This is a genomic window from Pseudomonas sp. GW821-FHT09E12, assembly GCF_059416085.1.
This window is the reverse complement of record NZ_JBWKOM010000004.1, coordinates 330,383-532,112: the sequence shown is the minus strand read 5'-3', so window position 1 is coordinate 532,112 and position 201,730 is coordinate 330,383. Positions and strand designations below refer to the sequence as shown.

General features: G+C 63.3%; 170 protein-coding genes, 1 tRNA gene, 2 pseudogenes and 1 riboswitch (1 of these 174 only partly in view). Of the genes and pseudogenes, 76 read left to right on the top strand and 97 right to left on the bottom strand.

Annotation, left to right across the window (positions count from 1 at the left end; all coding sequences use genetic code 11):
• Positions 1-248 precede the first annotated feature (248 nt).
• The 3 genes from AC07PQ_RS14305 to AC07PQ_RS14295 all read left to right on the top strand — a co-directional run bounded on the left by AC07PQ_RS14305 (position 249) and on the right by AC07PQ_RS14295 (position 3,127).
• Positions 249-335 (top strand) — tRNA-Leu (locus AC07PQ_RS14305).
• 201 nt (positions 336-536) lie between these two features.
• Complete coding sequence (locus AC07PQ_RS14300; protein ID WP_493185744.1) at positions 537-1,562, top strand: extracellular solute-binding protein; 1,026 nt, start codon at positions 537-539, stop codon at positions 1,560-1,562.
• Entirely contained in the window at positions 1,562-3,127 is a 1,566-nt protein-coding gene (locus AC07PQ_RS14295; RefSeq protein WP_493185743.1) for an ABC transporter permease, read from the top strand. The genes AC07PQ_RS14300 and AC07PQ_RS14295 overlap by 1 nt, the downstream gene beginning before the upstream one ends.
• A 63-nt stretch (positions 3,128-3,190) precedes the next feature.
• On the opposite strand, the gene AC07PQ_RS14290 is transcribed toward AC07PQ_RS14295, so the two are convergent.
• From AC07PQ_RS14290 to AC07PQ_RS14235, 12 genes are all read right to left on the bottom strand, one after another.
• Positions 3,191-5,125, bottom strand: a complete 1,935-nt coding sequence (locus AC07PQ_RS14290; RefSeq protein WP_493185742.1) for a methyl-accepting chemotaxis protein — start codon at positions 5,123-5,125, stop codon at positions 3,191-3,193.
• Between the two features lie 138 nt (positions 5,126-5,263).
• Positions 5,264-6,556: an adenylosuccinate synthase gene (locus tag AC07PQ_RS14285; protein ID WP_009041907.1), complete on the bottom strand. Its 1,293-nt coding sequence runs from the start codon at positions 6,554-6,556 to the stop codon at positions 5,264-5,266.
• Positions 6,557-6,610: 54 nt separating this feature from the next.
• Positions 6,611-7,798, bottom strand: coding sequence for an ATP phosphoribosyltransferase regulatory subunit (locus AC07PQ_RS14280; RefSeq protein WP_007921364.1), 1,188 nt, complete (start codon positions 7,796-7,798; stop codon positions 6,611-6,613).
• Between the two features lie 315 nt (positions 7,799-8,113).
• Positions 8,114-8,983 (bottom strand): protease modulator HflC, encoded by an 870-nt coding sequence (gene hflC / locus AC07PQ_RS14275; protein WP_007921367.1) that lies wholly within the window; start codon positions 8,981-8,983, stop codon positions 8,114-8,116.
• Entirely contained in the window at positions 8,983-10,152 is a 1,170-nt protein-coding gene (gene hflK / locus AC07PQ_RS14270; protein ID WP_007921369.1) for an FtsH protease activity modulator HflK, read from the bottom strand. Before hflK ends, hflC begins: the two co-directional genes overlap by 1 nt.
• 96 nt (positions 10,153-10,248) lie before the next feature.
• Positions 10,249-11,550, bottom strand: coding sequence for a ribosome rescue GTPase HflX (hflX, locus tag AC07PQ_RS14265; protein WP_007921372.1), 1,302 nt, complete (start codon positions 11,548-11,550; stop codon positions 10,249-10,251).
• Positions 11,551-11,562: 12 nt separating this feature from the next.
• Positions 11,563-11,823, bottom strand: coding sequence for an RNA chaperone Hfq (gene hfq / locus AC07PQ_RS14260; protein ID WP_007921378.1), 261 nt, complete (start codon positions 11,821-11,823; stop codon positions 11,563-11,565).
• 93 nt (positions 11,824-11,916) lie between these two features.
• Entirely contained in the window at positions 11,917-12,888 is a 972-nt protein-coding gene (gene miaA / locus AC07PQ_RS14255; RefSeq protein ID WP_007921382.1) for a tRNA (adenosine(37)-N6)-dimethylallyltransferase MiaA, read from the bottom strand.
• Entirely contained in the window at positions 12,888-14,798 is a 1,911-nt protein-coding gene (gene mutL / locus AC07PQ_RS14250) for a DNA mismatch repair endonuclease MutL (RefSeq protein WP_007921383.1), read from the bottom strand. The genes miaA and mutL overlap by 1 nt, the downstream gene beginning before the upstream one ends.
• Positions 14,795-16,222, bottom strand: coding sequence for an N-acetylmuramoyl-L-alanine amidase (locus tag AC07PQ_RS14245; protein ID WP_202949036.1), 1,428 nt, complete (start codon positions 16,220-16,222; stop codon positions 14,795-14,797). The genes mutL and AC07PQ_RS14245 overlap by 4 nt, the downstream gene beginning before the upstream one ends.
• A gap of 3 nt (positions 16,223-16,225) precedes the next feature.
• Positions 16,226-16,696 carry a tRNA (adenosine(37)-N6)-threonylcarbamoyltransferase complex ATPase subunit type 1 TsaE gene (tsaE, locus tag AC07PQ_RS14240; protein WP_023970215.1) on the bottom strand — a complete coding sequence of 157 codons (471 nt, stop codon included), beginning with the start codon at positions 16,694-16,696 and terminating at the stop codon, positions 16,226-16,228.
• Positions 16,684-17,544 carry an NAD(P)H-hydrate dehydratase gene (locus tag AC07PQ_RS14235; protein WP_493185741.1) on the bottom strand — a complete coding sequence of 287 codons (861 nt, stop codon included), beginning with the start codon at positions 17,542-17,544 and terminating at the stop codon, positions 16,684-16,686. Before AC07PQ_RS14235 ends, tsaE begins: the two co-directional genes overlap by 13 nt.
• Positions 17,545-17,607: 63 nt before the next feature.
• Between AC07PQ_RS14235 and queG the strand changes: the two genes are divergently transcribed.
• Entirely contained in the window at positions 17,608-18,687 is a 1,080-nt protein-coding gene (queG, locus tag AC07PQ_RS14230) for a tRNA epoxyqueuosine(34) reductase QueG (protein ID WP_007921396.1), read from the top strand.
• Here queG and AC07PQ_RS14225 read toward each other — a convergent pair.
• Together AC07PQ_RS14225 and orn are read right to left on the bottom strand one after the other, a co-directional pair.
• A complete protein-coding gene (locus AC07PQ_RS14225) occupies positions 18,669-19,283 on the bottom strand; it encodes a trimeric intracellular cation channel family protein (RefSeq protein WP_169915460.1) in 615 nt (204 codons plus the stop codon). The genes queG and AC07PQ_RS14225 overlap by 19 nt on opposite strands.
• Before the next feature lie 171 nt (positions 19,284-19,454).
• On the bottom strand, positions 19,455-19,997 hold the full coding sequence (orn, locus tag AC07PQ_RS14220) for an oligoribonuclease (protein WP_007921399.1): 543 nt from the start codon (positions 19,995-19,997) through the stop codon (positions 19,455-19,457).
• Between the two features lie 107 nt (positions 19,998-20,104).
• Between orn and rsgA the strand changes: the two genes are divergently transcribed.
• Positions 20,105-21,136: a small ribosomal subunit biogenesis GTPase RsgA gene (gene rsgA, locus AC07PQ_RS14215; RefSeq protein WP_007921400.1), complete on the top strand. Its 1,032-nt coding sequence runs from the start codon at positions 20,105-20,107 to the stop codon at positions 21,134-21,136.
• Positions 21,137-21,222: 86 nt separating this feature from the next.
• Here the strand turns inward: rsgA and motB are convergent, their stop codons facing one another.
• Together motB and motA are read right to left on the bottom strand one after the other, a co-directional pair.
• Complete coding sequence (gene motB / locus AC07PQ_RS14210; protein ID WP_007921401.1) at positions 21,223-22,263, bottom strand: flagellar motor protein MotB; 1,041 nt, start codon at positions 22,261-22,263, stop codon at positions 21,223-21,225.
• Positions 22,264-22,266: 3 nt separating this feature from the next.
• A complete protein-coding gene (gene motA, locus AC07PQ_RS14205; RefSeq protein WP_007921402.1) occupies positions 22,267-23,118 on the bottom strand; it encodes a flagellar motor stator protein MotA in 852 nt (283 codons plus the stop codon).
• Between the two features lie 166 nt (positions 23,119-23,284).
• Here motA and AC07PQ_RS14200 point away from each other — a divergent pair, with 166 nt between their 5' ends.
• Genes AC07PQ_RS14200 through asd form a run of 3 tightly spaced genes read left to right on the top strand, consistent with a single transcriptional unit; the run spans position 23,285 to position 26,560 of the window.
• On the top strand, positions 23,285-24,823 hold the full coding sequence (locus AC07PQ_RS14200; protein WP_493185740.1) for an HDOD domain-containing protein: 1,539 nt from the start codon (positions 23,285-23,287) through the stop codon (positions 24,821-24,823).
• Between the two features lie 43 nt (positions 24,824-24,866).
• Complete coding sequence (rhdA, locus tag AC07PQ_RS14195) at positions 24,867-25,682, top strand: thiosulfate sulfurtransferase (RefSeq protein WP_009041897.1); 816 nt, start codon at positions 24,867-24,869, stop codon at positions 25,680-25,682.
• A gap of 17 nt (positions 25,683-25,699) precedes the next feature.
• Entirely contained in the window at positions 25,700-26,560 is an 861-nt protein-coding gene (asd, locus tag AC07PQ_RS14190; protein ID WP_007921406.1) for an archaetidylserine decarboxylase, read from the top strand.
• Positions 26,561-26,709: 149 nt separating this feature from the next.
• On the opposite strand, the gene AC07PQ_RS14185 is transcribed toward asd, so the two are convergent.
• Positions 26,710-27,663, bottom strand: a complete 954-nt coding sequence (locus AC07PQ_RS14185; RefSeq protein WP_493185739.1) for a LysR family transcriptional regulator — start codon at positions 27,661-27,663, stop codon at positions 26,710-26,712.
• 126 nt (positions 27,664-27,789) lie between these two features.
• Between AC07PQ_RS14185 and AC07PQ_RS14180 the strand changes: the two genes are divergently transcribed.
• Both AC07PQ_RS14180 and AC07PQ_RS14175 read left to right on the top strand, forming a co-directional pair.
• The gene (locus AC07PQ_RS14180; protein WP_101336671.1) at positions 27,790-28,965 is read left to right on the top strand and encodes a M20 aminoacylase family protein; all 1,176 of its coding nucleotides are present in this window, start codon (positions 27,790-27,792) and stop codon (positions 28,963-28,965) included.
• A 17-nt stretch (positions 28,966-28,982) separates the two neighbouring features.
• Positions 28,983-30,293, top strand: a complete 1,311-nt coding sequence (locus tag AC07PQ_RS14175) for an MFS transporter (RefSeq protein WP_007921410.1) — start codon at positions 28,983-28,985, stop codon at positions 30,291-30,293.
• A 90-nt stretch (positions 30,294-30,383) separates the two neighbouring features.
• On the opposite strand, the gene serB is transcribed toward AC07PQ_RS14175, so the two are convergent.
• Positions 30,384-31,598 carry a phosphoserine phosphatase SerB gene (serB, locus tag AC07PQ_RS14170; protein WP_007921412.1) on the bottom strand — a complete coding sequence of 405 codons (1,215 nt, stop codon included), beginning with the start codon at positions 31,596-31,598 and terminating at the stop codon, positions 30,384-30,386.
• Positions 31,599-31,732: 134 nt separating this feature from the next.
• Here serB and AC07PQ_RS14165 point away from each other — a divergent pair, with 134 nt between their 5' ends.
• Positions 31,733-33,277 carry an AhpA/YtjB family protein gene (locus AC07PQ_RS14165; RefSeq protein WP_007921413.1) on the top strand — a complete coding sequence of 515 codons (1,545 nt, stop codon included), beginning with the start codon at positions 31,733-31,735 and terminating at the stop codon, positions 33,275-33,277.
• Positions 33,278-33,488: 211 nt separating this feature from the next.
• Here AC07PQ_RS14165 and AC07PQ_RS14160 read toward each other — a convergent pair whose 3' ends face one another.
• From AC07PQ_RS14160 to AC07PQ_RS14120, 9 genes are all read right to left on the bottom strand, one after another.
• Positions 33,489-34,202, bottom strand: coding sequence for a PqiC family protein (locus AC07PQ_RS14160; RefSeq protein WP_007921414.1), 714 nt, complete (start codon positions 34,200-34,202; stop codon positions 33,489-33,491).
• A 179-nt stretch (positions 34,203-34,381) separates the two neighbouring features.
• Positions 34,382-36,640, bottom strand: a complete 2,259-nt coding sequence (gene parC, locus AC07PQ_RS14155) for a DNA topoisomerase IV subunit A (RefSeq protein ID WP_009041892.1) — start codon at positions 36,638-36,640, stop codon at positions 34,382-34,384.
• Positions 36,641-36,650: 10 nt separating this feature from the next.
• Positions 36,651-37,172 (bottom strand): retropepsin-like aspartic protease family protein, encoded by a 522-nt coding sequence (locus tag AC07PQ_RS14150; protein ID WP_493185738.1) that lies wholly within the window; start codon positions 37,170-37,172, stop codon positions 36,651-36,653.
• Positions 37,169-38,152 (bottom strand): esterase-like activity of phytase family protein, encoded by a 984-nt coding sequence (locus tag AC07PQ_RS14145; RefSeq protein WP_101336667.1) that lies wholly within the window; start codon positions 38,150-38,152, stop codon positions 37,169-37,171. Before AC07PQ_RS14145 ends, AC07PQ_RS14150 begins: the two co-directional genes overlap by 4 nt.
• A complete protein-coding gene (gene parE / locus AC07PQ_RS14140) occupies positions 38,152-40,059 on the bottom strand; it encodes a DNA topoisomerase IV subunit B (RefSeq protein WP_007921422.1) in 1,908 nt (635 codons plus the stop codon). The genes AC07PQ_RS14145 and parE overlap by 1 nt, the downstream gene beginning before the upstream one ends.
• Positions 40,060-40,101: 42 nt before the next feature.
• Positions 40,102-40,710, bottom strand: coding sequence for a YqiA/YcfP family alpha/beta fold hydrolase (locus AC07PQ_RS14135; protein ID WP_007921424.1), 609 nt, complete (start codon positions 40,708-40,710; stop codon positions 40,102-40,104).
• Between the two features lie 116 nt (positions 40,711-40,826).
• The gene (cpdA, locus tag AC07PQ_RS14130) at positions 40,827-41,642 is read right to left on the bottom strand and encodes a 3',5'-cyclic-AMP phosphodiesterase (protein WP_493185737.1); all 816 of its coding nucleotides are present in this window, start codon (positions 41,640-41,642) and stop codon (positions 40,827-40,829) included.
• 99 nt (positions 41,643-41,741) lie between these two features.
• On the bottom strand, positions 41,742-42,194 hold the full coding sequence (locus AC07PQ_RS14125; protein ID WP_007921426.1) for a DUF1249 domain-containing protein: 453 nt from the start codon (positions 42,192-42,194) through the stop codon (positions 41,742-41,744).
• Positions 42,185-42,802, bottom strand: a complete 618-nt coding sequence (locus AC07PQ_RS14120) for an NUDIX domain-containing protein (RefSeq protein ID WP_007921427.1) — start codon at positions 42,800-42,802, stop codon at positions 42,185-42,187. Before AC07PQ_RS14120 ends, AC07PQ_RS14125 begins: the two co-directional genes overlap by 10 nt.
• A 223-nt stretch (positions 42,803-43,025) precedes the next feature.
• Between AC07PQ_RS14120 and AC07PQ_RS14115 the strand changes: the two genes are divergently transcribed.
• Complete coding sequence (locus tag AC07PQ_RS14115; protein WP_150048671.1) at positions 43,026-43,772, top strand: RsiV family protein; 747 nt, start codon at positions 43,026-43,028, stop codon at positions 43,770-43,772.
• On the opposite strand, the gene cytX is transcribed toward AC07PQ_RS14115, so the two are convergent.
• On the bottom strand, positions 43,741-45,069 hold the full coding sequence (gene cytX, locus AC07PQ_RS14110; protein WP_493185736.1) for a putative hydroxymethylpyrimidine transporter CytX: 1,329 nt from the start codon (positions 45,067-45,069) through the stop codon (positions 43,741-43,743). The two genes, AC07PQ_RS14115 and cytX, sit on opposite strands and share 32 nt — an antisense overlap.
• A gap of 138 nt (positions 45,070-45,207) precedes the next feature.
• Positions 45,208-47,097: a phosphomethylpyrimidine synthase ThiC gene (gene thiC, locus AC07PQ_RS14105; protein ID WP_493185735.1), complete on the bottom strand. Its 1,890-nt coding sequence runs from the start codon at positions 47,095-47,097 to the stop codon at positions 45,208-45,210.
• A 175-nt stretch (positions 47,098-47,272) separates the two neighbouring features.
• A riboswitch (TPP riboswitch) is annotated at positions 47,273-47,377 on the bottom strand.
• A gap of 196 nt (positions 47,378-47,573) precedes the next feature.
• Between thiC and AC07PQ_RS14100 the strand changes: the two genes are divergently transcribed.
• On the top strand, positions 47,574-49,013 hold the full coding sequence (locus tag AC07PQ_RS14100; RefSeq protein ID WP_007921438.1) for a TolC family outer membrane protein: 1,440 nt from the start codon (positions 47,574-47,576) through the stop codon (positions 49,011-49,013).
• Between the two features lie 124 nt (positions 49,014-49,137).
• Here the strand turns inward: AC07PQ_RS14100 and waaA are convergent, their stop codons facing one another.
• On the bottom strand, positions 49,138-50,409 hold the full coding sequence (gene waaA, locus AC07PQ_RS14095) for a lipid IV(A) 3-deoxy-D-manno-octulosonic acid transferase (RefSeq protein ID WP_007921440.1): 1,272 nt from the start codon (positions 50,407-50,409) through the stop codon (positions 49,138-49,140).
• A gap of 23 nt (positions 50,410-50,432) precedes the next feature.
• Entirely contained in the window at positions 50,433-51,317 is an 885-nt protein-coding gene (locus AC07PQ_RS14090) for a LysR family transcriptional regulator (protein ID WP_162805206.1), read from the bottom strand.
• Positions 51,318-51,426: 109 nt separating this feature from the next.
• Between AC07PQ_RS14090 and AC07PQ_RS14085 the strand changes: the two genes are divergently transcribed.
• The 4 genes from AC07PQ_RS14085 (at position 51,427) to AC07PQ_RS14070 (ending at position 54,937) form a co-directional block, all read left to right on the top strand.
• A complete protein-coding gene (locus AC07PQ_RS14085) occupies positions 51,427-51,759 on the top strand; it encodes a DMT family transporter (protein WP_007921448.1) in 333 nt (110 codons plus the stop codon).
• 180 nt (positions 51,760-51,939) lie between these two features.
• Entirely contained in the window at positions 51,940-53,115 is a 1,176-nt protein-coding gene (locus AC07PQ_RS14080) for an NAD(P)/FAD-dependent oxidoreductase (protein WP_493185734.1), read from the top strand.
• Positions 53,112-53,924 carry an aldo/keto reductase gene (locus tag AC07PQ_RS14075; RefSeq protein WP_053259403.1) on the top strand — a complete coding sequence of 271 codons (813 nt, stop codon included), beginning with the start codon at positions 53,112-53,114 and terminating at the stop codon, positions 53,922-53,924. Before AC07PQ_RS14080 ends, AC07PQ_RS14075 begins: the two co-directional genes overlap by 4 nt.
• Positions 53,925-53,965: 41 nt before the next feature.
• Complete coding sequence (locus tag AC07PQ_RS14070) at positions 53,966-54,937, top strand: metal ABC transporter ATPase (RefSeq protein ID WP_274305346.1); 972 nt, start codon at positions 53,966-53,968, stop codon at positions 54,935-54,937.
• Positions 54,938-54,991: 54 nt separating this feature from the next.
• Here AC07PQ_RS14070 and hldE read toward each other — a convergent pair whose 3' ends face one another.
• The 5 genes from hldE to AC07PQ_RS14045 all read right to left on the bottom strand — a co-directional run bounded on the left by hldE (position 54,992) and on the right by AC07PQ_RS14045 (position 61,010).
• Complete coding sequence (hldE, locus tag AC07PQ_RS14065; protein ID WP_493185733.1) at positions 54,992-56,416, bottom strand: bifunctional D-glycero-beta-D-manno-heptose-7-phosphate kinase/D-glycero-beta-D-manno-heptose 1-phosphate adenylyltransferase HldE; 1,425 nt, start codon at positions 56,414-56,416, stop codon at positions 54,992-54,994.
• Positions 56,417-56,518: 102 nt separating this feature from the next.
• Positions 56,519-57,130, bottom strand: coding sequence for an adenylyl-sulfate kinase (cysC, locus tag AC07PQ_RS14060; RefSeq protein ID WP_493185732.1), 612 nt, complete (start codon positions 57,128-57,130; stop codon positions 56,519-56,521).
• Complete coding sequence (locus AC07PQ_RS14055) at positions 57,123-57,827, bottom strand: sulfotransferase family 2 domain-containing protein (RefSeq protein ID WP_493185731.1); 705 nt, start codon at positions 57,825-57,827, stop codon at positions 57,123-57,125. Before AC07PQ_RS14055 ends, cysC begins: the two co-directional genes overlap by 8 nt.
• Positions 57,828-58,013: 186 nt before the next feature.
• Positions 58,014-59,822 (bottom strand): lipid A export permease/ATP-binding protein MsbA, encoded by a 1,809-nt coding sequence (gene msbA / locus AC07PQ_RS14050; protein ID WP_007922170.1) that lies wholly within the window; start codon positions 59,820-59,822, stop codon positions 58,014-58,016.
• Positions 59,823-59,837: 15 nt separating this feature from the next.
• Positions 59,838-61,010, bottom strand: a complete 1,173-nt coding sequence (locus AC07PQ_RS14045; protein ID WP_493185730.1) for an O-antigen ligase family protein — start codon at positions 61,008-61,010, stop codon at positions 59,838-59,840.
• Between the two features lie 107 nt (positions 61,011-61,117).
• Here AC07PQ_RS14045 and AC07PQ_RS14040 point away from each other — a divergent pair, with 107 nt between their 5' ends.
• Entirely contained in the window at positions 61,118-61,723 is a 606-nt protein-coding gene (locus AC07PQ_RS14040) for a BUD32 family EKC/KEOPS complex subunit (RefSeq protein ID WP_007922172.1), read from the top strand.
• Here AC07PQ_RS14040 and AC07PQ_RS14035 read toward each other — a convergent pair.
• From AC07PQ_RS14035 to glnE, 15 genes are all read right to left on the bottom strand, one after another.
• Positions 61,709-62,812, bottom strand: coding sequence for a glycosyltransferase (locus tag AC07PQ_RS14035; protein WP_493185729.1), 1,104 nt, complete (start codon positions 62,810-62,812; stop codon positions 61,709-61,711). The genes AC07PQ_RS14040 and AC07PQ_RS14035 overlap by 15 nt on opposite strands.
• A gap of 48 nt (positions 62,813-62,860) precedes the next feature.
• Positions 62,861-63,622, bottom strand: a complete 762-nt coding sequence (locus tag AC07PQ_RS14030) for a glycosyltransferase family protein (protein WP_007922174.1) — start codon at positions 63,620-63,622, stop codon at positions 62,861-62,863.
• A gap of 54 nt (positions 63,623-63,676) precedes the next feature.
• A complete protein-coding gene (locus AC07PQ_RS14025; protein WP_493185728.1) occupies positions 63,677-64,633 on the bottom strand; it encodes a glycosyltransferase family protein in 957 nt (318 codons plus the stop codon).
• Positions 64,634-64,717: 84 nt separating this feature from the next.
• Positions 64,718-66,124 carry a PIG-L deacetylase family protein gene (locus AC07PQ_RS14020; protein ID WP_493185727.1) on the bottom strand — a complete coding sequence of 469 codons (1,407 nt, stop codon included), beginning with the start codon at positions 66,122-66,124 and terminating at the stop codon, positions 64,718-64,720.
• Positions 66,121-67,017 (bottom strand): antimicrobial resistance protein Mig-14, encoded by an 897-nt coding sequence (locus tag AC07PQ_RS14015; RefSeq protein ID WP_007922188.1) that lies wholly within the window; start codon positions 67,015-67,017, stop codon positions 66,121-66,123. Before AC07PQ_RS14015 ends, AC07PQ_RS14020 begins: the two co-directional genes overlap by 4 nt.
• Positions 67,017-68,147: a glycosyltransferase gene (locus AC07PQ_RS14010; RefSeq protein ID WP_493185726.1), complete on the bottom strand. Its 1,131-nt coding sequence runs from the start codon at positions 68,145-68,147 to the stop codon at positions 67,017-67,019. The genes AC07PQ_RS14015 and AC07PQ_RS14010 overlap by 1 nt, the downstream gene beginning before the upstream one ends.
• Complete coding sequence (locus AC07PQ_RS14005) at positions 68,131-69,888, bottom strand: carbamoyltransferase family protein (RefSeq protein WP_007922192.1); 1,758 nt, start codon at positions 69,886-69,888, stop codon at positions 68,131-68,133. Before AC07PQ_RS14005 ends, AC07PQ_RS14010 begins: the two co-directional genes overlap by 17 nt.
• A gap of 282 nt (positions 69,889-70,170) precedes the next feature.
• The gene (locus AC07PQ_RS14000; protein WP_493185725.1) at positions 70,171-71,625 is read right to left on the bottom strand and encodes a lipopolysaccharide kinase InaA family protein; all 1,455 of its coding nucleotides are present in this window, start codon (positions 71,623-71,625) and stop codon (positions 70,171-70,173) included.
• On the bottom strand, positions 71,625-72,377 hold the full coding sequence (locus AC07PQ_RS13995) for a lipopolysaccharide kinase InaA family protein (protein ID WP_007926794.1): 753 nt from the start codon (positions 72,375-72,377) through the stop codon (positions 71,625-71,627). Before AC07PQ_RS13995 ends, AC07PQ_RS14000 begins: the two co-directional genes overlap by 1 nt.
• Entirely contained in the window at positions 72,374-73,108 is a 735-nt protein-coding gene (locus AC07PQ_RS13990; protein WP_007926795.1) for a lipopolysaccharide kinase InaA family protein, read from the bottom strand. Before AC07PQ_RS13990 ends, AC07PQ_RS13995 begins: the two co-directional genes overlap by 4 nt.
• Complete coding sequence (gene rfaP / locus AC07PQ_RS13985; protein WP_493185724.1) at positions 73,108-73,914, bottom strand: lipopolysaccharide core heptose(I) kinase RfaP; 807 nt, start codon at positions 73,912-73,914, stop codon at positions 73,108-73,110. Before rfaP ends, AC07PQ_RS13990 begins: the two co-directional genes overlap by 1 nt.
• Positions 73,914-75,035 (bottom strand): glycosyltransferase family 4 protein, encoded by a 1,122-nt coding sequence (locus tag AC07PQ_RS13980; protein ID WP_007926797.1) that lies wholly within the window; start codon positions 75,033-75,035, stop codon positions 73,914-73,916. The genes rfaP and AC07PQ_RS13980 overlap by 1 nt, the downstream gene beginning before the upstream one ends.
• Positions 75,035-76,096, bottom strand: a complete 1,062-nt coding sequence (gene waaC, locus AC07PQ_RS13975) for a lipopolysaccharide heptosyltransferase I (protein ID WP_053259389.1) — start codon at positions 76,094-76,096, stop codon at positions 75,035-75,037. Before waaC ends, AC07PQ_RS13980 begins: the two co-directional genes overlap by 1 nt.
• Positions 76,097-77,131: a lipopolysaccharide heptosyltransferase II gene (gene waaF, locus AC07PQ_RS13970; protein ID WP_007926799.1), complete on the bottom strand. Its 1,035-nt coding sequence runs from the start codon at positions 77,129-77,131 to the stop codon at positions 76,097-76,099.
• Between the two features lie 140 nt (positions 77,132-77,271).
• Positions 77,272-80,211 carry a bifunctional [glutamate--ammonia ligase]-adenylyl-L-tyrosine phosphorylase/[glutamate--ammonia-ligase] adenylyltransferase gene (gene glnE, locus AC07PQ_RS13965; RefSeq protein WP_053259388.1) on the bottom strand — a complete coding sequence of 980 codons (2,940 nt, stop codon included), beginning with the start codon at positions 80,209-80,211 and terminating at the stop codon, positions 77,272-77,274.
• A gap of 381 nt (positions 80,212-80,592) precedes the next feature.
• Between glnE and aceE the strand changes: the two genes are divergently transcribed.
• The 4 genes from aceE to msrA all read left to right on the top strand — a co-directional run bounded on the left by aceE (position 80,593) and on the right by msrA (position 88,927).
• Entirely contained in the window at positions 80,593-83,238 is a 2,646-nt protein-coding gene (aceE, locus tag AC07PQ_RS13960; RefSeq protein ID WP_007926801.1) for a pyruvate dehydrogenase (acetyl-transferring), homodimeric type, read from the top strand.
• 11 nt (positions 83,239-83,249) lie between these two features.
• Positions 83,250-85,202, top strand: coding sequence for a dihydrolipoyllysine-residue acetyltransferase (aceF, locus tag AC07PQ_RS13955; protein WP_493185723.1), 1,953 nt, complete (start codon positions 83,250-83,252; stop codon positions 85,200-85,202).
• Positions 85,203-85,512: 310 nt separating this feature from the next.
• Entirely contained in the window at positions 85,513-88,206 is a 2,694-nt protein-coding gene (locus AC07PQ_RS13950; protein WP_007926803.1) for a putative bifunctional diguanylate cyclase/phosphodiesterase, read from the top strand.
• A gap of 73 nt (positions 88,207-88,279) precedes the next feature.
• Complete coding sequence (gene msrA, locus AC07PQ_RS13945; protein WP_007926804.1) at positions 88,280-88,927, top strand: peptide-methionine (S)-S-oxide reductase MsrA; 648 nt, start codon at positions 88,280-88,282, stop codon at positions 88,925-88,927.
• A gap of 111 nt (positions 88,928-89,038) precedes the next feature.
• On the opposite strand, the gene AC07PQ_RS13940 is transcribed toward msrA, so the two are convergent.
• Both AC07PQ_RS13940 and putP read right to left on the bottom strand, forming a co-directional pair.
• On the bottom strand, positions 89,039-89,875 hold the full coding sequence (locus tag AC07PQ_RS13940) for a 23S rRNA (adenine(2030)-N(6))-methyltransferase RlmJ (RefSeq protein ID WP_007926805.1): 837 nt from the start codon (positions 89,873-89,875) through the stop codon (positions 89,039-89,041).
• A gap of 160 nt (positions 89,876-90,035) precedes the next feature.
• Positions 90,036-91,520, bottom strand: coding sequence for a sodium/proline symporter PutP (gene putP / locus AC07PQ_RS13935; protein WP_007926806.1), 1,485 nt, complete (start codon positions 91,518-91,520; stop codon positions 90,036-90,038).
• Between the two features lie 461 nt (positions 91,521-91,981).
• Here putP and putA point away from each other — a divergent pair, with 461 nt between their 5' ends.
• Positions 91,982-95,935 (top strand): trifunctional transcriptional regulator/proline dehydrogenase/L-glutamate gamma-semialdehyde dehydrogenase, encoded by a 3,954-nt coding sequence (gene putA / locus AC07PQ_RS13930; protein ID WP_493185722.1) that lies wholly within the window; start codon positions 91,982-91,984, stop codon positions 95,933-95,935.
• Positions 95,936-96,211: 276 nt separating this feature from the next.
• A complete protein-coding gene (locus AC07PQ_RS13925; protein WP_493185721.1) occupies positions 96,212-98,014 on the top strand; it encodes an acyl-CoA dehydrogenase in 1,803 nt (600 codons plus the stop codon).
• A gap of 101 nt (positions 98,015-98,115) precedes the next feature.
• Here AC07PQ_RS13925 and AC07PQ_RS13920 read toward each other — a convergent pair whose 3' ends face one another.
• Positions 98,116-98,418, bottom strand: a complete 303-nt coding sequence (locus AC07PQ_RS13920) for a cell division protein ZapA (RefSeq protein WP_493185720.1) — start codon at positions 98,416-98,418, stop codon at positions 98,116-98,118.
• Positions 98,415-98,645: a hypothetical protein gene (locus AC07PQ_RS13915; RefSeq protein WP_007926810.1), complete on the bottom strand. Its 231-nt coding sequence runs from the start codon at positions 98,643-98,645 to the stop codon at positions 98,415-98,417. Before AC07PQ_RS13915 ends, AC07PQ_RS13920 begins: the two co-directional genes overlap by 4 nt.
• A gap of 280 nt (positions 98,646-98,925) precedes the next feature.
• Here AC07PQ_RS13915 and AC07PQ_RS13910 point away from each other — a divergent pair.
• The 5 genes and pseudogenes from AC07PQ_RS13910 to selO all read left to right on the top strand — a co-directional run.
• Positions 98,926-99,696: pseudogene (locus AC07PQ_RS13910) on the top strand (MCP four helix bundle domain-containing protein); the annotation flags it as partial.
• Complete coding sequence (locus tag AC07PQ_RS13905) at positions 99,679-100,551, top strand: methyl-accepting chemotaxis protein (RefSeq protein ID WP_370686810.1); 873 nt, start codon at positions 99,679-99,681, stop codon at positions 100,549-100,551. The pseudogene AC07PQ_RS13910 and the gene AC07PQ_RS13905, both read left to right, overlap by 18 nt.
• Positions 100,552-100,762: 211 nt before the next feature.
• Entirely contained in the window at positions 100,763-102,505 is a 1,743-nt protein-coding gene (locus AC07PQ_RS13900; RefSeq protein ID WP_007926822.1) for a potassium/proton antiporter, read from the top strand.
• A gap of 35 nt (positions 102,506-102,540) precedes the next feature.
• Positions 102,541-105,888 carry a mechanosensitive channel MscK gene (gene mscK, locus AC07PQ_RS13895; protein ID WP_493185719.1) on the top strand — a complete coding sequence of 1,116 codons (3,348 nt, stop codon included), beginning with the start codon at positions 102,541-102,543 and terminating at the stop codon, positions 105,886-105,888.
• Between the two features lie 48 nt (positions 105,889-105,936).
• The gene (gene selO, locus AC07PQ_RS13890; RefSeq protein WP_493185718.1) at positions 105,937-107,400 is read left to right on the top strand and encodes a protein adenylyltransferase SelO; all 1,464 of its coding nucleotides are present in this window, start codon (positions 105,937-105,939) and stop codon (positions 107,398-107,400) included.
• Between the two features lie 4 nt (positions 107,401-107,404).
• Here selO and AC07PQ_RS13885 read toward each other — a convergent pair whose 3' ends face one another.
• Both AC07PQ_RS13885 and AC07PQ_RS13880 read right to left on the bottom strand, forming a co-directional pair.
• The gene (locus tag AC07PQ_RS13885; protein ID WP_007926825.1) at positions 107,405-107,806 is read right to left on the bottom strand and encodes a helix-turn-helix domain-containing protein; all 402 of its coding nucleotides are present in this window, start codon (positions 107,804-107,806) and stop codon (positions 107,405-107,407) included.
• Complete coding sequence (locus AC07PQ_RS13880; protein ID WP_493185717.1) at positions 107,803-108,099, bottom strand: type II toxin-antitoxin system HigB family toxin; 297 nt, start codon at positions 108,097-108,099, stop codon at positions 107,803-107,805. Before AC07PQ_RS13880 ends, AC07PQ_RS13885 begins: the two co-directional genes overlap by 4 nt.
• A 225-nt stretch (positions 108,100-108,324) precedes the next feature.
• On the opposite strand from AC07PQ_RS13880, the gene trxC reads away from it, so the two are divergent.
• Positions 108,325-108,759: a thioredoxin TrxC gene (trxC, locus tag AC07PQ_RS13875; protein WP_007926827.1), complete on the top strand. Its 435-nt coding sequence runs from the start codon at positions 108,325-108,327 to the stop codon at positions 108,757-108,759.
• 123 nt (positions 108,760-108,882) lie between these two features.
• Here the strand turns inward: trxC and AC07PQ_RS13870 are convergent, their stop codons facing one another.
• Positions 108,883-109,653, bottom strand: coding sequence for a ParA family protein (locus AC07PQ_RS13870; RefSeq protein ID WP_007926828.1), 771 nt, complete (start codon positions 109,651-109,653; stop codon positions 108,883-108,885).
• A gap of 334 nt (positions 109,654-109,987) precedes the next feature.
• Here AC07PQ_RS13870 and AC07PQ_RS13865 point away from each other — a divergent pair, with 334 nt between their 5' ends.
• The 22 genes from AC07PQ_RS13865 (at position 109,988) to AC07PQ_RS13760 (ending at position 129,170) form a co-directional block, all read left to right on the top strand.
• Positions 109,988-110,719, top strand: a complete 732-nt coding sequence (locus AC07PQ_RS13865; RefSeq protein WP_493185716.1) for a beta-ketoacyl synthase chain length factor — start codon at positions 109,988-109,990, stop codon at positions 110,717-110,719.
• A complete protein-coding gene (locus AC07PQ_RS13860) occupies positions 110,695-111,510 on the top strand; it encodes a lysophospholipid acyltransferase family protein (RefSeq protein ID WP_493185715.1) in 816 nt (271 codons plus the stop codon). The genes AC07PQ_RS13865 and AC07PQ_RS13860 overlap by 25 nt, the downstream gene beginning before the upstream one ends.
• A complete protein-coding gene (locus tag AC07PQ_RS13855) occupies positions 111,485-111,745 on the top strand; it encodes a phosphopantetheine-binding protein (protein ID WP_007926834.1) in 261 nt (86 codons plus the stop codon). Before AC07PQ_RS13860 ends, AC07PQ_RS13855 begins: the two co-directional genes overlap by 26 nt.
• Positions 111,746-111,754: 9 nt before the next feature.
• Positions 111,755-112,009: an acyl carrier protein gene (locus tag AC07PQ_RS13850; RefSeq protein WP_007926835.1), complete on the top strand. Its 255-nt coding sequence runs from the start codon at positions 111,755-111,757 to the stop codon at positions 112,007-112,009.
• Entirely contained in the window at positions 112,006-112,551 is a 546-nt protein-coding gene (locus AC07PQ_RS13845) for a COG4648 family protein (protein ID WP_007926837.1), read from the top strand. Before AC07PQ_RS13850 ends, AC07PQ_RS13845 begins: the two co-directional genes overlap by 4 nt.
• Positions 112,548-114,227 carry an ApeI family dehydratase gene (locus AC07PQ_RS13840; RefSeq protein ID WP_493185714.1) on the top strand — a complete coding sequence of 560 codons (1,680 nt, stop codon included), beginning with the start codon at positions 112,548-112,550 and terminating at the stop codon, positions 114,225-114,227. The genes AC07PQ_RS13845 and AC07PQ_RS13840 overlap by 4 nt, the downstream gene beginning before the upstream one ends.
• Before the next feature lie 98 nt (positions 114,228-114,325).
• The gene (locus AC07PQ_RS13835; protein WP_493185713.1) at positions 114,326-115,060 is read left to right on the top strand and encodes a glycosyltransferase family 2 protein; all 735 of its coding nucleotides are present in this window, start codon (positions 114,326-114,328) and stop codon (positions 115,058-115,060) included.
• Positions 115,057-116,010, top strand: a complete 954-nt coding sequence (locus AC07PQ_RS13830; protein ID WP_493185712.1) for a lysophospholipid acyltransferase family protein — start codon at positions 115,057-115,059, stop codon at positions 116,008-116,010. The genes AC07PQ_RS13835 and AC07PQ_RS13830 overlap by 4 nt, the downstream gene beginning before the upstream one ends.
• Positions 115,991-117,535, top strand: a complete 1,545-nt coding sequence (locus tag AC07PQ_RS13825; RefSeq protein WP_493185711.1) for an HAL/PAL/TAL family ammonia-lyase — start codon at positions 115,991-115,993, stop codon at positions 117,533-117,535. Before AC07PQ_RS13830 ends, AC07PQ_RS13825 begins: the two co-directional genes overlap by 20 nt.
• Entirely contained in the window at positions 117,528-117,953 is a 426-nt protein-coding gene (locus AC07PQ_RS13820) for an acyl-CoA thioesterase (protein WP_102678356.1), read from the top strand. Before AC07PQ_RS13825 ends, AC07PQ_RS13820 begins: the two co-directional genes overlap by 8 nt.
• Complete coding sequence (locus AC07PQ_RS13815) at positions 117,950-118,642, top strand: outer membrane lipoprotein carrier protein LolA (protein WP_492571395.1); 693 nt, start codon at positions 117,950-117,952, stop codon at positions 118,640-118,642. Before AC07PQ_RS13820 ends, AC07PQ_RS13815 begins: the two co-directional genes overlap by 4 nt.
• Positions 118,626-120,965: an MMPL family transporter gene (locus AC07PQ_RS13810; RefSeq protein ID WP_493185710.1), complete on the top strand. Its 2,340-nt coding sequence runs from the start codon at positions 118,626-118,628 to the stop codon at positions 120,963-120,965. Before AC07PQ_RS13815 ends, AC07PQ_RS13810 begins: the two co-directional genes overlap by 17 nt.
• Positions 120,962-122,137 (top strand): cation:proton antiporter, encoded by a 1,176-nt coding sequence (locus AC07PQ_RS13805; protein WP_493185709.1) that lies wholly within the window; start codon positions 120,962-120,964, stop codon positions 122,135-122,137. The genes AC07PQ_RS13810 and AC07PQ_RS13805 overlap by 4 nt, the downstream gene beginning before the upstream one ends.
• Complete coding sequence (locus AC07PQ_RS13800) at positions 122,124-123,371, top strand: NAD(P)/FAD-dependent oxidoreductase (RefSeq protein ID WP_007925815.1); 1,248 nt, start codon at positions 122,124-122,126, stop codon at positions 123,369-123,371. Before AC07PQ_RS13805 ends, AC07PQ_RS13800 begins: the two co-directional genes overlap by 14 nt.
• Positions 123,368-124,114, top strand: a complete 747-nt coding sequence (locus AC07PQ_RS13795; protein ID WP_150048607.1) for a class I SAM-dependent methyltransferase — start codon at positions 123,368-123,370, stop codon at positions 124,112-124,114. Before AC07PQ_RS13800 ends, AC07PQ_RS13795 begins: the two co-directional genes overlap by 4 nt.
• Complete coding sequence (locus AC07PQ_RS13790) at positions 124,111-124,596, top strand: hypothetical protein (protein ID WP_493185708.1); 486 nt, start codon at positions 124,111-124,113, stop codon at positions 124,594-124,596. The genes AC07PQ_RS13795 and AC07PQ_RS13790 overlap by 4 nt, the downstream gene beginning before the upstream one ends.
• Positions 124,593-125,789: a beta-ketoacyl-[acyl-carrier-protein] synthase family protein gene (locus AC07PQ_RS13785; RefSeq protein ID WP_493185707.1), complete on the top strand. Its 1,197-nt coding sequence runs from the start codon at positions 124,593-124,595 to the stop codon at positions 125,787-125,789. The genes AC07PQ_RS13790 and AC07PQ_RS13785 overlap by 4 nt, the downstream gene beginning before the upstream one ends.
• Entirely contained in the window at positions 125,786-126,259 is a 474-nt protein-coding gene (locus tag AC07PQ_RS13780) for a hotdog family protein (RefSeq protein WP_087089791.1), read from the top strand. Before AC07PQ_RS13785 ends, AC07PQ_RS13780 begins: the two co-directional genes overlap by 4 nt.
• The gene (gene fabG / locus AC07PQ_RS13775; protein ID WP_007925825.1) at positions 126,256-126,984 is read left to right on the top strand and encodes a 3-oxoacyl-ACP reductase FabG; all 729 of its coding nucleotides are present in this window, start codon (positions 126,256-126,258) and stop codon (positions 126,982-126,984) included. Before AC07PQ_RS13780 ends, fabG begins: the two co-directional genes overlap by 4 nt.
• Positions 126,984-128,213: a beta-ketoacyl-ACP synthase gene (locus AC07PQ_RS13770; RefSeq protein WP_493185706.1), complete on the top strand. Its 1,230-nt coding sequence runs from the start codon at positions 126,984-126,986 to the stop codon at positions 128,211-128,213. The genes fabG and AC07PQ_RS13770 overlap by 1 nt, the downstream gene beginning before the upstream one ends.
• 22 nt (positions 128,214-128,235) lie before the next feature.
• Positions 128,236-128,682, top strand: coding sequence for a hypothetical protein (locus AC07PQ_RS13765; RefSeq protein ID WP_009041832.1), 447 nt, complete (start codon positions 128,236-128,238; stop codon positions 128,680-128,682).
• Between the two features lie 41 nt (positions 128,683-128,723).
• Positions 128,724-129,170: a hypothetical protein gene (locus AC07PQ_RS13760; RefSeq protein ID WP_007925830.1), complete on the top strand. Its 447-nt coding sequence runs from the start codon at positions 128,724-128,726 to the stop codon at positions 129,168-129,170.
• Between the two features lie 227 nt (positions 129,171-129,397).
• Here the strand turns inward: AC07PQ_RS13760 and AC07PQ_RS13755 are convergent, their stop codons facing one another.
• Both AC07PQ_RS13755 and AC07PQ_RS13750 read right to left on the bottom strand, forming a co-directional pair.
• Positions 129,398-129,781 carry a type II toxin-antitoxin system PemK/MazF family toxin gene (locus AC07PQ_RS13755; protein ID WP_493185705.1) on the bottom strand — a complete coding sequence of 128 codons (384 nt, stop codon included), beginning with the start codon at positions 129,779-129,781 and terminating at the stop codon, positions 129,398-129,400.
• Between the two features lie 114 nt (positions 129,782-129,895).
• Positions 129,896-130,789, bottom strand: coding sequence for a LysR family transcriptional regulator (locus AC07PQ_RS13750; protein ID WP_007925832.1), 894 nt, complete (start codon positions 130,787-130,789; stop codon positions 129,896-129,898).
• 178 nt (positions 130,790-130,967) lie between these two features.
• On the opposite strand from AC07PQ_RS13750, the gene AC07PQ_RS13745 reads away from it, so the two are divergent.
• Positions 130,968-132,179 carry an MFS transporter gene (locus tag AC07PQ_RS13745; RefSeq protein WP_493185801.1) on the top strand — a complete coding sequence of 404 codons (1,212 nt, stop codon included), beginning with the start codon at positions 130,968-130,970 and terminating at the stop codon, positions 132,177-132,179.
• Between the two features lie 91 nt (positions 132,180-132,270).
• Here the strand turns inward: AC07PQ_RS13745 and AC07PQ_RS13740 are convergent, their stop codons facing one another.
• From AC07PQ_RS13740 to AC07PQ_RS13685, 12 genes are all read right to left on the bottom strand, one after another.
• Positions 132,271-132,618 (bottom strand): YgiW/YdeI family stress tolerance OB fold protein, encoded by a 348-nt coding sequence (locus AC07PQ_RS13740; RefSeq protein ID WP_493185704.1) that lies wholly within the window; start codon positions 132,616-132,618, stop codon positions 132,271-132,273.
• A gap of 131 nt (positions 132,619-132,749) precedes the next feature.
• A complete protein-coding gene (gene hemE, locus AC07PQ_RS13735; protein WP_007925835.1) occupies positions 132,750-133,817 on the bottom strand; it encodes a uroporphyrinogen decarboxylase in 1,068 nt (355 codons plus the stop codon).
• A gap of 227 nt (positions 133,818-134,044) precedes the next feature.
• Positions 134,045-135,463: an FAD-dependent oxidoreductase gene (locus tag AC07PQ_RS13730; protein ID WP_007925837.1), complete on the bottom strand. Its 1,419-nt coding sequence runs from the start codon at positions 135,461-135,463 to the stop codon at positions 134,045-134,047.
• Positions 135,464-135,496: 33 nt separating this feature from the next.
• Entirely contained in the window at positions 135,497-139,942 is a 4,446-nt protein-coding gene (gene gltB / locus AC07PQ_RS13725; protein ID WP_493185703.1) for a glutamate synthase large subunit, read from the bottom strand.
• A 350-nt stretch (positions 139,943-140,292) separates the two neighbouring features.
• On the bottom strand, positions 140,293-141,879 hold the full coding sequence (locus tag AC07PQ_RS13720) for an SPOR domain-containing protein (RefSeq protein WP_053259362.1): 1,587 nt from the start codon (positions 141,877-141,879) through the stop codon (positions 140,293-140,295).
• A 7-nt stretch (positions 141,880-141,886) separates the two neighbouring features.
• A complete protein-coding gene (gene aroB / locus AC07PQ_RS13715) occupies positions 141,887-142,987 on the bottom strand; it encodes a 3-dehydroquinate synthase (protein WP_007925843.1) in 1,101 nt (366 codons plus the stop codon).
• A 148-nt stretch (positions 142,988-143,135) separates the two neighbouring features.
• Positions 143,136-143,654: a shikimate kinase AroK gene (gene aroK / locus AC07PQ_RS13710; RefSeq protein ID WP_009041824.1), complete on the bottom strand. Its 519-nt coding sequence runs from the start codon at positions 143,652-143,654 to the stop codon at positions 143,136-143,138.
• Positions 143,655-143,658: 4 nt separating this feature from the next.
• Positions 143,659-145,731: a type IV pilus secretin PilQ gene (locus AC07PQ_RS13705; protein WP_087089782.1), complete on the bottom strand. Its 2,073-nt coding sequence runs from the start codon at positions 145,729-145,731 to the stop codon at positions 143,659-143,661.
• 13 nt (positions 145,732-145,744) lie between these two features.
• On the bottom strand, positions 145,745-146,272 hold the full coding sequence (locus AC07PQ_RS13700; protein WP_087089780.1) for a pilus assembly protein PilP: 528 nt from the start codon (positions 146,270-146,272) through the stop codon (positions 145,745-145,747).
• Positions 146,269-146,886 carry a type IV pilus inner membrane component PilO gene (locus AC07PQ_RS13695; protein ID WP_007925847.1) on the bottom strand — a complete coding sequence of 206 codons (618 nt, stop codon included), beginning with the start codon at positions 146,884-146,886 and terminating at the stop codon, positions 146,269-146,271. The genes AC07PQ_RS13700 and AC07PQ_RS13695 overlap by 4 nt, the downstream gene beginning before the upstream one ends.
• On the bottom strand, positions 146,883-147,449 hold the full coding sequence (locus tag AC07PQ_RS13690; RefSeq protein WP_493185702.1) for a PilN domain-containing protein: 567 nt from the start codon (positions 147,447-147,449) through the stop codon (positions 146,883-146,885). The genes AC07PQ_RS13695 and AC07PQ_RS13690 overlap by 4 nt, the downstream gene beginning before the upstream one ends.
• On the bottom strand, positions 147,449-148,501 hold the full coding sequence (locus AC07PQ_RS13685; RefSeq protein WP_493185701.1) for a pilus assembly protein PilM: 1,053 nt from the start codon (positions 148,499-148,501) through the stop codon (positions 147,449-147,451). Before AC07PQ_RS13685 ends, AC07PQ_RS13690 begins: the two co-directional genes overlap by 1 nt.
• A 216-nt stretch (positions 148,502-148,717) precedes the next feature.
• Here AC07PQ_RS13685 and AC07PQ_RS13680 point away from each other — a divergent pair, with 216 nt between their 5' ends.
• Entirely contained in the window at positions 148,718-151,153 is a 2,436-nt protein-coding gene (locus tag AC07PQ_RS13680) for a penicillin-binding protein 1A (RefSeq protein WP_172963018.1), read from the top strand.
• A gap of 142 nt (positions 151,154-151,295) precedes the next feature.
• On the opposite strand, the gene AC07PQ_RS13675 is transcribed toward AC07PQ_RS13680, so the two are convergent.
• From AC07PQ_RS13675 to rpmE, 3 genes are all read right to left on the bottom strand, one after another.
• Positions 151,296-152,564, bottom strand: a complete 1,269-nt coding sequence (locus AC07PQ_RS13675) for a malic enzyme-like NAD(P)-binding protein (RefSeq protein ID WP_202698808.1) — start codon at positions 152,562-152,564, stop codon at positions 151,296-151,298.
• 184 nt (positions 152,565-152,748) lie between these two features.
• A complete protein-coding gene (locus AC07PQ_RS13670) occupies positions 152,749-153,531 on the bottom strand; it encodes a thermonuclease family protein (protein WP_493185700.1) in 783 nt (260 codons plus the stop codon).
• Positions 153,532-153,572: 41 nt separating this feature from the next.
• Positions 153,573-153,791, bottom strand: a complete 219-nt coding sequence (gene rpmE / locus AC07PQ_RS13665; protein WP_007925855.1) for a 50S ribosomal protein L31 — start codon at positions 153,789-153,791, stop codon at positions 153,573-153,575.
• Between the two features lie 169 nt (positions 153,792-153,960).
• On the opposite strand from rpmE, the gene AC07PQ_RS13660 reads away from it, so the two are divergent.
• The 10 genes from AC07PQ_RS13660 (at position 153,961) to AC07PQ_RS13615 (ending at position 166,778) form a co-directional block, all read left to right on the top strand.
• On the top strand, positions 153,961-156,180 hold the full coding sequence (locus AC07PQ_RS13660) for a primosomal protein N' (protein ID WP_037034702.1): 2,220 nt from the start codon (positions 153,961-153,963) through the stop codon (positions 156,178-156,180).
• Positions 156,181-156,375: 195 nt separating this feature from the next.
• A complete protein-coding gene (gene argS / locus AC07PQ_RS13655) occupies positions 156,376-158,112 on the top strand; it encodes an arginine--tRNA ligase (RefSeq protein ID WP_007925862.1) in 1,737 nt (578 codons plus the stop codon).
• Between the two features lies 1 nt (position 158,113).
• The gene (locus tag AC07PQ_RS13650) at positions 158,114-158,833 is read left to right on the top strand and encodes an SPOR domain-containing protein (protein ID WP_007925864.1); all 720 of its coding nucleotides are present in this window, start codon (positions 158,114-158,116) and stop codon (positions 158,831-158,833) included.
• 200 nt (positions 158,834-159,033) lie between these two features.
• Positions 159,034-159,564 (top strand): ATP-dependent protease subunit HslV, encoded by a 531-nt coding sequence (gene hslV, locus AC07PQ_RS13645; protein WP_007925866.1) that lies wholly within the window; start codon positions 159,034-159,036, stop codon positions 159,562-159,564.
• Between the two features lie 57 nt (positions 159,565-159,621).
• Positions 159,622-160,962 (top strand): ATP-dependent protease ATPase subunit HslU, encoded by a 1,341-nt coding sequence (gene hslU, locus AC07PQ_RS13640; RefSeq protein WP_007925868.1) that lies wholly within the window; start codon positions 159,622-159,624, stop codon positions 160,960-160,962.
• 79 nt (positions 160,963-161,041) lie between these two features.
• Positions 161,042-161,419, top strand: a complete 378-nt coding sequence (locus AC07PQ_RS13635; RefSeq protein WP_007925870.1) for a gamma-butyrobetaine hydroxylase family protein — start codon at positions 161,042-161,044, stop codon at positions 161,417-161,419.
• A gap of 258 nt (positions 161,420-161,677) precedes the next feature.
• Positions 161,678-163,357: a class II poly(R)-hydroxyalkanoic acid synthase gene (gene phaC / locus AC07PQ_RS13630; RefSeq protein WP_007925871.1), complete on the top strand. Its 1,680-nt coding sequence runs from the start codon at positions 161,678-161,680 to the stop codon at positions 163,355-163,357.
• Between the two features lie 96 nt (positions 163,358-163,453).
• Positions 163,454-164,311 (top strand): poly(3-hydroxyalkanoate) depolymerase, encoded by an 858-nt coding sequence (gene phaZ, locus AC07PQ_RS13625; RefSeq protein ID WP_007925872.1) that lies wholly within the window; start codon positions 163,454-163,456, stop codon positions 164,309-164,311.
• Between the two features lie 106 nt (positions 164,312-164,417).
• A complete protein-coding gene (gene phaC / locus AC07PQ_RS13620; protein WP_493185699.1) occupies positions 164,418-166,100 on the top strand; it encodes a class II poly(R)-hydroxyalkanoic acid synthase in 1,683 nt (560 codons plus the stop codon).
• 57 nt (positions 166,101-166,157) lie between these two features.
• Complete coding sequence (locus AC07PQ_RS13615; RefSeq protein ID WP_053259349.1) at positions 166,158-166,778, top strand: TetR/AcrR family transcriptional regulator; 621 nt, start codon at positions 166,158-166,160, stop codon at positions 166,776-166,778.
• Positions 166,779-166,853: 75 nt separating this feature from the next.
• Here the strand turns inward: AC07PQ_RS13615 and AC07PQ_RS13610 are convergent, their stop codons facing one another.
• From AC07PQ_RS13610 to AC07PQ_RS13600, 3 genes are all read right to left on the bottom strand, one after another.
• Entirely contained in the window at positions 166,854-167,657 is an 804-nt protein-coding gene (locus tag AC07PQ_RS13610; protein ID WP_493185698.1) for a phasin family protein, read from the bottom strand.
• Positions 167,658-167,667: 10 nt separating this feature from the next.
• Entirely contained in the window at positions 167,668-168,090 is a 423-nt protein-coding gene (locus AC07PQ_RS13605; protein WP_007925877.1) for a phasin family protein, read from the bottom strand.
• 207 nt (positions 168,091-168,297) lie between these two features.
• Positions 168,298-168,573, bottom strand: a complete 276-nt coding sequence (locus tag AC07PQ_RS13600) for a polyhydroxyalkanoic acid system family protein (protein WP_007925878.1) — start codon at positions 168,571-168,573, stop codon at positions 168,298-168,300.
• 155 nt (positions 168,574-168,728) lie between these two features.
• Here AC07PQ_RS13600 and ubiE point away from each other — a divergent pair, with 155 nt between their 5' ends.
• The 11 genes and pseudogenes from ubiE (at position 168,729) to AC07PQ_RS13545 (ending at position 176,866) form a co-directional block, all read left to right on the top strand.
• On the top strand, positions 168,729-169,499 hold the full coding sequence (ubiE, locus tag AC07PQ_RS13595; RefSeq protein WP_007925879.1) for a bifunctional demethylmenaquinone methyltransferase/2-methoxy-6-polyprenyl-1,4-benzoquinol methylase UbiE: 771 nt from the start codon (positions 168,729-168,731) through the stop codon (positions 169,497-169,499).
• Complete coding sequence (locus tag AC07PQ_RS13590) at positions 169,499-170,122, top strand: ubiquinone biosynthesis accessory factor UbiJ (protein WP_493185697.1); 624 nt, start codon at positions 169,499-169,501, stop codon at positions 170,120-170,122. The genes ubiE and AC07PQ_RS13590 overlap by 1 nt, the downstream gene beginning before the upstream one ends.
• The gene (gene ubiB / locus AC07PQ_RS13585; RefSeq protein WP_493185696.1) at positions 170,119-171,723 is read left to right on the top strand and encodes a ubiquinone biosynthesis regulatory protein kinase UbiB; all 1,605 of its coding nucleotides are present in this window, start codon (positions 170,119-170,121) and stop codon (positions 171,721-171,723) included. Before AC07PQ_RS13590 ends, ubiB begins: the two co-directional genes overlap by 4 nt.
• 81 nt (positions 171,724-171,804) lie before the next feature.
• The gene (gene hisI, locus AC07PQ_RS13580) at positions 171,805-172,197 is read left to right on the top strand and encodes a phosphoribosyl-AMP cyclohydrolase (RefSeq protein WP_007925882.1); all 393 of its coding nucleotides are present in this window, start codon (positions 171,805-171,807) and stop codon (positions 172,195-172,197) included.
• A gap of 2 nt (positions 172,198-172,199) precedes the next feature.
• A complete protein-coding gene (locus tag AC07PQ_RS13575) occupies positions 172,200-172,532 on the top strand; it encodes a phosphoribosyl-ATP diphosphatase (RefSeq protein ID WP_007925883.1) in 333 nt (110 codons plus the stop codon).
• 25 nt (positions 172,533-172,557) lie between these two features.
• Entirely contained in the window at positions 172,558-172,836 is a 279-nt protein-coding gene (locus tag AC07PQ_RS13570; protein WP_007925884.1) for a twin-arginine translocase TatA/TatE family subunit, read from the top strand.
• Between the two features lie 10 nt (positions 172,837-172,846).
• On the top strand, positions 172,847-173,287 hold the full coding sequence (gene tatB / locus AC07PQ_RS13565; protein ID WP_493185695.1) for a Sec-independent protein translocase protein TatB: 441 nt from the start codon (positions 172,847-172,849) through the stop codon (positions 173,285-173,287).
• Complete coding sequence (gene tatC / locus AC07PQ_RS13560; RefSeq protein ID WP_053259344.1) at positions 173,284-174,078, top strand: twin-arginine translocase subunit TatC; 795 nt, start codon at positions 173,284-173,286, stop codon at positions 174,076-174,078. Before tatB ends, tatC begins: the two co-directional genes overlap by 4 nt.
• Positions 174,075-174,782 (top strand): 16S rRNA (uracil(1498)-N(3))-methyltransferase, encoded by a 708-nt coding sequence (locus AC07PQ_RS13555; RefSeq protein ID WP_101336614.1) that lies wholly within the window; start codon positions 174,075-174,077, stop codon positions 174,780-174,782. The genes tatC and AC07PQ_RS13555 overlap by 4 nt, the downstream gene beginning before the upstream one ends.
• Before the next feature lie 167 nt (positions 174,783-174,949).
• Positions 174,950-176,011: pseudogene (locus AC07PQ_RS13550) on the top strand (methyl-accepting chemotaxis protein); the annotation flags it as partial.
• Positions 175,994-176,866, top strand: a complete 873-nt coding sequence (locus AC07PQ_RS13545; RefSeq protein WP_493185800.1) for a methyl-accepting chemotaxis protein — start codon at positions 175,994-175,996, stop codon at positions 176,864-176,866. The pseudogene AC07PQ_RS13550 and the gene AC07PQ_RS13545, both read left to right, overlap by 18 nt.
• Positions 176,867-177,034: 168 nt before the next feature.
• Here the strand turns inward: AC07PQ_RS13545 and AC07PQ_RS13540 are convergent, their stop codons facing one another.
• The 19 genes from AC07PQ_RS13540 to hutC form a co-directional block, all read right to left on the bottom strand.
• A complete protein-coding gene (locus AC07PQ_RS13540; RefSeq protein ID WP_087089752.1) occupies positions 177,035-177,769 on the bottom strand; it encodes an amino acid ABC transporter ATP-binding protein in 735 nt (244 codons plus the stop codon).
• Positions 177,762-178,721: an amino acid ABC transporter permease gene (locus AC07PQ_RS13535; RefSeq protein WP_371858164.1), complete on the bottom strand. Its 960-nt coding sequence runs from the start codon at positions 178,719-178,721 to the stop codon at positions 177,762-177,764. The genes AC07PQ_RS13540 and AC07PQ_RS13535 overlap by 8 nt, the downstream gene beginning before the upstream one ends.
• A 153-nt stretch (positions 178,722-178,874) precedes the next feature.
• Positions 178,875-179,672, bottom strand: coding sequence for a transporter substrate-binding domain-containing protein (locus AC07PQ_RS13530; protein WP_102678380.1), 798 nt, complete (start codon positions 179,670-179,672; stop codon positions 178,875-178,877).
• A 233-nt stretch (positions 179,673-179,905) separates the two neighbouring features.
• Positions 179,906-182,476, bottom strand: a complete 2,571-nt coding sequence (mdoH, locus tag AC07PQ_RS13525; RefSeq protein ID WP_037034706.1) for a glucans biosynthesis glucosyltransferase MdoH — start codon at positions 182,474-182,476, stop codon at positions 179,906-179,908.
• Positions 182,469-184,262, bottom strand: a complete 1,794-nt coding sequence (locus tag AC07PQ_RS13520) for a glucan biosynthesis protein G (RefSeq protein WP_007925899.1) — start codon at positions 184,260-184,262, stop codon at positions 182,469-182,471. Before AC07PQ_RS13520 ends, mdoH begins: the two co-directional genes overlap by 8 nt.
• 277 nt (positions 184,263-184,539) lie before the next feature.
• Positions 184,540-184,977: a D-aminoacyl-tRNA deacylase gene (gene dtd, locus AC07PQ_RS13515; RefSeq protein WP_007925900.1), complete on the bottom strand. Its 438-nt coding sequence runs from the start codon at positions 184,975-184,977 to the stop codon at positions 184,540-184,542.
• The gene (pip, locus tag AC07PQ_RS13510) at positions 184,974-185,945 is read right to left on the bottom strand and encodes a prolyl aminopeptidase (RefSeq protein WP_007925901.1); all 972 of its coding nucleotides are present in this window, start codon (positions 185,943-185,945) and stop codon (positions 184,974-184,976) included. The genes dtd and pip overlap by 4 nt, the downstream gene beginning before the upstream one ends.
• 255 nt (positions 185,946-186,200) lie before the next feature.
• Positions 186,201-187,004, bottom strand: coding sequence for an N-formylglutamate deformylase (hutG, locus tag AC07PQ_RS13505; RefSeq protein WP_493185694.1), 804 nt, complete (start codon positions 187,002-187,004; stop codon positions 186,201-186,203).
• A 10-nt stretch (positions 187,005-187,014) separates the two neighbouring features.
• Positions 187,015-188,220 (bottom strand): imidazolonepropionase, encoded by a 1,206-nt coding sequence (hutI, locus tag AC07PQ_RS13500; protein ID WP_007925904.1) that lies wholly within the window; start codon positions 188,218-188,220, stop codon positions 187,015-187,017.
• Positions 188,221-188,237: 17 nt separating this feature from the next.
• Entirely contained in the window at positions 188,238-189,647 is a 1,410-nt protein-coding gene (locus tag AC07PQ_RS13495; protein ID WP_493185693.1) for an amino acid permease, read from the bottom strand.
• 154 nt (positions 189,648-189,801) lie between these two features.
• Positions 189,802-191,334, bottom strand: coding sequence for a histidine ammonia-lyase (hutH, locus tag AC07PQ_RS13490; RefSeq protein WP_009041791.1), 1,533 nt, complete (start codon positions 191,332-191,334; stop codon positions 189,802-189,804).
• Positions 191,335-191,492: 158 nt separating this feature from the next.
• Complete coding sequence (gene hutH, locus AC07PQ_RS13485) at positions 191,493-193,016, bottom strand: histidine ammonia-lyase (protein ID WP_274305293.1); 1,524 nt, start codon at positions 193,014-193,016, stop codon at positions 191,493-191,495.
• Between the two features lie 99 nt (positions 193,017-193,115).
• Positions 193,116-193,946 (bottom strand): quaternary amine ABC transporter ATP-binding protein, encoded by an 831-nt coding sequence (locus tag AC07PQ_RS13480; RefSeq protein ID WP_007925912.1) that lies wholly within the window; start codon positions 193,944-193,946, stop codon positions 193,116-193,118.
• Entirely contained in the window at positions 193,943-194,794 is an 852-nt protein-coding gene (locus AC07PQ_RS13475; protein ID WP_007925913.1) for an ABC transporter permease, read from the bottom strand. Before AC07PQ_RS13475 ends, AC07PQ_RS13480 begins: the two co-directional genes overlap by 4 nt.
• Positions 194,795-194,865: 71 nt before the next feature.
• Positions 194,866-195,834, bottom strand: a complete 969-nt coding sequence (locus AC07PQ_RS13470) for an ABC transporter substrate-binding protein (protein WP_007925914.1) — start codon at positions 195,832-195,834, stop codon at positions 194,866-194,868.
• A gap of 74 nt (positions 195,835-195,908) precedes the next feature.
• Complete coding sequence (locus tag AC07PQ_RS13465) at positions 195,909-197,372, bottom strand: purine-cytosine permease family protein (protein ID WP_007925916.1); 1,464 nt, start codon at positions 197,370-197,372, stop codon at positions 195,909-195,911.
• Between the two features lie 117 nt (positions 197,373-197,489).
• Entirely contained in the window at positions 197,490-199,172 is a 1,683-nt protein-coding gene (hutU, locus tag AC07PQ_RS13460; RefSeq protein ID WP_007925917.1) for a urocanate hydratase, read from the bottom strand.
• Positions 199,173-199,666: 494 nt separating this feature from the next.
• Positions 199,667-200,239: a HutD/Ves family protein gene (locus tag AC07PQ_RS13455; RefSeq protein ID WP_007925918.1), complete on the bottom strand. Its 573-nt coding sequence runs from the start codon at positions 200,237-200,239 to the stop codon at positions 199,667-199,669.
• Between the two features lie 9 nt (positions 200,240-200,248).
• A complete protein-coding gene (hutC, locus tag AC07PQ_RS13450; protein ID WP_238437480.1) occupies positions 200,249-200,917 on the bottom strand; it encodes a histidine utilization transcriptional repressor HutC in 669 nt (222 codons plus the stop codon).
• A gap of 188 nt (positions 200,918-201,105) precedes the next feature.
• Between hutC and AC07PQ_RS13445 the strand changes: the two genes are divergently transcribed.
• Positions 201,106-201,730, top strand: partial view of a formimidoylglutamate deiminase gene (locus AC07PQ_RS13445; protein ID WP_493185692.1) — the beginning only. Its footprint extends 740 nt past the window's final position; 625 of the gene's 1,365 nt are visible here — the first part of the coding sequence; the start codon lies at positions 201,106-201,108; the stop codon falls past the right edge of the window.

The following is a 201,730-nucleotide window of genomic DNA, read 5'->3' as shown; positions in this document are numbered from 1 at the left end:
GTGAAATTGGTAGACACGCCAGCTTCAGGTGCTGGTGGCCGCAAGGCCGTGGAAGTTCGAGTCTTCTTCTGGGCACCAATTCAGAGCTGTAGATCGCTTGAATCTTCAGGCTCCTCCAAAAACCCGCGAAAGCGGGTTTTTGCATTCTAAGTGTTTGATTTATTGAATCTAAGTCAAAACAGGGCTTTACAGATTCAAAGGCGCTCCGTATAGTTCGCCCCATCAACAGCGGCAACGCTGCTGATACTGCCCAGATGGTGAAATTGGTAGACACGCCAGCTTCAGGTGCTGGTGGCCGCAAGGCCGTGGAAGTTCGAGTCTTCTTCTGGGCACCACATTCAAGTTTCACAGCATAGCTGTGAAGCCTCACAAAAACCCGCGAAAGCGGGTTTTTGCGTTTCTAGCCCACAACAATCATTTCCCCTGCCCAAGTGCCCCTCCTCCAGGACTATCCAGCCCGCCAAGCCGCACATGAGAAACAATATCGTTTATGATTGTTACAAGTTTTTGCGGCACCACAGTGAGGAACCCTGCGAATGATGTTTAGAAACATCCCCCTTCCAACATCCCTTCTGCGTGGCTTGACCATCACTTTGCTGGGCCTGGCCCTGGCATCCCCATTCACTCAAGCAGCCGATCCGGTTTCCCTGACGCTGTACAACGGCCAGCACAAGGAAGTCGGCGACGCCATCGCCAAGGCTTTCGAGGCCAAGACCGGCATTCACGTCAATGTGCGCAAGGGCAGCAGCAACCAGCTCGCCAGCCAGATCGTGGAAGAAGGCGAGCGCTCCCCCGCCGACGTGATCTACACCGAAGAATCGCCGCCCCTGAACAAACTCGGCGAGCAAGGCCTGCTGGCCAAGACCGACGCTGCGACCCTTGAAGTCCTGCCCAAGGACTACGTCGCCGGTAACGGCACCTGGATCGGCATTACCGCCCGAGTTCGCGTGGTAGCGTTCAACCCGAAGCTGATCGACGAAAAAGACCTGCCTGCATCAGTGATGGAGTTCTCCCAGCCACAATGGCAAGGCAAGGTAGGCTTCGTCCCCACCAGCGGTGCATTTCAGGAACAGGCCGTGGCAATCATCAAGCTGCACGGGATGGACGCCGCCGAAGAATGGCTGACCGGCCTGCGCGCTTTCGGCAAGACCTACAGCAATAATATGGTGGCCTTGAAGGCCGTGGAAAACGGCGAAGTCGCCACCGTGCTGGTGAACAACTACTACTGGTTCGCCCTGCAACGGGAGAAAGGCCAGCTTGACTCGAAGCTGCACTATTTCACCGGCGGCGATGCCGGCGGATTAATCACCGTATCCAGCGCCGCGGTACTCAAGTCCAGCAAACACCCCAAAGAAGCCCAGCAATTCCTCGCTTATATGGCCAGCGAAGAAGGCCAGCGCGTAATCACCCAGACCACCGCAGAATATCCGCTGCGCAAAGGCCTGGAGTCGGATCGAGGCCTCAAGCCGTTCAGTGAACTGCAAGCGCCGAAAGTCACCCCGGCCGACCTCGGCAACGCCGAAGAAGCCCTGGAACTGGAACGCGAAGTCGGCCTGAACTGATGAGCCCATCACTGCCCGCCCCCGCCTCGCGCACGAACCACATACCGAGGCGCAAGGGGCCATCAATCTGGCTGCTGCTACCGGTCCTGTTGCTGGTCGGGCTCAGCCTGCTGCCATTGCTCTATGTCGGGCTCAAGGCCTGGCAGGCTGGCTGGGCCGAAGCCCTGCACCTGCTGTGGCGCCCCTATGTATTCGGCCTGCTGCGCAACACCCTGCTATTGCTCATTGGCGTGACCGTTACCTGCGCTATCGTCGGCCTGTCCCTGGCCTGGCTGCTGGAACGCAGCGACTTGCCGGGGCGACGCCTCTGGGGCGTGATCTTGTGCCTGCCCTTTGCCGTACCGGCCTTTGTCAGCAGCTTCACCTGGGTCTCCCTCAGCTCCAGCTTCGAAGGCCTGGGTGGGGCCATCCTGGTCATGAGCCTGTCCAAGTACCCGCTGGTATTCCTGCCTGTGGCGGCTACCCTGCGCAATCTCGACCCCTCCCTGGAGGAATCGGCCCGCACCCTCGGGCAGAATCGCTGGGGCGTTTTCTTCCGGATCACCCTGCCCCTGCTCTGGCCCTCATTGCTGGCCGGCTCGCTACTGATCGCCCTGCACATGCTGGTGGAGTTCGGTGCACTGTCGATTATCGGCCTGCAAACCTTCACCACCGCGATCTACCAACAGTTCGAACTGGAGTTCAGCAATGCCAACGCGGCGATGCTTTCCGCCGTGCTGCTAGCGCTGTGCCTGGCCCTGCTGTGGCTGGAGTTGCGGGTTCGCGGCAAAGGCCGCCATGTACGAACCGGCCAGGGCGCGGCGCGACATGCCGAGCAGGTGCGCCTCGGCAAGTGGGCAATTGGCGGACAACTGTACTGCGCGCTGCTGACCCTGATCGGCAGCGGCATTCCGCTGGGCATGCTGGCGTACTGGCTGGCCATCGGCTCATCGGCCGCTTTCCCGGTGGCCGCCATCAGCGAAGCCCTACTCTCCTCCCTGGCGCTATCGTTGGGTGGCGCGGCGCTGTGCCTGGTGCTGGCGGTACCGGTCGGACTGCTGGTGGTGCGCCACAAGGGCCGCCTGGCACTCTGGGCCGAACGCCTGCCTTACCTGCTGCACGCCCTGCCAGGCTTGGTGATCGCCCTGACGCTGGTGTTCTTTGCCCTGCACTACGTGCCAGCGCTGTATCAGACCTCAGCCCTGTTGCTGATCGCCTACGCCCTGCTGTTCCTGCCCCTAGCGCAGGCACCGATCCGCACCGCCCTGAACAAGGCGGCGCCGCAACTCGAGGAAGCCGCCCGCACCCTGGGCGCCTCCTCATTCACGGCCTTCTGCCGCGTGACCCTGCCAATCATTTTTCCGGCTTTGGGCGCCGCCTTTGCCTTGGTATTCCTCGATGCCATGAAGGAGCTGACGGCCACCCTGCTACTCAGCCCGACCGGACTGAATACACTGGCAACGGAAGTCTGGGCGCACACGGCGAATGTGGAGTTTGCCGCCGCAGCGCCTTATGCGGCGCTGTTGATCTTGGTATCGGGACTACCGGTCTATCTGCTGACGACACGGATGTATCTGAGCCGCTGAGCCCACTCCTACAGAAAGCTTTCTGTAGGAGCCCCGCCCCGAGCATTCAAGCCTCGTGAACACTCAAGCCCGGAACTGCCCCAGGCTGGCCTTCAGTTGGGCTGCCAGGCTATCCAGTACCTTGCCGCTGGCCGTGGTCTCCACCACAGCCTGAGCTGCCCGCTCGGCCTGGGCATGGATGGTCTCGACCCGGCCGCGCACCGCTTGCGCGCCCTGAGCCTGATGGGCAGCCGCCTGGGTCGCCAGGCCAATCGCCGCGTGCACCTGCTCCACCGACGACTGCACCGTTTGTTGCAACCGCGCACTGTCGCGCAACACCAGCAACCCTTCGCTGGCCTGCCTTCCAGCCTGGCCGATCGCCGCCACCGCCTCGCGCGCGCCCTGCTGCAGCGCACCGATATGCGCCTGGATATCGCCGGTAGAGCTTTGCGTCTTGCTCGCCAGCGCCCTGACCTCATCGGCTACCACCGCAAAGCCGCGCCCGGTTTCCCCGGCCCGCGCCGCTTCAATGGCCGCATTCAAGGCCAGCAGGTTGGTCTGCTCGGCAATCCCATGAATCACCGTCAACACCACCTCGATCTGTTCGCTCTGCTGCGCCAGGCGTTCGATGACCTTGGCCCCCGTGTCGACCTGCCCCGCCAGTGCCTCGATCAGACCGCCCACCTGGGCCGAGGTCCGAGTGTTTTCGTCGGTCGCCTGACGGATCTCCACCACCTGCTGCAAGGCCGCCTGCATCGCCTGGCTTTCCGCCTGGGCTTCGTCAGCCATCTGCGACAGCGCCCGCAAACTCTCCGCCACCTCGTCACGCTGGGCCTCGGCCGCGGCGTCCGCCCCAGCATTACGCAGGCTCATCGCGCCGATTTCGACGCCAGTACGCTGCGCCACATCGCCGGCCTCACGCACGATCGGCTGCAACTTGTCGACAAAACGATTGACCGCCGAGGCCATGTCGCCGATCTCATCATTGCTGTTGAGCTGGACCCGCTTGGTCAGATCACCCTCACCGGCGGCCAGATCGTTTAGCGCGGCGATCAGCAGATGCAGCTTGCTGACCACTCGCCGCCCCAGCACCACCGCCAGCAACAGCAAGACCCCGCAGCCGACCAGCGCCAGGCCCATGCCGATGCGCCAGCGCAGGGTGGCCGCCGCGTCCTGCACGGTACCCGCGGTGTTGACCTGCATGTCCGAAGCGGTGGTCTGCGCCGACTGCAGGCGCGCACGCATGGCCGCCGAACTGTCCGCCGAAGCGCCCTTGAGGCTATCGCCGACCAGCTGATCGCTGCTGGCGATCAAGGCCTCGAAACGCTTGTCCAGCGCCGCCACATCCGCCTCGACCGACGCCGTGGAAACCCCCATCAGCACCTTGCCGATCTCCACGCCGTTAGGACTGATGGAGGCTTCCAGGTAGTAGACCGATGGATCGTTCTTGGCCGCGTCCAGCACCTTGTCCAGGGCACGCTCGCCCTTGCCCTTTTCCAGCAGCGCCTTGTTGATCGGGTTTTCCCGGTTCAGATAGCGGGTCAGGTGCTCGCCATTGGCATCGTCGTACACCACGAACAGCACATTGGGATTGCGCTGGGCGCGCCGGGCGAACTCGGAGAGGGTCGGAACGTCGCTGTCCCACATGGCGCGCGGGGCCACCGAAGCGAGCAACTGGGCCATATCGTTGGCTGAATCCTTGAGATCCTTCTCCAGCGTTGCGCGCAATTGCGCCTGCTCCTCTTCCAGGCGCGAGGAGAGCCCGGCGGTCAAGCGTTGCCGGGTGTTGCTGGAAAGGCTTTCCAGGCTCGAGGTGACCTCACGAGCCGCCTGCTCCAGTTCGCCGGACAGCTTCTGGCTATCGACGCCCAGACGAGCGGCCAGATCCGCCTCCAGCGCCGTTACCGTGCTCCGGGTCAGGGCAACGGCAACCAGCACCTGCACCAAAAGGGCGATACCAAGGGTAACGAACACAGGCCGCAACAAACGGCTTTGTAACAGTGAGAGAACGGCCGACACAGGAAATCCCTCTACTTCAACGCCATCAAATTGATGGCACTCTGGAAGAGCAAATCACAGCAAGGGTCGTGCCGCTCGGCAGGCAGAAACGACAAAGGCCCCTATGAAGGGGCCTTTGTTTTTTACATCAACAGCTTATCAAGCAAACGGGTGACGCAGAACGATGGTCTCGTTGCGGTCCGGGCCTGTCGAAATAATGTCGATCGGCGCGCCGACCAGCTCTTCGATACGCTTGATGTAGGCACGGGCAGCGGCCGGCAGCTCTTCCAGGGTCTTGGCCCCCAGGGTCGACTCGCTCCAGCCTGGCATCTGCTCGTATACCGGCTCCAGGCCGATATAGCTGTCAGCGTCGGTTGGTGCGTCGATGACTGCGCCATCCTGGTTTTTGTAGCCCACGCAGATGTTGATGGTTTCCAGGCCGTCCAGTACGTCCAGCTTGGTCAGGCACAGGCCCGAGATGCTGTTGACGTCGATGGCGCGACGCAGGATGACGGCATCGAACCAGCCGCAACGGCGGGCACGGCCGGTGGTTGCACCGAACTCATGGCCACGCTTGGCCAGGAAAGCGCCCACGTCATCGAACAGTTCGGTCGGGAACGGCCCCGAACCTACACGAGTGGTGTAAGCCTTGGTGATACCGAGGATGTAATCCAGGTACATCGGGCCAACGCCCGAACCGGTGGCGATGCCGCCGGCAGTGGTGTTGGAGCTGGTGACGTACGGATAGGTACCGTGGTCGATGTCCAGCAGCGAGCCCTGGGCGCCTTCGAACATGATGTCCTTGCCCGCGCGACGCAGCTGGTGCAGTTCAGCGGTCACGTCCAGCATCATCGGCTTGAGCAGTTCGGCGTATTCCATGCACTCGTCGAGCGTCTTCTGGAAGTCGATGGCCGGCTCTTTGTAGTAATTGACCAGTACGAAGTTGTGGTAGTCCAGCAACTCGCCCAGCTTCGCGGCGAAACGCTCGCGGTGGAACAGGTCGCCGATACGCAGGCCGCGACGAGCGACCTTGTCTTCGTAAGCCGGGCCGATGCCGCGACCGGTGGTACCGATCTTCTGCTCGCCGCGGGCCTTTTCACGCGCCTGGTCCAGCGCTACGTGGTAGGACAGGATCAGCGGGCAGGATGGGCTGATACGCAGGCGCTCACGCACCGGTACGCCTTTCTCTTCCAGCTTGACGATTTCACGCAGCAAGGCGTCCGGCGCAACCACCACGCCGTTGCCGATCAGGCACTGAACGCCTTCGCGCAGCACACCCGAAGGGATCAGGTGCAAGACGGTTTTCTCGCCGTCGATCACCAGGGTGTGGCCAGCGTTGTGGCCACCTTGGTAGCGCACTACGGCGGCAGCATGTTCGGTCAGCAGATCAACGATCTTGCCTTTGCCCTCATCACCCCACTGGGTGCCCAGGACTACGACATTCTTACCCATAACACTTGTCCTCATTCGCGCAAACTTGGTGCCGGCAACGGCCGGCGGGAAAACTCAAGAAGCCAGCGGCAATACTTGCCAAAGCCCGTTCTGCTGAATCAATTGCCGGTCGCAGTCCGCTTCACGGGCGGCGGCCAATGGTTGTCCAGGCAAGGCCTGAACCACGCGCTGACCCTCACTGCGCAACTGGCAAACCTGCTGCCAGAGGGCTGTATCCGTACTGTCCGGCATCCAGATACCGCCAGACGGTAGCTCGATCTCAGCACGCCCCAGGGTCACCAGGGTTTTCAAATCGGTAGAGAAGCCGGTTGCCGGACGGGCGCGACCGAAGTCGGCGCCGATGTCGTCGTAACGACCGCCCTGGGCAATGGACTGGCCAACGCCCGGCACGAACACCGCGAATACCACACCGGTGTGGTAGTGGTAGCCACGCAACTCGCCTAGGTCGAAGTACAGCGGCAATTCAGGGAAACGCACGGAAAGACGCTCGGCAATCGCCAACAAGTCGTCCAGGGCCGCCAGCACCGGCGCCGGCGCATTGGCCAGGCGTTCGCGGGCTGCAGCCAGTACTTCACGGCCGCCGCACAGGTCGACCAGCGCCCGCAGCATGCCGGACAGGTCGGCCGGCAGGCCTTCGGTCAAGGTAATGACTTCATCGATGGCCTTGCGTTGCAGGGCATCGAACAACTGCTGTTCCACTTCGCCGGAGAGACCGGCCGCGCGGGCCAGGCCACGGTAGATACCGACATGCCCCAGATCCATGTGCACATCCGGCACATCGGCCAGTTGCAGCATCGCCAGCATCAGGCTGATGACTTCCACGTCGCTGCTCGGGCTCGCATCGCCATACAACTCGGCACCCAGCTGGATCGGGCTGCGCGAGGACGACAAGGCACGCGGCTGCGCATGCAGCACACTACCGGCGTAACACAGGCGGCTCGGACCTTCGCGACGCAGGGTATGCGCATCGATACGAGCCACCTGCGGCGTAATGTCGGCGCGGAAACCCATCTGCCGGCCCGATTGCGGGTCGATGACCTTGAAGGTACGCAGATCGAGGTCCTGGCCCGCGCCAGTCAGCAAGGATTCCAGGTACTCGATATGAGGGGTCACGACGAACTCGTAACCCCAGCTCTGGAACAGATCCAACACCTGGCGACGCGCAACTTCAATGCGCGCCGCCTCAGGTGGCAGTACTTCTTCGATGCCATCTGGCAGCAGCCAGCGGTCTACCGTTGCCATTACGCCATTCCCCTGTGATCCAGGCGGCCAGCCTATGGGCGGGCCTTGAGTGAAGCAGAAAATGATCGGCCCATGTGCAAACCACGCGCATGGGCGACGGGGCGAAAAGCCTGAAACCGGCTTCGCCACTCACTTTCCTCGAAAAAAACTGTCGAGTCGTTCAACTCGCCGTCTTGCACCAACAACCACAATCAAACGTGCAGACGCAAAAAAGCCGGGAATTTCCCGGCTGCCGCATCATACACTCGTTTTCCCAAAGGATCACCCCGCCAGACACTTTAGCCGCCGGGCGGGGCGATTCAGGTCAACGTCGCATCAAGGCTTGGCCTTTTCCAGGTAACGGAAAAAGTCGCTGCTTGGGTCCAGGACCATGACGTCGGATTTGTTCGCGAAGCTTTCACGATAGGCACGCAGGCTACGGTAGAAACCGTAGAATTCCTGGTCCTGACCGTAGGCCTTGGAGTAGATGGCTGCAGCCTGGGCGTCACCATCACCGCGAATCTCTTCCGACTCACGATAGGCTTCGGCCAGCAGTACGCGGCGCTGGCGATCGGCGTCGGCACGAATACCTTCCGCCAGCTCGTTACCCTTGGCGCGATGCTCACGCGCTTCACGCTCACGCTCGGTGCTCATACGCTCAAAGACGCTGCGGTTCACTTCCTTCGGCAAGTCGATGGTCTTGACCCGGACATCGACCACTTCGATGCCCAGTTCTTTCTCGGCCATCTTGTTGAGCGAAGCCGTAATGTCCGCCATCAGCGCATCACGCTCACCGGAAACCACTTCGTGCAGGGTGCGCTTGCCGAACTGGTCACGCAGGCCCGACTCCAGACGACGGGAAAGACGCTCGTCGGCGATCTGCTTGAGGCCGGAAGTCGCGGTATAGAAACGCTCCGCATCCTTCACGCGCCATTTGGCATAGGCATCGACCATCACGGCTTTCTTTTCCAGCGTCAGGAAACGCTGGGTCGGTGCATCCAGGGTCATCAGGCGAGCGTCGAACTTACGCACCTGGTTCACATAGGGCACTTTCACATGCAGGCCCGGCTGAACGTCAGCCTGGACCACACGACCGAACTGCAGCAACACCGCGCGCTCGGTCTGAGCGACGATGTAGAAGCAGTTCCAGGCAGCGATCGCCACGACGACGCCAACGATAAGGGCGATCAGCGATTTATTGCTCATCAGCGACTCTCCCTGGTACGCGCTTGCTGTTGCTGCAGATCAGCTGCCGCACGCGCATTCGCTTCGTTGCTGCTGGCTGCTGCGCCGGTCACCGGAGCACTGGTGCTGCGGCCACTTTCGACCATTTTGTCCAGCGGCAGGTACAGCAGATTGCTCTGGCCGTTCTTGTTGCCAGTCACGAGAACCTTGCTGGTATTGCTGAAGACTTCCTGCATGGTGTCCAGGTACAGACGCTCACGGGTCACTTCAGGTGCCTTGCGGTATTCGGCCACCAACTTGGTGAAGCGATCGGCCTCACCCTTGGCGCGGGAAACCACTTCGCCACGGTAACCGTTGGCATCCTCGATGATGCGCTGGGCCTGACCACGGGCTTCCGGCACGACGCCGTTGGCGTAGGTTTCAGCCTGGTTGCGCGAACGCTGCTCGTCTTCACGGGCGCGGATCACGTCATCGAAGGCTTCCTGCACTTCACGCGGTGCCGCTGCGCTCTGTACGTTCACCTGGGTAACGGTGATACCGGTGCGATAGGTATCGAGGAAGCGTTGCAGACGCTCCTTGATTTCGCTGGCCATCAACTCACGACCTTCGGTCAGCACCTGGTCCATCGCGGTGGAACCCACTACGTGGCGCAGCGCACTGTCGGTGGCGTGCTGCAGGCTGATTTCCGGCTGATCGACGTTCAGCACGAAGTCCTGCAGGTTGCTGATCTTGTACTGCACGGTCAGCGGCACTTCGACGATGTTCTCGTCTTCAGTCAGCATTTGACCCTGCTTGGTATAGGCACGCTCGCGCGTGACGTTTTCCATGTACTTGCGGTCGATCGGCGGGAAGTAGATGTTCAGGCCCGGGCCGACGGTTTCGTAGTACTTGCCAAAGCGCAGCACCACGGCCTGCTCCTGCTCGTCCACGACATACACCGCGCTGTACAGCCACACGGCCGCCAGCACGACCAGACCGATACCGAGCAGGCCGAGACCGCCGCCCTTGCCGGAACTGCCACCATCGTCACCACGTTTCTTGCCACCACCGAACAACCCATTCAGGCTTTCCTGCAGCTTGCGGAAGGCCTCGTCGAGATCCGGTGGCCCCTTGCGGTCGCCATTGTTGCGGCGCTTACCACCCCAAGGATCCTGATTATTCGAGTTGCCACCCGGCTCATTCCAAGCCATAGCGCTCTCCATCTGATAAAGCAAAGACGCACCCACGGCGCGCCGACCAATGCTACAGAATGCCTGCTACAGCGGCACAACCGCTTTCTCAGGCTTTTATTGCAAAGTGTGTTGCTCGATGAACTCCAGCGGCTGCATGCCTTCGCGGCTTACCAGTCGATTCAGCTCGACTCGCGGCAAGCGGACAGCCAGCAGGCTGACACCTTCCTCGTCGTGATCTTCTTTCTGCACTGCGCCCAACTCGAAGAACTGCGCTCGCAGTCGAGCAAAACGCTGCGGCAAGCGCAAGGTGCCTACAAACAAATCCTCGCCGAGCAACTCGGCAATGGCCTGCTTGAGCAGGTCCAGCCCTTGCCCTTCACGAGCCGACAACCAGACCCGCTGCGGCTTGCCGTCGGCATCACGCTGGATCTGCGGGTCTACCCCCTCGAGCAAATCGAGTTTGTTATAGACCTCCAGTATCGGCAAGTCCTGGGCCCCGATCTCGCCAAGCACCACCATGACCTGTTCGATCTGAGCCATACGCTCCGGCTCATGAGCATCGATCACATGCAACAACAGGTCGGAGTTGCTCGACTCTTCGAGCGTAGCCCGAAACGCCTCGACCAGTTTGTGTGGCAGATGACGAATGAACCCCACGGTGTCGGCCAACACGACCGGACCAAGATCGTCCAGTTCGAGCCGGCGCAAGGTCGGATCGAGGGTGGCGAACAGTTGGTTGGCCGCAAACACATCGGACTCGGTCACGGAGTTGAACAAGGTGGACTTGCCGGCGTTGGTGTAGCCCACCAACGATACCGAAGGAATGTCGGCACGCTTGCGCCCGCGACGGGCCTGCTCACGCTGGCTGCGAACTTTCTCCAGCCGGGCCTTGATCTGCCGCAGGCGAACCCGCAGAAGACGCCGGTCGGTTTCGAGCTGGGTTTCACCCGGACCACGCAGGCCGATACCGCCCTTCTGCCGCTCAAGGTGAGTCCAGCCACGAACCAGACGGGTACTCATATATTCAAGCTGGGCCAGTTCTACCTGGAGCTTGCCTTCGTGAGTGCGGGCGCGCTGGGCGAAAATATCGAGAATCAGACCCGTGCGGTCAATCACGCGACACTCGAAAGCACGTTCGAGGTTACGTTCCTGACTGGGTGTGAGGATGTGATTGAAAATCACCAGGTCGACCTGTTCGGCTTTGACCAGGTCGCGTAATTCTTCGACCTTGCCGCTGCCAACCAGGTACTTGGCGGTTGGCCGATGACGCGGCACGTTAACAAACGCGACGGTCTCGGCGCCGGCCGATATTGCCAACTCCTGAAACTCCTGCGGATCTTCGCGCGCCTCAGGGTCCTGACCATCCAAGTGAACGAGAATTGCACGTTCACCACCACCGTGGCGCTCAAAGAACAAAGGAGACTCCTATCAGGCGTTACCTGGCTCAGCGTCACCCTGTTCGGATTCGGATGCGCTAGGCAGGCGAATTGGACGAACCGGCACCACTGTCGAGATAGCGTGCTTGTAAACCATTTGGCTGACGGTGTTCTTCAGCAGGATGACGAACTGGTCGAAAGACTCGATCGTACCTTGCAGCTTGATCCCGTTGACCAGATAGATGGAAACCCCAACTTTCTCTTTACGTAAAGTATTCAAGTAAGGGTCTTGTAGCGAATGCCCTTTTGACATGTGCCGCACTCCTTTAAGGATCAATAATAAAAAATCGGAAAACAGATGGCTAAAACCGCCCCACCCCCAAGGATAGACGGCAATTGCAAGGACTCAGCTCAATATGGAGACCGTTCCCAGGTATTTCAAGGCGCGTGGCAGATTGTCGCAATCCAGGCTGTCCAGCCAGTGTAAATCAGCCCAGCTGCGTAACCAGGTGAACTGGCGCTTCGCCAATTGGCGCGTGGCAATGATGCCGCGCTCCTGCATCTCGGCGAATGTCAGCTTGCCATCCAGATGATCCCAGACCTGTCGGTAGCCTACAGCACGTATAGACGGCAACCCGGCATGCAGGTCACTTCTAGAACGCAGAGCTACGACCTCGTCGACGAATCCCTGTTCCAACATAATTGTGAATCTTTGTGCAATACGCTCATGCAGTACCTGACGGTTTGCCGGGGCAATGGCCAAGTTCGCGACAGTATAGGGCAATTGTCCCCGTCCCGAAGCGGCTGCTTCAGTACTTTGCGCAGATTGTCGCAGTCTGTGGGCGGTCATGCTCAGGCCGCTGACCCGATAGACTTCCAGCGCCCGGGTCAGGCGCTGCGGATCATTGGGATGAATCCGCGCCGCCGATTCGGGGTCGATTATCGCCAGCTGGTCATGCAAGGCTTGCCAGCCAAGGCGTGCGGCCTCTTCTTCCAGCTCCGCACGAACCTGTGGGTCGGCCGGCGGCATGTCTGCCAGGCCTTCGAGCAAAGCCTTGTAATAGAGCATCGTGCCGCCCACCAGCAGCGGAATCTTGCCGCGCGCGGTGATATCGGCCATGGCGGCCAGCGCATCGGTGCGGAAATCCGCCGCCGAATAGCTCTCGGCCGGGTCGAGAATATCGATCAGACGGTGTGGAAACTCGGCCAGGACTTCCTTGGATGGCTTGGCGGTGCCTATGTCCATGCCACGGTAGACCAGCGCCGAATCGACGCTGATCAGTTCGCAAGGCAGAACCTTGGTGAGCTCGATGGCCAGGTCGGTCTTGCCAGCGGCAGTCGGGCCCATCAGGAAGATCGCTGGAGGAAGCTGACTCATCAACGACCGCGCAAGAAGAGTTTGTCCAGATCGTCCAGGCCCAACTGGGTCCAGGTCGGTCGGCCATGGTTGCATTGACCGCTGCGCTCGGTGTTTTCCATGTCGCGCAACAAGCCGTTCATTTCCGGCAGGGCCAGGCGGCGATTGGCACGGATCGCACCGTGGCAGGCCATGGTACCCAGCAACTCGTTGAGGTGCGCCTGGATACGGTCGCTGGTGCCGTACTCCATCAGGTCGGCCAGGACGTCATGCACCAGGCGATTGGCTTCCGCCTGCTTGAGCAAGGCTGGAATCTGCCGGATCGCCAGCGATTCCGGGCCCAGGCGCTGCAACTCGAAGCCCAGGCGCTGGAACCAGCTGACATGCTCCTCGGCACAATCCGCTTCGCGCTGGCTGACAGCGATCGACTCCGGCACCAGCAGCGGCTGGCCACTCAGGCCTTCGCTGGCCATCGCCACCTTCAGGCGCTCGTACATGATCCGCTCGTGGGCCGCGTGCATGTCCACCAGCACCAGGCCCTGGGCGTTTTCCGCGAGGATATAGATGCCTTTGAGCTGCGCCAGCGCATAGCCCAGCGGCGGGATATCGCCCTGGGCATCCGGCAAGGACGCTGCGCCGGATTCCGGCAGTGGCGCGAAGAACTCACGATAGGCGCTTTGCGCCTCGGCCGCCGGCAGCACTGGCTGCGGACGCGGCGTGTACTGATACTGATAACCCGCGCCCGAGCCAGTCCCCGGCGGATTGAACGCCGGCTGGGCCTGCGGCTGCTCCAGCGTCATGTTCGCCGCCAGGCGCATTTCGCCCTGGGGGCCGAACTCGCCGGCCTCGATCCCGCTCGGCCGCACAATGCCGGCGACCGCGGCCGGCGCCGCCAGATGGTCTTCCGGCCGGACATCGCCCAAGGCGCGATGCAGGGTGCCATACAGGAAGTCGTGGACCATGCGTCCGTCGCGAAAGCGCACTTCGTGCTTGGTCGGGTGCACGTTGACGTCGACCACCGCCGGGTCGACTTCGAAGAACAGCACAAAGGTCGGATGCCGACCGTTGAACAGCACGTCGCGGTAAGCCTGGCGCACCGCATGGGCCACCAGCTTGTCGCGCACCGCGCGGCCGTTGACGTAGAAATACTGCAGGTCCGCCTGGCTGCGGGAAAAGGTCGGCAATCCTACCCAGCCCCACAGATGCAGGCCATTACGTTCGACCTCGATCGGCAGCGCCTGCTCGAGAAAGCCCGAACCGCATACCGCCGCTACACGCCGCGCACGCGCCACATCATCGTTGGCTTCATGCAGGCTGAGAACGCTTTTACCGTTATGACGCAGGTGAAAAGCCACGTCGAAACGCGCCAGGGCCAGGCGCTTGATCACTTCCTGCAGGTGATCGAACTCGGTTTTCTCGGCCTTGAGAAACTTGCGCCGGGCCGGGGTATTGAAGAACAGGTCGCGGACTTCCACCGAGGTACCGACCGGATGGGCCGCCGGCTGCACGCGCGGAGCCATGTCGCGGCCTTCGGTTTCCACCTGCCAGGCCTGATCGGCGTCGCGGGTACGGGAAGTCAGAGTCAAGCGCGCGACCGAGCTGATGGAAGCCAGTGCCTCTCCACGAAAGCCCAGGCTCATGACCTGCTCCAGGTCCTCAAGGTTGCGAATCTTGCTGGTGGCGTGGCGCGCCAGGGCCAGCGGCAGATCGTCCGCGGAGATGCCGCTGCCGTCGTCGCGTACCCGCAGCAGCTTGACACCCGCCTGCTCGACATCCACATCGATGCGCTTGGCCCCAGAGTCCAGGCTGTTCTCCAGCAATTCCTTGATCACCGAGGCAGGACGTTCGACCACCTCACCGGCGGCAATCTGGTTCGCCAGTCGCGGGCTGAGCAGCTCGATGCGGGCGCTGCTGATGACTGCGTCATTCATTCCTTGGCCGCCAGTTCTGTACCCGGGATGGTGAGGGTCTGACCGATTTTCAGCTCATCGCTGCTCAGGTTGTTGGCGCTGCGCAGGGTGGCGGCGGAAACCTGATAACGCACGGCGATCATCGCCAGGGTTTCCCCCGGGCTCACGCGGTGGTCGCGAGGTCCCTGGGCAATCTTCCCGGAATCACGCAGCCAGGCGATGTAGGTGCCCGGCGGTGGATTCTGCTGGAAGAACTGCCGCACACCGCTGCTGATGGAGCGCGCCAATGCCTGCTGGTGGCTGACAGTGGCCAGCTTGGACGCTTCGTTGGCATTGGAGATAAAGCCGGTTTCCACCAGGATCGACGGAATGTCCGGAGACTTGAGCACCATGAACCCGGCCTGTTCGACGCGCTGCTTGTGCAGCGGGGTGACCCGGCCGATGTTGCTGAGCACTTTCTGGCCGACGTTGAGACTGGAAGTCAGCGAGGCCGTCATGGACAAGTCCAGCAGTACGCCGGCGAGCATCCGGTCCTTGTCATCGAGGCTGACGTTGCCGGCCCCGCCGATCAGGTCGGAACGGTTTTCGCTGTCCGCCAGCCAGCGGGCCGTCTCGGACGTGGCGCCACGGTCGGAGAGCGCGAACACTGAGGCCCCGAAGGCCGCACGGGACGGTGCCGCGTCGGCGTGGATCGAGACGAACAGGTCGGCGCCTTTCTTGCGGGCGATCTCGGTGCGGCCGCGCAGCGGGATGAAGTAGTCGCCGGTACGGGTCAACTCGGCGCGGAAGCCCTTGAGGCCGTTGATCTGGCGCTGCAGTTCGCGGGCGATGGCCAGCACCACGTCTTTCTCATGCTGGCCGCGCGAGCCGGAGGCACCCGGGTCTTCGCCACCGTGACCGGCATCGATGACCACGACGATATCGCGCTTGCCGGCCGGGGCCGGTGGCAGCTTGATCTCAGGCTTGGTCGGCGTTACCGGGACCGCCGGCACGGTCGCGACATTCGGCGCGGGTGGCGGAGTCGGCGCCGCGTCGGCCGGGTTGTCGAACAGGTCGACCACCAGGCGATTGCCGTACTGAGCATTGGGCGTCAGGGTAAAACTCTTGGGGGTGACGGCCTTTTTCAGGTCGATGACCACCCGCAGGTCGGTAGGCGTGCGCTGGGCCGAACGCATGGCGGTAATCGGCGTATTCGCCGTGGAGACATTCAGCGGCCCGCCGAGGGTCGCACCGTTAATATCGATCACCAGACGATCAGGGGCCGTCAGGGTGAAGACGCTGTGCTGGACCGGCCCGGACAGGTCAAATACCAGTCGAGTGTTATCCGGTGCCCGCCACAGGCGAACGCTGCGGACCTGCGTAGCGGCCAGAGCGTCGACGGCCAATGCCGTAAGCAACAGTCCTACGACAGCAACCAACGCGCGAATGCGCATACCTAACCCCATCAATTATTTGAATTCCAACGCCAAAGCGGCACACCAGGCCTCGCCACGCGAGCCTTGCGACAACAAATGCAGGGAACGCCCGCTGTTATGCGGGCTAATGGTAATGGTCAGGTCCGGCTTTGGCAAAAAGCCCGCACCACGCTGGGGCCACTCGATCAGACACAGTGCATCGCCCTCGAGATAATCGCGGATGCCGAGAAACTCCAGCTCTTCCGGATCGACCAGGCGATAAAGATCGAAGTGGAAGGCCCGCACATCGCCGACCTCGTAAGGCTCGACCAGGGTAAAGGTCGGGCTTTTCACCGCGCCGGCATGCCCCAGGCCACGGATAAGACCCCGGGACAATGTGGTTTTCCCCGCCCCCAGATCGCCTTCCAGAAAGATCACACCCACCCCTTGAGTGACCTGCGCCAGGCGCGCGCCAAAGGCGATCATGGCGTCTTCGTCTGCCAGATACAGGGTTATTTCAGACACGATGATTGCTCCTCCAGCAACTGACGAATGACCGGGATCAGATCGCTGGCCGCCAGCCCCCGGCCCAATTTACCTTGATGCTCGCCCGCGACAGCATGCAACCAGACCGCCAGGCAAGCGCTATCGAACGCCGGCATCCCCTGGGCCAACAGCGCCCCGACCAGACCGGCCAGCACATCCCCCAGCCCCGCCGTGGCCATGGCCGGATGCCCCCGGTCGCAACGGGCCAGGTGGCCATCAGGGCTGGCCACCAGACTTCCGGCGCCCTTCAGGATGGCGACAGCTGTGTATTTTTTGCTCAGTGCCCGCGCGGCGGCCGGGCGATCCGCCTGCACCTGCGCGACGGAAATCCCCAGCAGCCGTGCGGCCTCCCCCGGGTGCGGGGTGATCACGCTGCCTGGCGGCAAGGTCAAACCGCCTTTGGCCAGCAGATTGAGCGCATCGGCATCCCAGACCTGGGGCCGCGGCGCATTGGCGGCGGCAGATAAAAGGCTGCGCCCCCAGGCCGCCTGCCCCAGCCCGGGTCCCGCCACGATAATCGAGGCCTGCTCCAGCAAGCCCATCAACTGGTTGGCCGAGTCGGTGCCCAGGGCCATGACCTCCGGGACCCGCACCAGAGCGGCCGCAACGTGCTCGCTGCGGGTCGCCAGAGAAACCATCCCGGCACCACTGCGCAGGGCGCTCTCGGCGCAGAGCAGCGCCGCGCCGCCAAAACCGCGATCGCCGCCGATCAGCAACAGGTGGCCGAACTGGCCTTTATGGGCGCTTGGCGAACGGGCAGCCAGCCGCGGCAGCGTGTCGGTCGTCAACGGCTGAATGTCGGGTAAAGGGTGTTTTGTCTGCAGCATGCGTCTTCGGGCTCCGATGTCTGGCAGAATTATACGCACCTCAGCCCCGGTTTCTCTCGCCTCATGCCTGCCATTACCACCGATCTGCCCGCCCTCGCCCAATCGATCAAGGATTGGGGCCGCGAGCTGGGCTTTCAGCAAGTCGGCATCAGCGGCCTGGACCTGGCCGAGCATGAGCAGCACCTGGAGCGCTGGCTCGAGGCGGGCTACCACGGCGAAATGGACTACATGGGCGCCCACGGCAGCAAACGCTCCCATCCGGACGAACTGGTGCCCGGCACCCTGCGCGTGGTGTCCCTGCGCATGGATTACCTGCCCGGCGACACCCAGATGGCGCAGCGCCTGGCCCAGCCGGAAAAGGCCTATGTCTCGCGCTACGCCCTGGGCCGCGACTATCACAAGCTGATCCGCAAGCGCGTGCAGCAACTGGCCGAGCGCATCCAGAAGGAAATCGGCCCGTTCGGCTATCGCGCCTTCGTCGACAGCGCCCCGGTGCTGGAAAAAGCCATAGCCGAACAAGCCGGGCTCGGCTGGATCGGCAAGAACACCCTGGTACTCAACCGCAAGGCCGGCAGCTATTTCTTCCTCAGCGAACTGTTCGTCGACCTGCCCTTGCCGGTGGACGAGCCACACGCCACCGAGCATTGCGGCCGCTGCACGGCATGCCTGGACATCTGCCCGACCAAGGCCTTCGTCGGCCCTTATGTACTGGACGCCCGGCGCTGCATTTCGTACCTGACCATCGAACTGAAAAACGCCATTCCCGAGGATCTGCGCCCGCTGATCGGCAACCGGGTGTTCGGCTGCGACGATTGCCAGATCGTCTGCCCGTGGAACCGCTTCGCCCGCCCTTCCGGCGAAGGCGACTTCAAGCCACGCCACAACCTCGACAATGCCGAGCTGGCCGAGCTGTTCATGTGGGACGAGGACAAGTTTCTCAGCAGCACCGAAGGCTCGCCGCTGCGCCGCGCCGGCTATGAGCGCTGGCTACGCAACCTGGCGGTGGGGCTGGGTAACGCGCCGTCGAGCATTCCGGTGCTGGAAGCCCTGAAAGCCCGGCGGGATTACCCGTCAGAACTGGTGCGCGAACACGTGGAATGGGCGCTGAAGCAGCACGCCAGCCGTCATTGCTCGTCGTTGTAGACGAACTTGGGCATTTCCCAGTGGAAACGGATCGCCAGCAGGCGCAGTAGGAAACCGCCGAACAGGGTGATGAGGATCGACTGCTCGCCGGGCAATTGCAGATAGATGCAGAGCATGTAGCACCAGGCCGCGGCGAACGAGACGCTGGCATACAACTCACGCCGGAAGATCAGCGGAATATCGTTGCAGAAGATGTCCCGCAGGATGCCGCCGAACACCCCGGTAATCACCCCGCTGACCGATGCCACCACCATGCCGTGGCCCATTTCCAGGGCGGTCATGCAACCGATCAGGGTGAACGCCACCAGCCCCACGGCGTCGAGCACCAGGAACAGCGAACGCAAGTGGCGCATCAAGGGCGCGATGAAGATCGTCACCAGGGCCGCAACCGAGGTCAACACCAGATACTCCGGGTGCTTGACCCAGGTCAGCGGGTAATGCCCCAGCAGCACGTCACGCACCGAACCGCCACCCAGGGCCGTGACGCAGGCGATCAACACCACCCCGAACCAGTCCATGCCGCGACGACCGGCAGACAAGGCGCCAGTCATGGCTTCGGCGGTAATGGCAATCAGGTAAAGCATCAGCAGCATGATGGCGGTCCTTACAGGAAGGCGCGCAGTCTACTCAGTTGCTGCCGGCACCAAAAGGGGGCGCCGGCTGGAATTGCTGGAGCCCCTGGAGCGATCTATCGCGAGCAAGCCTTGCGCGAACCCGTAGGAGCGAGGCTTGCCCGCGATGACGTCAGAACAGACGCCACCGCACCATCAGAGCTTGATGAAATGCTTGCGGTAATGCTGCAGCTCGGCGATCGACTCGCGGATGTCGTCCAGGGCCAGGTGGGTGCTGCCTTTCTTGAAGCTGTCGCGCACGTCCGGCGCCCAGCGGGCGGCCAGTTCCTTGAGGGTGGAAACATCAAGGTTGCGGTAGTGGAAGTAGCTTTCCAGCGCCTTCATATGGCGATACAGGAAGCGGCGATCCTGGCAGATGCTGTTGCCACAAATCGGCGACTTGCCCTTGGGCACCCACTGCTCCAGGAAGGCGATGGTCTGCGCTTCCGCTTCAGCCATGCTGATGCGGCTTTCACGCACGCGCTGGGTCAGCCCCGAGCCGCCGTGCTGGCGGGTGTTCCACTCATCCATGCCGGCGAGAATTTCATCGCTCTGGTGGATGGCAATGACCGGACCTTCAGCCAAGGTATTGAGATTGCTATCGGTGACGATGGTCGCCATCTCGATGATGACGTCGGTATCAGGGTTCAGACCGGTCATTTCCAGATCGATCCAGATCAGATTCTGCGGGTTTTGCATGTGTGGGCTCCTCGGCGTAGTTGCGCAGTTTAGCCTAGAGGGACCTGCCGGCGTGCTAAACTCGCGGCCGTTTTACCTAACCGCCGCATTATCGACACGGAACACCAATGGCCAAACGCCAGCTCAATCGTCGCCAAAACTGGCGCATCGAAAAGATTCAAGGCGAACGCGCCGCCCGCGCCGCCAAACGTGAATCCTCTGCCGTGGAAGCACTGGAAGGCGGCGATCTCGGCCCCGAACAGACCGGCCTGGTGATCGCCCACTTCGGTGTGCAGGTCGAGGTCGAGGCGCGCGAGGGCGAACTGGCCGGCCAGGTGTTCCGCTGCCACTTGCGCGCCAACCTGCCGGCGCTGGTGACCGGCGATCAGGTGGTCTGGCGTCCGGGCAACCAGGGCATCGGTGTGATCGTCGCGCAACTGCCGCGCCACACCGAGCTGTGCCGTCCCGACAGCCGCGGCCAGCTCAAGCCGGTGGCCGCCAACGTCGACATGATCGTGATCGTCTTCGCCCCGCTGCCCGAGCCCCATGCCAACCTGATCGACCGCTACCTGGTCGCCGCCGAACATGCCGGCATCCGTCCGCTGCTGCTGCTCAACAAGTTCGACCTGATCGACGAGCAGAATGCCCCCGCCCTGAACGCCTTGCTGGCGGTCTATCGGCAACTGGGCTACCCGGTGCTGGAAGTCTCGGCGCACCACGGCGACGGCATGGAACAGCTGCAAGCGCAGCTGGACGGACGGATCAGCGTGTTCGTCGGCCAGTCGGGCGTGGGCAAGTCGTCGCTGGTGAACAGCCTGCTGCCGGAAGTCGAAACCCGCGTCGGGCCTTTGTCGGAACTGTCCGGCCAGGGCACCCACACCACCACCACCGCGCGCCTGTTCCACTTCCCGGGCGGTGGCGAACTGATCGACTCCCCGGGGATTCGCGAATTCGGCCTGGGCCACGTCAGCCGCGCCGATGTCGAAGCAGGCTTCATCGAGTTCAACGACCTGCTGGGCACCTGCCGTTTCCGCGACTGCAAGCATGACCGCGAACCGGGCTGCGCCCTGCTCAAGGCCCTGGAAGACGGCCGGATCCAGCAGCAGCGGATGAACAGCTATCGCTCGATCATCGCCAGCCTGCCGGACAGCAGCTATTAACAGGTAGCACCACGCTGAAAAAAAAGGCCGCGATGATCGCGGCCTTTTTTATCGAGCACTCTTTATACAGAGCCCGCCGTTACCAATCACCGCGCGGCTGGAGGCGTAGCTGCGGGTGCAGCCGCGCCTTCGGTCTTCGGTGCGGCATCGTCGAAGATATTCAGGCGCTCGCGCAGCTCATGGGCCGGCAGTGGCTCCTGCTCCGGCGGCAAGGCATTCGGGTCGACCGGCACTTCGCCCGGGGCACCCTGGCCCTGGGTTGGTGCCGAGGCCTCGGGAGCGACTTCACCTTCGATCGCGCGCTGGGCCTTTTTGGTCAGCACCACAATGTCGATACGCCGGTTGATCGGGTTGAACGGGTCCTTGCGATCGAACAGCGATGACGAGGCATACCCCACCACGCGAGCCACCTGGCCGTCCGGATAGCTGCCCGCCACCAGCGCCCGACGCGCGGCGTTGGCACGGTTGGCCGAAAGCTCCCAGTTGCCGAAATCGCCGGTGCCCGAGTAAGGCTTGGCATCGGTGTGACCGCTGATGCTGATCTTGTTCGGCACCGCCTTGATGGTGTCGGCCATGGCCAGCAGGATGTCCTCGAAGTACGGCTTCAGGCGCGCACTGCCGGAGTCGAACATCGGCCGGTTTTCCGAATCGATGATCTGGATACGCAGGCCGTCCGGAGTGATCTCGAACAGGATCTGGTCCTTGAACTTCTGCAATTGCGGGTTTTCTTCGACCTTGTTCTGCAGCTCTTGAAGCAACAGCTCCAGACGCTCTCTTTCCACCTGCTCGGCCATGCTCTCGACCTGATCAGTGTCGACCGTGACCTTGTCCGGTTGCGGCTGCGACTTGATCTCGGGGTTGAGCGTGTTTTCCGGCGCCAGCTCGGGAGAACCGCCCAGGTCGATGATGTAGGGCGTGCCGCTTTCCGAGAAGCCGATCGGGTCCTTGAAGTAACCGGCAATGGCGATCTTCTGTTCCGGGGTGGCGGTGGACAGCAGCCACAGCACCAGGAAGAACGCCATCATCGCCGTGGCGAAGTCGGCGAAGGCGATCTTCCATGCCCCGCCGTGATGCCCGCCGGCAAAGCGCTTGACGCGCTTGATGATAATCGGCTGATTGTTTTCCATGGCTTAGCGACCGCGAACCGCTTGTTCCAGCTCGGCGAAGCTCGGACGGTGCGCCGGGTACAGGACCTTGCGCCCGAACTCCACGGCCAGCGATGGCGGCATGCCGGAAGCCGAGGCCACCAGGGAGGCCTTGATGGCTTCATAGACGTTCAGCTCTTCCTTGGCGTCGTGGGCCAGGGAATGGGCCAGCGGGCCGAAGAAGCCGTAGGCCGCGAGAATACCGAAGAAGGTACCGACCAGTGCCGCACCTACGTGCAGGCCGATGGACTTCTGGTCGCCATCGCCCAGGGACGCCATGGTCACCACGATACCCAGTACCGCCGCGACGATACCGAAACCCGGCATGCCGTCGGCGATGCCGTTGACCGCATGGGACGGATGCTCGAGGTCTTCCTTGAGACTGAACAGCTCCATGTCGAACAGGCCTTCCAGCTCGTGGGGAGCCATGTTGCCGGAGGACATGATGCGCAGGTAGTCACAGATGAACGCGGTCATGCGCTCGTCTTTGAGCACGGATGGGTACTTGGCGAAAATCGGGCTAGCGGCAGCGTCTTCGATATCGCCCTCGATCGCCATCATGCCTTCGCGGCGGCTCTTGTTGAGGATCTCGTAGATCAGGCCCAGCACTTCCAGGTAGAAGGTCTGGGAAAAACGCGAACCGAACATCCCCAAGGACTTCTTGAGCACGTGCATGGTCATGTAGCCGGGGTTCGCCTGCAGGAACGCCCCCAGCGCGGCGCCGCCGATAATCAAGACCTCGAAAGGCTGAATCAGGGCGGCAATCTTGCCGTGAGAAAGCACGTATCCGCCGAGCACGCTCGCGAACACGACGATGATGCCGATAATTTTAGCCATAGGTAGGAAGGTACTTACTGAGTCGGGTTCAAGGTCATATTCGGAAGTTCTTAAAACTCTTCTTCTACTTATCGGCAAAACTGCGCCAGACTATAGGCCGTTAAGGCGAAAAGCCAGTTTGGCCCGCTCTGGGCGTGTTTACAGCAGACGATGATTGCGCCCAGCCATGTCTAATGAAACGACAGTCCCAACTACCGCCCCCCACTCCCTCGAATCCTGGATAAAGCTGCTTGACGCGGTCCGCCTGCCGGTGCCGCAGGCCAGCCATGACCGGGTCTGCAAAGCCATCAGGGACAATCGCAGCTCATTGCGCGACATTGCCGACCTGATGCAGGACAGCCCCGCGTTGGCCTTGAGCGTGATTCGCGAAGCCAATCGCCACACCCACGGCAGCATGGGCGAGCCGGCCGAGAACCTCGAGGTCGCCCTCAACCGCCTGGGCCTGGCGCGTACCGAAGAATTGCTCGCCCGCCTGCCCGCCCAGCCCGAGCAGGAGATCCCGGTTGGGCTGCGCCAGTTGCAACTGATCAGCCAGCACGCGACCCAACAGGCCAATGGCTTTTTCGCCGGGCGCCTGGCCAGGCTCTGGCAGGACATTCACTGGGGCAGCCTGCTGTTTCTCTCGCCGCTGTGGCCCTTGGCGCTGGCCTATCCAAAACTGCTCGAAGAGTGGGAGCTGCGTGTCGTCCATAAAGCCGAACCGGCCCAGGAGGTCGAGCAGGAACTGTTCGGCGTCGGCCTGCTTCAGTTGGGCCAGGCCCTGGTGGAGGTCTGGCACTTGCCGATCTGGGTACAGCAAGGCTACCGCCTGCTGATCGACGAGCAGGACCAATTGGTCAAGGCCCTGCATATCGCCCGGGACAACGCCCATCCGCTGCACCAGCGACAATGCCTGGATGCCGACCCGGCCCTGCAGCGCTGGCTGAACCAGCCGGCCAACAGTGTGTTGCTGGCCAACGCCCTGGCCCTCTCGGCGCAAGAATCCTGGACCGGCCCGCACTGCATGCGCTGGCAATACCTGACCAGCCTGTACCTGCAGATGTCGATGGACGAGCTGCAACAACAGCTGCACCAGCAAGCCGCGCAGAGTGCCCGGCATCACCACATGCCCGACCTGTGGCATCCGGCCGAGGCGCTGCTCTGGCCCTGGGAGGCCCGGCGCGTGCATCGCGGCGAGCTCCCGGTTCCCGCACCAACCGCAGAAGATCTGGCCAAGTGGCGCAAGCAATGCAGCGAATTGCTGGTGGAGCCCAGCCGCTTCAGCAATGCCATGCACCTGACCACCTTTGCCCGCGACGCCCTGGTGGCGTGCGGCATGCGCCGGGTGATGCTGCTGATGGTCGACCGCACGCGGACCCAGTTGCGCGTGCATCAGATCGCCGGACTGCCCGCCCCCGCCATGAACCTGGCATTGACGATCAACCAGAGCAGCGTATTGCAAAGGCTGCTGGATGCTCCGGCGCAAGTGCGCCTGACGCCGACCAACAACGCCCAGTTCTCCGCCCGCCTGCCCGCCAGCCTGCGCACGCTGTTTCGTGGCGAGCACCTGCTGATGCGCTCGGTGCCCAGCAATGGCCGGGTAATCATGCTGATCGTCGCCGACCAGGGCGGCCAACCCTTCTCGGAAATCTCCGTACAGGCGTTCGGCAAGACCACGCAGTGCATCGAAAAGGCCCTGCACAGCTTTACCAACCGCAGCCGCTGACGCTTGCGCTACAATCCCTCCCTTTGTGCCCTGGAGACCTCACATGCCTGACTTCTCTGGCTTGCCGCTGGTGATCGAGCCGAGCGACCTGCTCCCTCGCCTCGACGCCCGCGAACTGATTCTGGTGGACCTAACCAGCGCCGCCCGCTATGCCGCGGGCCATATCCCCGGCGCGCACTTCGTCGACCCCAAGCGTACCCAGCTCGGTCAGGCACCGGCGCCAGGGCTGATGCCGCCACAGGCAGCCCTTGAGGCCCTGTTCGGCGAACTGGGGCATAACCCGGACGCGGTCTACGTGGTCTATGACGACGAAGGCGGCGGCTGGGCCGGGCGCTTCATCTGGCTGCTGGATGTCATCGGCCACTCCCGTTACCACTACCTGGACGGCGGGCTGCTGGCCTGGCTGGCCGACGGCCTGCCGGTCTCGAATGAAGTCCCGGCGGCCGTCGGCGGCCCTGTCGCCCTGACCCTGCACGACGAACCGACCGCCACCCGCGAATACCTGCAAAGTCGTCTTGGCGCGGCCGACCTGGCGATCTGGGATGCCCGCGGCCCCCTGGAGTACTCGGGGGAGAAAGTCCTCGCCGCCAAGGGTGGGCACATTCCCGGTGCGATCAACTTCGAGTGGACGGCGGGCATGGACCCGGCGCGCAACCTGCGGATCCGCAGCGACATGCCGCAGATCCTCGAACAGCTCGGCATCAGCAAAGACAAAGAAGTGATCACCCACTGCCAGACTCACCATCGCTCTGGCTTCACCTATCTGGTGGCCAAGGCGCTCGGTTATCCGCGAGTCAAAGGCTATGCCGGTTCCTGGGGCGAATGGGGCAACCACCCTGACACGCCCGTAGAGATTTAAGGTTTTAAGGACAGTTAATGAAAAAGCGTTTGTTTATCCTCAGCCAGTACCTGCTGCCTCACCACCTGCTGTCGCGCCTGGCCGGCTGCATTGCCGAGTGCCGCGTGCGCTGGTTCAAGAATGCCTTCACCGCCTGGTTCGCCAAGCGTTATCAGGTGGACATGTCCCAAGCGCTGGTGGAAGACCTGACCGCCTATGAGCACTTCAACGCCTTCTTCACCCGCGCGTTGAAAGACGGTGCCCGCCCGCTGGACCAGACCCCGGGCGCGATCCTCAGCCCAGCCGACGGCGCGGTCAGCCAGCTTGGCCCGATCGAGCACGGTCGGGTATTCCAGGCCAAGGGCCACAGCTTCAGCGTGCTGGAACTGCTGGGTGGCGACTCGGCCCTGGCAGCCCCGTTCATGGGCGGCGATTTCGCCACCATCTACCTGTCGCCGAAGGACTACCACCGCGTGCACATGCCGCTGGCCGGCACCCTGCGGGAAATGGTCTACGTGCCGGGACGGATCTTCTCGGTCAACCAGACCACCGCGGAAAACGTGCCGGAGCTGTTCGCCCGCAACGAGCGCGTGGTATGCGTTTTCGATACCGAGCGCGGGCCGATGGCCGTGGTCCTGGTCGGCGCGATGATCGTGGCATCGATCGAAACCGTCTGGGCCGGCCTGGTGACTCCGCCCAAGCGCGAACTGAAGACCGTGCGCTACGACGAAGCCGCCCGCGCGCCGATCCACCTGGAAAAGGGCGCCGAATTGGGCCGCTTCAAGCTGGGTTCCACCGCGATCGTGCTGTTCGGGCCGGAGCAAGTGCAGTGGGCCGAAGAACTGGCGGCCGGCTCGCCGGTCCAGATGGGCCAGAGCCTGACGTCGGCAAACGCCTGAGGCGATTGACTGCGCAATGAAGAGCGAACAGCTCCAGGCGCGATGAAGCCCCCCCAGTTCAGGGGAGTGTCCGAAGAATGCCGCCGGTCTTTCGACAGGCGGCTTTTTTTTGCCCGTCGCAGGCTCCCGACGCAGTACCACTGGGGCCACTAGAACAACAAGCTCAGCATCTCGCTCAGGGCACGATCCGTCGGGTGCGACGAACGGCTTTTCTGCTTCAGGCTCTGTTGCAGGCAGTCGATAAAACACATCGCGGCATAACTGTGGGTATGCCCCTGATGACTGATGATGCCCATGGCCTGCCTATCCATCTCCTCGCGCAGCGCCAAGGCTTGCACATGGGGCTGGAAGCCATGGCACAGCAACAATGGCTCCGGGCCGAAGCTCAACATGCCAGCTTGCAGCACCATGCTCGACAGCAGGGTCATCGAATGGGCACAGATCAATCGCTCGGGACCGATGCCCAATCCATGCCGACCGAACAACGAGTGCATCACCTGCTCATAAGTGACCGGGCTGTAGTTGACCACCCATTCCTGCTCCAGCAACTCCTCCAGGGAACTGGCCCGCAACGCCGGATGGCCATGGCGGGCGAAGACCCGACAAGGGTGGGTCAACAACGGCTGGCAATGGAACTCCTGGGCGGAAATGCTGCTGAACAGTGGGCCGATGGCGAAGTCCATTTGACCATCCCGTAGCAGGGGCAAGGCTACCGCCAGCAATCCCTCGAACAATTCCAGGCGAATCTCCGGCATGCGCTGGCGAAACAACCGCACCACATCCGGCAACAGCGTTTCAGCCAGCCAGGGCGTGACCCCGACGCAGAGGCGGGCCGCGTGCTGGCCGCGCAAAGCGGCCAGTTCATCCTCGGCTCGCTCCAGTTGCCTGAGCACCTGCCGGGCATGCTTGAGCAGTACCCGTCCGGCATCGTTCAGCCGCGTACCGCCGGCATGGCGTTGTAGCAAGGGCAACTGCTGTTCGGCCTCCAGTTCGCGCAAGGTCTTGCTGACCGCGGCTTGCGACAGGGCCAGCGCCTTGGCAGCGGCGCGGATGCTGCCGTGCTCCGCCATGGAGATCAATGCCTGCAACTGATGGATCTTCATTGCTCCTCTCCCACCATCAACCAGAAGTGCTACTGACAACTTTTTTGCGCCTTCCCGGTGTTCTGGGTTGCTTCTAGTATCCCCAGGCCTAGGTCATAACCCCAACAATAAAAAGGAGACATCGCCATGGGCGCGTCCACCATCTTGCCCGGTATCCGTGAAATCACCCCATCCATGATCGCCCTGCGCCATGAGATCCATGCCCATCCCGAATTGGGATTCGAAGAGTTCGAGACCCGCGCCCAGGTGATTCGCTGCCTGCAGAATTGGGGCTACGACATTCACGAAGGGCTGGGGGAAACCGGCGTGGTCGGCACACTCCGCAATGGAGAAGGGCCCGCTATCGGCCTGCGCGCCGACATGGATGCCCTGCCGATCCAGGAAACCACCGGCCTGCCCTGGGCCAGCCGGGTCGAGGGCAAGATGCACGCCTGCGGCCACGACGGCCATACCGCCATGCTGCTGGCCGCGGCCTGGGACCTGGCCAAGCGCCGGCCTTTTCGTGGCACCCTGCACCTGTTCTTTCAGCCGGCCGAAGAAGGTCATGGCGGCTCCGGGGCCAAGCGCATGCTGGATGATGGCCTGTTCGATCTGTTCCCCTGCCAGGCGATTTTCGCCATGCACAATATGCCGGGGGTGCCCCTGGGCAAGCTGGGCTTCCTGCCTGGGCCATTCATGGCCTCCACCGATACCGCCACCATCCGCATCCAGGCCACCGGCGGCCACGGTGCGATGCCGCACAAGGCCGTGGACCCGATCGTGGTCTGTGCCTCTCTGGTGATGGCCCTGCAAAGCATTGTGTCGCGCAACGTGCCCCCACTGGAGACGGCCGTAATCACTGTGGGGGCGATCATGGCCGGCGAGGCCCCCAACGTGATTCCGGAAACCGCGCAAATGCGCCTGAGCATACGCGCCTTGTGCCCGGACATCCGCGAGCTGTTGCGTCAACGCATCGTGGCCCTGGCCGAGGCCCAGGCCGCGGGATTTGGCGCCCGTGCCGAGGTGGATTACGAGTATGGCTATCCGCTGCTGGTCAATGACGTCGCGGCGACCCGGCTGGCCGAGGCAGTGGCGCGAGACTGGCTCGGGGAGGAAGGGTTGGCGACGAACATGCAGCCGCTGACCGGCAGCGAGGACTTCGCCTTCTGGTTGGAGCAGGTACCAGGCTGCTACCTGATTATCGGCAATGGCGACGGCGAAGGCGGCTGCATGGTGCATAACCCAGGTTATGACTTCAACGACCAGGCCCTGCCGATCGGGGCAAGTTACTGGGTCAAGCTGGTGGAACGCTATCTGGCCTGACTCCGGGAGCACTTGCCATGACCACTTTACAGAAAGCGCCGGTGCTCAATGCGTCGGCTCCCAGTCGGCGCGCAATTATCGCCATCACACTGGGCAACGCCCTGGAGTTCTACGACTTCATCGTCTACAGCGCCCTGGCCACCTTGATGGGGCGCCTGTTCTTTCCATTTACCGATGAACCCTTGTTGCAATTGATGCTGTCGTTGGCGGTATTTGGCACCGGTTTTATCAGCCGGCCCATCGGCGGCATCCTGATTGGCCTGTATGCCGACCGTCGAGGCCGCAAACCGGCGTTGCGACTAAGCCTTTGGCTGATGGCCATTGGTTCGCTGCTGTTAGTGATCGCCCCCACTTACGCCCAGGCCGGCCTGCTGGGCCCGCTGCTGGTGCTGCTGGCGCGCCTGGTGCAAGGCTTTGCCGTGGGTGGCCAGGTCGGTGCGGCCACCTCCATGCTGATGGAGTACGCCAACGACCGAACACGCGGCTATTACTGTAGCTGGCAGCTGTTGAGCCAGGGCCTGGGGGTACTCTGCGGCACATTGGTGGTGGCGTTGCTGGGCGCAGTTCTGTCACCGGAAGCCATGGACAGTTGGGGCTGGCGGATGGTGTTCGCGGTCGGCGTGCTGACGATTCCGGTAGGTGAATACATTCGCCACCGGCTGGATGAAACTGCCGCCGTTAGCACCAGCTCGCCCCAAGGTGAGCCTGCGCCAGACCAGGAACCGGCGGGGCCGTTGCTGCGCCAGCACTCGCGGCAGATTATCGCCGGAGTGTTAGTGGCGGTGGGAGCAACGGCACCGACCTTTATCATTAGCCACTACCTGGCCAACCACGCCGTGACCTTGCTCGGCATGCCCCTGTCGGTGGCGATCTGGGCGGCCTCGGCGTCGGCACTGCTGACGGTGCTGCTGTCGGTCCCGGCGGGGCGATTGAGCGACCGGATCGGCCGGCGCCGATCGATCCTGCTGCCGCGGCTGGCGTTGCTGGCGCTGATCTACCCTGGCTTCCTGCTGCTGCATGCCATGCCCGGCTTGCCAATGCTGCTATTGGTAGTCAGCCTGCTGAGCGTGCCTTTGGTATATACCTCGGTACCCTCCCTTGCAGTGTTGCCGGAGCTGTTTCCACGCCGCATCCGTGCCAGCGGCATGTCCATCGTCTATTGCCTGGGAGTCATGGTGTTCGGCGGTTTTGCGCAGTTCTTCGCCTCTGGCCTGATCAAGCTCACGGGCGACCCCAGCTCGCCGGCCTGGTATGTGATGGTCTGCATTCTGTTGTCGCTGATCGGCCTGGCCATGGTGCCGGAAACCGCGGGCAAAGCCTTGGACTAGGCCTCCCGCTGCCGGCCTGGAGAGCATCGGACCGGCAGCGGACTCAGGTTCCGCGATGCGCAGCCTGGCGACGGCGCACCTCCTACTGGATCAGCTTTGGCCGTCGCGATCGCGGAAGCCCAGCAGATACAGCACGCCATCCAGGCCCAGGGTGGAGATCGCCTGCTTGGCCGACTGCTTGACCAGCGGCTTGGCGCGGAAGGCCACGCCCAGGCCGGCGATCGCCAGCATCGGCAGGTCGTTGGCGCCGTCGCCGACCGCGATGGTCTGCTCCAGGCGCAAACCTTCCTTGGCGGCCAGTTCGCGCAGCAGATCGGCCTTGCGCTGGGCGTCGACAATCGGCTCGACCGCGACACCGGTCACCTTGCCGTCGACCACTTCCAGCTCGTTGGCGAATACGTAGTCGATCCCCAGCTTGGCCTGCAGCTGCTTGGCGAAGTAAGTGAAACCACCCGAGAGGATCGCGGTCTTGTAGCCCAGGCGCTTGAGTTCGGCGAACAGGGTCTCGGCGCCTTCGGTCAGGCGCAGCGATGCGCCGATGGAGTCCAGCACCTTGATGTCCAGGCCCTGGAGCAAGGCCAGGCGCTCCTTGAAGCTGGCGCGGAAATCCAGCTCGCCAGCCATCGCCCGCTCGGTGATTTCCGCCACCCGGTCACCCACGCCGGCCGCCTTGGCCAGTTCGTCGATGACTTCCGCCTCGATCAGCGTCGAGTCCATGTCGAACACCGCCAGGCGGCGGTTGCGACGGAACAGCGAGTCTTCCTGGAAGGCGATATCGACGTTCAGCTCCTGGGCGACGCTGAGGAACTCGGCACGCAATGCCTGCGGATCGGCCGCTTCGCCCCGCACGGAGAACTCGATGCACCCCTTGCCCTTGTCGGCCGGGGTGTCCAGCGGCATGCGCCCGGAGAGGCGATCGATGTGGTCGATGTTCAAGCCGTACTTGGCGGTGATCGAACTGACGCGCTGCAACTGCTCGGCCGTGACCTTGCGGGTCAGCAAGGTGACGATATGGCGCTTCTTGCCCTGACCGCCGACCCACTGCTGGTAATCCTCTTCGGAAACCGGCGTGAAACGGACCTGCTGGTCCAGCTCATAGGCGGTGAACAGAATGTCCTTGAGCACCGACGAACTCTGCTCGTTGTCCGGAATTTCAACCAGGATGCCGAACGACAGAGTGTCGTGAATCACCGCCTGACCGATGTCGAGAATGTTCACACCACCCTGGGCCAGAACGCCGGTAATGGCCGCAGTGAGACCCGGACGGTCTTCACCAGTGATGTTTATCAGGACGATTTCGCGCAAGGCGCACCCCCGCAGGTGGAAAAAAACCGCATTCTACCCACTTTCAGTGACCATCGGGCACAGCCAGCGCTTTGCCGGTCTAGGGCCTGTCGCTATACTGCGCCTCAACTTCACGGACAAAAGAGCCGAGCTCAGTGAACCGGCCCACGCCAGTTAAAACCGATAACTTCTTCCTGCTGATCTTCCGTGCACTGCGTCACCGCCGTGTACCGATTGCATTGCGCATTGCCAGCCATAACGTGATCCTGGTCGCCCTGGCCCTGGTGATCTATGCCTGCGTGATGGGCCTGCAGTTCAAGCAGGCCATGCACGAACAAGCCGACGCCCTGGGTCAGAGCCTGACTACCCAGACCGCGACCTCGGCCACCGAGCTGTTGGTGTCCAACGACATCCTCAGCCTCAACGTGCTGCTGAATAACCTGACCAAGAACCCGCTGGTTGCCCATGCGGCGATCTACAGCGTGGACAACCGCATCCTCGCCGAAGCCGGTCAGCGCCCGAAAAGCAGCCTGCTGGGTGAAACCGAAGGCGTCTACCAGACCAAGATCACCTTCCAGGACGTGACCGCGGGTAACCTGCGCATCAGCCTGGACATGGAACAATTCCAGCAGCCGATGACCATCAGCCTGCAGAGCATGGGCATTCTCAGCGCGATCCTGCTGGCTTTGGCCCTGGCCTTGAGCCTGCGCCTGGGACGGCACATCTCCACACCGCTGATGCAACTGCGGGTCTGGCTGCGGGATATCGACGAAAACACCCCGGCCACCCAGCGCCAGGACGAGATTGGCGACCTGGCGCGCCAGCTGCACGCCAGCTTCGCGCCCGAGAAGGTCGAGCCGGAACCCGAACCGCAAGCCGAGATCGACGATACCGACTACGACGACAGCGAAGACGCGGAACCGACTTTCGAGGTGCGCAACCTGCGTGACCCGAGCTTCGATGAAAGCGCTCCCGTAGCCGGGCTCAAGCCCGCGCCGCGGCACGTGATCAATGCCGAAGAGGACCTGGCCGACGATGAAGACCCGTTCGCCGACCTTCGCGACAGCTCGTCCACCGCGACCGCTGCCAAGCCGATCGTGAAACCCACGGTACCGGCACAGCCGCAGCACAGTGCGGTCCTGGCCGTGCAACTGGGCGCCCAGGAGCAACTGCGCCGCCTGCCCCGCGCCCGCCTGACGGAATTGCTGGAACGTTATCGCGACTGCCTCGACCAGGCCGCCTCGCTGTACCAGAGCGAACTGCACACCCTGAACGACGGCAGCACGCTGATGCTGTTCCATAGCGAAGACAGCGGCGACGACTACCTGACCAATGCCATCTGCTGTGGCGAGTTGCTGCGCGCCCTGGGCCACGCCCTGCAAATCGAAGTGGCCGACAGCGGCATCACCCTGCAGCTGCAACTGGGCCTGACCCTTGGCGAAGAGCTGTTCGGCCTGAGCCAGATCGACCTGCTGCTGACCGAGACCGCCCAGGACGCCCTGGCGCTGTCCCAGCACAGCCGCAACCTGCTGCTGGTCGAGCGCAAGATCAACGATGACGCCCTGATTCGTCAGCGCGCGCGCATCCGTCCGATCGCCAGCCCGGAAGGCGCCTGCTGCGTCGAACGCCTGATGGAGCCCTACCCATCGATGCTGGAACGGCAACTGGCGCGGATGCACGAAACCCGGGCCAAGCTCTAAGCCAGCCGCCCAACAAAAAGCCCGCAGCGATGCGGGCTTTTTTGTGGCTGCGGCACAATCGTCGCGAGCAAGCCGGTCGCCCCTCTGTAGGAGCGAGCTTGCTCGCGATACTCCATCAAGGGCGCACCATTACCTCAGGCTCAACCTGCCCCCCCCCCCCAGAAACGACAAAGCCCGCTGATCAGCGGGCTTTGTCCTGGAACCGCAACACTCAGAAGCGGAACACTTCCATATCCGTGCGGATAGGCGTGGCCATTGGAATCTTCGGCTGCTTCTCCTGCTCGGCCGGCTTTGCCGCCGGCGCAGGCGCCGCCTTGCGGGGTACCTCGGCTACCGTAGGCTGGTTGGCCAGCGGCTTGAGGGCACCCGACAGCTGCTCGGCCAAGCGTTGCAGCAATACGCCCTGGGCCTGGACCTGGGACGCGGTGGTACCCGCATGCTGCTCCTGCAGATGAACGATACGGTTGTCGCGAACCTGCCCACGACGATCGATCAGGCGCCATTGCGCATCGAGAACCGCCGGTTGCGAGGCGCCCGAATCCAGGCGAGTGATCGACAGCAGCACCTGCACATCCGGAGTGAAACCGGTGCTCGCCGGCGCCAGCACTACACGCTGGCTGTCCAGCTGGCCGGCGACCTGACGCAACAGCAACTGATCGATATCGGAAGACAGGCTACCGGCCCAGCGACCGTCGGTCGAAGCCTGCAGGCTGCCGTCGTTCTGACGTTGCAGCAAGGTTTCACGTTGCAAGTAGTCGGCAACCAGTACCGGCCCCAGCAATACGGCCATGCCGGCGCTTTGTGCCGGTTGAGCTGGACTTCCGCTGTCCAGCTGATACAGCGACACCGGCTGGTGTACGCTGCAACCCGCCAGGCCAAGAACGCCAGCGAGCAAGAAAACAAGAGGAAGGCGCAGAGCAGTCATCATCCCATCCAGGTGGCGGCCACAAGGCTAGCCACAGTGTAAATACTCAAAATAACCCTGAATAACGCTCAGCCACGCCGGCGCTTGAAAGCGCATATCATCCGTGAATATGCGCCATGACTCCAGTGTTGTAGCGCCGATCTACCGGTTAAATCGCAGATCGGACGCTCTAACCCGCATCAATTGAGAGTTTCTACCAACAACGCATCCACTCGCTGGAAGCCCCGTGGCAGCTTGTTACCCCGGCGACCGCGCTCGCCCTTGTAATGTTCAAGGTCATCGGCCTTGAGCGACAGGGTACGTTTTCCGGCCTGCAGCACCAGTGTCGCGCCTTCCGGCAGTACCGCGATATCGGTCACGTACTCTTCGCGGCTGGCCACTCGCTCACCCGGAATCCCGATGATCTTGTTGCCCTTGCCTTTGCCCAACTGCGGCAGGTCGCTGATCTTGAACACCAGCAAACGCCCTTCGGTGGTCACCGAAGCCAGCCAGTTCTGTTCACGATCACTCACCGGCCGCGGCAACAGCACCTTGGCGTTGTTCGGCAGACTCAACAACGCCTTGCCGGCCTTGTTCTTGGCTTGCAGATCCTCGCCCTTGACCACGAAGCCGTAACCCGCGTCGGAGGCGATCACGTACAGCGCCTCATCGTCCGGCAGCAGTACGCATTCGAAACTGGCCCCAGGCGGTGGCGTCAGGCGTCCGGTCAGCGGCTCGCCCTGGCCACGGGCCGATGGCAGCGTATGCGCCGCCACCGAATAACTGCGCCCGGTGGAGTCGATGAACACCGCGAACTGATTGGAGCGCCCGATGGCCGAGGTCTTGAAGCCGTCGCCGGCCTTGTAGGACAGCCCCGTGGCGTCGATATCATGCCCTTTGGCGCAGCGTACCCAACCTTTTTCCGACAGAACGATGGTGACCGGCTCGGTCGGCATCAGCTCATTTTCCGACAGGGCCTTGGCCTCGGCGCGCTCGACGATCGGCGAACGACGGTCGTCGCCGTAGGTTTCGGCGTCCTGCAGCAATTCGGTGCGCACCAGCTTCTTCAGCTTGGCTTCGCTGTTGAGCAGGGCTTGCAGCTTGGCCTGCTCCTTGAGCAGCTCGTCCTGCTCGGCGCGCAGCTTCATCTCTTCCAGCCGCGCCAACTGACGCAGGCGGGTATCGAGGATGTAGTCGGCCTGCACTTCGCTCAGGGCGAAACGCTCGATCAGCTTGGCTCGCGGCTGGTCCTCGGTACGAATGATGTGGATCACTTCATCCAGGTTGAGGTAGGCGATCAGCAAGCCGTCCAACAGGTGCAGGCGGCGCTCGACCTTGTCCAGGCGGAACTGCAGGCGGCGGCGCACCGTCAGTACGCGGAACTCCAGCCACTCCACCAGCAGGGCGCGCAGGTTCTTCAGTTGCGGCTTGCCGTCCAGGCCGATGATGTTGACGTTGACCCGGTAACTGGATTCCAGCTCGGTGGTGGCGAACAGATGCTGCATCAGCTCGTCGGGATCGACCCGGTTGGAACGCGGAATGATCACGATCCGGCATGGGTGCTCGTGGTCCGACTCGTCGCGCAGGTCGGCGACCATCGGCAGCTTCTTGGCCTGCATCTGCGCGGCGATCTGTTCCAGCACCTTGGCGCCGGACACCTGGTGCGGCAGCGCGGTGACGATGATGTCGCCATCCTCGATGCGATAGACGGCACGCATGCGCACCGAACCGCGACCGGTTTCATAGATTTTCAGCAGGTCGGCGCGCGGCGTGATGATTTCCGCCTCGGTCGGATAGTCCGGGCCCTGAATGTGCTCGCAGAGCTGCTCGACCGTGGCCTTGGGCTCATCCAGCAGGCGCACGCAAGCGGTGGCGACTTCGCGCAAGTTGTGCGGCGGCACGTCAGTGGCCATGCCCACGGCGATACCAGTGGTGCCGTTGAGCAGGATATTCGGCAAACGTGCCGGCAATACCAGGGGTTCCTGCAGGGTACCGTCGAAGTTCGGCCCCCAGTCCGCGGTACCCTGGCCCAGCTCGCTGAGCAGCACTTCGGAGTAACGCGACAGGCGCGCTTCGGTGTAACGCATGGCGGCGAAGGACTTGGGATCGTCCGGCGCACCCCAGTTACCCTGACCGTCCACCAGCGTGTAGCGATAGCTGAAAGGCTGCGCCATCAGCACCATGGCTTCGTAGCAGGCCGAGTCGCCGTGGGGGTGGAACTTACCCAGCACGTCACCGACCGTACGGGCGGACTTCTTGTGCTTGGAATCGGCATCCAGCCCCAGCTCACTCATGGCGTAGACGATACGCCGCTGTACCGGTTTCAGGCCGTCGCCGATATGCGGCAAAGCACGGTCCATGATCACGTACATGGAGTAGTTGAGGTAGGCATTTTCGGTGAAGTCAGCCAGCGATCGGCGTTCTACGCCATCCAGGCTGAGATCCAGGGAGTCGCTCATGCGGGCCTCATCAGTTCGTTGTCTGGCGCAGCAGCAAAGTGCCGCCGCGCTGGGTAAATTCAAGTTTTTTCAAAGCGCTCATGCCCAGCAACACCTGCTCGCCACCCAGGCCCGGCGCGACCAGCGCACGGACATCGCGCAGGACGATATCGCCCAGTTGCAGGCGGTCGAGGCGGGTTCGATAACCCTCGCTACGACCGTTGGCGGTACTCAGGGTCACCGGTGCGCCCTTCTCCAGGCCAAGACGCTCGGCCAGCCCGGACGGGATCGACACATCGGTCGCTCCGGTATCGAGCATGAAACTCACCGGCTGGCCGTTGATCTGGCCGCTGGCGATGAAATGCCCCTGGCCGTTGCCGACTAGTTTCACTTCGATGTAACCCTCATGTTGTTGCGAAGTGACGACAGCATTGGGGTTCTCCTGACGCTGTTCCCACTCGCCAAAAAACCGTGTTGCCAAGAACAGGCCGGCGCCCCAGGCCAGCACCAACAGCACGCGCCCGGCACGTTTGCCCGGTGGCTGCTGGCTCACGGCTTGGCACTCCAACCGCCCTCGGGCGCGGCGAAGCGCCAGACGATCGGGCGTTTTTCACCGTCGGCACGGGCTCCGGTGTTGTTATCCACACCGATCCAGGCGCCGTCGGCATCCACCACCAGGGCCTCGGTCAGGCCATAGGCCTGTGGATAACGCCGGTTTTCCTGCAACGCCTCGGCGGCAAACGACCAGCAACGCTCGACCTTGGCCGTCGACGCATCACGACGACAGACCTGGAACGCATTGCGCTCGAGGGTGAACAACTTGCCCTCGAACAGCGACAGGTCGGCGAAATCCCGGGACACCGCCTTGGCCTTGGGCATCTGTGGTGGCTGCATTTCCAACCCGGCCTCGCTGAGCAGCACACAGCCGCCGTCGCAATCCCAGACACTCTGCTGGCGCTTGATCAACAGCAGCCCGCGGCGCTCGCGCTCGGCGGCCAGCCAGATCCGGTCGCCGGCCGGGTTGACCGCCAGGCCTTCGAACAGGGCATTGAAGTGCAGCAACATACCGCTGGCCCGCGCCTCGCGCACCATGATCGGCGAAATCTTCAGCCAGGCGGCCGAACCCGTCGGCGGCAGCTGCAACACTGCCGCATGGGACTCACTGACCACATACTTGTTGCCGGCGCTGTCGCAGGTAATGCCCTCGAAATCCAGGTCGCCGCCGCGCACGAACGACGCGACCCAGGTGCGCGAGTTCAAGCCCCAGGGCAAACCGCTGTCCGGCACCGGCGGCACGTCGATGCGCACGGTTTCGGCCTGCCAGACGCGGTCGCTGGTATCGAGCCGATAGATCTGATCGTCGTCGCGGTCGGAGACCGTCCACAGCGCCTTGCCGCACAACGCCAGCCCCGAAAGGTTGCCGCCACGCATGCCGTCCACCGGATGCTCGGCCAGCAGCCTCAACTCGGGCAAGGGGTCGGCCATCGCCGAGGTTGCCAATAGCAGTAACGCCAGGGCAAAGCCTCTGCGCATCAGGCCAGAACCTCGGCCAGGTTGCCCTTGGACTCCAGCCAGCTCTTGCGATCGCCGGCGCGTTTCTTCGCCAGCAGCATGTCCATCATTTCCGAGGTCGCGGCGAAGTCTTCACCGAGGGTCAACTGCACCAGGCGCCGGGTGTTCGGGTCCATGGTGGTTTCGCGCAGCTGCGGCGGGTTCATTTCACCCAGGCCTTTGAATCGGGTGACCTGCGGCTTGCCACGCTTCTTCTCGGCCACCAGGCGATCGAGAATGCCATCACGCTCGGCTTCGTCGAGGGCGTAGTAGATCTCCTTGCCCAGGTCGATGCGGTACAGCGGCGGCATCGCCACGTAGACGTGACCGGCATCCACCAGAGGACGGAAATGCTGGACGAACAGCGCGCAGAGCAGCGTCGCGATGTGCAAGCCGTCGGAGTCGGCGTCGGCGAGGATGCAGATCTTGCCGTAGCGCAGCTGGCTCATGTCCTCGGCGCCCGGGTCGACCCCGATGGCCACGGCGATGTTGTGCACTTCCTGGCTGGCCAGGACTTCGCTGCCGTCGACTTCCCAGGTGTTGAGGATCTTGCCGCGCAGCGGCAGGATCGCCTGGAACTCCTTGTCCCGCGCCTGCTTGGCCGAACCACCGGCGGAATCACCTTCCACCAGGAACAACTCGGAACGCATCGGGTCCTGGCCGGCGCAATCCGCCAGCTTGCCTGGCAGTGCCGGGCCCTGGGTGATGCGCTTGCGCTCGACCTTCTTGCTGGCCTTGAGGCGACGGCCGGCGTTGCTGATGGCCAGCTCCGCCAGTTGCATGCCCAGTTCCGGGTTGGCGTTGAGCCACAGGCTGAACGCGTCCTTGACCACGCCCGAAACGAAGGCGGCCGCCTCGCGGGACGACAGGCGTTCCTTGGTCTGGCCGGAGAACTGCGCGTCCTGCATCTTCATCGACAGAACGAAGGCGATGCGCTCCCAGACATCTTCCGGTGCCAGCTTCAGGCCACGCGGCAGCAGGTTGCGGAATTCGCAGAACTCGCGCATGGCGTCCAGCAGGCCCTGGCGCAAACCGTTGACGTGGGTACCGCCCTGGGCGGTCGGAATCAGGTTGACGTAGCTTTCCTGCACGCTGTCGCCGCCTTCCGGCAACCACAGCAGGGCCCAGTCCACCGCTTCCTTGTTACCGGCCAGGCTGCCGCAGAAAGGCTCGGCCGGCAGGCGTTCGAATTCGCTGACCGCATCCACCAGATAGGAGCGCAGGCCGTCTTCGTAATGCCACTCGACCTTCTCGCCGGTGCCTTTGTCTTCGAAGCTGACCAGCAGCCCCGGGCACAACACGGCCTTGGCCTTGAGCACATGCTTGAGGCGGCTGACGGAGAATTTCGGCGAATCGAAGTATTTCGGATCCGGGGCGAAGTACACGCTGGTCCCGGTATTGCGCTTGCCGACGCTGCCGACTACTTCCAGCTCGGTGGCCTTGAAGCCGTCGGCGAAGGTCATCTGGTATTCGTTGCCATCACGCTTGACCCGCACCCGCACCTGGTTCGACAAGGCGTTGACCACGGAAATACCCACCCCGTGCAGACCGCCGGAGAACTGGTAGTTCTTGTTGGAAAACTTGCCGCCCGCATGGAGCTTGGTGAGGATCAGCTCGACACCGGACACGCCCTCTTCGGGGTGAATGTCCACTGGCATGCCGCGGCCGTCATCGGACACTTCCAGGGAATGGTCGGCATGCAGGATGACCTGGATCGACTTCGCGTGCCCCGCCAGGGCTTCGTCGACACTGTTGTCGATGACTTCCTGGGCGAGGTGGTTCGGCCGAGTGGTGTCGGTGTACATGCCCGGGCGTTTGCGCACCGGGTCGAGGCCCGAGAGGACTTCGATGGCGTCTGCGTTATAAGAGCTAGCGCTGGGAGTGGCCATGGGGTCTCGTCGTTAGTCGTTCAATGAAATAGAAGCGAGGGTTCACAGCGAGGTGAAATCGATCGCCTGGTACTGATCCGGGCCGATGCCGGCAAAATTCAACAACGCCGGCAATTGTCCGGCAAAACCCTGGAAACTATGGTCGCCGCCGGCCTGGATGCGCAAGGCACAGGCTCGGTAATACAGCTGGGCGCTGCGATAGTCCAGCGTCTCGTCACCTGTCTGCAGCCAGACCTGGAACCGCTGCGGGTCCTGGGGCGCCGGCACTTCCAGCTCGGCCAGGGCCGTCACGTGGTCGTGGGTCAGTTCCCAGGTTTCCCCGGTATAGAGGTTGGTCTGCGTGCCCAGAAAACCGTCGAACATCCGGTGCGGACTGACCGCGGGGTTGATCAGCAGGGCTTTCAGGCCGTGACGCTCGGCAAGGTGAGTCGCATAGTAGCCGCCGAGAGAGCTGCCGACCAGCAGCGGCCGTCCGAGTTCGGCAATCGCCTGTTCCAACTGGCCAATGGCCTCGCGTGGATGATGATGCAAGGCCGGCACCCGCAGCTGTTCACCGCGGCCGATCGCCTCCATGACAGCGATCAGCTGGCTGGCTTTCTTCGACGCCGGTGCGCTGTTGAAGCCGTGGATATACAGGATCGAACCGGACATGCGCACTCCCTTTGCATCGTGCAAAAAGGCGCAGTTTACAGGGTGTATCGCCGCTTGACTTGTGTTCAGGTGTATCCCTTTGTCCTGCCGCCGCAGACTGCGGCTCCGGGCCGGAATCAGTAGCCGTCGCTGCCGTAATCGACCTCAAAATCGAAGCCGGTGACCCGCTCGACACCGGTTTCCAGGCGCCCGTCGGGCAGCAGGCGCAGCCAGCGATAACCCGGCGCGGTCTCACCGACCTGGAAATCCTCGCTGCCCGGTTCGAACTGGATGCAGGTCGAGGGCGACGCCAGCAGGCGCAAAGGCCCTTGCTGGCGGTCGATTTCCTGATGCACATGGCCCCAGAGCACCGCGCGCGCCTGTGGAAAGCGCTCCAGCACGGCGAACAGCGCATGCGGATTGCGCAGCCCGATGGGCTCCATCCAGGCGCACCCGATGGAGACTGGATGATGGTGCAGGCATACCAGGTGATGGCGTTCGGGGGCTTCGCTCAGGGCACTGGCGAGCAGCTGCAATTGATCGTCCTGCAGATAGCCCGGTACCGAACCGGGTACGGCCGAGTCGAGCAGGGTGATCCGCCAGTTGCCGATATCCACCACCGGCGCCAGCAACGAACTCTGGGTCGCCGCCTGCGCCATGATGTGCGGCTCGTCGTGGTTGCCGGGAATCCAGCGCGCCGGCGCCGGAATCTGCCGGGTCATGTCACGAAACAGCTGATAGGACTCCAGCGTACCGTCCTGGGACAAATCGCCCGTGGCCAGCATCAGGTCGATCCGCGGTTGCTGTTCCAGCACCAGATCGATCACCCGCTGCAGGCTGTCGCGGGTATTCATGCCCAACAGCGTGCCGTCCGCTTCGGCGAACAGATGGCTGTCGGACAACTGCACCAGCAACACGGGATCGTCGGTGGTCAGAGTGGATACGCTCGGCAAGGCGGCCTCCCAGGGCGTGTCACGGGAAGTGAGGAATGGGGGCAATTATGCTGGGGGAAATTCAAAAGAGGAAACCGGCGAACCGGACGCAGTTCACATCTACCGCACGGCCTCGAACTCATGACCGCAAGCCAGGCAGTGGCTCAGCCATTCACCGAGAAATACATTGAGCTGGGCCTTCTCGTCCGGCTGGTGCATGAAGGCATTCGGATACGGATAGATGCCACGAAAGCGCCGAGCGTGCTCGGCACTGATGACCTCGGCCATGCGCGCGTCGTGATAGACCTGGACCTCCAGCTGCGGCACCGGCAGCCAGGGCAGGCTGTGCTCCTGACGCACCTGCAGGGTGGTGGTGTAGGGACAGGCCAGCAGCACCTCCAGCGCCAGCACGCCCAGCATCTGGTCGCCCTGGGTCACCGCGATCCGCCGCGCCACCGGCTGGTTGCGCATGTCGGGCAACAGGCGCATCAGCCGGGCATAGTTGGCCTCGCAGGACGCTTGCAGCCCCACGAGATCGACCCGATAGCGATCGCGCACTTTGTTTACGACCATAACCCCCTCACTTCAACGCGGTTCAAAGCCAGCCATTGCAAGGCAATAATGCTCGCCGCGTTGGAAATCCGCCCATCCCTTACCGCCTGCAGTGCGTCTTCGAAAGCCCAGACCGACACACGGATATCCTCCGCCTCTTCCTCCAGCCCGTGCAGGCCACCGGCACCGCTGCTGTCGCAGCGCCCCAGATACAGATGCACGAACTCGGTACTGCCCCCCGGCGACGGGAAATACTGGATCATCGGCCACAGCGCGGAGAATGTCAGTCCAGCTTCCTCCTGCGCCTCGCGGTGAGCAACTTCTTCCGGCTGCTCGTCCTTGTCGATCAGACCGGCGACCAGCTCGATCAACCAGGGGGTCGCGGTTTTCCCCATGGCGCCGACGCGAAACTGCTCGATCAACACCACTTCATCGCGTTGCGGATCGTATGGCAGGACGCAGACAGCATCGTGACGGACAAAGATTTCACGACTGATTTCGCGCCCCATGCCACCGGCGAACAGCTCGTGGCGCAGGTGCACACGGTCGAGCTGATAAAAACCCTGGAAGCATTTCTCGCGCCGAACGATATCGACAGTGGTCGGCGTGGTGTTGGCAAAGTCCGTCATAGCAATCCTCGTTTCCTGCAATTCGATCCGAGGCTCCCCCTCGACTTCGCGCCATCCTAACGCGCCGCTGACCGATGATGCAGCCCCTTTGCCATCATCGGGATAGACGGCAAGGGGGCAAACCTAATCTAATTGCCTCTATTGAGCTTAGTGGCGAACTGATTGCCCCGCAGGCAGTCGAAGCCGGTAACTTTTGCCTACCTCTGGTTTATCAAGGACGCACATGTCGCTTCTTAAAATCGCCTCCGTGGCTTGCCTGGCCCTGACTCTGGGCGCCTGCCAAAGCCTGTTCCAACCCAGCTATCAAAAGCCCCTGCAAAGCACCAGCGACAAGTCGGAACAGATCAAGCCCGGCTGCAGCAATCAGGATTGCCCGCTGGTGAACATCGACACCGTGCACTTCGCCGACGAGCCGCAGCTGGATGCGCTGATTGAAAGGCGCCTGCTGCAGATGACCCGCACCACCGCGGACCAGGCCGTGCCAGCGACGCTGAGCGCCTATAGGGAGAAGTTCCTGCGCGAGGCCGACAGCCGCAACAGCATGTACCTGCAAGCCAAGGTACGCGAACAGCATGACGGCCTGGTGATCATCGAACTGGCCAGCTACCTGGACACCGGCGGCGCCCACGGCACGCCCGGTCGCGGCTTCATCAACTACTCCCGCGAGCTGCACAAGGAACTGACCCTGTCCGACATGCTGCGCCCGGGCCAGGAAGCCGCGTTCTGGAAAGCCGCCCAAGTGGCTCACAACAGCTGGCTGATCAGCACCAAGCTGGACCAGGAGCCGGAGTTCATCAAGAGCTGGCCGTTCCAGAAAACCCCGAACGTGGCGCTGACCTACGGCGGCGTGATCCTCAAGTACAACGTGTCGGTGATCGCGCCTTACGCGCTGGGCCACATTGAACTGAAGATCCCTTACAACCGCCTGAACGGCATTCTCAAGCCCGAGCTGTTTCCTGGCCGTGGCTGAAGGCCCATCCCAGCAGCCCCTGCAGCAGCCCTGCCAACACCAGTGACGGCAGGGTTGCGCCAACATCCGGATAGAAGTTGGCCAGCAGGTGATAGGTGCTGACCCCGCCCAGCCAGGCCAGCAACGCCGGCCAGCGCCACCCCACGGACAGTTCCTGTGCACTGCGCTTGCGCAGGATGAAGTGATCCACCAGCACCACGCCGAACAGCGGCGCGAACACCGAGCCGATCAGCAGCAGGAAGTTCTGATACTGGGCCAACGGCGCCAGGCAGGCGATCAGAGTGCAGAGCACGCCAATGGCCAAAGCCAGGTGCTCGACTTTCAGACGCAACAGAATGCCGCAGGAAACCGCGGCCGAATGGATATCGGCAAAGGCGTTTTCCGACTCGTCCAGCAGGATCAGCAACAGCGGAATCCCCAGGCCCGCGCCGGCCAAAGCCAGCAGCAGCGCATTGACTTCGCCACTCGGCGCAAAGGCCAGGGTGTAGGCCACGCCCAGGCTCATCAGCCACAGATTGCCGATAAAGAACCCCAGCGCCGTACCACCAAAGACATTGCGCGCCCGCTTGCCGAACCTTGAATAGTCGGCGATCAGCGGCAACCACGACAGCGGCATGGCGATCGCGATATCGAAGCCCACGCCGAGCGGCATGGAGCCGTCGCCGGCCTGGGCCCAGAGCGCGGCCAGATCGGCCTTGGCGAACAGGTTCCAGGTCAGCCACAGGCAGGCCGCCAACAGCAGCCAGATGCCCCACTTGCGCAGGATCTTGCGTACGAAGGTCAGCGGCCCACTGACCGCGAGCAAAGTCGCCAGCGCGCCGAAAAACAGGGTCCAGAGCAAAGGACTGGCCAGCAGGCTGCCTTCGCTGAACGCACGAGTGCCCAACAGGCTGGCGGCATCGCGCATGACGATGATCTCGAACGAGCCCCAGCCCACCAGTTGCAACAGGTTGAGCAACGCCGGCAGGCTCGCGCCGTAAGTACCGAGGCTGAGCTTGAGCGCCGCCATGGACGACAGGCCGGTATCACTGCCGATCACCCCGACCGCCGCGAGCAGCAAGACGCCGACCGCCGTACCGAGAAAGATCGCCAGCAAGGCACCGGACAGGCCCAGGCCTGGCGCCAGCAGCGCGCCGGTCTGCAACACCATCAGGCCGATGCCGAGGGAAAACCACAGGGAAAACAGATCGCGCGCGCCGAATACGCGTCGCTCGGCCGGGACCGCAAGATCGGGAGAGTAAGTGCTGCTGGATGTGTTCAAGGATGCTATCTCGAAGGGGCACAGTTGGAAAATCATCACACCCCATAGGAGCGAGGCTTACCCGCGATAGCGTTGTGTCAGTTACGACGCCATCGCGGGCAAGTCGGATCGCCGCCCGCTCGCTCCTACAGGTGATGAGTGATCGCTTCTGGCGAAGCGATCACCAACGCAGGATCAAACCTTCTTGTACAGCTGGCTGCCTTCCTGCTTGAAGCGCTCGGCCTGCTCCGCCAGTCCCTTGGCGACATCCACGTCCACCGCTTCTATGCGCTGGTTGGCCGCGTACTCACGGACCTCCTGGGTGATTTTCATCGAGCAGAACTTCGGCCCGCACATGGAGCAGAAGTGCGCGACCTTGGCCGAATCCTTGGGCAGGGTCTCGTCGTGGTAGGAGCGCGCGGTGTCCGGGTCGAGGCCGAGGTTGAACTGGTCTTCCCAACGGAATTCGAAACGCGCCTTGGACAGCGCGTTGTCACGGATCTGCGCGCCCGGGTGGCCTTTCGCGAGATCCGCAGCATGCGCGGCGATCTTGTAGGTGATGATCCCGGTCTTCACGTCATCCTTGTTCGGCAGGCCCAGGTGTTCCTTCGGCGTCACGTAGCAGAGCATGGCGCAGCCGAACCAGCCGATCATCGCCGCGCCGATACCGGAGGTGATGTGGTCGTAGCCCGGGGCGATGTCGGTGGTCAGCGGGCCGAGGGTGTAGAACGGTGCCTCGTCGCAGCACTCCAGCTGCTTGTCCATGTTCTCTTTGATCAGTTGCATCGGCACGTGGCCGGGGCCTTCGATCATGCACTGTACGTCATGCTTCCAGGCGATCTTGGTCAGCTCACCGAGGGTTTCCAACTCGCCGAACTGCGCTTCGTCGTTGGCGTCGGCGATCGAGCCAGGACGCAGGCCGTCGCCCAGCGAGAAGCTGACGTCGTAGGCCTTCATGATTTCGCAGATTTCGTCGAAATGGGTGTAGAGGAAGTTTTCCTTGTGATGCGCCAGGCACCACTTGGCCATGATCGAACCGCCGCGGGAGACGATGCCGGTCACGCGCTTGGCGGTCAGCGGCACATAGCGCAGCAGCACGCCGGCGTGGATGGTGAAGTAGTCGACACCCTGCTCCGCCTGCTCGATCAGAGTGTCGCGGAACAGCTCCCAGGTCAGGTCTTCGGCCACGCCGTTGACCTTCTCCAGCGCCTGGTAGATTGGCACGGTACCGATTGGCACCGGCGAGTTGCGGATGATCCACTCGCGGGTTTCGTGGATGTGCTTGCCGGTGGACAGGTCCATGACGGTGTCCGAACCCCAGCGGATGCCCCAGGTCAGCTTCGCCACTTCTTCTTCGATGGACGAACCCAGGGCGCTGTTGCCGATGTTGCCGTTGATCTTCACCAGGAAGTTGCGGCCGATGATCATCGGTTCCAGTTCGACGTGGTTGATGTTGGCCGGAATGATCGCGCGACCGCGGGCGATTTCCTCACGGACGAACTCGGGGGTGATTTCTTTCGGGATGCTGGCGCCGAAGCTGTGGCCGGCGTGCTGTTGATCGAGCAGATCCGCGGCGCGAGCCTCTTGCAGCTTCATGTTTTCGCGGATGGCGACGTATTCCATCTCGGCGGTGATGATGCCCTTGCGCGCGTAGTGCATCTGGCTGACGTTGGCCCCGGCCTTGGCCCGGCGCGGGTTGTTGACGTGGGCGAAGCGCAGCTTGGTCAGCTCGGGATCGGCGAGGCGTTCCTGGCCGAAGTTGGAACTCAGGCCCGGCAGGCGCTCGGTGTCGCCACGGTCGTCGATCCATGCCGAGCGTACATCGCCCAGGCCTTTGCGCACGTCGATCACCACGTTGGGGTCGGTGTACGGGCCGGAGGTGTCATAGACGGTGACTGGCGCGTTGATCTCGCCGCCGAAGTCGGTCGGGGTCACGTCGAGGCTGATTTCGCGCATCGGCACGCGAATGTCCGGGCGCGAACCCTGGACATAGATTTTTTGCGAGCGGGTAAAGGGCTGAACCGACTGCTCATCGACCTTGGCCGATTCGCTAAGGTGGGTAGCGTTTTTTAATTTTGTAGTCATCACGGGCTCTCCAGACAGCATCCAGGCAGTGGATTTTTGTCGGAGCGAACCTGTAACGAACGGACGCAACCATGGCTGGAGCCAGAGGCGAAAACCAGCTGGTGCAGTGCTTGGTGCTCGAGGGGTGTTCGATTGTCGAACAACATCCCGGACGAAGCACAAGAGGACTCGCCGGGTGACGAGAAATCTTGTTCCCTACGCAGGCGCTAACCTGATCAGGTTCAACGGGATCCGGATTATCCGATCTCAGCCTCATAGCAAGGCACCCCGACAAGAACCCGGCCAGTCTAGACAAAGCCGGTGCAGAACGCCAACCCCACGGCAAACAGCATGATGAATGGCGTAAATGCAGGATTGTTGCCCTTCGCAGGCGCATCTACACTCGATGGGTTGCGTCGAACCTTGACGCTGCACAGGCCGAGACTTAGCCTTGGCGCCAGAATTATCCTCGTAATATCAACTCTAGGGATCGCCGAATGCTGCGCAAACTCTCACTGGCCATCGCCGTGTCTTGTGCGTCCAATGGAATGGCCTGGGCAGCAGAAGCGCCCCTGACCACCAAAACCGACCTGGTCAGCGTCTACCAGGAGGCGGTGGACAACAACGCCGACCTCGCCGCCGCCCGCGCCGATTACGACGCACGCAAGGAAGTGGTGCCACAGGCGCGCGCCGGGCTGCTGCCCAACCTCTCGGCCGGTGCCGACCTGAACAACACCCGGACCAAGTTCGACGAACCGTCGATGACCGCCACCCGCAGCGGCACCGTATACCAAGCGACCCTGGCCCAACCGATTTTCCGCGCCGACCGCTGGTTCCAGTTGCAGGCGGCCAAGGACGTCAACGAACAAGCCGCGCTGGAACTCTCGGCTACCGAGCAGAACCTGATCCTGCAAAGCGCCGAGAGCTATTTCTCAGTGCTGCGCGCCCAGGACAACCTGGCCTCGACCAAGGCCGAAGAGGCAGCCTTCAAGCGTCAGCTCGACCAGTCCAACGAGCGCTTCGACGTCGGCCTGTCGGACAAGACCGACGTCCTGCAATCCCAGGCCAGCTACGACACCGCGCGGGCTAACCGGATCCTCGCCCAGCGCCAGGTGGATGACGCCTTCGAAGCCCTGATCACCCTGACCAACCGTCAGTACAACTCGATCCAGGGCATCGTCCACAGCCTGCCGGTGCTGGCGCCGGCCCCGAATGACGCCAAGGCCTGGGTCGATACCGCGGCCAAGCAGAACCTCAACCTGCTGGCCAGCAACTACGCGGTCAGCGCCGCCGAGGAAACCCTCAAGCAGCGCAAGGCCGGCCACGCCCCGACCCTCGACGCGGTGGCGCAATACAAGAAAGGCGACAACGACGCCCTCGGCTTCAGCAACCCGGCCCCGCTGGGCCAGCGTTACGGCAGTGACGTCGAACAACGCACCATCGGCCTGCAACTGAGCATTCCGATCTACAGCGGCGGCCTGACCAGCTCCCAGGTCCGCGAGTCCTACTCGCGCCTGACCCAGAGCGAGCAGCGCCGTGAAGCCCTGCGGCGCCAGGTGGTGGAAAACACCCGCAACCTGCACCGCGCGGTGAACACCGATGTCGAGCAGGTCCAGGCCCGGCGCCAGTCGATCATCTCCAACCAGAGCGCCGTGGAAGCCACGGAAATCGGCTACCAGGTCGGCACGCGCAATATCGTCGACGTGCTCGACGCCCAGCGCCAGCTGTACACCTCGGTGCGCAACTACAACAACAGCCGCTACGACTACATCCTCGACAACCTGCGCCTCAAGCAAGCCGCCGGCACCCTCAATCCGGGCGATCTGCAGGACCTGTCGCGCTACCTGAAAGCCGACTACAACCCGGACCGCGACTTCCTGCCGCCGGACCTGGCCAAGGCCGCGGCGGAACAGCTCAAGGCCCGGCCGGGGCAGTAACCTGTAGCCGCTGCCGCAGGCTGTGATCCTGTCCGCAGGACACGCAAAAAGGCCACCGCGATTCAATTGAATGGCGGTGGCCTTTTTTACGACCGTTCCGGTCGATCGCAGCCTGCGGCAGCGGCTACAGCAAGCGATCCAACCCGTCGAGCAGGCGCTGCAGAGCGCCCTGGTTGCTGCGCATCACCCGCAGCCCGGCATCGGCCATCTTCTGCGCATCCCGAGGCAACTCGAACAGGCGCTGCACCGCCACCGCCAGGCCATGGGCATCGTCCACTTCCTGCAGGGCACCCGCCTCACGCAGCATTGTCGCGATCTCCAGGAAGTTGAACAGGTGCGGCCCGCTCAGCACCGGCTTGGAAAGGGCCGCCGGCTCCAGCAGATTGTGCCCGCCATTGGGTACCAGGCTACCGCCGACAAAGGCGCTGTCCGCCAGGGCATAGAGAAACAGCAGCTCGCCCATGGTGTCGCCCAGCAGCACCGAGGTGCTGGCGCTGACCGGCTCGGCGCTCGAGCGGCGAATGGTCTCAAAGCCCTGCTGCCGGCACAGCTCGAACACCGGATTGAAACGCTCCGGATGACGCGGCACCAGGATCAGCAAGGCATCCGGGTGGCTGGCCAGCAGTTGGCGATGAGCAGCCAGCACCACAGCGTCTTCGCCTTCATGGGTACTGGCGGCGATCCACACCGGGCGTTCGCCGGCTTGCCATTGCTCGCGCAGCTCGCTGGCGCGCACCAGCAGTTGCGGGTCGATGCTCAGGTCGAACTTGATCGAGCCCGTCACCTCGACTGTTTGCGGGCGCGCGCCCAGCTGGCGAAAACGCTCGGCCTCAGCCTCGGTCTGCACCGCGAACAGGCTCATTTCAGCGAGCATCGGTGCGGTCAGCTTGGCAAAGCGCCCATAACCCCGGGCCGAGCGCTCCGACAACCGCCCATTGGCCAGCGCCACCGGAATCCCGCGCTTGGCGCACTGGTGAATGTGATTGGGCCACAGCTCAGTTTCCATGATCACCGCCAGCTTCGGCCGGACCCGATCGAGAAAACGCGCGGCGGCGCAAGGCAGATCATAAGGCAGGTAGCAGTGCTGAATGCGCGGCTCGTTGGCGAACAGCGCCTGGATACGTTCCGAGCCCGTGGGGGTCATGCAGGTGACCGTGATCGGCAGCTGTGGATAACGCGCCAGCAAGGCACGGATCATCGGCGCGGCGGCGATGCTCTCGCCTACCGACACCGCGTGCACCCAGATCCCGCCCGGCTGCATTGCCGGCAGCCCCCAGGAAAAACGTTCGCCAATCCGCCGGGCATAGGCCGGCGCCTTGCGCGCCCGCAGCCACAGACGAATCGCCACCAATGGCAGCCCCAGGTAAAACAGCGCGGTGTAGAGAGTTCTATTCATGGCGGCGGAGTTTATCGGCTTTTTCAGCCAATCGCCCGCAAGTGCACGGCAAAACGCTCCGCCAGCCAATGCGCCGCCGGCCCCAGGGGTTCATCGCGGCGCCAGACCAGTTCCACCACCAGCGCCGGCGGGGTCCATTCGCTGGCCAACTCGACCATCTGGTTCTGATAGGCCGGATACTGCACCACATGCCGCGGCAGCCAGGCCCAGCCCAGGCCGCGCATCAGCAGCTCGGCCATCGCGTAGAAGCTGTCGGCGCGCCAGACTTGCGGGCTGACCTGCTCGCCACTGGGGTAAGTGCTCAACTGCGGGGAAATCAACAACTGTCGATGCCGCCCCAGTTGCTGGCGATCCACCTGTTTTTCGCCGGCCAACGGGTGCCCGACCGCGCACACCGTGACCATCTCGACGCTGCCCAGGGCCCGTCGCTCAAGGGCCTCGGACATCTGTTCATGGTGAAACAGCAAACCGAGGTCGGCCCGACGGTCCAGCAGCTTGCGCGCCACATCACCCTGGGCACTGCTGGCCAGTTGGACCTCAAGACTGGGGAAACGCTCGGACAACGCCTCAAGGCTATCGAGCACCGGCTGGAAAGGCATCGCCTCGTCCAGGGCCAGCCGCAAGCGCGCCTCCTCACCCCGCATCAACGCCAACGCCCGCCCGTTCAAGCGCTCGCATTGGCGCAGCACTTCCCGCGCCTCCGCAAGCAAGGCACGACCCGCCTCGGTGAGTTTCGGCTGGCGACCGCTGCTGCGCTCGAACAAGAGCACGCCGAGATCGGCCTCGAGCAGCGCAATCGCGCTGCTGACCGCCGATTGCGCCTTGTGCTGGTCACGGGCCACCGCGGAAAACGAACGTTGCTCGGCGACGCTGACGAACAGCCGCATCTGCTCCAGATTCCACTGCACATTCATAAGGCAACCCATCTTCAAAACAGATAGGTAATGACTTTACCCCATCTGCACAATCTCTAGAATGCCGACCTCATCAAGCAAGCCCAAACACGAGGACTCTCCCATGAACGCTTACACCTACCTGGCCATCGCCATCTGCGCCGAAGTGATCGCCACTGTTTCGATGAAAGCGGTCAAAGGCCTGAGTACTCCACTGCCGCTGCTGCTGATCATCGTCGGTTACGGCGTGGCCTTCTGGATGCTGACCCTGGTGGTGCGTACCGTGCCGGTGGGCGTGGCTTACGCGGTCTGGGCCGGCATGGGCATTGTCATGGTCAGCGTGGCCGCGCTGTTCCTCTACGGGCAGAAGCTGGATATCCCGGCAATGCTCGGCATGGCCCTGATCGTCCTGGGCGTGGTGGTGATCCAGCTGTTTTCCAAGACCGCCGGGCACTGATCCATGACCACTGCCGCAGGCCCTTCAAGAGCGCGACCGCTTCGCGCTCGATCGCAGCCTTCGGCAGCGGCTACACAAAGCGCCTCGCCAAGCGCGCCCCTACCAGTTTGATCGCCAACAAAGCCTGCGCGGCTCGAGCCTGTATACTGCGCCCCTAGTCTTGAACACTGAGGTCGCTGCATGCCATCCGTTATTTCCACCGACGTGCTGATTGTCGGCGCCGGAGTCGCCGGCCTCTGGCTGAACGCCCGCCTGCGTCGCCAGGGCTTTTCCACCGTGCTGGTGGAGAGCGCCAGCCTCGGCGGCGGACAAAGCGTCAAGTCTCAGGGAATCATTCACGGCGGCGCCAAGTACGCCCTGCACGGCGCCCTGACCGGCGCCTCGGAAGCCATCGCCGACATGCCGCGCCGCTGGCGCGAGGCCTTGGCCGGCAACGGCGAGCTGGATCTGTCCGGTGTGCGCCTGCTGTCCGAGGCCCATTACCTGTGGTCCCCCGGCACCCTGGCCGGCAACCTCACCAGCTTTTTCGCCAGCAAGGCCGTGCGTGGCCGTGTCGATCAGGTCAAGGGCGACCAGTTGCCGCCGGCCCTGCAGGACCGTCGCTTCAAGGGCAAGGTGTATCGCCTGGCCGAATTGGTGGTGGACGTGCCGAGCCTGATCGGGCGCCTGGCCGAATTGGGCGGCGATAGCCTGCTGGCCGGGCAGAAGATCGAACCCCTGCTGGAAAACGGGCAATTGCTGGGCCTGCGGGTCGATGAGCGGGAAATCCGCGCGCAACGCATCGTGCTCAGCGCCGGCGTCGGCAATGCCGAGCTGCTGAGCAGCCTCGGCCTGAGCCAGCCGGCCATGCAACGCCGGCCGTTGCACATGGTGATCGTCAAGGGCCCGAGCCTGAAACCGCTGTACGCCCACTGCCTGGGCGGCGGGCCGAAGCCACGGATCACCGTGACCACCCACCCGGCGGCCGACGGCCAGTGGGTCTGGTATCTCGGCGGCGACATCGCCGAAGCCGAAGGCGTGGCGCGCGAGCCGGCGGCGCAGATCGTGGCCGCCCAGAAAGAACTCGGCAACCTGTTGCCATGGGTCGATCTCAGCCAGGCGCAATGGGCCACCCTGCGGGTGGACCGCGCCGAGCCCGCGCAGTCGGGCCTGACCCGTCCGGACAATGCCTTTCTCGCCGAACAGGACCGCCTGCTGGTCGGCTGGCCGACCAAGCTGGCCCTGGCCCCGGACTTCGCCGACCGGGTGTTCGCCGCCCTCGAGCGCGACGGTATCAAGCCGGGCCCCGCGACTGCGTTGCCGACGCTGCCCAAACCCGCCATCGCCCAACCGGCCTGGGAGCAACTGCTGCCATGAGCCAAGCGACCCTGCACGACCTGCATCGCCCCTTCGGCAGCACCGGGCTGCTGGTCTCCCCACTGGGCCTGGGCACCGTGAAGCTCGGGCGCGACCAAGGGGTGAAGTACCCCAACGGCTTCCAGATTCCGGATGACGCCGAAGCCCGCATGCTGCTCAAGCTGACCCGCGACCTGGGCATCAACCTGATCGACACCGCGCCGGCCTATGGCCGCAGCGAGGAGCGCCTGGGCCCGCTGCTGCGCGGGCAACGCCAGGACTGGGTGATTGTCAGCAAGGTCGGCGAAGAGTTCGAAAACGGCCTGTCGCGCCACGACTTCAGTGCCGCGCATACCCGCCTGTCGGTGGAGCGCAGCCTGCAGCGCCTGGAAACCGACTTCATCGACCTGGTGCTGGTGCATTCCGACGGCAATGACCTGCACATCCTTGAGCAGTGCGAGGTGTACCAGACGCTGGCCGAGCTCAAGCAGGAAGGCAAGATCCGTGGCTTTGGCCTCTCCGGGAAAACCGTCGAGGGCGGCCTCAAGGCCCTGGAGCAAGGGGACTGCGCCATGGTCACCTACAATCTGAACGAACAGAACGAGCGAGCCGTCATCGATTACGCCGCAGCCCACGGCAAGGGCATTCTGGTGAAAAAAGCCCTGGCCAGCGGCCATGTGTGCCTGAGCCCCGGTGTCGACCCGGTACGCGCCAGCTTCGAACTGCTGTTCGATCAACCGGGCGTCGCCAGTGCTATTGTCGGGACCATCAATCCGTTGCACCTGGCCCATAATGTCGCCACTGTCGCGCAGGTGTTGCGCAAGAACTGATGCCGCCCACGCGGCCGACCCCGACGCAAGAAGGAGCCGACATGCCGCGTACGCTCATAAGAAAGAACCCCAGCAACTTCAAGACCCTGCCGCTGTTCGTCGAAGCGACGCCCGAAGGCCTCAGCTACCAGAGCGTCGGCATGCCGCTGAACTTTGCGCAGACCCTGCAGCGCCGGCGCCCGGTTGCGGTGGCCGACGCCGAGCGCTTCGCCCTGGAGCTGGCCAACCTCGGCGTCTCGGTACGCCTGACCCTCCATTGGCAGAACCGCGACTATTGGGTGCTGGTGCGCCAGCGCCGGCAGGATCGCGGCGACGTGGTGCTCAAGCTGATTTCCGGCTACGTCCCGGCCCATGAGCTGAACCTGCCGCTGCATACCGCCATCCAGGAAATCGCCGAAGAATGCCTGCTGGAAACCCCGGAAGGCTGGCTCGGCGGGCGCTTCAACGACACCTGGCTGCCAGCGCCCTACTCGGCGGCCCTGCATTATCGCGAAGCCCTGCCCTTTCGCCTGACGCCGCTGTCGGGCGCGGCACGCCCGGTGCGTTGCGCCAACCTGCAGTTGCTGGAACGGCCGCGAGCTTATGTGCATCTGCCCACCGCATCACTGCAGCTGATTTATGACCTGCGCCTGGACGTGCCGAAAGAGGCCAAGTCCCTGAGCCTGTTCCATGTCGACGAACGCCTGGAGGGCGACCAGTTGGTGGCGCGCCTGGATCGCAAGCGCCCGGACCTGTACCTGATGCCACTCAAGGACGGTCAGCCCTGCGCCGAGCTCTATACGTTGAAGAAGGATCAGTTGCACCCGGCGAGCACCCGCGGCCTGTATCTGGCCGAAAGCTTCGCCCGGCAGCAAGGCTGGCTGGTGCGTGACGAGCGGATTCGCTGGAAGGACTGGCTGAAGCAGCAGGGATTGAGCGCGCCGGAGAAGGACTCCAAACTCCAGCGTCTTACCGGCAAGGCACGGCAGATATTGCGCAAGATGGTACCGAGCAAGACCAGCCGGCAACGTTGAGCGCTTCACCGCCCACTCCAGCTTTCGCGAAAGTGGGCGGATTGGCGGCAAGCCTTATTCGGTCTTGCGGATCTTCTCGACTATGGCCGTGGTGGAACTGTTCTCCACCAGGCCCAGCACCTTCACCACACCGCCATAAGCCTTGACGATATCGGCGCCGACCACCTGGTCGACCGAGTAATCTCCGCCTTTGACCAGCACGTCCGGCTTGACCTGGGCCAGCAGGTTTTCCGGCGTACCCTCGGGGAAACTGATGACCCAGTCCACCGCGCCCAGGCCGGCCAGTACCGCCATACGCCGGTCGACGCTGTTGATCGGACGGCCCGGCCCTTTCAGGCGGCTGACCGAGGCATCGTCGTTGATCGCCACGATCAGGCGATCGCCCTGGGCCCGCGCCTGCTCGAGGTAGGTCACATGGCCGGCGTGGAGGATGTCGAAACAGCCGTTGGTGAAGACGATCTTCTCTTTGTGCGCACGCGCATCGTCGATCGCCAGCAGCAGCTGGTCGAGGCTCAGCACACCGCGCTCGGAACCTTCTTCACGCTGGATCGCGCGACGCAGCTCCGGTGCGCTGATGGCCGCGGTACCCAGCTTGCCGACCACGATGCCGGCGGCCAGATTGGCCAGGGCCACTGCATGCGGCAGCTCTTCACCCGCCGCGATTGCCGCCGCCAGGGTGGAAATCACGGTATCGCCGGCACCGGTGACGTCGAACACTTCACGGGCCCGGGCTGGCAAGTGCAGCGCCGGGTGATCGGGACGCAGCAGGGTCATGCCGTGTTCGCCACGGGTCACCAGCAAGGCGCCCAGCTCCAGGTCGTGCATCAGCTTGGCGCCTTTGCTGACCAGGTCGTGCTCGTCGATGCAACCGCCGACTATGGTTTCGAACTCGCTGAGGTTCGGGGTGATCAGGCTGGCGCCGCGGTAAATCGAAAAGTCCTTGCCTTTCGGGTCCGCCAGCACCGGGATGCCACGGGCACGCGCGGCCTGGATCAGCGCCTGATGATTCCTCAGGGCTCCCTTGCCGTAGTCGGACAACACCAGCACCTTGATGCCGTCCAGCAACCGCTCGACTTCAGCGCCCAACGCCAGGGCGTCGGTGGCGAAAGGTTCTTCGAAATCGATACGCAGCAGTTGCTGGTGCCGGCTCATGACCCGCAGCTTGACGATGGTCGGCTGGTGGGCAATACGTTGGAACAAGGCGCGGACGCCCGCCCCCTCAAGACTGTTGGAGAGACTGTCGGCAGCCTCGTCGTCGCCGGTGACGCCAACCAGCGAGGCCGGTGCGCCGAGCGCGGCAATGTTCAAGGCAACGTTCGCGGCACCGCCCGGGCGGTCCTCGATTTGCTCGACCTTGACTACCGGTACCGGCGCCTCAGGGGAAATCCGTGAGGTACCACCATGCCAGTAACGGTCGAGCATGACATCGCCGACCACCAAGACAGGGGCTTGATCGAATCGCGGCATGGACAACTTCATGGAGCAACCCACATACAAAATGAACAGGGGCGCGATATTAACACAGGGTGAACGCTGCCTAGTTCTACCGCTGCACGAGTATTCGCGATCGACCCAAACTGTTCATTTATTGAGCAAAAGCGCCATGAGCCGGTCTGTCGTGCAGGCCAGTCCAACCGTTTCGGTATCGATCTCGCAGTCAGGATCCAGTGGCGCTTCATAGGGGCTGTCGAGCCCGGTGAAGTCCCGGATACGCCCTTCGCTCGCCGCCTGATAGAGGCCTTTGGGATCGCGTCGGGCACAGACAGCGAACGCAGTGCTCACGTACACCTCGAGAAATTCGTCCGCCGCGAACAAGGCCCGGGCAGCGGCGCGCTCCGCGCGAAACGGTGATATCGCCGAAACGATCACGATCAACCCCGCCTCCACCATCAACCTCGCCACCTCGGCCAGGCGCCGGATATTTTCCTTGCGCGCCTCGGCGTCCATGCCCAGGTCACGACACAGGCCGCCGCGCACGTTGTCGCCATCGAGGACAAAGGTATGCAGGCCCTGCCCGTTCAACCGCAACTCCAGCAGGTTGGCCAGGGTCGATTTGCCGGCGCCGGACAAACCGGTCAGCCAGATACAGCGCGGGCGTTGCTGTTTGAGCGCCGCCCGCTCGATCGCGGTCAGGGACAGGCTGCAGGGGCGGATGTCCGGTTGTGGGCAACGCGGTGGCAAGGGCTCATTCATAGCCGAGTAACTCGTAGTCGCGCTGGTAGGCCCGACGCACCAACCGCCGGGTGCGCACCGTGCAGAAGTCCCGGGCGGGCGCCTCGCTCCGTTGCCGCGATTCATTGAGATGCGGCAGAGCCCTGCTCACGCCCAGATGCTCGCTGAGCAACTGATAGTCGCGCTGCAGGTGCTCCTGATAGCCGATGAAATCCATGTCCAGGCGCCCCATGGAGTCCACCAGAAAATCGGTCTGTGGGGCGAAGTGCAGCTGCTTGTGGATATTTTCCGGGTGCAGCCAGCGACCGACAAAATCGTCGAAATCGCGATAGTGGCTGACCAGCCGCTGGGCGGCCTGGTCGCGACGACTGAGCTCGTTGCCACGCAGGAAGGCATAGGCCGAATAGGCCCGCTCCAGGGGATCGCGGACCACGGCGAACTTGAAACTGCTGGCGAATTGCAGGGGAAACTGTTGCTCGTACCAGTACAGGGGCAGATGGCCGGGCGTCCAGCCGTCGAACAATGCCGAACACAGGCTGCTCCCCGCGCACTTGGGCACATGGATGAACACACAACCGCGCTGACGGAATGGCGCCGGAAAACGGACGTTGGCGGACATGGCCTTGTTCACCACCTGCCGGTCCACCACCGACAGGCGCCCAAGCAAAAACGCCCGTTGCGACTTGGGCAATAACTTCCACAGATAACGTTGCAGCATTCCAGTACCCGCGCGACGGGGTTGGCCCCCTCGATTTAGTCGACGATTGAGGCTGGAACCATAACAAGCACGAGGCGCTGGATTATTTAGGCTTGGTCAAGACTGTAAGGGGCGGGATACAAAGACCGCCGGCGCATTGCACGCCGGGGCTGTTCCAGGGTGGGCAGTGCCCACCCGGGCGTTGGCTCAGGCAATGCCTTCGGAGGCAGGCTCGTCCAGGCCCATGGCATGCAGACGCGAGTAGTAGCCGTTCTGCGCCAGCAGGTCGACATGAGTACCGCGCTCGACGATCCGCCCCTGATCCATGACCAGAATCAGGTCGGCCTTCTCGATGGTCGACAGGCGGTGTGCGATCACCAGGGTGGTGCGCCCCTTCATCACCTTGTCCAGGGCCGCCTGGATATGCCGCTCGGATTCGGTATCCAGGGCCGAGGTGGCTTCGTCGAGAATCAGCAACGGCGCATTCTTCAACAGGGCCCGGGCAATCGCCAGACGCTGGCGCTGACCGCCGGAGAGCAGCACACCGTTCTCGCCGACCTGGGTGTCCAGGCCTTCGGGCAACTGCGAAATGAAGTCCATGGCATAGGCATCCGTCGCCGCCTTCTCGATGTCTTCCCGCGGCGCCCCGGCCAGGTCGCCATAAGCAATGTTGGCGGCCACGCTGTCGTTGAACAGGGTCACATGCTGGGTCACCTGGGCCACATGCCGGCGCAGGTTGCGCAGGCGGTAATCCTCGATCTCCACGTCATCGAGGAGAATCTGCCCCGTTTCGTGGTGATAGAAGCGCGGAATCAGGCTGGCCAGGGTCGACTTGCCGCTGCCGGAGCGGCCGACCAGCGCGATCATCTGCCCGGGAGCCGCACAGAAGCTGATGTCCTTCAGCACTTCCCGGTCGGTGCCCGGATAGGTGAAGCTCAGGTTGCGCACGTCCAGGCGCCCCTCGATGCGCTCACGCTCGATCTGTCCCCGATCGACTTCAGGCTCGACGTCCAGCTGTTCGAAGATGCTTTCCGCGCCCGCCACGCCTTTCTGGATGGTCGAACTGACTTCCGAGAGCTGGCGAATCGGCTTGGGCAGCAGGCCCGCCGCGGTGATGTAGGCCACCAGGTCGCCCGCGGTGGCATCGCCACGCAGGAACAGCACCAGGAACATCAGCACCGCCATGGCGGAGTAGATCACCAACTGCAGCATCGGCGTGTAGACCGCACCGGTCTTGGTCATGCGCAGCTGTTTATCGGTGTTGCTCTGGCTGGCGTCGACGAAACGCTGCTGCTCGTAGCTTTCGCCACCGAAGCTGCGAACCACGCGATAGCCTTGAATGGTCTCGGAGGCCACATGGGTCACATCGCCCATCGCCACCTGGATCTTCTTGCTCTGCTTGCGGAATTTCTTGCTGGTGCTGCCGACCATGATCGCAATCAACGGCAGGATCGCCAGCATCACCAGGGTCAGCTTCCAGTTCATCCACAACAGGTAGACGAACAGGAACACTACCGTCAGGCCTTCGCGAATCACCACCTTGATGGCGTCGGTGGCGGCACCGGTGACCATGGTGACGTTGAAGGTGATGCGGGAAATCAGATGCCCGGAGTTATGGGTATCGAAATAGCGGTTCGGCAGGACCAGCAGCTTGTTGAACAGCTCGACCCGCAGGTCATGCACCAGCCCCAGGGAAACCTTCGCCAGGTAATAGTTGCCGAGGAAAGAGCCGAGCCCCTGCCACGCCGCGATCAGGATGATCAGCAGCGGCACCGCCATCAATAGCTGCAAGTCGCGCAGATAGGGAACGTTGGGGAAGAGCACCGCTTCGGGATTGCTCAAGCCGTCGACGAAATATTTGAGAATGCCCGCCAGCATCGGCTGGGTGGATGCAAATATCACGAAGCCCACGATACTCAGCAGGAAAATGCCTATGTAGGGTTTTACATACCCCAACAGCCGAAAATAGATTTTCAGGCTGGAATCCTGTTCCGCTTTGAGCGGTGCATCACTCATCGTCGAGCTCACTGTTTAGGAGGAACGCGGGATTTTATCACAGCCTGTGTGACCGCCCCGTGCCCAGACCAAAACAGTGGCCAGACCGATCGGCAGCCAACTGATGAACCATTCGGCGCGAGGGGTCCCCGTCAGGCTCGCAGCATCGAACTGCATGGCCAGGAAAGAGAACAGCCAGATCCCGATGACGCCCCGGCCATAAAGCGTTTCACGGGCGCGCCAGGCTTCGCGCAAGACGGCAAACCAGGCCACGATCCAGAGCAATAGCCCGGGGATACCCAGTTCAATGGCAATGTGGGTGAACAGGTTGTGGGCATGGTCGAATGTCAAACCGTCGACCAGCACGTCATAGCTCGAGCCCAGGCCGAGGCCCGTCCATGGATGTTCGGCGATCATCTGCAGGCTGGCCATCAGGATCTGCGGACGAAAGGAAACACCACGCGCCAGGACCAAAGGTTCGAGAAACCAGAATGCCGACATTGCCAGCAACAATGCCGCCGCCGCGAACATACGGCTGAGTCGGTCACGGCACCAGATCGGCATCGCCAACACGGTCAGGAACAGAGCCAGGGCAGCACCACGGCTCTGGCACAACACGACGAACGCGCCGAGCAGCGCCAACGCTACCAGCCATACCGCTTGAAGAGAACGAGTGCGCGGCATCCAATGCAGCAACCAGATAGCAGTGAGGCCAATGACATAACCGCCCAGGATCGGATGGCCCAACTCGCCCAGCCCTTCCAGGCGTCCCCACCAGACATTTCCATGAATCCAGTAGAACTGGATAATGGACAGTAAAGCCGTCACCGCAAGCCCTATGCCGCCCCACTGCATGACAGTAATCACCCGCTCCGGGCGGGCATTGGCGAAAATCGGGAAGAACAGCAGGAACACCGCGATGTACAGCAAGCGCTTGGTCTCGCGTGACGGGTCCGCCGCTTGCGTCCATGTCAGGCTGATCAGCCCCCATATCGCCAGTCCCAGCAATGCCAGGCCAAGCCAGCGCTGGGCACGCCACCATTCGATCAGACGCTCACGTGCGGACCAGGCCAGAATCATTGCCGGCAACCACAGGAAGGCCACCAGCCCCTGCTGGTAGATCTTGTTGGTGGGCGCCAGTGCGATGGCCAGCAAAAACCATAGCAACCCGATTGTCATCCATACTTGCGCCCAACGTGTGGCCTGCATCTATTCGCTCCTAAATGGTTCACCAGCCAAACCGGCATGGTTAAAACAACAACTTTTCGGCATCATTGCCCGTCACTGTGCCCGCCACTTCGACAAGGCTTCCTACGATGCAATGCTCCCGGCTTCCCCAAGCCACTTTGAATCAGATGATTGAAGGCGCCAGGATTCTGGAGGCCGACAGTTACGGCCCGAAAGTCTACCTGTTGCAGGATGGGAATATTCTGAAACTGTTCCGGCGCAAGCGTCTTTTTTCATCCGCCCTGTTTCGGCCCTATTCGACGCGCTTCATCGACAACGCCGCACGCCTGGAACAACTCGGCGTTCCCACGCTGCAGGTTCTGGACTTCTACCGCCTGGAACAACCCGGCATGACCGCGGTGCTTTACCGACCGCTGCCAGGCGAAACCCTGCGCCAGGTCGCCAGCAAGGAAGGCTTCGACTGGCAGCAGACCTTGCCGGCCCTGGTCGAGCTGATTCGTAGCCTGCATACCTCGGGGATCTACTTTCGCTCGCTGCACCTGGGCAACATCGTCATCACCCCGGATAACCGCTTCGGCCTGATCGACGTGGCCGATATGCGCTTCTTCCGCGGGCCACTGCCGCGCCATCTGGTCAAACGCAACCTGCAACACTTCGCCCGCTATATTGCCCGGGAGAAGCTGAATGGGAGCTTTCCGATACAAGCATTGGAACAGGCCCTACTTTCGGCATGACAGCAGGCTGGTGGCGGCCTGGCTGAAGCGCTGCCAGGCCAGGTCGGGGGCCAGAGCAGCGTACTGATCCGCCGCGATGCTCTGGGCGGGCAGGCCGAGGGCCTGAAGAATCGCCTCTTGCCAGGCGTCGATATCATTCACCGGCGCATAACGCCCGGTTTCAGCCAACTGCTCACGGAACACTGGCAAATCGCTGGTCAATACCGGCACACCGGACATCACTGCTTCCTGCAGGATTAGCCCCAGGCCCTCGTCCAGCGACGGGATGGCCACCCAGTCGAATGCCTTGTAAAGCATCGCCGCATGCTTCAGATGCCCAGGCAGCGAAACCTTGTCTTGCAGGCCCAGCCGGTTGATGCGGGCCTCGAGCGCTGCGCGATTCGAACCCTCGCCGATAATCACCAGACGCATCTCCGGTCGGCTCGCCAGGGCCTTGGCGAAGGCCTCCAACAGGCAAGCAAAACCCTTATCGTCCACCAGACGCCCGACCGCGCCGAATACCGGAGCATCGCCCGCGGGCAGGCCGAGGGTGGCCCGGGCCTCGGCACGCGGTAGCAGCCTTGCGTTGAACTCGTGCGGATTGAACGCGCTGCGCAAGGCCGTCACCGGCATCTGAAAATCGTATTCGAGGGATGAAGCCAGGGTCTGCGAAACAGCCGCGAGAGTCAGCTGCGAAGCGGGGAACTGCCGAAACAGCTGTTGATCCTTGCGGTGCAAGCGCGTGGAGCCGTGGATCACCACCACCGCACGCATGTGCGGCAATGACTTGAGGACCGGCAACAAGGTACGCGCCACCCCCAGGCCATCGAGCAACAACACCTGGGCATCGCTTTCCCGCAACGCCTTGCGAAAACTGGCCCGCAGCCAGGGTTCGAGCAAGCGCCAGAAATGCTTGCCCTTCAGCCGCGCCGACGACAGGTTCCACTCCCGGCATTCCCCCACTTCGGCAACGCATCCGGTGGACGAGCCTTGCAGCAGCCAGGTCTTGACCACAGTGCCTGGCTCGGCCTGAGAGAGGATCTGCTGGTGAACCTTGTGAACGGAGGCAAATGCACTGCCGCCTGCCCACATGATGTTGAGAATGCTCATTGGGCACATAGCCCTTTCGCGGTATTCGGGAAAGTGAAACCGGTAGAACTAATTGATAAACCAGCCAATACCGACTCCAACCAACAGGACTAAAACAAGCTTGATTTGCTCGCGACGACTGCGCCGAGCCTTACGCTGCCGCTCGGCGGCAGTCTCCACATGCAGACCGAAGCCTGTATGCAGCACCGCGTCGCCTTCCAGGCTGACAGCTGTCAGGTTCAGCTCAGCATAGCGCTTGGACAGCGCTTTCTCGCCTCCATGCCCGGCGAAAGGCGCGCACAGTCGATACTCTGCCATCCGGCGCAAGCCCGGGTTCAGGGAGAAGCTCTGCCACTCGGGTTTGTCGGAGATCAGCGGATAACAAGGCACACCACCGATCAACTCGCGGGCACCCAAGTGGATGTAGGGACTATGGACTCGCAGGTCGTGGGCATAACTGCGCAACCAGACCTGCAGGATGTCCTGGCGCTGCTCGAGAATCGCTTTCGAATCCTCGACAAAACCCGGGCGGTAAAACTCCCAATCGTCTTCGCAATGGAAGATGTAGGGGGTCTTGACCTGCTCGTAGGCCAGGTCGATCGACGCCAACTGCCCGAGCTTCGGCCGGTTGACGAAGAAGGTACAGTGATCTTTCCAATGGGCAGGCACCGCCGTGCGCACCCGCTCGTCGCCCGCATCTTCGGTGATGAAGACTTCGCGGATCGGCGCACTGTTGAAGCGATCGAAACTCTCCAGCGTGAGCTTGAGCAGGTCCAGGCGACCGCAACTGGTGACCACCAACGTGATGTCACTCTCTTGACTAAACTGCACTTGATTCTCACCTACGACAAAGTGCGATCACTATTAAGGGCTCGGTGACCGCTGTCAAACACCCAGTTTCGAGCGTACGCGCTCGATAAGGCTCAAGGGTGCACGAGGCCGCAATGCGGGCTGGAGTTCCTCGACAATACGCTGCCCGATACGGGCGAAGCTGAACTGAGAGACCGCCAGATCGCGGCCGTTTCGCGCGATGCTCTGCGCCAGGGCCGGATCGGCGCGCAACATGGCGAGTTTTTCCTGCAATTGCGGGATGTTCTGATAAAAGACCACGTTGTGCAGGTCCTGCAAGCCCAGCGCGCGGTTTTCCGCCTCACCCTGGTCGAATGCCAGCAACACACAGCCACAAGCCATGGCTTCGAAATTCTTGATCATGTATTCGCCCATGCCGACGTCGGCACTGACAAAAAAGCGGATGCGGTTGAGGGTGTCGCAATACTCTTCGCCCGACTTGGTCCGCGTCACCACCAAGGGCTCGACCTGACCAAGTTCGTCGAGCAGCGCCTTGCGTCCGCTGTAGGCCACGCTGTTGGTGCTGCCGACGAATGCCAGCTCGATATCCCGCTCGCGGCCCTGATCCTGCAGCAGGGTCTGGTCGTAGCCCTTGGGCACGAATACCGCGTCGAAACCTTCCTCGCGCAAGCGCTCGCTGACCATGAACCCCGAACTGATCACCCGTGCCCACGGCAGGCGGCGGTAGTGCGCGCTGAACTTGCCGGTGTACTTGCAGGGGATGTAGTTCTGGTAGGCGTCGTGCTCGAGGATCACCAGGTTGGGAATGCTGCGGATGAAGCTCGCCTGGCGAATTTCCTGCTTGAAACGCAGGAAGAACACGATACGGTCGTAGCGCGATACATCCACCTCACGGCGGAAATAGCCACGCAGGTTGCGCTGCTCGTCACTGCTCAACCACCGCAGGTCGCATTCGCAATGGGCGGCAACGCCTTCGTACAGGCGGTCCAGAATGGCCCGCTGTTCTTTCTGCACCAGAAATAGAACCTTCATCATCTTCCTTGCAGCCGTGAGCAACCGGACAAAAGAGCGAAACTACCCTGGCCGACAGGCAAAAGGGTGTCATGCAATATCAATTTACAAACGCCAGAACAGCTCATGCCGGCGTACCGCCTTGCGGAAAAACTCGTTCTCGCCATAAGGCGAAGCGGCGCGGCCAGCCAGCACACGCTGCAGGACCCGGCGCAGACGGCGCTTGAACGGCGCTCGCGGCTGCAGGTCGTGCATCATGCCCAGGGCCATCGCCTTGTCCCGTTGCTGTTCGACCGACAGCGGCAAGCAGCAGGGCCTGAGCACCTGGGCCGGGTCGAACACCGGCGGCAGGGCAATGCCCGCCCCTGAATCGCCCATCGGCCAGCGGTCGTTGTCATGCAAATGATTGGCATAACCGAGCAAGGTGGTCGGCTGCCATTCCAGCCCCTGCAACGCTTCCAGTACCGCCTGCTGGGCGCAGATGTGGTCCGGGTGCGGATCGAGGGTCGGATGCGGCAGCACGATCACCTCGGGGCGGGCCTTGAGCAGCAGCGCCCGCAGGTCGGCCAGGAGATTGTTCCAGGTCGGCGCGCCATCGGTATCCGCCGGCAGCGGGAACGGGTTGAACTGGCGGAACAGGCGGATATCCGACAGTTCGGCCTCGCGGGACGCCACAGGCCGGTTCGGCGCCGCCTGCATGGCCGGCAGTTGCAGGCAGAAATACCCCAGCTGCACACAACGTTCCTCGGCGACCCCGGCCCAACGCGGCACCGCAATGCTGTCCCAGGCCCGCAACCGACCCTTGATCCGCGCCGCATCTGCAGCGTTCATACCCATCTGCCGGTAATGCTCGGCTTCGATCTCGCCCGCGGTCAACGTGACGATCCAGGCTTCGTCAGCCTGGCTGTACAGACCGAAAGCAGCCAGTTCGGCATCGTCGGCGTGGGGGGCGATGACCATTACCCGCTGGTGGCGATAGTCCGGCTCACGGAACACCGACAACAGCGGCTCGCCGTACACCCGGCAGAAACGCCCGCGCAATTGCAGCTCGCCGCTGGCCAGAGGTCGTGCCAGCCCACTGAGATTGAGATAACGCAGGCCGTTCACACCACGCTCGAACGTCTGCCGATCCTGCCCCGCCAAGCAGACGCAAGGATCGAAAAAGCGCCCCAGCCAGCTGCTGCTGACCTTTACCGCGAGGATCAGGGTTTCATCCCCCGCCAGGTCGATCGCCTGGTCCAGCACCAAGCGCTGCTTGTCCAGGTGGACCTTGGGCTGCTCGGTGCCGAACGGAAAGCTGTACTGATAATCGTCCCGAGGCGAATAAAACAGGTGGTCGGCAAACCAGGCCTCATGGGCCACCCAGGCCAGCACCGCGAGCAGCAGCGGCAGCCACCAGGCCACCAGCACACCGATGGCCACCAGCACCAGCAGGCCGATCAGCAGGCCCAGGCGCTTCTGCCGGCGATGGCGTTTGAGTAACTGTTGCTTGCGACTCGACGGCTGATTCATACCGTGAACACCGGAACGGGGTTGCACCAGCGATCCTTGTATTCGCGATCGGCGCGACCGAAGGAGAAACGCAGCGGCTTGTCGATGGCCCGCGCCTGCTCCCAGGCGCTTTGCGTATTGAGGAAACTCAACACGCTGCCGGGGCTGAACTCGCGGGTTTCAGGATCGACGCCACCGTTGATGTATTCGACGCTGATCCACTCCGGCGCTTCGACCCGGTACACCAGCTGAATGGCGATTGGCGCATCGTTGAGGAAAATCACCGAGCCGATCAGCAGTTCGCGCAGCAACTCGATGACTTCGGCCATGCGCTCGGCACCGGTGGCCGGGAACCCCCAGCGCCGCTGGAACAGATCGCAGTAGATGGTCGCCAGCTCCTGGCTGGAGAACTCGCTGACCGGGCGCACCACGCCGCCCGCCTCTTCCAGCAGGCGTAGTTCGCGGCGCTGGTTGTAACGGAACTTCTTCGACAGCTCTTCAGGTGTGCGGGCCATGGCCAATTGCTCGGCCTGGAGCTTGAGGGTGCTGAACCGGCCCTGGTTCAAGGCCGACAGATAACGACCGCGATGACGCAGCGGGGCTTGGGTCTCAGGCGCCGCCGGCAGGATCAGCTCGGCGTTGCCCAGGTCGAACAGGCCTTTCTTGCCACGGCGCTTGAGCACGTCCTTGGACAGCGCCAGGTCGCGCCCCCAGGTCGGAATCGCCGCCTGCAGTTCGCCGGCCTGTTCCCAGGCCAGGTAACGGACCGGGATGCCCGCCAGGTTCGCCAGGCGCTCCACCACCAGCGGATGGGTAGCAACGCTGCCGCCAAAACGCTGCCAGGCGGCAGCATAAGTCGAGGCGTCGACGACCGACCAGCCACGCTCGCGCCAGCCTTGGAATCGATTGAGCATCAGGGCCTCGCGGTCAGATCGGTAACTTGCGGCAGACGCCAGAAGGCGTCGCGTACAGCACGGTCGGAGAAGCGCTCGCGCAGGCGCTCGAACATCAGCTCGGCGCACAGCAAGCGCTGGTTCTCATCCATCCCGGCCAGGTGTTGCAGGCCCTGGGCCATATGCTCGGCATCGCCCAGCGGGAACAGGATGCCGACGCCTTCGACCACTTCCTTGGCCCCGCCACAGGCCGTCGCCAGCAAAGGCACGCCAGCGGCCATGGCCTCCAGCAGCACCATGCCGAATGGCTCGTGGTCGGAGCTCAGGGCAAAGGCATCGAAAGCACGGAAATAACGCCGGGCTTCTGTGACCTGGCCGAGGAACAGCACGCGGTCGGCAATGCCCAGCTCGCGAGAAAGGTCCTTGAGGTTCTGCTCCAGACGCCCGCTACCGAGAATCGCCAGCTGGCTTTCCCGAGGCAGCCCCGGCAATGCCGCGGCAAACCCATGCAGCAGGGTGGCCTGGTCCTTGTCCGGGTGCAGACGCCCGACATTGCCGACAATCCAGGCGGAAGGCGACAGCCCCAGCTCCTGGCGCGCTTCGGCCTTGGACAACTGGGTAGCCTGCAAGGCTTCGACGTCGATCCGGTTGTACAGCGTCTGAATCCGCGCCGCCGGCCATTGTGGCAGGCAACTGCGCATGTCATCGCGCACCGCGTCGGACACGCCGAGCAGGCTCAGGCGCTTGCGGAACAGGTTGGCGAACAGGCGGCGACTGCCGCGCTGGTAATCGCCAAACGCGTGATGCACACCGATCACCGGCAACGCGGTGCCCAGCAATGCGATGTAGATCGGCTTGAAACGGTGGGCGATGCAGAAACTGAAGTTGCGCGACGCGGCGATCTTGCGCAGGTCGCGTATCGCCCCCAGCTTCAGGCCACGAATGGCCTTGGAGCTGTATTCCATGAACAGCACTTCGTCGCTGGCACAGGCATCGGCCACCTCGGCATCGGCAACCCCGGTGAGGAACACCGTGGTCACGCGATAGCCGCTGCCCGCGAACAGGCTGGCGTATTGCCGGGCACAGTCCAGGAACGGCCCGTCATAGCCGTGGCAGAACTGCAGGACGTGGCGCTCAGCCGAGCGTGTCATAAGGATCCACGCCGTCTTTGACTACCAGGATGTCTTCCATGATCAGGTACTGCAGATCGGAGCCGAAGAACATGTTCAAGGCGTCGGTCGGCGAGCAAATCATCGGCTCGCCACGGCGGTTGAGCGAGGTGTTCAGCGACACGCCGTTGCCGGTCAGGACTTCCAGGGCCTTCATCATGTCGTAGTAGCGCGGGTTGTATTCGCGCTTGAGCACCTGGGCCCGGGAAGTGCCGTCTTCGTGGACCACTTCCGGCACGCGGGTCTTCCACTCTTCCGCCACTTCGAAGGTGAAGGTCATGAATGGCGCCGGGTGATCGACCTTGATCATCTGCGGACCGACGGTGTCGAGCATCGACGGGCAGAAAGGCCTCCAGCGCTCGCGGAACTTGATCTGCTCGTTGATGCGGTCGGCCACGCCGGTGGCGCTCGGGCAACCGATGATCGAACGACCGCCCAGGGCGCGCGGACCGAACTCCATGCGACCCTGGAACCAGGCCACCGGGTTGCCGTCGACCATGATCTTGGCGATACGCTCGGGGGTGTTGTCGATCTGGCGCCAGGCCGGCTTGTTCGGGTGGCGGGCACAGGCGGCGATCACGTCTTCGTTGCTGTAGGACGGGCCGAGATAGACGTGTTCCATCTTCTCCACCGGCACGCCGCGAGCGTGGGAAACATAGGCCGCGGCACCGACCGCGGTACCGGCATCGCCGGACGCCGGCTGCACGAACAGCTCTTTGACTTCCGGACGGGCGATGATCTTCTGGTTCAGCTTGACGTTCAGCGCACAGCCGCCGGCAAAGGCCAGCTTGCCGGTTTCCTTGAGGATGTCGCCCAGGTAGTGGTCGATCATCTGCAGCGCCAACTTCTCGAACAGCGCCTGCATGCTAGCCGCGTAGTGGATGTACGGCTCGTCGGCGATGTCGCCTTCGCGCTTCGGACCCAGCCACTCGATCAGCTTCGGCGAGAAGTAGAAACCCTTGCCCTTTTCTTTGTAGCGGCGCAGGCCGATGACGTTGGCGTAATCGGTGTTGATCACCAGTTCGCCGTTTTCAAAGCTGGCCAGGCGGGAGAAATCGTACTTGCTGGCATCGCCGTACGGCGCCATGCCCATGACCTTGAACTCGCCGTCGAGCATTTCGAAGCCGAGGAACTCGGTGATCGCGCCATACAGGCCGCCGAGGGAGTCCGGATCGAAAAATTCCTTGATCTTGTGGATCTTGCCGTTTTCGCCGTAGCCGAAGAAAGTCGTGGCGTACTCGCCCTTGCCGTCGATCCCGAGGATCGCGGTTTTCTCCTTGAAGCCGGAGCAGTGGTAGGCGCTGGAAGCGTGAGCCAGGTGGTGCTCGACCGGCTCGATCTTGATCTTCTTCGGATCGAAGCCCAGTTGCTCGAGGCACCAGACGATCTTGTTGCGATAACGCTTGTAGCGGCGGTTGCCCATCAGGATCGCATCGAGGGCGCGGTCCGGGGCGTACCAGTAACGCTTGGCGTAGTGCCAGCGGGCCTTGCCGAACAGGCTGATCGGGGCGAACGGGATCGCCACCACGTCAACGTCGGAAGGCTTGATGCCGGCCTGTTCCAGACAGAACTTCGCCGATTCGTAGGGCATGCGGTTCTTTGCATGTTTATCGCGTACGAAGCGCTCTTCTTCAGCCGCCGCCACCAGCTTGCCGTCGATGTACAGCGCTGCGGAAGGATCATGGCTAAGGGCGCCGGACAGGCCAAGAATCGTCAATGCCACAGGGGTCTAGCCTCTTAAGTCTGCATGCAGGCGACGTGCGCCTGGAATTAATGTGCTCCCCGCCACGGGCGAGAAACAGCTAAAGGGCGGGATTATAGCGTAAACCTGCCGCGGGATGATCCTTGACGTTTCAGCAGCGGGCACTGGCGCCCAATATGGCCTGCGAGGGATCTGTAGCCGCTGCCGCAGGCTGCGACAAGGCCCGAAGAACCTTTCTGCGATCTCAAGAGCGCGACCGCTTCGCGCTCTTGAGATCGCAGCCTGCGGCAGCGGCTACAGGTGTCAGCCGGTGAAAGGTTCGGCGGTTTTAGGCAGGCGTTGGTCGATGACCTGATACAGCGCGCTGCTTTCTGGCCAGTTACGCATGAAGCGCGCACGGTCGCGGGCGTAGGCCGGGGCGAAGCTGCCGAGGCTGTGGTGCTGGCACATGGAATCCAGGTCGATCAGCGCCCAGCGGTCCTCTTGCCAGAACAGGTTGTGCCCCTTGAAGTCGCCATGGCTGATGCGTTCGCGGATCAACTCGGCAAACAGCCGGTCCAGCGCCTGCAACTCCGCTTCCGGAGCCGCGCCGCTGTCGATATAGGGCGCGAAGCGTTCGATGATGTCCGGCCCCGCCAGGTATTCGGTCACCAGATAGGCCCGACTGCGCAGCCAGAGAAAACGCTTCTCCAGCAAGGCCAGCGGCTTGGGCGTGGCAATGCCGAGGAACGCCAGGCGATTGCCCTCCTGCCACGAATGCCAGGCCCGGCTGGGGCGCCAGAAGCGCTTGAGCCAATGGGCAAAACCCTTGATGTTGTAGCGCTTGACCACCAGGGTGCGGCCCGCCACTTCGACTCGGCCGACGCTGGCGGCGCCACCGGTCTTGTACAGGTGCCCCTGGTCCAGCAGCGCGTCGGCCTGCTCCAGCACCGGCAGCATCGCCGCCTCTTCCTCGCGCCGAATCGCCCGCAAGGCGAAGGGCCCGCGCAGCACGCTGAACAGAGTGCACTCGCGACCGACCTTGTTGAGGAAATCCTTCAAGCGCCAGCTGCGCACCTTGTCCACCTGCTTCTGCAAGGCTTCCAGCGGCAAGGCATGCTCGGCATTGTTCAGCAGGTAATGCACCAGCAGTTCTTCGGTGAAGGGCTCCAGGCTCTTGGGCAGCTGGGCGAAAAACACCCCGAGGTTTTCCAGGACTTTCTGCCGGGACAGCGGTTTGCCCGCCTGTTCCACGCAGATCCCGGCGCCATCGATCAGGTACAACTTGCCCTGATGACGCAGCAGGTTGTCCAGATGCAGGTCTTCCTGCCACAGGCCCTTGCCGTGCAATTCGGCGATGGCGGCCAGGGCTTCGGCGAGTACCGCCTGCTGCTGATCGGCCAACACCGGCAACGACTCCACTTGTTTCCAGGCATCGCCCAGGCTCTCGGAACCTTCCAGGAACTCGAACAGCAGCCAGCCGCCCTCGCCCTCCTTCAGACCGTCTGCCAGCAGCAACGGCGTGGTCATGCCCTGCTCTTCAAGCAAGCGCACGCCTTGCAGCTCACGCTGGAAATGCCGCGCCGCCTTGGCCCCCACCAGTAACTTGGCCAGCACCGGACGCCCGCGCCATACACCGGCGCCGACGTAGCGCTGCCCCGGTAGCACCCGCAGCAGGCTGAACAACTGCAGCGTGGCCGGCCCGGCAGCGTCGGCCAGCTCCAGGCTCAACGGCAGGCTTGGCCCGCGGCCGGCCCGTTCAAGTTCGGACAGACGCATCAACGAGTCTCCTTGTGGCTGCGGCGCGCACTCAGGCGGTTCAGCCAGGCATCGACCAGCGAGCTGTCCCGCGGCTGATCCAGATAGGTCGCAAGCAAGGCGCGCACATCGCTCTCACTCCAGACCGGGGCGCGACGCAACAGCGGCTCCAGGTCCTTGACCCGGTCACGCTGGCCGAACAACAGCGGACGGGTCTTTTCCAGGTCGATCAATTGCGCCTGGTAACCGTCGCCGGTGGCCCGCAGGAAAATATGCTTGGGATAAAAGCAGCCGTGCACCTGGCGCACCGCGTGCAACTGGCGCGCCAGCAGGCCGCAGGCCCTCAGGATCGCCGCGTGCTGGTCCGGGCTGAGCTGCGCCCATTGCTGCAGCAGCGAATCCAGGTCGTTCCAGCCATCCAGCGCCCGGGTCAGCAGGATCGCCCGGGTTTCGCCTGCCACCTTGCGCTCGCCAAAGAAGGCCGCCTGCAGCGCTGGAATGCCCAACTGCTGGTAGCGGCTGATATTGCGAAACTCGCGGGCGAAACTCGGCTCGCCGAACGGCCGGTGCAGGGTCCGTGTCAAGTAGTTGCTCTGGCGCTTGAGGTAGTAGCCGTGGCCTTCCAGGTCAAGGCGATACACGCTGCTCCAGCCCCCACCATCGGTGTTGGGCTCGTCCACCGCCTCAAGTTGCTTGGCCCACAACGCGTCGAAGCTGTCGAGGCCGTGGCGCTCCAGCAACGCACGGTCCTGAGCCGCCAGGAAATCGGTCATTCGCGTCCCTCGAAAAATCTCAGCACATGCCGGATGCGGCACTTGTCCGCAGCATTCAGCCGGGTGCGCTGGCGGTACTGCAAATAGAAGCGCAGGCGCTGGGTGGCGGACAAATGATACTTGGCCACCTTGTCCAGGCACGCCAGGTCCTTGGTGATCCGGTACTTGAGCCAGAAACCGCGCCAGAAATCGCCATTGGGGCAATCGATCAGGTACAGCCGGACCTCATCGTCGATCAGCAGGTTGCGCCACTTCAAGTCGTTATGGGTAAAGCGATGCTCATGCATGATCCGCGTGTAGCGCGCCAGCTGCTGGCTGACCCGGTCCACCCAGGCCCGATCGGCCAGCAGCGGGTCGTTGCGCTCGGCCAGGACCGACAGGTCTTCGGTGCGTGGCAGCTCGCGGGTGATCATCGCCCCCCGGTCGTAAGCCAGGCCACGGCGCTCCAGGCCCCAGGCCACCACCTCCGCCGTGGGAATGCCCCACTTGGCGAAACGCTTGAGGTTCTGCCACTCGGACTTGACCCGCGGCTTGCCCAGATAGCGCCGCAGGTTCTTGCCGGCGCCGGTGTAGCGCTTGACGTAATAGTTGATGCCGTTGCGTTCGACCCGGATGACCTCCGACAACGGGTCGCGGGTCAGGTGTTCGCCCTCGAGGGCAAAGACCGCATCCAGACTGCCGAAGTCCTGCGCCAGCTCCCGATACCCAGGTTCAAGGTTCCAACCCGCCATCAGAGCGCATCTCCGTACCGCTGCTTGCGTGCGTACAGCTTGTTGGCCTTGCCCTCCAGCCAGGCCAGCAGAGGCGCTTCGTCGCTCAGGATCTGGCGCAACGGCTGTTGGAAATAACCCTTGAGGAAGCGCAGCTTGTCGCGCCGGGTCAGGCCGATATCCAGTGCCGAGAAATACAGCGCCGCCAGGTCCTTGTCGCGCCAGCGCCGGGTGATGGCCGGGCGGGTCTGGGCGCGGTGCAGGTCGATCACCGAGAGCTTGAAGTCATCCGGCGTCACCGGCTTGTCGGTGTGCAGCAGGAAGTGACAGATGTAGCAGTCGCGATGGTTGACCCCGGCGCGGTGCATCATGCCGGTCATGCGCGCCACTTCGGCGATCAGCGCGCGCTTGAGCCTGGGCTGCGGCGGCTGCTTGACCCAGTCGATGCTGAAGTCTTCGAGGCTGATGGTCGGCGCCAGCTCCTCGGTGACGATGAACGAATGCTGGTTGGCCGGGTTGCTGCCGCGCTCGCCATAGGCCACGGCGGTCATGGTCGGCACACCTACTTCCTGCAAGCGCTGGATGGCCTGCCATTCCTGGCCCGCGCCGAGCACCGGCAGCTTGGCGGTGAGCAGGTTCTTGAAGATCTCGCCCCAACCGATACCGCGGTGAATCTTTACGAAGAACCCTTCGCCAGCCACCTCGGTACGCAAGGTACGGCGGGCTTCCAGTTCACGGTAGACCTGGCCGTCCAGACGCTCGACTTCGGCGAACGCATCGCGTCCGGCCCAAAGGGTCTTGAACGGTTCGGCAAGAATCAACTTCATCAGTGTTGCTCCGCCAGAATCACATCCGCAGCGTGCTGCGGCATGCTATAGAGGTCGGCCGTCTCGGCGAACGCCAGGCCGTTACGGCTCCAGGTCGCGCGTGCAGCGTCGTCGGTCAACATGGTGTTCAGGTATTGATTGAGCTGTCCCTGCTCCAGTGGTTCGTCCAGTACCAGGCCGCTGTCGGCCTCGGCGATGTAATGGGCATAACCGCAGACCGCGCTGACCAGCACCGGCAAGCCGGCCACCAGCGCTTCCAGCAACACGGTGCCGGTGTTTTCGTTGTACGCCGGGTGGATCAACAGATCGGCGCCCAACAGGAAACGCGGAATATCACTGCGCCCCTTGAGGAACTGCACATGCTCGCCCAGGCCCAATGCCGCGCTCTGTAATTGGAATACTTTGGGGTCGTCCTGGCCAATTACAAATAGCCGGGTGCGTTTCTTCAGCTCCGGCGGCAAGGCAGCCACGGCCTTGAGGCTGCGATCCACGCCCTTGGTCTTGAACCCGGAGCCGATCTGCACCAGCAGCAAATCATCGTCTTTCAGGGCGAACTCGCGACGGAATTCGGCGCGGATCTCGGCCGCGTTGGCCGGCGCGCGACGGTCCTGGGCGATGCCTGGCGGCAGCAGGTGGAAACGCTCCACCGGGGTGTCGTAATGCTTGATGAACAGCGGCTGCTGGACCTCGGAAATCATCAGCACTTCGGTCTTGGCGTCCCGGGCGAACACCGCCCGCTCGTATTCGGCGAAGTGCCGGTAGCGGCCCCAGCGGCGGTACAGCGAGTGGCGCAGGTTCTGCGCCTTGTCTTCGAAGCAGCCGTCGGCGGCGTAGTACACGTCCAGGCCGGGCATCTTGTTGAAGCCGATCAGGCGGTCCACCGGACGCTTGGCCAGGTCGGCCTCCATCCAGGCGCTGAGCTTCTCGTTACGACGATGGTTGAAGAACGCCTTGACCGGCGCCACCAGCACCTCGAAACCCGGCGGCACATCGCCTTCCCAGATCAGCGTATAGACGCGAATCCGGTGCCCGCGCTTCTGGCACTCCAGGGCGATGCGCATGAAGTCCCGTTGCAAGCCGCCGAACGGGAAGTATTTATAAAGGACAAAAGCCAATTGCATCAGCGCAGCTCCTCAGCCAGTAACAACCTGCTCAGCCGGCTGGCGACACGCTCAGGATTCAGACGCGTGAAGCACAGCGGCCACTCGCGTTTCAGGTCGAACCGCCGCTGATCTTCAGCCGTCGGTTGATAGGTGCATTTTTTCTGCAGGCACGGCGCGCAGGGGAAGTCGCTGGCCATATGGATCTGCGCCTTGCCATAGGCACCGGTCAGGCCCGGGTTGGTCGGGCCGAACAGGGAAATGGTCGGCACATCCAGCGCCGCGGCGAGATGGCCAAGCCCGGTATCCACCGCGACGCAGGCCCGGGCTTGCGCCAGCACCTTGGCGACGCCCGCCAGGTTCAGCTTCGGCAGCACCGTGGCGTTGCTCAGGCCCTGGGCAATACGCTCGGCCCGGGCCTTCTCCGCCGGGTTGCCCCACGGCAACTTGACCTCGACGCCCAACTGGCCCATGCGTTCGGCCAGCTCGCGCCAATAGGCTTGCGGCCAGTGCTTGGTGTCCCAGGTGGTGCCGTGCAGGAACACCACGAACGGCTTGGGCCGCGGCAACTCCACCAGTTTCTCGACGTTCAGGCCGTAATCGCCCAGGCCCTGGGGCAAGTCATACCCCAGCGCCACGGCGAACAGCTGGCGCACACGCTCCACGGCATGCTGGCCGCGGGCGACGGCCAGGCGCCGCGAATAGAAACGCGCCGCCAGGGGTTCGCGTGCCGACTGCTTGTCCAGGCCGGCCACCGGCGCCTTGACGTAGCGCGTCAGCCAGGCGCTTTTCAGCAAGCCCTGGGCGTCGATCACCAGATCGTACTTGGTGGCACGCACGCTTTGCTTGAAGCGCCGCCACTCGCCACTCTTGATGGTCTGCCAGATGTTCTTGCGCCAGCGGCGAATCGCCACCGGGATCACTTTATCCACAGCCGGGTGCCAGGTCGGGATTTCCGCGAACCCCTCTTCCACCACCCAGTCGAACTTGATCCCCGGGATCGCCCGCGCCGCATCGGTCAGCGCCGGCAGCGCATGAATCACGTCACCCAGGGAAGAGGTCTTGATCAACAGTACCCGCACTTACCGAACCTCGACCGCGGTGCCTTGCAACCGCTGCAAGGCCTGGTCCACCGAGTCGGGCAGCAGCTGGCGCAGGCAGTTGTAATGGCCAAAGCGGCAGGTGCGATCGAAGCACGGGCTGCACTCGATGCCCAGGCGCACGACTTCGACCTGGTCGGCCAGCGGCGGGGTGAAACCCGGCGATGTCGAGCCGTACACCGCCACCAGCGGGCGATTCAGCGCCGCCGCCACGTGCATCAGCCCGGAGTCGTTGGACACCACGGAATCGGCGCAGGACAGCAGGTCGATGGCCTCGGCCAGGGAGGTGCCGCCGCAGAGGTTGACCGACTCTTCGCGCAGCCCAGGAATCAGCCGGGCGCGAATGTCTTCGCCGACCACGTGATCGTTCTTCGAACCGAACAGCCAGACCTGCCAGCCCTCGCGGATCTTCAGCTCGGCAACCTTGGCGTAATGCTCGGACGGCCAGCGCTTGGCTTCGCCGAACTCGGCACCCGGACATAGCGCCAGCACCGGGCGGTCCAGGGTCAGGCCGAACTTGGCCAGCGCCGCTTCGCGGCTGGCCGGATCGATCTGCAGGTCGGGACGCGGATACGGCTTGGGCAGCTCGGCGCCCGGCTCGTAAGCCAGGGCCATGAAGCGCTCGATCATCAGCGGATAACGTTCTTTGTCCAGCGTGCGCACGTCGTTGAGCAGGCCGTAGCGGAACTCGCCACGCCAGCCGGTGCGTTGCGCGATGCCGGCAAAAAACGGCACCAGCGCCGACTTCAGCGAGTTGGGCAGCAGGATGGCCTGGTCGTACTGGCCGACCAGGGATTTGCCGATGCGCCGACGAGTCGCCAGTTCCAGCACACCGTGGCCGAGCGGGAAGCTCAAGGCCCGCCGCACTTGCGGCATGCGCTCCAGGATCGGCCGGCTCCACTCGGGGGCCAGCACGTCGATCTCGCATTGAGGATGGCGCTGTTTCAGACACTGGAAGAGTGTCTGCGCCATCACCATGTCACCGACCCAACTGGGCCCAACGATCAGAATATTCATGTGGTTTCCAAAAACGAACCGGGGAGGCTTACGCCTCCCCGCCTCGAGAATCCAGCCCTGCGGCATTCACCGCCAGCTCATTGTGGACGAGCCGCAACCTGGCTCGCCGGATACATTTGTGGCAACGCAGCGCACGCTGCCTAGCTTAGCCCCAGCTCGCGCCAAATCCGCAATACCTCCCGTCGCTCGCTGGCGAACTGGTCGCCGGCGATGACCCCGGCCTCGTTCTGCAAGGCCTGGCGGTGAGCCGCGGAGCGGTAGGCCTTATAGACCTCACGCAACAGACTGGCGTCGGTCGCGGGCATCAGCCCGACTTCCTCCAGACCTTCCAGAATGCGGATATTGTCGGTGTAGCGCAGCAATGACGGGTGCTCTTGCGACCACGCCAGGGCCGCGTATTGCACCATAAATTCGATGTCGACGATACCTCCGGCGTCCTGCTTGAGGTCGAACGGCGCCGTGGCCTCGAAGGCATTTGCCGCGGTTCCGGCAGCCGTCGCCCTGGTCCCCAGATTGTCGCGCATCTTGGCCCGCATCTCGCTGACCTCCTGCTGCAACTTGGGCAGGTCACGGGCACGACCCAGCACCGCCGCCCGCACTTTCTCGAAGGCCTGGCCGACATCCTGGCTACCCACCAGCACCCGGGCGCGCACCAGCGCCTGATGCTCCCAGGTCCAGGCCTCGTTCTCCTGATAACGGGCGAAAGCCCCCAACGAACTCACCAGCAAGCCCGACGCCCCGGACGGCCGCAGACGCATGTCCACTTCGTACAGCTGGCCGGAGTTGGTCTGGGTGGTCAGCAGGTGAATGATCCGCTGGCCCAGGCGGGTGAAGAACTGCGCGCCGTCGATCGGTTTCGGCCCATCGGTTTCCGCCTGCGGATCGCCGTCATGGATAAACACCAGGTCCAGGTCGGAACCATGCCCGAGTTCCAGGCCGCCGACTTTCCCGTAACCGACAATAATGAAGCCGGGATCGCACAAGCTGCCATCGGTGCGCTGCGGAGCGCCGTATTTGGCCACCGTCTGGCGCCAGGCCAGGGCCAGCACCTGTTCGAGGATCGCCTCGGCCAGCCAGGTCAGATAATCGCTGACCTTCATCAGCGGTAGGCTGCCGGCGATTTCCGAGGCTGCCACCCGCAGGCGGTGAGCCAGCTTGAAGTGGCGCAGCGCTTCCATCTGCTGCTCCAGGTCGTCCTCGGGGATCCGCGTCAGGCGTTCGCGCAGCTCGGCGGCCAGCTCCGGCGCCAGTGGCGGCTTGAACAGCCGGCCCTCGTTAAGCAACTCATCGAGCAGCAGCGGGAAGCGGGTGATCTGCTCGGCGATCCACGGGCTGGCAGCACACAGGGTCAACAAGCGGCGCAAGGCCCCAGGGTTCTCGGTGAGCAGTACCAGATAGGCAGAACGTCGCGCCACCGCCTCGACCAGCGGCAACACCCGCTCCAGCACCAGGTCCGGATTAGCATGTTCCACCGCCTGGGCCAGCAGGCGGGGAATAAAGGCATCGAGGCGTTCGCGCCCCAAACGCTGCATGGCTCGCAATTGCGGGCTGCCACGCAGGCCGGCCAGCGCCCTAAGTGCCTTGGGTGCGTCATTGAAACCACCCTCCTGCAACTGCCGGCAGGCGGCTTCTTCGTCTTGGGCTTCTTCCCAGAGCGGCAGCCATTCACCGCCAACCACCACTTCGCACTCGTGGCCTTCGTCTTCATCCGGGTCGGCGATCACCTGACGGAAGTGCCATTCCACCCGACCGCGCCAATACATCAGCCGCTCATGGAACGCCGCCCAGTCGGCAAAACCCAGCATGAAGGCAATACGCGCCTGGTCCTGTGGATTGTCCGGCAGCATCTGCGTCTGCCGGTCGGCGATCGCCTGGATCGCATGTTCGGTGTAACGCAGGAATTCGTAACCTTCACGCAGCTCGGCGATCACCGCGGGCGGCAGGTAACCCTGCCCCTCCAGGGTGGTCAGCACCTTTAATAGAGGACGCTGCTGCAGGCTCAGGTCGCGCCCGCCGTGGATCAGCTGGAAAGCCTGGGCGATGAACTCGACTTCACGAATCCCGCCGGAGCCCAGCTTGATATTGTCGGCCATGCCCTTGCGCCGCACTTCCTGCTGGATCAGCTGCTTCATGGTGCGTAGCGCTTCGATCGCCGAGAAGTCCAGGTAACGCCGATAGACAAAGGGCCGCAGCATGTCGAGCAACTGCGCGCCGGCGATCTGGTCACCCGCCACCACCCGCGCCTTGATCATCGCGTAGCGCTCCCAGTCGCGGCCCTGATCCTGGTAGTACTGCTCCAGTGCATTGAAGCTCAGCACCAGGGCGCCCGCCGAACCGTAGGGCCGCAGGCGCATGTCGACGCGGAACACGAAACCGTCGACGGTCATCGGGTCCAGCGCCTTGATCAGGCGCTGCCCCAGGCGGATGAAAAACTCCTGGTTATCCAGCGCACGCTTCACGCCCACGGTCTCCCCGCCTTCGGGGTAGGCGAAGATCAGGTCGATGTCGGACGACAGGTTCAGCTCGACGGCGCCCAGCTTGCCCATGCCGAGGATGACCATCTGCTGCGGCTCGCCGCTGCGCCGGCCGGTGGGAACACCGAACTGCTCGCAGTGGCGCTGGTACAACCATTGATAGGCCTGGTCGATGCAGGCGTCGGCCATGTCCGAGAGGTCGCGACAGGTCTGCACCAGATCCGCCTGGCGTGTCAGGTCGCGCCAGATGATCCGCACCTGATGACGATTGCGCTGACGCCGCAGCACCCGCCCCAGCTCGTCTTCGCTGGTGGCCTGCTGCACCGCCGCGGCGATCTGCGCGCATAGCTCGCCCGGGCCGAAGCCGCGGTCGAGCTCACCGCCGCGCACCAGCTCCAGCAACATCAAAGGGTCACGAAGGCTCTGTTCAATGAAAAAGTCGCTGGCGGCGCTCACCCGGGCGAACTCGGCCCAGCGCTCGGGGGTCCAGGCGGCGAGCCCGTGATCGTCGTCCAGGGTCGACACGGCACTACGGAACGACTGCTCCGCACGGCTGACAAAAGGCAGGAGAGTCGCTGGGAGTTCGGCAAGCGCGGGCAGGCTCATGGGCTATCCTTGATCGGCGTAGAAAGGGGCGGTCGGGGCAAATTCTGCGGGCGCGGCCCTTGAAGGACTGTCGAACAAAAGTTAGAAATAGCTGAATTTTTTATTATTTTGGCAGCCAGCATCAAATTCTTACCCATTGGTGTTGGAAATCGACCAACAGTAACGATTATTCTCACAACGCAGCAGGAGGCCACAAGCCAATCTTCTGTAGTTTTACTACTCGTCTATACATTCGAAAGGCTGAAATGGCCGACGATTTGTAGTAAAACTACACGCCGCCGTATCAACCTCCGGCAATCCAAGAATTTTATCGTCTGCCCACAAGGCCAGTCGCAAACTCAGGCAACCGATTCTGGAAGCCTTTCCGCCCTGGAGCAAGCCATGCAAGACCTCGATCCCGTCGAAACCCAGGAATGGCTGGACGCCCTGGAATCGGTTCTCGACAAAGAAGGCGAAGACCGTGCTCACTACCTGATGACCCGTATGGGCGAACTCGCGACCCGCAGCGGCTCGCAACTGCCCTACGCCATCACCACGCCGTACCGCAACACGATTCCCGTCACCCACGAAGCACGCATGCCTGGCGACCTGTTCATGGAACGCCGCATTCGCTCGCTGGTACGTTGGAACGCGTTGGCCATGGTCATGCGTACGAACCTGAAAGATTCTGACCTGGGCGGTCACATCTCCAGCTTCGCTTCCAGTGCGACGCTGTATGACATCGGCTTCAACTACTTCTTCCAGGCGCCAACCGAAGAACATGGCGGCGACCTGATCTACTTCCAGGGCCACGCCTCCCCTGGCGTCTACGCTCGCGCTTTCATGGAAGGCCGCATCAGCGAAGACCAGATGAACAACTTCCGTCAGGAAGTGGATGGCAACGGCCTGTCCTCCTACCCGCACCCATGGCTGATGCCTGATTTCTGGCAGTTCCCGACCGTCTCCATGGGTCTGGGTCCGATCCAGGCGATCTACCAGGCGCGCTTCATGAAGTACCTGGAAGCCCGCGGTTTCATCCAGCCGGGCAAGCAGAAAGTCTGGTGCTTCATGGGCGACGGCGAGTGCGACGAGCCGGAATCCCTGGGCGCGATCTCCCTGGCCGGCCGCGAGAAGCTGGACAACCTGATCTTCGTCATCAACTGCAACCTGCAGCGCCTCGACGGCCCGGTTCGCGGCAACGGCAAGATCATCCAGGAACTCGAAGGCGTGTTCCGTGGCGCCCAGTGGAATGTGAACAAGGTCATCTGGGGCCGTTTCTGGGACCCACTGCTGGCCAAGGACACCGACGGCATCCTGCAACGCCGCATGGACGAAGTCATCGACGGCGAGTACCAGAACTACAAGGCCAAAGACGGCGCCTTCGTGCGTGAGCACTTCTTCAACACGCCAGAACTCAAGGCGATGGTCGAAGACCTGTCCGACGACGAAATCTGGAAACTCAACCGTGGCGGCCACGACCCGTACAAGGTCTATGCGGCCTACCACGAGGCGGTCAACCACAAAGAGCAACCGACCGTCATCCTGGCCAAGACCATCAAGGGTTATGGCACCGGCGCCGGCGAAGCGAAGAACACCGCGCACAACACCAAGAAAGTCGATGTCGACAGCCTGAAGTTGTTCCGCGACCGCTTCGACATTCCGGTCAAGGACGAAGAGATCGAAAACCTGCCGTTCTTCAAACCGGAAGAAGGCAGTGCCGAAGCCCGTTACCTGAGCGAGCGTCGTGCCGCGCTGGGCGGTTTCGTGCCTCAGCGTCGCGCCAAGAGCTTCAACATCCCGACCCCGCCACTGGATACCCTCAAGGCCATCCTCGACGGTTCGGGCGACCGCGAAATCTCCACCACCATGGCCTTCGTGCGGATCCTCGCGCAGCTGGTCAAGGACAAGGAAATCGGCCAGCGCATCGTGCCGATCATCCCCGACGAAGCCCGCACCTTCGGTATGGAAGGCATGTTCCGTCAATTGGGCATCTACTCGTCCGTCGGCCAGCTCTACGAGCCAGTCGATAAAGACCAGGTGATGTTCTACCGCGAAGACAAGAAGGGCCAGATCCTCGAGGAAGGCATCAACGAAGCGGGCGCCATGAGCTCCTTCATTGCAGCCGGTACCTCGTACTCCAGCCACAACCAGCCGATGCTGCCGTTCTACATCTTCTATTCGATGTTCGGCTTCCAGCGTATCGGCGACCTGGCCTGGGCCGCTGGCGACAGCCGTACCCGTGGCTTCCTGATCGGCGGTACCGCCGGCCGCACCACCCTCAACGGTGAAGGCCTGCAGCACGAAGACGGTCACAGCCACATGCTGGCGGGCACCATCCCGAACTGCCGTACCTTCGATCCGACCTATGGCTACGAGCTGGCGGTGATCATCCAGGACGGCATGAAGAAGATGACCGAAGAGCAACAGGACGTCTTCTACTACATCACCGTGATGAACGAGTCCTACCAGCAGCCAGCCATGCCGGCCGGTGTCGAGGAAGGCATCATCAAGGGCATGTACCTGCTCGAGGAAGACACCCGCGAAGCGGCGCACCACGTACAGCTGATGGGCTCCGGCACTATCCTGCGCGAAGTCCGTGAAGCGGCGAAGATCCTGCGTGAAGAATTCAACGTGGGCGCGGACGTCTGGAGCGTTACCAGCTTCAACGAACTGCGTCGCGATGGCCTGGCAGTCGAGCGCAGCAACCGTCTGCACCCGGGCCAAAAGCCTAAGCTGAGCTATGTCGAAGAGTGCCTGAGCGGCCGCAAGGGCCCGGTCATCGCCTCTACCGACTACATGAAGCTGTTCGCCGAACAGATTCGTCAGTGGGTCCCGTCCAAGGAATTCAAAGTCCTGGGCACCGACGGTTTCGGCCGCAGTGACAGCCGCAAGAAGCTGCGTCACTTCTTCGAAGTCGACCGTCATTTCGTGGTGTTGGCAGCCCTGGAAGCCTTGGCTGACCGTGGTGACATCGAACCTAAGGTCGTGGCCGAGGCCATCACCAAGTTCGGTATCAACCCGGAAAAACGCAACCCACTGGACTGCTGAGGAGATTTTTTGTGAGCGAACTCATTCGCGTACCTGACATCGGCAGCGGTGAAGGTGAAGTAATCGAACTGTTTGTGAAGGTCGGCGACCGTATCGAAGCCGACCAGAGCATCCTGACGCTGGAATCGGACAAGGCGAGCATGGAAGTTCCGGCGCCCAAAGCCGGCATCATCAAAAGCCTGAAAGTGAAGCTGGGAGATCGCCTGAAAGAAGGCGACGAGCTGCTGGAACTGGAAGTCGAGGGTGCCGCTGCCGCGGCGCCAGCGGCCGCCGCTCCGGCTGCCAAGGCCGCGGAAAAACCAGCTGCAGCGCCGGCGCCTGCCGCTCCTGCTGCTGCGCCTGCCGCCGCTTCGACCCAGCAAGTCCACGTGCCGGATATCGGCTCGTCGGGCAAGGCCCAGATCATCGAGATCCAGGTCAAGGTCGGCGACACCGTCGAAGCCGACCAGTCGCTGATCACCCTCGAATCCGACAAGGCCAGCATGGAAATCCCATCGCCAGCCGCTGGCGTGGTCGAGAGCATCAGCGTCAAGCTCAACGATGAAGTCGGCACTGGCGACCTGATCCTGGCCCTGAAAGTGGCGGGCGCTGCCCCTGCCGCCGCTGCGCCTGCCCAGGCTGCCGCTCCGGCCGCTGCTGCTCCGGCACCAGCTGCTGCCGCACCTGCCGCCCCAGTGGCCGACAGCGTCCAGGACATCCACGTCCCGGATATCGGTTCGGCCGGCAAGGCCAAGATCATCGAAGTGCTGGTCAAGGCTGGCGACAGCGTTGAAGCCGACCAGTCGCTGATCACCCTCGAGTCCGACAAGGCCAGCATGGAAATCCCATCGCCTGCCGCCGGCATCGTGGAAAGCGTTGCGATCAAGCTGGACGACGAAGTCGGTACCGGCGACCTGATCCTCAAGCTGAAAGTCAAAGGCGCAGCACCTGCTGCTGCCCCGGCTCCAGCTGCCGCGGCGGCGCCAAGCGCTCCGGCACCTGCCGCTGCTGCTCCGGCTGCTGCTGCACCTGCTGCCGCCCCGGCCGCTGCACCTGCCAAGCCTGGCGCCAAAGTTCACGCAGGCCCTGCAGTGCGTCAACTGGCCCGTGAGTTCGGCGTCGAGCTGAGCGCTGTTGGCGCCAGCGGTCCGCACGGTCGCATCCTCAAGGAAGACGTGCAGGTTTACGTCAAAGCGATGATGCAAAAGGCCAAGGAAGCGCCAGTTGCTGGCGGCGCAACCGGTGGCGCGGGCATCCCACCGATTCCGGTGGTGGACTTCAGCCGCTTCGGCGAGATCGAAGAAGTGCCGATGACCCGCCTGATGCAGGCTGGCGCATCGAACCTGCATCGCAGCTGGCTGAACGTGCCCCACGTCACCCAGTTCGACTCGGCCGACATCACCGAGCTGGAAGCCTTCCGGATCGCCCAGAAAGCCGTTGCAGAGAAGGCCGGCGTCAAGCTGACCATCCTGCCGCTGCTGCTGAAATCCTGCGCGCACCTGCTCAAGGAACTGCCGGACTTCAACAGTTCGCTGGCGCCTAGCGGCAAAGCGATCATCCGCAAGAAGTACGTGAACATCGGCTTCGCGGTCGACACCCCGGATGGCCTGCTGGTACCGGTGATCAAGAACGTCGATCAGAAGAGCCTGCTGCAACTGGCTGCCGAAGCCGCTTCCCTGGCTGAAAAAGCCCGGACCAAGAAGCTCTCGGCGGACGACATGCAGGGCGCCTGCTTCACCATCTCCAGCCTCGGTCACATTGGCGGCACCGGCTTCACGCCGATCGTCAACGCACCGGAAGTGGCGATCCTCGGCGTTTCCAAGGCCACCATCCAGCCAGTCTGGGACGGCAAAGCCTTCCAGCCGAAGCTGATGCTGCCGCTGTCGCTGTCCTACGATCACCGCGTGATCAACGGCGCCGCTGCTGCACGCTTCACCAAGCGTCTGAGCGATCTGCTGGCGGATATCCGCACCATCCTGCTGTAAGACTCGGCCGGCTTCCCTGTCATGGGGAAGCCGGCCGTTGCACCCTTTTCGAGCGCCACGCTCGTACCTCAACCCCGTCGATTTGGCGGGGCTTTTTTTTGCCGAAAAATCGCTGTAACCAGCCGCCAAAGCCCGGTAAAACACCAGGAAAGATTAGCTTTCAGAAATCTTCCGTTCTGCCGATAGATTCTTATAGCACTTAGCCTTCATCTCACTTGTCAGTCAGTGCCGCATGATGCAACCTTGCCGCAGGCAACAGTAAAGAGGGCGCGAGCCCGGCGCGATCAGCATTTACCAAGCGAGTTTCCCCATGAAAAGCCAACCCGATGCCGCCAGCCGTATGGTGGCCGAGGTAGTGACGCAGTTGCCCGTGCCCTCGCGGCTCGGCATGCTGCGTTTCGAACGGCTGAATGAAGCGAGCTGGGCCCTGCTGTTTCTCGACCCGAACTGTGAACGCCAATTCGGCCTGCCCGCCGTCGAGCTCTGTGCCCTGGTCGGCTCGCCCTATGCCAGCCTGATGGAACCGGAAGCCCGTTATCAGCTGCACGATGCGATCCAGCAGCAACTGACCCACAGCCCGCATTACCTGATTCGCTACACCCTGCACACCGCCAAGGGCTCACTCAGCCTGCTGGAACTCGGCGAAGCCTACAAACAGCACAATCGACACCTGCTGCGTGGCTATTTCCTGGTGGTCGACGGCCTGCTCGAGAACGATCAGCCGCTCTCCGCGCCCGACCTGGAAACCCAGAACAGTCGCCTGCAAATCGCCCTGGAACTCAATCAGCGTGCCCAGCAGGAACAACTCCAGCACCTCGAACGGGTGCGCGCCCAGCAAGACCTGATCCTGCTCCTGGCCCGCCAGCGCTACAGCGCCAACAACTCCCTGCTGGAAGCCGCCGAGCTGATCACCCGCAGCGCCTGCGACATCTACGAAATCGACTGTGCCAGCATCTGGAACCTGGAAGGCCAGTCGCTGGTGCCCATCTGCGCCTATCACCGCGACCTGCAGGAATACATCCTGCCGGAGACGATCGACGCCAGCGACTTCCCCGACTACCTCGAAGCCCTGCACACCAGCCGGGCCATCGATGCGCACAATGCCATGCGTGACCCGCGCACCCGGGAAATGGCCGAGAGCCTGCGCCCGCGCAATATCAACGCCATGCTCGACGCCAGTATCCGCATCGACGGCCAGGTGGTCGGCGTGCTGTGCCTGGAACAAGTGGGCAACACCCGCGCCTGGCAATCCGATGAAATCGCCTTTGCCGGCGAGCTGGCCGACCAGTTCGCCCAGGTCATCAACAACCACAACCGCCGTACCGCCACTAGCGCCCTGCACCTGTTCCAACGTGCGGTCGAGCAAAGCGCCAATGCCTTTCTGCTGGTCAATTGCGACGGCGTGGTGGAGTACGTCAACCCGAGCTTCACTGCGATCACCCAGTACAGCACCGAGGAAGTCCACGGCCATCGGCTGGCGGAACTGCCGGCGCTGGAGAACCTCAGCGAACTGCTGTTCGACGCGCCCTCCAGCCTGGCCAAGAGCAACAGCTGGCAGGGCGAGTTCAAGAGCCGGCGCAAGAACCTGGAGCCGTACTGGGGCCAGCTGTCGATCTCCAAGGTCTATGGCGACAACCGCGAACTGACCCACTACATCGGCATCTACGAAGACATCACCCAGACCAAGCTGGCCCAGCAACGCATCGAGCGCCTGGCCTACACCGACAACCTGACCAACCTGGGCAACCGCCCCGCCTTCATCCGCAACCTCGACGAACGCTTCGCCCGCGACAGCGACAGCCCCATCAGCTTGCTGCTGGTGGACATCGACAATTTCAAGCGGATCAACGACAGCCTCGGCCACCAGACCGGCGACAAGCTGCTGATCAGCCTGGCCCGGCGCCTGCGCAACAGCCTGAGCCCGAGCGGCAGCTTGGCGCGCTTCGCCAGTAACGAGTTCGCCGTGCTGCTGGACGACACCGACCTGGAGGCCGGCCAACAGATCGCCAGCCAGTTGCTGATGACCCTCGACAAGCCGATGTTCGTCGACAACCAACTCATCAGCGTCACCGGCTCCGTGGGACTGGCCTGCGCACCGCTGCACGGCCGCGACCCGCAGACCCTGATGCGCAACGCCGGCCTGGCGCTGCACAAGGCCAAGGCCAACGGCAAACATCAGGTGCAGGTATTTACCGAGGCCCTGAACGCCGAAGCCAGCTACAAGCTGTTCGTGGAAAACAACCTGCGCCGCGCCCTGACCCAGAACGAGCTGGACGTGTTCTACCAGCCCAAGCTGTGCCTGCGCAGCGGACGCCTGCTGGGCCTGGAGGCGCTGCTGCGCTGGAACCATCCGGAAAAGGGCATGATCCGCCCGGACCAGTTCATCAGCGTCGCCGAAGAGACCGGCCTGATCATCCCGATCGGCAAATGGATCGCGCGCCAGGCCTGTCGCATGAGCAAGCAGCTCACCGCCGCTGGCCTGGGCAATCTGCAGGTAGCGATCAACCTGTCGCCCAAGCAGTTTTCCGACCCGGACCTGGTGGCCTCCATCGCCAGCATCCTCAAGGAAGAACAGCTGCCCGCCTCGCTGCTGGAGCTGGAACTGACCGAAGGTCTGCTGCTGGAAGCCACCGAAGACACCCACCAGCAACTCGACCAGCTGAAAAAGCTCGGCCTGACCCTGGCCATGGACGACTTCGGCACCGGCTATTCGTCGCTGAGCTACTTGAAGAAATTCCCGATCGACATCATCAAGATCGATCGCAGCTTCATCCATGAAATCCCCGCCAACCAGGACGACATGGAAATCACCTCGGCGGTGATCGCCATGGCCCACAACCTGAAGATCCAGGTGGTGGCCGAGGGCATCGAAACCGCGGAGCAGCTGTCCTTCCTGCGTCGCCACCGCTGCGATGTCGGCCAGGGCTACCTGTTCGACCGGCCGATCCCCGGCTCGGAGCTGATCGACAAGCTCAAACGTTATCCGCGCGGCCCAATCGCCTGACAGCGCTGTAACACTCGGGCAAACTGCGTGTCTGGTTAATTACTCAATCCCACCCTGACTGAGAGGACTGATCATGGTTCTGCGCTCGGAAATTCTGGTGAACAAAAACGTGCTACCTACCAAAGAACAAGCCCTGCCTGGCCGCGAAACCCCGATGACCGTGCCAGCCGAACACTTCGTCAACGGCAACCCGCTGCTGGGCCCGTTCCCGGGCAACGTGGAATTCGCCATCTTCGGCCTGGGTTGCTTCTGGGGCGCGGAACGCAAGTTCTGGCAGCGCGAGGGCGTGTTCAGCACGTCGGTGGGCTACGCCGGCGGCTTTACCCCGAACCCGACCTACGAAGAAGTCTGCTCGGGCCTGACCGGCCATAGCGAAGTGGTGCTGGTGGTCTACGAGCCGGAGAAAGTCAGCTACCAGGAACTGCTGGCGATGTTCTGGGAACTGCATAACCCGACCCAGGGCATGCGCCAGGGCAACGACATCGGCACCCAGTACCGCTCGGTGATCTATGCCACCAACCCGACCCAGCTGGAGCAGGCCAAGGCCAGCGAAAAAGTGTTCCAGGCCGAGCTGACCAAGGCCGGGCTGGGCGCCATCACCACGGAAATCGAAGAAGCCCCGACCTTCTACTACGCCGAGGCCTACCATCAGCAATACTTGGCGAAGAACCCGGAAGGCTACTGCGGGATCGGCGGCACAGGCGTGACCTGCCCGATCTGACCCGTAGCCGCTGACGAGGCACGAGGCTGCGATGCGGTCCGCAGGAGCGCCCTCGGGGGCCGCTTCGCTGCCCATCGCAGCCTCGGGCCTCGGCAGCGGCTACACCTCACATTATTCGGCGATCAGCCAATCCATCTGCCAGCCACCCTGGGTCTGGCCCAGTTTCTGCGCCAGCCACGGCAACAGCTCGCGCAACTCCTCTTCCAGCCCCCACGGCGGGTTGGCAATCGCCAGGCCCGAGCCGTTCAAGCTGTTGGGCGTATCCAGCGGATGCACCAGCAGTTCCACACGCAGCAGCTTCGGCGCGCCGGTACCGGCCAGGTCCTGGTAGAAGCGGCGCAGCGCCCGCTGATCCTTGACCGGGTACCAGATGGCCGCCACGGTCTGGCGCATCCGGCCGATGGCTTCTTTCAACGACGCGGCGCAACGCTGCATCTCGTCGAGCTGTTCGAACGGCGGGTCGATCAGCATCACCGCGCGCTTCTCGGCCACCGGCAGCAGCGCCCGCGCCACATGCCAGCCCTCGCCCAGGTGGACCGCCACCCGCCGATCGCCCTTCATGTTTTCCTTGAGCAACAACCCGTCTTCCGGATGCTTCTCGTTGAGCAGCACCCGGTCCTGGGAACGGGTCAGGCGCCGCGCCAGCTCGGGCGAACCCGGGTAATAACGCAGTTCGCCATCGGGGTTCATCTTGTGCAGCACCGCCATGTAGTCGGCGGTCAGCGCTGGCAGGTCCTGCTCGCCCCACAGGCGCGCGATGCCTTCCAGGTACTCGCCGGTGCGGTTGGCCTGATCGCCCTGGAGGTCGTACAGGCCGATGCCGGCATGACTGTCGAGGTAGGCGAACGGCTGCTCCTTGCGCGACATCAGGGCGATGAGGCGGGTCAGGGTCAGGTGTTTGAAGACGTCGGCGTGGTTGCCGGCGTGGAAGGCGTGACGATAGTTCATGGTTGCTCCTGCGCAGGGGGCGAAGTTTACCCTGTGCCACGGCCGGCGTCAGGTCGTGTCGGGAGCTTCCACGGCGCAGGCACGCCCATAAAAAAGCCCGCATCCCAGGGAATGCGGGCTTTTCGAATCACTGCAGGGTTAGCGCCTCAGCGGCTCCCGATCAGTGGTTGAGCTTGTAGTCTTTCTCGGCTGCCTCGAAACGCTGGACCATGCCGGCGCTCGGCGCGCTCATCTTGCTCACCAGCAGGATGGCCAGGCTGGCGAAGATGAAGCCCGGGATGATTTCGTACAGGCCCAGCACATTGAAGTGCTTCCACAGGATCACGGTCACGGCGCCGACGATGATGCCGGCCAGCGCGCCGTCGCGGGTCATGCCTTTCCACAGTACCGAGATCAGCACCACAGGACCGAAGGCTGCGCCGAAACCGGCCCAGGCGTAGCTGACCAGGCCCAGCACGCGGTTTTCCGGGTTGGCGGCCATGGCGATGGCGACCAGGGCAACCAGCAGCACCATGGCGCGACCGACCCATACCAGCTCCAGCTGGGAAGCATGTTTACGCAGGAAGGCCTTGTAGAAGTCTTCGGTCAGGGCACTGGAACACACCAGCAACTGACAGCTCAGGGTGCTCATCACCGCCGCCAGGATGGCCGACAGCAGCACACCGGCGATCCATGGGTTGAACAGGATCTTGGCCAACTCAATGAACACCCGCTCGTGGTTCTCGGTCACGGGACCGGCCACTTCCGGGTGCGCCGAGAAGTAGGCGATACCGAAGAAGCCCACGGCCACGGTGCCGCCCAGGCACAGGATCATCCAGGTCATGGAGATACGACGGGCGTTGGCGATCGACTTGACCGAATCCGCGGCCATGAAGCGTGCCAGGATGTGCGGCTGGCCGAAGTAGCCCAGGCCCCAGCCCATCAGCGAGATGATGCCAATGAAGGTGGTGTTTTTCAGCATGTCGAAGTTGCTTGGGTCCTGGGCTTCGATCGCCAGGAAGGTGGTGTCGACGCCACCGGTGGCCAGCAGCACGATGATCGGCGTCAGCAGCAGGGCGAAGATCATCAGGGTGGCTTGTACGGTGTCGGTCCAGCTCACTGCCAGGAAACCACCGACGAAGGTGTAGGCGATGGTCGCCGCGGCACCGGCCCACAGGGCGGTCTCGTAAGGCATGCCGAAGGTGCTTTCGAACAGACGGGCACCGGCAACGATGCCGGAAGCGCAGTAAATGGTGAAGAACACCAGGATCACGATCGCGGAGATGATCCGCAGCAGCCCGCTCTTGTCCTCGAAGCGGCTGGAGAAATAGTCCGGCAGCGTCAATGCATCGCCGTTGTGTTCGGTTTGTACTCGCAGACGACCGGCGACGAACAGCCAGTTCAGGTAGGCACCGACGATCAGGCCGATGGCGATCCAGCTCTCGGACAGGCCGGACATGTAAATGGCGCCCGGCAGGCCCATCAGCAACCAGCCGCTCATGTCGGAAGCACCGGCGGAAAGCGCGGTCACCACGCTACCCAGGCTGCGGCCACCGAGGATGTAGTCAGAAAGGTTGTTGGTAGAGCGATAGGCCATGAAGCCGATCAGCACCATAGCTGCGATGTAGATCACGAACGTGATCAAGGTTGGATTGCTTGCACTCATTGAGTTACGCCCTGGCTTTGTTTTTATGTAGCGGCGGTCAGCACCACCGCTCTCAAACGACTACGTCTGAGAGACGGTTGGCTACTCCGCGCATTTATGACTGATGTTTCCCCAGGAAAGCCACCAGCCGATGAACCGGCCTCGAGGACCGGTTGCACCTTGGGCGCGAATGCTATTCAACAATTCAAAGAAGGTGCAACCTGTTTCGCGAGAATAAGTTGCACCCAAGCGATTTTTCCGGCGAACGCCCCGTTTTTGCTCCTTTTTGGAGCAAAAACTCATCGCGACAGAATTAAAAGCACCAAGCGGAAGCGCCGCCCAGGGACCAGAAATTAATTCCTGATGAGTTGCCTATTATTCCGATAAAAAACAGGTTGCACCCGGTTGCACCTCTCTCGGCTCACGGCTAATCTTGCCGCCAGCTGATGCCACGCAACCGTGGTAAACATGAGGATAAAAATATGGCTACCACCACCCTTGGGGTCAAACTCGACGACCCGACCCGCGAACGCCTGAAGGCTGCCGCAACCTCGATCGATCGCACGCCGCACTGGCTGATCAAGCAGGCAATTTTCAATTACCTGGAAAAACTCGAGGGTGGTGCAACCCTGACCGAGCTGAGCGGTTCGACCCGCACCGACGGCGATGACGCTGGCGAAGTGCAGACCGACCACGCTCACCAGTGCTTCCTCGAATTCGCCGAAAGCATCCTGCCGCAATCGGTGCTGCGCGCCTCGATCACCGCCGCCTACCGCCGCCCGGAACCGGAAGTGGTACCGATGCTGCTGGAGCAGGCGCGCCTGCCGGCCACCATGGCCGAAGCCACCAACAAGCTGGCCGCGACCATCGCCGAAAAACTGCGCAACCAGAAGAGCGCCGGCGGCCGTGCCGGTATCGTCCAGGGCCTGCTGCAGGAATTCTCCCTGTCGTCCCAGGAAGGCGTGGCCCTGATGTGCCTGGCCGAAGCCCTGCTGCGCATCCCGGACAAAGGCACCCGTGACGCGCTGATCCGCGACAAGATCAGCACCGGCAACTGGCAGCCGCACCTGGGCAACAGCCCGTCGCTGTTCGTCAACGCCGCCACCTGGGGCCTGCTGCTGACCGGCAAGCTGGTCGCCACCCATAACGAAGCCGGCCTGACCTCGTCCCTGAGCCGCATCATCGGCAAGAGCGGCGAGCCGATGATCCGCAAGGGCGTCGACATGGCCATGCGCCTGATGGGCGAGCAGTTCGTCACCGGCGAAACCATCGCCGAGGCCCTGGCCAATGCGAGCAAGTTCGAAGCCAAGGGCTTCCGCTACTCCTACGACATGCTCGGCGAAGCGGCACTGACCGAGCACGACGCGCAGAAATACCTGGCGTCCTACGAGCAAGCCATCCATTCGATCGGCAAGGCGTCCCACGGTCGTGGCATCTATGAAGGCCCGGGCATCTCGATCAAGCTCTCGGCCCTGCACCCGCGCTACAGCCGCGCCCAGTACGAGCGCGTGATGGACGAGCTGTACCCGCGCCTGCTGTCGCTGACCCTGCTGGCCAAGCAATACGACATCGGCCTGAACATCGACGCCGAAGAGGCCGACCGCCTGGAGCTGTCGCTGGATCTGCTCGAGCGCCTGTGCTTCGAACCGCAGCTGACCGGCTGGAACGGCATCGGCTTCGTGATCCAGGCCTACCAGAAGCGCTGCCCGTATGTGATCGACTATGTGATCGACCTGGCGCGCCGCAGCCGTCACCGCCTGATGATCCGCCTGGTGAAAGGCGCCTACTGGGACAGCGAGATCAAGCGTGCCCAGGTCGAAGGCCTGGAAGGCTATCCGGTGTACACCCGCAAGGTGTACACCGACGTGTCCTATATCGCTTGCGCCCGCAAGCTGCTGTCGGTACCGGAAGTCATCTACCCGCAGTTCGCTACCCACAACGCCCACACCCTGTCGGCCATCTACCACATCGCCGGTCAGAACTATTACCCGGGCCAGTACGAGTTCCAGTGCCTGCACGGCATGGGCGAACCGCTGTACGAACAGGTGGTAGGCAAGGTCGCCGATGGCAAGCTGAACCGTCCGTGCCGCGTGTACGCCCCGGTCGGCACCCATGAAACCCTGCTGGCCTACCTGGTCCGCCGCCTGCTGGAAAACGGCGCCAACACCTCGTTCGTCAACCGCATCGCCGACCAGTCGATCTCCATCCAGGAACTGGTGGCCGACCCGGTCAGCCAGATCGAGCAGATGGCGACCCTGGAAGGCGGCTTCGGCCTGCCGCATCCGCGCATTCCATTGCCGCGTGATCTGTACGGCAGCGAGCGCGCCAACTCCGCCGGCATCGACATGGCCAACGAACACCGCCTGGCGTCCTTGTCCTGCGCCCTGCTGGCCACCGCCCACAACCACTGGAAAGCCGCGCCGATGCTCGGTTGCGCTTCCAGCAGCGAAACCCCGGCGCCGGTCTTGAACCCGTCCGATCACCGCGATGTGGTCGGCCACGTACAGGAAGCCACGGTCGAAGACGTCGACAACGCCATCCAGTGCGCGCTGAACGCCGCGCCGATCTGGCAGGCCACGCCGCCGGCCGAGCGCGCCGCGATCCTCGAACGCGCCGCCGACCTGATGGAAGGCGAGATCCAGCCGCTGATGGGCCTGCTGGCCCGCGAAGCCGGCAAGACCTTCGCCAACGCCATCGCCGAAGTGCGTGAAGCCGTGGACTTCCTGCGCTACTACGCGGTGCAGGCTCGCAACGATTTCAGCAACGACGCGCACCGCCCACTGGGCCCGGTGGTCTGCATCAGCCCGTGGAACTTCCCGCTGGCAATCTTCAGCGGCCAAGTCGCCGCCGCCCTGGCCGCTGGCAACCCGGTACTGGCCAAGCCGGCCGAACAGACGCCACTGGTCGCCGCGCAAGCGGTTCGCCTGATGCTCGAAGCCGGCATTCCGGAAGGCGTGCTGCAACTGCTGCCGGGCCGTGGCGAAACCGTCGGTGCCCGTCTGGTCGGCGACGATCGGGTCAAGGGTGTGATGTTCACTGGCTCCACCGAAGTCGCGCGCCTGCTGCAACGCAACGTCGCCGGCCGCCTGGACGCCCAGGGCCGACCAATCCCGCTGATTGCCGAAACCGGTGGCCAGAACGCGATGATCGTCGACTCCTCGGCCCTGACCGAACAAGTGGTGATCGACGTCGTCTCCTCGGCCTTCGACAGCGCCGGCCAGCGTTGCTCGGCCCTGCGCGTGCTGTGCCTGCAGGAAGACTCCGCCGACCGCGTGATCGAAATGCTCAAGGGCGCCATGGCGGAAAGTCGCCTGGGCAACCCCGAGCGCCTGTCCGTGGACATCGGCCCGGTGATCGACGCCGAAGCCAAGGCCGGCATCGAGAAACACATCCAGGCCATGCGCGACAAAGGCCGCAGCGTGTATCAGGTGGCGATCGCCGATGGTGAAGAGATCAAGCGCGGCACCTTCGTGATGCCAACTTTGATCGAGCTGGAAAGCTTCGACGAACTGCAACGGGAGATCTTCGGTCCGGTGCTGCACGTGGTGCGCTACAAGCGCAAGGACATCGACCAGCTGATCGCGCAGATCAACACTTCCGGCTACGGCCTGACCCTGGGCGTGCACACCCGCATCGACGAGACCATCGCCAAGGTGATCGACAACGTCAACGCCGGTAACGTCTACGTCAACCGCAACATCGTCGGTGCCGTAGTCGGTGTGCAGCCATTTGGCGGCGAAGGCCTGTCGGGCACTGGCCCGAAAGCCGGCGGCCCGCTGTACCTGTACCGCCTGCTGTCGACCCGTCCGACCGACGCCATCGAGCAGTCGTTCGCCCGTGGCGACGCCCTGAACGCCCCGGACGTGCGCCTGCGCGATGCCATGAGCAAGCCGCTGAACGCCCTGCAAGCCTGGGCCGACAGCAACAAGCTGGCGGACCTCAGCGCCCTGTGCGTACAGTTCGCGGCGCAGTCGCAGAGCGGTGTCACCCGCGTCCTGGCGGGCCCGACCGGGGAACGCAACAGCTACGCCATCCTGCCGCGCGAACACGTGCTGTGCCTGGCGGAAGTCGAAGGCGACCTGCTGACTCAACTGGCTGCGGTCCTGGCCGTGGGTGGTTCGGCGGTCTGGCCGGAAGGCGAACCGGGCAAAGCGCTCTACGCCCGCCTGCCGAAGGACGTGCAAGCGCGCATCCAGCGCGTGGCCGACTGGACCAAGGACGACGTGGTGTTCGACGCGGTCCTGCATCACGGTGATTCCGACCAGCTGCGCGCGGTCTGCCAGCAAGTGGCCAAGCGTGCCGGCGCCATCGTTGGGGTTCACGGCCTGTCGCAAGGCGAAACCTCGATTGCCCTGGAACGCCTGGTGATCGAGCGCGCCTTGAGCGTCAACACCGCGGCGGCCGGCGGTAACGCCAGCCTGATGACCATCGGCTGAAGCCGATAGTCCGCGGCATGAAAAAGGGCGCCCTCACCGGCGCCCTTTTTTTGCCCGATGCAATTCCCTGTAGCCGCTGCCGCAGGCTGCGATCGACCGGAACGGCCGTAGCGATTTCATTGCCGCCGAAGTCCCTGCGGGACTTATCGCAGCCTTCGGCAGCGGCTACAGAGGCTGTGCCTGTTTGGCATCTTTATCACCCGCATCAATCTTGCTGTTCAGCATTTATTCACCCGCCTAGACTCGGCTCATTCCCTATAAAGCAGGTAGGCCGCCATGTCCGAGACGTTGCTCAGTTCCCGCAATCTGGCTTTCGAGCTGTATGAGGTCCTCGATGCCGAGGGCCTGACCCAGCGCGAGCGATTCGCCGAGCACAACCGGGAAACCTTCGACGCCGCCCTCGGCACCGCGCGCAGCATCGCCGAGAAATTCTTTGCCCCGCACAACCGCAAGGGCGACGAAAACGAGCCGCGTTATGAAGACGGCAAGGCGATCCTGATTCCGGAAGTCAAACCCGCGGTCGATGCCTTTCTCGAAGCCGGCTTCCTCAATGCCGCGCGCAGCTTCGAGGCCGGTGGCATGCAGTTGCCGACGCTGTTGTCCCAGGCCTGCTTCGCGCACTTCCAGGCGGCCAACGCAGCCTCCACGTCCTACCCCTTCCTGACCATGGGCGCGGCCAACCTGATCGAAAGCTTCGGCACCGACGAGCAGAAACGGCGCTTCCTGCAGCCGATGATCGACGGGCGCTTCTTCGGCACCATGGCCCTGACCGAGCCCCATGCCGGCTCGTCGCTGGCGGATATCCGCACCCGCGCCGAACCGGCGGCGGACGGCACCTACCGGCTCAAGGGCAACAAAATCTTCATCTCCGGCGGCGATCACCCGCTGTCGGAAAACATCGTGCATATGGTGCTGGCCAAGCTGCCAGACGCGCCGGCCGGGGTGAAAGGCATCTCACTGTTCATCGTGCCCAAGTTCCTGGTCAACGACGACGGCAGCCTGGGCCAGCGCAACGACGTGTTGCTGGCCGGGCTGTTCCACAAGATGGGCTGGCGCGGCACCACCTCCACGGCGCTGAACTTCGGCGATAACGGGGAGTGTGTCGGCTATCTGGTGGGCAAGCCGCACCACGGCCTGAGCTACATGTTCCAGATGATGAACGAGGCGCGGATCGGCGTCGGCATAGGCGCGGTGATGCTTGGCTACGCCGGCTACCTGTACTCCCTGGAATACGCCCGCGAACGCCCGCAAGGTCGCCTGCCGGACAGCAAGGACCCGACTACCGCGCCGGTGTCGATCGTCCAGCACGCCGACGTCAAGCGCATGCTGCTGACCCAGAAGGCCTATGTCGAAGGCGCTTTCGACCTGGGCCTGTACGCCGCACGGCTGTTCGACGACACCACCACCCTGCCCGACGAAGATCAGCGCAAGCAGGCCCACGAACTGCTGGACCTGCTGACGCCCATCGTCAAATCCTGGCCCTCGGAGTTCTGCCTGAAGGCCAACGAACTGGCGATCCAGATCCTCGGCGGCCACGGCTACACCCGCGAATACCCGGTGGAACAGTATTACCGCGACAACCGCCTGAACCCGATCCATGAAGGCACCCACGGCATCCAGTCACTGGACCTCCTGGGGCGCAAGCTGGCGCAGAACGGCGGCGCGGGCCTGAAACAACTGATCCGCCTGATCGCCGATACCAGCGAGCGGGCCCAGGCCCACGACGCCCTGACGGCGCTGCGCCAACCGCTGGAAAAACTGGTGGCACGCCTGCAAAGCGTGACCCTGGGCCTGCTCAGCGACCTGGCCCAGGGCAAGGTCAACAGCAGCCTGGCCAACTCGGCGCTGTACCTGAAAGCCTTCGGTCATGCGGTGATCGGCTGGCGCTGGCTGGAACAGGCGATTCGCGCGCAGGAAGGCCTGGCCAAGGGCAACCCGGCGGATGTGGGTTTCTACAAGGGCAAGCTGCAGGCGGCGCGTTACTTCCTGAGCTGGGAAGTGCCGGCCTGTCATCACGAACTGGCCTTGCTGGAGGCGCGGGACGATACCTGCCTGGGCATGCAGGACGAGTGGTTCTGAAGCGCTAAAAGCATCGCGAGCAATCGAGCGCCGCCCGGCTGCTCGCGAAAACAATCAGTCCGACACAACCGCAACGGCGTTGCAGGTTGTGGGTAAACCCATCAGCTCTGGCTGATGGTCTTGGAGATCACTTCGACCGTGGCGCTGACTTGCTCTTGGTAACGGTCGAGCTCCTGCTGATGACGCTTTTGCATCTCGAGCTGCTGGGAGCACAGGTTCATCGCCGCCAGCACCAGCAAGCGGTCACCGATCAGCGTCGGGTATCTCTTCTTGGTCTCGGCCAGGGTGGCCTTCAACATCAACGCGGCGTCCAGCAGGGTCTGCTCTTCCCCGGCCGGCGCCTTGATCGAGTAGTCCTCGCCGAGAATCGAGACGACTTTTACCCCGTCGGCACCCTGCCTCATGCGCTGACAGGACCGGCACTGACGCGCTCGACCAGGGCCTGGATGCGGGCCGCGGTGGCGCCTTGTTTCTCTTCCTGTTCCATCAGGCTCAGTTGCAGGCTTTCGTTCTCATCCTTGGCCTGGGCCAGTTCTGCCTTGAGGGTTTCGTTCGTGCCCGACAGTTCCTGGTTCTGTTGCACCAGATCACTGACAAGCTGTTCCAATTGGCTTAGGGATGCTTCCAACATTTTGATTTTCCGAGCATTTTTCAAAGGGCGCGTACGATAAAGAAAAGTCACCCCGGATGCCAGATTTTCCCGGCGCAACGCCTTGATTTGCCTGGCGGGTGACCTTGCCTGCGAACTTTAAAGACTGTCATTCCCCCATCTGGTTCCTGACACTTCGTCGCTCATCAGATCTTTCTGAAACTCTTGCTCCTGCTTCAAGAATCCATTTTTCCGCGCGATAGGTCAGGGGAGCCCTATCAACCACCGCGGCATGGATTGCGCATTCTTGAGGTAGATCCCCATGTCTCTTCGCAACATGAACATTGCACCGAGGGCATTTCTCGGCTTTGCATTCATCGGCTGCCTGATGCTGTTCCTGGGCATCTTCGCCCTGAACCAGATGAGCAAGATTCGCGCGGCGACCGTCACCATTTCCACCGACAACATGCCCAGCATCCAGAGCATCGATGAGTTCACCCAGCAGATGCTGCGGCTGCAGGTGCTGTCCTATCGCCTGGTGATCAACCGCGGTCCCGAGGTCCAGGCCAAGACCCGCGAGTCGCTCGAACTCGGCAACCAGCAGATCGAAAAAATCCGCACCACCTATGAAAAGCTGGTCAGCAGCCCGGAGGAAAGCGAGGCCTACGACCACTACCTCAAGCTGCTGGCCGAATACCGCAAGCTCGAAGAGCGCATCAAAGAGCTGTCGCGCAATAACCAGCTGGGTGAGCTGCAAGAGATGCTGAACAACGAGTTGATGAAGAACTCGCAGCAGATCAACAAGGTTCTGAACCTGCTGGTACAGATCAACAGCCAGCGCTCCAAGGCCGCCAACGAGCAGGCCGCCGAGGAATACGCTTCGGCATTCAACCTGGTAGTCGCCCTGCTGATCCTGTCCACCACCCTGACCGTGGTGTTTGCCTGGTTGCTGACCCGCAGCATTACCCAACCCATCGCCAGCGCCTTGCATGCCGCGGAACACATCGCCGAAGGCGACCTCACCCAAAGCATCCGGATCAACGGGCGCGACGAACCCGGACGCCTGCTGCAGGCCATGGCGAGCATGCAGGAAAAACTGCGCCAGACCCTGTTGCATATTTCCGGCTCCGCCAGCCAGTTGGCTTCCGCCGCGGAAGAACTGAACAGCGTCACCGACGAAAGTGCCCGTGGCCTGACCCAGCAGAACAACGAAATCGAACAGGCCGCCACCGCCGTGAACGAGATGACCTGCGCCGTCGAAGAAGTCGCGCGCAACGCCGTGAGCACCGCCGAGGCTTCGAACGACGCCACCCAGTCGGCCAGCGAAGGCCGCAACCTGGTGCGCGAGACCGTCAGCGCCATAGAGCTGATGAGCAGCGAAGTGCAGAGTTCGGCCAACAGGATCAGCGAACTGGCCGAGGAATCGCGCGACATCGGCAAGGTGCTGGACGTGATCCGCGGCCTGGCCGACCAGACCAACCTGCTGGCCTTGAACGCCGCGATAGAAGCCGCCCGGGCCGGCGATGCCGGACGCGGGTTCGCCGTGGTCGCCGATGAAGTGCGTGCCCTGGCCCACCGTACCCAGCAGTCCACCAGCGAAATCGAACGCATGATCGGCAGCATCCAGAGCGGCACCGAGCATGCCGTCGAGTCGATGCGCACCAGCACCGAGCGCGCCGACTCGACCCTGAGCATCGCCCGTGGCGCCGGCGGCGCCCTGGACACCATCAACACCGCGGTCAACGAAATCAACGAGCGCAACCTGGTCATCGCCAGCGCCGCCGAGGAACAGGCCCTGGTGGCCCGCGAAGTGGACCGCAACCTGGTGAACATCCGCGACCTGTCGGTGCAATCGGCCACCGGCGCCAACCAGACCAGCGATGCCAGCCACGAGCTGTCACGCCTGGCCGTGGACCTGAACGGCATGGTGGCGCGATTCACCCTGTAATGCCCGGCCAATCGCGCTGATCGCCACCTGCGCCAGCCACTGCGGAACGCCATGAAGTCCGTCGGTGGCCGGCGCCAGGCGACGCTTTTCCGCCGCCTGTAAACAGGCGCAAAAGCTTTTTGACAGCATCGTATTTCAACAGGTTAGAATCGCTGGCACGCAGACTGCATGGTCAGTTTGTGCCCGCCTTTCTGCTTCTGGAGTACTGCCTTTGAATGCGACGACCATCAACAGCCTGTTCTTGATCGGCGCGTTGCTGGTAGGTGCGAGCATTCTGGTGAGTTCCCTTTCGTCCCGCCTCGGTATCCCGATCCTGGTGATCATCCTGGCCGTGGGCATGGCCGCCGGCGTCGACGGTGGCGGCATCATTTTCAACAACTACCCGACCGCCTACCTGGTGGGCAACCTCGCACTCGCGGTGATCCTCCTCGACGGCGGCCTGCGCACCCGGGTCTCGAGCTTCCGTGTGGCGTTGTGGCCCGCCTTGTCGCTGGCCACCGTCGGCGTGATGATCACCACCGGCCTGACCGGCATGGCGGCCGCCTGGCTGTTCGACCTGAACCTGATCCAGGGCCTGCTGATCGGCGCCATCGTCGGCTCCACCGACGCCGCGGCGGTGTTCTCGCTGCTGGGCGGCAAGGGCCTGAACGAACGGGTCACCGCCAGCCTGGAGATCGAGTCGGGCAGTAACGATCCGATGGCGGTGTTCCTCACCGTGACCCTGATCGACATGCTCGCCAGCGGCCAGACCGGCCTGCACTGGAGCCTGTTGGGGCATCTGCTGCGCGAGTTCGGCATCGGCGGCCTGATCGGCCTGAGCGGCGGCTGGCTGATGCTGCAACTGGTGAACCGCATCAACCTGGCCACCGGCCTGTACCCGATCCTGGTGATCGCCGGCGGCCTGGTAGTCTTCGCCCTGACCAACGCCCTGCACGGCAGCGGCTTCCTCGCGGTGTACCTGTGCGGCCTGGTGATCGGCAACCGCCCGGTGCGCAGCCGGCACGGCATCCTGCATATGCTCGACGGCATGGCCTGGCTGTCGCAGATCGGCATGTTCCTGGTGCTGGGCCTGCTGGTCACGCCCCACGACCTGCTGCCCATCGCCCTGCCGGCGCTGGGCCTGGCGCTGTGGATGATCCTGTTCGCCCGTCCGCTGTCGGTGATGGTCGGCCTGCTGCCGTTCAAGGCCTTCCACGGCCGCGAGAAAGCCTTTATTTCCTGGGTCGGCCTGCGCGGCGCGGTACCGATCATTCTCGCAGTGTTCCCGTTGATGGCCGGGCTGCCCGAAGCCCAGCTGTACTTCAACCTGGCCTTCTTTATCGTGCTGGTGTCCCTGCTGGTGCAAGGCACCAGCCTGCCGTGGGTCGCCAAGTTGCTGAAAGTCACGGTGCCACCGGAGCCGGCGCCGATCTCCCGCGCCGCCCTGGAGGTGCATGTCACCAGCGAATGGGAGTTGTTCGTCTACCGCCTCGGCGCGGAAAAATGGTGCATCGGCGCGGCGTTGCGCGAGCTGAAAATGCCCGAAGGTACCCGTATCGCCGCCCTGTTTCGTCACCAGCAACTGCTCCATCCGTCGGGTAGTACGGTGCTGGAAGCCGATGATTTGCTCTGCGTCATCGGCCATGAACACAACCTGCCGGCCCTTGGAAAACTCTTCAGCCAGGCACCGCAACGAGGCCTCGATCTGCGCTTCTTCGGCGACTTCGTTCTCGAAGGCGACGCCCAGCTGGGCGCGGTTTCGGCGCTGTACGGGCTGAAACTCGAAGGGCTCGATCCGGACATGCCGCTGAGCCGCTTCATCACCCAGAAAGTGGGGGGTGCTCCAGTGGTCGGCGACCAGGTGGAATGGAACAACACCATCTGGACGGTTGCCGTGATGGAGGGGAACAAGATCAGCAAAGTGGGCGTCAGATTCCCCGAAGGAAGTCGCCCGGGCCCCGGACTCTTCCTCTAAACTGCCTAACTTCTCATCCAGCTTGACCGGTCTCTATGCCAACCCTGCGTACCCTTTTCGCCATTGCCCTGCTGGGCCTGAGCCTTTCTGTCGGCACACTGCAAGCGGCCGAGCCGCCCAGTGCCGAGTCCGTCCAGCAGAGCCTGGATAAAATCGCCGAGCGCAAATTGCCGGAGGCCGATCAAAAGGCCCTGCAAGCGGTGCTGCAACAGACGCTGACCCAGCTGTCGAACAAGCAGGATTACGAGCAGCGCCTGAACGACCTCAAGCAGCAGTTGAGCAATGCACCGCGCCAGACCAGCGAAAACCAGCGCGAGCTGACCCGCCTGAAAGCCACCAAGGTGGTGCCGGTGGCCCAGCGCTACGCCAACCTGCCGGTGTCGCAGCTCGAACAACTGCTGACCGAACGCACCACCCAGCAGGGCGACATGCAGAAAGCCCTGGCCGAGGCCAACAGCCTGGCCATTACCGCGCAGACCCGCCCCGAACGCGCCCAGGCCGAGATCAGCAGCAGCCAGACCCGCACCCAGCAGATCAATACGATCCTCAAGAACGGCAAGGACTCCGGCAAGCCGATCAACGCCGACCAGCGCAATCAGCTCAATGCCGAACTGGCGGCCATCAACGCGCTGATCCCGTTGCGCCGCCAGGAGCTGGCCGGCAACAGCCAGTTGCAGGACCTGGGCAACAGCCAGCATGACCTGCTGATGGAAAAGACCGCGCGCCTGGAGCAGGAAATCCAGGACCTGCAGACCCTGATCAACCAGAAGCGCCTGGCCCAGTCCCAGGAAACCGTCACCCAGCAATCGATCGAAGCGCAAAAGGCCGGCAGCAGCAGCCTCCTGGCCACCGAAAGCGCGGCCAACCTGAAGCTTTCCGACTATCTGCTCAAAAGCACCGACCGCCTCAATGAGCTGACCCAGCAGAACCTGCAGACCAAGCAGCAACTCGACAGCGTGACCCAGAGCGATGCCGCGCTGGACGAGCAGATCAGCGTGCTCAAGGGCAGCCTGCTGCTGTCGAAGATCCTCTATAAACAGAAGCAGGCGCTGCCGCACCTGCGGCTCGACCGCGACCTGGCGGACCAGATCGCCGACATCCGCCTGTATCAGTTCGAGGTCAACCAGCAACGCGAACTGATCAGCAGCCCCAGCAGCTATGTCAACAACCTGCTGGCGACCCAGCCGTCCGAGCAAATCACCCCGCAGCTGCGCAAAACCCTGCTGGACCTGGCCATCACCCGTGCCGACCTGCTGGAACGCCTGAGCCGCGAGCTAAGCGCCCTACTCAACGAATCCATCACCCTGCAGCTCAATCAGAAGCAGCTGCTGAGCACCTCGCAAAGCCTGCGCGCGACCCTCGACGAACAGATGTTCTGGATTCCCAGCAACAAGCCGCTGGACGGCGAATGGCTGCAAGCTGTGCCGCTGCGCCTGGAAAAACAGGTCACCACCCTGCCCTGGTCGTCCAGCCTGAGCGAGCTGGCCGACGGCCTGGCGCAACGGCCGCTGCTGTTCCTGCCATTGCTGCTCCTGATCGCGGCCCTGCTGTGGCGGCGCAAGAACCTGTACCAGCGCCTGACCAAGGTTCACAAGGACATCGGTCACTTCAAGCGCGACAGCCAATGGCACACGCCGCAGGCGATCCTGGTCAACATCCTGCTGGCGATGCCGGTCGCCCTCGGCCTGGCGCTGTGCGGCCTGGCCTTGCAGATCGACGCCCGCGGACAGAACGCCAACCTCGGCGCGGCGCTGTTGCAGATGGCCCAGGCCTGGCTGGTGTTCTATACCGCCTACCGGATCCTCGCCCCCGGCGGCGTGGCGGAACTGCACTTTCGCTGGGAAAAGCCCCAGGTCGAATTCCTCCAGGGCTGGATCCGCCGCCTCGGGCTGGTGGTCATGGCCCTGGTGGCCGTGGTCGCCGTGGCCGAACATCAACCGGCGGCACTGGCCGATGACGTACTCGGCATCGCCGTGGTCCTGACCTGCTACGCCCTGATGGCCTGGCTGCTCAGCCGCCTGCTGCTGAGCAGCCCGACGCACCAGAACGCCTCGCTGTTCCGCAAGGCGGTGGCGGTGCTGTTCACCGCGCTGCCGATCGCCTTGTTCATCGCCGTGTGCTTCGGCTACTACTACACCGCGCTGAAGCTCAGCGACCGCCTGATCAATACCCTGTACCTGCTGATGTTCTGGCTGGTGATCGAAGCCACTTTTGTCCGCGGACTGGGCGTCGCCGCCCGGCGCCTGGCCTACCAGCGGGCCCTGGCCAAACGCCAGGCCGCCAAGGAAAGCGGCGACAGCGAAGCAGTCGAAGAGCCGACCCTGGACATCGAGAAGGTCAACGAACAATCCCTGCGCCTGATCCGCCTGGCCCTGCTCGGTGGTTTCATGGCCGGGCTGTACTGGGTCTGGTCGGACCTGATCAGCGTGTTCTCCTACCTGGACAACATCACCCTCTACGAATACACCAGCGGCACCGGCGCCAACATGAGCATGGTGCCCATCAGCATCGGCGACATGCTCGGCGCGCTGATCATCGTCGGCATCACCTTCGCCCTGGCGCGCAACCTGCCGGGGCTGCTGGAGGTGCTGGTGCTGTCCAGGCTGAACCTGGCCCAGGGCAGCGCCTACGCGACCACCACGCTGCTGTCCTATGTGATTGCCGGCGTCGGCTTCGTCTCGACCCTGTCGACCCTCGGCGTCAGCTGGGACAAGTTGCAGTGGCTGGTGGCTGCGCTGTCGGTGGGCCTGGGCTTCGGCATGCAGGCGATCTTCGCCAACTTCATCTCCGGCATCATCATCCTGTTCGAGCGGCCAGTGCGCATCGGCGATACCATCACCATCGGCAACCTGTCGGGCACGGTGAGCAGGATCCGCATCCGCGCCACCACCATCACCGACTTCGATCGCAAGGACATCATCGTCCCGAACCAGACCTTCATCACCGGGCAACTGATCAACTGGTCGCTGACCGACACCGTCACCCGGGTGACCCTCAAGCTCGGCGTCGACTACGGCTCGGACCTGGACCTGGTCAAGGAACTGCTGCTCAAGGCGGCCCGCGATAACCCGCGGGTATTGAAAGAGCCCGAGCCCCATGTGTACTTCCTCAACTTCGGCGAAAGCACCCTGGACCACGAATTGCGCATGCACGTGCGCGAGCTGGGGGACCGCAACCCGGTGCTCGACGAGGTCAACCGCTTCATCAACCGCGAGTTCAAGAAGCAGCACATCAACATCTCGTTCCGCCAGATGGAGGTCTACCTGAAGAACCTCCATGGCCAGGAATACAAGATGGTGCCCATCGAGCCGGAGACCAAGACCATTGTCCCGCTGCCCGACGGTAAACCACTGCAGGAACCGCCTCCCAGCAGGCTCGACTAAGGACGCTATCCCTAGCAGAATGCTCGGACATTCTGCTGGAGATGGCCGTTGAAAGCCCTCGACGAACTGACCTTCGACAATCGCTTCGCCCGCCTGGGCGATGCGTTCTCAACCCATGTGCTGCCCGAGCCGATCGACCGCCCACGCCTGGTGGTGGCCAGCCCGGCGGCCATGGCGCTGCTGGACCTGGACCCTGAGGCCGCGCAAAGCCCGGTGTTCGCCGAACTGTTTGGCGGGCACAAGCTGTGGGCTGAAGCCGAGCCCCGGGCGATGGTCTATTCCGGGCATCAGTTCGGCTCCTACAACCCTCAGTTGGGCGATGGTCGCGGCTTGCTGCTGGGCGAGGTGTACAACGCCGCCGGCGAGCACTGGGACCTGCACCTCAAGGGCGCCGGCCAGACCCCCTACTCGCGCATGGGCGATGGCCGCGCCGTACTGCGTTCGTCGATCCGCGAGTTCCTGGCTTCCGAGGCGCTGCACGCCCTGGGTATTCCGACCACCCGGGCGCTGTGCGTGATCGGCTCCGACACCCCGGTCTGGCGCGAGAAGCAGGAGCGCGCGGCGATGCTGCTGCGCATGTCGCCCAGCCATGTCCGCTTCGGCCACTTCGAATACTTCTATTACACAAAACGCCCCGAGCAGCAGAAACAGCTGGGCGAGCACGTGCTGGAGATGCACTTTCCCGAGTGCCTGGAGCAGCCCGAACCCTACCTGGCGATGTTCCGCGAAGTGGTCGAGCGCAATGCCGAACTGATCGCCAAGTGGCAGGCCTACGGTTTCTGCCACGGGGTGATGAACACCGACAACATGTCGATTCTCGGCGTGACCTTCGACTTCGGGCCGTTCGCCTTCCTCGATGACTTCGATGCGCATTTCATCTGCAACCATTCCGATGACCAGGGGCGCTACTCGTTCAGCAACCAGGTGCCGATCGGCCAGTGGAACCTCAGCGCCCTGGCCCAGGCGCTGACGCCCTTCATCAGTGTCGAGGCCCTGCGGGAAACCCTCGGCCTGTTCCTGCCGTTGTTCCAGGCCCATTACCTGGACCTGATGCGCCGCCGCCTCGGCCTGACCAGCGCCGAAGAGGAGGATCAGAAGCTGGTGGAACGGCTGCTGCAACTGATGCAGGGCAGCGGCGTGGACTACAGCCTGTTCTTCCGTCGCCTGGGGGATGAGCCGGCGGAACTGGCCGTGGCCCGGCTGCGCGACGACTTCGTCGACCGCCAGGGCTTCGATGCCTGGGCCGATCTGTACAAGGCCCGGGTCGCCCGTGATCCGATCCAGGGTCAGGAGTTGCGCCGGGAACGCATGCACGCGGTCAACCCGCTGTACATCCTGCGCAATTACCTGGCACAGAAGGCCATCGACGCCGCCGAACAAGGGGACTACTCCGAGGTGCGCCGCCTGCACGCGGTACTGAGCAAGCCGTTCGAACAACAGGCCGGCATGGACAGCTACGCCGAACGACCGCCCGAATGGGGCAAGCACCTGGAAATCAGTTGCTCGTCCTGAGAGGTCAGATAAAGGTTTCCATCGAGACCTTGAAACGTTCGGCCAGCCAGCGGATCTGCCGCAGGTTGAGCTGACGCTTGCCGCTCAGGATCTCCGAGACTACCGACTGCGCACCGACACCGGGCAGGTCGCTCTGGGTCAGGCCGTGTTCGCGCATCATGTAGCGCAACACATCTACTCCGCTGGCAACAGGCATCGGGCGATGTTCAAGATCGTAGGCTTCGATCCAGTCCCCGATGATGTCCACCAGGCTGTTGAGAGGATGGGCCTCGTCTTCCCCCGTCAGGTCCAGCAACTCGTCAAGGGCCTGAACCAGCCTGTCGTAGTCCGCCTCGGTTTTCGGCTTGCGCAGCAACGGCGCAACGAACTGCCAGTGTTCGGCCACTTGCTCGATCAACGCACTCATCCTCGATCCTCCTTCCACTTGCCCCGGTCATATTCACAGTGGTCCAACACATGGCGGATATAGAGCTTTTGCGTCGTATAACGGACCAATGCAATCAGCCGTACCTTGTTGCCGCCGATATCGAACACATGCAGCGGCCCGACCTTGTCCACCGCCGGAAACATCGCCTTCATCGCGGCAAAATCCGCAAGCCGATTGCGTTTAAGCGCGCGATACCAATCATCCAACGCCTTGGCCGAGTGTGGCCATTTTTCCTTGGCATCCCAAATTCGTTTAGCCGTGATTACACGCATGCAAAGTCCTTATCGCATACTGCTATGGCAGCCTAGAGGGTGGAGCAACTTATCGCAAGTTGCTATAAATGCTCTCGGACCAATGGCACGGAGCATCGTCTCTCTCCAGCCTAGAACCGAGCCGACAGTTGCCGCGCAAAGATGTATGAGCGCATGCAACAGCTTGATAAACCGACCCACAGACTCCAGATCGGAGCTATTGGCCACTTATCCCGGAGCCCCCTCATGTCCGATCCACTGCTGATCCCCTGCCCCCATTGCAATGGGTTGAACCGCATCCCCGCCGAGCGCCTGGGCGATCAGCCCAAATGCGGACGCTGTAAAGGCCAGGTGTTACTGAACCAGCCTTTCGAGCTGAAACAAGGCGACTACGCCAGCCAGATCAAGGGCGACCTGCCGTTGCTGGTGGATGTCTGGGCGGATTGGTGCGGGCCGTGCAAATCCTTCGCACCGGTATTCGAGCAGGCGGCGGCGCAATTGGCAGGCAAGTGCCGGCTGGCCAAGCTCGACAGCGAGGCCAACCAGCAATTGTCGGCGCAGTTGGGAATTCGCTCGATTCCGAGCCTGATTCTGTTCAAGAACGGACGGGAAGTGGCACGCCAGAGTGGCGCCTTCCCGTTACCGCAGCTGATGAGCTGGCTGCGTAGCCAGGGCATCTGACCGCTATCGAAATCGCCTTGAACTGTAGGAACGAGGCTTGCCCGCGATAACGGTCTGACAGCCGACGACGATGTTGAATGTCAGGCACTCATCGCGGGTAGGCCCCGCTCCTACGGAAGAAGGTCAGGCGCTTTCCAGCAGGTTGTGCAGGTCAACGAACTGCTGGGTCAGCTTGTGCCGGGGGTCGAGGTGGATCAGCGGCAGGCTGGCCTGGTGGGATTCGCGCATGCGCACCGAACTGGCCAGGTACACCGGCAATACCGGCAGGCCCTCGGCGATCAGTTCATCGAGCATTTGCTGGGGCAGGCTGGCGCGGGCCTGGAACTGGTTGACCACGATGCCTTCGACCTGCAAATCCTCGTTGTGGTCGTCCTTGAGCTCTTCGATTTCCGCCAGCAGGCCGTACAGCGCCTGGCGGGAAAAGCTGTCGCAGTCGAAGGGAATCAATACGCGATCGGCGGCAATCAGCGCCGAAACCGCATAGAAGTTCAAGGCCGGCGGGGTGTCCAGGTAGATCCGGTCGTAGTCCTCGGCCAACTCGTCCAGCAGTTTGCGCAGCTTGTTGATCTTGTGCTTCGCCTCAAGCTTGGGCTGCAGATCCGCCAACTCGGCGGTGGCCGTCACCACATGCAGGTTGTCGAACGGCGTTTCGTAGATATCGACCTGATTCTTCTTCGAGAACGGTCCGGAAGACAGGGTCTGCTTGAAGAAGTCGGCAATCCCCATGGGGATGTCGTCGCCGGTCAGGCCGGTGAGGTATTGAGTGGAGTTGGCCTGGGCATCCAGGTCCACCAGCAGCGTGCGATACCCCTCGCTGGCGCTCACGGCCGCCAGATTGCAGGCAATGCTCGACTTGCCGACTCCCCCTTTCTGATTGAACACCACGCGCCGCATGTCAGAACCTCCCTGCATCAAAGATCACCGAGTGTAGTAGCCAGTACCGCCGCTTCGCTACCTCGCTGACGGCGGACCGCCAAACCAGTTCCAATGGCCAGAGTCAGCCTAGACTTTCTTGTAAAGCCCCCGCGCTCCCGACCTGTACCATTCGATAATGGCCAAATGACACTTTTGTGCTGTCGAGCGGGTCATTTTCACTGAGCGAAACATAACCAATGTTTGCTACAAGCCAGTCACACCGGGATAATGCGCGCCACTCGGCTGTAGCTCCGTGGCAGGTGAGTCTGCGATCGAAACGCCTGACCACGTCAAGTAAGCCCGCAGGGGCGGGATGATTTTTCAAGTGATCAACTTCAACATCGCCCAATGGCGCGCGTGGGCCCCTGGGCTCGAAAGCGTGGACGATTGGCAGGCCTGGAGCCGACAACCGGTCGTGCTCCAGAGCAGTGATGCGGCCCCGGACGTGTCGTTTCTACCGGCCATGCAGCGCCGGCGCCTCAGCCGTCTGGCCCGCATGGCCTTCAGCGTGGGCTGGCCGCTGGCCGAAGGCCTGGAACAGCTACCGTTGGTCTTTATTTCCCGGCATGGCGAAACGCCGCGCACCTTCGACATCCTCAGCGACCTGGCGGCCGACCAGCCGTTGTCCCCGACCCAGTTCAGCCTCTCGGTGCACAACGCGGTGATCGGCCTGTGGTCGATCATGCGTGGCGAAACCAGCGAAATGACCGCCCTCGCCGCCGCCGGCGACGGCCTCGAACACGGCATGCTAGAGGCCGCGGCGCTGCTTGAGGAAGGCGCCCCGGCGGTGCTGCTGGTGGTCACCGAAGAGCAGCCGCCCGCCGCCTATGCCACCTGGATCGACGATGTGCCCTTCCCCTATGCGGTCGGCCTGTTGCTGACCCCCGGCCAACAGTGGCAACTGACGCTCGGCACCGCCACCGAGGGAGCGCCGCGCGCCGAGTGGCCCCATGCCCTGAATCTCTTGCGTACCCTGCTCGGCGAGCAGACCTCCTGCCAACATGCCTGGAAGAACCGTGTATGGAACTGGCAACGCAACCTGTAAATACAAAGCCCCGCGACGCCTACTACTGGCGCCTGGTCGCCACCGCAGCAAGCTTCGCCTTGTTCGGCCTGGGCGGCCTGTGCCTGCGCCTGGCGATTTTCCCGCTGCTCGCCTGCCTGCCCGGCGACGCCGAAGCGCATCGCCAGCGCGCGCGTCGCACCATCGGCCGGCTGTTCTGGCTGTTCATCCGTTTCATGGCCCGCAGCGGCGTGCTGACCTATGAAGTCGAAGGCGCACAAAAACTCGGCCGCCCCGGACAAATGATCATTGCCAACCACCCATCGCTGATCGACGTGGTGTTTCTCATCGGCCTGGTGCGCAACGCCAACTGCGTGGTCAAGCAGAGCCTGTGGCAGAACCCCTTTACCCGCGGCCCGATACGCGAAGCCGAATACATCAGCAACGACGGCAGCATGGACATGCTCGACGCCGCCGGCGAAGCCCTGCGCAACGGCCAGACCCTGGTGATCTTCCCCGAGGGCACCCGAACCCCGCCGGGCCAGGCGCCGGCCTTTCATCGGGGGGGCGCGGCAATCGCCTTGCGGGGTGCGAGAATCATCACCCCGGTGGTGATCAAGGTCAGCCCGACCACCCTGACCAAGGCCGAACCCTGGTATCGCATCCCGATGCGCCGCGTGCACTTCAGTTTTCGCGTCGGAGCCGATATAGACCCGTATGCCTTTGCCGCCCAAGGCCCCGCACCGCAGGCCTCGCGCAAGCTCAACGATTATTTGCATCACTACTTCATTAAGGAGCTCGCCGAAGATGAGCGATCTGCACCAGGAAATTAAAATGCTGATCATCGACGCCCTGGGCCTCGAAGACATCAGCGTGCAAGACATCGGCAACGAGCAGACGCTCTTCGGTGAAGGCCTGGGCCTGGACTCGGTCGACGCCCTGGAGCTGGGCCTGGCGATCCAGAAACGCTACGGCATCAAGATCGACGCCGACGCCAAGGACACCCGCAATCACTTCACCAACGTGGCGAGCCTTGCGGCGTTCGTCACTGCAAAACAGGCAGCTTGAGACCGGACCATGCAAACTCGTGACGACATCTTCAACACCCTGCGTGATGCCCTGGTGGAACTCTTCGAACTGGAACCGGAACGCGTAAGCCTGGAATCCAACCTGTATCAAGACCTGGAAATCGACAGCATCGACGCCGTCGACCTGATCGATCACATCAAGCGCAAGACCGGCAAGAAAATCGCCGCCGAGGAATTCAAGTCGGTGCGTACCGTCAATGACGTGGTCGAGGCGGTATACCGTCTGGTCCAGCCGGCCGCATGAGCCGGCTGATCGGCCTTGGCCTGCTGCTGGCGGGCCTGTTGTATCCCTTTGCGGTGTATTTCGGCATGGAGCATTTCGCGCCATGGCAGTTCGGCCTGTTGCTCGGCGGCCTGTGGCTGGCCCGGGCCCTGACCGGCGAACGGCGTCCCGGCAGCCTGTGGATGGCGGGCGCCGCCCTGGCCTTCTGCCTGCTACTGGCGCTGTTCGATAACCCGTTGTTACTGCGCTGGTACCCGGTGCTGATCAGCGGCTTCATGCTCACGCTGTTCGGCCTGAGCCTGAAATACGGCCCGCCGGTGGCTGAACGCCTGGCCCGCCTCAGCGAGCCTGCGCTGCCGGAAAAGGCGATTCGCTATACCCGCCAGGTGACTGTCGCCTGGAGTGTGTTTTTCCTCTGTAACGGATTGCTCGCCGCGGCCCTGACCCTATGGGCGCCGCTGAGCTGGTGGACGTTGTACAACGGCCTGATCTCCTACGGGTTGATGGGTTTGCTGTTTGCCATTGAATGGCTGTTACGACAACGCGTACGAGGCCGCGCATGAATTGGATAAAGCTTGAGCAGCTGCTGCTCAAGTCGTTGCCGGAACGGGCCGTCACGGTCGAACCGGCACTCGATCACAGCCACCTGCGGCACCAGGCCCTGAGCCTGGCCGCGGGCTTGCAGGCCAGGGGCGTACAGCGCCTGGCCCTGCACCTGGAAGATGCCGCCGAACTGGCCATCGCCCTGCTCGGCGCCTGGCGCGCCGGGGTCAGCGTGCTGCTGCCCGCCGACCTGCAACCACAGACCCGGCAACGCTGGTCGACCCAGGTCGATCTGTGGCTGACCGACCAGCCGGGCGATGCCCACTTGGCCGACTTCGACTCGCCACCATTGCCCGCCGTCGAACTCGATCTCGACGGCTGCCGCCTGAGCCTGTGCACCTCCGGCTCCAGCGGCGAACCCAAGCGCATCGACAAATCCCTGCGCCAGCTGGCCAACGAAGTCGAGGCCCTGGAGCAACTGTGGGGCGAGGGATTGGGCCAGGCCTGCATCATCGGCAGCGTCGCCACCCAGCATATCTACGGCCTGCTGTTCCGTGTGCTCTGGCCGCTCTGCGCCGGGCGCACCTTCGTGCGTCGGCCGTTGCCGTTCCCGGAAGACCTGCAGCGCGCCAGCCGCGAACACCCGGCCTTTGCCTGGGTCGCCAGCCCGGCCTTGCTCAAGCGCATGGGCGACAACCTCGACTGGCCGGCCCTGAGCCCGGTGCGCCGGGTGTTTTCCTCCGGTGGTGCGCTGCCTGCCGACGCCGCGCAAGGCCTGCAGCAGCGTCTTGGACAATGGCCAACGGAGATCCTCGGCAGCTCGGAAACCGGCGGCATCGCCTGGCGCCAGGGCGACAGCCTGTGGCAAGCCTTCGCCGGGGTCGAGCTGAGCCAGGACAGCGACGGCGCCTTGCTGATCGCTTCGCCCTACCTGCCGGCCGGGCATATCGAACACACCGCCGATGCCGCGCGCATCGCCGCCGATGGGCGTTTCGAGCTGCTCGGGCGCCTGGACCGGATCGTCAAGCTGGAAGAAAAACGCATTTCCCTGCCGATGCTGGAACAGGCCCTGGCCGGGCATGCCTGGGTCGCCGAAGCGCGCCTTGGGGTGGTCCGGGAAAACCGCGCTTCCCTCGGCGCGCTGCTGGTCCTCAGCGAACAAGGCCTGCACGCCTTGCGCAATCAGGGTCGTCGGACCCTCACGCAAGCGCTGCGCCAGCACCTGAGCCAGCATTGCGAGGCCCTGGCGCTGCCGCGCCGCTGGCGCCTGCTGCGCCAGTTGCCCCTGAACAGTCAGGGCAAGCTGCCCCAGGCCGATGTCGAAGCCCTGCTACTGGCCCCGCGCCCACGGGCGCCGGAAGTGCTGGAACAGCTCGAGGCCGACGGCGAATGGAGCCTGCAACTGGCGATCCCGCCGGACCTGGCCTACTTCAGTGGCCACTTCCCCCAGACCCCGGTGCTGCCGGGCGTGGTCCAGGTGGACTGGGCATTGGCGCTGGGCCAGCAGTTGCTCGATCTGCCGGGGCGCTTTGCCGGTATGGAAGTGCTGAAGTTCCAGCAACTGGTGCGCCCCGGCGACCAGGTGCAATTGCACCTGCGCTTCGATCATGAGCGCGGCAAACTCTACTTCGCCTATCGCAATGACACCGCCGCCTGCTCCAGCGGCCGCATCCTGCTGGAGAACGCCTGTGGATAAGTTATTGACCCCAGGCAAGCGCAGCCCCCAGCGGCTTCTTGTAGCCGCTGCCGAAGGCTGCGATCGACCGCGCAGCGGACGCCCGGGAGGCAACCCCCATGCATAACCCCTGCGCCGTGATCCCGGTCTACAACCATGAAGCCGCCGTGCCGACGGTGGTCGACGCCCTGCTCGCCAGCGGCCTGCCCTGCGTGCTGGTGGACGACGCCAGCAGCCCGGCCTGCGCCGCCGTGCTGGAACAGCTGGCCGAGCGCGAACAGGTGTTCCTGGTCAAGCTCGCGGTCAACCAGGGCAAGGGCGGCGCGGTCATGGCCGGGCTGCGCGAAGCCTCGCGCCTGGGTTTCAGCCACGCCCTGCAAGTGGACGCCGACGGTCAGCACGACCTGCGCGATGTGGATAACTTTATCGCCACCTCCCGCACCCACCCCGAAGCGCTGGTCTGCGGTTATCCACAGTACGACGCCAGCGTGCCCAAGGGCCGTTTTTACGCGCGCTACCTGACCCACGTCTGGGTCTGGATCAATACCCTGTCGTTGCAGATCCCCGACTCCATGTGCGGCTTCCGGGTCTACCCCCTGCCGCCCATCCTGGCGCTGATCGACTCGGTGAAGATCGGCCAGCGCATGGATTTCGACACCGATATCCTGGTGCGCCTGTCCTGGCGCAACCAGCCGATGCGCTGGTTGCCGACCCAGGTCCGTTACCCGGCGGATGGCCTTTCGCACTTTCGCCTGTTCCACGACAACCTGCTGATCTCCAGCATGCACGCCCGGCTGTTCTTCGGCATGTTGCTGCGCGCGCCGCTGATCCTCTGGCGACGGTGGCAAGCATGACGGTGCTACACGACAAGCAGGACAAGCAACATTGGGCAGAGCACAAAGAGCGCGGCAGCTTCTGGCTGATGAAGCTCACCGCCTTCGGCGTGCGCGTGCTCGGGCGCCGGGTGTTGAGCCCGGTGCTGTACATCATCGTGTTCTATTTCTTCCTGTTCGGCCGCGGCGCCCGCCACAGCGCCTGGTTGTACCAGCAGCGCCTCGCCGACTGGAGCGGCAAGGCCGAGCTGCGCCCCAGCCACTGGCGGGTATTCAGCCAGTTCATGGCATTCGCCGACTCCCTGCTGGACAAGCTCGACGTGTGGAACGGCAAACTGCGCCTGGAACAGATCGAGATCGTCGACCCGGCCCGGCTGCGCGACCAGTTGCGCGGCACCCGCGGACAGATGCTGGTGGGCGCGCACCTGGGCAACCTGGAAGTCTGCCGCGCCCTGGCCGAGCTAGGCGAAAAGGTCACCATGAACGTGCTGGTGCACACCAAGCACGCTGAGCGTTTCAACCGCCTGCTGGGCGAGGCCGGGGCCACCAACCTGCGGCTGGTCCAGGTCAGCGAGCTGGATCCGGCGGTCATGCTGCAACTGAGCCAGCGCCTGGATCGTGGCGAATGGCTGGCGATTGCCGGCGACCGTGTACCACTGCATGGCGGGCGCAACGTGCGGGTGGATTTCCTCGGCCATCCGGCCCCTTTCCCACAAGGGCCGTGGCTGCTGGCGGGCCTGCTGAAATGCCCGGTCAACCTGCTGCTATGCCTGAAAAACAATGGCCGCTATCGAGTATTCCTCGAACCCTTCACCGAGGCCGTGGCGTGGAAGCGCAGCGACCGCGAACAGGTCATCGCCCAGTGGACTGCCCGCTACGCCGAGCGCCTGGGCCAGTACTGCCTCGAAGCGCCCCAACAATGGTTCAACTTTTACCCTTTCTGGAAGACCGATGACGACGCATCCGCTTGAGCCGGTAACCTTCGGCGAACTCCCTTTGCGCATCGAAGACGTGCTGGCCCTGGCCAACCGTCAGGCGCCGACCCGACTGCAAGGCGACAGCGCATTCCGCCAGCGCATCGCCAAGGGCGCGCAATTCCTCGATTCGCTGCTGGACAAGGAAGGCGTGATCTACGGCGTGACCACCGGCTACGGCGACTCCTGTGTGGTCGCGGTGCCGCTGCAGCACGTCGAGGCGCTGCCCCGTCATCTGTACACCTTCCACGGTTGTGGCCTGGGCAAGCTGCTGGACGCGCAAGCCACCCGCGCGGTGCTGGCGGCGCGCTTGCAGTCGCTGTGCCATGGCGTGTCCGGAGTGCGCGTGGAACTGCTGGAGCGCCTGCAGGCGTTCCTCGAACACGACATCCTGCCGCTGATCCCCGAAGAAGGCTCGGTGGGCGCCAGCGGCGACCTGACGCCGTTGTCCTACGTGGCCGCGACCCTGTCCGGCGAGCGTGAGGTGATGTTCCGCGGCGAGCGCCGGACCTCGGCCGAGGTGCACCGCGAGCTGGGCTGGGAGTCGCTGGTGCTGCGCCCGAAAGAAGCCCTGGCGCTGATGAACGGCACCGCGGTGATGACCGGCCTGGCCTGCCTGGCCTTCGCCCGCGCCGACTACCTGCTGCGACTGGCCACGCGCATCACCGCGCTGAACGTGGTCGCCCTGCAGGGCAACCCGGAGCACTTCGACGAGCGCCTGTTCGCCGCCAAGCCACACCCGGGGCAGATGCAGGTCGCCGCCTGGCTGCGCCAGGACCTGGCCATCGACGCGCCGACCGCGCCGTTGCATCGCCTGCAGGACCGCTACTCGCTGCGTTGCGCGCCCCATGTGCTGGGCGTGCTGGCCGACAGCCTGGGCTGGTTGCGTGGCTTCATCGAGACCGAGCTGAACAGCGCCAACGACAACCCGATCATCGACGCCGAAGCCGAACGCGTGCTGCACGGCGGGCACTTCTACGGCGGGCATATCGCCTTCGCCATGGACAGCCTGAAGAACCTGGTGGCCAACGTCGCCGACCTGCTGGACCGCCAGCTCGCGCTGCTGGTGGACGAGCGCTACAACCACGGCCTGCCGAGCAACCTGTCCGGCGCCCCGGCGGACCGCGCCATGATCAACCACGGCTTCAAGGCGGTGCAGATCGGCACCAGCGCCTGGACCGCCGAAGCGCTGAAAAACACCATGCCGGCCAGCGTGTTCTCGCGCTCCACCGAATGCCATAACCAGGACAAGGTGAGCATGGGCACCATCGCCGCCCGCGATGCGATCCGCGTGCTGGAGCTGACCGAACAGGTCGCCGCCGCTACCCTGCTGGCCGCCAACCAGGGCGTCTGGCTGCGTGGCCGGGCCGAGGATGCACGGCCATTGCCGCCGGCCCTGGCCGCCATGCACCAAGAGCTGGCCAAGGACTTCCCGCCGGTGATCGAGGACCGCGCCCTGGAAGGCGAACTGCGCCTGTGCCTGCAACGCATTGCCGAGCAACACTGGAGGCTGCATGCGTAGTCGGGGCGTGCTGCACGCGGACACTGAGATCCAGGTGCCGTTTTTCGACGTCGACACCATGCATGTGGTCTGGCACGGGCATTACGTGAAGTACCTGGAAGTGGCGCGCTGCGCCCTGCTCGACAAGCTCGGCCACAACTACCAGCAGATGCGCGATTCCGGCTACGCCTGGCCGGTGATCGACCTGCAACTGCGTTATGTGCGCGGCGCGGTGTTCGGGCAGAAGCTCAAGGTCCGCGCCAGCCTGGTGGAGTGGGAAAACCGCCTGAAGATCAACTACCTGATCAGCGACCTGGAAACCGGCGAACGCCTGACCCGCGCCAGCTCGGTGCAGGTGGCGGTGGAGATCGCCAGCCGCGAGATGCAACTGGCCTCGCCCAAGGTGTTCACCGATGCCGTCGAGAGATCGCTGCCATGACGCGTCCGCTTCCTGTAGGAGCGAGCTTGCTCGCGAAAATCGTCAATCCTTACGCACGTTACCTGACACCCCGCGGCGCCCTGCGTTCTTTCGCGAGCAAGCTCGCTCCTACAGTGTTCGTGCTGTTGGGGATGCCGGGCCTGGCCAATGCCTTCGACCTGCAACAGCTCAGCGACCAGCTGGCCAAGCCCGAGGTGATCCACGGCAGCTTCGTCCAGGAGAAACACCTGCGCGCCCTGCCCCAGCCGCTGACCAGCAAGGGCAGCTTCGTCCTGGCGAAAAACCATGGCCTGCTGTGGCTGCTGAAAACACCGCTGCAACAGGACTACCGCATCACCGGCCAAGGCATCGCCCGCCGGGACGGCAGCGGCTGGCAAATGCTGCCGAACAAGAGCGCCGGGGCCGAACAGAACCGCCTGTTCCTCGCCGTGCTGCAAGGCGACAGCAGCGGCCTGCAACGGGACTTCGAGCTGGCCCTGGCCGGCGACGCCAAGGCCTGGAAACTGACCCTGACCCCACGTTCGCTGCTGCTCAAGCAGGTGTTCAACCAGATCAACATCGACGGTGGCGAACTGGTGCAGCGCATCGAGCTGCTGGAAACCCAGGGCGACAGCACCGTGCTGAAAATGCACGACAGCATCAGCAACCAGCCTTTGAGCGACGCGGAGCAACATGACTTTGCCGAGTGAACGCTGGTGGCCGCGGCTGTTCCTGCTCCTGCTGGTGGCCGTGCTGGCCCTGGCCGGCTGGCAATGGCGTCATGGCGCGCCGCTGTCGGCCAACCTCATGGAGCTGGTGCCGGGCACCGACCCCGATGCCCTGGAGCTCAAGGCCGAGCAACGCATGCAGGAGCCGCTGAACCGCGAAATGCTGGTGCTGGTGGGTCACGCCGAGCGCCAGCAGGCCATCGCCATGGCCCAGCGCCTGGGTGAGCAATGGCAGGCCAGCGGGCTGTTCGAGAAGGTCCAGTGGAACCTGCAGGCCGACCTGCCGGCGCTGCGCACGCAATTGCTGCAAGGGCGCCTGGCAATGCTTGGCACCGCCGACCGCCAGCAGTTGATCGAGCACCCCGACGCTTTTATCCAGCAACGCGTCCAAGCGCTGTTCGACCCCTTCAGCGGTTTCAGCCTGGTCCCGAGCCAGGACGACTGGCTGGGCCTGACCGGACGCATCCAGAACAGCCAGCCGCAACGTGGCGCGGTGCAACTGGACATCGGCAGCGGCACCCTGGTCGCCGATGCCGACGGCAAGAGCTGGGTGCTGCTGCGAGCACGCACCACCGGCAACGCCTTCGACATGCAGCTGCCGCTGCAGGTGGCGGCCCTGCTCCAGCACAGCCGCGAACAGGCCGCCGAGGCCGACGCCCATCTGCTGGCCGCCAGCGGCCTGCTCTACGCCGCCAACGGCCAGCAACAGGCCTCCCGCGAGATCACCTGGGTCGGCGGCGGTGCTACCGTCGGCATCCTCCTGCTGCTGTTGCTGGCCTTCCGGCGCTGGCGGGTGTTGCTGGCGTTCGTGCCGGTGCTGGTGGGCATGCTGTTCGGCGCGGTGGCCTGCGTCGCCCTCTTCGGCCATATGCACGTGATGACCCTGGTGCTGGGCTCGAGCCTGATCGGCGTCGCCGTCGACTACCCGCTGCACTACCTGTCCAAGAGCTGGAGCCTGCGCCCCTGGCACAGCTGGCCGGCGCTGCGCCTGACCCTGCCGGGGCTGAGCCTGAGCCTGGCCACCAGTTGCATCGGCTACCTGGCATTGGCCTGGACGCCGTTCCCGGCCCTGACCCAGATCGCCGTGTTCTCCGCCGCCGGGCTGCTGGGTGCTTACCTGAGCGCGGTGTGCCTGTTGCCGGCGCTGCTGCGCGGCGTCGAGCTGCAACCGGCGCAATGGCCGCTGCGGGTGGCCGAGTGGCTGCTGAACCTGCGCACCCAGTTGCTCAAGCGCGTGTCCAGCCCCTGGCTGCTGGCGCTGGTGATCGCCTTCTGCGCCGGTGGCCTGTGGCAGCTGGAGAGCAAAAACGATATCCGCCAGTGGATCGGCGCGCCGCCACAACTGCAGAGCGAAGCCCAGGCCATCGCGCGGATCACCGGCTACCAGCCCACCAGCCAGTTCTTCCTGGTGCGCGGCGCCGATCAGCCACAGCTGCTCGAACGCCTCGGCGCCCTGAGCGAGCGCCTGGAGCAACTGGTCAACCTGGAGAAACTCCAGGGCTACCTGTCGCTCAACCAGCTGGTAAGCCTGCCCAGCGAGCAACAGCGCCTGCGCCAGGCCCTGGACGCGCTGCCGCGGCACTGGCAGCCGCTGCTGGATCTCGGAGTCCCGGTCACGGCCCTGAACGCGGAACTCGCGCAATTGCGCGCGCTGCCCAACGAAGACATCGACAGCGCCCTGCAAGGCCCGCTGGCCGAGCCTTACCGCACCCTGTGGCTGGGCCCCACCGATAACGGTGTGGCGGCCATGGTCAGCCTGCAGGGGCTGAACAACCCGCAGTTGCTGCGGATACAGGCGCAGGATCTGCCGGGGGTACAACTGGTAGACCGCCTGGGCGACCTGAACCAAGTGTTCGCCGCCACCCAGGTCAGCGCCGCCGAGCTCAAGCTCGCTTCCTGCGGGCTGATCGTCTTGCTGCTGATCCTGCCGTTCGGCCTCGGTGGCGCCCTGCGCCTTGTCGCCCTGCCGCTGCTGGCAGCCCTGTGCAGCCTCGCCAGCCTGGGCTGGCTGGGGCAACCGCTGACCCTGTTCAGCCTGTTCGGCCTGTTGCTGGTGACCGCCATCAGCGTCGACTACGCCATCCTCATGCGCGAACAGGTCGGCGGGGCCGCCGTGAGCCTGCTCGGCACCTTACTTGCAGCGCTGACCACCTGGCTGTCGTTCGGCCTGCTGGCGATTTCCAGCACCCCGGCGGTCAGCAACTTCGGCTTGTCGGTGAGCCTGGGCCTGGCCTTCAGTTTTATCCTGGCGCCCTGGGCCGGTCGCCAGCGCCATCGCCAGCCCGTTACGGAGCCCGTCCTGTGATGACCGCCCTGTTCTGGCTCATGGCGCTGCTGCTGTTCGCGCTCGCCACCCGTATCGGCAGCCGTTTCGGCCTGATCCCGATCGTCAGCCAGTTGCTGCTGGCGACCTTCGGCCTGCCGCTGCTGATGCTGTTCTGGATCGAACCGCACTGGCAGCTGAGTGGCGCCCAACTGGTCTCGCCGACCTGGCTGAAGAGCCTCTACGGTTTGAGTTTCGCCCTGCTGCTGGGGCATATCCTCAGCGACGTGATCGACCTGCGCCTGGACCGCCAGAGCCTGAAGATCGCCCTGCCGAGCTTCGCCATTCCCTTCGCCTGCGGCCTGGCCACAGCGATCTGGCTGTTGCCGGCGCAACCCTGGCTAAGCTCCCTGGCGGTCGGCCTGCTGTTCGCCATTACTGCGATTCCGGTGCTGTACCTGTACCTGCGGCACATCGACTACCCGCCGCTGGCCACCCGACGCCTGGTACAGACCGCGATCCTCATCGACCTCAGTTGCTGGACCCTGTTCGGCGTCGCCCAGGGCAGCCTGCACCTGAGCAGCCTGCTGCTACCGCTGGCCGGAGCCTGCCTGCCGCTGCTCCTGCGCGGCCTCGGCCTGCGCCAGCCGCTGCTGCACAGCCTGGGTTTCTTCGGCCTGCTGGTGGTGGCCGAGCACTACAAGCTCAACGCGCTGATTTTCGGCATCGGCTACCTGCTGTGCATGGCCGCCCTCAAGGTGCCGCTGGTGCTGCCGTTAAAGGCAGCCTGGATGAGCCGTTTGCAGACCTTTATCGCCATCCCGCTGATCCTTACGTTCGGCATCGTGCAGATCAACGTGCACAGCGCCATGGACAGCCTCGGCTGGGTGCAACTGGGGGCCTTGCTGCTGTTACCGATTGCCAGCAAGCTGCTCGGCAACTGGCTCGGCCTGGGCTGGGCCGGCGCCTCCTTCAAGGGCGCCAGCCGCTGGCGGGAAAGCCTGCTGCTGAACATTCGCGGGCTGAGCGAGATCGTCTTTCTCAACCTGCTGCTGCAACAACAGCTGATCAGCCCGGCGCTGTACTTCGCGCTGATGCTCATGGGCCTGATCGCCACCCTGATGCCGGCCCTGGCCGGGCTGCACCGAACACCTTTGGTCCCTTTGAACCCGAACATCGCCGAACCGGCAAGGAGCCCCAGTGCCAACAGTTGAAATGGAACGCCGCCAGATTGTGGTGATCGGCGCTGGCCCATCGGGCGCCATCGCCGCCGCGCTGCTCAAGGGCAAAGGCCACGACGTGCTGATCGTCGAGCGCCAGCATTTCCCACGGTTTTCGATCGGTGAAAGCCTGCTGTCCCACTGCCTGGATTTCGTCGAAGAGGCCGGCATGCTCGAGGCGGTCAACGCCGCGGGCTTCCAGCGCAAGAACGGCGCCGCGTTCGCCTGGGGCGAGCGCTACAGCGCTTTTGATTTCGGTGACACCTTCAGCGAGGGCAAGCCCACCACCTTTCAGGTGCAACGCGCCGACTTCGACAAGCTGCTGGCCGATCAGGCCGCCCTGCAAGGCGTTGAAGTGCGTTATGGCGAGGCCATCGTCAGCGCCGACTTCAACCTGGCCAGGCCGCAGTTGCAGGTGCTGCGCGAAGACGGCAGCGAATACCGCGTGGAAGCGGACTTCGTCCTCGACGCCAGCGGCTACGGCCGCGTGCTGCCACGCCTGCTGGACCTGGAGGCGCCCTCGAACTTCCCGGTCCGCCAGGCGGTGTTCACCCACATTGAAGACCGTATCGACAGCCCGGCTTTCGAACGGGAAAAGATCCTCATCACCACTCACCCCAGCAAACGCGATGTGTGGTTCTGGACCATCCCGTTCAGCAACGGCCGCTGCTCGGTCGGCGTGGTGGCGGCCAAGGAGCATTTCGACGGCCGTGGCGACGACCTGGACCAGTGCCTGCGTGGTTTCATCGAGGAAACCCCGAGCCTGGCCAAGGTCCTGCACAACGCCGTCTGGGACACCCCGGCGCGGGCCATCGGCGGCTACTCGGCCAACGTCAAGACCCTGCACGGCCCGGGCTTCGCACTGCTGGGCAACGCCGCGGAATTCCTCGACCCGGTGTTCTCCTCCGGCGTGACCATCGCCATGCGTTCGGCGAGCATGGCCGCCGCCGTGCTGCATCGGCAGTTGCAGGGCGAAAGCGTGGATTGGGAAAGCGAATTCGCCACCCCCCTCAAGCGCGGCGTCGACACCTTCCGCTGCTACGTCGAAGGCTGGTACGCCGGCACCTTCCAGGACGTGATCTACCACCCGGGCAGCTCACCGGAAATTCGCCGGATGATCAGCTCGATCCTCGCCGGTTATGCCTGGGACGAACGCAACCCGTTCGTCAGCGAACCCAAGCGCCGGCTGCGCATGCTCTCGGAAATCTGCGCCATGGAGGCTCCATGAGCGACGCCCAGCCGCAGTACCTGAGCGCCAGCTACGTCGAGGAAACCCGCTTCGGCTTCTGGTTCCTGCGCAGCCATACCTGGCAGCACCATGTGCTGCGGGTGGCGATCAACGACCTGCGCCGCCTGTTCGACAACCAGCCGCCGAGCAACCCGGTGCTGCTGGATGCCGGCTGCGGCCAGGGCAAATCGTTCCAGTACCTGCGCCAGGTGTTCGCCCCGCGGCGCCTGATCGGCCTGGACGCCGACCCGCACAGCCTCAGGCTCAGCAGTGAAGAAGCGGCGCGCCAGGGCTTGCAGGTCGAGCTGATCGGCAGCGACTGCGCGACCCTGGACGTGGCCGATGCCAGCGTCGACCTGCTGTTCTGCCACCAGACCTTTCACCACCTGGTGGAACAGGAAAAGGCCCTGGCCGAGTTCTATCGCGTGCTCAAGCCGGGCGGTTACCTGCTGTTCGCCGAATCCACCGAGGCCTACATCGACACCTGGGTGATCCGCTGGCTGTTCCGCCACCCGATGCATGTGCAGAAAAGCGCCGCGCAGTACCTGGAAATGATCCGTCGACAGGGTTTTGAATTCACCCCGCGCAATGTGTCCTATCCCTATCTGTGGTGGAGCCGTGCCAAGGATTTCGGGCTGCTCGAACGCTTCGGCCTGCGCCGCCCGAAACCCTTTGGCCAACGGGAAGAAACCCTGGTCAATGTGGTCGCCCGCAAACCCCTGCACGAAGGTGCCGCCGGATGATCCGTGCCCTGCTCGTCGGCTGCCTGCTGTTGCTGAACGCCTGCGCCAGCCAGCCGCCGCTGCCCGAGAAAACCCCGAGCCTGGCCCTGCCGCTGCAACTGCACGTCGAGCGGCAACAGGCCGGACAGCGCCAGGACTGGCTGCTGGTGATCCAGGCCGAAGGGCCGGGCATCCGTTGGTCGCTGATCGACCCGCTGGGCATTCCCCTGGCGCGCCAGCAACTGATCGCCGGTCGCTGGCAGGCCGACGGCCTGTTGCCGCCGAACCCGGAGGCCCGCGAACTGTTCGCCGCATTGCTGTTCGCCCTGACGCCCGCGGGCGAACTGCGAGATAATTATCCAGCCGCCCGGCAGCACGGCGCGCAGCGTGACCTCGTCCCGCACTGGCAGGTCCGCTATCGCCAGGCTCTGGATTTCCGTCTGGAGTTGCCTCGTGGCTTGCACTACCACATCAGCCCGCTGACCGCCGAGAACGCCTCATGACGGCCTACCTGAATGCCCTCGGGGTGATCTGTGCCCTTGGGCGCGACAAGCAGCAAGTGGCCCGCAGCCTGTTTGCCGGCGACTGCTCCGGCATGCGCGCCGAAGCCGGCTGGGTGCCGGAGCGCAGCGTGCCCGTCGCCGCCGTCCAGGGGCCGCTGGCGAGCATTCCGCCGCCGCTGAGGCAGCAGGGCAGCCGCAACAACCAGCTGCTGCTGGAGGCCGCCCTGCAGATCCGTGGCGACATCGACCAGGCCATCGCCCGCTACGGCCACAGCCGCATCGGCATCGTCCTCGGCACCAGCACCTCGGGCATCGACGAAGCCAGCCGCGGCATCGCCCATTACCTGCGCGACCGGCACTTCCCGGCCGATTACGACTACCGGCAGCAGGAACTCGGCGCGCCGGCGAATTTTCTCGCCGACTGGCTCGACCTCAGTGGCCCGGCCTATGTGATTTCCACCGCCTGCACCTCCAGCGCCCGGGCGCTGATGAGCGCCCGCCGCCTGCTCGACCTGGGCCTGTGCGACGCGGTGCTGTGCGGTGGCGTCGACAGCCTGTGCAAGCTGACCCTCAACGGTTTCTCGGCCCTGGAGGCGGTGTCCGCGCAGCGCTGCAATCCGTTCTCGGTCAACCGCGACGGCATCAATATCGGCGAAGCCGCCGTGCTGTTCCTGATGAGCAAGGAAACCCTCGGCGCGCAACCGATCGCCTTGCTCGGCGGCGGCGCCAGCTCCGACGCGCACCATATTTCCGCCCCCGAACCCAGTGGCCGCGGCGCCCTGCAAGCCATGCAGAAGGCCTTGCACAACGCCGGCCTGCACGCCGCACAGATCGGCTACCTGAACCTGCATGGCACGGCCACCCAGCACAACGACGCCATGGAAAGCCTGGCGGTCGACCAGTTGTTCCCGGCCGGCGTGCCTTGCTCGTCGACCAAACCCATGAGCGGTCATACCCTGGGCGCCGCCGGGGCCCTGGAAGCGGCGTTCTGCTGGCTGAGCCTGTCCAGCGACAACGCCGCACATGCCCTGCCGCCCCATGTCTGGGACGACCAGGCCGACCCACAACTGCCGCCGCTGCATTGGGTCACCGCCACCACACGTCTGGAGCAGAACGCTCCGCGCTGCCTGATGAGCAACTCCTTTGCCTTCGGCGGCAACAACGTCAGCCTGATTATCGGAGACGCCCCATGATTGACTGGCCGCTCGCCGAACTGCTGCCCCACGCGGGCGACATGATCCTGATCGATCAGGTCCTGGGGTTCGATGAAGAGCAGATCCGCACCCGCCTCACCGTCAAGCCCGATGGCCTGTTCAACCGTGCCGACGGCAGCCTGCCGGCCTGGGTCGGCATCGAACTGATGGCCCAGAGCGTCGCCGCCTACGCCGGTTGCCATGCGCGCCAGAAAGGCCAGGCTGTCGAGCTGGGGTTCCTGCTCGGCACGCGCAAGTTCGAATGCAATGTGGAACACTTCCCCGCCGGCAGCGAACTGCAGATTCACGCCTTGCGCTCCCTGCAAGACGACAACGGCATGGGCATATTCGAATGCCACCTGAGTGCCCCCGGCATTCAGGCCGTCGCCCGCCTCAACGTGTTCTGTCCGCCACAGGCGGACAGCTACCTGAACGAATCACCCGCTTTATCAACAGGAGTCCAGCCATGACTGAATCCATATTGGTCACCGGCTCCAGCCGCGGTATCGGCCGTGCCATCGCCCTGCGCCTGGCCCAGGCCGGCTATGACCTGATCCTGCATTGCCGCAGTGGCCGCGGCGAAGCCGAGGCCGTGCAGGCCGAAGTCGAGGCCCTGGGGCGCCAGGCGCGCATCCTGCAATTCGATGTGACCGACCGCGCCAGCTGCAAGGCCGCTCTCGAAGCCGACGTGGAAGCCCATGGCGCCTACTACGGCGTGGTGCTCAACGCCGGTCTGACCCGCGACGGCGCGTTCCCGGCCCTGAGCGAAGACGACTGGGACACCGTGCTGCGTACCAACCTCGACGGTTTCTATAACGTGCTGCACCCGCTGATCATGCCGATGATCCGGCGCCGCGCAGCCGGGCGCATCGTCTGCATCGCCTCGGTGTCCGGGCAGGTCGGCAACCGTGGCCAGGTCAACTACAGCGCTTCCAAGGCCGGCCTGATCGGCGCGGCCAAGGCCCTGGCCATCGAGCTGGGCAAACGCAAGATCACCGTCAACTGCGTGGCGCCAGGCTTGATCGACACCGCCATGCTCGACGAGAACGTGCCAGTGGACGAGCTGCTGAAGATGATCCCGGCCCAGCGCATGGGCACCCCGGAGGAAGTCGCCGGCGCGGTGAACTTCCTGATGTCCGCCGAGGCCGCCTACATCACCCGCCAGGTGCTGGCGGTCAACGGAGGCCTGGTCTGATGAAACGTGTGGTCGTCACCGGCATGGCCGGCATCACTTCGCTGGGCAGCGACTGGGACACCATCGTCGCCAACTTCGGCGCCAACCGCAGCGGCATTCGCCGGATGGACGAATGGGATCGCTTCAGTGAGCTCAATACCCGCCTGGCCGGCCCCGTGGACGACTTCAAGGTACCGGCGCACTGGACCCGCAAGCAGCTGCGCAGCATGGGCCGGGTGTCGCGGCTCGCGGTGGGGGCCGCCGAGCAAGCCCTGGCCGATGCCGGTCTGCTGGGCGACGAGTCGATCAAGGATGGGCGCATGGGCGTGGCCTGTGGCTCGTCCACCGGCAGCACCGACGAGATCAAGGCGTTCGGCAACATGTTGCTGAACTCGGTGGCCGAAGGCCTCAACGCCAACTCCTACGTGCGCATGATGCCGCACACCACCGCGGCCAATATCAGCATCTTCTTCGGCCTCACCGGCCGGCTGATCCCGACGTCCAGCGCCTGCACCAGCGGCAGCCAGGGCATCGGCTACGCCTATGAGGCGATCAAGTTCGGCCGCCTGCCGCTGATGCTCGCCGGCGGCGCCGAAGAGCTGTGCCCGACCGAAGCCATGGTGTTCGACGCGCTCTACGCCACCAGCCTGAAAAACGATGCCCCGCACACCAGCCCGCGGCCCTACGACAGCGACCGCGACGGCCTGGTGATCGGCGAGGGCGGCGGCATGCTGGTGCTCGAAGAGCTGGAGCACGCCCTGGCCCGTGGCGCGCATATCCATGCCGAGATCGTCGGCTTCGGCAGCAACGCCGATGGCCAGCACACCACCCGTCCGGAGCAGGCCACCATGCGCCGGGCCATGGAGCTGGCCCTGGAAGACGCCGGCCTCGAGCCTTCGGCCATCGGTTACGTCAACGGCCACGGCACCGCTACAGAACAGGGCGACATTGCCGAAACACTGGCCACCAGCAGCCTGTTCGGCAGCCGGATGCCCATCAGTTCGCAGAAGAGTTTCCTCGGCCACACCCTGGGAGCCTGTGGCGCGCTGGAGTCCTGGTTCAGCATCGAGATGCTCAACCGCGACCTCTACGTGCACACCCTCAACCTCGACACGGTGGATCCGCGTTGCGGCGAGCTGGATTACCTGCGCGGCGAATTCCGGCAGATGAGCTGCGAATACGTGATGAACAACAACTTTGCCTTTGGCGGCGTCAACACTTCGCTGATTTTCCGCCGCGAGCCTCAATGACGTTACCCCCGGAGAAAATGGAATGTCCTCCCTGCTTCGCGCCTGCCTGATCGTGCTGGCCCTGCTGACCTGTGTCTCGTGTACCAGCAAGCGCATGTACACCCCGGACCGGGTCCTGCCCGCCACCCTCAAGGCCGACCACGAGGAAATGAAACAGGCGATCCTGAAAAACCTGGTCGCCCGCAAGTGGACCGTGCAGCGCATCAGCCCGGAGCTGATCCAGGCCGAGATCACCGTGCGCGAGCAGTACCACGTGGAAATCGACATCCAGTACACACCGACCCACTACAAGATCCTCTACCGCGACAGCCGTGGCATGAACTACGCGGACGGCAAGATCCACAAGAACTACATCCGCTGGGTGCGCCTGCTGGACAAGGGCATCCTGCGCGAGCTGAAGGACAACCAGAACGAGCGGACCGCGCAACAGCTGTCCAGCTCGGCCCAGGCGATTGCCGCGCCTAATTGAGCGCCAGCCGCCGCCCCCCTTTCTATGTCAAGGAGACCACCATGCAACTGAAGACCCTGGCCGCTGCCGCCACCCTGCTGCTCTGCACCCTGCCCGGCGTCAGCCAGGCCCGTGATACCGCGCTGTACCTACCGTTCGACAAGGTCGTCGCCGAAGCCATCAGCACCGGCAAGATCGACGGCAGCGTGAAGTTCTACCTGGCCGGTAACAAGCCAGCCGGCAAGGTCACGGTGGTCAGCGCCGGCGCGGTCACCAACAAGAAGACCAATGCCTTCAACAAGAGCGACGAAGTGGCCTGCGAATGGGTCCTGCAATCGGCGCTGATCACCCTGCACCAGGCAGCCAAGAAAGTCGGCGCCAATGCCGTGACCGACATCGCCAGCTTCTACAAGAGCAACGAGCGCAAGGACGCGAAAACCTACGAATGCCACGCGGGCGCCCTGATGGCAGGCGTCGCGCTGCGCGGCGACCTGGCGAAGGTGGAGTAAGGCGCCAACAGGTTTCCATCCCCCCGGAAACGACAAAGGGCGCCTTTCGGCGCCCTTTCACAAACAGGCTGGCTTGTCATCGCGCTCTGCCTGTCTGGCTCTGCGATGGCTGGTTGCCCAGGATCCTCAGAGTCTCACAAGTCCCTTTCGGGTACGTGCGCAGTGTCGCTCGAAGCCTGCCGCCCGGCAACCGTGGCCATTGGCCTTATTCCTGGGAAAGGTTGACCTTAGATCCCCAAAGCCTTGCGCACAGCGGCTTTGATGGCGGCGAACTCTTCGTCTGTAAGTTGCAAGACTTCGTAAGTTCGCCGGCCATGGCGGTCTTTGCGCCTGATCCGATCGAGTCGCGACAAGCCGACCGTGGCAAGCATGTCGCATTTCGCCCAGCAGACGCACGGTCGCCCCTGCATGCGGTTGGCAAGTTGCAGATGGTGCCCCAACACCACGTCAGGCGCGGTGGTGCTCAAGGGAACGACCGTCACCAGATGCCGGTTGCTCCTGTGCCTGCGTATGACCACAACAGGCCTGACCTTGACCATCTCGGGGACTTCATAACCTCTGAAGTCACAAATCAGGACACTGCCCTCCCTGGGCTGATAGTGAAGTGACATCCGTGACACTCGCGCAAAGAACCCGAGTCTGCGCAATGGGCCGGCGGATGAGCAAACCCGATCCGTTACCCGAGATGTCCACCCTCGGAACCCCGCGGAATACTACCCAGCAGGTTACAACTCGGCCTTGCGGGTCAGCAATTCGACAAAGGCCTTGGCCATTGGCGAGCGCTGGTCGGTGCGCTGCGCCAGCCACACCGCAGAGACCGCCTCGGGGTCGAGCAGCGGTCGGTAGACCACGCCGTCGATGCGCATGCGCTGGTAGGACGCCGGCAACACCGAGACACCCAGCCCCGCCGCCACCAGGCCGATGATGGTCATGGCCTCGCCCGCTTCCTGGGCAAAGTGCGGGGTGAAGCCGACATCCCGGGCCAGGGTCAGCAACTGCGCATACAGGCCGCTGCCGTAGCTGCGCGGGAAGAACACGAAGGGCTCGTGGGCCAGGGCCGACAGCGCCAGGCCGGCTTCGCTGCCGGCCACCAGCGGGTGCTTGGAGCCCAGCACCGCCACCAGCGGTTCGCGCAGCAACTCCACCACGCTCAGGGAATCCGGCAGCGGCAACGGCCGCATAATGCCGACCTGGATCGACTCGTCCAGCAGCGCCTCGGCCACCTGGGTGCTGCTCATTTCCCGCAGCTTCAGGTGCACGTCGGGAAAGCGCTGGCGAAAGGCGAAGATCGCCTGGGGGATGCTGGAGTTGAAGGGCGCCGACGAGGTGAAGCCAATCTTCAGTTCGCCCAGCTCCCCACGTTGCGCCCGGCGGGCCACATCCGCGGCCTTGTCGACCTGAGCCAGCACCTGTCGTGCCTCATCCAGGAACAGCCTGCCGGCCTCGCTGAGCTCGACCCGACGATTGGTACGCTCGAACAAACGCGCGCCGACCTCCTGCTCCAGCACCTGGATCTGCTGGCTCAAGGGCGGCTGGGAGATGCCCAGGACCTGGGCGGCGCGGCCGAAATGCAGCTCTTCGGCCACCGCGATGAAGTAACGCAGGTGACGCAATTCCATGATCGCCTCATTAGGTCGCAAAACATATTAATCAGGTCGAACAATATATTGGAAAGAAACATTAGCCAGCTATATGCTTTTTTCCATTGCCTGACCGGCCGCGCTCCCCCCGAGGTCCCCCGTGAAAACCGCTGTCGCTCCACTCGCCCACGAACTCCCTCCCACCGCCCTCGATGGGGTGGTCGCGCAACTGAACGAGGTCTACATCGAAAAAGGCACGCCGATGTTCATGCGCACGGTGCTGGCGCTGTTCAGCGGCGGTTTCGCCACCTTCGCCCTGCTCTACTGCGTGCAACCGATGATGCCGCTGCTGTCCCGGGAATTTTCCATCAACGCCGCGCAGAGCAGCCTGATCCTCTCGGTCGCCACCGGCCTGTTGGCCATCGGTCTGCTGATCACCGGGCCGATTTCCGACCGCATCGGCCGCAAGCCGGTGATGGTGGCCGCCCTGTTCGCCGCCGCGCTGTGTACCCTCGCCAGCGCCCTGATGCCGAGCTGGCACGGGGTGCTGCTAATGCGCGCGCTGGTAGGACTGTCCCTGAGCGGCCTGGCGGCGGTGGCGATGACTTACCTGAGCGAAGAGATCCACCCACAGCACATCGGCCTGGCCATGGGCCTGTACATCGGTGGCAACGCCATTGGCGGCATGAGCGGTCGCCTGATCACCGGGGTGCTGATCGACTTCGTCAGCTGGCACACGGCAATGCTGGTGATCGGCGGCCTGGCGCTGATCGCGGCGGCGGTGTTCTGGAGAATCCTCCCCGAATCGCGCAACTTCCGCGCCCGCTCGCTGCACCCGCGCAGCCTGCTGGACGGCTTCGTCATGCACTTTCGCGACGCCGGCCTGCCGCTGCTGTTCCTCGAAGCCTTCGTGCTGATGGGCGCGTTCGTCACGCTGTTCAACTACATCGGCTATCGCCTGCTGGCCGCGCCGTATCACATGGATCAGGCCTTCGTCGGCCTGCTGTCGGTGGTGTACCTGTCGGGGATCTACAGCTCGGCGAAAATCGGTGCCCTGGCCGACCGCCTGGGACGGCGCAAAATGCTCTGGGCCACCATCTCGCTGATGCTCGCCGGCCTCGCGCTGACCATGCTCAGCGCGTTGCCGGTGGTGATCATCGGCATGCTGATCTTCACGTTCGGCTTCTTCGGCGCCCACTCGGTCGCCAGCAGCTGGATCGGCCGGCGCGCCCTCAAGGCCAAGGGCCAGGCCTCATCGCTGTACCTGTTCAGCTATTACGCCGGATCGAGCATCGCCGGGACGGCGGGCGGGGTGTTCTGGCACATGGCCGGGTGGAACGGCATCGGCCTGTTTATCAGCGCCCTGCTGTTGGTGGCGCTGCTGGTGGCGTTGAAGCTGGCCAAACTGCCGCCACTGGCCACTCGGTAGTTGCTAAACGAACATGCCGGCGACCACCCCCCGCGATCCATACGCAGGGGCCGGTCGCCGGCATGGCGATAGCTGAAGACTGTCGATCGGCTTACTTGACGATCTCCACCAGGTCGACGTCGATCTCACGCTTCATCAACCCCTTCTCGACCTCACCGGTCAGCCTGACCTGGGTCTTCTCGTTGAACGCCACTGGCGGCAGGTCTTCGTCGTCGATCTCGACAGTGATGGTGCCGCTGGCATCCTTGAATTCGTACTTGTCGTCATTGTTCAGCTTCTTGACCACATGGCCCTGCAACACCACCGGCGTATCGTCCGCGGCATCGTTGGCCGCCGCGACGCTGGTGACGGCCTGGGCGCCAGGACCGGTGTAGCCGACAGCCAGGACGGCGGTGCTGAACAGCGGAGCGAGCAATAGAACGAGGTAACGGGTTTTCATGGCAGTGATCCAATGTGGGTTTCGATAGCGCCAGATTAACCAGTCAGGCTGAATTGAAACTTAATCCGCCAGGCCGTTTCCCGGGCACAAAAAAGGCCCGGCGAATGCCGGGCCTGGTTATCGGGTCGCGATCACTGGTGATACTGCGCCGACAATTCGTGCACCGCGCGCAGGAAAGCGCCGGCGTGCTCCGGGTCGACTTCCGGGGTGATGCCGTGGCCAAGGTTGAACACATGGCCGCTGCCCTTGCCGTAGCTGGCAAGGATGCGCCCGACTTCGGCACGGATCGCTTCCGGCTTGGCGTAGAGCACCGTCGGGTCCATGTTGCCTTGCAAGGCGACTTTGTTGCCGACCCGCCGGCGCGCTTCGCCGAGGTCGCAGGTCCAGTCCAGGCCCAGGGCGTCGGCACCGGCGTCGGCAATGCTTTCCAGCCACAGGCCGCCGTTCTTGGTGAACAGGATCACCGGCACCTTGCGCCCTTCATGCTCGCGGATCAGGCCGCTGACGATCTTGCGCATGTAGGCCAGGGAGAACTCCTGGTAGGCCGCCGCCGACAGGTTGCCGCCCCAGGTGTCGAAGATCTGCACCGCTTGCGCGCCGGCCTTGATCTGGCCGTTGAGGTAGCTGACGACCGACTGCGCCAGCTTGTCCAGCAGCAGGTGCATGGCTTGCGGGTTGTCGTAGAGCATCGCCTTGGTCTTGCGGAAGTCCTTCGACGAGCCGCCTTCGACCATGTAGGTGGCCAGGGTCCAGGGGCTGCCGGAGAAGCCGATCAGCGGCACGCGGCCGTTAAGCTCGCGGCGGATGGTGCTGACCGCGTCCATCACGTAACCCAGGTCCTTGTGCGGATCCGGGATCGGCAGGGCCTCGATATCGGCCAGGGTACTGACGACCTTCTTGAAACGTGGGCCTTCGCCGGTTTCGAAGTACAGGCCCTGCCCCATGGCGTCGGGGATGGTCAGGATGTCGGAGAAGAGGATGGCCGCATCCAGTTGTGGATAACGGTCCAGCGGTTGCAGCGTGACTTCGCAGGCGAACTCCGGGTTCATGCACAGGCTCATGAAGTCACCGGCGTTGGCACGGCTGGCGCGGTATTCAGGCAGGTAGCGCCCAGCCTGACGCATCATCCACACCGGGGTGACGTCTACGGGTTGCTTGAGCAGGGCACGAAGGAAACGGTCGTTCTTCAGGGCAGTCATGTCGGCATCCGGAAAAAAAGTGCGGGCATTTTCTCAGAGCGCGACGCAAAAGGCACGGCGAGAGCCGTGCCTTTTATCTATCGGGTCAATTTGTCGCGGACTACATCGGCTAATTCTGCGTTGATTCGGCCGGCCTCTTCGCGGGCAAGCCTCGCTCCTACAGGTCCGGTGGCATTCCTGTAGGAGCGAGGCTTGCCCGCGAATGGAGCGACGCCGATCAAGCAGATTTACACGCCCAGGTAGTCGAGGATCCCTTCGGCGGCGTTGCGGCCTTCGAAGATCGCCGTCACCACCAGGTCGGAACCGCGCACCATGTCGCCACCGGCGAAGATCTTCGGGTTGCTGGTCTGGTGCTTGTACTGGCCCTGTTCCGGCGCCACGACGCGGCCCTGGCTGTCGGTCTGGATGCTGAACTGCTCGAACCACGGCGCCGGGCTCGGACGGAAACCGAAGGCGATGACCACGGCGTCGGCCGGGATGACCTCTTCGGAACCCGGGATCGGCTCAGGGCTGCGACGGCCACGGGCGTCCGGCTCGCCGAGACGGGTCTCGACCACCTTCACGCCTTCGACCTTGTCTTCGCCGACGATGGCGATCGGCTGGCGGTTGTAGAGGAACTTCACGCCTTCTTCCTTGGCGTTCTTCACCTCTTTGCGCGAGCCCGGCATGTTCGCTTCGTCACGACGATAGGCACAGGTTACCGCCTTGGCGCCCTGGCGGATCGACGTGCGGTTGCAGTCCATCGCCGTGTCGCCGCCACCGAGGACCACGACCTTCTTGCCCTTCATGTCGACGAAGTCTTCCGGCGACTTTTCAAAGCCCAGGTTGCGGTTGACGTTGGCGATCAGGAAGTCCAGCGCGTCGTGCACGCCCGGCAGGTCCTCACCGGCAAAGCCGCCCTTCATGTAGGTGTAGGTGCCCATGCCCATGAATACCGCATCGTATTCTTCGAGCAGTTGCTCCATGGTCACGTCCTTGCCCACCTCGGTGTTGAGGCGGAACTCGATGCCCATGCCGCTGAAAACTTCGCGACGATTGCTCAGCACGGTCTTTTCCAGCTTGAACTCGGGGATGCCGAAGGTCAGCAGGCCACCGATTTCCGGGTTCTTGTCGAACACCACCGGGGTCACGCCACCGCGTACCAGCACGTCGGCGCAGCCCAGGCCCGCCGGGCCCGCGCCGATCACCGCGACCCGCTTGCCGGTCGGCTTGACCTTGGACATGTCCGGGCGCCAGCCCATGGCGAAGGCGGTGTCGGTGATGTACTTCTCCACCGAACCGATGGTCACCGCGCCGAAGCCGTCGTTGAGGGTACAAGCACCCTCGCACAGGCGATCCTGCGGGCACACCCGGCCGCAGACTTCCGGCAGGGTGTTGGTCTGGTGCGACAGCTCGGCGGCGGCGAGGATGTTGCCCTCGGCCACCAGCTTGAGCCAGTTGGGAATGAAGTTGTGCACCGGGCACTTCCATTCGCAGTACGGGTTACCGCAACCCAGGCAGCGATGGGCCTGGTCGGCCGACTGCTGGGGTTTGAAGGGCTCGTAGATCTCCACGAACTCTTTCTTGCGTTGACGCAACAGTTTCTTCTTCGGATCCTTGCGCCCGACCTCGATGAACTGGAAGTCATTATTCAGACGTTCAGCCATAGTTAAAACCTCATCAAACTCTTCAGGCGCATATCACTGCGGGTTGGCACGGGTGCTGGAAAGCAACGATTTCAAGCTGGCAGCCTTCGGCTTGACCAACCAGAAGCGACGCAGGTAGTCATCGAGGTTCTCGGCCAGGTTACGGCCCCACTCGCTACCGGTTTCCTCGACGTATTCGTCCAGCACGCGCTGCAGGTGGCTGCGATAGGCTTCCATCGCTTCGCCGCTGATCCGCTGGATTTCCACCAGCTCGTGGTTGACCCGGTCAACGAAGGTGTTGTCCTGGTCGAGCACGTAGGCGAAACCGCCGGTCATGCCTGAGCCGAAGTTGTAACCGGTCTTGCCCAGCACGCAGACAAAACCACCGGTCATGTATTCGCAGCAGTGATCGCCAGTGCCTTCCACCACGGTGTGGGCACCGGAGTTGCGCACGGCGAAACGCTCGCCCGCGGTGCCGGCGGCGAACAGCTTGCCGCCCGTGGCGCCGTACAGGCAGGTGTTGCCGATAATCGCGCTGTCCTGAGTCTTGTAGGCGCTGCCTTGCGGCGGAACGATCACCAGCTTGCCGCCGGTCATGCCCTTGCCGACGTAGTCGTTGGCGTCGCCTTCGAGGTAGAGGTTCAGGCCGCCGGCGTTCCACACGCCGAAGCTCTGACCGGCAGTGCCCTTGAAGCGGAAGGTGATCGGCGCCTTGGCCATGCCTTGGTTGCCGTGGACCTTGGCGATTTCGCCGGAGATCCGCGCACCGATGGAACGGTCGCAGTTGCAGATGTCGAGCGCGAACTCGGCACCGCTGAGGTCGTTGATCGCAGGCTTGGCCATGGCGACCATTTTCTCGGCCAGCAGGCCCTGGTCGAACGGCGGGTTGCGATCGACCTGGCAGAACTGCGGCTTGTCCGCCGGGATATGGTCGCTGCCCAGCAGCGGGGTCAGGTCCAGGTGATGCTGCTTGGCGGTCTGGCCTTCGAGGATTTCCAGCAGATCGGTGCGACCGATCAGCTCTTCCAGCGAACGCACGCCCAGCTTGGCCAGCCACTCACGGGTTTCCTCGGCGACGTAGGTGAAGAAGTTCACCACCATCTCGACGGTACCGATGTAGTGGTCCTTGCGCAGCTTCTCATTCTGAGTCGCGACGCCGGTGGCGCAGTTGTTCAGGTGGCAGATGCGCAGGTACTTGCAACCCAGGGCGATCATCGGCGCGGTGCCGAAGCCGAAGCTTTCGGCGCCGAGGATCGCCGCCTTGATCACGTCGAGGCCGGTTTTCAGGCCGCCGTCGGTCTGCACCCGGACCTTGCCGCGCAGGTCGTTGCCGCGCAGGGTCTGGTGGGTTTCCGCCAGGCCCAGTTCCCACGGCGCACCGGCGTACTTGATCGAGGTCAGCGGCGAAGCGCCGGTGCCACCGTCGTAGCCGGAGATGGTGATCAAGTCGGCGTAGGCCTTGGCCACGCCAGCGGCAATGGTGCCGACGCCGGCTTCCGCCACCAGCTTCACCGAAACCAGCGCCTGCGGGTTGACCTGCTTCAAGTCGAAGATCAACTGCGACAAGTCTTCGATGGAATAGATGTCGTGGTGCGGCGGTGGCGAAATCAGGGTCACACCCGGTACCGCGTAACGCAGCTTGGCGATCAGGCCGTTGACCTTGCCGCCCGGCAGCTGGCCGCCTTCGCCGGGCTTGGCGCCCTGGGCCACCTTGATCTGCAGCACTTCGGCGTTGACCAGGTATTCCGGGGTCACGCCGAAACGGCCGGTGGCCACCTGCTTGATCTTCGAGCTCTTGATGGTGCCGTAGCGCGCCGGGTCTTCGCCGCCTTCACCGGAGTTGGAACGCGCACCCAGGCGGTTCATGGCTTCGGCCAGGGCTTCGTGGGCCTCCGGCGACAGCGCACCCAGGGAGATGCCGGCGGAGTCGAAACGCTTGAGGATCGATTCCAGCGGCTCGACTTCGCTGATGTCCATCGGCGTGTCCAGGGTCTTCACCTTGAACAGGTCGCGGATCATCGACACCGGGCGGTTGTCCACCAGCGCGGTGTATTCCTTGAACTTGGCGTAGTCGCCCTGCTGCACGGCGGCTTGCAGGGTGTTGACCACGTCCGGGTTGTAGGCGTGGTATTCGCCACCGTGGACGAACTTCAGCAGGCCGCCTTGCTGGATCGGCTTGCGCGGGCTCCAGGCTTCGGCAGCCAGGGCTTTCTGCTCGGCTTCGATGTCGACGAAACGCGCGCCCTTGATGCGGCTCGGCACGCCACGGAAGCTCAGCTCGCAGACTTCCTCGGACAGGCCGATGGCCTCGAACAGCTGCGCACCGCGGTAGGACGCGATGGTCGAGATACCCATCTTCGACAGGATCTTCAGCAGGCCCTTGGTGATGCCCTTGCGGTAGTTCTTGAACACCTCGTAGAGGTCGCCCAGCACTTCACCGGTACGGATCAGGTCGCCCAGCACTTCGTAGGCCAGGAACGGATAGACCGCCGAGGCACCGAAACCGATCAGCACCGCGAAGTGATGCGGATCGCGCGCGGTGGCGGTTTCCACCAGGATGTTGGAGTCGCAGCGCAGGCCCTTCTCGGTCAGGCGGTGGTGCACCGCGCCGGTGGCCAGGGACGCGTGGATCGGCAACTTGCCCGGGGCGATATGGCGGTCGCTGAGGACGATCTGGGTGCGACCGGCGCGCACGGCTTCTTCGGCCTGGTCGGCGACGTTGCGGATCGCCGCTTCCAAGCCGAGGCTTTCCTCGTAGTTCAGGTCGATGACCTGACGCTCGAAGCCCGGACGGTCGAGGTTCATCAGCGAGCGCCACTTGGCGGGCGAGATCACCGGCGAGCTGAGGATCACGCGGGAAGCGTGCTCAGGCGATTCCTGGAAGATGTTGCGCTCGGCACCGAGGCAGATCTCCAGGGACATGACGATGGCTTCGCGCAGCGGGTCGATCGGCGGGTTGGTGACCTGGGCGAACTGCTGGCGGAAGTAGTCGTACGGCGTGCGCACACGCTGGGACAGCACGGCCATCGGCGTGTCGTCGCCCATGGAGCCGACCGCCTCATAGCCTTGCTCGCCCAAGGGACGCAGCACCTGATCACGCTCCTCGAAGGTGACCTGGTACATCTTCATGTACTGCTTGAGCTGGTCGACGTCGTAGAACGCCGAACCGTGGTCGTTGTCTTCCATGGTCGCCTGGATGCGCAGGGCATTCTTGCGCAGCCATTGCTTGTACGGATGACGGGACTTCAGGCGGTTGTCGATAGCGTCGGTATCGAGGATCTGCCCGGTTTCGGTATCCACGGCGAAGATCTGGCCCGGGCCGACACGGCCCTTGGCGATCACGTCTTCGGGCTGGTAGTTCCAGACACCGATTTCCGAAGCCAGGGTGATGAAACCGTTCTTGGTGGTGACCCAGCGCGCCGGGCGCAGGCCGTTACGGTCGAGCAGGCAGACGGCGTAGCGGCCGTCGGTCATGACCACGCCCGCGGGGCCGTCCCACGGTTCCATGTGCATGGAGTTGTATTCGTAGAACGCGCGCAGGTCGGCGTCCATGGTCTCGACGTTCTGCCACGCAGGCGGAATGATCATCCGCACGCCACGGAACAGGTCGATGCCGCCGGTGACCATCAGCTCCAGCATGTTGTCCATGCTCGAGGAGTCGGAACCCACGCGGTTGACCAGCGGGCCGAGTTCTTCCAGATCCATCAGGTCGTTGGTGAACTTGGTGCGCCGGGCCTGGGCCCAGTTGCGGTTGCCGGTGATGGTGTTGATCTCGCCGTTGTGGGCGAGGAAGCGGAACGGCTGCGCCAGCGGCCATTTCGGCAGGGTGTTGGTGGAGAAGCGCTGGTGGAACACGCAGATCGCGGTTTGCAGGCGCGGGTCACCCAGGTCCGGATAGAAGGCGGCGAGGTCCGCCGGCATCATCAGGCCTTTATAAATGATGGTCTTGTGGGAAAAGCTGCAGATGTAGTGGTCGGTATCGGCGGCGTTGGCTACCGACGAACGACGACGGGCACTGAACAGCTTGACCGCCATGTCCTGGTCGCTCAGGCCTTCGCCGCCGATGTAGACCTGTTCGATCTGCGGCAGGCGCTCCAGGGCCAGGCGGCCGAGAACTCTGGTATCGATCGGCACTTTGCGCCAGCCGATCAGTTGCAGGCCTTCGGCCAGGATCTCGCGGTTCATGTTCTCGCGAGCGGCTTCGGCCTTGGCCGGATCCTGGTTGAAGAAGACCATGCCCACGGCATATTGCTTGGGCAATTCGACACTGAAGGTTTCCTGGGCAATGGCTCGCAGGAACGCGTCAGGCTTCTGAATCAGCAGACCGCAACCGTCGCCGGTCTTGCCGTCCGCGTTGATCCCACCGCGGTGGGTCATGCAGGTCAGGGCCTCGATGGCCGTTTGCAAAAGGGTATGACTGGGTTCGCCCTGCATATGGGCTATCAGGCCGAAACCGCAGTTATCCTTGAATTCATCTGGTTGGTACAGACCTGCTTTCATAGACACTTTCTCACCAGGCTGCCTCTTATCGAGACAAATTTCTTTTCAATTCAACCAGTTACCATCCACGCCGAACGTACGCCGGCTTTGCGGGGGCAAAAGGGAGGTCATTGTACACACCGACACAGACGCTCACAAATTTGGCGACGAAATGTCGCAAATCTATGTCGCATTTATGAAAGGTTTAAAGCGATATGCTGTGCTAGTCAAAACTTTTTTAGTTCGGACCGCGACGACTCAAAAGCTACTGTGACGCAGACACCACAAGGCACGCGGCCTTGAAGGCAGCATGCGCATGCGGATTTTTTTGAGGTGCTGGGAGAGGCGGCCTGGGTAAGGCCGCCGAATCTTCAGCGAGTTGCTGCCAGTTCCTGTTGGACGCTGGCGACAGTGCGAGGCCAAGGTTTACCAGCCTGAACCTTCGCTGGCAAGGCCTTGATAGCGGTAACGGCTGCATCACGGCTGCTGAAGCTGCCGTAAGTGATCACATACAGCGGCTTGCCGTTGAGGACTTTCTTGAAATAACGGTACTGAGCGCCCTGCTCCTTGACGAAGCTCTGCGCCGCGGCTTCGGAACTGGTGCCCAGGATCTGCACGACGTAGTTGCCTGGCGCCTGACCGGCGTACCAGCTACCGCCGGTGGCGGCCTTGGCTACGGTGACAGGTTTCTCGGCTGGCTTGGCGGCCGGTGCAGCCGGCTTGCTGACCGGAGCAGGCGCAGGCTTGACCACCGGAGCCGGCTTCGCGGCAGCGACCTGGGTCGGTGCCGGGGTCGGACGGGCTTCAGGCGTCGGCGCCGGACCGGCCGGCACGCCGGCTGGTGGTGCGATAGTGGTCACGGTCGGCGGCGTGGCGCTGGAGCCTTCCACCGGCACGCCATCGTCCCCCTCGGTGATCCCGCCGGCGGCTTCGGCCAGAGGGCCGCGCATCACCGGTTGCGACTGGCCGACCAATGGCAGCGGCATTGGCTGGGAAGAACCGGCGAACTCGACAGCCGGGCTGCCATTGCTGTTCGGTTGCGGTGTCTGGCCCAGCGGCAGCTGCGCCTGTTCGTTGGCTGGCGCACCGGTACTTGGTGCCTTGCTGCGACCCGGCATCAGCCAGGCAGCGGCAACGGCCACCACTACGACTGCGGATATCGCCAATACGTGTTTCTTCGGCATGTTGAACCCCATACTTGGACGCTTGACCGCTGAGCGGCTGGCAATCATGGCTTCGATCATTGCATCCCGGGCGACCTGGTTGATGTTGCCAGGCCAGCCATCGGAGCCTTCGTGAATATCACTGATCTGATCCGCGGAGAAAAGTTCGATACCCCGTCCTGCGCCTTCGAGACGCTGCGCCAGGTATTCGCGGGTTTCTTCTTCGGTGTAAGGCTGCAGTTCGATGACATGGAAGCGCTCTTCTTCCGCACTCAGCTGCTCCAGGCCGGCAATCAGCGACGACTCGCCGAACAGGAACACATGCGGGCGACCTTCCGGAGCACCGGCGGCAAGCGCCAGCAGCGCCTCGAGCGCCGACTCGTCGAGCTGCTCGGCGTCATCCACCAGCAGATAGACTTCCTGGCCGGTCAGGGCCAGTTGCACCACTTGCGCCAGGATCGGGCCGATTTCGGCCTGCTCGACATTCAGAGCCTGGGCCACCTGCCGTAGCACGCCCGCCGCGTCGCCGGCACCGCGGGCGGAAACCACCACGCTCTGTACCGACTGCTTGTTGGTACTGGCTACCAGCGCCTGACGCAGCAGCGTCTTGCCGCTGCCCTGCGGGCCGGTCACGACCAGCAGCAGCTGGCTGTAGCGCGCCAGGTGATGCAGTTGCCCCAGCACCGGCTTGCGCTGGGCGGGGAAAAACTTGAAGCCAGGCACCCGTGGAGCGAAAGGGTCATGGCTCAATTGATAGTGGCCGAGGAAAGCCTCGTCGGCATGCAAACTAGTCATGGGGATCTTAACCTTTAAGCTGAGCCAGGGCGCGGTAATCCGCTCCCAGCGTGGCCTGTAAAACCTCTTTCGGATAATCGTCGGTCACTACGGCTTCGCCCATGCGGCGCAACAGCACCAGACGCAAACGACCATCGATCACTTTCTTGTCAATTGCCATGTGTTCGAGAAAATCCGCTTCGGTCATTTCCTCGGGCGGAATGACCGGCAAGCCTGCGCGCTGGAACAGGCGAATGCCGCGGTCACGCTCCTCGGCGCTAATCCAGCCAAGGCGTGCGGACATCTCCAGTGCCATTACGGTGCCAGCGGCAACCGCTTCACCATGCAGCCAGACACCATAGCCCATGTGGGTTTCGATGGCGTGGCCGAAGGTATGCCCCAGGTTCAGCGTGGCGCGCACACCGGACTCACGCTCGTCAGCGCCCACCACGGCCGCCTTGGCCGCGCAGGAGCGTTCGATGGCATAGGTCAGCGCCTGCTGGTCCAGGGCTCGCAAGCGGTCGACGTTGTCTTCGAGCCAGGTAAGGAAGGGCTCGTCGCAGATCAGACCGTATTTGATGACTTCCGCCAGGCCGGCCGACAGCTCGCGAGGCGGCAGGGTATTGAGCGAGGCGGTATCGATCAGCACCACGTTCGGCTGATAGAAGGCACCGACCATGTTCTTGCCCAGCGGATGGTTGATACCGGTCTTGCCGCCCACCGACGAATCGACCTGGGACAACAAGGTGGTAGGAATCTGGATGAAATCGACGCCACGCTGGTAGCAGGCGGCGGCAAAGCCGGCCATGTCGCCGATCACCCCGCCGCCAAGGGCGATGATCGTGGTGCGGCGATCGTGGCGTGCGGTCAGCAGGCCATCGAAAATAAGCTGCAGGGTTTCCCAGTTCTTGAACGCTTCGCCGTCGGGAAGAACCACCGAGATCACCGAGAACTGGGCGAGGCTGCGTTTCAGACGCTCAAGGTACAGCGGCGCTACGGTTTCATTGGAAACGATCGCCACTTGTCGCCCGGCGATGTGCGGAGCCAGCAACTCGGGCCGGTCCAACAAACCTTCGCCAATATGAATCGGGTAGCTGCGCTCGCCTAGATCGACCTTAAGTGTCTGCATGTGTCCCCACAGTGAAGATGGAAGCTGGTGTCCTGCCTTGCATTAACGACTGGCATCGCCTGGCTTTCTGACGCCGCGCAATAGCCATGCGCCACAACCGCGAGCGATCATGGCAAGGCGCCGAGGATAGCGCATTTCACGCCGCGCATTAACGGGGAGGCAGTTGCTGCAGGCGGTCCAGTATGTCCAGCACCACCATGCGCGGTGGCCGTTCATCGGTTTCAACCACCAGGTCGGCGATTTCCCGATAAAGCGGATCGCGAATCGCCAACAGGTCCCGCAGGGTCTTCGCCGGATCGGCCGTGCGCAGCAGCGGTCGATTGCGATCCCGTGCGGTGCGACCGACCTGCTGCTCCACAGAAGCATGCAGATAGACCACACGCCCCCCGGCATGCAGCGCCAGACGGTTGGCTTCGCGCATCACCGCGCCGCCGCCGGTCGCCAGGACCACGCCATCGGCGGAGCACAGCTCGGCGATCATGGCCTGTTCCCGATCACGAAAGCCCGGCTCACCTTCTTTATCGAAGATCCACGGGATATTGGCACCCGTGCGCAACTCAATTTCCTTATCGGAATCTTTGAATGGCAGGCGCAGCTCTTTGGCCAGCAAGCGACCAATGGTGCTTTTTCCAGCCCCCATTGGCCCAACAAGAATCAAATTTCGCACAGAATCAACGACTCACAGCAATCGCCTGGTTGTTCATGATACGCGGAGTGAGAAATACCAGCAGCTCGGATTTTTTCTCCGACACCACGTCACGCCGGAAAAGGCGGCCAAGATACGGCACATCGCCGAGAAATGGCACCTTATCTACAACCTTGCTTTGCGTATTGGAGAAAACTCCACCGATGACGATGGTCTCTCCATCGTTGATCAGGACCTTGGCGTTAACCTCGTTCTTCTTGATCGGCGGCACGTCCTGGACTTTGTTCAGGTAGTCCGGCTCGTCCTTGGTGACCTTGACCTCCATGATGATGCGGTTATCCGGGGTGATCTGTGGCGTCACCTCCAGGGACAGCGAGGCCTCCTTGAACGACACCGAGGTCGCCCCGCTGGAGGCGGCTTCCTGATAGGGGATTTCCGTGCCCTTGAGGATCTTCGCCGTCTCCTTGTCGGACGTGACGACCTTGGGCTGGGAGACGATTTCCCCGTTACCGGTCTTTTCCATGGCTGTCAGCTCAAGGTCCAGCAACACATTGTCGGTGATGAAGGCGATACCCAGGCCGGAGGTATTGGCGGTAGTGCCCAGGTCGACGAACGGTGAGTTGCTGCTGGTGCTGCCCGGCGTGCCTATGGTGGAGGAACCGTTGGTGCCGTTGCTGACCCCCGAGGCATTCCAGTTGCCCTGGTTCTGGATCGAGCCGCCCCAGCGAACGCCCAGGCTTTTGTCGTAGTCGACGTTGGCCTCGACGATCCGCGCTTCGATCATCACCTGGCGCACCGGGATATCCAGCTGGCTGACAATCCGACGCAGCTCGTCCAGGCGCTCCCGGGTCTGGTAGGCGATGATGTTGTTGGTCCGCTCATCGACAGTGATCGACCCGCGCTCGTCGGACTTGTCCTCGGCGCGGGTGACCGACTGGAACAACTTGGCGATCTCCGCGGCCTTAGCGTAGTTGACCTGCAGCAGTTCGCGCCGCAATGGTTCCAGGTCGGCGATCTGCTTCTGCGACTCCAGTTCCTGGCGTTCGCGGGCAGCGATTTCATCGGCCGGCGCCACCAGCAACACGTTGCCCACCTTGCGCTTGTCCAGCCCCTTGGTCTTGAGCACCAGATCGAGGGCCTGGTCCCACGGCACATTCTGCAGGCGCAAGGTAATGCCGCCCTGCACCGTATCGCTGGCCACCAGGTTGAGGTTGGTGAAATCGGCGATCAATTGCAGCACCGAGCGGACCTCGATGTCCTGGAAGTTCAGCGAGAGCTTTTCGCCGTTGTAGGCCGAGCGCTCGGCGTTGCGTTTCTGCAGGTCGCCCGAGGTCATCGGCCTGACGCTCACCGTGAGTTTGTTATCCGTCTGGTAGGTCGAGTAATCGAAAGTGCCGCCGGGCTCGATGGTGACGATGGCCTTGCCGGACTCCGCCCGGGCGCTGACGAACTGCACGGGGGTGGCGAAATCCTTGACGTCCAGCCTGACCCGCAGGGGCTCGGGCAGGCGGGCCTTGGCGAAGGTGAGAACGAGCTTGCCGCCGCGCTCCTGTATATCCGGGCTCATTCCCGAGTCGGAGAGATCGATCAGCACATTACCTTCGCCTTGCTCGCCGCGCTGGAAATCCACGCTGCGAATCGACCGCCCCACGGAAGCCACGGCTTTGGCCCGCCCGGACGCGACAGCCGGCTGCCCCGGCGCACTCAGCACCGCCGTCGCCCCCTGGCCGATCACCACAAACAGCTGATTGCCGGCGACCCGAGTGCTGTAGGGCGCCAGCGCGACCAGATTGACGACGACCCGGGTACGCTGCCCCGATTCGACCACCGTCACGCTGCGCGCATTGCCATTGCCCAGGTCACGGCTCTTGTCTGCCAGCTGACTGACAACACCGGGCAGATCGAGGGCGATCCGCGCCGGCTGGTCGGTGGTATAGCCGCGCGGCTCGGGCACCGGCCCATCGAAGGTGAGTTTCAACTCCAGGCGATCCCCCGGCAGTGCCGCGACATCCAGGGCCTTGAGGCTGGCCGCCATGGCCATCGGTGAAAGCAGCGCCATCCATAGCGCAATACCGAAGGCTGAAAAGATCCTGTTCATGATGCGAGTTCCACTATGAGTGTTCTTTTAATGGAATGGTCCGTGGTCGCTCCAGCCACGCTCCCGCTCCATCGGGAACAATCTCGACCACCTCGACCTGTGAATCGCTGATCGCGACAATCCGCCCGTCGTTACGCCCCAGGTAATCGCCGACCTTCAGCCGATGCACGCCACCGGCGCCACGCAACAGCGCAAAGAAGCCGGAAGCATTGGAAAGAGTGCCCACCATCTCGAACTGTTCGATGCTGAAGCCCTCGAGATACTGCTTGCTGCGGTTCGGATCCGGCTTGACCGCAGGCGAGCCTGCCCGACGTGCCGCCAGGTCCACCCTGACCGCAGGCTGAAACGGGCTGCGCAAGGGTGCGGCGTTATAGGTGAACGTTGGGTAAGACCCGAATGCCGGCATTGGTTCAATCTCGCCGGGCGACTGCAACCGCGCCTCGTTCATGTAGGCATCCAGATCACTGAAGTCGTCATCGTTGCCACAACCAGCCAGCCCGACAAATGCCAGCACCAGCAACAAGCCGTGAGCGCGCTTCATGGGCGTGGCACCTTGTAGCGGTAAGTCCTGGCCAGAATGTTCATGCGCAGGTTCGAACCGACCTGCGGCGTGACCGGTTTGATCTCGAAATCATGCAGGGTGACGATTCGCGGCAAACCGGCCACGCCGCTGACGAAAGTCGCCAGTGCGTGATAGCCGCCGGTAACCCTGATCTGGATTGGCAATTCGACGTAAAACGGCTGGACCACCTCCGGCAACAGCTTGATCTCTTCGAACTCCAGCCCGCTGCCAAGCCCGGTACGGCTGATGTCTTCAAGCAGGCCCGGCACCTCGGTATCGCTGGGCAACTGGCGCAGCATGAGGTCAAAGGCGGTTTCCATGGCCTTCATCTGTTCGGTGTAAGGCCCGAGGTTGGCCACCAGGCGCGCCTTGCTGGCGAACTGCTGTTTCAGCACGGCCTCGTCCGCCCGGCGCTGGTCGAGTTGCAGCAACAGGTCCTTGAGGTACAGGTTGTAGCCGAGGGCCAGTACCAGCAGCATGACCAGCGCTACGACCACGCCTTTGACCAGCGCCGGCCACGCCCCCATGTTGCTCATTTCCAGCTCGCCGAGATCGATCCGGCGCATCTGCGCCCACCCGCCGGACAGGTTCATTGCCCGTCCTCGCCCAGGGCGGGCCGGGTCTGATGGACGGTCAGCTGAAACACATTGACCTGGTCGGCGTTGTCCGCCCCGGCGGCCTTGACCTCTGTCAGGCTCGGCGCGTCGAACCAGTCGGAGGCGTCCAGGTTGCGCATCAGGTCCGAAACACGATGGTTCGATTCGGCCGCCCCGGTGATGGAAAGAGTCTGCCCGCTCATCCTGACATCGGTGAAATACACCCCGTCCGGCAGGGTGCGGACCAATTGGTCGAACACCCGCGCGCTGGTGGAGCGATTGCCTTGCAGATCCTGGATGATCTTCATCCGTTCCACCAGTTGCTCGCGATGCAGCTTCAGCTCGCCGATCTTGGCGATCCGTTGATCGAGCAAGGTGATTTGAGCGCCTACGTGATTGTTGCGCGCCAGTTGCCTGTCGATCGCCCGGTCGATGATCCTGTCGCCCGCGAACAACACACCCAGGGCCACCGCCGCAGCCGCCGCCAGGGCCAGGAAAAAGTGGCGACGCCGCTGTTCGCGCCGCGCCTCGCGCCAGGGAAGAAGATTGATCCGCGCCATCAGTCGAAACTCCGCAAGGCCAGCCCGCAGGCGATCATCAAGGACGGGGCCTCGCTGGCCAGGGCCGCGGCGTCGACCCTGGCACCGATGCTCATGCCAGCGAAGGGATTGGCGATCAGCGCAGGCAAGCCCAGGCGCTGCTCGATCAACGGGACAAGCCCCGGAACCGAGGCGCTGCCACCCGCCAACAGAATGGAATCGACCTGGTGTTGCGGGGCGGAAGCCTGGAAAAACTGCAACGAGCGCGAAACCTGTTGCACGACCGCCTCCTGAAAGGGTTGCAGCACCTCACTGGCGTAATCGTCCGGCAGGCCACCCTGCTTTTTCGCCAGGCCGGCCTCTTCTTTCGACAGCCCGTAGCGACGCTGGATGTGTTCGGTCAGTTGGTGTCCGCCGAACAACTGCTCACGGGAATAGACGATCTGCCCTTCATGCACGACGCTCAGGGTGGTCAGGGTGGCGCCGATATCGACCAGCGCCACGGTCCGGGCAGCCGGCGAGCCGGCCGCCAGGGCGAACGACCGCTCCAGCGCGCAGACTTCCAGGTCCACCACTCGGGCCGTCAGCCCGGCGAGCTCGAGCGCCGCCTCGCGAACTTCGATGTGCTCCTTGCGGCAGGCCGCCAACAGCACATCGACGCGTTCGGGATTGCGGGCCGAATAGCCGAGGACGTCGAAATCGATGGCGGCCTCGTCCAGCGGATAGGGAATGTACTGGTCGGCGTCGACCTTGAGCTGGCTTTCCCGATCGTCGTCGGACAGCCCGGCCTCCATCTCGATGACCTTGCTGATCACCGCCGAGCCGGCCATCGCCAGCGCCGCGTGCTTCGCACCCGGCCGGGCCCTGGCCAGCAGGCGAGACAGGGCATGCCCGACCCCTTCAGGCTCGACGATGTTTTTTTCGACCACGGCGTTGGCCGGCAACGGCTCCACGCCATAGGCCTCGACCCGAAAACGGCCACCGACACGGCTCAATTCAAGAAGTTTGACCGAGGTGGAGCTGATATCGATCCCCAGAAGGGAACTCGCCTTTTTACTGAAGAGTCCTAGCACTACCAATTCCCTATGACTATCCGTGACTTACGGACTCTGGAATGTCCATTGCGTTCAATCACCACGTCTTGACAGACGGGCAAATGACGCCCTTGGCGGAAAAATGCTTATAATGCCCAGCGATTTTTCCGCGATTTATCTGCTGCGTGAGCCGATTCCTGACTGTGAATACCTGACGCCCAATTCATTCCTTTCTCTGGAAATCCAAAAGCCTTGATTCGTCTGCTGAAGTTTTTCGGGTGGTCCATCGTCGCTGTGTTCTGCGGGCTGCTCCTCGCTCTCTCCGGCGCGTTTCTCTATCTTAGTCCTGGGTTACCGTCGGTAGAGGCGCTCAGAAGTATCCAGTTGCAGATTCCCCTGCGGGTGTACAGCAGCGACGGCAAGTTGATTGCAGAATTCGGCGAAATGCGCCGCACTCCAATCCGTTTCGCCGACATTCCCCCCAACTTCATTAATGCGTTACTAAGTGCTGAAGACGACAATTTCGCCAACCACTACGGCGTCGATCCCAGCAGCCTGATGCGTGCCGCGACCCAGTTGGTCAAGAGCGGGCACATCCAGTCCGGCGGCAGCACCATCACCATGCAGGTGGCAAAGAACTTCTTCCTGAGCAGCGAACGCAGCTTCTCGCGCAAGACCACCGAGATCCTCCTGGCCCTGCAAATCGAGCGCCAACTGACCAAGGACGAGATCCTTGAGCTGTACGTCAACAAGATCTACCTGGGTAACCGCGCCTACGGCATCGAGGCCGCGGCCCAGGTGTATTACGGCAAGTCGATTCGCGATGTCAGCCTGGCGCAGATGGCGATGATCGCCGGCCTGCCCAAGGCACCGTCGCGCTTCAACCCACTGGCCAACCCGGCGCGCAGTAAAGAGCGCCGCGACTGGATCCTCGGGCGGATGTACAAGCTCGGCAAGATCAGCGAGGCGGACTACACCGCGGCGATCAACGAGCCGCTGAACGCCAGCTATCACGTGCCGACGCCGGAAGTGAACGCACCGTACATCGCCGAGATGGCCCGCGCCGAGATGGTCGGTCGTTACGGCAGCGACGCCTATACCGAAGGTTTCCGCGTCACCACCACGGTACCGAGCGACCTGCAGGAACTGGCCAACACCGCCGTCCATGAAGGCCTGATCACCTACGACCAGCGCCATGGCTATCGCGGCCCCGAGTCGCGCCTGCCCGGCAAGACCCACGCCGCCTGGGCCCAGGAACTGACCAAGCAACGCAGCATCAGCGGCCTGGAACCGGCGATCGTCACCCAGGTCGACAAGAACGGCCTGCAGGTACTGACCCGCACCGGCGAAGAGCACGTAGGTTGGGACAGCATGAAATGGGCGCGCCCGTTCCTGAACACCAACAGCATGGGCGCCGCTCCCAAGCAGCCGAGCGATGTCGCCCAGGTCGGCGACCTGATTCGCGTGCAGCGCCAGGCAGACAACTCGCTCAAGTTCCGCCAGATCCCGGTCGTTCAGGGCGCACTGGTATCCCTCGATCCGCAAAACGGCGCCATTCGCTCGCTGGTGGGCGGCTTCGCCTTCGAGCAGAGCAACTACAACCGGGCGCTGCAGGCCAAGCGCCAACCCGGTTCCAGCTTCAAGCCGTTCGTCTATAGCGCCGCGCTGGACAATGGCTACACCGCCGCCAGCCTGGTGAACGATGCGCCGATCGTGTTCGTCGACGAGTACCTGGACAAGGTCTGGCGTCCGAAAAACGACACCAACACCTTCCTCGGCCCGATCCGCATGCGCGAGGCGCTGTACAAGTCGCGCAACCTGGTTTCGATCCGCCTCCTGCAGAGCCTGGGCGTGGACCGCACCATCGACTACATCAGCAAGTTCGGCTTCAACAAACAGGACCTGCCGCGCAACCTGTCGCTGGCCCTGGGCACCGCGACCCTGACCCCGATGGAAATCGCCACCGGCTGGAGCGTGTTCGCCAACGGCGGCTACAAGGTCACGCCGTACATCATCGACAAGATCGAAAGCCGCAACGGCGAAACCCTGTTCACCGCTAACCCGCCGAGCGTACCGGCTGGCGACACGGCCAGCAGCGGGATCGCGGCACCGGCGCAGCAGGGCTTCACGGTGGACAACGTCCCTGGCGAAACCCCGAGCCAGGCCCCTGTACAGGCACCCGCGGTGGCCGAACGCATCATCGATGGCCGCACCACCTACATCCTCAACAGCATGCTGGAAGACGTGATCAAGCTCGGCACCGGGCGGCGCGCCCTGGCCCTGGGCCGCACCGACCTGGCCGGCAAGACCGGGACCACCAACGAATCCAAGGACGCCTGGTTCTCCGGCTACAACGCTGACTACGTGACCACGGTCTGGACCGGTTTCGACCAGCCGGAAAGCCTGGGACGCCGCGAGTATGGCGGCACCGTGGCCCTGCCGATCTGGATGAACTACATGGGCGCCGCCCTCAAGGACAAGCCGGCCCATACTCAGGCCGAGCCGGAAGGCATTCTCAGCCTGCGGGTCGATCCGGTCAGCGGCCGCGCCGCGACACCGGGCACGCCGAACGCCTACTTCGAACTGTTCAAGAGCGAAGACACGCCGCCTTCGGTCAACGAACTGGGCAATGGCTACGCCCCTGGCAGCCCGCTGCCGGCGGACGAATCGGCGCCGATCGATCTGTTCTGACCGCCTTCGCGGGCAGACCTCTCCACTGGAACGAGGTCTACCCGCGACAAAGCCGCCACGGATCTCCCCCCGATCCAAAACAACACCCACAAAAAAGCCCCGACTCTCGCGAGCCGGGGCTTTTTTTCAACACGTCTTCGGCTTAGCCGTTGAACACGTCATCCACGCTTTTGAGCGGGTAGTTCTTCGGATACGGCAGGGTCGCCACGCCGGTCTCGATCGCGGCCTTGGCCACGGCATCGGAGATCACGGTGATCAGACGGGCATCCATAGGCTTCGGAATGATGTACTCACGACCGAATTCCAGCTTGATGCCGCCGTAGGCGTCGCACACTTCCTGAGGCACCGGCAGCTTGGCCAGTTCGCGCAGGGCGTTGGCCGCGGCCACTTTCATTTCTTCGTTGATGCGCTTGGCGCGAACGTCCAGGGCACCACGGAAGATGAACGGGAAGCCCAGTACGTTGTTGACCTGGTTCGGGTAGTCCGAACGGCCGGTGGCCATGATCACGTCGCTACGGGTGGCGTGCGCCAGTTCCGGGGCGATTTCCGGATCAGGGTTCGAGCAGGCGAACACGATCGGGTTGGCAGCCATGGAGCTCAGGCCTTCGGCGCTCAGCAGGTTCGGGCCGGACAGGCCAACGAACACGTCGGCACCTTTGAGGGCGTCAGCCAGGGTGCGCTTGTCGGTCGCGTGGGCGAAGACCGCCTTGTACTGGTTCAGGTCGTCGCGCTCGGAGTGGATCACGCCGGTACGGTCGACCATGAAGATGTTTTCGATCTGGGCGCCCATGCTCACCAGCAGCTTCATGCAGGAGATGGCGGCGGCACCGGCGCCCAGGCAGACGATCTTCGCGTCCGACAGGGTTTTGCCAGCGATTTCCAGGGCGTTGATCATGCCGGCCGCAGTCACGATAGCGGTGCCGTGCTGGTCATCGTGGAATACCGGAATGTCGCACTGCTCGATCAGGGCGCGCTCGATCTCGAAGCACTCTGGCGCCTTGATGTCTTCCAGGTTGATGCCACCGAAAGTGATGGAGATGCGCTTGACGGTGTCGATGAAGGCTTGCGGGCTTTCGGAGTCGACTTCGATGTCGAATACGTCGATGCCGGCGAAGCGCTTGAACAGCACGCCCTTGCCTTCCATCACCGGCTTGGAGGCCAGTGGGCCGAGGTTACCCAGGCCGAGAATCGCGGTGCCATCGGAAATGACTGCAACCAGGTTGCCCTTGCCGGTGTATTTGTAGGCCAGTTCAGGATCGCGGGCGATTTCGCGTACTGGTTCGGCTACGCCGGGGCTGTAGGCCAGCGACAGGTCGCGGGCGGTAGCGGTGGCCTTGGTGAGCTCGACACTCAGTTTCCCTGGACGGGGATTGGCGTGATATTCGAGAGCGGCAGTTTTCAAATCAGACATGTGGGCATTCCGCTTTTTACTGTTGGACAGACGGACCGCCGAGGATACGCGTGTCGCAAAGTCCCTACAAGACTGACCAGTCACCCCTGTCAAGGCCCGCAGGCTACGACTTTGGGCCAAGAGCCACGGAACACAAGGGGTAGACTGTTCACAATCGAAATAAAAAATGTCTACAATTTTTTATTTATTGAACCAGCTGGAACATTCCGGGATGGGTCAACGGCAACATCCAGCGCACCTGACCCGATTTCAAGCCACCCTTGCGTGAACGGTCGAGCACCCAGCCGCGCGCCTCGATCTGCCGCCCCGGCAGGCGATCCAACTGCACGCCATCGAATTGGCCAAGCAGATTGGGTGCAATGCGCAATACAACCGAATCCTGCAATTCGATCCAGACACCGCCCCGGTTGCGTTGCACCTTGCTCACCCGACCACTGAGCAGCGCAAATCCGGAGGCCTTTATCTGATCCGCTTTCAGTACAGACGATTGCCGCCACAGCCCCAGCCGGGCCTGCCGGGCGCTACGCTCGGCGGCTTGCTGGCAGTTGAACAAATCGACGTTCGGCGCGACCGCCACCTGGTAGCCCAGGCCCTCGGCAAGCAATTGCGCCTCAAGGTTGGCGCCATCGGCACCATAGACATGGGCCAGGGTCCGCCCATAGTGATCCCTGCTTTCCCGACCGGGAAGCAGGCCGACCCGACCGTTGCTGGCCTTCACCAGCGCCTGCAGGCGCTGACGGGCGGCAACCGCGAAGGGCTCATCGGTGCGGCCTTTTTTGCCCAGTTCCGGCGCATTGAGGCCGATCATGCGCACGCTGCGGCCATCGACGAGACGCAAGGTGTCGCCATCGACCACCCGCTGGACCTGCACAGAGGCCAGCCCGACCGGCGCCGGGCAGAACGCCTGGGCGCTGGAGAGCCAAATCGCGGACACAAAAAAGGCGCCCGCAAGGGACGCCTTTTTCATCAGCGAGGAGAAGCTGAAACAGCTTTCCAGACCGATCAGCCTTAGGCCTTTTTCGCGCCGAAAGCGCCGAAACGGTCGGCGAACTTCTGAACGCGGCCGCCGGTATCCAGAGTCTTCTGCTTACCGGTGTAGAACGGGTGGCATTCGTTGCAAACGTCGATCGCCAGCGGCTTAGCGAAGGTCGAACGAGTTTCGAACTTGTTGCCGCAGCTGCAGGTTACGGCAACTGCTGGGTATTCTGGATGGATATCGGCTTTCATGGTGTCTTCCTCAGGCTAGCGTGCCGCCACCCAACACTATTGTTGAATACCGCACGTAATTAGGCCGCGGATTCTACCAGACCTTTGCGATCACGCAAGCTGTCCCTTGCACCGACCGTCTGCTAGGCTCCGGGCCTTCTTCACCGCCCGTTCAATGAGATTTCCCCGCGTGCCCGACGCCATTTTGCGCCTCGCCCTGCCCTCCCCCCTGCGCCGCCTGTTCGATTACCGGGCCCCTGCCGGCGTACTGCGCACCCAGCTGCATCCGGGCATGCGCCTGCGAGTGCCATTCGGTCGCCGGGAAATGATCGGCATCCTGGTCGAGGTCACGGACAGCAGCGAAGTCCCGGCCGATAAACTCAAACCGGCACTGGCCCTGCTGGACGCCACCCCGCCGCTGCCGCCCGCGCTGTTCAAGCTGTGCCTGTGGACCGCACAGTACTACCAGCACAGCCTCGGCGATACCCTGAGCTGGGCGCTGCCGGTCCTGCTGCGCCAGGGCGAGCCGGCCGAGGCCCGGCAGGAACGCTTCTGGTCGGTCAGCCCCGGCGCCAGTCTCGACGACCCTCGCATCGCCCGCGCCCCACGCCAGCGCGAAGCCCTGGCGACCCTGGCCCAGCACCCTCACGGCGTCGCCCACCAGTTACTGAGCAAGCTGATGCTGAGCAAGGACAGCCTGGACCTGTTGCTGGCCAAGGATCTGGTGCAGGTGGAAGTCCGCCGGCACGCTCCGGGCGAACGCCACGAACATTGGCTGGCCCAGCCGGAACTGCCGCTCAACAGCGAACAGCGCGCCGCCTATGAGGCCATCCGCTCCGGCTTCGACAGCTATCACGCCTTTCTGCTGGCCGGGGTCACCGGCAGCGGCAAGACCGAAGTCTATCTGCAGCTGATCCGCGAAACCCTGGAAGCCGGCAAGCAGGCGCTGGTGCTGATCCCGGAAATCAACCTCGGCCCGCAGACCCTGGCGCGCTTCGAACAACGTTTCAACGCCCGCATCGCCCTGCTGCACTCGGCGGTCAACGACCGCGAGCGCCTGGATGCCTGGCTGGCAGCCCGCGACGGTGAGGCCGACATTATTATCGGCACCCGCTCGGCGCTGTTCACGCCGATGAAGAACCCCGGGCTGATCATCATCGATGAAGAACACGACGGCTCCTATAAACAGCAGGAAGGCCTGCGCTACCACGCCCGCGACCTGGCCCTGGTCCGCGCCCGCCAGGAAAACATCCCTATCGTGCTGGGCTCCGCCACCCCGTCGATGGAAAGCCTGCACAACGCCTACACCGGCCGTTATGGCCTGTTGCGGCTGAACGAGCGGGCCGGTGGCGCCAAGCAGCCGCGCTTCCTGCGCCTGGACGTGAAGAGCCGGCCGCTGGACAGCGGCATTTCCGGCCCCATGCAACAAGCCATCGGCCAGACCCTGGCGGCAGGCCAGCAGGTGCTGGTGTTCCTCAATCGCCGTGGTTTCGCGCCGACCCTGCTGTGCCACGACTGCGGCTGGATGTCCGAGTGCGAACGCTGCGACGCGCGGATGACCGTGCACCAGCGCTACGGCGAGTTGCGCTGCCACCACTGCGGTCACTCCGAGCGCGTGCCGCGGCATTGCCCGAAATGCGGCAAGGTCGACCTGCGCCCGGTCGGCGCCGGCACCGAGCGCGCCGAGGAGCGGCTGGCAATCCTGTTCCCGGACTACCCGGTGCTGCGGGTCGATCGCGACAGCACCTCGCGCAAGGACGCGATGAACCAGTTGTTCGCCACCATCCAGAAGGGCCAGCCCTGCATCCTCGTTGGCACCCAGATGCTCGCCAAGGGACACCACTTCCCGCGGGTGACCCTGGTCTCGATCCTCGATGCCGACGGCGGCCTGTTCTCCGGCGACTTCCGCGCCAGCGAGCGCATGGCGCAGCTGATCGTCCAGGTGGCTGGCCGCGCCGGGCGGGCCGAAGAGCCAGGCAAGGTGATCATCCAGACCCACCTGGCCGACCACCCGCTGCTGGTGCAGCTGACCGAGCAGGGTTACTTCGCCTTTGCCGAACAGGCCTTGAGCGAACGCCGCGCCGCCGGCCTGCCGCCGTTCGCCCATCTGGCGCTGTTGCGCGCCGAGGCGCACAAGCCGGGACAGGCCGAAGGCTTCCTCGACGAAGCCTGCGGCGAGGCCGAGCGCTTGCTGGCCGAGATGAACCTGGGTGGTATCGAATTGCTGGGGCCGGTACCGGCGCCCATGGAGCGCCGCGCCGGGCGTTATCGCGCGCAACTGCTGTTACAGGCCAATGCCCGGGCGCCGCTGCACAAGCTGCTGAGTCACTGGCTGCTGGTGCTGGAACAGATGCCCAGCGGGCGCCAGGTACGCTGGTCGCTGGATGTTGACCCTGTGGACCTGTATTGATAGAAAAACCGCCATCTTGGGCAAGCACGCTTCTGTAGGAGCGAGCGGGCGGCGATCCGACTTGCCCGCGATAAGGCCCGAACAGCCACCGCACAGCCGGCTATAGTTGGCAAGCCCGTCTTCGCAACGGATAATGCCCAGTTTTTCCACCTGCGCATCGAAGCGCCGCCGCGCCAGCGGTTGAAAGAGAAGACCATGAAAGACACCATTCGCCAGCTCATCCAGCAAGCCATCACCCAACTCGTCACCGAAGGTGTGTTGCCAGAAGGCCTGACGCCGGCGATCCAGGTAGAAAACTCCCGCGACAAGACCCACGGCGACTTCGCCAGCAACATCGCCATGATGCTGGCCAAGCCGGCCGGCATGAAACCACGCGACCTGGCGGAAAAGATCATCGCCGCCCTGCCCGCCGACGAACAGGTCAGCAAGGCCGAGATCGCTGGCCCCGGCTTCATCAACTTCTTCCAGAACACCCAGGCCCTGGCCACCCGCCTGGATGCCGCCTTGGCCGACGCCCACCTCGGCGTGCGCAAGGCCGGCGCATTGCAGCGCACCGTGGTCGACCTGTCGGCACCGAACCTGGCCAAAGAGATGCACGTCGGCCACCTGCGCTCAACCATCATTGGCGACGGGGTGGCGCGGGTCCTGGAGTTTCTCGGCGATACCGTGATCCGCCAGAACCATGTGGGCGACTGGGGTACCCAGTTCGGCATGCTGATGGCCTACCTGCAGGAAAACCCGATCACTAGCGACGAGCTGTCGGACCTGGAAAACTTCTACCGCGCCGCCAAGCAGCGCTTCGACGAATCCGAAGAGTTCGCCGACCGTGCCCGCGGCCTGGTGGTCAAGCTGCAGGCCGGTGACGCGGACTGCCTGGAACTGTGGACCAAGTTCAAGGACATCTCCCTGTCCCACTGCCAGAAGATCTACGAACTGCTGAACGTCAAACTGACCATGGCCGACGTGATGGGCGAAAGCGCCTACAACGACGACCTGATCAACGTGGTCAACGACCTCAAGGCCAAGGGCATGCTGGTCGAGAGCAACGGCGCCCAGTGCGTGTTCCTCGACGAGTTCAAGAACGCCGAAGGCGAGCCGCTGCCGGTGATCATCGTCAAGGCCGACGGCGGCTACCTGTACGCCACCACCGACCTGGCGGCCGTGCGCTACCGCAGCGGCAAGCTCAAGGCCGACCGCGCGCTGTACTTCGTCGACCAGCGCCAAGCCCTGCACTTCCAGCAAGTGTTCGCGGTGGCCCGCAAGGCCGGCTTCGTGACCCACCCGATGGACATGGAGCACATGGGCTTCGGCACCATGAACGGCGCCGACGGCCGTCCGTTCAAGACCCGCGATGGCGGCACAGTGAAGCTGATCGACTTGCTGACCGAAGCCGAAGAGCGCGCCTACAGCCTGGTCAAGGAAAAGAACCCGGAGCTGGCCGAGGCCGATCTGCGCAACATCGCCAAGGTGGTGGGCATCGACTCGGTGAAATACGCCGACCTGTCCAAGCACCGCACCAGCGACTACAGCTTCAACTTCGACCTGATGCTGAACTTCGAAGGCAACACCGCGCCTTACCTGCTGTACGCCTACACCCGCGCCGCCGGTGTGTTCCGCAAGCTGGGCAAGGACTTCAGCGAAGTGCAGGGGCAGATCACCCTCGAAGCCGCCCATGAGCTGGAGCTGGCGGCCAAGCTGGCGCAGTTCGGCGAAGTGCTGAACGGCGTGGCCGACAAGGGTACGCCGCACATCCTGTGCACTTACCTGTACGACGTGGCCGGGCTGTTCTCCAGCTTCTACGAGAACTGCCCGATCCTCAGTGCCGAATCGCCGACGCAGATGCAGAGCCGCTTGCGCCTCACCGAGCTGACCCGTCGTACCCTCAAGCAAGGTCTGGAATTGCTGGGCCTGAAAGTTCTGGAGCAAATGTAAGTTGGCTGCCAAGAAAAAACCTGCACCCAAGCGTGGCGCCAGCCGTTACCAAGCTCCTGCGAAGCAACCGATTCCGGGTTGGTTGTGGATGGCCATCGGCCTGGCCGTGGGCGCCTTCATCGTGTTCCTGATGAAGCTGGAGCCAGGCAAGGGCGGTGACAGCGTCAAGCGCGAGCGGCTGGAGCAACAGAAAACCACCAAGATCGCCGAGGCCAACAAGACCCCGCCGAGCCCGCAGCAACCGGTGAAGCCGAAATACGACTTCTACACCCTGCTGCCGGAATCGGAAGTGATAGTGCCGCCGGAAGCCGTGCCGGAAAAAACCCTGCCAACACCGCAGACCGCGCCGGTGGTTCCGACCACGCCGGTGACCCCGGCGGAAGCGGCGAAGATCGATACCGCGCGAGCCCAGGCCGCCCTGGCCGGCATCACCCCGCCGCCCGCACCACCGGTGGCACAGGTGGCGAAGGCCGCGCCGGTGACCAGGTTCTTCCTGCAGGCCGGTTCGTTCCGCAAGCAGACCGATGCCGACAAGGTCCGCGCGCAGATCATCCTGCTGGGGCAATCGGTGTCCGTCGAGTCCGGCACCGTCAAGGACGAGACCTGGTACCGCGTACTGGTCGGCCCGTTCAGCAACCGCGAACAGCTGACCACCGCGCAGAAGCAATTGGCCGGCGCCGGCTTCAGCAACCTGCTGTTACAACAGCGCCAGAGCCGCTAAAGCGGCTGATCGCGAGCAAGTCCGCTCCGCATCCCCTGCAGGAGCGGACTTGCCCGCGATGGCGTCCTCCCCCGGCTTCCACTCTCCCGCCAAGAAATACCGCTCGTCCCACAACCCCCAGCGCAGTTGAAAAACCCCACGTCACCCCCATATGAGTTCCCATCAGGGCATTTTCGCCCCGCAGCGTGGAGACTCTCCCCTTGACCACCATCGTTTCAGTCCGCCGCTTCGGCAAAGTCGTCATGGGCGGCGACGGCCAGGTTTCCCTCGGCAACACCGTGATGAAAGGCAACGCGAAAAAAGTTCGCCGCCTGTATCACGGCCAGGTCATCGCCGGCTTTGCCGGGGCCACCGCTGACGCCTTCACCCTGTTCGAACGCTTCGAAGGCCAGCTTGAAAAGCATCAGGGGCATCTGGTACGCGCCGCCGTCGAACTGGCCAAGGAATGGCGTACCGATCGCTCCCTCAGCCGCCTCGAAGCCATGCTCGCGGTCGCCAACAAGGACGCCTCCTTGATCATCACCGGCAACGGTGACGTGGTCGAGCCGGAAGACGGCCTGATCGCCATGGGCTCCGGCGGCGCCTACGCCCAGGCCGCGGCCAGCGCCCTGCTGAAGAAAACCGACCTGTCGGCCCGCGAAATCGTCGAAACCGCCTTGGGCATCGCCGGCGACATCTGCGTATTCACCAACCACACCCAGACCATTGAGGAGCAGGATCTCGCGGAATAAGCCTGTTTCGGCCATCGCGCCACGGCATTCATTCTTGCTTGAGGACCGCCAATTACTATGCCCATGACTCCCCGCGAAATCGTCCACGAACTCAACCGCCATATCATCGGCCAGGACGATGCCAAGCGCGCCGTCGCCATCGCGCTGCGTAACCGCTGGCGCCGCATGCAGTTGCCTGAAGAGCTGCGTGTCGAAGTGACCCCGAAGAACATCCTGATGATCGGCCCGACCGGCGTCGGCAAGACCGAGATCGCCCGGCGCCTGGCCAAGCTGGCCAACGCTCCGTTCATCAAGGTCGAAGCGACCAAGTTCACTGAAGTCGGTTATGTCGGCCGCGACGTTGAATCGATCATCCGCGACCTGGCCGATGCCGCGATCAAACTGTTCCGCGAACAGGAAATGACTCGCGTGCGCCACCGCGCCGAAGACGCCGCCGAAGAACGCATCCTCGATGCCCTGCTGCCGCCGGCGCGCATGGGTTTCAGCAACGAGGACGCCGCCCCGGCCCAGGACTCCAACACCCGCCAGCTGTTCCGCAAGCGCCTGCGCGAAGGCCAGCTGGACGACAAGGAAATCGAGATCGAAGTGGCTGAAGTCAGCGGCGTCGACATTTCCGCGCCACCGGGCATGGAAGAGATGACCAACCAGCTGCAGAGCCTCTTCGCCAACATGGGCAAGGGCCAGCGCAAGAACCGCAAGCTCAAGATCAAGGACGCGCTCAAGCTGATCCGCGACGAAGAAGCCAGCCGCCTGGTCAACGATGAAGAACTCAAGGCCAAGGCCCTGGAAGCGGTCGAACAGCACGGCATCGTGTTCATCGACGAAATCGACAAGGTTGCCAAGCGCGGTAACTCCGGTGGCGTCGACGTATCCCGCGAAGGCGTCCAGCGCGACCTGCTGCCGCTGATCGAAGGCTGCACCGTCAACACCAAGCTGGGCATGGTCAAGACCGACCACATCCTGTTCATCGCTTCCGGCGCGTTCCACCTGAGCAAGCCAAGCGACCTGGTGCCCGAGCTGCAAGGCCGCCTGCCGATCCGCGTCGAGCTCAAGGCGCTGTCGCCGGAAGACTTCGAGCGGATTCTCAGCGAGCCTCACGCCTCCCTGACCGAGCAATACCGCGAGCTGCTGAAAACCGAAGGCTTGGTCATCGAGTTCCAGGCGGACGGTATCAAGCGCCTGGCGGAGATCGCCTGGCAGGTCAACGAGAAGACCGAGAACATCGGTGCCCGTCGCCTGCACACCCTGCTCGAGCGCTTGCTCGAAGAGGTGTCGTTCAGCGCCGGCGACCTGGCCAGCGCCCACAACGAAGAGCCGATCCGCATCGACGCCGCCTACGTCAACAGCCACCTGGGCGAATTGGCGCAGAACGAAGACCTGTCCCGCTACATCCTCTAAGCGGCAAGCCATAAGCTTCAAGCTGCAAGTTGACCGCCGTCATCTTGTAGCTTGCGGCTTGCAGCTTTAAGCTGCCCCCATGACCAGACTTCCCACCGCCATCAACCTGCACAAAGCCTCGAAGACCCTGACGCTGACCTACGCGCCAGACGAGGTCTATCACCTGCCCGCCGAATTCCTGCGGGTGCACTCCCCCTCCGCCGAGGTCCAGGGCCACGGCAAACCCATCCTGCAATTTGGCAAGATCGGCGTCGGCCTGACCAAGGTCGAACCCGCCGGTCAGTACGCACTGAAATTGACCTTCGACGACGGGCATGACAGCGGCCTGTTCACCTGGGACTACCTGTACCAGTTGGCGGTGCGTCAGGACGATCTGTGGAAGGATTATCTTGCCGAACTTCAAGCAGCCGGAAAGTCCCGCGATCCAAATGAGTCTATCGTCAAGCTGATGCTCTAGATCAGACCTCTGAAGCTTTAGAGGGCATTTTCTAGATTCATCTGTTTGAATGCTGGGCTGCATGGCCAACGATTGGCCTGCTTGCGAAAAAAATTAAACTCGGGTAACCAATGGAGCTGGCAAGTTCCCTGCAGTGTTCTCTGAACAAAAAAGCAGTAATGCAGAATCAACGGTCACCCGAGCAGTAGTACCTGGCATCTTTGCTGTGTGACTACACAGCAGGTCCGGTACTCGTCTCAGGACAATGGAGCGTCGTAGATGAGTAACAAGAATAACGATGACCTGAAACGCCAAGCCTCGGAAAACACTCTGGGCCTGAATCCGGTCATCGGTTTACGTCGGAAAGATCTGCTTACCTCTGCTCGTATGGTGCTGACCCAGGCCATCAGACAACCGCTGCACAGCGCCAAACATGTGGCCCATTTCGGCGTCGAATTGAAGAACGTGATGTTCGGAAAATCGACGCTGCAGCCGGAGAGCGATGACCGTCGCTTCAACGATCCGGCCTGGAGCCAGAACCCACTGTACAAGCGTTATCTGCAAACCTACCTGGCGTGGCGCAAGGAGCTTCACGACTGGATCGGCCAGAGCAACCTCTCCGAACAGGACATCAGTCGCGGCCACTTCGTCATCAACCTGATGACCGAAGCCATGGCGCCGACCAACACCGCCGCCAACCCCGCGGCGGTCAAACGCTTCTTCGAAACCGGCGGTAAAAGCCTGCTCGATGGCCTCTCCCATCTGGCCAAGGACCTGGTGCACAACGGCGGCATGCCGAGCCAGGTCAATATGGACGCCTTCGAGATCGGCAAGAACCTGGGCACCAGTGAAGGCGCAGTGGTGTTTCGCAACGACGTGCTGGAACTGATCCAGTACCGCCCGGTGACCGAACAGGTGCACGAGCGCCCGCTGCTGGTGGTGCCGCCACAGATCAACAAGTTCTATGTCTTCGACCTCAGCCCGGACAAGAGCTTGGCGCGCTTCTGCCTGCGCAACGGCTTGCAGACCTTTATCGTCAGTTGGCGCAACCCGACCAAGGCGCAGCGCGAGTGGGGCCTGTCGACCTACATCGAAGCGCTGAAAGAAGCGGTCGACGTGGTCACCGCCATCACCGGCAGCAAGGACGTGAACATGCTCGGTGCCTGCTCCGGCGGCATCACCTGCACCGCGCTGCTGGGGCACTACGCAGCCCTGGGCGAGAAGAAGGTCAATGCCCTGACCCTGCTGGTCAGCGTGCTCGATACCACCCTCGATACCCAGGTGGCGCTGTTCGTCGACGAGCAGACCCTGGAGGCCGCCAAGCGTCACTCCTATCAGGCCGGCGTGCTGGAAGGCCGCGACATGGCCAAGGTCTTCGCCTGGATGCGGCCCAACGACTTGATCTGGAACTACTGGGTGAACAACTACCTGCTGGGCAACGAGCCGCCGGTGTTCGACATCCTGTTCTGGAACAACGACACCACCCGGTTGCCCGCGGCCTTCCACGGCGACCTGATCGAAATGTTCAAAAACAATCCGCTGATCCGCCCCAACGCACTGGAAGTGTGCGGCACGCCGATCGACCTGAAGCAGGTCACCGCCGACATCTTCTCCCTGGCCGGCACCAACGACCACATCACCCCGTGGAAGTCCTGCTACAAGTCGGCCCAGCTGTTCGGCGGCAAGGTCGAATTCGTCCTCTCCAGCAGCGGGCATATCCAGAGCATCCTCAACCCGCCAGGCAACCCCAAGTCGCGCTACATGACCAGCGAAGAGATGCCGGCCAGCGCCGACCTCTGGCAGGAAAACTCGACCAAGCACACCGACTCCTGGTGGCTGCACTGGCAGGCCTGGCAGGCGGAGCGTTCGGGCAAACTGAAAAAGACGCCGAGCATTCTCGGCAACAAGGCGTATCCAGCGGCCGAGGCGGCGCCGGGTACTTATGTTCATGAACGTTAGCCGATAGCAAGCCTGTAGGATCGGGCCGCTTGCGAGCATGCTGCTGCGCAAGCGACTCTCCCCTACAGGCAACGATTCCACCAACAGGGCCAAGGCATGCCTCAACCGTTCATCTTTCGCACCGTCGACCTGGATGGCCAGACCATCCGCACCGCGGTACGCCCAGGCAAGCCTCACTTGACACCCTTGCTGATCTTCAATGGTATCGGCGCCAACCTGGAGCTGGTGTTTCCATTCGTCCAGGCTCTGGACCCGGACCTGGAAGTCATCGCCTTCGACGTACCGGGCGTGGGTGGCTCCTCGACGCCAAGCCGCCCCTACCGGTTTCCCGGCCTGGCCAAGCTGACCGCGCGCATGCTCGATTACCTCGACTATGGGCAGGTCAATGTGGTCGGGGTGTCCTGGGGCGGGGCACTGGCCCAGCAGTTCGCCTACGACTACCCCGAACGCTGCAAGAAACTGGTGCTGGCCGCCACCGCCGCAGGCGCCTTCATGGTGCCGGGCAAACCCAAGGTGCTGTGGATGATGGCCAGCCCGCGGCGCTACATCCAGCCCTCCCATGTGATCCGCATCGCCCCCCTGATCTACGGCGGCTCGTTCCGCCGTGATCCCAACCTCGCCGCCGAACATGCCAGCAAGGTCCGCTCGGCGGGCAAGCTGGGCTACTACTGGCAATTGTTCGCCGGCCTCGGCTGGACCAGCATCCACTGGCTGCACAAGATCCACCAGCCGACCCTGGTGCTGGCCGGCGACGACGACCCGCTGATCCCGCTGATCAACATGCGCATGCTGGCGTGGCGAATTCCCAATGCCCAGCTACACATCATCGACGACGGGCATCTGTTCCTGATTACCCGGGCCGAGGCCGTGGCGCCGATCATCATGAAATTCCTCGAGGAGGAACGGCAACGGGCAGTGATGCACCCGCATCCGACGCCGTTCAGCGGTACGTAGCAAAAAGCGTCTGCCGACAGGATCGTCGCGCGCAGGATGGTTCAGGACCGACTATGGTGTTTGTCTTGGTGTGCTTGTTGATGGCTTGACGAAGGAGTGTTGAAGCATGCGAGACAAACCAACGGCGGGCTCGTTGCCCACGCCCGCCACCTACATCACTGCCCAGAGCGCCATCACCGGCCTGCGTGGCCGTGACTTGTTGTCGACTCTGCGCAGCGTGGCCACTTATGGCCTGCGCAACCCGGTGCACAGCGCCCGCCATGCCTTGGCGCTAGGTGGCCAATTGGGCCGTGTACTACTGGGCGAAACACTGCACAAACCCAACCCCCAGGACAGCCGGTTCGCCGATCCGACCTGGAGCCTGAACCCGTTTTACCGACGCGGCCTGCAGGCCTATCTCAGTTGGCAGAAGCAAATCAAAAACTGGATCGACGACAGCGGCATGAGCACGGACGACCGGGCCCGCGCGCACTTTGCCTTCAACCTGCTCAACGATGCGGTGGCACCGTCCAACACCCTGCTCAATCCGCTGGCGATCAAGGAAATCTTCAACTCCGGCGGCAACAGCGTGATCCGCGGCATCGGTCATCTGGTCGACGACCTGCTGCATAACAACGGCCTGCCCAGCCAGGTCACCAAACAGGCCTTCGAGGTCGGCAGGAGCCTGGCCACCACCCCCGGTTCGGTGGTGTTTCGCAACGAGCTGCTGGAACTGATCCAGTACAAGCCGATGAGCGAAAAACAGTACGCCCGGCCCTTGCTGATAGTGCCGCCGCAGATCAACAAGTTCTATATCTTCGACCTCAGCCCCACCAACAGCTTCGTGCAGTTCGCCCTGAAAAACGGCCTGCAGACCTTCATCATCAGCTGGCGCAACCCCGATGTCCGGCATCGTGAATGGGGCCTGTCGAGCTATGTCGAGGCCGTGGAGGAAGCCATGAATGCCTGCCGGGCGATCACCGGCAGCCGTGACGTGAACCTGATGGGTGCCTGTGCCGGCGGCCTGACCATTGCCGCCCTGCAAGGCCACCTGCAAGCCAAGCGGCAACTGCGTCGGGTCTCCAGCTCCACCTACCTGGTCAGCCTGCTGGATAGCCAGCTGGACAGCCCGGCGACCCTGTTCGCCGACGAACAGACCCTGGAGGCAGCCAAGCGCCGCTCCTATCAACGCGGCGTGCTTGACGGTCGCGACATGGCCAAGGTGTTCGCCTGGATGCGGCCCAACGACCTGATCTGGAATTACTGGGTCAACAACTACTTGCTGGGCAAAGAGCCGCCGGCATTCGACATCCTCTACTGGAACAACGACAACACCCGGCTGCCGGCTGCCTTTCATGGCGATCTGCTGGACTTCTTCAAGCACAACCCGATGAGTCATCCCGGGGGCCTGGAAGTGTGCGGCACGCCAATCGACCTGCAAAAGGTCACGGTCGACAGCTTCAGCGTCGCCGGCATCAACGACCACATCACCCCCTGGGATGCGGTGTATCGCTCAACCCTGCTGCTGGGCGGCGACAAGCGCTTCGTGCTGTCCAACAGCGGGCATGTGCAGAGCATCCTCAACCCGCCGAGCAACCCCAAGGCCAACTACGTCGAAAACGGCAAGCTCAGCAGCGACCCGCGAGCCTGGTACTACGACGCCAAGCACGTCGACGGCAGTTGGTGGACGCAATGGCTGGAGTGGATCCAGCAGCGTTCCGGCGCCCAGCGCGAAACCCTGATGACCCTGGGTAACCAGAATTACCCACCGATGGAGGCGGCGCCTGGCACCTACGTGCGCGTCCGCTGAATTTCCCCGCGCCGCGGCCCGAGGGTCGCGGCCTGACTGAACAACCAAGAAGACTGGATGAAAACCCGCGACCGGATACTCGAATGTGCCCTGCTGCTGTTCAATCACAAGGGCGAACCCAATGTCTCGACCATGGAAGTTGCCAACGAAATGGGGATCAGCCCCGGCAACCTCTACTACCACTTTCACGGCAAGGAGCCGCTGGTCCTCGGGTTGTTCGAGCGCTTTCAGAATGAGCTGGCGCCCCTGCTCGATCCGCCCGCCGATGTGCACCTGGCCCCCGAAGACTACTGGCTGTTCCTGCACCTGATCGTCGAGCGCCTGGCGCACTACCGCTTCCTGTTCCAGGACCTGTCCAACCTGGCCGGACGCCTGCCGAAGCTGGCCAAGGGAATTCGCAACCTGCTCAACGCCCTGAAGCGCACCCTGGCCTCGCTGCTGGCCAGGCTCAAGGCTTCAGGTCAACTGGTCAGCGATACCCAGGCACTGGGGCAACTGGTGGAACAGATCACCATGACCCTGCTGTTCTCGCTGGACTATCAGCGCATTCTCGATCGCGAGGGCGAGGTACGGGTGGTGGTCTACCAGATCATGATGCTGGTGGCGCCGCACCTGTTGCCACCGGCGAAACTGGCCACCGAGCAGATGGCCCTGCGTTACCTCGACGAGCACGATTGACCGGCGTCGCAAGAGCCCCACGAACAAAAACGCCCGACCTTTGCAGGCCGGGCGTTTTTGTATGCCCCGAAAAACTCAGGACTGACTGGTTGGCGTCGCGGGTGCTGGCGCGGCAGTCGGGGTGACGGCAGGGGTTGGCGCCACTGCGGAGTTCGCAGGGCTGACCGGTGCTGCCGGCTTGGCGGCAATCGCAGGCTTCGGTGCAGCGGCCTTGGGTGCTGCCGGTTTCTTCACTGCTGGTTTCTTCGCCACCGGTTTCGCAGCGGGCTTGGCCGCTGGTTTTGCCGCTGGCTTGGCGGCTACCGGCTTGGCGGCAGGTTTTGCAGCCGGCTTGGCCGCCGCAGTTTTGGCTGCCGGTTTCGCGGCAGGCTTGGCTGCTGCCTTGGCTGCCGGCTTGGCCGCTGCTTTAGCCAGAGGCTTGGCCGCCGGTTTGGCCGCTGCAGTCTTGGCCGCGATCGGAGCCACCTTGGCGCCTGTGAGTTTTTCGATCTGTTTGGTCAGGGTGTCGACCTTGCTGTGCAGCGCCTTGACTTCATTGCGGCTAGGCACGCCCAGACGCGAAATGGCGCTGTTCAAGCGTTTGTCGAATGCACCTTCCAGCTCGTCCCACTTGCCCAGCGCGCGGTCCTTGACGCCACTGATGCGCGATTTTGCCGAGCTCGCGGAGTCCTTGGCGGCGTCGACTTTCTTACCGACAGCGCTTTTGGTGAGCTTCTCGGCTTTCTCGCCATCCTTGACCAGCGACTCGAAAAGCTTGCTGCCGTCAGTGTCGATTTTCGAGTACACGCCTAAACCAGCAAGCCAGATTTTACGGGAGTAGTCTTCGACCTTCCCGATCCACGAGCTGCCTTCTTTTTCAGTATTCTTTTTACCAGCCATCCCGTTCTCCTTAATGTTTACGCGCGACACGTTCGAGCAATGCCGTCAGCTCATCGAGCTTAGCAGAGAGTGTCTCAACGTCATGTTTAGACGGAATGCCGATGCGATTCAAGGCACTTGCGACGCGCGTGTCAAAAGCCTTCTCGACTTTATCCAGTTGCACTTCGACTTTGCCTCTGAGACTGGTGACATCCCCCTTCACACTATCAATCTGACTGTTGGCGGCCTCAAGTTGTTCAGTCACAACTTTTTTGCCTTTCTTTTCAACAGTTTGACCAGCCTTAACGAGCTCTTGAAAGTACTCGCTGCCCTCTTGGCCAACCTTGGTGTAGGCACCCAGGCCTGCCAGCCAGATCTTGCGGGCATAGGATTTGACTTCACTCAGAGTGGTTGATGCGGCATCAACTTTTTTCTTCAGAATTACTTTGGCCATAGTGCACCTCACGCGCAGAAGGTTTGAGGAACTGCCCGCAGGAAAGTGGGCTCAGGCACAAAGTAGTGAGAAAAATTAGAATCGGCACCCTAACCAATGTCATAAAAGAGTGGACGATTATTGGAAAAGCCAGCTCGCCAACGATGCTTTCCCAGGCGTCATGACAACACCCGAAATCGCCGGCAAGCCGACTTCCGCGAAAGCGCCTCAGACCAGGGCTTTATCCAGCGCCTTTTCGATTTCCGACTTGATCATGCCGCTCATGGCGGACATCAACAGGCCCAGCTCGACATCGACCCTGATCGAATCGTCGCCCACCTGCACCGCACCTTTGACCCCCGAACGCTTGAGGTTCAGGGTATCGCCCGACCACTGCGGCTCCAGGCCATACTGATCGGCCAGTTTCTGCGCCAACTGGTCAGCCTTTTCGCGGGCTGCCTCCTTACCCAGGCCGTGGGCACGCTCAACACTTATACGGGCCATTGAATGACTCCTGATTTATCGGGACTTGCCTTGAGCGTCTTGAGCTGCGCTGCGTCAAAACGCCCCGGCGCTTCACTATCTTACATTCAGCCTTGCCAAGACAAAGACCGCCACCGGGATTAGAATGTCCCGCATTCTCTTTTGGTGACAGCGATATGACTGATCAGCGCAAAGGCAGCGATGCCGAACCCACCACTCACTTCGGCTTCAAAAACGTTCCGGAAAGCCAGAAGGCGGAAAAAGTCGCTGAGGTGTTCCACTCGGTAGCCGCCAAGTACGACCTGATGAACGACGTACTGTCCGGTGGCATGCATCGCCTGTGGAAACGCTTCACGATCGAATTGTCCGGCGTTCGCCCCGGCAATCGGGTGCTGGACATCGCCGGCGGCACCGGTGACCTGACCCGCAAGTTTTCCCATCTGGTGGGCCCTACCGGCCAGGTGGTTCTGGCCGACATCAACGCCTCCATGCTCAAGGTCGGTCGCGACCGCCTGCTCGACAAGGGCGTGGCCGGCAACATCGAATTCGTTCAGGCCGACGCGGAAAAACTGCCGTTCCCGGACAACCATTTCGACGTCGTGACCATCGCCTTTGGCCTGCGCAACGTGACCCACAAGGAAGATGCCCTGCGCTCGATGCTACGGGTACTCAAGCCCGGTGGCCGCCTGCTGGTGCTGGAATTCTCCAAACCGACCAACGCGCTGATGTCCAAGGTCTACGACGCCTACTCGTTCGCCTTCATGCCACTGGCCGGCAAGCTGATCACCAACGACTCGGAAAGCTATCGCTACCTGGCCGAATCGATCCGCATGCACCCCAACCAGGAAACCCTGAAGTCGATGATGGTCGAGGCCGGTTTCGATCGCGTGACCTACCACAACATGACCGCGGGCATCGTCGCCCTGCACCGCGGCATCAAACCCTGATGTTGTTCAGCGGCCTGCTCGCCAGCGTCGAACACGGCCTCAACCGTGTACTGCGTCTCGACAGCACGGTTTTGCCACGCTTGCAGCCTTTGAACGGCAAGGTCATTGCCGTCGATTGCCGCAGCCCGAGCGTGCAGTTGTTCGTCATTCCCGGCGATGAGGGCTTGACCCTCGCCACGCATTGGGCCGCCGACGCCGACTGCACCCTGCGGGCGCCGGCCTCGAGCCTGGTGCGCCTGGCCCTGAGCCAGGACAAGACCGCGGTGCTGCACGGTCCCGAGGTCGAGCTGGAAGGCGACAGCGGCGTGCTGCTGGAGCTGGCGGCCGTCCTCCAGGACCTGGAGCTGGACTGGGAATACGAACTCTCGCGCTGGCTCGGCCCGGTGGCCACCCAGCTGTTCAGCGGCCATATCCGTAGCCGCGCGCGCTGGTATCGCCAGGGTTTCGCCAGCCTGAACCAGAACCTTGCCGAATACCTGGCCGAAGAGTCGCGCACCCTGGTAGGCCAGCGCGAAGCCGAAGCCCGTTTCAGCGAACTGGACCGGGTCAAGCTCGACCTGGAACGCCTCGAGGCGCGCTTCGAGCGCCTTTCCCGATCCCTTGACCCAAGCGATAACGCATGAAGCTGCTTGCCGTCCGCCGTTTGTTGCGCATCCAGCGCGTCGTGATCCGCTACCGCCTCGATGACCTGCTGTTCGCCCTGCCGCTGCCCTGGTTCCTCCTGGCGCTGCGCTACGCCTTGCCCTGGCGCTGGTTCCCGCGCAAGCCACTGAAGCTGAGCCGCGGCGCACGCCTGCGCCTGGCCTTGCAGGACCTGGGACCGATCTTCATCAAGTTCGGGCAGATTCTCTCGACCCGCCGCGACCTGCTGCCCGAAGACATCGCCGACGAGCTGATGCTGCTGCAGGACCGCGTACCGCCCTTCGACTCGAAGAAGTCGGTGGCGCTGATCGAGGAGCAACTGGGCAAGAAAATCAGCGAGGTGTTCAGCCGCTTCGATATCGAGCCCCTGGCCTCCGCCTCGGTGGCGCAAGTCCATGCCGCCCAGCTCAAGAGCGGCGAAGAAGTGGTGGTCAAGGTCATCCGCCCGGGTCTCAAGCCGGTCATCGCACAGGATCTGGCCTGGCTGTTCATCCTCGCCCGCGCCGCCGAGAAGGTCTCGGCCGACGCCCGCCTGCTGCACCCGGTGGACGTGGTCAGTGACTACGAAAAGACCATCTACGACGAACTCGACCTGTTGCGCGAAGCGGCCAACGCCAGCCAGCTCAAGCGCAACTTCGAAGGCTCGCCATTGCTCTACGTGCCGCAGGTCTACTGGGACTGGTGCCGGCCGAAAGTGCTGGTCATGGAACGCATCTACGGGATCCAGGTGACCGACCTGGCCACCCTCGCCGACCAGCGCACCGACATGAAAATGCTCGCCGAGCGCGGCGTGGAGATCTTCTTCACCCAGGTGTTCCGCGACAGTTTCTTCCACGCCGACATGCACCCGGGCAACATCTTCGTCAGCACCGTGCAGCCCTGGAGCCCGCAGTACATTGCCATCGACTGCGGCATCGTCGGCAGCCTGACCCCGGAAGACCAGGACTACCTGGCCCGCAACCTGTTCGCGTTCTTCAAGCGCGATTACCGGCGCGTGGCGCAGTTGCACATCGATTCGGGCTGGGTGCCGGCAGAGACCAAACTCAACGAATTCGAAGCGGCGATCCGTACCGTTTGCGAGCCGATCTTCGAAAAACCGTTAAAGGATATTTCCTTCGGCCAGGTGCTGATGCGCCTGTTCCAGACCGCTCGCCGCTTCAACATGGAAGTGCAGCCGCAGCTGGTGCTGCTGCAAAAGACCCTGCTGAACATCGAAGGCCTGGGCCGCCAGCTGTACCCGGAGCTGGACCTGTGGAACACCGCCCAGCCGTTCCTCGAACGCTGGATGCGCGAGCGCGTCAGCCCGAAAGCCTTGCTGGGCAACCTGCACAGCCAGGTCGAGCAACTGCCGCACCTGGCCAACATGACCCGCGACCTGCTCGAACGCATGTCCCAGCCCCATGCCCAGGACCCTTCGCAGCCCTGGAAACGGCGCAAGGACGACTGGTTCCTGCGTCTTCTCGGCGCGGCGCACCTGGGCGGTGGCGCGATCCTCGCGGCCGGCGGACCGCTGAACGGGCTGGGTCACTGGCCGGCTGGAATCATGATTGCCGTGGGCTTGTATCTGGTCGTGCGCCGATAGCCAGCCGGGCTAGCGGCTGGCACACTGTTTCCCATCGCCGAGGCTCGACGAGCGCGTCGAGCCCTGTTGTCGGAGTCGAAGATGAAAGATTGGCTGGACGAGATCAAATGGGACGCTGACGGCCTGGTGCCAGCCATCGCCCAGGATCACAAGACCGGGCGCGTGCTGATGATGGCCTGGATGAACCGCGAGGCGCTGAGCCTGACCGCTGCCGAAAACCGTGCCATCTACTGGTCACGTTCGCGTGGCAAGCTATGGCGCAAGGGAGAAGAGTCCGGGCATGTGCAAAAGCTCCATGAAATGCGCCTGGACTGCGATGCCGACGTCATCATCCTGATGGTCGAACAGATCGGCGACATTGCCTGCCATACAGGCCGCCAGAGCTGCTTCTACCGCGTTTATGAAAACGGCGACTGGAAAACGGTCGATCCGGTACTCAAAGACCCGCACGCGATCTATCAAGCAGGACACTGAACATGAGCGATACCCTGACCCGTCTGGCCCAGGTGCTGGAAGAGCGCAAAGGCGCCGCCGCCGACACTTCCTATGTCGCCAGCCTGTACCACAAGGGCCTGAACAAGATTCTGGAAAAAGTCGGCGAGGAATCGGTGGAAACCATCATCGCCGCCAAGGACGCCGCCCACAGCGGCGACTGCAGCGATGTGATCTACGAAACCGCCGACCTGTGGTTCCACACCATGGTCATGCTCGCCCAGCTGGGGCAGCATCCGCAGGCCGTTCTCGATGAACTGGACCGGCGCTTCGGTTTGTCCGGACACGCCGAGAAAGCCTCGCGTCCGTCCGCCTGAACATCATTTAGAGAGGAAACGCAGCATGGGCATTTTTGACTGGAAACACTGGATCGTCATCCTGGTTGTCGTGGTGCTGGTGTTCGGCACCAAGAAACTGAAAAACCTCGGCACCGACGTCGGCGAATCGATCAAGGGCTTTCGCAAGGCCATGAACGACGACGAAAAACCCGCCGAGCCCGGCGTGCCACCGACCGCCCAGCCTGCTCCGCCGGTCCAGCCGCAAAGCGCTCCGTTGAACCAGCCGCACACCATCGACGTGCAGGCGCAAAAAGTCGAAGAGCCGACCCGCAAAGACTCGTGAGCACTGACTAATGTTTGGTATCAGCTTCTCTGAACTGCTGCTCGTCGGCCTAGTGGCCCTGCTGGTGCTCGGCCCCGAGCGTCTGCCGGGCGCCGCGCGCACGGCAGGCCTGTGGATCGGCCGCTTGAAGCGCAGCTTCAATGCGATCAAGCAGGAAGTTGAACGGGAAATCGGTGCCGATGAAATTCGTCGGCAACTGCACAACGAACACATCCTGTCGCTGGAACAGGAAGCGCGGAAGATCCTCAATCCGACCCAGCAACAGCCGACACCGGTCGAGCCCGTGGCCGAGCAGGGCATTCATGCGCCCGCCGCGGCGCCTGAAGCGCCAGCCAGCGCGACCACGGCGAACCCCACTGCCGCAACTGCACCGGCCGAACCGGCTGCGCCCGTGACAACGCCTGTCACGCCAGCCCCCCACGACCCTACTTTGCCGCCGCGAGCCCCATGAGCGATATTCCGGAAAACGACCAACATATGCCGCTGGTGTCGCACCTCACCGAGTTGCGCACCCGGTTGCTGCGCTGCGTGGCGGCGATCTTCCTGATCTTCGGCGGGTTGTTCGCCTTCACCCAGCAGATCTACACCATCGTCTCCACGCCGCTGCGCCAGTACCTGCCGGCGGGCGCAACGATGATCGCCACCGACGTGGCGTCGCCGTTCCTGACGCCGCTCAAGCTGACGATGATGGTCTCGCTGTTTCTGGCGATCCCGGTGATCCTGCACCAGATCTGGGGCTTTATCGCCCCCGGCCTGTACAAGCATGAAAAGCGCATCGCCGTACCGCTGCTGGTCTCCAGCATCCTGTTGTTCTACATCGGCATGGCCTTCGCCTACTTCCTGGTGTTCCCGCTGATCTTCAAGTTCTTCGCCGCGGCCACCCCGGCCGGCGTGGAAATGATGACCGACATCACCAGCTACCTCGATTTCGTCATGACCCTGTTCTTCGCCTTCGGCGTGGCGTTCGAGATCCCGGTGGCGGTGGTGCTGCTGGTGTGGATCGGCGTGGTCAACGTCGCCTACCTGAAGAAGATCCGTCCGTACGTGATCATCGGCTGCTTCGTGGTCGGCATGATCCTGACCCCGCCGGACATTTTCTCCCAGACCTTGCTGGCAGTACCGATGTGGCTGCTGTTCGAGATCGGCATCCTGTTCGGCAGCCTGATCAGCAAACGCGGCGACCATCCGGACGACCAGCCGGCTGAAGACCACAACGACCAGCCGCCAGCGACCCAAGCGTGAACCTGCTGCTGCTCGAGGAGGCCGACTTCATCGCGGCCGACCGGGTGATCCTGCGCGATCGCCGCCTGACCCACATGCAGGAAGTCCATCGTGCCGCGGTGGGCGACAGCCTGCGGGTCGGCCGTATCGGCGGCCTGATGGGCTCGGCCGAACTGCTGCGCCTGGAGCCCGGGGAGGCCGAACTGCGAGTCAGCCTCGACCAGCCGCCGCCGACCAAGCTGCCCCTGACCCTGGTACTGGCCCTGCCCCGTCCGAAAATGCTCCGCCGGGTGCTGCAAACCGTCGCCGCCATGGGTGTGCCCCGGCTGGTGCTGGTGAACAGCTACCGGGTCGAGAAAAGCTTCTGGCAAACCCCTTTCCTCGAACCCGAGGCGATTCGCGAGCAACTGATTCTTGGCCTGGAACAGGCCCGCGACAGCGTGCTGCCGGACGTGGTCATCGAAAAACGCTTCAAACCTTTCGTCGAAGACCGTCTGCCAGCGCTGGTCGAAGGTACCCTCGGCCTGGTCGGCCATCCCGGCCAGTACCCGGCCTGCCCTCGCGGCCTGGATGAGCCGGTGACCCTGGCCATCGGTCCGGAAGGCGGCTGGATCCCCTACGAAATCGACCTGCTGGGCAAGTCCGGCCTGCAACCGGTGCAGCTCGGCGAGCGCATCCTGCGGGTCGAAACCGCCGTCACCGCCCTTCTCGCCCGCCTCTTCTAAATTAGCCCCGCTACTCGCAGGAGCGAGGCTTGCCCGCGATAGCGCTGTGCCTGACACGGCACCATCGCCGGCAAGCCTCGCTGCTGTTGCACGGATGCTTCAGATTAATCTGATGCAGCCGATAGCCTTGGTACAAAACCTATTAATAGCCCAAGGGAGTTCGCGGCATGTACCGTTGGTTAGCCCAGAGTCTGGGAAATGTGAGCGTCAACCTCAAACTCGGCGTTGGCTTCGGCCTGGTGCTGCTACTGACCCTGTTGATCACCGCGACCGGCTGGCTGGGCCTGGGCAATGTGATCGAGCGCGGCGACAAGCTGGGCTACATCTCCAGCCTCAATGAGCTGACAAAGGACCTGCGCAACGCGCGCCTGGACTATGAAATGCGCCGTGGCGAACAAGGCCCGGGGCCGGTCAGCGAGCTGCTGACCAAGCTCGACGACGGCTTGCAACGCGCACGCAAGATGCTGGAAATGCCTGAAAGCATCGCCATGATCGACCAGCAGATCGCCGCCGTCAGCGAGTACAAGCTGGCCTTCGCCGACATGACCCGCGCCACCGCCAGCCGTGAAGCCGCCCGCGCCAAACTGGGCGCCACCGCCGATAACGCCGTGGCCCGGGTGGCCGAAGTGGAGAAATCCATGCTGCAGGGCGACAGCGTGGCGCAATTCAACAGCGTCATCGACCTGAGCAAGCTGATCCAGCAGGCGCGCTTCCAGGTCCGCGGCTACACCTACAGCGGCAAGGCCGAGGCCGAGCAGCCGGCGCTGGACGCCATCGACAACGCCCTGAACAACCTCGCCAGCCTGCCGGCCAAGCTGCCGGAACAGCACCTGGCCAACCTGCAACAGGCCACCGACGCCCTGAAAGGCTATCGCTCGGCGGTCAGCGACTTCCGCGACTCCCAGGTGGCCAGCGCCGCCGCCCTCAAACGCATGGCGGCCCAGGGCGACCGCCTGATGGAAGTCAGCAAGCAGCTGACCGCCGCACAAACCCACAAACGCGACAGCGACGCCGCAAAGGCCAGAAGCACCCTGGCCATCGTTACCGCGCTGGCCCTGCTGTTCGGCCTGGTCGCCGCCTGGAGCATCACCCGGCAGATCGTCATCCCGCTGCGCCAGACTCTCAAGGTGGTCGAGCGTGTCGCCTCGGGCGATCTCAGCGAGAACCTGCAGGTCGAGCGGCGCGACGAGCTCGGCCAGCTGCAACGGGCGATGCAACGCATGACCCTGAGCCTGCGCGAGCTGATCGGTGGCATCAGCGATGGCGTGACCCAGATTGCCAGCGCCGCCGAGCAGCTGTCGGCGGTGACCGAACAGACCAGTGCCGGGGTCAACAGCCAGAAAGTCGAGACCGACCAGGTCGCCACTGCCATGAATGAAATGGCCGCCACGGTCCAGGAAGTCGCGCGCAACGCCGAAGAAGCCTCGGAAGCCGCGGTCGCTGCCGATCAGCAGGCCCGCGAAGGCGACAAGGTGGTCGGCGAGGCCATCACACAGATCGAGCGCCTGGCCGCCGAGGTCGGCAACTCCACCGCCGCCATGGGCCACCTGAAGCAGGAAAGCGACAAGATCGGCAGCGTGCTCGACGTGATCAAGTCGGTCGCCCAGCAGACCAACCTGCTGGCCCTCAACGCCGCCATCGAAGCCGCCCGCGCGGGCGAAGCCGGTCGCGGTTTCGCCGTGGTCGCCGACGAGGTACGCAGCCTGGCGCAGCGCACCCAGAAGTCCACCGAGGAGATCGAGGAGCTGATCGTCGGCCTGCAGAACGGCACCCAGGAAGTGGCCAACATCATGGACAACAGCCGCAGCCTGACCGACAGCAGCGTCGAACTGACCCGTCGTGCCGGTGGCTCGCTGGAAAACATCACCCGTACCGTCTCGGCGATCCAGGCGATGAACCAGCAGATCGCCGCCGCGGCCGAACAGCAGAGCGCAGTGGCCGAGGAAATCAACAGAAGCGTGCTGAACGTGCGCGACGTGTCCGAGCAGACCTCGGCAGCCAGTGAAGAGACAGCGGCCTCCAGCGTCGAGCTGGCGCGCCTGGGGACCCATTTGCAGACCCTGGTCGGGCGCTTCCGGGTTTGATCCGCACCCTGTAGCCGCTGCCGCAGGCTGCGATCGCCCCGAAGGGGCGCAGCGATCTCAAGGCCGTCAGATGTTCGGCCTGAGATCGGGAACCAAGGCCCTTCGGGCCTTATCGCAGCCTTCGGCAGCGGCTACAGGGCGTATTGCCAAGCAGGGTATCGGGGTGGGTTACAGGACCTGACGCAGAAACGCCTGGGCCCGCGGGTCTTTGGGCGCATCGAAGAACGCCGCTGGCGAGGCGTCTTCCAGCAGTTTGCCGTGATCGAAGAACAGCACCCGATCCGCCACCTCCCGGGCGAAGCCCATTTCGTGGGTCACGCAGACCATGGTCATGCCTTCCAGGGCCAGGGTCTTCATCACATCCAGCACTTCGCCGACCATTTCCGGGTCCAGCGCCGAAGTCGGCTCGTCGAACAGCATGACCTTGGGTTCCATGGCCAGCGCCCGGGCGATGGCCACGCGCTGCTGCTGGCCGCCAGAGAGCCGCGACGGGAATTCGTTGGCCTTCTGCGCGATACCGACCTTCTCCAGCAACGCCAGGGCCTTGGCCTCGCGCTCCTGCTTGCCGCGCTTGCGCACCACCTTCTGCGCCAGGCAGAGGTTTTCCAGCACGGTCATGTGCGGGAACAGGTTGAAGTGCTGGAACACCATGCCGACTTCGCGGCGATAGGCATTCACATCGGTCTTCGGGTCGGCCAGTTGCAGGCCGTCGATGCTCACCGAGCCGGAATCGAACTGCTCCAGGCCGTTGAGGCAACGCAGGAAGGTCGATTTGCCGGAGCCGGACGGACCGATCACCACCAGCACTTCGCCCTTGGCCACGCGGGTGGTGACGTTATCCACCGCGCGGACCACCTGGCCCCGGGTGTCGAAGACTTTTACCAGATCGCGAACTTCAATCACTTTGCGCGAGCCTCCGCTCAAGCCGGCTGGCCATCTTCGACAGCGGCAGGTTGATCAACAGGTACAGGGCCGCCACGCAGAACAGGATCTCGAACGGCGAGAACGAGGTGGTGATGACTTCACGTCCGCTCTTGAGCAGCTCGGTGATGGCGATCACCGACACCAGCGAGGTGTCCTTCACCAGGCTGATGAATTGCCCGGCCAGCGGCGGCAGCACGCGCTTGAAGGCCTGTGGCAGCACCACATGGCGCATCGACTGGCTGGCGTTCAGGCCCAGGGAACGGGCCGCTTCATTCTGGCCGCGAGCGATCGACTGCACGCCGGCGCGGACGATTTCCGCCACATAGGCACCGGTGAACAACGAGAGCGCGGCGATCCCGGCGAACTCGCGGGACAGGTTCAGCACCGTGCCGATGAAGAAATAGAAAATGAAGATCTGCACCAGCAGCGGCGTGCCGCGTACCAGTTCGACATAGATAGTCGACAGATCGCGCAGGGTCGGGTTGTTCGACAGTCGGCAAAGCCCGGTCGCCAGGCCGATGAACAACCCCAGCACCCCGGACACCACCGACAGCCACAAGGTGGTCCACAGGCCCAGCAGCAGCGGTCCGGCCGCCCAGTGACGGGTCACGCCAATCACATCGCCTTCGGCCACATCGTCGCCACGGGCAACTTGCAGGCTGTTCTCGTCGACCGTCAGCTGTTGCTCGTCGCCCGCGTCGTTGCGCAGCGTGACTTCGGCCTTGCCGCCTTTGCGCACCAGCTCGCTGACGGTGGAGATGTCCGCCGCCCGCTGCGATTCCTCGGCCTGGTAGGCGAAGTACTGTGGTACGCGGTTCCAGCGCCACTCGTAGGACATCAGCGAGGTGGCGTAGTACAACGCGCCGGCCAGGCCGATCAGCACCAGCACGGTCAGTACGTGCCAGGGCCATTGGGCTTTTTTATGTTTGATCACTTTGCAGGTTCCAGCCGTTTGCAGCGGGGAGGTTCGGTATTGCCGATCAGGACGCCATCGCGAGCCGGCTCGCTCCTACAGGAATTGCATGAATCCGTAGGAGCGAGGCTTGCCCGCGAATGGGGGCGACTCGGTCTGTCTGACCGAGTGCTATTCCATGTCCTTGAGCCACTCGGTGCTCTTGAACCACTTGTCATGGATGCGATCGTAGGTGCCGTCTTCGTGGATCTGGTGCAGGAAGTTGTTGATGAAGTTGAGGCTGTCGTAGTCACCCTTCTTCAGGCCGAACGCCAGGGGCTCGTAGGTGAACGGCTTGTCGAGGAACGTAAGCTTGCCGTTACCGACCTTGCTCAGCGCCACCACGTTGTACGGGGCGTCGTAGATGAAGGCGTCGGCCTTGCCGTTGACCACGTCGAGCACGGCTTCCTGCTCGTTGTCGTAGCCGTGGTACTTGGCCTTGGCGATCAGCTTCTTGGCGACCATTTCGCCGGTGGTGCCCAGCTTGGAGGTGATGCGGTAGTCGGCGGTGTTCAGGTCTTTATAGGACTTGATGGTGCCTTCCAGCTCCTTGCGGATCAGCAGGGTCTGGCCGACCACGATGAAGGGTTCGCTGAAGTTCAGGCGCAGGTTGCGTTCCTGGGTCAGGGTCATGCCGCTGCCGATCATGTCGAACTTGTCGGTCAGCAGGGCCGGGATGATGCCGTCGTAGCCGGTGGAAACCAGCTCCAGCTTGACGCCCATGGCCTTGGTCATGGCCTTGAGGATATCGACCTCGAAACCGATGATCTCGCCGCGCTTGTTGGTCATCTCGAACGGCATGTAGGTCGGGTCCATGCCGACTTTCAGCGTGCCGCGCTTGACCGCATCATCGATGGCGCCAGCCTGGGCTGCATTGACCGCCAGCATTGCCGTGACGCCGAGCAGCAGCATCGAGAGATACTTCTTCATCTTCAAGTCCCCTGAACCCATTTTATTGTGAGGTGAACCCGCGGCCGGTTTTCCCTTGGAAAACCGGCAGATACGGACGCCATGGGCCCGCTCGCGGCAATTCGGGGTGCGATGCTAACTCACCCGCCTATTTGCACAAGGGCTTGACCAGGATTTGTTGTTACAGAGGGGACGACAAAAAACGGACCCCACAAACAACAACGCCCTTGAGAGCACTCTCAAGGGCGTTGCCATCAGGCCGGTTGGGCGATTGTCGTTGGCGGTCGCAACGGCAACAACGGTGCATGAGGATCTTCATCCACCGATTGCCGCCAGGCGCTCAGCCAGTCGGCATGGCCTTCGCTCCAGACCTGCTCGTGCAGGCGGGCCAGGGCCACCGGATCGCTCAGCAGCGCCAGGCGCTCGCCGTTGTTCAGCGCCGCCGGCCCGACTTTCAGGGCATGGCGGACACGTTCGATACGCAGCCACTCGATCGGCTCGGCCAGGCCGTGCCGGGACGTCGCCAGGGCACAGGCCAGGGCGTTCTGCTGCGGATCGACCACTGCCCGGATGAAACCGTCGTTCAGCGCATGCCAACGGTTTTCATGGGTGTACTGGTCGGTGGACAGCAGTTCCTGGGGCGGCGCGTATTCCTCGGGGATCAGGAACAGGCTTTCGTCACGGGACTTCAGGCCCAGGCCGACGCGGCTGGAAATCACCGACACCGGGATCGACAGCATCAGCGAACCAACGATCGGCACCAGCCACCAGAGGAAGCTCGGGTTCAGCCAGATCACCAGCAGCGCCCAGCAGAAGCCCAGCAGGGTCTGCGGACCATGGCGGCGCACCGCTTCGCTCCACGGCGTGGAGTCGTCGTCACGTTGTGGCGAGTTCCAGGTCGCGGCCCAGCCCAGGAACGCGGCCAGCACGAAACGGGTGTGGAAGATCATGCGTACCGGCGCCAACAGCATGGAGAACAGCATCTCCAGCAGCATCGACAGGGTCACCTTGAACTTGCCGCCGAACTCTTTCGCGCCCTTGGCCCAGATCAGGATGATGCTCAACAGCTTCGGCAGGAACAGCAGCACGATAGTGGTCGAGAACAGCGCGATCGCCTTGTCCGGATGCCATTGCGGCCACAGCGGATACAGCTGGCGCGGCTCCAGAAAGTACTGCGGCTCCATCAGCGTGTTGACCGCCAGCAGCGCCGTCGACAGCACCAGGAAGAAGAACCACAACGGCGCCGACAGGTAGGACATCACCCCGGTGAGGAACACCGCACGGTGCACCGGGTGCATGCCCTTGACCAGGAACAGGCGGAAGTTCATCAGGTTGCCGTGGCACCAGCGCCGGTCGCGCTTGAGCTCGTCCAGCAGGTTCGGCGGCAGCTCTTCATAGCTGCCCGGCAGATCGTAGGCAATCCACACGCCCCAGCCGGCGCGACGCATCAGCGCCGCTTCGACGAAGTCGTGGGACAGGATCGCACCGGCGAAGGCGCCTTTACCGGGCAACGGCGCCAGGGCGCAGTGCTCGATGAACGGCTTCATGCGGATGATCGCGTTATGGCCCCAGTAGTGGGATTCGCCCAGCTGCCAGAAGTGCAGGCCGGCGGTGAACAGCGGGCCGTAGACGCGGGTGGCGAACTGCTGCATGCGCGCATACAGGGTGTCCATGCCCGAGGCTTTCGGCGCGGTCTGGATGATCCCGGCGTCCGGCGTGGCTTCCATCAGGCGCACCAGGCTGGTCAGGCATTCGCCGCTCATCACGCTGTCGGCGTCGAGCACCACCATGTACTTGTAGTCGCCACCCCAACGGCGGCAGAAGTCGTCGAGGTTACCGCTCTTGCGCTTCACCCGACGGCGGCGACGGCGATAGAAGATCTTGCCGAAACCCTTGGTTTCGCGGCAGACGTCCAGCCAGGCCTGTTGCTCGGCCACGCAGATATCGGTCTCGTTACTGTCGCTGAGCACGAAGAAGTCAAAGCGGTCCAGGTCACCAGTGGCCGCGACCGACTCGAAGGTCGCCCGCAAGCCGGCGAATACCCGCGGCACGTCTTCGTTGCAGATCGGCATGACCAGCGCGGTACGGGCATCCTTGGGGATCGGCTCGTTACCGGCGCTTTTGCCGGAAATGCGGTATTTGTCATGCCCGGTGAGCAGCTCGAGGAAGCCCATCAGCGCGGTCCAGAAACCGGCCGAGACCCAGCAGAACAGAATGCCGAACATGATCAGGATGCTGGTCTGCAGGGCATACGGCAGTACCTGGGTGGCAGTCTGCATCAATGGCTGATGCATGACTTCTTCCAGGTCGACGAACGACCAGCCCTGGTACGGCATGATGCCTTTCATGTACCAGCCGGCGACGATGGTCTGGCCAAGCATCAGCAGCAACAGGATGTAGCGACGGATCGAACCGACGGTGCGCCAGCGGGCGGCCGGCAGCACGTTCTGATCTTTCGGTGGCTGCGGCGGATTGGTCCGACCGGTCAGGCGCCGCCAGCCACGCACCAGGATATTGGTGCGCCATGGCTCGGGAACCACCTTGGTCCGACGGATCGGCGGCGTGGCCTTGAGGCACACGCGACCGCTGGCGTCGAGCGCCAGCATCTCGGCATCGATCAGCTCCTCGGCGGAGCCCAGGGTCAGCCGGCGGCCCACCGAGGCCTGGGCGGCATCGGCAGGCGCGTCGAACGTCGACGACGACAGGCGTTCGTGCAGTTCACTGAAGGACTTGCAGCCCGCGAGTTCCGCGCGCTGCTCATCGGTCATTGGCAGGTGCGCCAGATACTCGGCAAGAGTCTCTGGCTGTACTTGAGCGTTACTCATCGGCAGGCAACTGGTAGCTCCAGGTCTCGGTCAGGACTTGCTCGGTCGGGACAGATTCCGGTGTGGCTGGGGCCGCCTCGGCAGCAGCAGGCTGCTTGGCGTCTTTGTGGTTCTTGGCGTCCTTGGCCGGCTTGGCGTCGGCTTGCTTGGCATCCGCCTCTTTCTTCTCCTGCTGCTTGGCGGCGACTTTGTCGGCCTTGGCAATGGAGGCGCTGGAGGCTGGCGACACGGCCTTGGCCGGCTCGACAGGGGTGGCGTTCTTGACCAGGGCCGCGCGCATCTCGGTGGATTTGCTCGGGTCCTTGATCTTCATCCGCAGGGTCAGGCGCCAGCCCTTGGTTTCAGGGTTGTAGCGCACGCTGTTTTCCACCAGCTCGGCGTTGTCGCCGACGCTGACCTGGCTGCGCACCTCGGTGTCTTCCGGCAATGCCGCCAGGGATGGACCTTCGAAGTCCACCAGGTAGGCCACGCTGCCGTCCGGTTGGCGGATCAGGTTGGATTGCTTGACGTCACCGGTGGAGCGCAGGGTCTGCTCGACCCAGGAGCTGTCCGGCGAATGCAGGGAAGCTTCGTCCATAGTCCAGTGCAGGCGATAGGCGAAATCGAACGGCTGGCCTGGCTCAGGCTGCTTTTCCGGACTCCAGAACGCCACGATGTTGTCGTTGGTTTCGTCCGCGGTCGGGATCTCTACCAGATCGACGGTGCCTTTGCCCCAGTCGCCCTTCGGCTCGATCCAGGCGCTTGGACGCTTGTCGTAGCGGTCGTCGAGGTCTTCGTAGTGGCTGAAGTCGCGGCCACGCTGCAGCAGACCGAAACCACGCGGGTTTTCCACCGAGAAGTTGCTCACGGCCAGGTGTTTCGGGTTGTTCAGCGGACGCCAGATCCACTCGCCGTTGCCGGCATGGATCGACAGGCCGCTGGAATCGTGCAGCTCGCGACGGTAGTTGAGGACTTTCGACGGCTGGTTGGCGCCGAACAGGAACATGCTGGTCAGCGGGGCGATGCCCAGCTTGCCGACCTTGTCACGCAGGAACATCCGGGCCTTGACGTCGACGATGGTGTCGCTGCCCGGACGCAGCGTCAGGCGATAGGCACCAGTGGCGCGCGGCGAATCCAGCAGGGCGAAGATCACCAGGTGCTTGTCGGTCGGCTTGGGTTGCTGGATCCAGAATTCGGTAAAGCGCGGGAATTCCTCACCGGACGGCAGCGCGGTGTCGATGGCCAGGCCACGGGCCGAGAGACCATAGACGTGCCCCTTGCCGACGACGCGGAAGTAGCTCGCGCCGAGCATGGTCATGATTTCGTCCTGCTTGTCCGCCTTGTTGATCGGGTACAGCACGCGAAAGCCCGCATAACCGAGCTGCTCGGTGGCCTTGGGATCGAACTTGAGGTCGCCGAAGTCGAAGCGAGTCGAGTCGTATTTGATCTCTTCGACGGTGTTCGTGGTGATTTCGTTGATTTTCACCGGCGTGTCGAAATGCATGCCCTGATGATAGAAGGACAGCTTGAATGGGGTTTTCTGCTTGGCCCACTCGGCCTTTTCAGGCAGGAAGCGGATTTTCTGATAGTCCGCGAACTTCATCTCACGAAATTCGTTCGGCAGGTTACTGCGCGGAGCCTCGTACTTCTGCCCGGCCAGATCCTTAGCCTTGGCCGATACATCATCCAGATTGAATGCCCAGAGTTGGCCGGCGCTAAGCAGGCAAAGCAGTGCAGAGCCCGTCACCAGTGCGTTTCGTAACCGTTTGGCAGACAATTTTGGTGCATTACAGGGACTAACAATCACGAGCAACCCTCGCCGAAAACAGATCAAAAAACCAACGGCCAGCTATCTATATGCCAGGTTGGCGAGCATTGTTCCGACTCCGATGGGGCTAAATGATTCCCCAAACGGTCCCGAACAAGTCTCTACCTAAGTCAAAAACGGACCAACGAACGCTGATCCCCGTAGCGCGCGATTATCTAGTAGCCCGCGTGACAACGCATCAGGGGCGACCAAGTATTTATCGCGAAAAACGCCTATTTTCGGCCGGTTCCGGCCGAAAAAGATGTTTCAAGCACTTTCAGGTCTGTAACAGGAAGGTTACCGGGCCATCATTGACCAGATGGACCTGCATATCCGCCCCGAAGCGCCCTGATGCTACTTTGCCATGCAACTGTTGCGCCTTGCATAACAGATAATCAAAAAGTTCTTCACCGAGGGCCGGCGGTGCCGCCGTGGAAAAGCTCGGGCGCAGGCCGTTCTTGGTGTCCGCGGCCAGGGTGAACTGCGAGACCAGCAGCAAACCGCCGTCCACATCGGCCAGGGACAGGTTCATCTTGCCCTCGGCATCACTGAATACCCGATAGTTAAGCAGCTTGTGCAGCAGTTTGTCGGCACTGGCCCGAGTGTCCTCGGGCTCCACCGCCACCAGCACCAGCAAACCCTGGTCCACCGCCCCGACGATTTCCCCCGCCACTTCGACCCGCGCGCCGCGCACGCGCTGCAACAGCCCCTTCATGCTTCTTCGGGCGGCAGGTCGAGCAGGCGCCGGGCCATCTGATCAGCGGCACGCACCAGCGCATCGGTGATGCCCGGTTCGGACGCAGCGTGACCGGCATCGCGGATCACCTGCAGCTCGCTGTTCGGCCAGGCCTGGTGCAATTCCCAGGCATTGTCCAGCGGGCAGATCACGTCGTAGCGACCATGCACGATCACGCCCGGCAAGTGGGCGATCTTGCCCATGTCGCGAATCAGCTGGTTCGGCTCGAGGAACGCATGGTTGGTGAAGTAGTGGCATTCGATCCGGGCAATCGACAGCGCGCGCTGCGGCTCGGAGAAACGATCGACCACCAGCGGGTTCGGCCGCAGGGTCGCGGTCCGCCCTTCCCAGATCGACCAGGCCTTGGCCGCATGCATCTGGGCGATCTGGTCGTTGCCGACGAGACGCTTGTGGAAGGCGCTGAGCAGGTCGTCGCGCTCGTCCAGCGGGATAGGTGCCACGTAGTCCTGCCAGTAGTCGGGGAACAGACGGCTGGCGCCGGCCTGGTAGAACCATTCGATTTCCTGCGGACGGCACAGGAAGATCCCACGCAGAATCAGGCCATGAACACGCTCAGGATGGGTTTGCGCATAAGCCAGGGCCAGGGTCGAACCCCAGGAGCCGCCGAACACCACCCATTTTTCGATGCCCAGGTGCAGGCGGATCCGCTCGAGGTCGGCGACCAGGTCCCAGGTGGTGTTGTTTTCCAGGCTGGCGTGCGGGGTGGAGCGCCCGCAACCGCGCTGGTCGAAGGTGATGATGCGGTACAGGTTCGGATCGAAGTAACGGCGACTCTGGGCATCGCACCCGGCTCCCGGGCCACCGTGGATGAACACCACCGGCAAGCCTTCCGGGGATCCGCTCTCATCGACATACAGTACATGGGGTTCGTCGACAGCCAGATCGTGCCGGGCATAGGGTTTGATCTGCGGGTACAAAGTCTGCATTGCGCGCTCCGTAAGGGGTCGAGGTCATCCCTGGGGGGACTTCAATTATTCTGCCGTCCGGCATCATAAACCCGAATTACGCAATGAGCATGTCCTTGGAAAAAATGCGGTTGTTTCCCCCGGAAAGCCAGACGCACCTGTAGCCGCTGCCGAAGGCTGCGCTCGACTGCGCAGCAGGCGCAGGATCTTGAGATCGCTGAAGGCCTTCGGCCTTATCGCAGCCTGCGGCAGCGGCTACAGGGCTTCCTGTCGGCTTCAGCGCCCGTAACGCTTCTGCCCCCAGGCCAGCAGCCCTTGCAGCAGCTGCTTGAGCACCACCTGGGTCGGCGCCGCCAGATCGTCGCGGTAGCGGAACGGCTCGAACTCTTCCATATAGGTGCTCTGCGCCAGTTCCAGCTGCACGGCATGGATATTCTCGGCCGGGTTGCCGTAGTGCCGGGTGATATGGCCGCCCTTGAAACGACCGTTGAGCACATGGCTGTAGTCGGCATGGCGGGCGCAGATCGCTTCCAGCTGGCTGGCCAGTTCGGCATCGCAGCTGGCGCCATTGAAGGTGCCCAGGTTGAAGTCCGGCAGCTTGCCTTCGAACAGATGCGGGATCAGCGAACGGATCGAATGCGCATCGAACAGCAAGGCATAGCCGAACTCGGCCTTCAACCGTGCCAGCTCCTGCTGCAAAGTCCCGTGATAAGGCGTCCAGACCTTCTCCAGGTAAGTCGCCCGTTCCTGCTTCGACGGCTCCAGCCCCTCACGGAACAGCGGCACGCCATCGAACAGCGTGGCCGGGTACAACCCGGTGGTGGCCCCGACATAGAGAGGCTTGTCGTCGGATGGGCGATTGAGGTCGATGACGAAACGCGAATACTCGGCCGCCAGGGTGCTGGCGCCCAGCTCCTCGGAGAACGCGTAGAGCTGGGGAATGTGCCAGTCGGTATCCGGCAGGCTTTGCGCTTCGGGGATCAGCCCGGCCTCGACCGCCGGTGTCAGGCGCAGGCCGGCGTGAGGCATGCTGATCAGCAGCGGCACCCGGCCTTGTTTGAAGTTCAGAACCTTATCCACAACCCTTCTCCTATAAATCCACTTCAACGCCGTGGCGCACGACGCGTTTTTCCAGGTCACCGCCCAGCCAGTAAGCCAGGTCGGCGGGACGATCGATCTGCCAGGCGACGAAGTCCGCCACCTTGCCGACCTCCAGCGAACCGTGGGTCTGCTCCATGCCCAGCGCGGTGGCCGCATGCAGAGTCACGCCGGCCAGGGCCTCTTCCGGGGTCATACGGAAACAGGTGCAGGCCATGTTCAGCATCAGGCGCAGGGACAGCGCCGGTGAAGTGCCGGGGTTGAGGTCGCTGGCCACGGCGATCTTCACCCCGTGCTTGCGCAGCGCGTCCATCGGCGGCAGCTGGGTTTCGCGCAGGAAATAGAACGCGCCCGGCAGCAGCACGGCGACGGTGCCGGCCTCGGCCATGGCAATGGCGTCCTCCTCGGTCATGAACTCCAGATGGTCGGCCGACAGCGCGTGATAACGCGCCGCCAGGCTGGAGCCATGCAACGACGACAGCTGCTCGGCGTGCAGTTTCACCGGCAGGCCAAGCTTGTGCGCGGCGATGAACACCCGCTCCACCTGCTCCGGCGAGAACGCCAGGTATTCGCAGAACGCATCCACCGCGTCCACCAGGCCCTCGGCCGCCAGGGCCGGGAGCATTTCGTGGCAGATGTGCTCGATGTAGTCGTCCGAGCGCTCGGCGTATTCCGGCGGCAAGGCGTGGGCCGCCAGGCAGGTGCTGCGCACACTGACCGGCAGCTCGGCGCCCAGGCGCCGGATCACCCGCAGGATCTTGCGTTCGCTGGCCAGGTCCAGGCCGTAGCCGGACTTGATCTCGACGCTGGTCACGCCGTCGCGCAGCAGGCTTTTCAAGCGCTTGCGGGCGCTGTCGAACAGTTCGTCCTCGCTCGCCGCGCGGGTGGCCCGCACGGTGCTGGCGATACCGCCACCGGCGGCGGCGATTTCGGCGTAGCTCACCCCTTGCAGGCGTTGCTCGAATTCGCCGCTGCGGTTGCCGCCGAATACCGTGTGAGTGTGGCAGTCGATCAGGCCCGGGGTGACCCAGGCCCCCGCCAGGTCATGCAGCTCGGCATAGTTACCAGCCGGGACCTGATCGCGCGGACCGATCCACTCTATGAGCGCTCCTGACGTCACGATGGCGGCATCCTCGATGATCGAGTAAGCACCTTGCGCCATGCTTGCGACGTGACAGTGTTGCCAGAGAGTTTTCATCCTGGGGCTCCATTAGGTTATCGATGAGAAAAAGAAGGATCGCGATTGACCAGCGCGGCCTGCCCGGCAGCGGGCTTGACCCAGATCAGGTACGCCAGCACCAGCAGAGCGATCCAGACCACGCCGACGATCAGCGCCGCCTGGGTGTCCGGGAAGTAGCCCAGCACACCGAAGATAAACAGCATGAAAGCAATCGCCGCCATCGGTGCATAAGGCCAGAACGGAACCGGGAACTTCAACTGCGCCACCTGCTCAGCCGTCATGGAGCGACGCATGGCCACCTGGGTGAAGAGAATCATCAGCCAGACCCAGACCGTGGCAAAGGTTGCGATCGAAGCGATCAACAGGAAAACGTTCTCCGGAATCAGGTAGTTCAGCAATACCCCCAGCAACAAGGCAATGCTCATGACTACCACTGTCATCCACGGCACGCCGTAACGCGACAGCTGGGCAAAGCCCTTCGGCGCCTGCCCTTGCTGGGCCAGGCCGTACATCATGCGACCGGCACCGAAGATATCGCTGTTGATGGCCGACACTGCCGCCGAGATCACCACGATATTGAGGATGGTCGCCGCCGAGCCGATGCCCAGGTTGGCGAAAATCTGCACGAACGGGCTGCCCTGGCTGCCGATCTGCTGCCAAGGGAAGATGGCCATCAAGACGAACAGGGTCAGTACGTAGAACAGCAGGATACGCAGCGGCACCGCGTTGATCGCCTTGGGCAGTACCCGATCCGGGTCCTTGGCTTCACCCGCCGTGACGCCAATGATTTCGATGCCGCCGAAGGCAAACATCACCACGGCAAAGGAAGCGATCAGGCCACCGACACCGTTAGGCATGAAACCGCCGTGCTCCCAGAGGTTGCCGATGCCGGTAACCGCCGAAGCCGATGAACTGCCGATGCCGAACAGCATGATGCCGAAACCGCCAAGAATCATGGCGACGATGGCGCCGACCTTGAGCAGCGACAGCCAGAATTCCATCTCGCCAAATACCTTGACGTTACACAGGTTCAACCCGCCGATCAGCGAAACGATGCCGAGTACCCAGATCCAGCGCGGCACATCCGGGTACCAGAACCCCATATAGATGCCGAAGGCCGTGACATCGGCCAAGCCGACGATGACCATCTCGAAGGCATAGGTCCAGCCCAGCAGGAAACCCGCCATCGGCCCCAGGTAGGTGCTGGCGTAGTGACCGAACGAGCCGGACACCGGGTTGTGCACGGCCATCTCGCCCAGCGCGCGCATCACCATGAACACCGCGGCGCCACCGATCAGGTAGGCCAGGAGGACCGCGGGACCGGCCATCTGGATGGCCGAGGCAGAACCATAGAACAGCCCGGTGCCGATCGCCGACCCCAGCGCCATGAAGCGAATATGTCGGGCGGACAGCCCGCGTTTCAATCCTTGAGCTTGCTGTTGCATTTCTCGTTCCTAATTATTTTTATCGGAGAAAACCGGAACCACCTGTAGCCGCTGCCGAGGCACGAGGCTGCGATGGGCTGCGCAGCAGCCCCCGACGGCGGTCCTGCGGACCGCTTCGCAGCCTCGTGCCTCGTCAGCGGCTACGGGCATGGGGTTACAGGCTCGGCAGCAACTTGGCCGGCAGCAGCTCGTTCAGGCAACGGGACGCCAGCAGTTCGCTCGCGGCATTGATGTCCGGGGCGAAGAAGCGGTCCTTCTCGTAGAACGGCACTTTGCTACGCAGGGTGGCGCGGGCTTTTTCCAGCTTGGTCGAGGTCTTCAGGCCATCACGCAGGTCCAGGCCCTGGCAGGCCGCCAGCCACTCCACGGCGAGGATGCCACGGGTGTTTTCGGCCATTTCCCACAGGCGCTTGCCAGCGGCGGGCGCCATGGACACATGGTCTTCCTGGTTGGCGGAAGTCGGCAGGCTGTCCACCGAGTGCGGATGGGCCAGCGCCTTGTTTTCGCTGGCCAGGGCCGCGGCGGTCACCTGGGCGATCATGAAGCCGGAGTTGACCCCGCCATTGGCCACCAGGAACGGCGGCAGCTGGGACATGTGCTTGTCCATCATCAGCGAGATGCGGCGCTCGCTCAGGGAACCGATTTCGGCGATGGCCAGGGCCATGTTGTCGGCGGCCATGGCCACCGGCTCGGCGTGGAAGTTGCCACCGGAGATCACATCGCCCTCGGCGGCGAACACCAGTGGGTTATCCGACACGGCGTTGGCTTCGACCACCAGCACCTCGGCGGCCTGGCGGAACTGGGTCAGGCAGGCGCCCATGACCTGTGGCTGGCAGCGCAGGGAGTACGGGTCCTGCACCTTGTCGCAGTTCTGGTGCGACTTGGAGACTTCGCTGCTGTCGCCCAGCAAGTCGCGGTAAGCCGCGGCGGCGTCGATCTGGCCTTTCTGGCCACGGGCGGCATGAATCCGCGCATCGAACGGCGAACGCGAGCCCAGCACCGCCTCGACGGTCAGGCCGCCGCAGGCCAGGGCGCCGGCGAACAGGTCTTCGCCTTCGAACAGGCCGCGCAGGGCAAAAGCGGTGGAAACCTGGGTGCCGTTGAGCAGCGCCAGGCCTTCCTTGGCCGCCAGGGTCAGCGGCTTGAGGCCGGCCACGCTCAGGGCTTCGGTGGCGTCCAGCCATTGGCCTTTATAACGGGCCTTGCCTTCACCCAGCAGCACCAGGGACATATGGGCCAGCGGCGCGAGGTCGCCGGAAGCGCCCACCGACCCCTTGAGCGGGATATGCGGGTAGACCTCGGCGTTGACCAGGGCGATCAGCGCGTCGATCACCTGGCGGCGGATACCGGAGAAACCACGGCTCAGGCTGTTGACCTTGAGCACCATGACCAGGCGCACCAAGGCGTCGCTGATCGGCTCGCCGACACCGGCGGCATGGGACAGCACCAGGGAGCGCTGGAGGTTTTCCAGGTCTTCGCTGGCGATACGGGTCGAGGCCAGCAGGCCGAAACCGGTGTTGATGCCGTAGGCGGTGCGGTTCTCGGCAAGGATCTGCTCGACACAGGCGACACTGGCGTCGATCTGTGCCGAGGCGCTGTTATCGAGGCTGAGGGTTACCGGCTGTTGGTAGACGGCACGCAGTTGGGCCAGGGTCAATTGGCCGGGAATCAGATTTAGCGCAGTCACATTTATGCTCCTTTTGAGAGTTTGTTATTAACTACCAGTCGCTCCGGAAGCTTCCGTTGTCCGTCGCAGCCCGCCGTTTGTGAGCGAGTGGCGCCTTGGCACGCTGGTTTTTCGTGGAAACCGTTGTCTTGGAAAATCCTGTTCTTGCAGGGCGCGCTTCAGCGCACGCCCGGTAAAACCTCCTGCAGCAAGGCCGGAGCCTTGAGCAGCGCCGCCGCGCTGGCGATGTCCGGGGCCAGCCAGCGATCCTGGTCATAGGCCGGAACCCGCTGGCGCAGGAGCTTCCAGGCCGCCTCGGTGCCGGCACCGAAACGCTGTTCCTTGAGAAATTCGAAGGCCTGGGCCGCCAGCAGGTATTCGATGGCGAGGATCTGGGTGCAGTTTTCCAGCGCGCGGGAAAGCTTCAGCGCGGCGTTGGTGCCCAGGCTCAGGTGGTCTTCCTGCAGGCCGGAGGTGACGTAGTTGTCGAGCACCGCCGGTTGCGCCAGCTGGCGGTTTTCCGCGCACAGCGAGGCAGCGACGTACTGGACGATCATCATTCCGGAGTTGACCCCGGGGTTGCTCACCAGGAACGCCGGCAAACCGCTGACATGGGGGTTGATCAGGCGGTCCAGGCGGCGCTCGGCGATCGAGCCGATCTCGGCCATGGCGATCGCCAGCAGGTCCGCCGCCAGTGCCACCGACTGGCCGTGGGGGTTGGCCTGGGACATCACCCGGTAGTTGTCCGGAGTGCCCAGCACCATCGGGTTGTCGGTGACCGAGTTGAGCTCGGTTTCGACCTGCTGCGTCGCGTGCGCCAACTGATCGCGGGCGGCGCCGTGAACCTGCGGGATGGAACGGATGCTCAGAGCATCCTGGGTGCGGATGCCTTTGCTGGTGGCAATCACTTCACTGCCGTCGAGCAAGGCGCGCAGGTTGATGCCGACCTGCTGCATGCCGGGGTGCGGCTTGAGCGCAATGATCTCGGCATCGAAGGCGGCGATCTGCCCGCGCTGGGCCTCGAAGCTCATGGCGCCGATCACGTCGGCCCACTGCAGCAGGCGCGTGGCGTCGGCCAGGGCCAGGCAGCTCAGGCCGGTCATGCACGGCGTACCGTTGACCAGGCACAGACCGTCCTTGGCCCCCAGTTGCACCGGCTTCAGGCCTTCCGCCGCCAGCGCCTGCTCGGCCGACACGACCTGCCCGCGATAGCTGACCTGGCCGACGCCGAGCAAGGCGATGCTGATATGGGCCATGTGGGTCAGGTAACCCACCGAGCCCTGGGACGGCACCTGCGGGGTGATGCCGCGATTGAGCAGGGCCAGCAGCGCCTCGACCACCCGGCGATGCAAGCCGGACTTGCCGTGGCTGTAGTTGACGACAGCCGCGCACATGATCGCCCGGGTCTGCTCGTCGGCCAGCGGCGCGCCCACGCCACAGGCATGGCTGAGCAGGGTGTTGCGCGACAGCTGGCTGAGCTGTTCGTCCTGCAGCGAAACGTTGCACAGCGCGCCAAGGCCGGTGTTGATGCCATAGGCGCGTTCGCCGCTGACGACGATGCGCTGGACAATAGCCTGGGCATTCTCGATACGCGCCCAGGCCTGGGCCGACAGCTCGAGCTGCGCGCCATGCCGGGCTACGGCGACCACATCCTGCCAACGCAACGGGGCATCGGCGATAACGATTTTTTCAGCCTGCGACATCTTCGACCTCACGGGTACAACCTGAACATTGATGCAGCTTTACCGCCGCCTTCGCGGGCAAGCCTCGCTCCTACAGGGGAAGAGGCCCGCCCCAAGCCTTTAAACCACCGCCGCGCGTCGCTGCACGAAACGGTCGACATACTCGTCCGCCGGCGAATGCAGGATCTCTTTCGGCGTGCCGACCTGGATCAGCCGGCCATCCTTGAGGATCGCAATGCGGTTGCCGATGCGCACGGCCTCGTCGAGGTCGTGGGTAATGAAGACGATGGTCTTGTGCAGGGTCTTTTGCAGCTCCAGCAGCTGGTCCTGCATCTCGGCGCGGATCAGCGGGTCGAGGGCGCTGAAGGCCTCGTCCATCAGGATGATGTCGGTGTCCGCCGCCAGGGCGCGGGCCAGGCCGACACGCTGGCGCATGCCGCCAGACAGCTGGTGCGGGTACTTGTTCTCGTAGCCCTTGAGGCCCACGGTGTTGATCCAGTGCAGCGCGCGCTCGGTGCAGACTTCCTTGCTCTCGCCCCGCACCTTGAGGCCGTAGGCGGTGTTTTCCAGCACGGTCTTGTGCGGCAGCAGGCCGAAGCTCTGGAACACCATGCTGATCTTGTGCCGGCGAAATTCGCGCAGGGCTTCCATGTCGTATTGCAGGATGTCCACGCCATCCACCAGGATCGCGCCGCTGGTCGGGTCGATCAGGCGGTTGAAGTGGCGCACCAACGTCGACTTGCCGGAGCCGGACAGGCCCATGATCACGAAGATCTCGCCGGTGCCGATGCTCAGCGACAGGTCGTTGACCCCGACCACGCAGCCGGTCTCGGCCAGCACCTGGTCCTTGGTCTTGTTCTGGCGAATCATGTTCAGCGCGTCGGCCGAACGGTTGCCGAAAATCTTGAAGACGTTCTTGACTTCGATCTTGCTCACGATTGCGTCGTTCATTTGCTCACCTCATGGCGTGGACGACCATAGGCTTGGGTAATACGGTCGATGACCACGGCCAGAATCACGATCGCCAGGCCGGCTTCCAGGCCACGGCCGACGTTGAGGGTCTGGATGCCCACCAGCACGTCTTCGCCCAGGCCACGGGCACCGATCATCGAGGCGATCACCACCATCGACAGGGCCATCATGGTGGTCTGGTTGATCCCGGCCATGATGCTCGGCAGGGCCAGCGGCAGTTGCACGCCGAACAGTTGCTGCCAGCGGTTGGCGCCGAAAGCGTTGATCGCCTCCATGACTTCGCCGTCGACCTGGCGAATGCCCAGGTCGGTCAGGCGGATCAGCGGCGGCGCGGCGTAGATCACGGTGGCGAAGATCGCCGGCACCTTGCCCAGGCCGAACAGCATCAGCACCGGGATCAGGTACACGAAGCTCGGCATGGTCTGCATGATGTCCAAGAGCGGCATCAGCACCGAACGCAGGCGATTGCTGCGCGCCGAGAGGATCCCCAGGGGAATGCCGATCAGCACCGAAATGAAGGTCGCCACCAGCATCAGCGCCAGGGTCTGCATCAGCTTGTCCCACAGGCCGACCGCGCCCACCAGAAACAGCAGGCCGACGATCACCGCGGTGGTCACCAGCTTGCGGGTCGAATGCCAGGCGATGCCGCCGACGATCGCCAGCATCAGCCACCAGGGCGCCAGGCGCAGCAGGCCTTCGAGGTTGACGATGGCCCACAGCAGGGTGTCGGAGATGTGGCGGAACACATCGCCGTAGTTGGTCACCAGCGAATCGACCCAACTGTTGACCCAGTCGGCGATGGAAAAGGTGAAGCTTTCAGGAAACATAGAGAGACTCTCGATCAAGTGGGTTGTGGTGAAGCTCCCGGCTACCGCTCAGGCCGCCGGGAAGGCTCTACCTACAAGGCCGCGTCGATTTTCTTGGCTGCGTCGTCGCTCACCCATGCGTGCCAGACTTCAGGATGTTCCTTGAGGAAAATTTTCGCCAGCTTCGGCGATTCGATACGTTCCTTCGCCATGCGACCCAGGTTCTGGTTGAGCAGGTCGATCGGCAGGTTGACCTTTTCCAGCACGGCCACCAGCTCGGGCGCTTCCTCGTGGAAGGTCTTGGACAGGCCGACCTTGATGGTCACGCTCTTGTCCACGCCCGGCTTTTCTTCCAGCTTCACCAGGTCGACCTGGCCCATCAGCGGGGTTGGCGACCAGTAGTAGAACAGGATCGGTTCGCCACGCTTGTAGCTCGACAGCACCGCGGCATCCAGCGCCGGGCCGGTGCCTGGGCGGAAGTTGGTGTAGCTGCTTTCCAGGCCGTAGCTTTTCAGCATCTCGCTGTTGTCCAGCTCGCAGGTCCAGCCGGCCGGGCAGTTATAGAAACGGCCCTTGCTCGGCTCTTCCGGGTCCTTGAATACGCTGGCGTACTTGCCCAAATCGGCGATGTTCTTCAGGTCCGGGGCCTTGGCTTCCAGCTTGCGCTTGGCATCGCCCTCGATCACGTAGCGCGGCACGTACCAGCCTTCGATGGCGCCCACCACCGGGGCGCCGACGCCGACCACCTTGCCGGCCTTCTCGGCCTTGTTCCAGACCTCGCTGCGACCGACCCATTCCTCGGCGAAAACCTGGATGTCATTGCTGCTCAGGGCGTTCTCCATGGTGATGGAGTTGCCTGGCAGGCTGTCGGTCTTGCAGCCGTAGCCTTTTTCCAGGACCACTTGCAGCACGTCGGTCAGCAACATGCCGCTTTCCCAGTTCAGGCCGGCGAATTTCACCGGTTTGCCGGACTCGCACCAGCCGGCCGCCTGGGTAGCGCCAGCGCTGGCCAGCAGGCCCATGGAAAGCAAAGTGGTCAGCAGGGTCTTATTCATTTTCATTGTGTGACGCTCCCAATCATTGAAATGGATTACGGCAGTCAAGAGGCATCCAGCCCGTCCACGTCCAATCAGGTCTAGACCGCAGTAGCGCGGCCTGCCCCACTCAGCTTTTGTTCTGTGATCGAGTCCTGCTCTACCGGCAGGATCAGGCGATCGGGTACGGCGCCATGCCATTTCTTCGCGCAGACGTAATACAGCGCCGCGGGAACCACCAGGCCGACGATCCAGGAGATATCCACGCCACCCAGGGTTTCCACCAGCGGGCCGGTGTAGAACTTGGTGGCGATGAACGGCAGCTGCACCAGCACACCGATCACATAGACGCTGATACCGAGGATGTTCCAGCGGCCGTAGCGACCGTTCGGATCGGCCAGCGCCGGCACGTCATAGTGCTCGCGGGTGATGCAGTAGTAATCCACCAGGTTGACCGCGCTCCACGGGGTGAAGAAGGCCAGCAGGAAGAGGATGAAAGACTTGAACGCACCGAGGAACGAGTGCTGGCCGAGCAAGGCGATCAGGGTCGCAGTACCGACGATGACCAGCACGAACACCAGGCGTTGCAAGCGCGTCACTTCCAGGTGGCCACGAAAGCCACTGATGATGGTGGCGATGCACATGAAGCTGCCGTAGGAGTTCAGCGTCGAGATGGTGACTTTGCCAAAGGCGATGCTGAAGTACAGCAGCGCGGCGGTGGCACCGCTGCCACCCAGGCCGACGATATAGGCCACTTCGTGACCGGCGAACTGCCCGTCGGCCATGGCCGCGGCGAACACGCCAAGGATCATCGCCACCTGCGCGCCGATCACCGAGCCCGCGCCAGCGGCGAGGAAGGTTTTCACCGAAGAGGTCTTGCTCGGCAGGTAGCGCGAATAGTCGGCCACGTAGGGGCCGAAGGCGATCTGCCAGGACGCGGCGAGCGACACCGCGAGCAGGAAGCTGCTCCAGCTGAAGTGGCGGATTTCCAGGAGTGCGCCAACGTCGGTCTGGCTCATCAGGCGACTGAACAGATAAACGAAGGCGATCACGCCAATAACGCTGGCGGCGCGACCGATGAAATGGATCACCCGGTAGCCGAGCACCGTGACCAGCACGATGACGCTGGCGAAGATCAGGATGCCGACACTGTCGCTGACCCCGAACAGCTGGCCCAGCGCCTGGCCGGAAAGCACCGTGCCGGTGGCAGTGAAGCCCAGGTACATCAGGCAGACCAGGACGATCGGAATGGCCGCGCCATACACCCCGAACTGAACCCGACTGGAGATCATCTGCGGCAGGCCAAGCTTGGGCCCTTGCGCCGCATGCAACGCCATCACACCGCCGCCCAGCAGTTGCCCGATGAGCAGGCCGATCAGCGACCAGAACACATCACCGCCCAGCACCACCGCCAGAGCGCCAGTGACGATGGCGGTGATCTGCAGGTTAGCCCCCAACCACAGGGTGAACTGGCTGTAGAGCTTGCCGTGGCGTTCGGCTTCGGGGATGTAGTTGATCGACCGCCGCTCGATCAGGGGTTTGGAGCTATCGCTGGCCGTGGACATCGTTATTGTTCTCCCGGGAGATTCTTGTCATGTCAAAGCACTGCTACATGGACCGAGCTGCCGCACTGCAGCGTGCGGCAGCTCCTTCCCTGATCCTGGCGGCGATCCGCCGGGAGCTTACTTGCCAGTGATCATCGGCAGGTTCAGACCCTGTTCCTTGGCGCAGTCGATGGCGATCTGGTAACCGGCATCGGCGTGACGCATGACACCGGTACCCGGGTCGTTATGCAGCACACGGGCGATACGTTCGGCCGCTTCGTCGGTACCGTCGCAGACGATCACCATCCCGGAGTGCTGGGAGAAACCCATGCCGACGCCGCCGCCGTGGTGCAGGGAAACCCAGGTCGCGCCGCTGGCGGTGTTCAGCAGGGCGTTGAGCAGTGGCCAGTCGGACACGGCGTCGGAACCGTCCTGCATCGATTCGGTTTCGCGGTTCGGGCTGGATACCGAGCCGGAGTCCAGGTGGTCGCGACCGATGACGATCGGCGCCGACAGCTCGCCGCTGCGCACCATTTCGTTGAACGCCAGGCCGAGCTTGGCGCGCAGGCCCAGGCCAACCCAGCAGATACGCGCCGGCAGGCCCTGGAAGCTGATGCGCTCGCGCGCCATGTCCAGCCAGTTGTGCAGGTGAGCGTCGTCCGGAATCAGTTCCTTGACCTTGGCGTCGGTCTTGTAGATGTCCTGCGGGTCGCCCGACAGCGCGGCCCAGCGGAACGGACCGATGCCGCGGCAGAACAGCGGACGGATATAGGCTGGTACGAAGCCTGGGAAGTCGAAGGCGTTCTCGACGCCTTCTTCCTGGGCCATCTGACGGATGTTGTTGCCGTAGTCGAAGGTCGGGATGCCCTGCTTCTGGAAGTCGAGCATGGCCTTGACATGCACGGCCATCGATTGCTTGGCCGCCTTGACCACCGCGGCAGGCTCGGTCTTGGCGCGCTCGCGGTACTGCTCCCAGGTCCAGCCGGCTGGCAGGTAGCCGTTGAGCGGGTCGTGGGCGCTGGTCTGGTCGGTGACCATGTCCGGACGGACGCCGCGACGGACCATTTCCGGGAGGATTTCAGCCGCGTTGCCGCACAGGGCGATGGAGATCGCCTTGCCTTCGGCGGTGTACTTGGCGATACGCGCCAGGGCGTCGTCCAGGTCTTTGGCCTGCTCGTCGACATAGCGGGTCTTGAGGCGGAAATCGATGCTGGTCTGCTGGCATTCGATGTTCAGCGAGCAGGCACCGGCCAGGGTCGCAGCCAGAGGCTGGGCGCCACCCATGCCGCCGAGACCGGCGGTCAGGACCCAGCGGCCCTTGAGGTCATCGTTGTAGTGCTGGCGACCGGCTTCGACGAAGGTTTCGTAGGTGCCCTGGACGATGCCCTGGCTGCCGATGTAGATCCAGCTGCCGGCGGTCATCTGGCCGTACATGGCCAGGCCCTTGGCATCCAGTTCGTTGAAGTGTTCCCAGGTCGCCCAGTGCGGTACCAGGTTGGAGTTGGCGATCAGCACGCGCGGGGCATTGCTGTGGGTCTTGAACACGCCGACCGGCTTGCCGGATTGCACCAGCAGGGTCTCGTCGTCATTCAGGTTGGTCAGGCTCTCGACGATCTTGTCGTAGCACTCCCAGTTGCGCGCGGCGCGGCCGATGCCACCGTAAACCACCAGCTCTTTCGGGTTCTCGGCGACTTCCGGGTCGAGGTTGTTCATCAGCATGCGCAGCGGCGCTTCTGTCAGCCAGCTCTTGGCGGTCAGCTTGTTGCCGCGGGCAGCGCGAATTTCGACGTTCCGGTATTTCGTAGGTTTATTCTCAGTCACGAAAAAACTCCTCAGCGATCAATCCAAACCAACCCAGGCAGTGGGCGAGCGTGCCTGCGCGCAGGGCGCTGCGCAGCAAGCGAATCAGGGGACGCGGCGAAGAGTCTTCAGTGACTCATACGCATACGTCTTTACTTGTACATACAAGCATATGCAATCGATCGGCCAACTCGTTGAATGAGCCTTCAAGAAAATCGTGAACCCGATGAAGAGGCCCTTGGATCAAGGGTTTCAGCGTCGATTATTTTTTCGCGGGGATTATGGCTAGAGGCGGGAGAGCTGTTACTTCGCCAGGGCTTTGCGCCACGCTGGGGCGTTCGGTAACAAATTGGTGCGCGAGGGAAACAACATCAGGGAGGGAGAGAAACAGGTGGGCTTGTAGCCGCTGCCGAAGGCTGCGATCGACTCCGAAGGAGACGCGCTCTTGCAGGCCGGAAGGCTCTTCGAGTCGAGCGCGACCCCGGCCTATCGCAGCCTGCGGCAGCGGCTACAGGTCAGATGGCTGTCAGTTCGATCACGCAGCAAGCGCCGCTGACGGTGACTTCCCGCAAGCCGGGGTTACCGAGCAGTTGCAGGCAGTCATGGCGCTCAAGCAAGGCGGCGACACCGCCACCCAGGTCGGCGCGCATTTCCTCGGCCACGCTGAATACCAGCACCGTGCCGGCCTGGGTGAAGAAGCGCTGACCACCCGACAGCCATTGCAAGCGAGCGCTGTAGCGGTCCGGCGCGTAGATCAGGTTGAAGTCGCGAATCGGCCCGTCGATCAGGGTGCACGCGACCTGGCTCGCGCCACTGAAGGCAAAGGGGTCCAGCGGTAACAGTACGCGGGTGTCCTCGCCGTCCACCGTCAGGGTCATGCCCGCGCCTTGCAGCACGGTGATGATCCGCTGGTAGCCGGCAAAGCTGGAGAAGCCGCCGGACTCACCGATATCGGCGATCGACAATCGCCAGCCGAAACCTTCCAGGCCGACGCCGGCGTCCCGGGTGATTTCTTCGGTACTGCCACCACCGTTCTTCCATGGCATGCGCGGGTAGTTGGCCGCGCGCAAAACGTTCAACTGAGTCATTGATGCCCCTTACTTATGAAACCGCCCTTCCAGGCTGTGACGAGAACCCGGGTGGATCAGGCGCGCGGCGGTCACCGGCTGGCGGCCGGACCAGGTCCGGCGGCGAATCAGCAGGCACGGCTCGCCGCGCTCGATCTGCAGCAACTTGCATTCTTCCGGCTCGGCCAGAATCGCCTCGACCACGTGCTCGCCCTCGGTCAGCGGCGCGACCTGGTTCAGGTAGGCGTAGGGGGTCTGCAAGGTGAAATCCTGCTTGAGGTAATCCGGCGCCACCAGCGCGTTGACGAAACGGTCCTCGATCTGCACCGGGATATCGTTCTCGAAATGCACGATCAGCGAGTGGAAGACCCTCTGCCCTTCGCGCATTTCCAGGGCCACGGCGCGCTCGGAACCGGCCGCCTCTTCACCCAGGGTAATGACTTTGCAAGTGTGGCGATGACCGCGCGAGGCGATCTCGTCGGCGATGTTGTGCACCTCGAACAAGGCCGACTGACTCTTGGGTTCGGCGACGAAAGTCCCCACGCCCTGCATGCGCACCAGCAGGCCTTCGGCGGTCATCTCGCGCAGGGCGCGGTTGATGGTCATGCGGCTGAAACCCAGCTGGCTGACCAGCTCGCTTTCCGAGGGCACGCGGTAATGCGGCGGCCAGTTTCCACTCTCGATCTGCTGGGTGATCATCTGCTTGACGCGGGCGTACAGGGGCGCCGGACTATCGCCCAGATGGGCGGCCAGCGGGGAGTTGGCGGGCGGAGTCGGCACGGGAAATCCTTGTTGGCTGAAGAAAGAGGCTAGCTTGCCGGAGTTTACCGAGCAGGCAAACGTCTGTATATGTATATACAAATAACACACGACGGGGTGCTTGAACCATGTCCGCCTTCTTTGCCGAACGCGCACTGCTGCCTAACGGATGGGCCAACAACGTACGTCTCGAGGTCAGCGCCGACGGCCTGTTGACCCACATCCAGGCCGATGCCAGCGCAGAAGGCGCCGAGCGGCTACAAGGCCCGCTGCTGCCGGGCATGCCCAACCTGCACTCCCATGCGTTCCAGCGGGCGATGGCCGGGCTGGCGGAAGTGGCCGGCAACCCCAACGACAGCTTCTGGACCTGGCGCGACCTGATGTATCGCCTGGTGGGCAAGATCAGTCCGGACCAGCTGGGCATCATCGCCCGTCAGCTGTACATCGAAATGCTCAAGGCCGGTTACACCTCGGTCGCCGAATTCCACTATGTGCATCACGACACCAACGGCCAGCCCTACGCCGACCCGGCCGAGCTGTCCCTGCGCATCAGCCAGGCCGCCAGCGCCGCCGGCATCGGCCTGACCCTGCTGCCAGTGCTGTACAGCCACTCCGGTTTCGGCGGCCAGGCGCCCAACGAAGGCCAGCGCCGCTTCATCAACAGCACGGAAAACTACCTCAAGCTGCAAAGCCGCCTGCAACCGCTGCTGGCCCGGCAATCGGCCCAGCAGCTGGGGCTGTGCTTCCACTCGT

Bases quoted from the DNA above. Each gene is read 5' to 3' on its own strand.
- AC07PQ_RS14045 (WP_493185730.1), bottom strand. From the start codon at position 61,010: ATGCAGGCCACACGTTGGGCGCAAGTATGGATGACAATCGGGTTGCTA.
- AC07PQ_RS13720 (WP_053259362.1), bottom strand. From the start codon at position 141,879: ATGACTAGTTTGCATGCCGACGAGGCTTTCCTCGGCCACTATCAATTG.
- hslU (WP_007925868.1), top strand. From the start codon at position 159,622: ATGCCCATGACTCCCCGCGAAATCGTCCACGAACTCAACCGCCATATC.
- AC07PQ_RS14160 (WP_007921414.1), bottom strand. From the start codon at position 34,202: ATGACTGCTCTGCGCCTTCCTCTTGTTTTCTTGCTCGCTGGCGTTCTT.
- hutH (WP_274305293.1), bottom strand. From the start codon at position 193,016: ATGTCGCAGGCTGAAAAAATCGTTATCGCCGATGCCCCGTTGCGTTGG.
- AC07PQ_RS14125 (WP_007921426.1), bottom strand. From the start codon at position 42,194: ATGGTCGTAAACAAAGTGCGCGATCGCTATCGGGTCGATCTCGTGGGG.
- waaF (WP_007926799.1), bottom strand. From the start codon at position 77,131: ATGAATATTCTGATCGTTGGGCCCAGTTGGGTCGGTGACATGGTGATG.
- gltB (WP_493185703.1), bottom strand. From the start codon at position 139,942: ATGAAAGCAGGTCTGTACCAACCAGATGAATTCAAGGATAACTGCGGT.
- AC07PQ_RS13855 (WP_007926834.1), top strand. From the start codon at position 111,485: ATGAGCGATCTGCACCAGGAAATTAAAATGCTGATCATCGACGCCCTG.
- AC07PQ_RS13590 (WP_493185697.1), top strand. From the start codon at position 169,499: ATGTTGTTCAGCGGCCTGCTCGCCAGCGTCGAACACGGCCTCAACCGT.
- AC07PQ_RS14040 (WP_007922172.1), top strand. From the start codon at position 61,118: ATGCAATGCTCCCGGCTTCCCCAAGCCACTTTGAATCAGATGATTGAA.
- AC07PQ_RS13980 (WP_007926797.1), bottom strand. From the start codon at position 75,035: ATGCAATTGGCTTTTGTCCTTTATAAATACTTCCCGTTCGGCGGCTTG.
- AC07PQ_RS14075 (WP_053259403.1), top strand. From the start codon at position 53,112: ATGAGCCAAGCGACCCTGCACGACCTGCATCGCCCCTTCGGCAGCACC.
- AC07PQ_RS13905 (WP_370686810.1), top strand. From the start codon at position 99,679: ATGGCGAGCATGCAGGAAAAACTGCGCCAGACCCTGTTGCATATTTCC.
- AC07PQ_RS13990 (WP_007926795.1), bottom strand. From the start codon at position 73,108: ATGGCGGGTTGGAACCTTGAACCTGGGTATCGGGAGCTGGCGCAGGAC.
- AC07PQ_RS13920 (WP_493185720.1), bottom strand. From the start codon at position 98,418: ATGAGGCAGGGTGCCGACGGGGTAAAAGTCGTCTCGATTCTCGGCGAG.
- AC07PQ_RS13780 (WP_087089791.1), top strand. From the start codon at position 125,786: ATGATTGACTGGCCGCTCGCCGAACTGCTGCCCCACGCGGGCGACATG.
- rsgA (WP_007921400.1), top strand. From the start codon at position 20,105: ATGGCCAAACGCCAGCTCAATCGTCGCCAAAACTGGCGCATCGAAAAG.
- AC07PQ_RS13675 (WP_202698808.1), bottom strand. From the start codon at position 152,564: ATGTCTGATTTGAAAACTGCCGCTCTCGAATATCACGCCAATCCCCGT.
- AC07PQ_RS13835 (WP_493185713.1), top strand. From the start codon at position 114,326: ATGCATAACCCCTGCGCCGTGATCCCGGTCTACAACCATGAAGCCGCC.
- AC07PQ_RS14010 (WP_493185726.1), bottom strand. From the start codon at position 68,147: ATGACACGCTCGGCTGAGCGCCACGTCCTGCAGTTCTGCCACGGCTAT.
- AC07PQ_RS13455 (WP_007925918.1), bottom strand. From the start codon at position 200,239: ATGACTCAGTTGAACGTTTTGCGCGCGGCCAACTACCCGCGCATGCCA.
- AC07PQ_RS13765 (WP_009041832.1), top strand. From the start codon at position 128,236: ATGTCCTCCCTGCTTCGCGCCTGCCTGATCGTGCTGGCCCTGCTGACC.
- hldE (WP_493185733.1), bottom strand. From the start codon at position 56,416: ATGAAGTTGTCCATGCCGCGATTCGATCAAGCCCCTGTCTTGGTGGTC.
- AC07PQ_RS14015 (WP_007922188.1), bottom strand. From the start codon at position 67,017: ATGCTCAATCGATTCCAAGGCTGGCGCGAGCGTGGCTGGTCGGTCGTC.
- orn (WP_007921399.1), bottom strand. From the start codon at position 19,997: ATGCAAAACCCGCAGAATCTGATCTGGATCGATCTGGAAATGACCGGT.
- phaZ (WP_007925872.1), top strand. From the start codon at position 163,454: ATGCCTCAACCGTTCATCTTTCGCACCGTCGACCTGGATGGCCAGACC.
- AC07PQ_RS13530 (WP_102678380.1), bottom strand. From the start codon at position 179,672: ATGAAGAAGTATCTCTCGATGCTGCTGCTCGGCGTCACGGCAATGCTG.
- asd (WP_007921406.1), top strand. From the start codon at position 25,700: ATGAAAAAGCGTTTGTTTATCCTCAGCCAGTACCTGCTGCCTCACCAC.
- mutL (WP_007921383.1), bottom strand. From the start codon at position 14,798: ATGAATGACGCAGTCATCAGCAGCGCCCGCATCGAGCTGCTCAGCCCG.
- hisI (WP_007925882.1), top strand. From the start codon at position 171,805: ATGAAAGATTGGCTGGACGAGATCAAATGGGACGCTGACGGCCTGGTG.
- cytX (WP_493185736.1), bottom strand. From the start codon at position 45,069: ATGATTTTCCAACTGTGCCCCTTCGAGATAGCATCCTTGAACACATCC.
- parE (WP_007921422.1), bottom strand. From the start codon at position 40,059: ATGGCCACTCCCAGCGCTAGCTCTTATAACGCAGACGCCATCGAAGTC.
- AC07PQ_RS13635 (WP_007925870.1), top strand. From the start codon at position 161,042: ATGACCAGACTTCCCACCGCCATCAACCTGCACAAAGCCTCGAAGACC.
- AC07PQ_RS13740 (WP_493185704.1), bottom strand. From the start codon at position 132,618: ATGAAAACCCGTTACCTCGTTCTATTGCTCGCTCCGCTGTTCAGCACC.
- AC07PQ_RS14000 (WP_493185725.1), bottom strand. From the start codon at position 71,625: ATGCGTCTGTCCGAACTTGAACGGGCCGGCCGCGGGCCAAGCCTGCCG.
- AC07PQ_RS14235 (WP_493185741.1), bottom strand. From the start codon at position 17,544: ATGCTGCAGACAAAACACCCTTTACCCGACATTCAGCCGTTGACGACC.
- AC07PQ_RS13545 (WP_493185800.1), top strand. From the start codon at position 175,994: ATGCAACGCATGACCCTGAGCCTGCGCGAGCTGATCGGTGGCATCAGC.
- AC07PQ_RS14145 (WP_101336667.1), bottom strand. From the start codon at position 38,152: ATGCGCAGAGGCTTTGCCCTGGCGTTACTGCTATTGGCAACCTCGGCG.
- rfaP (WP_493185724.1), bottom strand. From the start codon at position 73,914: ATGAAGTTGATTCTTGCCGAACCGTTCAAGACCCTTTGGGCCGGACGC.
- AC07PQ_RS14280 (WP_007921364.1), bottom strand. From the start codon at position 7,798: ATGGCAACGGTAGACCGCTGGCTGCTGCCAGATGGCATCGAAGAAGTA.
- glnE (WP_053259388.1), bottom strand. From the start codon at position 80,211: ATGAGCCTGCCCGCGCTTGCCGAACTCCCAGCGACTCTCCTGCCTTTT.
- rhdA (WP_009041897.1), top strand. From the start codon at position 24,867: ATGCCTGACTTCTCTGGCTTGCCGCTGGTGATCGAGCCGAGCGACCTG.
- dtd (WP_007925900.1), bottom strand. From the start codon at position 184,977: ATGAAGGGGCTGTTGCAGCGCGTGCGCGGCGCGCGGGTCGAAGTGGCG.
- argS (WP_007925862.1), top strand. From the start codon at position 156,376: ATGAAAGACACCATTCGCCAGCTCATCCAGCAAGCCATCACCCAACTC.
- AC07PQ_RS14020 (WP_493185727.1), bottom strand. From the start codon at position 66,124: ATGAATCAGCCGTCGAGTCGCAAGCAACAGTTACTCAAACGCCATCGC.
- AC07PQ_RS13950 (WP_007926803.1), top strand. From the start codon at position 85,513: ATGAAAAGCCAACCCGATGCCGCCAGCCGTATGGTGGCCGAGGTAGTG.
- AC07PQ_RS14180 (WP_101336671.1), top strand. From the start codon at position 27,790: ATGGGCGCGTCCACCATCTTGCCCGGTATCCGTGAAATCACCCCATCC.
- AC07PQ_RS13770 (WP_493185706.1), top strand. From the start codon at position 126,984: ATGAAACGTGTGGTCGTCACCGGCATGGCCGGCATCACTTCGCTGGGC.
- hutI (WP_007925904.1), bottom strand. From the start codon at position 188,220: ATGAAAACTCTCTGGCAACACTGTCACGTCGCAAGCATGGCGCAAGGT.
- AC07PQ_RS14245 (WP_202949036.1), bottom strand. From the start codon at position 16,222: ATGGGGTTAGGTATGCGCATTCGCGCGTTGGTTGCTGTCGTAGGACTG.
- AC07PQ_RS13570 (WP_007925884.1), top strand. From the start codon at position 172,558: ATGGGCATTTTTGACTGGAAACACTGGATCGTCATCCTGGTTGTCGTG.
- AC07PQ_RS13750 (WP_007925832.1), bottom strand. From the start codon at position 130,789: ATGGAATTGCGTCACCTGCGTTACTTCATCGCGGTGGCCGAAGAGCTG.
- parC (WP_009041892.1), bottom strand. From the start codon at position 36,640: ATGAGCGACTCCCTGGATCTCAGCCTGGATGGCGTAGAACGCCGATCG.
- AC07PQ_RS13845 (WP_007926837.1), top strand. From the start codon at position 112,006: ATGAGCCGGCTGATCGGCCTTGGCCTGCTGCTGGCGGGCCTGTTGTAT.
- AC07PQ_RS14055 (WP_493185731.1), bottom strand. From the start codon at position 57,827: ATGCTGCAACGTTATCTGTGGAAGTTATTGCCCAAGTCGCAACGGGCG.
- AC07PQ_RS13605 (WP_007925877.1), bottom strand. From the start codon at position 168,090: ATGGCCAAAGTAATTCTGAAGAAAAAAGTTGATGCCGCATCAACCACT.
- AC07PQ_RS13810 (WP_493185710.1), top strand. From the start codon at position 118,626: ATGACTTTGCCGAGTGAACGCTGGTGGCCGCGGCTGTTCCTGCTCCTG.
- AC07PQ_RS13885 (WP_007926825.1), bottom strand. From the start codon at position 107,806: ATGAGTGCGTTGATCGAGCAAGTGGCCGAACACTGGCAGTTCGTTGCG.
- queG (WP_007921396.1), top strand. From the start codon at position 17,608: ATGCCTGCCATTACCACCGATCTGCCCGCCCTCGCCCAATCGATCAAG.
- waaA (WP_007921440.1), bottom strand. From the start codon at position 50,409: ATGAATAGAACTCTCTACACCGCGCTGTTTTACCTGGGGCTGCCATTG.
- ubiB (WP_493185696.1), top strand. From the start codon at position 170,119: ATGAAGCTGCTTGCCGTCCGCCGTTTGTTGCGCATCCAGCGCGTCGTG.
- rpmE (WP_007925855.1), bottom strand. From the start codon at position 153,791: ATGAAAGCCGATATCCATCCAGAATACCCAGCAGTTGCCGTAACCTGC.
- AC07PQ_RS13815 (WP_492571395.1), top strand. From the start codon at position 117,950: ATGACGCGTCCGCTTCCTGTAGGAGCGAGCTTGCTCGCGAAAATCGTC.
- AC07PQ_RS13915 (WP_007926810.1), bottom strand. From the start codon at position 98,645: ATGTTGGAAGCATCCCTAAGCCAATTGGAACAGCTTGTCAGTGATCTG.
- AC07PQ_RS14035 (WP_493185729.1), bottom strand. From the start codon at position 62,812: ATGAGCATTCTCAACATCATGTGGGCAGGCGGCAGTGCATTTGCCTCC.
- AC07PQ_RS13670 (WP_493185700.1), bottom strand. From the start codon at position 153,531: ATGAAAAAGGCGTCCCTTGCGGGCGCCTTTTTTGTGTCCGCGATTTGG.
- AC07PQ_RS14115 (WP_150048671.1), top strand. From the start codon at position 43,026: ATGTCGCTTCTTAAAATCGCCTCCGTGGCTTGCCTGGCCCTGACTCTG.
- AC07PQ_RS13795 (WP_150048607.1), top strand. From the start codon at position 123,368: ATGAGCGACGCCCAGCCGCAGTACCTGAGCGCCAGCTACGTCGAGGAA.
- AC07PQ_RS13925 (WP_493185721.1), top strand. From the start codon at position 96,212: ATGTCCGAGACGTTGCTCAGTTCCCGCAATCTGGCTTTCGAGCTGTAT.
- hutC (WP_238437480.1), bottom strand. From the start codon at position 200,917: ATGATCACCCAGCAGATCGAGAGTGGAAACTGGCCGCCGCATTACCGC.
- AC07PQ_RS13850 (WP_007926835.1), top strand. From the start codon at position 111,755: ATGCAAACTCGTGACGACATCTTCAACACCCTGCGTGATGCCCTGGTG.
- fabG (WP_007925825.1), top strand. From the start codon at position 126,256: ATGACTGAATCCATATTGGTCACCGGCTCCAGCCGCGGTATCGGCCGT.
- hemE (WP_007925835.1), bottom strand. From the start codon at position 133,817: ATGACTGCCCTGAAGAACGACCGTTTCCTTCGTGCCCTGCTCAAGCAA.
- AC07PQ_RS13755 (WP_493185705.1), bottom strand. From the start codon at position 129,781: ATGTCACTTCACTATCAGCCCAGGGAGGGCAGTGTCCTGATTTGTGAC.
- AC07PQ_RS14200 (WP_493185740.1), top strand. From the start codon at position 23,285: ATGTCTAATGAAACGACAGTCCCAACTACCGCCCCCCACTCCCTCGAA.
- msbA (WP_007922170.1), bottom strand. From the start codon at position 59,822: ATGAGTGATGCACCGCTCAAAGCGGAACAGGATTCCAGCCTGAAAATC.
- AC07PQ_RS13615 (WP_053259349.1), top strand. From the start codon at position 166,158: ATGAAAACCCGCGACCGGATACTCGAATGTGCCCTGCTGCTGTTCAAT.
- hfq (WP_007921378.1), bottom strand. From the start codon at position 11,823: ATGTCAAAAGGGCATTCGCTACAAGACCCTTACTTGAATACTTTACGT.
- motB (WP_007921401.1), bottom strand. From the start codon at position 22,263: ATGGAAAACAATCAGCCGATTATCATCAAGCGCGTCAAGCGCTTTGCC.
- AC07PQ_RS13820 (WP_102678356.1), top strand. From the start codon at position 117,528: ATGCGTAGTCGGGGCGTGCTGCACGCGGACACTGAGATCCAGGTGCCG.
- thiC (WP_493185735.1), bottom strand. From the start codon at position 47,097: ATGACTACAAAATTAAAAAACGCTACCCACCTTAGCGAATCGGCCAAG.
- AC07PQ_RS14295 (WP_493185743.1), top strand. From the start codon at position 1,562: ATGAGCCCATCACTGCCCGCCCCCGCCTCGCGCACGAACCACATACCG.
- AC07PQ_RS14300 (WP_493185744.1), top strand. From the start codon at position 537: ATGATGTTTAGAAACATCCCCCTTCCAACATCCCTTCTGCGTGGCTTG.
- AC07PQ_RS13830 (WP_493185712.1), top strand. From the start codon at position 115,057: ATGACGGTGCTACACGACAAGCAGGACAAGCAACATTGGGCAGAGCAC.
- AC07PQ_RS14100 (WP_007921438.1), top strand. From the start codon at position 47,574: ATGCTGCGCAAACTCTCACTGGCCATCGCCGTGTCTTGTGCGTCCAAT.
- AC07PQ_RS13465 (WP_007925916.1), bottom strand. From the start codon at position 197,372: ATGTCCACGGCCAGCGATAGCTCCAAACCCCTGATCGAGCGGCGGTCG.
- AC07PQ_RS13470 (WP_007925914.1), bottom strand. From the start codon at position 195,834: ATGAAAATGAATAAGACCCTGCTGACCACTTTGCTTTCCATGGGCCTG.
- hflC (WP_007921367.1), bottom strand. From the start codon at position 8,983: ATGAGCAATAAATCGCTGATCGCCCTTATCGTTGGCGTCGTCGTGGCG.
- AC07PQ_RS13575 (WP_007925883.1), top strand. From the start codon at position 172,200: ATGAGCGATACCCTGACCCGTCTGGCCCAGGTGCTGGAAGAGCGCAAA.
- cysC (WP_493185732.1), bottom strand. From the start codon at position 57,130: ATGAATGAGCCCTTGCCACCGCGTTGCCCACAACCGGACATCCGCCCC.
- AC07PQ_RS14070 (WP_274305346.1), top strand. From the start codon at position 53,966: ATGCCGCGTACGCTCATAAGAAAGAACCCCAGCAACTTCAAGACCCTG.
- AC07PQ_RS13695 (WP_007925847.1), bottom strand. From the start codon at position 146,886: ATGAACCTGTCCGGCGGGTGGGCGCAGATGCGCCGGATCGATCTCGGC.
- AC07PQ_RS13825 (WP_493185711.1), top strand. From the start codon at position 115,991: ATGACGACGCATCCGCTTGAGCCGGTAACCTTCGGCGAACTCCCTTTG.
- tatC (WP_053259344.1), top strand. From the start codon at position 173,284: ATGAGCGATATTCCGGAAAACGACCAACATATGCCGCTGGTGTCGCAC.
- AC07PQ_RS13995 (WP_007926794.1), bottom strand. From the start codon at position 72,377: ATGACCGATTTCCTGGCGGCTCAGGACCGTGCGTTGCTGGAGCGCCAC.
- AC07PQ_RS13730 (WP_007925837.1), bottom strand. From the start codon at position 135,463: ATGGCTGAACGTCTGAATAATGACTTCCAGTTCATCGAGGTCGGGCGC.
- phaC (WP_493185699.1), top strand. From the start codon at position 164,418: ATGCGAGACAAACCAACGGCGGGCTCGTTGCCCACGCCCGCCACCTAC.
- AC07PQ_RS14175 (WP_007921410.1), top strand. From the start codon at position 28,983: ATGACCACTTTACAGAAAGCGCCGGTGCTCAATGCGTCGGCTCCCAGT.
- AC07PQ_RS13610 (WP_493185698.1), bottom strand. From the start codon at position 167,657: ATGGCTGGTAAAAAGAATACTGAAAAAGAAGGCAGCTCGTGGATCGGG.
- AC07PQ_RS13705 (WP_087089782.1), bottom strand. From the start codon at position 145,731: ATGAACAGGATCTTTTCAGCCTTCGGTATTGCGCTATGGATGGCGCTG.
- aceE (WP_007926801.1), top strand. From the start codon at position 80,593: ATGCAAGACCTCGATCCCGTCGAAACCCAGGAATGGCTGGACGCCCTG.
- AC07PQ_RS13600 (WP_007925878.1), bottom strand. From the start codon at position 168,573: ATGGCCCGTATAAGTGTTGAGCGTGCCCACGGCCTGGGTAAGGAGGCA.
- AC07PQ_RS13790 (WP_493185708.1), top strand. From the start codon at position 124,111: ATGATCCGTGCCCTGCTCGTCGGCTGCCTGCTGTTGCTGAACGCCTGC.
- AC07PQ_RS13865 (WP_493185716.1), top strand. From the start codon at position 109,988: ATGATTTTTCAAGTGATCAACTTCAACATCGCCCAATGGCGCGCGTGG.
- AC07PQ_RS13880 (WP_493185717.1), bottom strand. From the start codon at position 108,099: ATGCGTGTAATCACGGCTAAACGAATTTGGGATGCCAAGGAAAAATGG.
- miaA (WP_007921382.1), bottom strand. From the start codon at position 12,888: ATGAGTCAGCTTCCTCCAGCGATCTTCCTGATGGGCCCGACTGCCGCT.
- AC07PQ_RS13940 (WP_007926805.1), bottom strand. From the start codon at position 89,875: ATGAACTATCGTCACGCCTTCCACGCCGGCAACCACGCCGACGTCTTC.
- AC07PQ_RS13690 (WP_493185702.1), bottom strand. From the start codon at position 147,449: ATGGCGCGGATCAATCTTCTTCCCTGGCGCGAGGCGCGGCGCGAACAG.
- AC07PQ_RS13495 (WP_493185693.1), bottom strand. From the start codon at position 189,647: ATGCAACAGCAAGCTCAAGGATTGAAACGCGGGCTGTCCGCCCGACAT.
- AC07PQ_RS13760 (WP_007925830.1), top strand. From the start codon at position 128,724: ATGCAACTGAAGACCCTGGCCGCTGCCGCCACCCTGCTGCTCTGCACC.
- putP (WP_007926806.1), bottom strand. From the start codon at position 91,520: ATGAGTGCAAGCAATCCAACCTTGATCACGTTCGTGATCTACATCGCA.
- AC07PQ_RS13840 (WP_493185714.1), top strand. From the start codon at position 112,548: ATGAATTGGATAAAGCTTGAGCAGCTGCTGCTCAAGTCGTTGCCGGAA.
- ubiE (WP_007925879.1), top strand. From the start codon at position 168,729: ATGACTGATCAGCGCAAAGGCAGCGATGCCGAACCCACCACTCACTTC.
- hflK (WP_007921369.1), bottom strand. From the start codon at position 10,152: ATGGCTTGGAATGAGCCGGGTGGCAACTCGAATAATCAGGATCCTTGG.
- msrA (WP_007926804.1), top strand. From the start codon at position 88,280: ATGGTTCTGCGCTCGGAAATTCTGGTGAACAAAAACGTGCTACCTACC.
- tatB (WP_493185695.1), top strand. From the start codon at position 172,847: ATGTTTGGTATCAGCTTCTCTGAACTGCTGCTCGTCGGCCTAGTGGCC.
- aroB (WP_007925843.1), bottom strand. From the start codon at position 142,987: ATGCAGACACTTAAGGTCGATCTAGGCGAGCGCAGCTACCCGATTCAT.
- trxC (WP_007926827.1), top strand. From the start codon at position 108,325: ATGTCCGATCCACTGCTGATCCCCTGCCCCCATTGCAATGGGTTGAAC.
- AC07PQ_RS13870 (WP_007926828.1), bottom strand. From the start codon at position 109,653: ATGCGGCGCGTGGTGTTCAATCAGAAAGGGGGAGTCGGCAAGTCGAGC.
- AC07PQ_RS14135 (WP_007921424.1), bottom strand. From the start codon at position 40,710: ATGTCCGGTTCGATCCTGTATATCCACGGCTTCAACAGCGCACCGGCG.
- phaC (WP_007925871.1), top strand. From the start codon at position 161,678: ATGAGTAACAAGAATAACGATGACCTGAAACGCCAAGCCTCGGAAAAC.
- motA (WP_007921402.1), bottom strand. From the start codon at position 23,118: ATGGCTAAAATTATCGGCATCATCGTCGTGTTCGCGAGCGTGCTCGGC.
- mscK (WP_493185719.1), top strand. From the start codon at position 102,541: ATGCCAACCCTGCGTACCCTTTTCGCCATTGCCCTGCTGGGCCTGAGC.
- AC07PQ_RS13475 (WP_007925913.1), bottom strand. From the start codon at position 194,794: ATGTTTCCTGAAAGCTTCACCTTTTCCATCGCCGACTGGGTCAACAGT.
- AC07PQ_RS14025 (WP_493185728.1), bottom strand. From the start codon at position 64,633: ATGAAGGTTCTATTTCTGGTGCAGAAAGAACAGCGGGCCATTCTGGAC.
- AC07PQ_RS14285 (WP_009041907.1), bottom strand. From the start codon at position 6,556: ATGGGTAAGAATGTCGTAGTCCTGGGCACCCAGTGGGGTGATGAGGGC.
- AC07PQ_RS13785 (WP_493185707.1), top strand. From the start codon at position 124,593: ATGACGGCCTACCTGAATGCCCTCGGGGTGATCTGTGCCCTTGGGCGC.
- pip (WP_007925901.1), bottom strand. From the start codon at position 185,945: ATGCAGACTTTGTACCCGCAGATCAAACCCTATGCCCGGCACGATCTG.
- putA (WP_493185722.1), top strand. From the start codon at position 91,982: ATGGCTACCACCACCCTTGGGGTCAAACTCGACGACCCGACCCGCGAA.
- AC07PQ_RS13860 (WP_493185715.1), top strand. From the start codon at position 110,695: ATGGAACTGGCAACGCAACCTGTAAATACAAAGCCCCGCGACGCCTAC.
- AC07PQ_RS14085 (WP_007921448.1), top strand. From the start codon at position 51,427: ATGAACGCTTACACCTACCTGGCCATCGCCATCTGCGCCGAAGTGATC.
- AC07PQ_RS14080 (WP_493185734.1), top strand. From the start codon at position 51,940: ATGCCATCCGTTATTTCCACCGACGTGCTGATTGTCGGCGCCGGAGTC.
- AC07PQ_RS13480 (WP_007925912.1), bottom strand. From the start codon at position 193,946: ATGAACGACGCAATCGTGAGCAAGATCGAAGTCAAGAACGTCTTCAAG.
- AC07PQ_RS13700 (WP_087089780.1), bottom strand. From the start codon at position 146,272: ATGAAGCGCGCTCACGGCTTGTTGCTGGTGCTGGCATTTGTCGGGCTG.
- mdoH (WP_037034706.1), bottom strand. From the start codon at position 182,476: ATGAGTAACGCTCAAGTACAGCCAGAGACTCTTGCCGAGTATCTGGCG.
- AC07PQ_RS14185 (WP_493185739.1), bottom strand. From the start codon at position 27,663: ATGAAGATCCATCAGTTGCAGGCATTGATCTCCATGGCGGAGCACGGC.
- AC07PQ_RS14120 (WP_007921427.1), bottom strand. From the start codon at position 42,802: ATGACGGACTTTGCCAACACCACGCCGACCACTGTCGATATCGTTCGG.